The sequence below is a fragment of the Massilia rhizosphaerae genome (assembly GCF_016093545.1).
Lineage (GTDB): Bacteria > Pseudomonadota > Gammaproteobacteria > Burkholderiales > Burkholderiaceae_D > Telluria > Telluria rhizosphaerae.
This window is the reverse complement of the sequence record NZ_JADKYX010000002.1, coordinates 280886-506742: the sequence shown is the minus strand read 5'-3', so window position 1 is coordinate 506742 and position 225857 is coordinate 280886. Positions and strand designations below refer to the sequence as shown.

Genomic DNA, 225857 nt, shown 5'->3' with positions numbered 1-225857 from the left:
GGTGACGAACACGCTGATCGTCAGCATCGCCGTGGGCATCGTGGCGGGTCTCGTCGACTCCACCTTCCTGTGGGACATGGTGAGCATGGGCACGCTGGTCGCGTTCATCGTCGTGTCGATCGCGGTGCCGGTCATCCGGCGCAAGCAGGGCGAGACGGGGAAAAAGGGATTTCGCGTGCCGTTCGGGCCCTACCTGGTGCCTGGGTTGTCGATCCTCGCCTGCCTGTATCTCGTGGGCGGGTTGTCGAGCACGACCTATACCGTGTTCACCATCTGGATGACGGTGGCCGTGCTCACTTATTTCGGTTACGGCATCCGTAACAGCCGCTTGAACAAGGTGGAGGCGGCGCAGGCGGAGTTGACGCACTGATGCGCCGGCGGTGAGGCGTGGTGGGCGCGGGGCGCCCACCCTACGATTGGATCGTGCTCACCAACCGCGACCGTCATTGCGCCAACGGGCGGACGTAGGTCAGCAAACTGACGAGTGTCTTGCCCGGCTCTTCCCACGGGATCATGTGCGCCGAGCGCTCGAACCACACGGCCTGCTTCGACGGCGCCTTCACCTGCGCGAGCCAGGCCGCGGTCGGTGCCGTCGGCGTCGTGTAGTCGTGCCGGCCCATGAACATGACGACCGGGATCGGGAAGGTCTTCACGTTCGTGAAATCCACCTGCACGAATTCCGGCAGGATGCGGCCCAGCGTGAGCAGGCTGCCCTGGTCGATGTCCTTCACCTGCTGTGCGTCGTACTCCGGCGACAGGCGCGGGCCGTCGAAGTAGTAGGCGGACTCGCTGCGGTACGCGCTCAAGCCGCCGTAGTACTGCGGCCATTTGCGCGCCACGATGATGCGCTCACGCGTGATCGGCTGGTTGCCGGGGTAGGGCGCGATCGATTGCAGGTCGCGCAGCGCTTCCTCGTTCTTGTGCAGTTTCGCCTGTTCCAGCGCGTAGTCGAAGCTGATGCGTTCGTTCTCGCGCACGCTGATCACCTGGCCGATGCCGACGTAGGCATAGAATAAATCGGGACGCTTCAGCGCCGCCTTCATGGCGACGATGGTGCCCCAGCTGTGGGCCATCAGGATCAGCTTCTTCTTGCCGTAGCGCTGGCGCAGGTGCTCGGCGACTTCGATGGCGTCGTCGACGTAGCGGTCGATGTGGATGGTGTCCGCGACCTTGCTCGTGTCGGTCTCGCCGTAGGTCTTGCCGGCGCCGCGCTGGTCCCAGTTCGCGATCGTGAAGTATTCCTCGAGCGGACGCTCGAACTGCCACAAGGTCGGCGTGACGGGCGACGCGGGGCCGCCGTGGACGAACAGGATCATCGGGTTGTCGCGTTCCTGGCCGCGCACGGTGAGCCATTGGTCGATGCCGCCGATGCGCGTCTTGTACGACTCCTGCACGCCGTGCGGCGCGACGATTTTATCGAGGTCCGCCACGATGGCGCGGGCCTGGTGCCACGCCTTCTCCGACTGCGCCTTCGCGTCGTCCTGCGCGCGCGCGTCCGCGCATGCGATGCCGAGCAGGGCCCAGCACAAGATCCAGATTCGCTTCATTGCCGTTCTCCTTATGATTGGTATGCGGGCAGTGTAGCGGGCGGCGCGGCGGCGGACAGCGGCGATGGCATGAACTGCGCTGCGCGCGGCATGGACTGCATACTGCGCGGATGAAATGCGCGGCTTCTCTTACAGCTGCGCGCCGATCAGGTCCGCCAGCATGCCGCCGACCTTTTCCGTGAACGGCCGGTTTTCCCACGCGCGCAAGGTGACCTGGCGCGCGTGCTTCCAGTCGTCCTCGAAGACGGCTTCCTGCTGCCGGGCGAAGGTCGGGTCGAGCACGTTCAGGTTCGCCTCGTCGTTGAGGATGAACGAGCGGTTGTCGAAGTTGGTGGAGCCCACGGAGACGAGCAGCGAATCGACGATGAGCGACTTCACGTGGTACATCGTCGGCTGGTACTCGGCCATCTTGATGCCGGCCGCCAGCAATTCGCCCCAGCGCTCGCGCGACGCGACGCGCACGACGTCGGCGTCGATGTACGGACCGGGCGTGATGATGCGCACGTCGACGCCGCGCTTCGCCGCCGCGATGAGCGCCTTGACGGCCAGTTCGTCCGGCACGAAATAGGAATTCGACAGGTGGATGGTGCGGCGCGCGGCCGTGATGGCGAGCAGGTACATCAGGTGCATGCTCTCGCTGCCGCCCGTGGGCGAGCTGGAAAACATCTGCGCCGGCATGTCGCCTTGCGCGGTCAGCGCCGGAAAATAATCCGGGCCGTCGAGCACCGTGCCGGTCGCCTTCGTCCAGTTGTCGTTGAACACGGCCTGCATCTGGCCGACGACGGGACCGACGACGCGGAAGTGGGAGTCGCGCCAGTGGTCGGGATCCTGGGCATGGCCGCGCCATTTGTCGGCGATGCCCACGCCGCCCGTGAAGCCGACCTTGCCGTCGACGATCAGGAGCTTGCGGTGCGTGCGGTTGTTCAGGCGCGCGAGCTTCCACCAGACGGGCTTGTGATAGCGGTGCACTTCGACGCCGGCTCGGCGCATCTCGTCGAGGGAGGCGTCATCGATCTTCATGCTGCCGATCCAGTCGAGCAGCACGTGCACCTTGACGCCGGCGCGCGCCCGTTCCGACAGCGCGTCCGTGAATTCGCGGCCGATCGTGCCTTCCCAATAAATATAAGTTTCGAAGTTGACGGACTTCCGCGCCGAGCGGATCGCGTCCAGCATGGCGGGGAAGATCTGGTCGCCGTTGAGCAGCACGTCGGCCTTGTTGCCTTCGACGATGGGCGGACCCAGCAGCACGCCCAGCGAGCGGCGGAATTGCGGATCGTCCGTGCCGTAGAGCCGCGTCAACTGGGTGTCGATCTTCTTTTCGCCGGGCGAAAAGTTCAGCACGAGCAAGCCCGCCACGATGGTGGCGATGCAAGTGATGAGGACGACGATGGAACGTTTGATACGCATGAGCTCGGATTGAGGACGTAAAAAAACCAACGCCGATCGACGTTGGTTTTCAAAGTGGGGCTTGCACCTGCTTAGCGGACGCGGCCGCGACGTAGCAGATTGACGATCGCGAGCAGGATCACGGCGCCCAGGAAAGAGACCAGCAGCGATGAGACGCTGAAGTCGTCGGAGTTGATGGTGCCGCTGCCGAACAATGGCGACAGCAGCCAGCCACCCAGGAAGGCTCCCACGATACCGACAACGACATTGAGAATCATGCCTTGCTCAGCATCCGTTTTCATGACCATGCTGGCGAGCCAGCCGAGAACACCACCGACGACGATCCAGATAATGAATAACATGTTGAGTCCTCCTCAAGTTGGAAAAACATACTCCAGGCCAATTGAATGCCGAGGCCATGTGCAAAGTCTAGTGATGCACAAGCTTCGGGGTCGGTGCGTTGCCGAACGTTAGACGCGCAAACCGCGTGGGCGTTCTCTTGTGATGCGGAATGTCCCGAACTGGGTGCGTCAGCGAACAGAAGTGCACTGTTGGGCAGGCATATCGTTCAATCACTGTGCATCGATTAAAACTGCATCGATTGAAACGCACCACCCCGGACGCTTCGATTACTGAAAGGAATGCATCATGGCCATTTACGACAAGACGACGACTGAACAGAACAGGCAGAACCGCATGGTGACCGGGCTGTTCCCCGACCGCGCCAGCGCGGAGCGTGCCTACAGCGCGATTTCGACCCGCGGCTATACGAAGGACGACGTCAACCTGATGATGTCGGACTCCACCCGCAAGACCCATTTTTCCGACGTCGACACTGAGCTGGGCAGCAAGGCCGCCGAGGGCGCCGCCGCCGGTGCCGGCATCGGCGGCACCATCGGCGCCGTGCTGGCCGGCGTGGCCGCCATCGGCACCACGCTCGTGATCCCGGGCGCGGGCCTCGTCGTTGCCGGTCCGCTGGCGGCCGCACTGGCCGGGGCGGGCGCGGGCGGCATCACCGGCGGCCTGATCGGCGCGCTGATCGGTGCCGGCATTCCGGAAGAACGCGTCAAGCACTACGAGGAAGGCATCCAGAAGGGCGGCATCGTGATGGGCGTGACGCCGCGTTCGGACGAAGACGTCGCCTACCTGAACCAGACCTTCGTCGATAACGGCGGCTCGCACGTGATCGGCACCGGCATCGGCGCCGCCGCGGGCGCGGCCACGGGCGCCGCGCTCGGCGCGGCGGGCGGTCCGGTGGGCATGGCGGCCGGCGCGGCGATCGGCGGCATCGCCGGCGGCATGGCCGGCAAGGGCGTGGGCGAAGTCGTCAATCCGAAACCGGGCGACGACCTGGGCGAACACTATCTGGCCAAGGGCACGGGTGCCGGCGCCGGCGCCGCGATGGGTGCGGCGGCGGGTTCGGTGGGCGGTCCGGTCGGCGCGCTGGCCGGCGCCGCGATCGGCGGCCTGGCCGGCGGCGCGGCGGGCCGCGGTGCGGGTGAGGTCGTGAATCCGCATGCGGAAGACCGCCTGCAGGAGCACAACCTGGCCCAGGGCACGGGCGCCGGCGCGGGCGCGCTGGCCGGTGCCGCGATGGGCAGCCCGGCCGGTCCGATCGGTGCCGTCACGGGCGCCGCGATCGGTGGCATCGCGGGCGGCATGGCCGGCAAGGGCGCGGGCGAAGTCGTGAACCCGAAACCGGGCGACCAGCTGCATGAGCACAACCTGGCCGGCGGCGTCGGCGCGGGCGGCGGTGCCGCGGCCGGCGCGGCGGTGGGCGCCGTGGGCGGTCCGGTGGGCATGGCGGCCGGTGCGGCGATCGGCGGCATCGCGGGCGGCATGGTGGGCAAGGGCGCCGGCCATCTCGTCAATCCGACGGAGGAAGACGCCTACTGGCGCGCGAACTACCAGACCCAGCCGTACTACGCCCAGGGCTACACGTACGACGATTATTCGCCGGCCTATGCGCTGGGCTACAACAATGCCCGCCGCTTCCCGAGCTACGACCTGGCCGAGCCGCACATGGCGGACGAGTGGGACCGCGTGAAGGGCCATTCGCGCCTGTCGTGGGAGCAGGCGAAGGCGGCCAGCCGCGCCGCGTGGGACAAGGTCGAGCGCACGATGCCGGGTGATCTCGACCGTGACGGTCGTTGATCGAAATGGTGGGCACGGGGTGCCCACCCTACGGCCCACACAAACGTAGGGTGGGCTCCCCGAGCCCACCAAGCGTTCACGTCGATGCGCGCCGGTTATTGCTTGACGGCTTCGACCTGGATAGCCAGCTTGACTTCCGGCTTGAAGCCCATCTTGACGCCGTAATCGATGCCGAAATCGGCGCGGTTGAACGTCGCCGACGCATCGGCGCCGCACACTTCGCGCTTGAGCATCGGATGCATGATGCACTTGAACTGGTTGATGTGCAGGGTGACCGGCTTGGTCACGCCGTGCAGGGTCAGCGTGCCGTCGACGCTGTTCGGCACGTCGCCCTTGAACACGATCTTGCCCTTGTAGTTGGCGGTCGGATACTTGGCGACGTCGAACATGTCCGGGCCCTTGGCGTGCTCGTTCAGACGGGCGTGGCCGAAGTCCAGGCTGGCGGTGTCGATGGTGATGTCGACGGAGCCCGTCTTGGCGGCGCGGTCCAGCACGATGGTGCCCTCGCTCTTGTCGAATTTGCCGCGCCAGTTCGACAGGCCGCCGAAGTGGTCGGCCTCGAAGCTCGGGTAGGTGTGGCCCGGGTCGACTTTATACGTGTCGGCGGCGAAGGCGGTGGTGGAAGCGAAGGCAACGGCCAGCAGGGCGAGGTGCTTGAGTTTCATGTAGAACGATCCTTTAACGATGGGTGAAGTTTATTGTCCCGCGGCGACACGGAATTTGATGACGACGTCGTCGGCGACCATGCTCGTGTCCTTCCACTCGCCTTCGCCGATATTGAAAGCCAGCCGCTTGATCGGCAACTGTCCTTCGAAAACCTGTTTCTTGCCTTCCGGCTTGATCGTGACCGGGAAGGTCACGTCCTGGCTCCTGCCCTTGATGGTCAGCTTGCCGGACACGGTAAGCTTGCCCGGGCCGGCCGGCTTGATCGCGGACGACACGAACGTTGCCTTCGGAAACTTGGCCGAGTTGAACCAGTCCTTGCCGGCCACTTCCTTGTTGTACTCGGCCTCGCCGATGTCGAAGCTGGCGGTGTCGATGTCGACGCGCGCCGTCGCCTTGTCCGGATGCGCGGCGTCGTAGTCGATCTGCGCGTTGAACGCCTTGAACTTCGATTCGACCGGCACGTTCATCTGCTTGAACACGGCCGAGACGCTGCTGTGCGCCACGTCGGTCTTCAGGGGGACGGCACCGGCGATCAGCGCGACGCCGGCAAGCAGGGCGGCGAGGCCGCCACGAGTGAATTTCATGGATATCTCCTTCATTGGGTACGGCCGGGCAGCATGCGTCCGAGGGTGCCGTCGCGGTCGATGAACTGGTGCTTCAGGGCGGCCGCCACGTGCAGGCCGACGAGGCCGGCCATGATCATGTTCAGCCAGTAGTGGATGGGTTTCAGGGTGTGGGCCAGCGCCGGGTCCTTGGCGATCAGCACCGGCAGCTGGAACAGCCCGAAATAGACGACCGGCACGCCGGCCGCCAGCGAATAAAAATAACCGGACAGCGGCACGGCGAAGATCAGCACGTACAGCAGGTGATGCAGGCCGTGGGCCGCGCCGCGTTGCCATGCGGGCATCGTGTCGGGCAGTGCGGGCGGACGGTTCTTCAGGCGCCACAGCAGACGCAGCGTGGCCAGCAGCAGCACGGTCACGCCGGCCCATTTATGCCACGAAAAATATTTCAGCTTCGTGGGCGTGAGGCCCGGGATGTCCGTCATCACCAGGCCCAGCGTGAACGTGCCGACGATCAGCGTGGCGATCAGCCAGTGAAGCACGATGGCGGTCGTGGTATAGCGCTGCATGGACGGGTCTCCGGTAAGTAGTACGAGTTAGAACTAAATCTTATCAACATCGGCCGAGTTAAGCAGCCGGCATTTCCTTAAACACACTAGCACGAATGCGGTTGGGCGTGGATTTGCAATACGGCTACTTTAACGGTTCCAAATATCTCAAGGAAGCCACTTGAACGGATAACTTTGTTCAGCAGGTGGCACAATCCGTGGCGCGCAAGCCAGTGCCGGCCCCGTCAGGGGCACGATCCGGGTCCCGTGAAGGTAAAATGTTAAGAAAATGGATTTATAAAACATATACCCCATGAACCCAATGGTTCCCGGAAGACGTCGCCGCATGTCGCGCTTGTCCCTGCTGCTGGCCGGGCTGCTGGCGCTGTCGGCCCATGCGGAGGAGGGGGCGCGGCTCGCCGGCGAGTTCGCCGACCTGTCGATCGAAGAGCTGGCGAACATCGACGTCACGTCGGTCTCGCGCCGGCCCGAGCGCCTGCAGGACGCGCCGGCCGCCGTGTACGTGATCACGGCGGAAGACATCCGCCGTTCCGGCGTCCGCAATCTCGTCGAGGCCCTGAACCTGGCGCCCAACATCCAGGTCGCGCGCAGCAGCAACGCGACCTATTTCATTTCCGCGCGCGGCATGAACGGCACCAGCAACAGCCCGGCCAACAAGCTGCTGGTGATGATCGACGGCCGCTCCGTCTACTCCCCGCTGTTCTCGGGCACGTTCTGGGACGAGCCGGACGTGATGCTGGAAGACGTGGAACGGATCGAAGTGATCAGCGGCCCGGGCGGCACGCTGTGGGGCGTGAATGCCGTCAACGGCGTCATCAACGTCACGACGCGCCACGCGCGCGACACGCAGGGCGACCTGCTCGTGCTGCGCGCGGACGACGACGGCGCCCAGGCCGCGTTCCGCCACGGCGCGGCCATGATTGATGGCCATTGGCGCGTCTACGGCAAGGTGTTCGGGCTGCGGCACAGCGAACTGGCGTCCGGCCAGCCCATCGACGACGACTGGACGCAGGGCCAGGTGGGCTGGCGCGGCGACTGGGAGCGCGGGCCGGAGCGGTTCAGCGTCAACGCCAATGCCTGGCGCGGGCGCGAGGGCCAGCCTCGGCCTGGCGTCATCGCGGCACCGGGCGCGAGCACGGGCCTGGACGACATCCGGCTCCACGGCGCCAACGTCACCGGGCACTGGGAGCACGTGCTGGACGGCGGCGGCAGCGTGAGCGCGCAGGCGTATTACGACGTCCGCTACCGCCGCGTGCCGCCCACGTTCACCGACACCGTCGACATCGCCGACCTGCAGCTGCAGCATGCGCTGGCGCCGCTGGGCCGCCACCGCATCGTGTGGGGCGGCGAATACCGTTACAACCGCGACCGCGTCGACAACAGCCGCTTCGTCGCCTTCCTGCCGGCCAGCGACAGGCAGGCCTGGGCGAGCCTGTTCGCGCAGGACGACGTCGCCGTGCGCGACGACCTGCACGTCACGGCCGGCGCGCGCTGGGAGCGCAATCCGTACACGGGCGTCGAATTCCTGCCGACCGTGCGCCTGTCCTGGCGCGCCACGCCCGCGCACGCGTTCTGGGCGGCCGTGTCGCGCACGGTGCGCGCGCCGTCGCGGCTGGACGTCGACGCCTACGTGCCGGGCGCGCCGCCCTATCTGCTGGCGGGCGGCAGCCGGGTGCGCGCCGAGACCGCGCGCGTGTTCGAACTGGGCTACCGCGGGCAGGCGGGGCGGCGCATGTCGTATTCCGTGACGGCCTTCCGCAACCTGTATGACCATTTGCGCACGCAGGACATCACGCCCGACGGCCGCGCGATCGTGTTCGGCAACCTGATGGAGGGAACGACGCGCGGCATCGAAGCGTGGGGCAACGTGCAGATGAGCGACACGTGGCGCATCGCCGCGGGCGCGACCTTGCTGCACGAAGACTTCGTCCTCAAGCCCGGCAGCCGCGACCGGGGCAGCGTCATGACGACGGGCCGCGACCCGGCGTACACGGCCCAGCTGCGCTCCAGCCACGTGATCGACGAGACGCGCGAGCTGGAACTGGCCGTGCGCCGCAACGGCGCGCTGGGATTCCCGTACGTGCCGGCCTACTGGGCCGTCGACGCCCGTTTCGGCTGGCGCGTGGCAAAGGGGATGGTGCTGTCGGTGATCGGCACGAACCTGAACGGCGGCCACGCGGAATACGGCGTGGCGTCCGTGCGTACCGAGGTGCCCAGGACGGTGGGCGTGAAATTCACGTGGCAGCGATGAAAAAACCGGGGACGCGCCCCGGTTTTCGTTTGCTTAGATCGCCTTCGCCAACTGCGCCGCGAGGCCGGTGTAATTCGCCGGCGTCATCGCCAGCAGCAGGTCCTTGGCATCCTGCGGAATCGCCAGCTTGCCGATGAATTCCTGCAGCGCGTCGCGGGTGATGCCCTTGCCGCGCGTGAGCTCCTTCAGCTGCTCGTACGGGTTCTCGATGCCGTAGCGGCGCATCACCGTCTGCACCGGCTCGGCCAGCACTTCCCAGTTCGCGTCGAGGTCCTGCTCCAGGCGGGCCGGGTTCACTTCCAGCTTGTTCAGGCCGCGCAGGCAGCTGTCGTACGCGAGCAGCGCGTAGCCGAAGCCCACGCCGATGTTGCGCAGCACGGTGGAGTCGGTCAGGTCGCGCTGCATGCGCGACACCGGCAGCTTGTCGGCCATATGGCGCAGCATGGCGTTGGCCAGGCCCAGATTGCCTTCCGAGTTCTCGAAGTCGATCGGGTTGACTTTATGGGGCATGGTCGACGAACCGATTTCACCGGCCTTCAGCTTCTGCTTGAAGTAGCCGAGCGAGACGTAGGTCCAGATGTCGCGGTTCAGGTCGAGCAGGATCGTGTTCGTGCGCGAGATGGCGTCGAACAGCTCCGCCATGTAGTCGTGCGGTTCGATCTGGATGGTGTACGGGTTGAACGTCAGGCCCAGGCGCTGTTCGATCACGTTCCTGGAGAACGCCGGCCAGTCGAAGCCCGGGTACGCGGACAGGTGCGCGTTGTAGTTGCCGACGGCGCCGTTCATCTTGCCGAGGATTTCCACGTCGGCGATGCGTTTCACGGCACGCTGAAGGCGCGCGACGACGTTGGCGAATTCCTTGCCGAGCGTGGTCGGGCTGGCGGTCTGGCCGTGCGTGCGCGACAGCATCGGCAGGTCGGCGTTCGCGTGGGCGATCTCCGTCAGCCTGGCGATGACCGATTGGAGGGTCGGCAGCAGCACGCCGTCGCGGGCGGCTTTCAGCATCATGCCGTGCGACGTGTTGTTGATGTCTTCCGACGTGCACGCGAAGTGGATGAATTCCGATGCCGCGACCAGCTCCGGCACGTCTTTCACTTGTTCCTTCAGCCAGTACTCGACGGCCTTCACGTCGTGGTTGGTGACGGCTTCGATTTCCTTGATGCGGGCGGCGTCGCTGTCCGAAAAGTCGGCGGCCAGCTTGTCCAGCAGGGCGCTGGATTCGGCCGAGAAGGGTTTCAGTTCCGCGAAGCCGGCCTGCGACAGCGCCTGCAGCCACGCGATCTCCACTTTCACGCGGTGGTGCATGAAGCCGGCTTCGGACAGGATCGGGCGCAGCTTGTCGGTCTTGGCGGCGTAGCGGCCGTCCAGCGGGGACAGGGCCGACAGGGTCGAGGAGGAGGCGGTAGAGGTCATGGGAGGCGGGAAGCGGTGAGTGCAAAAACGAGATTCTACCATCGGTGGCCTGGCCAGGATCGCTTTGTCAAGTCTCATTTGGCTACCGTTGCATGCGGTTCCCCGGCGTTCGACCGGCGGGAGGCCGATGATATACTGTCAGCCACTCTCCTCTACTGAGCATTTATGAAACTCATCGGTTCCGTCACCAGCGCCTATGTACGCAAGGCGCGCGTCGTGTTGGCAGAAAAAAAGCTCGACTACCAATTCGAGCTGGAAAACGTCTGGGCGCCGGAAACGAACATCGCGTCGTCGAACCCGCTCGGGAAAGTCCCGTGCCTCGTGATGGAGGACGGCAGCACGATGTACGACTCGCGCGTGATCGCCGAATACCTCGACACCTTGACGCCCGTGTGCAAGCTGCTGCCCCCGAACAGCCGCGACCGCGCCAACGTCAAGGTGTGGGAAGCGCTGGCCGACGGCGTGCTGGATGCGGCCGTGCTCGCCTTCCTGGAGCGCACGTGGCGTCCGGCCGAGCAGCAGAGCCAGGCCTGGTTCGACCGCCAGATGGGCAAGGTGCATGGCGGCCTGGCCGTGATGTCCGAGAACCTCGGCGAGCAACCGTTCTGCATGGGGATCCATTACACGCTGGCCGACGTCGCCGTCGGCTGCACGCTGGGCTGGCTGGCGTTCCGCTTCCCGGACATCGGCTGGCGCGACACCTACCCGAACCTGGCGCGCCTGTTCGACAAGCTGTCCGAACGGTCGTCGTTCAAGGACACCGTGCCTTTCCTGCCGGCGTGAGCGCGTCATGATGACGGCTCGCATCTCGACCATCATCTTCGGCGAAGTGCTCGTCGACGAGGCCCCGTCCGGGCCCGCGGTGGGCGGCGCCCCGTTCAACGTGGCGCGCCACCTGGCCGCCTTCATGGCGCCGCCGCTGATGATCACCCGCATCGGCGACGACCGCAACGGCGCGGCCGTGCGGGCCGAGTTCGAACGCTTCGTGATTCCCGAGTCGGGCCTGCAGATCGACCCGATGGAAGAGACGGGCCGCGCCGTCGCCGAACGCCAGGGCGCGGCGCACCGCTTCACCTTGCTGCCGCGCCAGGCCTACGATTTCATCGACCCCGAGCGGGCCGCGGCGAGCGTCGCCGGCGGTGATTATGACCTGGTGTATTTCGGCACGCTGGTCCAGCGCGAGGAACGCTCGCGCCTGGCGCTGGCGGCCGTGCTGGACAACACGCCCGCCAAACGCTTTCTCGACCTCAACCTGCGGCCCGGCCAGGCGAACGAGGCCATCGTCACGAAGTCGCTGACGGCGGCCGACGTGGTCAAGGTCAACGAAGAGGAATTGCAGGCGCTGTTCCAGTGGTATTTCCAGATCGGCCCGAACGACGCGGCGCTGTCGACGGACGAAGTGCACGCGGCGTGCCGCGCGCTGATGGACCGGTTTTCGCTGGAAGGATTGATCGTCACGCTGGGCCACCGCGGTTCCGTGTACTTCGGCGCCGACGGCGTCTACATCGCCACGCGCGACAACCCGGTGCCGCCGTTCGTCATCGACACGACGGGCGCCGGCGACGCCTTCGCCGCCATGTTCCTGCTGGGCTCGGCGCGCGGCTGGCCGCTGGAGCTCGTGCTGTCGCGCGCCAACGAATTCGCCGGCGCGATCTGCGCCGTTTCGGGGGCCGTGCCGGGCGACATCAGTTTCTACGACAAGTGGGTCGCCCGCTGGCGCTGATTCATTCGCCCATCTGGGATTGCAGGTAATTCTGGATGCCGACCTTGACGATGAGGTCGAGCTGCGTCTCCAGCCACTCGATGTGTTCCTCGGTGTCCTCGAGAATGTCCAGCAGCAGATCGCGCGACACGTAATCGTGCGCGATTTCGGCGGCGGCGATGCCTTCCTTGACCGTGACCTGGGCCGCGCGCTCCAGCTTGAGGTCGCATTCCAGCATTTCCTGCGTCGATTCGCCGATCAGCAGCTTGTGCAGGGCCTGCAGGTTGGGCAGGCCGTCCAGCATCAGGATACGGTCGATCAGGCGGTCGGCGTGTTTCATCTCGCCGATCGATTCGTCGTATTCCTTCTTGCCCAGCTTGCCCAAGCCCCAGTGCCTGTACATGCGCGCATGCAGGAAGTACTGGTTGACGGCGGTGAGCTCATTGGTCAGCTGCGCGTTGAGCAGCCGGATGATGTTGGGATCGCCCTTCATGGATGGCCTTTGCGTTCGGTTGTCGTCATCGCATCATAGCAAACTGTGCCGCTAGATTGCCGCCAGCGCCAGCCCGCCCGCGGCCAGCAGGGAGACCGCACCGATCACGATGCCGACCGTGCGGCGCCGGTTGGTGAGCGTCCACAGCACGACGCCGGACAGCGACAGCAGGATGATGGAGCCGGCCAGCGTGTCCACGAGCAGGACCCAGGCGGCACTCATGCCCACGCCCTTGTGCAGGTTGACGAGGGTGCCGAACAGGTTGTTGTCGGCGCGCTTGACGGTGACATAGCTGTTGCCCACCCAATATTCAGCCTGGACATTCCCCGACGGCGACGTAAAGCTGGCGCTCCAGCGCGCGGGCTGGAGCAGGGCCTTGTCGCCCCAGGCGACGGGCCGGGCGGCCTCGGCTTTTACGCGTCCCGGTTCCGGTTCCAGTCGCAACGAACGCTTGAGCCAGGCGGCCAGCGCCTGCGGACTGCCCGGTGCCGGTTTCGGCAGCGGCACCTGGACCGTGGATTCCAGCGCCTCGACGGCGGGAATCCTGAGCACGGCGCGGTGGTTGAGCAGGATGCCGGTGCTGCCGAACAGCAGCCCGAGCACTGCGCCCCAGAGGCCGATCCAGCCATGCATCTTGCGCAGCCACTTGACGATCAGGGCGCGGCGCGAAGGTTGCGGAGGAGGCTGGACCGTGAAGGGCGCTCTTGGTGGTCGGAACGGGATGACGGGCATGGGAGTGAAATCTGGGCGCATCGGAAGTCACATATTACCAAGACCGGACCGCGCATGGACGGGTGCACGCACGGATTGCGCGCAGCAACATGGCGTGTGGCGGGTCAGGCGGCCAGCCCGTCGTGCGGCGTACGGCGCAGCTCGGTGACGGTGGTCTTGCTGTCCAGGTGCTCGTGCATCACTTCGCGCGCATAGCTGACGCATTTGCCGCAGCAGGTGCCGACACCCAGCTCTTTGTACAGGTCGGCCATCGACGTCAGGCCGAGGTCGACGGCCTGGCGGATTTCGCGGTCGGAGATGTTATTGCAGACGCAGACGATCATGGACGGTTCCGTAGTGGTGCATCGCAGACCGGTGTTGTTTGGTCTATAATGCGAATCATTCTCATTGCCCTTCGTATTCTGCTCAAGTTAAATCGCGAATGCAAGCGTTTTTGTTGCGCCGTTGCGTTAAATGAAGGCCGAGTGAGCGAAAGTGGACAAACCGCAAATAGAAATAATTCGCATTTAGGTTTATGATGTACCCAACCGTTAAAGCATCGCACCACTGATTGGAAGCGACACCATGACTCTTGCTCCTACCCTGACCACGCTCGACAGCCTCAAGGCCGGCCAGAGCGGCACCGTGATCCACCTCGCGCCGAACGCGGTCGGCAGCCGCGACGGCGGCATCGACGTGTCGCGCCGGCTGATGGAACTGGGTTTCGTGCCGGGCGAGCGCATCCGCATGCTCAAGCGCGGCCTGCCCGGCGGTCCGCTGGCGGTCAAGGTCGGCCAGTCGACGTTCGCGCTGCGCCGTTTCGAGGCGGCGCTGGTCTCGATCCAGCCGGAGTAATGGAACCGACATGGGAGCAGTAGAACAGCAGGTCCAGGCGGCCGCAAAGACGCCGCTCATCGCCCTGCTGGGGAATCCGAACTGCGGCAAGACCGCCCTGTTCAATCGCCTCACCGGCGCGCGCCAGAAGGTCGCGAACTACGCCGGCGTCACCATCGAACGCAAGGAAGGCAGCTTTATCCTGCCGGGCGGCCGTCCGCTGCGCGTGCTCGACCTGCCGGGCGCCTACAGCCTCGCCGCCCACACGCCCGATGAAGCCATCACGCGCGACGTCGTCGCCGGGCTGCGCGCCGGCGAGCAGACGCCGGACGCCGTCGTCTGCGTCGTCAACGCGACGAACCTGCGCCTGAACCTGCGCCTCGTGCTGGAGATCAAGCGTCTCGGCCTGCCGATGGTACTGGCGCTGAACATGGTCGACGTCGCCAAGAAGCGCGGCATCGAAATCGACACGGCCCGCCTGGCGCGGGAACTCGGCATGCCCGTCATCGAGACCGTGGCCGTGCAGGCCGGCGGCGAGAAGGGCCTGCTGAAGGCGCTGGAAGCGATGCCGTTCGACCTGCGCGTCGCGCCGAATCCGCTGTCCGCGATCGATGCCGTTCCCGTCGAGGAGACGCAGCGCGAGGTGCGCCGCATCATCGACGCGACCGTCAGCTTCGACAACGACACGGGCAATCTGAGCGAGCAGATCGACCAGGTCGTGCTGCACCCGGTGATCGGCCCGATCATCCTGGCGGCCACGATGTTCCTGATTTTCCAGGCCGTGTTCAGCTGGGCCAACGTGCCGATGGACCTGATCAAGAGCGGCGTCGACGCGCTCGGCCACTGGGTCGGCAACGCGCTGCCGGCCGGCCCGCTGCGCGGCCTCGTCGTCGACGGCGTGTTCGGCGGCGCGGGCAGCGTCCTCGTGTACCTGCCGCAGATCCTGATCCTGTTCTTCTTCATCCTCGTGCTGGAGGATTGCGGCTACCTGCCGCGCGCCGCGTTCCTGCTCGACCGCATGATGGGCGGCGTGGGCTTGTCCGGCCGCGCGTTCATCCCGCTGTTGTCGTCGTTCGCGTGCGCGATCCCGGGCATCATGGCCGCGCGCACGATCCAGAATCCGCGCGACCGCCTCGTGACGATCATGATCGCACCCCTGATGACGTGTTCCGCGCGCCTGCCCGTGTACGCGCTCGTGATCGCCGCGTTCATCCCGCACCGCGAACTGGGCGGCGGCATCAACCTGCAAGGCCTCGTGCTGTTCCTGCTGTACGCGGCGGGCATCGTCAGCGCGATGGGCGTCGCCTACTTCCTCAAGCGGACGGTCGGCGCCAAGGGCCAGCAGGCGCTGATGCTGGAACTGCCCGCCTACCACTGGCCGCACCTGCACAACCTCGTCCTGGGCCTGTGGGAACGCGCGCGCATCTTCGTCACGCGCGTCGGCACCGTGATCCTCACCTTGATGATCCTTATCTGGTTCCTGTCCAGCTTCCCGGGCGCGCCGGAAGGCGCGACGCATCCGCCGATCTATTACAGCATCGCCGGCATGCTGGGCCGCGCATTGGCCGTCGTGTTCGAGCCGATCGGCTTCGGCTGGCAGATCTGCATCGCGCTGGTGCCGGGCATGGCGGCGCGCGAAGTGGCCGTCGGCGCGCTCGGCACGGTGTACGCGCTGTCGACGACGGGCGACGACGTGGCCAGCTCGCTGACCCCGATCATCGCCGCGTCGTGGAGCCTGCCGACGGCGCTGTCGCTGCTCGCGTGGTACGTGTTCGCGCCGCAGTGCCTGTCGACCTTGTCCGTCGTGCGCCGCGAAACGGGCAGCATCCGCTATTCGCTGCTGATGGCGGGCTATATGTTCGCGCTCGCGTACGCGGCGTCGTTCCTGACCTTCCGCATCGCACGGGCCGTGCTGGGGAGCTGAACATGATCCAGTACCTGATCGTCGGTCTCATCGTCGCCTTCGCCGCGCTGTATGCGGCGGCGAAGTATCTGCCCAAGTCCTGGCGCGAGCGGCTCGTCTACAAGCTGTCGGGCGGCACCGGCCGTGGCCGGATCGTGAAGTGGCTCGGCACGGATTCCAGTTGCGGCAGCGGGTGCGACAGCTGCGGCACGTGCGAGACCGAGCCGCTTCCTGAAAAGGACGCGAAGGGCCGCAAGATCATCAAGATTCACACGTAGGGGTGGGCACGGGGTGCCCACCCTACGGCTACGGCCAGTTTACGCCCACCATCTCCATCAACCGCTTCGCGTCGAACGGCGCCCTGACCTTGATGTCGTTGTCGAAGTAGCAGACCACATCCCCATCTTTCGCCCACGCGCGGATGCGCGCGGCCCAACGCGCCAAGGATTCGTCGTCGTAGCCGCTCGCATACAGCTCGTGCTCGCCGTGCAGGCGGACGTAGACGAAATCCGCCGTCACCTCGTCGAAGTCCGGCCACTTGCCGGCCGTATCCGCCACCACCAGCGCCACATCGTATTTGCGCAGCAGCGCGCTGAAGGCGGGATCGCGAAAACTCTCGTGGCGCACTTCGACGGCGTGGCGGAGCGGGCGCACGGCGTCGATCTCCAGCAGCGCGCGGCCCGCCACCTTGTCGTCGTGGCCGCGCGCGATGTCGAGTGCGCGCCCGGTGTCGTGCGGGAGCAAGGACAGGAAATGCTCGACCCTGGCGGCGTCGAAGCGCAGTTGCGGCGGGAATTGCCACAGGAAGGGCCCGAGCTTCTTGCGCAGCGCGAACACGCCCGACGCGAGCACGTTGGCGAGCGGCGTCTCGATGCCGCGCAATTTGAGCATGTGGGTGAGGAAGCGGTTGCCCTTCACGGCGAACAGGAAGCCGGGCGGCGTCGCGTCGTACCACGCCGCATAGCTTTCCGGCCGCTGCAGCGCGTAGAACGAGCCGTTGATCTCGATGGTGGGCACGAAGCGCGACGCGTATTCCAGCTCGCGCGCCTGCGCGAGGCCGGGCGGATAGAACACCCCGCGCCAGGGTTCGTAACGCCAGCCCGAGATGCCGATGTGGATTGCGCCCATGCCCGCAGTCTAGGCGGGGCGCCGGGCGCGCTCCGTGCGCTGGCGAACCGTGGCCGGTCAGTCGGGGCGGATGCGCGCCGCGCCGCGCCGGCGCCACAGCCCGATGCCGCCCACGCCCGCCAGCAGCATCATCCATGCCGGCGCCTCGGGCACGGCCGGCACCGATGTCGACCCCGGCAGCGCCGACGTCATGGTCAGCACCGTGCCGTCCGTCCAGGCCAGGTGATGTTCCGAGTTGGCGTAGGGGTTGAACTGGTAGTCGTAGACCATCTGGCCCGTCGTGACGAAATGGCCGCCGCCGTACAGGCCTTCCGGGTCGCTGGAATACTCGCTCACGCTGAACGCCAGGCCGCTCTCGGCGGAGAACGTGAAGCTGTCGGCGTCGCAGTGGTAGTTCGCGTTGGTGCTGGCGGCGCAGGCCACGTAGTCCTTCGTGTCGACCAGCAGGGACGTCAGCTCGCCGCGTTCCAGCACGCCGTCGCCGTTCGCGTCGACGCCGCTGAACGAACCGTCGATGTGCATGTCGGGCAGGAAGGCGCCCGCTTCCTGGTCGTAGAAACCCGTGTAGCTGAATGCCCAGTGGGCGGTCTGGGCGTGGGCGAGCGTACTGGCCAGCAGCAGGGCGCCGGCGGAGACGATGAACTTCATGGAGAGGACCTCGTGAATCGGCAACGGAAAGCGTATCGACAGCCTACCGCGCCGCCCGCGAAAGTCCTAAGGATTTAACATGTGTGTCGCCGGCCAGCCACAATGCATGACCTGGCCGGCGTGCCGCGCCGGTTATTTCGCGGCCTGCACCACCGGCAGCTCGATCGCGCTCTCCAGCCCCGGCGCGTGATAGACGCGCTGCGTCGCCTTGCGATAATCGCCCGGCTTGGCGTAGAAGATGTTCGGCACGAAGGTCTGCGGATTGCGGTCGTACAGCGGGAACCAGCTGGACTGGATCTGCACCATGATCCGGTGGCCCGGCAGGAACACGTGGTCGACGTTGGGCAGCGCGAAGCGATAGCGCTCGGCCTTGTTCGCGGGGATCGCGGCCGGCTTGTCGAGGCCCTGGTAGTAGCGGCCGCGGAAGATGTCCATCGCGATCGGCAGCTCGTAGCCGCCCAGCGCCGGCTGCGCTGCGACTTCGTCCGGATACACGTCGATCAGCTTGACGACCCAGTCGCTGTCCGTGCCCGACGTCGACGCGAACAGGTCGACCATCGGCTGGCCGGCCAGCTGCAACGGCGCGGTGAGCGGGGCGCTTGTGTAGGTCAGCACGTCCGGACGGTCCGAATCGCCGCGCTGGTCGGTCACCAGCCACGGCTTCCAGACGTTGCTGTCGCCCATGTGCACGGGACGGGGCACGAACGGCACCGGCTTGGCCGGATCGGACACGTATTCGTCGAACGCGGTGGCTTTGTCGGCCTTGCCATCGCTCTTGTCGAACCCGAGGCCGAAGCCCGGCTTCAGGTACAGCGGCGTGATTGCGGCCGCGAGCGGCCACCGGTCGAGGCGGCGCCAGCGGTTCACGCCGGTCTGGTACGACCACACGGGCGGCGTGTCGAACGCGGGCGCGCCGTCCTTGAGGTATTGGTCGAAGAACGGGAGCATGACCTCGCGGCGGAATTCGCGCGCGGTGTCGCCCGTGAATTTCAGCGCGCCCAGCGTCGAGCCCTCGTAATTGACGCCGCTGTGGCGCCACGGGCCGACCACCAGCGAATTCATCGTGTTCGTCTTGTCCTGCGGTTCGACGGCGGCGTAGGTCGCGTAGGCGCCGTAGATGTCTTCCTGGTCCCAGCGGCCGACGACGGTCATCGTGGGCACCTTCAGCGCGCGCCTGGCGAGGATCTTGTCCAGCGCCTGCTCCTGCCAGTAGCTGTCGTAGGCCGGGTGCTCGAACAGTTTTTTCGTGAAGTTCAGCCGGTCGACGCCGTACAGGTGGGCGAAGTCCGACGTCGACCCCGCGCGCAGGAACGCCTCGTAGTCGTCATTGATGCCGGTGACGATCTTCTCGCCTTCGCCGCGCGCCGCGTTCTGGCCGGCGATGTAGGCGAGGTTCGAGTTGCGAAACGCGCCGTTGTGGAACCAGTCGTCGCCGCGCCAGCCGTCGACCATGGGGCTCATCGGCACGGCCGCCTTCAGGGCCGGGTGCGGGTCCACGAGGGCCATCAGCACGGTAAAACCTTCGTACGACGAGCCGACCATGCCGACCTTGCCGTTCGACTGCGGGACGTTCTTGACGAGCCAGTCGATCGTGTCCCAGGCGTCCGTCGTGTGGTCGACCGGGGTGTTGTTCAGCGGGCCGCGCACCGGGCGCGTCATCACGTAATCGCCTTCCGAACCGTATTTGCCGCGCACGTCCTGGAACACGCGGATATAGCCGTTCTCGACGAAGGCATCGTCGCCGTCGCCGAGCTCCGACATCATGTGCGGGCTCTGCATGCGTTCCGCGCGGTGGGTGGCGTCGTACGGGGTGCGGGTCAGCATGATCGGCGCCTTGCCGGCCATGACGCTCTTCGGGATCACGATCACGGTGTGCAGCTTGACGCCGTCGCGCATGGGGATCATGACGTCGCGCTTGACGTAGTCGGCGTTCGGGACCGTCGTCTCGAATTTCTCGGCGGGGATGTCCGGCGCCATCGGCGCGGTCTGGGCCTGCGCGCAGGTGGCGAAGGCGGTGGCAAGCAGGAGGGAAAGGACGGACAGGGCAGGCGGACGGTAACGCGGCATTGGTTTGTTCTCCACGGGACGGTTGAGTGAGCAACCTTGGGTAAAAGTTGCAACAGGGCATAGTACCGAAGCGTGGGAAAGCGTGCAAACGCGCCACCGCAAATTCGGGGTCAGAGCACGATTTGTTCGAAATTCGGGGTCAGAGCACTTTTTAGGGCACGGTCCACGAGGCAAGTTTGTGCGTCAGCCGTCGAGGTTCCAGCCCTGCGCATTGCGAATCCTCGCGGCGCCCCACAGCCATGCACAGGTGAGGAACGACCCGTCAGGAAATTGATCCGAAATGTGCTCTGACCCCGAATTCGAGCCGAAATATGCTCTGACCCCGAATTTATGCCGGCAGGCGTTTGCGGTTTGCGGGCGCGGGGAGGGACGGGGTCGTGTTCGCGGCCAGCTTGAACGTGCGGACGACGGCGTCCAGCTCGCGCGCCTGTTCCTGCAGCGCGGCCGCGGCGGCGGCGGCTTCCTCGACGAGGGCCGCGTTCTGCTGGGTCGCGTCGTCCATCTGGGCGATGGCCTGGTTGACCTGGGCGATGCCCGTGCTCTGTTCCTGGCTCGACGCCGCGATGTCACGCATCAGGACTTCCGCGCGCCGCACGGACGCGACGATCGCTTCCATCGCGTGGCCGGCGCCGTCGGCCAGCGCGCTGCCGGCATCGACCTTGGCGACGGAGTCCAGGATCAGCTGGCGGATCTCCTTCGATGCCGCGGCGGATCGCTGGGCCAGCGTGCGCACTTCGCCGGCGACGACGGCGAAGCCGCGGCCCTGTTCGCCGGCCCTGGCCGCTTCCACGGCCGCGTTCAAAGCGAGGATATTGGTCTGGAAGGCGATGCCGTCGATGACGCCGATGATCTCGGAAATCTTGCGCGAGCTTTCCGTGATGGCGCCCATCGTGCGCACGACTTCCGCCACCACGGCGCCGCCTTTTTCGGCCGATTGCGCCGTCTCGGACACGAGGCGGTTCGCCTCGATCGCGTGCTCCGCGTTGTTGCGCACGGTCGTCGTCAGTTCTTCCATCGCAGCCGCCGTCTCTTCGATGCTCGACGCCTGCGCCTCCGTGCGCGTGGACAGGTCCAGATTGCCGCGCGCGATTTCCTCGGTGGCCCCGGCGATCACGTGGCTGCTGTCGCGCACCTTGCCGATCGTGCCGCTGAGCGAGCCGACGAAGCGGTTGAACGCCTGCGCCAGCTTGCCCACTTCGTCTTCGCCGTCCGCTTCCAGACGACGGCTGAGATCGCCGTCGCCGTCGGCGATTTCGCCCAGCATGCCGGCCGCGCCCATCACCGGCGCCGAGATGGCGCCGGCCACGAACCAGATCGCGGCGAGCCCCACCGCGCCGCCGGCGAGGGCCGCGATGATGGCGGACACCGCGGCCGTGCGCCCGATATTGCCCAGCACCTCCGCTTCCGGCACCTCGGCCACGACGTACAGGTCGAGTTCCGGCACGTACGACGACGCGACGAACTGGCGGCCCGTCGGGGCGTCGTAGTGCGCCGACGCGAACGGCTGCTTGCCCAGCAGCGAACGCACCAGTTCGGGCGAGAAGCCGGGCTGCTTGTCGAGGGTGTGGTGGCCGTCGAGCAGGGTGCGGTCGCGGTGGACCATCAGTACGCCGGCCTGGTTCACCAGGTAGACGTAGCCGGACTTGCCGAGGCGGTAGTTGCGGATGCTGTTCGCCAGCGCGTCGGCGGAGAGACCCAGGCCGGCGATGGCCAGCTTGCCCTGCGGCGTCTGCACACGCGTGTTGATGAACAGCATGTAGACGTCCGAACCGGCATCCTTGTCCAGGTCCAGCCGGTATGGCACATTGCTGTCGAGGAAGGTCTTGAACCAGGCGTCCTTGCTCGATGCCTTGTCGATCGTGCGTTCCAGGCCCTTTTCCGTAAAGTATTTCGAGGTGCCGTCCGACACCCAGAACACGGTCGCCGCGTGGTTGGATTGCTGCAGGCGCTTGGCCTGCGCCATCCAGGCCGCCAGGCCGTCGTCCGGATTGCCGGCGTCTTCCCACGCCTGCAGGAAGGTGTTGTTCGCCAGCGTCTGCGAGATCGCGGCGGGTTCCGCGATCTGGCGCTGGATGTCGTTGCGGATCGCGCTGATCTGGGCCGGCAATTCGCTGGCGACGACGCGTTCGCGCATCTGCGCACTGGTCATCGAGATCGACAACGTGGAAGAAATGGCGATGAATACGAGCAGGCACACACCCATGCTGAGCATGAGCTTGGTGCGGATGCCGAGTTGACGGAATTTCATGGGTGTGAAATTGATTTGTGGAAAGGTATATTGAGTGTAATCAGGGATGAATTGGATGATGTCTGTAATTAGTGATTTTCCTCAAATTCCGCACCTTGACGCGGCATCCCTACAACGATCTTTTATAGTCTTGGAAATGTTCAATTTGCTGATCTTGGTGGCGATATATGGTGTATGTGCTCGTGCATATGGCGTACCGGAACCTGTCGTTGCCACTTTGCTTCTGATCGGCACCCAACAATGCTAAGCTACCGCCTTTCTCACGCCGGGCCCTGAATATGGCAAAGCTGCTGGCCATCGACGGCCTGAACATCGTACGGCGCGTGTACGAGGCGAGTCCCGAGCCGGACTCCGACCTCAAGGCGAGCATCGCCCTGCGCCACGCGTTCTCGTCGTTCCGCAACCTGCTCGAAGCGCACGCGCCGACGCACGTGCTGGCCGCGTTCGACTACGGCGGCGCCACGTGGCGCCACGCCCTCTATCCGCGCTACCGCGAAGGCCGCGCGCCGATGCCGGGCGTGCTGCGCGAAGCGCTGCCGGAATTCCACGAGCGCCTGCGCAAGGCCGGCCTGCACGTGTTGATGCTACCCGAGGTCGAGGCCGACGACGTCATCGGCACCGGCGTGCTGCGCTGGCTGGCGGAAGGGCGCGGCGACGCCGTCGTCGCCACCACCGACAAGGACCTGCACCCCCTGATCGCGCATGGCGCGCTGGTGTGGGATCATTTCAAGGGCGAGTGGCACGACGACGCGTGGGTGCGCAACCGGTTCGGCGTCGCGCCGGAGCGCCTGCACGACCTGCTGGCGCTGATGGGCGACCCGACGGACGGCGTGCCGGGCGTGTCGAAGATCGGCATGAAGACGGCCGCGCGCCTGCTCAATGCCTACGGCGACCTGGACGCCGTCATGGCGGGCGCCGGCATCCTCAAGACCCCGCTGGGCGAACGGCTGCGTGCGGAACGCGAGATCCTGGAGGTGTCGCGCAAGCTCGTGCAATTGAAGACCGACGTGCGCCTGGGCGTCACGTGGAACATGCTGGCCTACGAGGCCGATTGACGTGGAAAGGAAACCGATGCTCAAGGCGATCATCGTGGACGGCAGCGCCGTCGCGCGCGGCCTGCTCAACACCGTGCTCACCGACGGCGGCTACGACGTGGCCGGCCAGGCCCATACGGCCTCGGCCGGATTCGCGCTCGCCCTCAAGCACCAGCCTCACATCTTCTGCATCGCGCGCGAGCAGTTCGAGGACGGCCAGGAAGCCGTCGGCCAGCTGCGCACGCAACTGCCGAAAACGCTGATCTTCATGGTGTCCGGCACGCTCGACGCACCCGCCATCCAGGCCGCGCTCGCGGGCGGCGTGCACGGGTTCATCGTCAAGCCGTTCAAGGCCGACACGGTGCTGCGGACGATCCGCAACACCGTCATTTCGATCGTCAAGAAGCACCGCGGCGCGTGAGCGCCGCCGGGGTCAGGCCGCCTCTTTCGCCGCCGCCAGCAGCCCCATCTCCTCGGAGCCGAGCAGCTTGTCGATGTCGAGCATGATCAGCATGCGCTCGCCCACGGTGCCGAGGCCGCGCAGGTATTCGCCCGACACGGTGGCGCCGAGGTCCGGGGCCGGCTTGATCTGGTCCGGCGTCAGGGTGACGACGTCCGAGACGCTGTCCACCACCATGCCGATCGTGTGGTTGTTGATGTTCAGGACGATCACGACCGTGAACGCGTCATACGTCGGCGCGCCGACGTTGAACTTGATGCGCATGTCGACGATCGGCACGATGATGCCGCGCAGGTTGACGACGCCCTTCAGGTACTCGGGCGCGTTGGCGATGCGCGTGACGGCGTCGTAGCCGCGGATTTCCTGAACCTTCAGGATGCTGATCGCGTATTCCTCGCCGCCCAGACGGAAGGACAGCACCTCGGTCGCGTTGTTGACGATGTCTTCAGCCATTGCAATTCCCCGTTAATTTCCAACCAGCAATATAACTGAAGATTACGGCATTTTTATGTCGGATGCGATGGACAAATGGCAATCGCGAACAAAAATGCTGCGGCTGCGGGGGGAACGCAACAATCAGGCCGCGCTCGCCGTGTCGATAATGCCACCGCCCAGGCAGACGTCGCCGTCGTACAGCACCGCCGACTGGCCCGGCGTCACCGCCCATTGCGGGTCGGTGAAGGCCAGCGTGAAGCGGTCCGGCCCGTCGGGCGCGACCGTGCAGGGCACGTCGGCCTGGCGGTAGCGCGTCTTGGCCGATAGCGCACGGGCCTCCGGAGGCTCACCCGCGATCCAGCTGGCCTGGCCGGCGCCCAGGCTGGCCGACAGCAGCCACGGGTGATCGTGGCCCTGCACGATGTACAGCGTGTTGGCGGCGATGTCCTTGCGCGCCACGAACCACGGCTCGCTCGTGCCGTCGGCATTCTTGTGCGACTTCAGGCCGCCGATGCCGATGCCCTTGCGCTGGCCCAGCGTGTAGAACGACAGGCCCACGTGCTCGCCCACCGTCTGGCCGTTATCGAGCTTGATCGGCCCCGGCTTGTGCTGCAGGTAGCGGCCGAGGAATTCGCGGAACGGGCGCTCGCCGATGAAGCAGATGCCCGTCGAGTCCTTCTTCGCCGCGTTCGGCAGGTTCAGTTGTTCCGCGATCTTGCGCACTTCCGTCTTCGCGATCTCGCCCAGCGGGAACAGCGATTTCGACAACTGCGCCTGGTTCAGGCGGTGCAGGAAGTAGCTCTGGTCCTTGGTCGAATCGAGGGCCTTGAGCAGCTCGAACTTGCCGGTGGCGCCGTTCTGGCGCACGCGCGCATAGTGGCCGGTCGCGATCAGGTCGGCGCCCAGCTTCATGGCGTGGTCGAGGAAGGCCTTGAACTTGATCTCGGCGTTGCACAGCACGTCCGGGTTGGGCGTGCGGCCGGCCTGGTATTCGCGCAGGAATTCCGCGAACACGCGGTCCTTGTATTCGGCGGCGAAGTTCACGGCCTCGATGTCCACGCCGACGACGTCGGCGACGCTGGCCGCGTCGATCCAGTCCTGGCGCGAGGAACAGTATTCGGAATCGTCGTCGTCTTCCCAGTTCTTCATGAACAGGCCGACGACTTCATAGCCCTGTTCCTTCAGCATCCAGGCCGCGACCGAGGAGTCGACGCCGCCCGACATCCCGATCACGACTTTCTTTTTGCTCATTTCAGGTTACGTCCGGTTTGATGGTGAGTCCGTTGTCGAACACGGAATGGTCCGTGTACAGCAGGTCCAGCGAGGTGCGCTTGCCCGCCAGGTAATCGTCCACGCATTTCAGGACGATGGGGCTGCGGTGGCGCTCGCGGCACGCGGCCAGTTCGTCGCGCGTCAGCCACAAGGTGCGCAGGATGCCGTGGTCGAGCGCCTGGTCGTACTGCTTGCCCGCCTTGCCGCAGAACGTGAAGCGCAGATAGGTCACGTCATGCCCGCGCGACTTCGAGTGGTAGCGCGACAGGTACATGCCGACGAGGGCTTCCGGGATGAACTCGTGCGCCGTCTCTTCCATCGCCTCGCGGATCACCGCCTGTTCGAGCGATTCGTGCGGGTCGAGGTGGCCGGCCGGCTGGTTCAGGCGGATGCCGTCGCTGGTTTCTTCTTCGATCAGCAGGAAACGGCCTTCGCGCTCGATGATCGCGGCGACGGTGACTGACGGTCTGAAGGTATGGGTCATGCGCGTCCTTGTAGTGAGCCGACATTCTACCTTGCTGGAACGTGCGTTGCTCGGGCGCACGCTGCGGTGCAATAGTTCCGGACAGGTTTGAATATTGATGTGTAACAAAAAGCTTGAGACTTTATCTAGGTTTCCGAGGGCTTGGCCACGAAAATTGCCGATCTGTTGACGAAAAACCACTCATCTGTATTGATCGGGGGCATTACATGCTAGATTGTAGACAGTTTATCAATTATACGGAGGCATCATGAGAATTGGTGTGCCGGTCGAAACGAGGCCTGGCGAGACACGTGTCGCAGCAACCCCCGAAACGGTCAAGAAGCTGGCCGCCCAGCACGAAGTGATCGTGCAATCGGGCGCCGGCGTCCCTGCTTCCGCGATCGACGATGCATACGTCGCCGCCGGCGCCCGCATCGGGTCCGCGCAAGACGCCTTCGGGGCCGACCTCGTCCTGAAAGTGCGCAGCCCGAATGCGGAGGAGCGCGCGCTGATGCGGCCGGGCGCCGCCCTCGTCGGCATGCTGAATCCATTCGATGCCGACAACCTGGCCGCGCTGGCGCAGCAGCGCGTGACGGCGTTCGCGCTGGAAGCGGCGCCGCGCATCACGCGCGCCCAGTCGATGGACGTGCTGTCGTCGCAGGCCAACATCGCCGGCTACAAGGCCGTGCTCATGGCCGCCAACGCCTACCAGCGCTTCATGCCGATGCTGATGACGGCCGCCGGCACCGTGAAGGCGGCGCGCGTCTTGATCATGGGCGTCGGCGTCGCCGGCCTGCAGGCCATCGCCACCGCGAAGCGCCTGGGCGCCGTCATCGAAGCATCCGACGTGCGTCCGCCCGTGAAGGAGCAGGTGGAATCGCTGGGCGCCAAATTCATCGACGTCCCGTTCCTCACGGACGAGGAACGCGAGATCGCCAAGGGCGTGGGCGGCTATGCGCGCCCGATGCCGGCCGACTGGATGCGGCGCCAGGCGGAACTCGTGCACGAGCGCGCGAAGCTGGCCGACATCGTCATCACGACGGCGCTGATCCCCGGCCGCAAGGCCCCGGTGCTGATCGCGGAAGAAACGGTGCGCGCGATGAAGCCGGGCTCCGTGATCGTCGACATGGCCATCGAGCAGGGCGGCAACTGCCCGCTGACGGAGCTGGGCAAGACGGTGATCAAACACGGCGTCACGATCATCGGCGAGCCGAACCTGCCCGCGCTGGTGGCGGCCGACGCGTCGGCGCTGTACGCCCGCAACGTGCTGGACTTTTTAAAACTCGTGATCGACAAGGACGGCAAGCTCGTCATCGACCGCGAGGACGAGATCGTGCGCGCAGTGCTCGTCGCCATCGACGGCGACGTACTGCGCAAAGCGGCGTAAATCAAGGAGACGCGTCATGGAAATCAGCCATACCATCATCAACCTGATCATCTTCGTGCTGGCGATCTACGTCGGCTACCACGTCGTGTGGACGGTCACGCCCGCGCTGCACACGCCGCTGATGGCGGTGACGAACGCCGTCTCGGCCATCATCATCGTCGGCGCCATGCTGGCGGCCGGCCTCACCGAGGGCCTGACGGGCCGGGTCGCCGGCACGATCGCCGTGGCGCTGGCCGCCGTGAACGTGTTCGGCGGCTTCCTCGTCACCCAGCGCATGCTGGAGATGTTCAAGAAGAAGGAACCGAAGGCGAAGCCGGCGCCGGCTGCCAACGGCGCCAACGGTGCCGGCGGCGTCGCCAAGGAGGCCGCATGAACATGATCAGCATGAATGTCGTGACGCTGCTGTACCTCGTGGCGTCCGTGTGCTTCATCCAGGCCTTGAAGGGCTTGTCGTCGCCCGCGTCCGCGCGCATGGGCAACGCGTTCGGCATGACCGGCATGGGCATCGCCGTCGTCACCACCATCGCCCTGATGTTCAAGCTGAAGGAGCAGATGCAGACGAGCGGCATGGGCTTCGGCCTCGTATTGCTGGGCGTCGTGGTCGGCGGCGCGATCGGCGCGGTGGCCGCGAAGCGCGTCGAGATGACCAAGATGCCGGAACTGGTCGCGGCCATGCACTCGCTGATCGGCCTCGCGGCCGTGTGCATCGCCATCGCGGCCGTGTCCGAGCCGTGGGCTTTCAATATCGCCGCGCGCGGCGAAGGGCTCCCGTTCGGCAACCGGCTGGAACTGTTCATCGGCACGTTCGTGGGCGCCGTCACGTTCTCCGGGTCCGTGATCGCGTTCGGCAAGCTGGCCGGCAAATATAAATTCCGGCTGTTCCAGGGCGCGCCCGTGCGCTATCCGGGCCAGCACATGATCAACCTGCTCGTGGCCATCGCCATCGTCGGCCTGGGCCTCGCGTTCTGCTTCTCGAGCGGCGCCACGCCGGCATGGACCCCGTACATCGTGATGGCCGTGCTGTCGTTCGTGCTGGGCGTCCTGATCATCATCCCGATCGGCGGCGCGGACATGCCCGTCGTCGTGTCGATGCTGAACTCGTACTCGGGCTGGGCGGCCGCGGGCATCGGCTTCTCGCTGAACAACTCGATGTTGATCATCGCGGGCTCGCTCGTCGGTTCGTCGGGCGCGATCCTGTCGTACATCATGTGCAAGGCGATGAACCGCTCGTTCTTCAACGTGATCCTGGGCGGCTTCGGCGGCGAGGCGGCATCCGCCGACACGGGCGGCGCGAAGGAACAGCGGCCGGTGAAATCGGGCTCGCCGGAAGACGCGGCGTTCATCCTGCAGAATGCGGAATCCGTCATCATCGTGCCGGGCTACGGCCTCGCGGTAGCGCGCGCCCAGCACACGGTGAAGGAACTGGTCGACAAGCTGACGGAACACGGCGTGCAGGTGCGCTACGCGATCCACCCGGTGGCGGGCCGCATGCCGGGCCACATGAACGTGCTGCTGGCGGAAGCCGAGGTGCCGTACGACCAGGTGGCGGAGATGGAAGACATCAACGGCGAATTCGGCCAGACGGACGTGGTGCTCGTGCTGGGCGCGAACGACGTCGTGAACCCGGCCGCGAAGGATCCGAAATCGCCGATCGCGGGGATGCCGATCCTCGAGGCCTATAAAGCCAAGAGCATCATCGTCAACAAGCGGTCGATGGCGTCGGGGTATGCGGGGCTCGACAACGATCTGTTTTATCAGCCGAACACGATGATGGTGTTCGGGGACGCCAAAAAAGTCATCGAGTCGATGGTCAAGGCGGTGGAGTAATACGTAGGGTGGGGCATTTCAAGCCGGGGGCTTGAAATGCGCGCCCACCATGCGCTGCCGCGATGCGTGCATTTGGTGGGCACGGGGTGCCCACCCTACGGCTACCTGCGTCCGAACATCATCAATTCGGCCAACAACATCCGGGCTGGCTTGACGGTATCGAGCGCCGCCAGCGCCAGCCCGAACACCGCCTGCAGCGGCCCCGTATTCGCGAACACGCGCGCCAGCGCATCCGTCGTGCGGATGATGGCGCCGCGGTCGCGCGCACGTTCTTCCGCAAAGCGGGATAACGCATCCGCGATGCCGCCCTCGCGATCGATCCCGCGCGCGAGCAGGCGCGCCAGCACGGCCGCGTCGCGCAGGCCGAGATTCAATCCCTGTCCCGCCACCGGGTGCAGGGTCTGCGCCGCATTCCCGATGGCGACCGTGCGCGCGGAAAAGCGCGGGTCCGCGTTCAGCCCGAGCGGAAACGCCGCCCGTTCCGATGCGCCCGTGAACGTGCCGAGACGCTCGCCGAACGCCTCGCCCAACTGGCGCAGGAATGCCGGCTCGCCCAGGTCCAGCAACTGCTGCGCGCGTTCCGGATGCACGCACCAGACCAGCGCATAGCGATGGCCGTCGGGGCCGTCCTGCGGCAGCAGCGCGAGCGGGCCTTCGTCGGTAAAACGTTCGAAGGCGCGGTGCGCGATCGGCTGGCTGGCCGAGATGCGCGCGATGACGGCCGTCTGGGCGTAGTCGCGCCGTTGCGTCCTGTCCGCCTGCTCCCCGAACACGCCGCCCTCGGCCTGCACGGCCGCCTGCGCATGCAGCTTGCGGCCGTCGTCCAGCTCGAGCACGACGCCGTCGCGGCGTTCGTCGAGCGCCGTCACGCGCACCGGGCGCAGCACCTGCACGCCCGCGCGCTCGCAGGCGCGCGCCAGCGCGTCGACGACTTCGCCGTAGCGCGCCACATAACCCAGCGCCTCGACCTTGTGTTCAGCGCGGTCCATCAGGCTGCGGCCCAGGTGGCCGCGGCGCGACACGTGGATCTGGTGGATCGGCGTGCAGGGCAACGGCCAGGCGCCGACGTCTTCCAGCAGCATGCGGCTGCCCCACGACAGCGCGATCGAGCGCGGGTCCGAGATCGCCTGGCCCAGCGCCTTCGCATCCACCAGCGCGATGCGCCCCGGCGCGACGCCGCGGCGCGCCATCAGCGCGGCCAGTGCGAGGCCGACGGGGCCGGCACCGCAGATCGCGACGTCGACGTGAATTTCCTGTTCAGTCATGCGCGGTCCCCACGATCGCTTCGATCTCCGCCACCGTTTTCGGCGCCGCCGCCGACAAGAGGCGATAACCGTCGTTCGTGACGACGACGTCGTCCTCGATGCGGATGCCGATGTGCCAGAAGCGTTCCGGCACGCCGTCGGCCGGGCGCACGTAGATGCCCGGTTCCACCGTCACGACCATGCCTTCGGCCAGCGGCCGTGATGGCTTCTCGGCCTGCGTCACGTCGCGGTAGGCGCCGACGTCGTGCACGTCCATGCCGAGCCAGTGGCCCGTGCCGTGCATGTAGAACGGCACGTGGGCCTTGTCCGCGATGGCGTCGTCGACGCTCGCGTATTTCGACTTGTCGACGAGGCCCAGGTCGAGCATGCCCTGCACCAGCACGCGCAGCGCCGCTTCGTGGAACGCGCTGTACGGCCGGCCCGGTGCGATGGCCTCGAGGGCCGCGTCCTGTGCCGCCAGCACGAGCTCGTAGAGGGTCCTCTGGGCGTCGGTGAAGCGGCCGTTCACGGGAAAGGTGCGCGTGATGTCGGAGGCGTAGCCATCCAGCTCGCAGCCGGCGTCGATCAGCACGAGGTCGCCGTCGCGCATGGTGCGGTCGTTGACGTTGTAGTGCAGGATGCAGGCGTTCGGGCCCGAGGCCACGATGGGCGTGTAAGCGGGGAACTGGGCGCCGTTCTTGCGGAAGACGTACAGCAGCTCCGCTTCCAGCTCGTACTCGGCCATGCCGGGACGCGCCGCGCGCATCGCGCGCTCGTGCGCGCGGCCCGAGATCTCGCCGGCGCGCAGCATCAGCGCCTGTTCGTCGGCGTCTTTTATCAGGCGCATCTCGTCCAGCAGGGGCAGCAGGTTAACGAAAGTGCCGGGCGCCGTCGTGCCGGTGCGGGCCTGGGCGCGCACGGCCTTGAGCCAGCCCATCACCTGCGCGTCGAGGGCCGCGTTCGACGCCAGCGCGTAGTACAGCGCGGGCGCGTTCGCGAGGAGGCGCGCCATGTGCGTATCCAGTTCGGCGATCGGGTACGCGTCGTCGACGCCGAACGTCGTGCGCGCCGCTTCCGGGCCGTGGCGGTAGCCGTCCCAGATCTCGCGCTCGACGTTCTTTTCGCGGCAGAACAGGATGGAGCGGGCCGGCTTGTCGTCCGTCGCGGCGACGAGTACGAGCACGCTGTCCGGTTCCGTGAAGCCGGTCAGGTAATAAAACGCGCTGTCGTGGCGGTAGGGGTAGTCGCTGTCGCCGTTGCGCAGGACCTCCGGCGCGGTGGGCAGCACGGCGACGGCGCCCGGCTGCATCTGCGCGGCCAGGCGCGCGCGTCGTGCCGCGTAGTCCATCAGGCGCCCGCCTTCGCGATGGATCCCGGCGGTGCGTTGAGTTCTTCCAGCTGGCGCACGGTGCCCACGTTGACCCACTGGCCGTCGTAGATTTCACCGCCCACGCGACCCTGGTCAATGAACTTGCGCATCAACGGGCCGAATTTCAGGAACTCGCCGGCGCGGATTCCGTCGAACATTTCAGGACGATAGACGCCGATGCCGGCGAAATTCCATTTCGGGTTGCCGTCGTTGGACAGCGTGTACATGGTCACGCCGAAGTCGCCTTCCGGGTTGTGCCACGGGTTCGGCGTGAGGTACAGCCAGGCGATGTCGCGCTTCTCGGGCGGAATCGGTTGGCCCACGGCGTCGACGTCCTTGAGCACGTCCAGCACCTGTTCGAAGTCGAAGTAGGGTGCGTAGATGTCGCCGGAAACGGCCAGGAACGGTTCGTCGCCCAGCAGGTGCAGGGCGTTGACGATGCCGCCGGCCGTTTCCAGCGGCGTCGGCTCGTGCGAGTAGACGATGCGCGCGCCGTAGCGGCTGCCGTCGCCCAGTTCTTCCTCGATCATGTGGCCGAGGTGCGAGTGGTTGATGACGATGTCCTTGATGCCGGCGCGCACGAGGTTCAGCACGTGCCAGGTGATGAGGGGACGCCCACGCACCTTGAGCAAGGGCTTGGGGCAGGTGTCGGTCAGCGGACGCATCCGCTCGCCGCGGCCGGCGGCGAAGATCATGGCTTTCATCGGCGGATGTCTCAGAAGGTGTAGCCGACCTGCGGCGCCTTGTCGTCGAACGCGTCGAGCAGGCGGAGGATCGGCTTGAGTTCGGTGTAGCGGTTGGCGGTCTTGCGCACGTAGTCCATCACCGTGGGCAGGTCCCCCATGTAGGTGGACTTGCCGTCGCGGTAATTCAGGCGGCAGAAGATGCCGAGGATTTTCAGGTGGCGCTGCAGGGCCATGTATTCGAAGTCGCGGTAGAAGGCGTCGATGTCCGGATTGACGGGCAGGCCCGCCTGTTTCGCGCTTTGCCAGTAACGCACGACCCAGTCCAGCACGAATTCCTCGTCCCACTGGATGTAGGCGTCGCGCAGCAGCGAAGCCAGGTCGTAGGTGACGGGGCCGTAGACGGCGTCCTGGAAGTCCAGCACGCCCGGGTTGCCCTGGTCGAGGAACATCAGGTTGCGCGAATGGAAATCGCGGTGCATGTAGACTTGCTGTTGTGCTAACACGTTGGCCGTGATCGCCTCGAACGCCTTGTCGAGCTGGGCGCGCTGGATGTCGTTCATCGTGACGCCCAGGTGGCGTTCGATGAACCACTCGGGGAACAGGTTCAGCTCGCGCAGCACGAAGGCGCGGTCGAATTCCGGCAGCACGCCCGGTTGGCTCGCCACCTGGAACTTGATCAGGGCGTCGATGGCGTCCGAGTACATGAACGGGGCGTTGTCGACGGACAGGCGCTGCAAATACATCGTCGTGCCGAGGTCGGACAGCAGCAGGAAGCCGGCCTCCACGTTGCGGGCCACGATGGCGGGCACGGTGACGCCGGCATCGCGCAGCAGGCCGTCGACGTGGATGAAGGCGGCCACGTTTTCGCGCTCCGGCGGGGCGTCCATGGCGACGAGCGTATCGCCCAGCTTGTCGCGTAGCGCCGGCACAACATCGAGGCGGAAGTAGCGGCGGAAACTGGCGTCGGTGGATGCCGGGCGCAGGCTGGCGACGTCGACGAGGTCAAGCGAACCCAACCAATCGGTCAGCTGGGCGAGGCGGGCATCTTTGTCGGGGGTGGGAACGTGTTGAGACTGAGAAGACATGAAGCGTCCCGGTGAAACGGGTTGGTGATAGGAATTCCCATATAATACGAGATTCAATCCAAAAAATCGCCCTCTATGGTGCAACGCGATCTTTCATGAGCTGGATGACGGCCCTACCATTCCCGCCGCGGCGAACTGCCGCCTTGTCCGCCTGCGTGGCCGTGGCCGCGGGGCCGTTATATGCACAAACGGCGGCACAAACGGCGGCACAGACGGCGGCACCGACGGTGGCCGCTCCGGCCCATTCCGACGAGAAAGACCTGCCGGTCACGATACGCGCCGAGGCGTTTTCCGGCCGTCCGGACCGTATCCTGAACATGGACCGCAACGTCGAGATCACGCGCGGCACGACCGGCGTCACGGCGGACACGGCCTGCTACCGGCGCGTCGAGGACGAGGTCACGGCCGAAGGCAATATCAATATGTGGCGTTTCGGCGACCGTTACAAGGGCGACGCGCTGCAACTGAACCTGGCAACGGGCAAGGGCTGGGTGCTGCACCCGGCCTACCGCCTGGCCGCGAACAACGCGCAGGGCAAGGCCCAGCGCATCAATTTCCTCGGCGAGGACCAGGCCGTCGTCGTCGACGGCACGTACAGCACCTGCGAAGGGCCCGATCCGGACTGGTACCTGAAATCCAGCACGCTGCGCCTGGACCAGGGCCGCGACGTCGGCACGGCCGGCGGCACGATCATCTATTTCAAGGACGTGCCCATCCTCGGGATTCCGGCGCTGTCGTTCTCGCTGTCGGGTGCGCGCCGGTCCGGCTGGCTGCCGCCCACGGTCGGCTTCGGCTCCAAGGGCTCGGCCGAGCTGATGGTGCCGTATTACTTCAACATCGCGCCGAACCGCGACCTGACGCTGTTCCCGCGCTATATCTTCGCGCGGGGCCTGCAGCTGGGCGCCACGGGCCGCTACCTGGGCGAGACCGACCGCGGGCCCTACCACGGCGAGACGCACCTGGAATACCTGGCCAACGACCACCTGGCGCACCGCAACCGCTGGTGGGTCGACACCTTGCACAACCAGTTCCTGGCGCCCAACTGGACGTTCGGCTGGAACGCGCACGCGGCGTCGGACAACGAATACCCGTCGGACTTCTCGCGCACCGTCGCCGCCAGCGCCGAGCGCCAGCTGCTGCGCGAGCTGCGCACCGACTATTATGGCCAGTACTGGAACCTGACGGCGCGCGTGCAGAACTACCAGGTGCTGCAGGACCCGGGCGCCGTGCTGAATCCGGCGCTGACCGTGGCGACGCCGTACAACCGCCTGCCGACGATCGACTTCCACGCCGGCCGCTACGACGTGCTGGGCGGCTTCGACTGGTCGGTGGACGCGGAGGCCACGCGCTTCACGCATCCGGACGACAACCAGGTGCAGGGCAACCGCGCCAACATGGTGGCGCAGGTGAGCCATCCGTGGGTGCATCCGGGCTGGTTCGTGACGCCCAAGGTCATGCTGCACGCGACCCAGTACAGCCTGACGCAGAACGTCAACGGCGACGACAAGATCTCGCGCGTGCTGCCCACGTTCTCGCTGGACAGCGGCATGGTGTTCGAGCGCAAGTCGTCGCTGTTCGGGTCCGGCGGCACGCAGACGCTGGAGCCGCGCCTGTTCTACGTGCGCACCCCCTATAAAAACCAGGACGACATCCCCAACTTCGATACGGGCGTCGCCGGTTTCAATTACGCCCAGCTGTTCACGGAAAACCGCTTCGTCGGCGCCGACAAGGTGTCGGACGCGAACCAGCTGACGGCGGCGATCGTCTCGCGCTTCATCGAGGCCAACGGCGCCGAGCGCCTGCGCCTCGCGGTCGGCAGCCGCTATTACTTCACCGATCCGCGCGTGCGCCTGAATTCGAGCGAGCAAAGCAACCAGACCCGCTCGGACGCGCTGCTGGCGGCGTCGGGCCGCATTTCGGAGTCATGGACCTTCGACAGCGGCGTACAATACGATGCACAGGCGCGCAGCCTGTACAGTTCGAATGTCGGGGTGCAGTGGCAGCCGGCCCCGATGAAGGTGTTGAATCTCGAATACCGCTTTCAACGCGACACCTTCGGCATTGCCAACGGCTTCCGCAACGCCGACGTGTCGGGCCAGTGGCCGCTGTCGCAGCGCTGGTACGGCGTGACCCGGGTCAGCTACTCGGTGCGCGACCGCAAACTGCTCGAGAGCCTCGTGGGGCTCGAGTACAAGGCGGATTGCTGGGTGTTCCGCATGGGCGCGCAGCGTTTCGTGACGGCCGCGCGGACCACCTCGACGCCGATCTTTTTCCAGCTCGAGCTCAACGGCCTGTCGCGGCTGGGCTTCGGCAACCCGCTGGAGACTTTCAACAAGAGCATCCCCGGCTACACCCGGCTGAACACCAACGTCGGCCGCCCCTGACCGGGCCATGGACAACTAGATACCTGAAATGAGTGCTTCCCTGAATATGCGTACTACCCGTCTGTCTCCGCGCCGTCCGCACCAGATCAAGCTGGCGGCGGTGCTGCTGTGCGCCCTCGCCACGGGCGACGTCCTGGCCCAGGCCGCACCCGCGGCCAAGCCGCCCGCCAAGCCGAGCACCGGCTTCCTGCCGCCGGCGTCCAGCAACGCCCACGTGATCGATTCCGTGTACGTGATCGTCAACGACGAAGTGATCACCAAGCGCGAAGTCGACCAGCGCGTGGCCGAGATCACCCAGCGCCTGAAGGCCCAGGGCGCCCAGATGCCGGCCGAGGAAGACCTGCGCCGCCAGGTCGTCGAAGCCATGATCACTGAGCGCGCCCAGCTCCAGCTGGCCAAGGAAATGGGCGTGCGCGTCGACGACACGATGCTCGACCGCGCCATCGGCCGCATCGCCGAGAACCAGAAGATGAGCGTGCAGGACATGCGCAACGCGATGGAGAAGGACGGCCTGCCGTTCTCCCAGTTCCGCGAGCAGATCCGCAACGAGATCATGCTGCAGCGCCTGATCGAGCACGAAGTCGACAGCAAGATCCAGGTCACCGACGCCGAGATCGACACCTATCTCGCCGCCGAAAAGGCCGCCGCCGCCGACCGCGTCGAGATGGACATCGCGCAGATCCTCGTGCGCATCCCGGAAAACGCGTCGCCCGAACAGATCGCCGCGCGCAAGGCCAAGGCCGACGAGGTCGAGCGCCAGCTGCGCACCGGCGCCGACTTCGCCAAAATGGCCGCCACCTATTCCGATTCGCCGGACGCGCTGAAGGGCGGCTCGGTCGGCTGGCGCGACCCGGACCGCCTGCCCCCGATCTTCGCGAACGAGCTGCACAAGCTCAAGCCGGGCCAGGTCACGCCGGTGATCCGCACCAACGTCGGCTTCCACATCCTCAAGCTCGCCGGCGAGCGCAAGCTGGCGGACGCGCAGAAGCCCGCCCAGGCCGTCGTGCAGCAGACCCACGCGCGTCACATCCTGCTCAAGATCACGCCGACGCAGACCGAGGAAGAGGCCCGCAAGAAGCTCCTCGAGATCAAGCACAAGATCGAGAGCAAGCAGGCGACCTTCGAAGAGATGGCGCGCCAGTACTCGCAGGACGGCTCGGCCGCGAAGGGCGGCGACCTGGGCTGGCTGGCCCCGGGCGACGCGCTGCCGGAATTCGAGAACCCGATGAACGCCCTCAAGCCGGGCACGGTGTCGGACGTCATCAAGACGCCGTTCGGCCTGCACCTGATCGAGGTCATCGAGCGCAAGTCGGAAGACGTGTCGAAGGAGAAGGAACGCGCGGCCGCCCGCCAGGTCCTCACCGACCGCAAGCGCCAGGAAGCCCTGGAAGACTGGAGCCGCCAGGTCCGCGACCGCGCCTACGTCGAGTTCCGCGAGGACAAATAAATGTCCCAGGCAGGCGCACGCCCCACGTTGGCCGTCACGGTCGGCGAGCCGGCCGGCATCGGACCGGAGATCTCGATCCGCGCGGCCTGGGCGCTGCGCGGCGCGGCCCGGTGCGTGCTCGTGGGCGATGCGGCGTTCCTGTCGCTGACGGCGGGGCTGATCGACCCGGCGATCCGCCTGTCCGCGATCTCCACCCTGGCCCTGCGCCACAGCGGCCTGCCGCACTTCGGGCCGGATGTCATCCCCGTCGTCGACGTGCCGCTCGACGCCCACGTCGTGCCGGGCCGGCTGGATGCCGCCAACGGCCGCGCCGTGCTGGCCACGCTCGATCTCGCGATCGAGGGCACGCAGGCCGGCTGGTGGGACGCCATCGTCACGGCGCCGCTGCAAAAGAGCACCATCAACGATGCCGGCATCGCGTTTTCCGGCCACACGGAATACCTGGCCGAGAAGACGGGCACGCCGAAAGTGGTCATGATGCTCGCGGGTTCGCCCGGCGCGGACCGGCCTTACCTGCGCGTGGCGCTGGCGACGACGCACCTGCCGCTCAAGGACGTCTCGTTCGCCATCACGCGTGATAGCCTCACACAGGTGCTGGAGATCCTGCACGCGGACCTCGTGCGCAAGTTCGGCATCGCCGCTCCCCGCATCCTCGTGACGGGCCTGAACCCGCATGCGGGCGAGAACGGCTACCTGGGGCGCGAAGAGATCGACGTCATCACGCCCGTGCTGGAAGACGCCCGCACGCGCGGCATCGACGCGCGCGGCCCGTATCCGGCCGACACGCTGTTCCAGCCCAAATACCTGCAGGACGCCGACGCCGTCCTCGCCATGTACCACGACCAGGGCCTGCCCGTGCTCAAGTACGCGACCTTTGGCCGCGGCGTCAACATCACGCTGGGCCTGCCTTTGATCCGCACGTCGGTCGACCACGGCACGGCCCTCGATCTGGCCGCGCAAGGCCTCGGCCGGGCCGATTGCGGCAGCATGGAAGAGGCGATCCGCGTCGCCCTGTCGATGGTGCGCGCGCAACAGCAATAACCCGCATAAGAAAAAAATGAAACACGTAGCCCGCAAGCGCTTCGGCCAGAATTTCCTGACCGACGACCACGTCCTCCACAACATCATCGATGCGATTGGCCCGCGCCGCGGCGACACCATGGTCGAAATCGGCCCGGGCCTGGCCGCGATGACGGCGCTGCTGCTCAAGGAGCTCGACCACATGCACGTGGTGGAGCTCGACCGCGACCTCGTCGCGCGCCTGGAAAAAGCGTATCCGCGCGAACGCCTGACCATCCACGCGGGCGACGCCCTGAAATTCGACTTCGGCGGCATCCCCGTCCCGGACGGGAAAAAGCTGCGCGTGGTGGGCAACCTGCCGTACAACATCTCGAGCCCGCTGCTGTTCCACCTGGCCGACTACGCCCACCTCATCGAGGACCAGCACTTCATGCTGCAGAAAGAGGTCGTGGAGCGCATGGTGGCGGAGCCGGGGACCAAGGTCTACGGCCGCCTGTCGGTGATGCTGCAGTGGCGCTACGACATGGCGCTGCTGTTCGTCGTGCCGCCGACGGCCTTCGATCCGCCGCCGCAGGTCGATTCCGCCATCGTGCGCATGGTGCCCACGCGCAGGCAGCTCCCGGCCGACGCGGGCGCGCTCGAAGCCGTCGTGCAGAAGGCGTTCTCGCAGCGCCGCAAGGTGATCCGCAACTGCGTGGCGGGCATGTTCAACGAACAGCAGCTGGTCGACGCCGGCATCGATCCGGGGGCGCGGCCGGAAACCGTGGGGCTGGAACAGTACGTGGCGCTGGCCAATGTGCTGAAACCGCTGGCCTGATCAGCGGGCGCTCATCGAGAGCCCGCCTGCCATCCGCGCGATCGCGCCGCCTCTTCTCCCTTGGCGTCCAGCGGCTTGCCGGCGATGCGCTCGTCGATCGCATCGAGCACGGCGGCCGGCAACGCGCTGCCGGCCTGGCGGTAGCCGCCCGTCGCCTCCGGCGCGGCCTCGGCCAGCACGGGGATCCGCCACTGCCCGCCTTCCCGGCACGCCAGGCCGGCCGACGATCCCATGACGAAGCTGCGGCAGTAAGCGCCGTCGCGGGCGGCGAAGCTGACGCCGACCTTCACCGCGCCTGCCGCCTTGCCGCCGACCTGGCGGTCGAGGGCAGAGGCCAGTTCGCCTTGCGCCACCACCTGCCCGCCGTTGCCGGCGATGGCCGGCCCGCCGCCGGGAATCACCTTGCCGGCCAGGACCCCAATGACGAGCGTGGCCGCCAGCGCGCCCCATTCCGGCCACGACCAGCGGCGGCGTTCGTCCCGCGCCGTGCGCGCCGCGTCCAGCGACAGCACGGGTGCGGCCGGCGCCGGCTGCAGGCGCGCGGGCACGGGTTCGTCGAGGATGCCGGCGAAGGCGGCGGCGACGTCCGCGCGCAGGGCGCGATGGCGCGCCACGGCGGCGGCAATGGCGGGATCGGCGCGCATCGCGTGTTCGATGGCGGCGCGTTCGGCGGGATCGAGTTCGCCGTCGGCATAGGCCATCAGGGTGTCATCGGAAAATGTCATGGTGTCCTTCGTGTCTGGTCGGCGAGCAGTTGCTGCAGGGCGTCGCGGGCGCGGGCCAGGCGGCTGGTGAGGGTCCCGACGGGGATCTCCAGCACGTCCGCCGCTTCCTTGTACGGCAGGCCGTCCACGAGCACGAGGCCGACGACGAGCCGGTGCTCCTCGGACAGCAGGCTGATCGCCTTCTGGATCGCGAGCCGCTGCTGGTGCGCCTGCGCCGTGTCGTCGCCCACATGTTCGCCTTCTTCCTCGGGCGCGAACAACTCGGCGCGCCGGGTCCGGCTGCGCACTTCGTCGATCCACGCGTTCTTGATGATCCGGAAGAGCCAGCTGTCGAGCCGCGTCCCCGGTTCCCATTGTTCGCTGCGGCCGAGCGCGCGCTCCATCGCGACCTGCACCAGGTCGTCCGCGTCTTCGCGATGATAGGTCAGCGCCCGCGCAAAGCGGCGCATCCGGGGCAGCAGGGCGGCGATCTCGTCGGCAAGCATGGTGTCTGTCTAGGTAAACGATGCAGGAGGGGATTTTCTTCCCTGCGCCGTTCGTTAACTGCGTATCTTGACCAATCATATATGATCCGCCCATGAAATTCCCTTTCGTAAATTTGCGTGGCCTGCTTGCCGCGCTGCTCGTGTGCGGCATGGCGTCCGCGCATGCGCAATTGGGGTTGCCGTCCTTGCCGCTGCCCGGCCGTATCGGGCCGCTGGGGCTGGACGGATTGCGCCGTCCGGTCGACCAGTTGCTCGACCGGGCGCCGTTGCCGGACCTCGGCAGCCTGCGTGTCGACACGATCAAACGCTTGCTGCGCGACCACGCGACTCAACTCGAGGCCGACCCGAACGGCGAACCGGCGCTGCGCGGCGAGGTGCTGGCCTGGTCGCCGTCGGAGACGGCCCTGCAGGCCGCGCGCGACCTTGGCGCGACGGTCGTGCGCGACGAGGTGCTGCCCGGACTGGGCGACCGCATGGTCGTGCTGCGCCTGCCGTCCGGTGCGTCGACGGCGGCCATGGTCGAGCGGTTGCGGGCCTTCGATCCCGGCGGCGCCTACGATTTCAACCACGTCTACACGGGCAGCGGTGCGGCGGATGGCGTGCGTGCCGGCGAGGGATCCGCCGTCCGCATCGGCCTCGTCGACAGCGGCGTCGACGGCACCCACCCGGTCTTCGAGGATGCCGCGATCACGCGCTGGGGCTGCGGCGGCCAGGTCGTTCCCGCGCCGCACGGCACGGCGGTGGCGGCGCTGATGGTCGGGCGCTCCGAACACCTGCGCGGCGCGGCCCCGGGCGCCAGCCTGTATGCGGCCGACGTGTACTGCGGCAGCCCGGTGGGCGGGGCCGCCGACCGCATCGCCGCGGCGCTCGGCTGGCTGGACCAGCAGGGCGTCGGCGTCGTGAACATCAGCCTCGTCGGCCCGGCCAATGCGCTGCTGGGGCGGGCCGTCGCCGCGATGGAGGCGCGCGGCCACCTCCTCGTGGCCGCCGTCGGCAACGACGGGCCGGCCGCGCCGCCGCTGTATCCGGCCAGCTATCCCGGCGTCGTCGGCGTGACGGCCGTCGACCGGCGCGGCCGGCCGCTGCCGGAAGCGGCGCGCGGTCCGCAGGTGAAATTCGCGGCGCCGGGCAGCCAGATGGTCAGCGCCGCGCCCGGCGCGCCACCGTACCGGCAGGTGCGCGGGACATCGTTCGCGGCGCCCATCGTCGCGGCCTTGCTGGCCAAGCGGCTGCCCCGGCCGGACGGCGCCGCGGCCGCGCGCGCCGTGGACGCGCTCGCGCGCGAGGCCGGCGGCGGCCATGCCGTCGCGAATGACGAGACGGGCTACGGCATCGTCGGCGCCGGCTTGCGCACGGACCCGGCGGACCTGCGCTAAAAATTTTTTTGAAGGAATGGAAGAAAATGGCGAGCTGGTCCGTTTTCCTTGTATCGGCGGCGACAGCGCCGCCCCATCACAAGGAGAACAGACATGAAAGCCAAACAGATTACCCGCCACATCGCCCTCGTCCTTTCCCTCGGCATCGGCATCACGCACCAGGCCCATGCGCAGTTGCTCGGCGGCGGGCTCGGCGGCTCGCTGGGCGGTTCCGTCGGCGGCATGCTTAACGGTGGCATGGGCGGCATGGGCGGCATCGGCCGCATGGATACGATGAGCGGACTGCGCGGCGAAGGACGTCTCGTGCGCGACGCGGAGGACGACGTGCGCGGCGGCGCGGGACGGCAGGCAGCGGGCGGTGCGTCCGGTGCCGGCACCGCCGCGCCGGCCCAGCCCGCGGCCCCCGTGCAGCGGCCGGGCCTGCTGTCGGGTGCCGGCAGCCTCGTCGGGACTGGCGCCGCCGCGGCGAGTGCGCAACGCTCGGCATCCGCCGATGCGGGCAAGGGCGGGGCGTCGGCCCGCGGCGACGGATCGGGCTCGGCCGGCGTGGACGGCAGTGCCGCGGCCGGCACGATCGGCGGCGCGGCGGGTGCGGCCCGCGGCACCGCGGGCCAGGCGCGCGAGCGCATGGCGGCCGCCGGCAGCGAGGCGGCAGGCGGTGCGCGCGGCGCGGCCCGATCGGTGCGCGAAGGTGCGTCGGCCGCGAACGGCGGCGTGACGCTCAGCGGCAGCGGCAGCGGCAGCGGCAGCGCGAGCGGTACGGCCTCGGGCAGCGCGGGCGGATCGGGCGCGAGCGGCGCGTCCGCCAGCGGCACCCGCCAGTAAGCGGTTACAGCCTGCCTTGCCAATAACGGCGCGCCTTGTCGAACACGCGCGCGCCGATCTTTCTGCCCGGCTCAGCCCCCGCCCCGTCCGTGGGCGCGGCCCCATCCAGCCGGCTGCCGCCCGTAACACGCCGCAGCACCTCGGCGGCGGCTGCGGCGCAGGCCTCGCCATCCCCGGTCGCGAGGGCGGCGTCCGCCAGGGCATTGGCCAGCACGAAGAACAGCAGCACGTCGCGGTCGTCGTCGTGCCCGTCGCGGACCGATATCTGCCGGGCCAGACGGCACCAGTGCGCGGCGTTCGCCTGCAGCTCGCCGGCGCCGGGCTGGCGGACCTCGGCCGGCATCAGCGCGAACGGTTGATCCCGGCAACCGCCGTCGAGCATGGCTGCCGCCTGCGTGCGGCCGATACCGGCCGGACTGAATGGGCCGGCCGCGGCGTCCGGATCCAGCCCGAGGCGCCGCATATGGGCATCGATGCCGGCGTGCGCCGCCGGGCACAGGCCGGCGAGGACGCCATGGGCCGCGTGGCTCATCGCGCCGGCCTTGCTGGCGGCGTCGCGCTCGGCGCGCGGCAGGCGTACGGCCATGCCGAGCGTCGTCTGGCGGGCATCGCCGTCGTAGGCGGCCCAGGCGTTGTACATGCAGGTGTGCAGCAGGGCGAGGACGCGCGGCGGCGGCGCCGTGCCCATCGTCCGTAACGCCAGCGCGTTCCAGCCCGCGACCGTGCCGGCCGGCCGTGTCGCGACGGGGGCGGTCGCCCCGTCCGCATCCAGTTCCAGGAAGTTCCGCCATCCCATATCCGCCTCCGCTTGTGCGCAGAGAAGTATCGCCAGCGAATCCGCCCCGGCTGTTGAGCCGACGCATGCCCGCGCTACCTGTGCCGCAACGCACAATCCGGTTTTTGACCGCTTTATCCCGTGTTTTGTGCAGTTCGTCGCACGCAGATGGCGGGGACGGGGGCGCGCGCCTAAAGTGACACCATCAGCAAGCCAATCACGGCACCGACCAACGAAACGAACACTTAAGGAGAGTCAAAATGAACGTCCTCAAACACATGGAAGCCATCTTCCTCGCAGCCGCCGTCCTCGTGGGCCTGACGAGCGCCGCGCACGCGTCCAGCGTCGCCAGGCACGAGCGTTACGACGCCCAGGTGACGATCGAAGGCCAGCAGATGGCCGTCGTCAAAGTGACCGCGAAGCGCCTGCCGGCCGCCGCCAAAGCCGCCATCTGAACCTTGAACCGGACCGAAGGAGAACCGTCATGAACATCCTGAAAAACATGGAAGCCATCTTCCTCGCAGCCGCCGTCCTCGTGGGCGTGACGAGCGCAGCCCACGCCGCCAGCGTCGCCAAGCACGAGCGCTACGATGCCCAGGTGACGATCGAAGGCCAGCAGATGGCCGTCGTCAAAGTGACGGCGAAGCGCCTCGCCGTCGCCGAACAAACGCGCGCCTGACGCGGCGCGCGCGCAAGTCCCGACGTCATGAAGCAGCTGCCGCCCGGCAGTGAATGAAGACGGAACGGCCCGGCTGTCACGCAGCCCGATGGCGCCGTCCGGAAACAGGCCGCAACGGCCGACAATCGCACCCGACCGCACCGATGAGGATATCGACGGCATGCCGCCGCCGGTCCCGTGTCGTCCCGCGCGGGCAAAAAAAAGCCCGCGGCTGTGGCGGGCTTGAATCCAATTCTTTCTGAGGAGAGTTGGAGGAGACAGGTGCCATTATGCTGCGCTACAGCATATCAGTCCAATTTTTGTTTCGCATAGTTGTTATGCGAAATTTCAATATCTCGTCCAATCCATGTGGCCGGTCGCTCAGCTCGACGCGACGCAGGTCACGACCAGGTTGCTGACGCCATTGGTCGCCGCTTCCGCCGCGTCGTCCATCGTGCCGCCGCCCGTGCCGTTGGCGCCGCCGGTGACGGTGCAGGTCTGGCCGGTCGGCTGGGTCAGGACGGTCACGCCGTAGGTCGAGCCGTAGGCGACCGGGTTCATCGAGACGGTGACGTCGGCGCCGGTCGGTTTTTGATTGGCGTCCAGGGCCGGGTTGACGGGAACCGTGGCCGTCGTGCTGCCGTTGGCAAGGACGAGGCCGGTCCCCGTCAGGCCCTTCACGGTGCCGCCGAGGGGGATGGTATTGATGAGGCAGACGTAGCGAATGTCGATCCTGGCCAACTGGCCGGCCGTGCCGTACAGCAGGGAGTAGTTGCCAGGCCCGCAGGCCTGGTGCTTCGGCAGCGCGCCGCCCGAGGCGACGTGGTTGACGACGGTCGCGCCTTTCGGGACCACTTCATACGTCTGGCCGTATTCGATCGGGTTCGGGAACACGGCCGTGACGTCCTGGCCGTCCGTGGCCGGCGGGTTGATGGCCACGTCCTGGCCGTTCGTGCTCAGGATCAGGCCCGGATATTTCACGCCGGAGACGGTGACGTTGATCGGGAACGTGGCCTTGCCGCCGCCGCAGGAGGCCAGCGTTGCCATGATCGCGACGGCGAGGGCCGGGCGCGCGAGGGAAAACTTCATAGGGGTCTCTCCAGGATTAAGAGCAGGTGACGGTGACGGTCGTGCCCGCTTCGGCCGAGCCCATGATGCCCGAGCCGTTGCCGCTGCTGCCGCCGCTGACGGTGCAGGTCTGGCCGGCGGGCTGGGTCAGGACGGTGACGCCGTAGGCGCCGTCTTCGTACACCTTGGCCATGTCCACCTTGGTGGTGCCCGCCGGGACGTCGTGGCGGTCGGCGCCGTTCACCACGACGAGGCCGCTGCCGGTCAAGTTCTGGACGCTGACGGTCAGGGGGTGGGTCTTGATCGTGCAGGTCACGGTGATCTGGGCGATCGTGTAATAGTTGGCGCGCGCCTTGCCGTTGATGGGATGGCACTCTTCGGCGTTGGAAGGAATGCTCTTGACCTGGATGTCGAACATGTCATCGGTCGAAATGCGCTGGCCGAATTGGAACGAGGTATAGGGGTACGGGACGGCCGTGTCGTCGCCGCCATTATTTGTCAGCACCAGACCGTCCTTGGTGACATTGTTAACCGTGCCGGTCAGGTACAAGTCGCCGCTCCCGCCGCCGCAGGCGGACAGGCCCAGCGCGCATGCCAGCGCTACAACGCCGGCACGCAGGATCGAGCTCTTCATAAAATCTCCACAGTGGAATGGTGGCGCGCGGGCACGGCGCCGGTACGGCTGAATGGAAAAATACCCATCATTTTAGTGCATTTGCCAACCATCGGCCCCATTTGCCTTTGTATCACGGTGTAACCACGAGCCCGCATCCAGCACAGCATTGCTTTTCGGCGCCGCCCTCGTTATGCTTGGACCGCTCCTTTCCACTGTCCAAGCTTCGTTTCCGGAGCCGCATCCCAGCATGAACACCCGCCGCGCCTGGCCCAAGGCCATCCTGTTCGACCTCGACGACACGCTGTGGCCCATCGCCCCCGTGATCCTGCAGGCCGAAGAGTCGCTGTTCGCGTGGCTGCGCGAGCATGCGCCGCGCGTGGCCGAGCGCTTCACTATCGACTCCCTGCGCCAGGCGCGCCTGGAACTGCTGGCGCGCAAGCCCGAATTCCACCTCGACCTCGGCAAGCTGCGCCATGCCGGCCTGCTGGCCGCGTTCCAGGAAGCGGGAGAAGACGCCGCCAAGGTCGAGCATGCGATGGCGCAGTTCTTCGCCGCGCGCAATGCCGTGATCCCGTACGACGACGTGCTGCCGGGCTTGTTGAAACTGAAGAACCGCGTGCTGATCGGCTCGATCTCGAACGGCAACGCCGACCTGCGGACGATCGGCCTGTCGCACCATTTCAAGGTGTCGGTGGCGGCGTCCCGGCTGGGCGTGGCCAAGCCGGATGCGGCGATCTTCCTGGCCGCCTGCAAGGAACTGGGCGTGGCGCCCGAGGATGCCGTGTACGTGGGCGACGACGTGCTGCTCGACGTGCGGGGCGCCCAGCGCGCCGGCCTGCGCGCCGTGTGGATGAACCGGACGGGCTCGACCAAGCACCTGGAGCACGAGGTGGTGCCGGACGCGATCGTGCGCGACTTCGACGAACTGCTGGACTGGCTCAAGCGCGAGCACGACGATGTACAGCCATGACGCACAAGTGCCGACCGAACGTGCATAATGAGGCCATGCAACTCGATAACCGTGCACAAACCCTGCTGAAGGCCCTCGTCGAGCGCTACATCGCCGACGGGCAGCCGGTCGGTTCGCGCGCGCTGTCGAAGATTTCCGGTCTCGACCTGTCGCCGGCCACGATCCGCAACATCATGGCCGACCTCGAGGAGATGGGCTACGTCGCCAGTCCGCACACGTCGGCCGGCCGCATTCCCACGCCGCGCGGCTACCGCCTGTTCGTCGATACCTTGCTCACCGTGCAACAAATCGACGAGAACGCCGTCGAAGCCGGCATGCGCCTGCCCGCGCACCAGCCGCAGAAGGTGATCGCCAACGCGGCCCAGATGCTGTCGTCGCTGTCGCAGTTCGCCGGCGTCGTGCAGAGCCCGCGGCGCGAATCGGCGTTCCAGCAGATCGAATTCCTGCGCCTGTCGGAAAAGCGCATCCTGCTCGTCATCGTCGACCCGCGCGGCGACGTGCAGAACCGCCTGCTGCTGACCGACGTCGATTATTCGCCGACGCAGCTGACGCAATCGGCCAATTACCTGAACCAGCACTTCGCCGGCCTGTCGTTCGACCAGGTGCGCGGCCGCCTGACGGGCGAGCTGCGCCAGCTGCGTGACGACATGGGGCGCCTGATGCAGGCCGCCGTGGAAGCGGGCAGCGAGGCGCTGGCCGAGACGGACGACATGGTGATCGCGGGCGAGCGCAACCTGCTGTCCGTGTCCGACCTGTCCTCCAACATGAGCTCGCTGCGCCAGCTGTTCGAGATGTTCGAGCAGAAGACCGGGCTCATGCAATTGCTCGACGTGTCGAGCCGCGCCGGCGGCGTCCAGATCTTCATCGGCGGCGAGTCGAAGCTCGTGCCGATGGACGAGATGAGCGTCGTCACGGCGCCGTACGAGGTGAACGGCAAGATCGTCGGCACCCTCGGCGTCATCGGGCCCACGCGCATGGCCTATGAACGCGTGATCCCGATCGTCGACATCACGGCCAAGCTGCTGTCGAACGCGCTCAGCAACTCCTGACGCTGGACGCCCGCCGCCGGCCCAGCGCCAGCAGCGGCAAGCCCGCCAGCAGCAACGCGTACTGCGCCGGTTCCGGCACCACCGACACGGTGAACGTCATCGTCGACGTCACGTCGGACGTCGTATTCTGGACGGACGTCGACGAGCCGCGCGCGAATGCGATTGCCTGCAGGTCGGCCGTCAGGTCCACCGTGTTCGTGCCGGGGCGCACATCGAACGTCTGGGACACGAGGCGATGGTGCATGGACGCCGGATTGCCGTTCGACGAGTAGTTTTCCGCCGTGTCCGCGAACGGCGACTTGGGCTCGACATACGCGTCCTCGGCGTTCTTGTCGAAGAAGCTCTCGAACCCAGGCGGCAGCCGCGTCTCCATGCCGCCCGACCTGATGCCGCCGATGGTCGTGGCGGATTGCGCGCCAGTGCCCGTCGATGAGCCGTGGAACACGGCGTCCAGGTAACCCGTGACGGTGACGATCGTGGTGACGTCGGCCGGCCCCGCGAGGGGGAGGTTCAGCGACAATTGCGCCGGCCTGCCGTTGGCGGGCCCGTATGCGGTCGCGTCGCCCTGGCCCGGCGAGCGCGTGACGCTGGCCGTTTCGGTATGCGTGAACGTGTAGGTCCGCGCGCGGACGTGGTCAGGCAGGTAGTCGGATGCCGTGAACGTGAAGCCGCTGGCGCTCGGCGCGCCCCAGTAGAAATCGTCGGCGGCGAGCGCCTGCGACGTCCAGCCGGCGAGCACGGCGCCGGCCAGGCAGGCCGCGCGGCGCGCAAGACGGGGTGGAGCGACCGGTTTCGATGACGCATTCATGATGCTCTCCTCGGTTGACGGGCCGCGACATGCGGCGCCTGCCGGTTGGACCGCGGCAGGTGCTCATGAGTGGCGTTAGCTCGTCACTTACTGACGCAGCTCAATCGTGCGATCGATGCTTGCCGTCGAGGAGCGAGAAAGATCAATGCCGATGCGGGCAGTCGGTCTTCTGGCAGTGGCCGTAGATGGCCAGGGCGTGTTCGGCGATCTTGAAGCCGCGCTCGCTGGCGATCTTCTGCTGGCGGCTTTCGATCTCGTCGTCGTAGAACTCTTCCACGTGGCCGCAGTCGAGGCAGACGAGATGGTCGTGGTGCGAGCCGGCGTTCAGCTCGTAGATTGCCTTGCCGGTTTCAAAGTGATTGCGGTTCAACAGGCCTGCCTGTTCGAACTGGGTCAGCACGCGGTAGACGGTCGCCAAACCCACGTCCATGTTTTCGTTCAGCAAGGTCTTGTAGACGTCTTCCGCCGTCAGGTGCCGCACCGCGCTGTTCTGGAAAATCTCCAGGATTTTCAGCCGAGGCAAGGTCGCTTTCAGGCCGCTGGCTTTCAGGTCGGTTGGATTGTTGCTCATGTTTTGTTACTCGGATATGGGCGGAGTGCTTTATGATATAGCGTTTTGATAGCTCCCGCCTCATCGATTTTTAAGGTCAGATATGCGCACTCAAGCCGTTTTCCATCGTTCCCACGCGCGGGCAGCGCTCGTGGCCGGCCTCGCCTGCATGACGCTGGCGCTGTCCGGCTGCGCCGCCTGGCGCAACCAGACCCAGCCGGCGGCACCGGTGAGCACCGCCCCCTCCGCGGTCGCCGCCGATGTGAACAAGTCCGCGGCAATCGCGAATTCGGGCGCGCAAACGACAACCGTCACCAAGCTGCAGAAATTCCTCTGGATCTTCTCGCCCTACCGTCCGGACATCCAGCAGGGCAATTTCGTGTCGCAGGAAATGCTGAACCAGCTGAAAGTCGGCCAGACCCGCGAGCAAGTCAGGTTCATCCTCGGCACCCCGCTGCTGCAGGACGCCTTCCACAAGGACCGCTGGGATTATCCGTTCTACCTCGCGCGCGGCAACGGCGAGCTGACGACCAGCCGCGTCACCGTCTATTTCAAGGACGACAAGGTCGACCACTTTGACGGCGGCAACCTGCCGACGGAACGCGAATACATCAACCGTTTGATCGGCATTTCGAAATACGAAGAAAAATCCGAGCAGGAATCGCTGGACGAGCTCAAGCGCAAGCGCGACGAAGCCGCGAAAGGCGGAGGAGGACAATAAGATGACGCAACTGAAGATCGCCGTCGCCGGCGCCAGCGGCCGCATGGGCCGCATGCTGATCGAAGCCATTACCGCCGCGCCGGACGCCCGCCTGGCCGGCGCCCTCGATCGCGAAGGGAACCCGTTCATCAATGCCGACGCCGGCGCGTTTTCCGGCCAGTTGACCGGCGTCGTGATCCAGTCCGACCTGGACAAGGGCCTGGCGGACGCCGACTACCTGATCGACTTCACGCGCCCGGAAGGCACGCTGCGCCACCTGGAATACTGCGCCGCGCACGGCATCAAGATGATCATCGGCACCACCGGTTTCGATGACGCCGGCAAGGCCGCCATCCGCGCCGCCGCCGAGAAGACCGCGATCGTGTTCGCCCCGAACATGAGCATCGGCGTGAACGTCACGCTGAAGCTGCTGGAAATGGCGGCCAAGAATTTCTCCGAGGGCTATGACATCGAGATCGTCGAAGCCCACCACCGGCACAAGGTCGACGCCCCGTCCGGCACGGCGCTGAAGATGGGCGAAGTCATCGCCGACGCCCTCGGCCGCGACCTCGAGGAATGCGCCGTCTACGGCCGCGAAGGCGTGACGGGCGAACGCGACCCGTCGACGATCGGCTTCGCCACCGTGCGCGGCGGCGACATCGTCGGCGACCACACGGTGCTGTTCGCCGGCATCGGCGAGCGCATCGAGATCAGCCACAAATCGAGCAGCCGCGTCAGCTATGCCCAGGGCTCGCTGCGCGCCGCGCGTTTCCTGGCCGACAAGCCGACCGGGCTGTACGACATGCAGGACGTGCTGGGCCTCAAGGGCTGAGCACGCGCCCGCCGAACTGGACGGCCAGGCCGGCGAACTGCTGGCATACTGGCCGTGACGCGCATTTTTAGGAGACCCCCCATGGCCACCGTCGAGCTCAACGGCGCCGCGATCACCGACGCGGAAAGTTTTCACGTCGAGAGCCAGCGCGCGTTCGGCTTTCCCGACTCGTATCCGCACACGATGGATTCCTGGGTCGATTGCCTGAGCTACCTGCGCGACGAGGACGGCATGAGCAGCGTCCGCCTCAAGAAGGACGAAGTGCTGCACATCGTCGTGACGCACTCCGACGCCCTGCGCGAACGGGCGCCGGACGTGCTGGAAGAGATGGCCTTCTGCATCATCGGCATCAACGAGCGCTACGAGGACTACGGCGAGAAGCCGGCGCTCGAACTCGAACTTCGCTGATTTGCATGCATATGGTGGGCGCGGGGCGCCCACCCTACGATTTGTTCGCGGCCGTAGGGTGGGCACCCCGTGCCCACCATGCCACCGTCGAACCCGTATGGTGGGCGCGGCCGGCGTAGGCACCCCGTGCCCACCATGCCGAACGACCGGTATAATGTTCTGCTCACCTCTTTCAGTCCGCAGAACATCATGCAAGAAAAATATAGTCCAGCCGAAGTCGAACAGGCCGCGCAGGCCTACTGGAAATCGATCGACGCCTATAAAGCCGTCGAGAACGACCCGCGCTTTCCGAAAGGCAAGTATTACGCCTGCTCGATGCTCCCGTACCCGTCGGGCAAGCTGCACATGGGTCACGTGCGCAACTATACGATCAATGACGTGATGTACCGCTACCTGCGGATGAACGGCTACAACGTGCTGATGCCGATGGGCTGGGACGCCTTCGGCATGCCGGCCGAGAACGCGGCGATGGCCAACAACGTGCCGCCGGCGCAGTGGACGTATTCGAACATCGCCCACATGCGCGGCCAGATGGAGTCGATGGGTCTCGCCATCGACTGGTCGCGCGAGATGACCGCCTGCAAGCCGGACTACTACAAGTGGAACCAGTGGATGTTCCTCAAGATGCTCGAAAAGGGCATCATCTACCAGAAGACCGGCACCGTGAACTGGGACCCCGTCGACCAGACCGTGCTCGCGAACGAGCAGGTCATCGACGGCAAAGGCTGGCGCTCGGGCGCGACCGTGGAAAAGCGCGAGATCCCCATGTACTACGTGCGCATCACGGACTACGCCGACGAACTGCTGGACCACGTCGAAAACAAGCTGCCGGGGTGGCCGGAGCGCGTGCGCATCATGCAGGCCAACTGGATCGGCAAGTCGACCGGCGTGCGCTTCGCGTTCCCGCACGTGATCATGGACGAGCAGGGTGAGCTCATCAACGAGGGCAAGCTGTACGTCTTCACGACGCGCGCCGACACGATCATGGGCGTGACGTTCTGCGCCGTCGCGCCGGAACACGCGCTGGCCCAGCACGCGGCCAAGGACAACCCGGAACTGCAGGCGTTCATCGCCGAGTGCAAGCAGGGTTCCGTCATCGAAGCCGACATGGCGACGATGGAAAAGAAGGGCATGCCGACCGGCCTGTTCGTCACGCATCCGATCTCCGGCGAGCAGGTGCCGGTCTGGGTCGGCAACTACGTCCTGATCACGTACGGCGACGGCGCCGTGATGGGCGTGCCGGCCCACGACGAGCGCGATTTCGCGTTCGCGCAAAAATACGACCTGCCGATCAAGCAGGTCATCGCGGCCCCCGGCGAGACGTTCTCGCTGGACGGCTGGCAGGAGTGGTACGGCGATAAAGAGAAGGGCGTCGTCGTCGAATCGGGCAAGTACGACGGCCTGGATTACACGGCGGCCGTGAACGCCGTCGCGGGCGACCTCGCGAACCTGGGCCTGGGCGACAAGAAGGTCACGTTCCGCCTGCGCGACTGGGGCATCTCGCGCCAGCGCTACTGGGGCACGCCGATCCCGATGATCCACTGCGAGCAATGCGGCACGGTGCCGGTCCCCGAGAAGGACCTGCCGGTCGTGCTGCCGGAAGACTGCGTCCCGGACGGTTCCGGCAACCCGCTGAAGAAACACGAGGCGTTCCTGAAGGTCGACTGCCCGTGCTGCGGCGCGCCGGCGCGCCGCGAGACGGACACGATGGATACGTTCATCGACTCGTCCTGGTACTACATGCGCTACACGTCGCCGGGTTCCAACGATGCGATGGTCGACCCGGCCCGCAACGATTACTGGATGCCGATGGACCAGTACATCGGCGGCATCGAGCACGCCGTGCTGCACCTGCTGTACGCGCGTTTCTGGACGAAGGTCATGCGCGACTTCGGCCTCGTCAAATTCGACGAGCCCTTCGTCAACCTGCTCACGCAGGGCATGGTCCTCAACGAGACCTATTATCGCGAAGACGCATCGGGCAAGAAGACGTGGTACAACCCGGCGGACGTCAGCCTGACGTTCGACGAGCGCGGCCGCCCGCAATCGGCGGTGCTGAAGGAAGACGGCCAGCCGGTCGTCATCGGCGGCACCGAGAAGATGTCGAAGTCGAAGAACAACGGCATCGACCCGCAGGCGCAGATCGAGCAGTACGGGGCGGATACCGCCCGCCTGTTCACGATGTTCGCCGCGCCGCCGGAGCAGACGCTCGAGTGGTCGGAGTCGGGCGTGGAAGGCGCGAGCCGCTTCCTGCGCCGCGTGTGGGCCTTCGGTTACGCCCAGCGCGAGCGCGTGGCCGCCGCGCTGGCCGGCCAGCAGCAAGGCACGCTGGACGAGGACCAGAAGCTGCTGCGCCGCGAAGTGCACAAGGTGCTGCAGCAGGCCGATTACGACTTCAAGCGCATCCAGTACAACACGGTCGTTTCGGCCTGCATGAAGATGCTGAATACCCTGGAGTCCGCGAAGCTGTCCGAGGGGGCCGCGAGCGACGCCGTGATCGCGGAAGGCCTGTCGATCTTCCTGCGCATGCTGAACCCGGTCGCGCCGCACATCACGCACGCGCTGTGGCAGGAACTGGGCTATGCCGGCAAGTACGGCGACATCCTGAACGTGGCCTGGCCGGAAGTGGATCCGGCCGCGCTGGAGCAGGCCGAGATCGAGCTGATGATCCAGGTGAACGGCAAGCTGCGCGGCGCCGTGAAAGTGCCGAAGGAGGCCGACAAGGCCGCCATCGAGGCCGCCGCGCTGGCGTCGGAAGCGGCGCAGAAGTTTGTCGAAGGTACGCCGAAGAAGGTCATCGTCGTTCCCGGCAAGTTGATCAACATCGTGGTGTAAGCGATGCGCGCCCTCACCCGGAAGTTGGCGGTGCGCGCGGCCGCGGCCCTGCTGGTGGCATCCGCCATCGCGGGCTGCGGCTTCCAGCTGCGCGGCTCGAACGGCAGCTACACGATGCCGTTCCACAGCATCTATCTGGGCTTCCCGGATACGTCGGCGCTGGGCACGGAGCTCAAGCGCAATCTGCGCGCGACGGGCCAGGTGGTCATCGCCGACCGGGCGCCGGACGCCGAGGCGCAGTTCGTGCTGCTGGGCGAGACGCGCAACAAGGCTATCCTGTCGCTGAACAGCCTGGGCCGCGTGCGCGAATACCTGCTGACGTACACGATGTCGTTCACCGTGCGCGATGCCAAGGGCGCGGAAATGGTGCCGCCGACCGAGATCTCGCTGCGCCGGAACATGGCGTTCGACGAGACCCAGGTGCTGGCCAAGGAATCGGAAGAAGCGCTGCTGTACCGCGACATGCAGGCGGACCTCGTGCAGCAGATCATCCGCCGCCTGGCCGCGATGAAGCCGGCCACTTGACGACATAGAGAAGGAACACCATGCAGCTGCGGCCGGAGGCGCTCGACGGGCACCTCGCCAAGGGGCTCGCGCCCCTGTACGTGATCACCAGCGACGAGCACCTGCTCGCGCTGGAAGCGGCGGACAAGATCCGCCGCGCGGCGCGCGCGCAAGGGTATTCCGAGCGCGACGTGCTCACGGTCGAGCGCAGTTTCAAATGGGGCGAGCTCCTGGCCGCCAACCAGGCCATGTCGCTGTTCGGCGACAAGAAGCTGATCGAGTTGCGCATCCCCGGCGGCAAGCCAGGCAAGGACGGCAGCGCGGCCTTGCAGAACTACGCGAAGGACCTGAACCCCGACAACCTTACGTTGATCACCTTGCCGAAGCTGGACTGGCAGACGGCCAAGGCGTCGTGGGTGGCGGCGCTGCAGCAGGCCGCGGTCTATGTCGAGATCCCGAACGTGGAACGCGCGCAGCTGCCGGGCTGGATCGGCATGCGCCTCTCCGCGCAGAACCAGAGCGCGGACCGCCAGAGCCTGGACTTCATCGCCGACCGCGTCGAAGGCAATCTGCTGGCGGCGCACCAGGAAATCCAGAAGCTCGCCTTGCTCTACGAGCCGGGCAAGCTGACGTACGACCAGGTGGTCGATGCGGTGCTGAACGTGGCGCGCTACGACGTCTTCAAGCTGTCGGAAGCGATGCTGGCCGGCGACCCGGCGCGCCTCGTGCGCATGCTGGAAGGCCTGAAAGGCGAGGGCGAGGCGTTGCCGCTGGTGTTGTGGGCCGTCTCCGAAGAAATCCGCACGCTGCTAAAATTGAAGGCAGGGATGGCGCAGGGACGCCCGCTCGGCGCGCTGCTGAAGGAATACCGCATCTGGGGCCCGCGCGAGCGCATGATGGAACCGGCGCTGCGGCGGATCTCGCTGCCGGCGCTGGAAGCGGCGCTGCGGCAGGCGGCGCAGGTCGACAAGATGGTCAAGGGCCTGCGCGCGAAGCAGTTCGCGGGGGATGCGTGGGATGCGATGCTGCAGCTGGCGTTGAAGGTCGCATCGTGATTGGTTGAAACGAACGAACACAAACGGACAACGACGATGGACATCACCGAGTACATGAACACAATCGGCCGCCAGGCGCGCGCGGCCTCGCGCGCGATGGCGCGCGCGGACAGCGCCACCCGCAACCAGGCCTTGCTCCTGATCGCCGCCGCCATCGAGCGCGACGCCGACCTGCTCCGCGCCGCCAACGCGCGCGACATGGAAGCGGCGGCGGCCGCCGGCCTGGAACCGGCGCTGCTGGACCGGTTGGCCCTGTCCGACAAGGCCATCGCCACGATGGTCGACGGCCTGCGCCAGATCGTCGCGCTGCCCGACCCGATCGGCGAAATCACCGACCTGAAATTCCGTCCGACGGGCATCCAGGTGGGCCGCATGCGCGTGCCGCTGGGCGTGATCGGCATCATCTACGAAGCGCGCCCGAACGTGACGGTCGACGCGGCCGGCCTGTGCATCAAGAGCGGCAATGCCGCCATCCTGCGCGGCGGTTCGGAAGCCATCCACTGCAACCGCGCGCTGGCCGCGCTCGTGGCCGAGGGCCTGCGCGGCGCCGGCCTGCCGGAACACGGCGTGCAGGTCGTCGAGACGACGGACCGCGCCGCCGTCGGCGCCCTCATCACGATGCCGGAATTCGTCGACGTGATCGTCCCGCGCGGCGGCAAGGGCCTGATCGCGCGGCTGATGAAGGAAGCCACCGTCCCGATGATCAAGCACCTGGACGGCATCTGCCACGTCTACATCGACGCCAAGGCCGACGTCGCGAAGGCGCTCCCCATCGCCATGAACGCCAAGACGCACCGCTACGGCACGTGCAACACGATGGAGACCCTGCTCGTCGCCCGCGCCATCGCGCCCACCGTGCTGCCGCAACTGGCGGAACTGTACGCGACGAAGAAAGTGGAACTGCGCGCCGACCCGGAGGCACTGGCGATCCTGCAGGGCTATCCGCACCTGGTGCCGGCGACGGAAGAGGACTGGAGCACGGAATACCTGGCGCCGATCCTCGCCGTGAAGATCGTCGGCGGCATCGACGAGGCGATCGAGCATATCAACACGTATTCGTCGAAGCACACGGACGCCATCGTCACCGAGGATTACACGGACGCGATGCGCTTCCTGCGCGAAGTCGATTCGGCCTCGGTGATGATCAACGCGTCGACGCGCTTCGCCGACGGCTTCGAATACGGCCTGGGCGCCGAGATCGGCATCTCGAACGACAAGCTGCACGCGCGCGGACCGGTCGGGCTGGAAGGCCTCACGTCGCTGAAATACGTCGTGTTCGGCCACGGCGAAATTCGTAAATAATCGGAATCTAAATAATCGGGGTCAGAGCGCGAATTTCTCGGGTGCGCTCTGACCCCGACTGATCTTCGGGTGTGCTCTGACCCCGACTGATCAAATTGGGGCCAAAATTCGGGGTCAGAGCACATTTTCGGCAAATTCGGGGTCAGAGCCCTTTTGGGGGCAATTGTTTGCGAGTCCTTTCAGAGCGCCGGACCGCACCGCCGACGCATCGGCAAAGAGGGAAGGCGCTTGTCTCTGCCTGCGGGTGATGTTCGCGCGACATTGCGCGAAAAGGTGCTCTGACCCCGAATTTATGCTCTGACCCCGAATTTCGGAAATAAAGGAATGGCATGTACCTCTGGATCAAAGCGCTGCACATTGTCTTCGTCGCCTCGTGGTTCGCAGGCCTGTTCTACCTGCCGCGCATCTATGTGAACCTGGCCCAGGAACGCAATCCGGCCGTGATCGAGCGCCTGATCGGGATGGCGCGCCGGCTGTACCGCTTCACGACGATGCTGGCGGTGCCGGCCCTGTTGCTGGGCCTGTGGCTGTGGCTGGGCTTCGGCATCCGGGGCGGCTGGCTGCATGCGAAATTGGCGCTCGTGATCCTCGTGATCGGCTACCATCATGCGTGCGGATCGCTGCTGAAAAAGTTCGAACTCGGCGTCAATACGCGTAGCCATAAATGGTTCCGCGTGTTCAACGAGGTGCCGGTGTTGCTGCTGCTGGCGATCGTGATCCTGGTGGTCGTGAAGCCGTTCTGATAGTACGAGCAACATACAATGATTCATCGGCGGCCGGGCCTGATCCCGGCCGCTTCTTTTTAGTCAGTCGGGGTCAGAGCCCACCCATGAAATTCGGGCTCCGACCCCGAGTGTTTTGAAATTCGGGCTCTGACCCTGAATGTTTTAGCTACGGATAAAGGGTTCCCCATGACTTCCTACTTTTGCCCCTGCCCGCGCGGCATGGAACAGGCGCTGGCCGACGAGCTGGCCGAGATCGCACAGACCACCGGCAGCACGTCGCTGAAGGTGCACAACCAGGTGCCGGGCGGTGTGCACTGCTCGGGGACGGATGCCGACGCGTATCGCATCAACCTCCATTCGCGCATCGCATCGCGCGTGCTGCTGCGCGTCGCCAACCGCACGTACGCCAACGAGAACGACATCTACGACCTCGTGCTCGAGCAGCCGTGGGAAGACTGGTTCGGCGTCGACCACACGATCCGCGTCGACATCACCGCCATCAAGTCGCCGCTGACGAGCCTCGAGTTCACCACGTTGAAGATCAAGGACGCCGTGTGCGACCGCTTCCGCGACCAGTTCGGCCGCCGCCCGTCCGTCAACACGCGCACGCCGGACATGCGCATCATGGGCTTCCTCGACCAGCGCAACTTCACGATCTATCTGGACACGTCCGGCGAAGCGCTGTTCAAGCGCGGCTGGCGCGAAGAGACGGGCGATGCGCCGCTGCGCGAGAACCTGGCCGCCGGCCTGCTGCGCGTGGCGGGATGGAAGCCGGGCGTGCCGCTGTTCGATCCGATGTGCGGCTCGGGCACGATCCTGATCGAGGCCGCGCAGATGGTGCAGGGCATTCCGCCCGGCGCCCGCCGCCGCTTCGCGTTCGAGAAATTCAAGAATTTCAATGCCAAGGCCTGGCAAGAGATGAAGACGGCGATCAAGCCGAACCCGCTGCCGGCCGAACCGACGATCTTCGGCTCCGACATCTCCGGCGACATGGTCGCGATGACGCGCCACAACCTGCGCTCGGCCGGCATCCTGTTCGAGGTGCCGCTGAAGCAGATCGAGGCGCAGCAGGTGCAGCCGCCCGTGCCCACGCCCGGCATCCTGTTGACCAACCCCCCGTACGGCGAGCGGATCGGCGTGCGCGGCGATTCGACCATGCCGCAGGACGAGATGGCCGCCGGCTTCTACCAGCAGCTCTCCGCCACGCTGAAGCAGCGCTTCGCCGGCTGGACGGTGTACCTGTTCACGGCCGACCTGGGCCTGCCCAAGCTGCTGCGCCTGAAGGAATCGCGCAAGACGCCGTTCTTCAACGGCGCCCTCGAATGCCGCCTGTTCCGCTTCGACATGGTCGCCGGCTTCAATCGGCGCGACTCCGCAAAACCGAAAGACGACTGATCGATGCTGCCCGAACCCGAACCGGACAACCTGCCGAAAGACCCCGTCATCCCGGTCCCGCTGCCGACGCCGCACAAGATCACGATGCTGTCGGCCGGCGGCCTCGCATCGCTGCTGGCCGCGCTGTCGATGCTGGGGCCGTTTTCGGTCGACGCCTACCTGCCCGCGTTCCCCGCGATCCAGAGGTCGCTGCAAGCGTCCGGCCTGGAGGTCCAGCAGACGCTGACGGCGTACATGCTGGCCTTCGCGGCGATGTCGTTGTGGCATGGGGCGCTGTCGGACGCGTTCGGGCGGCGCAACGTGGTTCTCGTCGGGTTGATCGTGTTCGCGGTCGGCACGCTCGGCTGCGCATCCGCGCATTCCGTGCACTATCTGTGGATCTTCCGGATCATGCAGGGCATCTCGGCCGGCGCCGGCGTCGTCGTCGGACGGGCGATCATCCGCGACCTGTATTCGGACGCGGCGGCCGCGCGCCTGCTGTCGATGGTGACGATGATCTTCTCCATCGCGCCGGCCATCGCGCCCGTGCTGGGAGGATGGATCGTGGCCGCGTTCGACTGGCGTTCGATCTTCCTCGGCCTGCTCGCGTTTTCGGTCGTGCTGTGGTGGGTGTGCTGGCAGCACCTGCCGGAGACGATGCCCGTGGAGCGCCGCCAGCCGTTCAATCCGCGCTTCCTGGCGCGCAGCTACTGGGACATCTTCAGCTCCGTGCTGTTCCAGATGAAGTCGGGCATCGTCGCCTTCAATTTCGGCGGCATGTTCCTGTTCATCGCCGGCGCGCCGGTGCTGCTGCCCGTGCACCTGCATCTGGGGCCGTCGCAATTCGCCTGGCTGTTCGTGCCGGCCGTGAGCGGCATCTTCCTCGGTGCGCTCGCCGCCAACCGGCTGGCGGGGAAGATGACGTTCTCGCGCCAGATCGGCATCGGCTACGCGTTCATGCTGGCCGCCGTCACCGGCACCGTCGCGTACCACGCCGTGCTGCCGCCGGCGCTGCCGTGGACCGTGCTGCCGATGTTCTTCTATAACTTCGGCAGTTCCATCATCAACCCGAGCGCCACCTTGCTGGCCCTCGACCTGTTCCCGCACATCCGCGGCACCGTCGCGTCGTGCCAGTCGTTCGTCACGACGCTGATGGGTGCGCTGGTGGCCGGCATCATCGCGCCGGCGCTGACGCATTCCGTGTTCGCGATGGCCCTCGGCCAGGCCGTGTTCGCGCTGGCGTCGCTGGCGTGCTGGATGACGTCACGCCAGTACCGCCGCTACAAGGCGCTGGCCTGAAGGCCGCGGCGGCGATCGCGCGGGGCACGCAAGAGTATTTGACGCTGAGAAATCTCATGGCCTCATGGCAACGGCCTTTCCATGCGCAAATACTCACGAATACTCACGATGGCAATATAATTCCCGTCCAGTCCGGCTTCTTAGCAGATATGATGTCGGACAATTACTAATCGACGTTGAGTTTGCGCTTTGTCAATACGATCAAGTCGAACCGTGACTCTAAAATGCGTCAAATTTCACGGAAAATGTTGTTCCCGGTCAGAAATGTATATATGCTAAGATAAGTTTTTCATGCTTGGAATAATGATGTAAAAAATATTTTATTCCAGGGACCGCAAAAACGAACACTGTGGCAGCCCCCAGCGGGGAAGGCGGCCATCACCCAGAAACCAAGTTGGCGGCCGTGCTTGAATCCATACATCAACCAGAACAGGACATCCGCAACCGACTGCTGATTGCGCGTTTGCCGGCCATGCCGCAGATCCTCATCAAGCTGCTTGCGCACCTGCAGGCGGACGATCTGGGCATGCCGGAGCTGGCCGCGCTGGTTGCCAAGGATGCCGGCATGACCGGCAAGATCCTCACCGTCGCCAACAGCTCGGCCTACCACCGCAACAGCCGCCAGCCGAATCTCGAGCAGGCCATGGTGGCGCTGGGCACGGACATGATCAAGACGCTGGTCATCAGCGATTCCGTGTTCCAGACCTTCAACAGCTTCCCGAATTCGGGTGCCACGGACCTGCGCGCGTTCTGGAAGAATTCGCTGACGGCCGCCGTGCTGGCGCGCGAAGTGGCGCGCCGCATGGAATACGCGCAGCCGGAAGAAGCCTATCTCGCCGGCCTGCTGCACAACGTCGGCCGCCTCGCGCTGCTGGCGACGGCGCCCAAGGAATACGGATTCAACTTCACGGCGCGCGACGACGAGGACCTGTGCGCCGTCGAGCAGCGCACCCTGCAGATCACGCATGCCGAAGCGGGCGCCTGGCTGATCGAGCGCTGGCAGCTCGACTCCTTCCTCGCGGATTCCGTGCTGTACCACCATGAGCCGAGCGCGCGCCTGGAAGCGGCGCATCCCCTGATCCGCATCGTGCGCGTGGCCCACGTGCTGTCCAGCCATGCCGACGACGACACGCTCGTGGACGAGGCGCGCGCCCTGTGCGGCCTCGATCCGGACGCGCCCGAGGCGCTGTTGACCATGGCCGCGCGCCAGGTCGAGAAGGCCGCCGTCCACCTCGGCATCGACCTCGCGGGCGCCGACGACCTGCCGGCCCTGCCGGCGTTCGCGCCGCCGCCGCCCGTCGATCCCGTGCAGCAGCGCCTGTCCGAAGAGGTCCGCAACCTCGTGCTCGTGTCCGAAGTGGGCCAGACGTTCGCGCGCCAGCAAGGCGAACCCGGGCTGCTGGAAGCGATGACGCGCTCGGCGCGCATCCTGTTCGATTTCGAGAACGCCGTCGTGCTGCTGGAGAATCCGACGGGGCAGGCCCTCGTCGGCGCGCCGACCGCGAACCAGCAACGCATCGCCGAGTTCACGATTCCGCTGGCGAAGGGCGGCGCCGTCGCGCAGGCCGCGCTGGACCGGCGCATGGGCTTCGTCCGCCGCGACGGCCGCCCGCTCGGGCTGGCCGAGGAACAGCTGCTGCGCATGCTGGGCACGGAGTCGCTCGTGTGCCTGCCGCTCGTCGCGGGCGCGCGCTGCCTCGGCGTGCTGGTCGGCGGCGTCGCCGGCTGGCAGCTGCCGGCTTGCCAGAAGCGCGAGCGCTTCCTGCACGCGTTCGGCGCGCAGGCCGCGGGCGCGTTGGAGACGGCGATGTCGGAGCGGGGTCACGCGCGCCGCCAGCTCGCCCACGTGGCCGAGGAATACCGCGAGGCGTCGCGCCGGGTCGTGCACGAGGTGAACAACCCGCTGGCCATCATCAAGAATTACTTGTCGGTCCTGGACAGCAAGCTGGAACGCCAGGAACCGGTCAGCACCGAGCTGTCGATCCTGAACGAGGAAATCGACCGCGTCGGCCAGCTGGTGGGCAGCCTGACGGAGATCCAGCCGGGCGTCGCTATGTCCAAGGTGGACGGCGCCCCGGCGGCGGACGTGGCCAGGGTGGTGGACGACGTGCTGCGCCTGTTCCGCACGACGAATTTCATTCCGGCGAACGTGGAGATCGTCGTCAGCATGCTTGACGCCGACAGCCGCATCGAGGGCGATCCGGACATCCTGAAGCAGATCCTCGTGAACCTCGTCAAGAACGCGATCGAGGCGCTGGCGGCCGGCGGCGGCCGCATCGAGATCGCCAACCGCGGCCACGTCAACCGCGAGCGCAGGCTGTACCTGGAACTGGTCGTCTCCGACACCGGCCCGGGCCTGTCGCGCGAGGTGCTGGCCAATCTGTTCTCGGCCGTGAAGAGCACCAAGGAAGGGCCGCATCACGGCCTGGGCCTGTCGATCGTGCACAGCCTGGTGAAGAAGCTGAACGGGCATATCGCCTGCCGCAGCGGCACGACCGGCACCAGTTTTGAAATCCTGCTGCCGGCGCATGCCGGCGCCGGCGCACAGGCCCCGCAGCCGGTGCGCGCGCTTGGATCCGTATAAGGTAACAATGAATCCATTCTCCGCCAGCGCACCGTCGTCCAGCCCCCACGACACGCAAACCTCGCTCGGCAACGACCAGCCCAGGCTCCTGCTCGTCGACGACGAACCCCGTCTGCTCGCGTCGCTGCACGATCTGCTGCAGGGCCGCGGCTACCAGCTCGTCACGGCGGCCACCGGCGCGGAAGCCCTCGCCCACCTGTCGCGCCTGCGCTTCGACCTCGTGCTGCTCGACCTGCGCCTGCCCGACATCGGCGGCCACGAGATCATGGACTTCATCAACGCGAAGGGCATCGAATCGGATGTCATCGTGATGAGCGGCGAGGTCGGCATCGACGCGGCCATCGGCGCGCTGAAACGCGGCGCCTACGACTACCTGCGCAAGCCGTACAGCCGCGAGGAGCTGCTCACGACGGTGGCGAACGCCCTGAAGCAGCGCCGCCTGGAAGAAGCCAACGCGCGCATCGCCAACCAGCTGGAAAACTCGGAGAAGATGTACCGCTACCTGGTGGATTCGTCGCCGGACATCATCTACACGCTGAACCACGAAGGCCGCTTCACGTTCATCAACGACCGCGCCTACCAGCTGCTCGGCTACAAGCGCGAAGAACTCATCGGCCAGCATTACTCGGTCCTCGTGCACGAGGAAGACCTGGAGCGCGCGCGCTACGTGTTCAACGAGCGCCGCGTCGACGAACGCGCCTCGCGCAACGTCGAGCTGCGCCTGAAATGCCACGCGGGCGCCAGCCAGGAACGCACGTTCAACAACACCCTGATGACGATCTCGCTGAACGCCATCGGCATGCACGTGCCCGACCAGGAGGTCAAGAAGCTCGAGTTCTACGGCACCTACGGCGTGGCGCGCGACATCACGGACCGCAAGCGCGCCGAAGAAGTCATCTCGTACCAGGCCTACCACGACATCCTGACCGACCTGCCGAACCGCATCCTGTTCAAGGACCGCCTCGGCCTCGCCGTCATCCAGGCCAAGCGAAAGCAGACGGAACTCGCCGTCATGTTCATCGACCTGGACCGCTTCAAGCTCGTCAACGACACGCTCGGCCACGTGAAGGGCGACGAACTGCTGCAGCAGGCCGCCGGCCGCCTGAAGGAATGCTTGAGGAAAGGCGACACGCTGGCGCGCCAGGGCGGCGACGAATTCACGATCGTGCTGCCCGAGCTGCGCGACCGCGACGACGCGCGCATGGTAGCCGACAAATTCCTCGAAGTGCTGCAGGAGCCGTTCGACCTGGACGGCCACGCCGTGCACATCTCGGCGTCGATCGGCATCGCGATCTACCCGAGCCACGGCGAATCGATCGACGAGCTGCTGCGCCACGCCGACATCGCCATGTACCAGATCAAGGGACAGGGCAAGAACGGCCACGCGTTCTACGACCCGACGATGCAGGACGTGTCGCACCAGAAGATCGCGCTGGAACAGAGCCTGCGCCGCGCGCTCGAGAACAACGAGCTGGAGATGTACTACCAGCCGCAGATCGACGCCATCAGCGGCCGCATCGTCGGCGCCGAGGCGCTGATGCGCTGGAACCACCCGGCCCGCGGCGTCGTGTCGCCCGGCGAATTCCTCCCGTTCGCGGAAGAGAACGGCCTGATGCTGCCGATCTCCGACTGGATGATCGGCGCCCTGTGCCGCGACATGCTGCAGTGGAAGAACATCGGCGGCAACCAGGTGCGGCTGTCGCTGAACCTGTCGCCGCAATACCTCGACCGCGGCGATTTCTACGAAAAGATGCGCAACGCGCTGCTGCGCTACGGGATCGCGCCGAGCCAGATCGAAGTCGAAATCACCGAGAACATCTGCATCCGCAATCCGCAGCACGCGATCGAGCAGCTGAACAAGCTGGGGCAGCTGGGGGTCTCGGTCGCGATCGACGACTTCGGCACCGGCTATTCGTCGCTGGCCTATCTGCACCGCTTCCCGGTCCACACGATCAAGATCGACCAGTCGTTCGTCAAGGAGATCCACGACGAGCACGGGCACTATCCGGTCGTCCTGGCCATCATCTCGATCGCGCGCGGCCTGGGCCTGAACCTGATCGCGGAAGGCGTGGAGACCGAGTCGCAGGCGCGCTACCTGCGCTCGAACGGCTGCTTGACGATGCAGGGCTATCTGTACCACCGTCCGATGCCGCTGCCGCGCTTCATCGACGTGCTGCGCACGCAGGGGCTGCCGGCGGGCGCGTCGAACGTGCTCGCCTTCCAGGCCTGATGCGCCATGCCCGGCCAGGCTTCCCCGAGCGAGCTTGAGTCCCGCCACACGGCGGAGTTTTTGCGCGTAAAAGCGCTGGCCGAGCGCGGCGTCGCCACGGCCCAGCACAGCCTCGGTTTCATGTACGTGAACGGCCAGGGCGTGCCGCGCAACGACGAATTGGCGGTGGCGTGGTATCGCATGGCCGCCAGCAGCGGCCTCGAACAGGCGCAGTACAACCTCGGCGTGATGTACCAGAAGGGCCAGGGCGTGGCGCAGGACCCGGGCCAGGCCTTGTATTGGTATCGGCAGGCCGCGGAGCAGGGCTATGTGCAGGCCCAGTACAACCTGGGGTGGCTGTACGCGAAGGGACAGGGCACCCCGGCCGACGTGCACGAGGCGCTGCACTGGTTCGGCAAGGCCGCCGCCCAGGGCGACCCGGGCGCGCAGCACAATCTCGGCATGATGTACGAAGGCGGCAAGGGCGTCGTCCAGGACATCGCGCTGGCCGTCGACTGGTATCGCCGTGCGGCCGAACAGAATTACGCGCGCTCGCAGTTCAATCTCGCGCTGCGTTACGACAGTGGCCAGGGCGTCGAACGCGACGTGCAGCAGGCCATCCACTGGTTCCGCAAGGCCGCCGAGCAGGGCTATGCGCCGGCCCAGTTCAACCTCGGCCTCCGCTACGACAAGGGCCAGGACCTGCCGCGGGACAGCGAGAAGGCGATCCTGTGGTACGGCCGCGCGGGCGAGCAGGGCCACGCCAGCTCGCAATTCAATCTCGCGCTGATCTACGATGCCGGCGACAAAGTCGCGCCCGATCCACAACTGGCGCTCGCGTGGTTCCGGCGCGCGGCCGAGCAGGGCCACGCGGGCGCGCAGGACAACCTCGGCCTTCGGTATGAACATGGCCAGGGTGTCGAGCGGGACGTCGCGCAGGCCGCGCACTGGTACGCCCTGGCGGCGGACCAGGGCTTCGCGAGCGCGCAGTACCACCTCGGCCAGCTGTACGACGCCGGTCACGGCGTGCCGCAGGATCCCGCGCTGGCGCTGGACTGGTATCGCAAGGCCGCGGAACAGGGGCATCTGCGCGCCCAGTTCGACCTCGCGCTGCGCTACGAGAGCGGCAACGGCGTGACGCAGGACGAGCGCGAAGCCGCGTACTGGTATCGCAAGGCCGCCGACCAGGATTACGCGCCGGCGCAGTACGCGCTGGGCATGCTGCTCGACCGCGACGACACGGGCATGGTCGATCCGCGCCAGGCCACGCTGTGGTATCGCAAGGCGGCCGAGCAGGGCCACGCGCTCGCGCAGTTCGCGCTGGGCCTGCGCCACGACAGCGGCCACGGCGCCGAGCGCGATTACGAGGCCGCCCATTTCTGGTACCTGTGCGCCGCGCGCCAGGGCCACGCGCGCGCCCAGTTCAACCTCGGCGTGATGTACGCGGCGGGGCAGGGCGTGCCGACCGACCTGGTGGAAGCCTACGCATGGCTGCACCGCGCCGGCGCGGCCGGCGTGCCACCTGCCGCCAACTACATCCACCGCGTGGCGGCGCGCATGGAACCGGCGCTGCTGGCGCAGGCCAACGGCTACATCGGCGTGGCGTAAAACGTTACCGCAACGCCCGCGCGAGAAAGGTCTCGATCGCATCCGAACTCGCCGTCGGCGCGCTCACGTGCGGGCAGTGCCCCACGTTGTCGATCACGCACAGCGTGCTGTGCGCCAGGTGGCGGTGCAGCCACTCGCCCACTTCGCGCGGCACGATCAGGTCGTCGCTGCATTGCAGGATCAGGGCGGGGACGGTGCAGCGGGCCACGTCGGCGCGGATGTCGGCCTGGAAGGTCACGCGCGCGAAATGCTTGGCGATGGCCGGGTCGTTGCGGCAGAAGCTGCGCGTCAGTTCCGCGCCGAGGTCAGGCTGGTTGGGCGCACCCATGATCGCCGGCGCCATCTTGCGCGACCACTCGAGAAAATTGGCCTCCATCGCGTCCAGCAGCCCGGCGATGTCTTCCGGGTTGAAGCCGCCGACGTAGTCGCCGTCGTTGACGTAGCAGGGCGACGGGCCGACCAGCACCTGGGCCACGAAGCGCCGCGGCGCCGCGACCGCCGCCAGCAGGCCGATCGACGCGCCGACCGAGTGCCCGACGACGACCGTCGGCCCGGCCGCGCAGGCGTCGAGCACCTCCAGCAGATCCGTGACGTGGCCGTGCAGGCTGGCGTACTTCGTGCGGTCGTAGGCGGACCAGTCGGAGCGGCCGCTGCCCGTCAGGTCGTACAGCACGACGCGATAGCGGCCGGCGAACGCCGGCGCCAGGTGCCGCCACATGGTCTGGTCGCAACCGAAACCGTGCACGAACACCATGGTCGCCGGCCCCGAGCCGGTCACGTGGACGTTGTTGCGAAACTGTACGGACATGGTGGTTCCCGGCGGGCGCGTGGCGATTCTGCGATATTAACATTGTGAAATAACAGCCGTGCGACAGGCCACAAATGGTGCGTTCGCGCACGGCACGGCGGAGGATATTCGCGATATACTGTTTATATATACAGTATTTATTCCGCAATGGAACTCAAAGACAAGCTCGAGATCCTGGCCGACGCGGCCAAGTACGACGCCTCCTGCGCCAGCAGCGGCGCGCCCAGGCGCGACTCCGTCGACAAGGACGGCCTCGGCGCCACCAATGGCATGGGCATCTGCCACAGCTATACGCCGGATGGGCGCTGCGTGTCGCTGCTCAAGATCCTGCTGACGAACTTCTGCGTCTACGACTGCCAATACTGCGTGAACCGGCGCACATCGAACGTGCCGCGCGCCCGCTTTTCCGTCGACGAGGTCGTCAAGCTCACGCGCGACTTTTACCTGCGCAATTACATCGACGGCCTGTTCCTCAGCTCGGGCATCATCCAGTCGAGCGATTACACGATGGAGCAACTGGTCGAGGTCGCGCGCCGCCTGCGCGAACAACACCGGTTCCGCGGCTACATCCATTTGAAAACGATCCCGGACGCCGACCCGCGCCTCATCGAACTCGCGGGCCGCTATGCCGACCGGCTGTCCGTGAACATCGAGCTGCCCACGCAGGACAGCGTGACGAAGCTCGCGCCGGAAAAGAACGTGCACACGATCAAGCTGGCGATGGGCGCCATCCGCACGAAGCTCGACGAAACGGACGATCACCCCAAGGCCCCCGTGTTCGCGCCGGCGGGGCAGAGCACGCAGATGATCGTCGGCGCGGACGCCAGCGACGACCGGACCATCCTGAACACCGCGCAGACGCTGTACGGCAGCTACAAGCTGAAACGCGTGTACTACTCGGCCTTCAGTCCGATCCCGCACAGCCCGTCCAGCGTGCCGTCCGCGCCGCCGCCGCTGCTGCGCGAGCACCGGCTGTACCAGGCCGATTTCCTGCTGCGCGGCTACGGGTTCACGGCGCAGGAGCTGATGCCCGCGGCCGGCAATCTCGCGTTGGACGTCGACCCCAAGCTGGGGTGGGCGCTCGCGCATCGCGCCCACTTCCCGCTCGACCTGAACCGCGCGGACGAAAGCATGATCGCGCGCGTGCCGGGCATCGGCCTGCGCACGGCGCAGCGCCTGATCGACTTGCGGCGGCTGCGGCGCATCCGCTGGGAAGACCTGTCGCGCCTGCGCTGCAGCCTGAAAAAACTGGCGCCCTTCGTGATCACGGCGGACTACAAGCCGGCGCAGGGCGCCGCGTCGTCCGACCTGCTGCGGCGTAACCTGGCCGACGCCCCGCAGCAGATGCATCTGTGGCCGGAGCTGCGGGCGGCGTGATGCCGGCCCCGGTTTCCACATGCGCCGCCGACGCGCTGGTGCGGGCCGGACAACCGGTCGTCGTCGACACGTTCGCCGCATGGCGCGAGGCGGCGCGCGAACTGCTCGTGCACGGCATCCCGCCGGAGCAGGTGACGTGGGGCGCGCCGCACATGGACGACCTGCTGGCGGGCGACCTGTTCTCGGGTGCGCCGCCAACGGCCGAGGCCTCGCATAATCCTGTCACACCGCCGGCCGAGCCGCCGGACGAGCCACTGCGCCCTGCGCCGCACATCCCGCGTTCGCTGATGGACATGCTGCAGGCGGCCGCGTGCTGCCGCGTGCCGGACCGCTGGGCCTTCCTGTACCGCGTGATCTGGCGCTGGCAGCAGGGCGAGCACGACGTGCAGTCGCCGGCCGACGAGGACGGCGCGCGCCTGCACGCGATGGTGAAGGCGGTGCACCGCGAGGAACACGATATGCATGCCTACATCCGCTTCCGCGAACGGCCGGAGGAAGCCGGCCCGCCGCGCTTCGTCGCCTGGTACGAGCCGCGTCACGACGTGCTGCCCCAGGTGGCCGACCATTTCGTGGCCCGCATGGGCAAGGTCAGCTGGATGATCGCCACGCCCGAGGCGAGCGTCCTGTGGGACGGCCACACGCTGCACAACACGGGTCCGCTCGTGCGCGACGCGGCCGACCTCGAAGATGCGGGGGAAGCCCTGTGGCTGACCTACTACCGCAGCGTGTTCAATCCCGCGCGCCTGAACACGAACGCGATGCACCAGCACATCCGGTCGGATCGCTGGAACAATCTGCCGGAGGCCAGGATCGTGCCGCACATGGTGAGCGAAGCGGCGCTGGGCGCGCGCAAGGTGGGCCAGTACGAGGCCGTGGGCCAGCGCAAGGGCACGACGATCCCGATCGCCCCCGAGGACGCCCAGCCCGAACGCCAGCAGCCGTCGAAGCTGGACGAATGCCGACGCTGCGAGCTGTGGCAGTTCGCCACCCAGGCCGTCGGCGGCGCAGGTCCCAAGCGTGCGAAGATCATGTTCGTCGGCGAGCAGCCGGGCGACCAGGAAGACCTGGCCGGACAACCCTTCGTCGGCCCGGCCGGCAAGCTGCTGGACCGCGTGTGCGAGGCGGCCGGTGTCGACCGCGACGCGATCTACGTCACCAACGCCGTCAAGCATTTCAAGTGGGAGCCGCGCGGCAAGCGCCGCCTGCACAAGACGCCGGCCCAGCGTGAGATCGAGGCTTGCCACTATTGGCTGGACAAGGAACTGGCGAGCGTCAAGCCGACCGTCATCGTCGCCCTCGGCGCCACCGCGTTGAAATCCGTGCTGCGCACGGCCAACGTGACGCTCAAGAATTCGCTCGGCAAACCGCTGCGCCACGAAGGCCGGTGGGTCGTCACCACCTATCACCCGTCGTACGTGCTGCGCGTGCCCGGCGAGGAGGCGAAGCGCGCGGCGTTCGACACGATGGTCGAGGGGCTCAAGCTGGCGCACGACCTCCTGGAGCGGCCGGTCGAGACGCCGGACGACGCGTGATCCAAAAAGTTGCCTCTGCAACATATGCATGTCAAAAATGTAACACTTCGTTGCCCCGATAGGCTAAGCTCATCCGTGGCGCTAAGCTTTTGCGCACACAACAACGATGGGATGCCCGATGAGCAAACGACTGACATGCTCGCTGTACCTCAGTTTCCTGACCCTGCCTGCGCTGGCCCAGACCACGGTCCAGCCTGCCGCCGAGGCCGTTCCTGCCGCCGAGGCCGAGCCGGATGCCGTACCCGCCACCGTCGTCGTCGAAGGCCGCCGTCCCGGCCCCGGCGTCTGGAAAGTGTCGAAGGGCGATCACGTGATGTGGGTGTTCGGCCTGTATTCCCCGCTGCCGCAGAAGATGGAATGGGATTCGGCGCGGGTCGAACGTCTCGTGGCCAAGTCGCAGGAAGTGTTGACACGACCGGGTGCCCGCGTGGACGTCGGATTCTTCCGGGGCCTGACCTTGCTGCCGACTGCGATCGGCATCGACAAGAATCCGGACGGCGCCACGTTGCGGGACGTGCTCCCGGCGGACGTGTATGCGCGTTGGCAGGTATTGAAGGGCAAGTATATCGGCGAGAACGACGGCATCGAGCGGCGCCGCCCCATCTTCGTGGCCGACACGCTGCTGAGCGCAGGCATCGGGAAAAACGGGTTGACGCAAAACACCGGCGTGGAAGAGCAGATCGAAAAGACGGCCAAGCATAACAAGGTCAAGATCACGTCGACGACGCTCAGCATCGACGTCGACGATCCGCGTGGCTTGATGAAGGAATTCAAGAAGTCGCAGGTGGAAGACGTCGCCTGCTTCACCAAGACGCTGGAGCGGCTGGAGGGCGATATCGACGCGATGCGCGTGCGTGCCAACGCCTGGGCCAACGGCGATATCGCCGAGATTTCGCGCCTCGACTTTGCCGAGCGGGAGAAGGCGTGCAATGATGCCATTTTCAACAGCCCGTTCGCCAAGCGTTCCCAGGCGTTCGATCATCTTCCCGAACGCGTCCGTGCGAACTGGGTGAAGATGGCCAAGAAATCACTGGCCGACAACACGTCGACGTTTGCCCTCCTGTCGATGAAGGATCTCGTCGGCCCGACGAATTTCCTGGCCGACCTTCAGGCGGACGGTTATACGGTCGAGAGTCCGAAATAAGGTGTACCCCATGAGGAAAAGAACCGGGCGATATGCGCTCTGGCTGGGCTTGTTGGCGCTGCCGGCGTCGGCCCAAAGCGTGGACCCGGCCGCGCAGCCGGTCCAGGCGGACGCGGCCGTCGCGCCGGACGCCGTCCCGGCCACGGTCGTCGTCGAAGGCCGCCGTCCCGGCCCCGGCGTCTGGAAAGTGTCGAAGGGCGGTCACGTGATGTGGGTGTTCGGGACGTACGCGCCGCTGCCGCTGAAAATGCAATGGGATGCGTCGCGCGTCGAACGTCTCGTGGCCAAGTCGCAGGAAGTCTTGACGCCGCCGGTCGCGAAAGCCCACATCGGGTTCTTCCGCGGGCTGACCGCGTTGCCCAGCCTGATCGGCATCAAACGGAACCCGGACGACGCCGTGTTGCGCGACGTCGTGCCGTCCGACGTCTATGCGCGTTGGACGGTGCTGAAGGCGAAATACATCGGCGACGACGACGGCGTCGAGCACTACCGCCCCGTTTTTGCCGGCGAAGAATTGCTGCTCGCGGGTCTCAAGAAGAGCGGCCTGTCCTACGGCGGCGACGTGATGGACACGATCGAGGACATCGCGAAGAAGAACAAGGTCAAATTGAGCGATTCCGGCTACGACGTGATGCTGGACGATCCCCGCAAGCTCGTGCGCGACTTCAAGAATTCGCAAGTCGACGACCTCGTTTGTTTCACCAGGACGCTCGACAGCCTGGACGTCGACCTCGAAACGATGCGCGTGCGCGCGAACGCGTGGGCCAATGGCGACATCGCGCAAATCCGCGGCATGAATTTCGCCGAGCGCCGCGACGCCTGCCTGGACGCCGTGCTGAACAGCTCGATCGCGAAGGATGCCGCGGCCCTGCGGCAGACGCGCGAGCGCCTGCGCCTCGCCTGGCTCAGGACGGCGGAAAAAGCGCTGGCCGACAACGCGTCCACGTTCGCCGTCCTGGAAATCCAGGACATCCTCGGGCCGGCGAGCTACCTGTCCGCGCTGCAGTCCAGGGGCTACGCGGTCGAGAGTCCCAGGTAGATCGGCGTTACGCCGGCTCGCCCGGCACCCCCTGGTCGTCCTCGCGCGAGGCGGCCTGGGCCACGCGGGCGCCGGGCGGCACGTTGTGCGTCAGCCAGACATTGCCGCCGATCACGGCGCCCTTGCCAATCGTGATGCGGCCCAGCAGGGTGGCGCCGGCATAGATGACGACGTCGTCCTCGACGATGGGATGGCGCGGCAAGCCTTTCTGCAGCGTGCCGTCGGCAGTCGCCGGAAAGCGCTTGGCGCCCAGGGTGACGGCCTGGTACAGCCGCACGCGCTGGCCGATGACGGCCGTTTCCCCGATCACGACGCCCGTGCCGTGGTCGATGAAGAAGCCGGGGCCGATCGTGGCGCCCGGGTGGATGTCGATGCCCGTGTCCGCGTGGGCCTGCTCGGCGATGATGCGCGCCAGCAGCGGCAGCCCGAGCCCGTACAGGCAGTGCGCGAGGCGGTGGTGGATCATCGCGTGGATGCCCGGATAGCACAGCAGCACTTCGTCGACGCTGCGCGCGGCCGGGTCGCCCTGGTAGGCGGCGATCACGTCGCTGTCGAGCAGGATGCGGATGCCGGGCAGGGCGGCGCCGAACGCGCGGGTGGCATCCAGGGCCTGCGGTTCGATGTCCGTATCGGCCAGGTGGCGCAGCGCCGCGCTGTAGCGCAATTCGATGCGGACCTGGCGCAGCAGCGCGTGCAGGGCGGTGTCGAGGGCGTGCGCGACGTGGAAGTCCTCGCTTTCCGGGCGCAGGTCGGGCGGGCCCAGGCGCAGGGGAAACAACAGCCCCTTGAGCTGCCCGACGATGGTGGCCAGCGCGTCGCGCGACGGGAACTCGATACCGCGCACTTCGCCGGCCGGACGGTGGGCCTGGCGCCATTGCTGGCGCGCTTCGTACAGGTCGTGCACGATCGCGCCGATGTCGAAGTCGGCCATCAGTCGTTCTCCTCGCGTGAATTGGGCAATGTTTCCGTGAGCGCCACGATGCCTCCGCTTTGCTGTGGACGAATTTTCAATATACGAGCTCGTCCGCGGACGGCCCAACGAATTTTTCGGCACAAGCTCATGCTGAAAACGTCTAAAGCGCAGCGTGCATCAGCCTGTGCGCCGTCAATACGCTTCGCCGGTCGCGTGTTGGCGCGGCGGCACGCGACAGGAAAGATTGTTGCGCTCGGTTTAGAGACTGGCTGATAATACAAAGTCCGTTGAGGCAACGGTGTGGCCGTATGTTGCATGTTATTCTAGCGCCCGTTCATCCGGTAACTCATCGGTACAAGGCAGCACTCCCGCCAAAGGTCACGCATGATTGACAACGCAGCAATATTGCTTTTCAGCACACTCATCGTTTATACGGTGATCCGCGCCATCAAACTCGACAAGCTGCTTCCCTGGTTTTCAAAAGACGAACAGCAAGCGCCGCCGCCTCCGAAAAAGAACACTCGTCGATAAATAAACAGCCGCCGCCTTGGCTGTTGCGCAAGGCATCAAACGTATGCAGAGTCTTTTTTTGTCGGCTGTCTTTGCCGCCCTGATGTTCTCGGGTTTTTCGGCCGCCTTCGCCGCCGCGTTGGGGTTCGTCTGGGTGGACGTCGTCCGGCCCCAGCAACTCGCCTATTCGATCATCAATAACCTGCCGCTGTCGTTCATCGCGGCGGTGATCACGTTGATGACGTTCATGGCCAAGGACAAGAAATCGCCGCCGAAATTCGACCCGATCCTGGTCTTGATCACGATGCTCACCATCTGGGTGACGCTGACGACGTTCATGTCGGATTTCCCGCACCAGGCATGGGGGAAATGGGACTGGGCGTCCAAGGTCCTGATGTTCGCGATCGTGATTCCGTATATCTTCCGCTCGCGGATCCAGATCGAAGCCTTCCTCCTGATCTTCGTGTTTTCCGCCAGTACGATCCTGTTCTCGGCCGGCGTGAAGACCATTCTCGGCGGCGGCGGCTACGGCACGCTGGCCGTCATGGGCACGGGGAATACCGGCCTGTCGGAAAGCAGCACGCTGGCGGTGGTCTGCGTGATGCTGATCCCGGTGATCATGTTCCTCATGCGGCATACGCTGATATTTCCGCGTAACCTGCTGACGCGCGGCCTGTTCCTGGCCATCATCGTCATGGCGCTGGCCGCCATGGTCGGCACGACGGCGCGCACGGGCATCATCGCCGCGGCCGTGATGTGCCTGCTGTCGATGCTGCAGTCGAAGAAAAAATTATGGTGGATCGCGGGTCTGGCGCTGGCCGCCGTCGTGATCATGAATCTCGACTTGTCCGAGACGCGCTGGGGCAACCGCATGTCCACGATCGAAACCTATCACGCCGACTCGTCCGCGATGGGCCGGATCAAGGTGTGGCAATGGACGATCGGCTTTGTCGGCAAGCACCCGCTGGGCGGCGGTTTCGATGCGTATCTGCACAACCGTATCCTGGGCGTGACGCCGGAGGGCGAAACCGAGTACCTGCCCGAAGGACAGGTGGGCGGCAAGGCCTTCCACAGTATTTATTTCGAAGTGCTGGGCGAGCAGGGCATCGTCGGCTTCGCCATCTATTACCTGATGGTCGGTCTGGCGATATTCAAATTGGTCAGGTTGAAGAAAACCTGGAAAGACGATCCCGGCATGGGCTGGATTGCCGCGCTGGCCAACGCCTTGCTGACGTCGATCGTGGTATTTCTCGCCGGCGGCTCGTTCGTCGGCATCGCCTACCAGCCGTACATTTTCTACATGATCAGCCTGACCGTGGCGATCGACCAGTATGCGGCGCGCGTGGTGCGGGATCAACTCAAAGTAAAAGGACGTGCATTGCCGTGAAGCTCAACCAACTTGCAGGGTTGCGGGGAATCTGTGCCTGGTGGGTGGTGTTCTACCATTCGCTGGGCCTCATGAACGATTCGGTGCCGCAGTCGGTCAAGGTATTCATTTCGCATGGCTACCTGGCCGTCGACCTGTTTTTCCTGCTGAGCGGCTTCGTGATTTTCCTGAGCTATCACGCGGCGCTGAGCACGAATTTCCCGCACAGCGTGGGCAGGTTTTACTGGAACCGGTTTTCCCGCATCTATCCGCTGCATTTCGTGATGCTGGGCGGCTACCTGGCGCTGTTCGGCGCCTTCACGTATCTGTCGAGCAGCCACGCCGCGCCGGAAACCTATACCTGGAGCGCGTTCATCCAGAGCATGTTCCTGGTCCATATGTGGTTCGGCAGCGACCTGACGTGGAATGTGCCGTCCTGGTCGATCAGCTCGGAATGGTTCGTCTATCTGTTCTTCCCGCTGATGGCCTACAGCCTGCGCAAGCTGCGCGGCGGTATTGCCATGCACCTGTCCTGCATCGCCGCGGCCGCCGCTATCCTGTACGTGATCTATGCGACGAGCGGGCTGCATTCGATCGGGGCCGACATTCCCCATATGGCCCTCGTGCGCACCATGTTCGAATTCCTGATGGGCGTCTTCGTCGGTTCGCTGTACGTCAACCACCGGGATTTCCTGCAGCGGTATGCCACCGCCGCACTCGCGGCCTTCGTCGCGCTGTGCGTCCTGTACGCGGGCACGTCGACCCCGGATTACGCGTTGATTCCGATCACGTTCGCCTTCCTGATCGCCTACCTGAGCGTGACGTCGTCGTGGATCACGGCCGCGCTGTCGACGCCCGTGCTCGTCTATCTCGGCGAAATCTCGTATTCGACGTACATGGTGCATTACCTCGTCTACGACCTGCTCAAGGCCGTCTTCATCTCGAATACCCACGCGATCAACCAGGCGCACCTGTGGCTGTCGTTCGCGGCCGTGTTCATCCTGTCCGTGGTGCTGCACCATGCCGTGGACATGCCGTCGCAAAAATACTTCCGGCGCCGCCTGTCGACCCGCTAGGACGACCGGCGACGTTGTCAATTCGTGCAAAACCCGCGTAGAATGCGGGCAACGCGGGTGTAGCTCAATGGTAGAGCAGAAGCTTCCCAAGCTTACGACGAGGGTTCGATTCCCTTCACCCGCTCCATTCTCGCGATCCCCCGCCAGCCCCGCCAGCCCCGCCGTGCGCGCCTGCGGCTGGCCCTTGTGGCACACTGGTGTTGTCGCTTCATCCAGTGTCGATTATGCAAGAAGACTCCTCCCGGCCGGACCCGGCCGACCCTGCCCGCGAACTCATGTTCCTGAGCGGCGGCGGCGACATGGGTGCCATGATGCGTGCGCACGACTGGTCGCGCTCGCCGCTGGGGCATCCGCGCGCGTGGCCGCAGGCGTTGCGCACGGTCGTCGGCCTGATCCTGAACTCCAAGCTGCCGATGTTCGTGGCGTGGGGGCCGGAACTGGGGTTTCTGTACAACGATTCCTATAGTGAGGTGCTGGGCGACAAGCACCCGGCCGCGCTCGGCGGACGTTTCCACGACATCTGGTCCGAGATCTGGCCCGACGTCGGCCCGCTGATCGAGCGCGCCCTGCGCGGCGAGGCGACCTTTGCCGACCGCCTGTACCTCGTGATGAACCGCCACGGCTACGACGAGCCGACGTGGTTCACGTTCACGTACTCGCCCGTGCGCGACGAGAACGGCGAGATCGCCGGCATGTATTGCGCCTGCGTCGAGGTCACCGACCAGGTGCTGGCCGAGAAATACCGCAACGAGGAAAACGAGCGGCTGCGCGGCCTGTTCGCGCAGGCGCCCGGGATCATGGCCGTGCTGCGCGGCCCCGAGCACGTGTTCGAGCTGACGAACCAGTCGTACATGCAGCTGGTCGGCCACCGCCAGGTCGTCGGCAAGTGCGTGCGCGAGGCGCTGCCGGAAATCGTCGGCCAGGGCTTCTTCGAACTGCTCGACCGCGTCTACGCCTCGGGCGAACCGTTCGTCGGCAACGCGCTGCCCGTGCGCCTGCAGCGCGAGCCGGACGGCCCGCTCGAGGAACGCTACATCGACTTCGTGTACCAGCCGATCCGCGACGAGACCGGCCAGGTCACCGGCATCTTCGTGGAGGGCAGCGACGTCACGGCCCGCAAGGTCGTCGAGGACGAGCTGCGCGCCGCCAACCGCCAGAAGGACCAGTTCCTGGCGATGCTGGCGCACGAGCTGCGCAACCCGCTGGCGCCGATCATGACGGCGGCCCAGCTGCTCAAGCTCGGCCGGCTCGACGCCAGGAGCGTGGCGGGCGCCAGCGAGATCATCGTGCGCCAGGCCGCGCACATGACGGACCTCGTCAACGACCTGCTGGACGTCTCGCGCGTCACGCGCGGCCTCGTCACCCTCGACAAGGAAACGCTGGACCTGAACGTGATCGTCGCCGCCGCCGTCGAGCAGGTGCGGCCGCTGATCGACATGCGCCGCCATGCGCTGACCCTGCAGCTGTCCGGCCGTCCGGCGCACGTGACGGGCGACCGCACGCGCCTCGTGCAGGTCATCTCGAACATCCTCAACAACGCCGCCAAGTACACGGCGCCGGGCGGGCACGTCGTGCTGGCCGTGACGGTGGCGGGGGACCGCGTGACGGTGGCCGTGCGCGACGACGGCGTCGGCATCGCGCCGGATGTCCTGCCGTACATCTTCGACCTGTTCACCCAGGCCGAGCGCACCCCGGACCGGTCCCAGGGCGGACTCGGGATCGGGCTGGCGCTCGTGAAAAGCCTCGTCGCCCTGCACGGCGGCACCGTGCACGCCCACAGCGACGGCCTGGGGCGGGGCAGCGAGTTCTCGATCTGCCTGCCGTGCGCGGCCCAGGCCCGGCCGCGCGCCGCCGGCACGACCGGCGCAGCGGATGGCGTCCAGGACAACGGCAACCTGCGCGTGCTCGTCGTCGACGACAATACCGACGCGGCCCAGATGCTGGCCGCGCTGCTCGAAGTGCAGGGCCATGCGGTGAGCGTCGAATACGATGCGCACGGGGCGCTGGCGCGGGCCCGCGACGAGCACCCGGACGTCCTGCTGCTCGACATCGGCCTGCCCGACATGGATGGCTACGAACTGGCGCGGCGCCTGCGCGCCCAGCCGGAAAACGCGGGCGCCACGCTCGTCGCCCTGACCGGCTACGGCCAGGGCCAGGATCGCGCAGAGGCCCAGCAGGCGGGCTTCGACCATTACCTCGTCAAGCCGGCCGACCTGAACGAAGTCAACGAAGTGCTGGCCCAGGCCGAGGCGCGGCGCTGAACGTTCAATCGTGCGCGTATTGCCGCGCAGCACTTGGAGGGATATCCTAGGTGCATGCGTCGTGCGTAGGTTGCGCGCCGGGGCGGCGTATTTTCGTACCATTGGCAAAGCCATGTCCAGAATCGGAACGAGCATATGGACGAGTTGATCGACATTTCCGAAGCACTGCAGGAAGGCGCGGCGCTCCCGCCCGCGCCGCCCAGGAACGCCGTCGTGCGGCACGGCAGCCGCGGCGCGGATGCCGCGTCCACGGCGGCCGGCCGGGCCATCGATGCGGCAGGGGCGCCGCGCGTGCGGCGCGTGCTGGTGGTCGACGACAACGTCGACGCCGCCCAGACGGTGGCGATGCTGCTCCAGGTGCTGGGGCACGAGACGACGGTCGAATACGACCCGCTGCAGGCGCTGGCCTGCGCCGGCAACCATGCGTTCGACGCGTTCGTCCTCGACATCGGCCTGCCGGGCATGGACGGCCACGAACTGGCGCGCCGGATCCGCGCCCTGCCGCAGGCGGCGGGCGCCCTGTTCATCGCGCTCACCGGGTATGGCCAGCAGCAGGACCGCGACGCCTCGAAGGCCGCCGGGTTTCATTACCATTTCGTGAAGCCCGCCGACGTGGACGCGCTGGCGCAGGCGCTGGCCGGCGGCATGCCCGGACAATGAGGATGCCCGTCATATATCCCCGCCCCGTTGTCATCATCCGGTAACTTTCATTTCTTACACTGCGCTTTACTGAACAGTAACTGAGCGTGCGCCCCCGGCTCGCGCTTTTCTGACGGAAAACGCATGTCCAAGTCCAGTGCGCACACCTCCCCGCGCACCCACCGATTCCTCGCGCTGCTGTGGCCCGCGCTGGCCCTGCTCGCCTGTGCCGCCCTCTGGACCGCCACCATCCTGCACGCGGGCGCCGAACGCCGGCGCGCCGAGGAGCAGGCCTTCAAGGAGGCCGACGCGTATGCCGAGGCCTACGAGCAGTACCTCACGCGCTCGGTCGCGCAGATCGACCAGATCACCATGCAGCTCAAGCACAGCTGGGAGCATGCGCACGACAGCAGCCTGATCGAGAACATGCGGCGCGACGGCATGTTCACGGATGCCGCCTTCGTCAACGTCAGCGTCGTCGGTCCCGACGGCGCGATCCGCTCCTCGAACCGCATCCACGAGCGCGGGCTGAACCTGGCCGGGACCAACTTTTTCATCCAGCACCGCGACGCCATCTCGACCGCGCTGCGCATCGGCGCGCCGCCGCCGGAACTGGACGACGCGCGCGGCACGATCCTGTTCACGCGCCGCCTCGACACCGCGGACGACGGCTTCGACGGCGTGCTGCTGATGGCCGTCGACGCCTCGTATTTCACGTCGTTCGTCAGCTCGCCCACGCTGGGTCCGGGCAGCCTGCTGGCCCTCGTCGGCACCGAGCACCCCCTGCGCGTCGAGCAGGATGCCAATGGCGTCGTGCGCACCGGTGGCGCGGCGTCGCTGCTGCCCGCGAACGCCGACCGCTGGCCGGTGGCGCACGGCGTGCAGCTGGTCCAGGGACAGGGCGGATTTGCCGACGGCGAGCCGCGCGTGCTGGGCTGGCGCCGTTCCAGCGCGTATCCGCTCGTGGCCCTCGTCGCGCTGTCGCATACGGCCGTGCTGGAAGCGGCCGACGCCTACTGGGCCGACAGCCGCAACCACACGGTGCTGGCGACCGCCGTGCTGTCGCTGCTGGCGCTGGGCGCGAGCGTGCTGTCCGTGCGCGCGGGAGCGCGGGCGCACGAGCGGGCCGAGATCCAGCGCGCCTACCGCACGGCCACCGAGAGCGGCAACGACGGCTTTTACATGATCGCGCCGGTGCGCGACCGCAAGGGCCAGGCCATCGACTTTCGCATCGTCGACTGCAACGAACGCGGCGCCTACTTCTACGGCGCCACGCGCACGCAACTCGTCGGCAGCCTGATCTCCGAACTCCACCAGGGCACCTCGTTCGACGACCTGGTCGCCAACTACCGCACGGCGCTGGCCGTCGGCTTCCACCAGGAAGACCGGCGCATGCCCGAGAATAATCGCCTGAACATCCGCTGGGGCCACCGGCGCATCGTGCGCGTGGGCGACGTCCTCGCCGTCACGCTGCAGGACATCAGCGAGCGCAAGGAGCACGAATCCCAGCTGGCGCGCCTGGCCAACGAGGACAGCCTCACGGGCCTGCCGAACCGCCACTGGTTCCTGAACTTCGTGCCGGCCGCGCTGGCCCAGGCGCACGAGGGCAACCACGGCGCGGCGCTGCTGTTCATCGATCTCGACGAATTCAAGCAGGTCAACGATTCGCACGGCCACGCCGTCGGCGACCGCCTGCTCAAGCTGGCCGCCGAGCGCCTGATGTCGCAGCTGCGCCCGGGCGACAGCGTGGCGCGCTTCGGCGGCGACGAATTCGTCGTCCTGCTCAGCCCCTTCGACAGCGACCAGCAGGTGGCCATCGTCGCCACGCGCATCGTCGAGGCCTTCAGCAAGCCGTTCCCGATCGCGGACGAGCAGCACATGATCGGCGCCTCGGTCGGCATCGCCGTGTACCCGCGCGACGGCCTCGACGCCGTGACGCTGATCCGCCACGGCGACATCGCCATGTATGCCGGCAAGGCCGAAGGCAAGGGGCAGTACCGCTTCTTCGATGCCGCGCAGTCGAACATCCTCAAGACCCGCACCCAGCTGCGCCAGCGCCTGCTGGAAGCGATCGACAAGCGCCAGTTCGTGCTGCATTACCAGCCGCGCGTGGACACCCGCACGGGCGAGTTGCTCAGCATGGAAGCGCTGCTGCGCTGGGAGCATCCGCAGATGGGCATGATCCGCCCGGACGAATTCATCCCGCTGGCCGAGTCGAGCGGCCTGATCGTGCCGATCGGCGCCATCGTGATCGACCAGGCCTGTGCCCAGTTGGCCGCCTGGCGCGCCAACGGCGCCGTGCCGGTGCCCGTGTCGATCAACGTCTCGCCCAAGCAGTTCCTGCGCGGCGGCGTGCAGCGCGAGCTGGCCGAGGCGCTGGCCCGCCACGCCGTGCCGGCCGGCCTGCTCGAAGTCGAGATCACGGAGTCCGCGATGATGGGCGACCAGGCCGAGATCCTGGCGGAACTGGCCGCGATCCGCGCGCTGGGCGTCAAGCTGCACGTCGACGATTTCGGCACGGGCTACTCGTCGCTGTCGCAACTGCAGCGCATGAAGATGGACGTGCTCAAGGTCGACCGCTCGTTCACGGCCGAACTGGGACGCTCGAAGGAAGGCACCGTGTTCTTCCAGGCCATCGTGTCGATGGCGCACGCGCTCGGGATGGAAGTGGTGGCGGAAGGCGTCGAGAACGAAGAGCAGCTGGGCATCCTGCGCGCGCTGAACTGCAACGAGGTGCAGGGGTATTTCGTCGCGCGGCCGCAGCCGGCGGCGTCGATCGCGCCGTTGCTGGCGCAGCGTTATCTGTTCAAGGAAGCGCTGGCGGCTTGACGCCGCCTCACGCGCCCAGCAGATTCCCCGTCCGCCACGCCGCCGCCCCCGCGATTTTGCAGACGTGCATCCCGCGCAGCAGGTGCCGGTGCGCCGTGCTGGCGAACAGGATGCCGGACTGCGTGGGCCGCAACGTCGTCGTCCTGCCGCCGACCGGGTCGACGATGTCGGCGACGGCGTCGCCCGCCCGCACCTGCTCGCCCAGCCGTTTCAGGAACACGAGCACGCCCGCATGCGGCGCGTGCAGCGGCTCGACGCCCTCCAGCGGCGTCGGCTCGCACAGCGCATCCGGCAGCGGCTCCACCGGCAGGTCGACGACGCCTTCGCGCGCCAGGAATTGCAGCAGGCCGTGCGCATCCCGTTCGGCGAGGTCGTAGCGCACGTCGTTCTCGCCGCGCAGTTCCACCGTCACGCCGACGCAGCCGAGCGGGATCGGGTAGCGGTCGCCGAAATGGTCCCGCAGCTGCCACCACACGCGGCTGCAGGCTTCGTCGAACGGTTCGCCGCCGGATTCCGTCGCCAGCAGCACGGCGCGCGCGCCCATCAGCGCGGCCAGCGGCTTGACGCGATCCGCCAGCGGCGTGCCCGTGTACATGTGCAGCACGGCCTCGTTGTCGCAATGGAGGTCGAGCATGATGTCGGCGTCGATCGCCATGCCCAGCAGCGTCTTCTTGAGTTCCTCCGTCGCGCTCGAAGGCAGCCAGGTGGCGATGTCGCGGCGCGCGTGCTCGCGCACGAGGGCCGCGTTGGCGGCGGCGTCCGAGCCCAGCTTGCCCTCCAGCGACACCTTCAGCGCCTCCGCCACGTGCCGGTACGCGCGGTTGAAGTTGACGCCGCTGGCCAGGTCGAAGCGCCCGAACGGCGCGCCGTGGATGACCTGCGACAGCCCGATCGGATTGGCCGCCGGCACCAGGATGATCTCGCCGCGGACCTTGCCGGCCGCGTCCAGCCGGTCGAGTTCCCGGCGCAGGACGTGCGCGACGAGCATCGCGGGCACCTCGTCCGCGTGGAGCGAGGCCTGGATGTAGACCTTCTTGCCGGCGCCGGGCGCGCCGTAGTGGAAAGAGGTCAGGCGGTAGGCGGCGACGTTGTCCTCGGTGGCGATCGGGTGGGTCTGCTGGGGCATGGGCGGCTCCTGGTGGCAACGGATGCATTATGTCCGAGATCGGCGCGCGCAAGCGCCGGGTTATAATGGCGGCCGATTTTTTCCTCATTCTTCATTTCATCCCCATGTCCTCCGATACGCCAACCAACGAGCAGGGCCGCGCCATGCTGTACGACCCGACCGAACGCCGCATCCGCAGTTTCGTCACCCGCGCCGGCCGCCTGTCGACCGGCCAGGCGCGTGCGCTGGAAGCGTTCGGCCCGCGTTACCTGATCGAGTACCGCAAGGATCAATACGATTTCCACGCGCCGTTCGGCCGCACCGCGCCGCTGATCCTGGAGATCGGCTTTGGCATGGGCGACACGACGGCGCACATCGCCAAGGCGATGCCGGACAAGGATTTCGTCGGCGTCGAGGTGCACACCCCGGGCGTGGGCAGCCTGCTGAAACTGGCCGGCGAGCAGGACATCCCGAACCTGCGCATCATCCAGCACGACGCCGTCGAGGTGCTGAACAATATGGTGGCGGACGGCTCGCTGTCCGGCGTGCACATCTTCTTCCCGGACCCGTGGCACAAGGCGCGCCACAACAAGCGCCGCCTGATCCAGCCGCCGTTCGTCGCGCTGCTGTGCCGCAAGCTGGCGCAGGGCGGCTACATCCACTGCGCGACGGACTGGGAAGATTACGCGGTGCAGATGCTGGAAGTGCTGGGCAACGAGCCGGCGCTGCGGAACACGGCGGAAGGGTATGCGGAGAAGCCGTCGTATCGGCCGCTGACCAAGTTCGAGAACCGCGGCATCAAGCTGGGTCACGGCGTGTGGGACCTGGTGTTCACCAAAAAATAACGCATGCATCTGGTGGGCACGGGGTGCCCACCCTACGGCAATACGAACATCGTAGGGTGGGCGCCCCGCGCCCACCAATGCGGTTACCCGACAATCACACCATCTCGCTGATGAGGCCGACGATCTCGTCGCCGTACGACGTCAGCTTCTTCTCGCCCACGCCGGACACGCCGCGCAGTTGATCGAGCGACGTCGGCTTGACCTTGGCGATCTCGCGCAGGGTCGCATCCTGGAACACGACGTACGCGGGCACGCCGTGCGCGCGTGCCGTTTCGACGCGCCACCAGCGCAGCTTGTCGAAGATCGCCTGTTCGGACTTCGACAATTCCATCTCTTCGTAGCGCGCGCGCGGCGCCGACGTGCGCTTGGGCTTGACCGGCTTCTGGTACTGGCGCATCTGCACGTTCTGCTCGCCTTTCAGCACGGCGCGCGCCGCCTCCGTCAGCTTGAGTGAACTGAACGCGTCGTGGTCGACGGTGACGAGGCCCAGGGCGATCGTCTGGCGCACGATGGCGCGCCATTCCTGCTCGCTGCGCTCCGCGCCCACGCCGAACACGGACAGCTTGTCGTGGTGCCACTGGACGATGCGTTCGGACGACGCCCCGCGCAGCACGTCGATCACGTGGCCGGCCGCGAAGCGCTGGTCGACGCGGTAGATCGCGGACAGCAGCTTTTGCACGGGCACCGTCGCGTCGAACGACGTCGGCGGGATCAGGCAGGTGTCGCAGTTGCCGCACGGGCCGGAGCGCTCGCCGAAGTATTCGAGCAGGCGCATGCGCCTGCAACTGAGCGTTTCGCACAGGCCCAGCATGGCGTCGAGCTTGGACGACAGCACGCGCTTGAAATTCTCGTCCGCCTCGGATTCGTCGATCATCCGGCGCTGCAGCACGACGTCCTGCAAGCCATAGGCCATCCAGGCGTTCGACGGCAGGCCGTCGCGGCCGGCGCGGCCTGTTTCCTGGTAATAGCCTTCCAGCGATTTCGGCAGGTCGAGGTGGCAGACGAAGCGCACGTCCGGCTTGTCGATGCCCATGCCGAAGGCGATGGTCGCCACCATCACGATATTGTCTTCACGCAGGAAGCGCGACTGGTTGTGGGCTCGCAGCGAGTGCTCCATGCCCGCGTGATAGGGCAGGGCGCGGATGCCGTTCTCGTTGAGGAATTCGGCCGTTTCCTCGACCTTTTTTCTCGACAGGCAGTAGACGATGCCGGAGTCGCCCGGGTGCTCGGCCGAGATGAAGTCGAGCAGCTGCTTGCGGCCGTTCGTCTTTTCGACGATCGAATAGCGGATGTTCGGCCGGTCGAACGACGACACGAACTGGCGCGCCTCTTCCAGCTGCAGGCGCTGGGCGATCTCGGCGCGCGTGAGCTGGTCGGCGGTCGCCGTCAGCGCGATGCGCGGCACGTGCGGGAAACGCTCGTGCAGGATCGACAGGCGGATGTACTCGGGCCGGAAATCGTGGCCCCATTGCGATACGCAGTGCGCTTCGTCGATGGCGAACAGCGAGATGTGCGCGGACTCGAACAGTTCCAGGCAGCGCGGCGTCATCAGGCGTTCCGGCGCCACGTAGACGAGGTCCAGTTCCCCGGTGCGCACCATGCGCTCGATGCGCAGCGTCTCTTCGAACGTCTGCGTGGAGTTCAGGAACGCGGCGCGCACGCCGACTTCGGCCAGCGCGTCGACCTGGTCCTGCATCAGCGCGATCAGCGGCGACACGACGACGCCGACGCCGTCGCGCAGCAGCGCGGGAATCTGGTAGCACAGCGACTTGCCGCCGCCGGTGGGCATCAGCACGAGCGCATCGCCGCCGGCCGCCACGTGCTCGACGATCTCGGCCTGCTGTCCGCGGAAGGCGGGGTAGCCGAATACCGTCTGCAGGATCTGCAGCGCGCGTTGCTGGATGTCGCTCGTCATGATGCTGCTGCTCTCGAATTATTCGGCCCAGACCACCCAGCCGAAATGGGCGGTGACCAGGATGATCACACCGAACACGATACGATACCAGGCGAAGCCCGTGAAGTCGTGCGTGCTGATGAAGCGCAACAGCCAACGGACGCACAGGAAGGCGGAAACGAACGCCGCCACGCCGCCGATCAGGAACAGCGGGACGTCGCTCGCGTGCAGGTCGTGGCGCGCCTTGAAGATCGAGTACACGGTCGCGGCCAGCAAGGTCGGAATCGCGAGGAAGAACGAGAACTCGGTGGCGGCCGTGCGCGACAGGCCGAACAGCATGCCGCCGATGATCGTCGCGCCCGAACGGCTCGTGCCCGGGATCAGCGCGAAGCATTGGGCGCAGCCGACCTTGAACGCGTCGACGACCGTCATGTCGTCCACGGACTGGATGCGGTGCGCGCCCGGCAGCACCTTGTGGCGGCGTTCCGCCCACAGGATCACGAAGGCGCCGACGATGAACGCGGCCGCCACGGGCACCGGCGCGAACAGGTGCGCCTTGATCGCCTTGCTGAACAGGACGCCCAGCACGGCCGCCGGGATGAAGGCGACGATCAGGTTGATGACGAGCTTTTGCTGGCGCGGATCGGACGTGACGCCGCCCAGCGCGGCGCCGATGCGCGCGCGGTATTCCCACATCACGGCGAAGATCGCGCCGGCCTGGATCGCGATCTCGAACACTTGCGCCACTTCGCCCGTGAAATTGATCAGGCTACCGGCCAGGATCAAGTGTCCCGTGGACGAGATCGGCAGGAATTCGGTGAAGCCCTCGACGAGGCCCATGATGATCGCTTTCAGGGCGAGAATGATATCCATTTGGTGTACGAGTTCGGTAGGGTTGGGGACGCGTGCGCGCTAGGTGTTGCGCGGGCCGCAAGCTTACCATGAGGAAGGGGGCCACCGTCGAGTTACCGTGTCTACATGGAGACGTTTTTGCGGCGGACAATGTCAGGCCGTTAAGCGCTCCAGTTCGGAAAGAAAAAACATCGCCTGTTCGCGCGTGTCGCCGCACATCTCGCGCGACGGCATCAAGCTGCCGCAGACCGGAGGCCGGTCCGGCTGCCCGAAAATCTTGCAGCCGTCGTGCTCGTCCAGCTGGATGCAGCGCACGCCGGCCGGCTTGCCAAGAGGCATGCCGGGAATGGGCGACGTGATCGAGGGTGCGATGCAGCAGGCGCCGCAGCCGGGCCGGCAGGAAACGGGAGAAGACGGAACGCTCATGAAAAGACCAGAAACGGGCAAGGTACCAGTATACTACCGACAGGGTCATGTTCTTGACTGGCCCTATCCCCGGGTCTATATTGCTGACTCAACAGTTAGTTGTCGGACAGAAGCATGCCATGCCCTTTTGACACCAAGCCGCGCTGGGAGCGCCGTAAGGATGCGCGGCCCCAGGAGTTGCTCGAGGCGGCCATCGACCTGTTCGTCGAGCGTGGCTATGCCGCCACACGCCTGGAAGACGTCGCGCGCCGCGCCGGCGTGTCGAAGGGCACCTTGTACCTGTATTACGAAAACAAGGAAGAACTGTTCAAGGCCGTCGTGCGCAGCAATATCGTGCCCGTCATCGGCGAGACGGAAGCGTCCGTCGCCGAGTTCGACGGCCACAGCGCCGACCTGCTGCGCCACCTGATCCACTCGTGGTGGCAGCGGCTGGGGGCGACCAAGGCCTCCGGCATCATCAAGCTCGTCATGGCCGAAGCCGACAATTTCCCGGAACTGGCCCGCTTCTACCAGGAAGAGGTCATCAACCGCGGCACGAAGGCCATGTCGTCGATGCTGGAGCGCGGCGTCGCGCGGGGCGAGTTCCGCCGCATCGACGTCAACATGATGACCCAGGTGCTCGTCGCCCCGATGCTCACCCTGGTCATCTGGAAGCATTCCGTCGGCCCGTGTCCGCGCGGGGAACTGGAGCCGCTGGCCTTCCTCGACACCTTCCTCGACATGGCGCTGCATGGCCTGCTGCCGCCTGCCGGTTCATCGCCCGCGTGAACCGTTTTCGTACGTCAAGACGCGTTTTTTCGGGTTTCATGCCCGTTAAACTGCAGACTGTCGCAATTTTCCCTGGCGGACAGCCTCATATCGCTAAGATATGTTTGCTGAAGCCGTTCAACGATAAAATATCGGATTATTTATTTTTCCACCGAGTCCAAAGATGAACATCGAACAAGCCCGCTTCAACATGATCGAACAGCAGATCCGTCCGTGGAACGTGCTGGACCAGGATGTGCTCGACCTGCTGCACGTCGTCAAGCGCGAACAGTTCGTGCCGGCCGCCTACCAGAACCTGGCGTTCGCCGACGTCGAAATCCCGCTGCCGGGCGGCGCCGCCATGCTGGCGCCCAAGTTCGAGGCGCGCATTCTGCAGGAAGTCGGTGTGAAGAAACACGAAACCGTGCTGGAAATCGGCACGGGCACGGGCTATATGGCCGCCCTGCTGGCGCACCGCGCCGCCAAGGTGACCACCGTGGAAATCAATCCCGAAACGGCGGAACTGGCGAAGAAGAACCTGGCCAATGCCGGCATCCACAACGTGACCGTGGAAGTCGGCAATGGCGCGCAGGGCTGGGAAAAAGGTGCGCCGTACGACGTGATCGTGATCTCGGGCGCGCTGGAAGTGCTGCCGGAAGCGTTCCTGAAGCAGGTGAAGGTGGGCGGCCGCATCGCCGCCATCATCGGCCAGGCGCCGGTGATGGAAGCGTCGGTCATCACCCGCACGGGCGAGAACACGTACAGCACGATCAAGGTGTTCGAGACCAATGTGCGCTACCTGACCGGCGCCCCGGTGCCGTCGCACTTCCAGTTCTGAGCGACGGAGACGCGCGACCATGCAGCACATCACCGCCCCCGAGTTGGCCGCCTGGCTGGCCGACCCGTCGCGTCCGAAGCCGTTGCTGCTCGACGTCCGGGAAAACTGGGAATTCGAGACCTGCCACATCGAGGGCTCGACCCAGATTCCGATGAACCTGATTCCGATCCGCGTGAGCGAACTGGAGGACGACCGCGACATCGTCTGCGTGTGCCATCACGGCGCACGCAGCATGCAGGTGGCCGCCTTCCTGGAGCGCAATGGATTCAGCAACATTACCAACCTTACAGGCGGGATACACGCCTGGGCCGTGCAGGTCGACCCTTCGATGCCGAAGTATTGACGGCCTGCGTTCTTAACTATTGATGACTCCGACGGAGAAAGTAATGCAGAAGCCCCTCATCGCCGTACTGTTGGCCAGCGCGTTTTCGCTCAACGCCCAGGCGGCCGATCTGATCCAGGTGTACCAGCAGGCATTGGCGAACGACGCCACCTATGCCAGCGCCCGCGCGGCCGTCGCCGCGGGTCGCGAACGTATCACCCAGGGGCGTTCCGACTTGCTGCCGACCGTCGGCGTCTCCGGCAGCGTCATGAAGAGCAACGACGACTCCTCGTCGTGGGATGGCGTGCCGGGCCCCGGCACCAACCTGCGCACCAACCAGATCCAGGTGACCTTGCAGCAGCCGCTGTTCCACTGGGACCGCTGGGAAACCTACCAGCAGAGCAAGCTGCAGCAAGCCATCTCCGAGGCCCAGTTCGCCCAGGCCCAGCAGGACCTGATCACGCGCGTGGCCCAGGCGTATTTCGACGTGCTGGCCGCCCAGGACACGCTGGAATCCACGCGCGCGCAAAAAGTCGCCGTGACCGAGCAGCTGGCCTCCGCCAAGCGCAACTTCGAGGTCGGCACGCAGACCATCACCGACACCCATGAAGCCCAGGCCGCCTACGACCTCGTGGTGTCGCAGGAAATTGCCGCCGTCAACGATCTTGAGACCAAGAAGACGGCGCTGCAAGCCATCATCGGCACGCCGCCGTCCACGCTGGCCACCTTGCGCACGGGCGTGAACCTGACGGCGCCGCAACCGATCAACGTCGACCAGTGGGTGTCCGCCGCCGAGAACCAGAACTATGCCGTGGCCGTGGCCCAGCTGCAGCTGGAATCGGCCAAGCGCGACATCTCCAGGAACCGCGCCGGCCACTACCCGACGCTGGATCTCGTCGCGTCGTCGCTGCACCGCGACGTCAACGGCCAGCTGGCCGGCATGTCGGGCAAGACCAACAGCAACTCGATCGGCATCCAGTACAGCATCCCGATCTTCAACGGCTTTGCCGTGACGAGCAAGGTGCGCGAATCGATCGCGCTGGAAGACAAGGCCCGCAACGACCTGGAAGCGAACCGCCGCAATGCCGCGCTGGTGGCGCGCCAATCCTTCCTCGGCGTGAACAGCGGCCTCGCGCAGGTGAAGGCGCTGGAAGCGGCCGAGGTGTCGAGCAATTCCGCGCTGGAATCGAACAAGCTCGGCTACCAGGTCGGCGTGCGTATCAACATCGACGTGCTGAATGCCCAGCGCCAGCTGTACCAGACCCGCACCGACCTGGCGAAGGCGCGCTACAACACGATCCTGGCCGGCCTGAAACTGAAGGCCGCGGCCGGTTCGCTGCGCGAGGAAGATCTGCAGCCGATCAATGCGCTGCTGCAGCAGCCGTAAGAGAAGGAACGGCGCCGCGTGCGCCGTTTTCATTCCTGGGCGCATTGCTTTCAGAAATCCCGCTTGAGGCGCCCCAAGCGAACTCCTCTTTGCATGAACTTACGCGACCCGCACTCCTACACTCAGGCGTGAACCCTTCGAAAGCGAGGTCGCCATGTTCACGTTCGATCACTCCTCCACATCCGCAACGACGGCCGTGCGCGCCGCCGCGCTCGCATTGACCCTGACGCTGTCCGCCTGCGGCGGCGGCCATCACCACGGCAATCCGGGACCCGGTCCGGGGCCCGTCGGCACCGGTCCAACGTACGACGTCGTGCCGATCGGCCTGCCGGGCATCGTCTACGGCGAGGTCACGCGCCACGGCATCGCGAACGGCGGCATCGTCGCCGGCACGTCGCGCGGCGCGGACGGCGTCGCCCATGCGTTCCTCTACAACGGCCACACGTCGATTCCGCTGGGCACGCTGGGCGGCGATTTTTCCGATGCCCAGGCGGTGAATCCGTGCGGCCATATAACGGGCTGGTCCGCCACCACGGGCGGCGTGCCCCACGCCTTCTTCTACGACGGCGCGCTGCACGACCTGGGCACGCTCGGCGGCACGTCGTCCGAAGGCTATGTGATCAGCAACTGCGGCAAGATCACGGGCTGGGCGTCCACGACGAACGGCCAATCGCACGCATTCTGGTACGACGGCAAGACGTTGCGCGACCTCGGTTCGTTCGGCGGCGATTCGTTCGGACTGGGCATCAACACGGTCGGGCAGATCGTCGGCTATGCCTACGGGCCGGGCAATGCCTGGTTCCACGCCTTCCTGTACGACAGCCGCACCGGCGGCCCGCTGCGCGACCTCGGCTCGCCGAACGGCAATTCCGCCGCCGTCGACGTCAACGACGCCGGACAGATCGCCGGCTGGTTCCGCAACGGCGCCGGCCCCGTCGGCGCCTTCGTCTACGAGGCGGGCATGATGCGCGACATCGGCACCTTGGGCGGCGCCACCGCGGAAGCCGTCGCGATCAATCGTGCCGGCCTCGTCGCCGGCAATTCCGCACTGGCCGACGGCAGCGGCCGCGGCTTCGTCTACGACGGCACGGCCATGACGAGCATCGGCGCGCTCCCGGGCGGGAATTTCTCGATCGCGGATGCGATCAATGCGGACGGCCTCGTCGTCGGCTCGGCCATGACGGCGACCGACGAGCACGCGATTTCCTGGACGCGGAAGGACGGCATCGTCGACCTGAACGACCGGCTCAACGCGCCGCCGGCCGGCCTCGTGCTCGTGCGTGCGCTCGCGGTGGCCGATGACGGCAACATCGTCGTGCGCACGAACACGGGGCTGGCGCTGCTGAAGGTCAGGAAGTGAGGCCGGCGCCGCCGGCGTGGTCGGCACGCTCGATCAGTTCGACCTTGTAGCCGTCCGGATCGGTGATGAAGGCGATCACCGTCGTGCCGCCCTTGACCGGGCCCGGTTCGCGCGTGATATTGCCGCCGGCCGCGCGGACCTGTTCGCAGGTGTGATGAATGTCCTCGGTCGAAATGGCGATGTGGCCGTAGGCCGAGCCCATCTCGTACTTGTCGACGCCCCAGTTATAGGTCAGTTCGAGTTCCGCGTGGTCCGGATTGTTGCCGTAGCCGACGAAGGCGAGCGTGTATTTGTATTCCGGATTCTCGCTCGTGCGCAGCAGCTTCATGCCAAGCACCTTGGTGTAGAAGTCGATGGAGCGCTGCAGGTCGCCGACGCGTAGCATGGTGTGCAGGATGCGCATTATGGTCCTTGTGGTTCGTGGGGAATGCGGGGATTTTATGCGCTCGTGCGGATTCGTGCAGGCGATGGTGGGCACGGGGTGCCCACCCTACGGCCGATAAATGTAGGGTGGGCGGCCTCCGCCCACCATTGCCGTCATATCTGTTCAGGCTTGGAGTTTTGCATCCAACGTGATGTTCGCATTGAACAGCTTGGACACCGGACACCCTTCCTTGGCCTTGCGCGCCGCTTCCTGGAACGCGGCTTCGCTCGCCCCGGGAATCGTGGCGACGAGCTCCAGGTGCACGGCCGGGATGGCGAAGCCGCCGTCCACCTTGTCGAGCGACACGGTGGCCGTCGTTTCCAGCTTCTGCGCCGTCATGCCCGCTTCGCCCAGCTGGGCCGACAGTGCCATCGTGAAGCAACCGGCGTGCGCGGCCGCCAGCAGTTCTTCCGGATTCGTGCCCGGCCCGTTTTCGAAGCGGGTGTTGAAGCCGTATTGCGACTGGTCGAGGACGCCGCTTTGCGTCGACACGGTGCCTTTGCCGTCCTTCAGGCCGCCGCTCCAGACGGCGCTTCCCTTACGTTTGATCATTGAGCTGCTCCCTGGTTGGTGGCGGCCGGAGTGATCCGCCAGACGATGTTGCCGACGTCATCCGCCAGCAGAATGGCGCCGGTCTTGTCGACCGCGACCCCGACCGGGCGCCCGTAAGCGTGGCCATCCTTGCCGAGGAAGCCCGTCAGGACGACCTGCGGCGGACCGCTCGGTTTGCCGTTCGTGAACGGCACGAAGACGAGCTCGTAGCCGGCATACGGCTTGCGGTTCCATGACCCGTGCTGGCCGATCAGCGCACCGTTCTTGTACTGGGGCATCAAGTCGCCGCGATAGAACGCCAGGCCCAGCGATGCCGTGTGCGCGCCCAGCGCATAGTCGGGCGGGATCGCCTTGGCCACGAGTGCCGGATTCTGCGGCTTGACGCGGCTGTCGACGTGCTGCCCGTAATAGCTGTACGGCCAGCCATAGAACGCGCCTTCCTTCACGGCCGTCATGTAGTCCGGGACGAGGTCGTTGCCCAGTTCGTCGCGCTCGTTGACGGCGACCCACAAGGCCTTCGTCTGCGGCTGGAAATCCATCCCGTTCGGATTGCGCAGGCCGCTCGCGTAGATGTGCGCCTTGCCGGTGGCGAGGTCGTATTCCCAGATGGCGGCACGGCCCTGCTCGGCGTCCATGCCGTTCTCGGCCACGTTGCTGTTGGAACCGACCGTGATGTACAGCTTCTTGCCGTCGGGAGAAGCGACGACGTTCTTCGTCCAGTGGTGATTGATCCCGGACGGCAGGTCGAGCACCTTGGTGCCCTGGGCCGTGATGCTCGTCGCGCCCGTCTTGTACGGGAATTTCCACAGCGAGTCGGCGTTGGCGACGTACAGCTCGTTGCCGACGAGGGCCATGCCGAACGGCGACGTCAGCCCCTGCATGAACGTGACCTTCGTGTCGGCCGTGCCGTCCGGCTTGAAGCCCCGCAGCAGGATGATTTTATCGGGCGACGCGACCCCCGCTCCGGCTTCCTTCTGCGCCAGTTTCTGCACCTTGGCGCGGATGCCGCCTTCCTTGGGCGCGTTGCCGGGCTTGTTGCTCTCGGCGACGAGCACGTCGCCGTTCGGCAGCACGTACAGCCAGCGCGGATGGTCGAGGCCGCTCGCATACGCGGTGGCGGCGAGGCCGGGCGCGGGCGTCGGATGCGTGCCCTTCGGCCACGGGTCGGCCTTGGCCACGTTGATGGTCGGGATCAGCGATCGCTCGGGGGCCGGCAGGATCGGATTCGGACCCCAGCCGGCGGGATATTGCTGGGCGAGGGCGAGGGCGCTGGTGCCGGCCAGCAGGGGAAGGAACAGGAAGGCAAGCTTGGCGCGTGGTGTCATCGATTGCGCCCTCCGTCGGGGATGGTCGAATCGTGGTCGCGCATGTCGCGGTTGCGGTCCGGCTGCGGTTTGGCCTGGCCGGTGGCGCCCGGTGCCGGCGTCACGGCTTCGCTGGCGCCCGGGGTCGCGCGCGCGTCGGTGTCCACGAGCCCTTGCTGCAAGTCTTCCGCGGCCTGCTTGATGATGCCGCGCGGCTTGATGTCCTGGCCGTCCGGCGATTCGTCGCGCTCGTGCGGTTCGCGCTTGTAACTCTGTTCTTCGATTTTTCGGTCGGTATTCACGACACGGTCTTTTGCTTCCTGCACCATGACAACCTCCTTCGATTCAATTGATTAAATCCTAATCCTTCGACTCGAAGGCGGTCGCGCAATTGGAAGATGCTTTTTTGAAATTAACTGGTTAACATACTGATTGCTATGACAACTGCCGGGAACGTCGTGACCACGCCAGCCCATCTCCATCTTCATCGCACCGCCAGCGATTGCCCGAACTGTGGTGCCGCCGTTTCCGGGAACTTCTGCCACGAATGTGGTCAGGAAACCGTGTTGCATCCGCCCAGCGCGCGCGAATTCCTGCACGAGTTCATCGGTCATTACGTCGCGCTGGAAGGCAAGCTTTGGAAGTCGCTGCTGCTCCTTTTGTTCCGGCCGGGGCAGCTGACTTTGGAATACATCAATGGCCGCCGCGTGCGCTACATCCAGCCGTTGCGGCTGTACCTGACGTTCAGCCTGATTTTTTTCGCGGTCGTGAAATTGACCGGCCACGACGACATCCAGGCGGATGACGAAGCGGCGCGCACGCCGCCCGCCGCGACGGCGCCGGCCGGCGCCGTCGAGAAGGCCCACACGAAGGCCCGCACGACGCGCGACGTGGAGCCGGGCGACATCGCCGCCGGCACGGCGGAACTGCGCAAGGGCATCGGCAACGTCAATGCGCACTGGGGCGAGCAGGCGGACCGGTTCACCAATATGTCGCCCGAGGAGCGCGACAAGGTGATGCGAACGGCCTTCGGCAGCTACGTGCCGTACGCCGTGTTCCTGATGATGCCGCTGTTCGCGCTGTACCTGAAGGTGCTGTACCTGGGATCGGGACGGCGCTACGGCGAACACCTGCTGTTCGCCCTGCACGTGAACGGGTTCGCGTTCCTCGCCCTGACCCTCCTGATGGTGGTGCCGGATCTGTTCGGCATCGTGTCCTTTGCGCTGTGGCTGTGGCTCGTGTTCTACACGCCGGTCGCGATGCGGCGCGTGTACGGCGGCTCGCGCCTGACGACCGGCGTGCGCTGGTTCGTGCTGATGGCGCTGCACGTGACCGGCATGGGCCTGGCGATCGGCGCCGCGTTCGGTTTCGGGATCCTCCATTGAAGCGAGCTCGACTGGTCTGCTTGCCGGAAGTCCGTCCGCCCAACTATACTGTGCGTTTGTACAGTATTTGCTGAGTTGCGATAGTGCAGAAGCCGGGCGAATCGGTTAATCTTCTGTCTCCCTAACCCCTGCTGCCGAGAGTCGTATGTCCGTGACGCCTGAACCGCAACAAACCATCGCGCTCGTCGTACGGCACAACACGGCCGGCATCGACGAGCCGGTACGGGCCATCGTCGACTTCCTGCAGGGCGCCGGCTACCGCGTCGTGTTCGAGCAGGAGACGGCGGCGCACGTGCAGGTCGCCGGCGTGGAGGCCATGACGATCGACGGCATCGGCGAGCACTGCGACAAGGCCATCGTCGTCGGCGGCGACGGCACGATGCTCGGCATCGCCCGCCGGCTGGCGCGCTACCGCGTGCCGCTCATCGGCATCAACCAGGGCCGCCTGGGCTTCATGACCGACATCCCCATCGACCGCATGCTGCCCGCGCTGGGCGACATCCTCAGCGGCAAGGCCAAGGCCGAGGAACGGTCGCTGCTGGCGGCGCGCGTCGTGCGCGAAGGCGTCGAGATCCACTGTTCCGTCGCCGTCAACGACGTCGTCGTCGCGCGCGGCACGGGCGCCGGCATGGCCGAGCTCAAGGTCACGGTGGACGGCACCTTCATGTACAACCAGCGTTCGGACGGCCTCATCGTGTCCACGCCTACCGGCTCCACGGCGTACGCGCTGTCGGCCGGCGGGCCGTTGCTGCATCCCACGCTGGCGGGCATCGTGCTGGTGCCGATCGCGCCGCACGCGCTGTCCAACCGCCCGATCGTCGTGCCGAACACGAGCGACATCGTCGTCGAGATCATCAACGGCCGCGACATCAGCGTGAATTTCGACATGCAAACGTTCACGAGCCTGCAGCACGGCGACCAGATCATGATCTCGCGCTCGCCCGACACCGTCACCTTCCTGCATCCGGAAGGGTGGAGCTACTACCATACGCTGCGCGAGAAGCTGCACTGGAACGAATATCCGTCCGGTGACGGCAAGCTCAAATAATTCCAGCATCCATCAGGAGATGAGTTTCTTCATGTTGCGCACATTGACCATCCGCGACTTCGTCATCGTCGACACGATCGAGCTCGAGTTCTCGAACGGCTTCACGGTGTTCACCGGCGAGACCGGCGCCGGCAAGTCGATCCTGATCGACGCGCTCCAGCTCGCGCTGGGCGGCCGCGGTGAGGCGAGCATGGTGCGCGAAGGCGCGGCCAAGGCCGACATCAGCGCCGACTTCGCCCTGACGCCGGCAGCCGCCGGCTGGCTGGACGAGAACGAGTTCGGCAGCGACGAGGGCGGCGCGCTGCTGCGCCGCGTGATCGACAACGCCGGCCGCTCCAAGTCCTACATCAACGGCATCGCCGCCACCGCGAGCCAGTTGCGCGAACTGGGCGAGCTGCTCGTCGACATCCACGGCCAGCACGCGCACCAGTCGCTGCTCAAGCTCGACGCCCAGCGCGCCCTGCTGGACAACCAGGTCGCCGTGCGCGACCCCGGCGCCAGCGCGCAGGTGCAGGAAGTCGCGCGTGCCTATAAAGCGTGGAAGGCGCTGGCGCGCCAGCGCGAGGAATTCGAGACGAACGCGAAGAACGTGCTGCTGGAACGCGAGCGCCTCGAATGGCAGGTCGGCGAGCTCGACAAGCTGGCCGCGAAGCCGGGCGAGTGGGCCGAGATCACGAACGAACACAGCCGCCTGTCGCATGCCGCCAGCCTCATCGAAGGCGCGCAGGAAGCCTTGAACGCGCTGTCCGAATCGGAGCAGCCGATCCTGTCGCAGCTGTCGGCGCTGAACCAGAAATTGTCGAAGCTGGCCGGCGTCGACGCGGGCCTGCAGGCCGTGCTCGACTGCCTGGAGCCGGCGCGCATCCAGCTGCAGGAAGCCGTGTACGCGCTGAACACCTATGTCGACAAGGTCGAGCTCGATCCCGAGCGCTTGTCCCAGGTGGATGCGCGCATGGACGCGATCCACAGCACGGCCCGCAAATTCCGCGTCACGCCGGACGAGCTGCCGGAAGAACACGCCGCGTTGAAGGCGAAGCTGCAGCAGCTGGCCGACGCCAGCGACGTGGAAGGCCTGCGCCGCCAGGAAGACCAGGCGAAGGCGGTGTACCTGGCGGCGGCCAATAAACTGTCCGCGACGCGCGCGCAGGCGGCCCAGCGCCTGTCGTCGCAGGTCTCGGAAGCGATGCAGGAATTGTCGATGAGCGGCGGCCGCTTCGTCGTCGCGCTGAACCCGTGCGAACCGGCCGTGTACGGCGTCGAGCAGGTCGAGTTCCTCGTCGCGGGCCACGCCGGCGTCGCGCCGCGGCCGCTGGCCAAGGTCGCGTCGGGCGGCGAACTGGCGCGCATCTCGCTGGCGATCTCCGTCATCACGTCCAACGCGACGACGGTGCCCACCTTGATCTTCGACGAGGTCGACACGGGCATCGGCGGCGGCGTGGCGGAAGTCGTCGGGCGCCTGCTGAAACGCCTGGGGCAGGGCCGGCAGGTGCTGTGCGTCACGCACTTGCCGCAGGTGGCGAGCCAGGCGAACCAGCACTTCCAGGTGGCCAAGGGCACGACGGACGGCGGCAAGACCGTGTCGCGCATCGACGTGCTCGACAACAAGGCCCGCGTGGAGGAGGTGGCGCGCATGTTGGGCGGCATCGAGATCACCGAGACGACGCGCAAGCATGCGCGCGAGTTGCTGGCGTCCTGAATCATGGCCTTCAACCAGGAACCGCCGCACGAACACGGCACCATCGCAACGAGCGCCATCGTCCTCGTCAACCTCGGCACGCCCGACGCGCCCACGAAGCAGGCGGTCCGGCGCTACCTGAAGCAATTCCTGCTTGATCCGCGCGTCGTGGAAATCCCGCTCGCCGTGTGGAACGTCATCCTGCGCCTGGCGATCCTGCCGTTCCGCTCGGGGCAGTCGGCCAAAAAATACGCGAGCATCTGGCGCCGCGACGGCTCGCCCTTGATGGTGTACACGCAGCGGCAGGCGGCCGCGCTGCAGGCGCTGCTCGGGCAGCGCGGCCACCACGACGTGGCCGTGACGATGGCGATGCGCTACGGCTCGCCCGCGCTGCCGGACGTGCTGGACGACCTCAAGGCGCGCGGCGTCGACCGGATCGTCGTGCTGCCCGCATATCCGCAGTATTCCGGCACGACGACCGCGTCGATCTGGGACGCCGTCTTCGACCATTTCAAGAAAGTGCGCAACATCCCGGAACTGCGTCTCGTGAAGCATTATCACGACCACGACGGTTACATCGAGGCGCTGGCGGAGTCCGTGGAGTCGTACTGGGAAGCGCACGGCCGCGGCGAGAAACTGGTCATGAGTTTCCACGGCGTGCCCAAGCGCACCTTGCTGCTGGGCGACCCGTACCACTGCGAATGCCACCGGACGGCCCGCCTGCTGGCGGCGCGCCTGCGCCTGGCGCCCGATCAATACCTGGTGACGTTCCAATCGCGCTTCGGCCGTACCGAATGGCTGCAGCCGTACACGGCGCCGACCGTGCAGCAGCTGGCGCGCGCGGGCGTCAAGCGCATCGACGTCATGTGCCCGGGTTTTACCAGCGACTGCCTGGAGACGCTGGAAGAAATCAATATGGAAGTGCGCCACGATTTCGAGTCGAACGGCGGCCAGGATTACCACTACATCCCTTGCCTGAACGATAATCCGGCCTGGATCGTCGGCATGGCCGAGATCGCCGAACAGCACCTGATCGGCTGGCCGACGATGCTCACGCCCGCGGAGCGCGAGGCGCGCCGCCGCGATGCGGAGATCGCGCGCGAGCATGCCGCAAAAATGGGCGCGTAATCAATCAACGTCGCCGGAACGATCAATATGTAGGGTGGGCACCCCGTGCCCACCAGACGCATGCGGCCCGGTTACCGCGGGATGTTAAAATGCCATGTTTTGCGGCACCGCCCCGAGTTCCGACAAGCAGATCGCAGCCAGCGTGAGCAGGGTGTAGATGAGCACGGCGCCGCTGATCAGATGCAGTTTCATGTTCGTTCCCATCGGGTCGTTTGGACGGATGTCTTAACGAAACAATAGTAGAACGGCCGGCTGTCGATGGTGACTACGAGCAAGTAAATCCTGTAACAAAAGACTACGCACATCTGCATATTAGTTCGGCAACTCCCCTTGAAAATGGTGGGGATTGCCCAATATGGGGGCCTGTGTAAGCGGTATTACCGTCCAATCAATCAGCCAAGTCCTTGATTCCAGGAGTTTTTTCGATGCAAGACCAAGAAAACCAAGAGGTGAGCAATCAGCCGGAAGCCGACGCAGCGGCCGCCGCCGCAGCAGCAGCGGCCCAGGGCGCACCGGCGACGGAGCCCGGCCTCGAAGAACAGCTGAGCGCCACCGAAGCCAAGCTGGCCGAAATGCACGACGCCTTCATGCGTGCCAAGGCCGAGGCGGACAATATCCGCCGCCGTGCCCAGGAAGATGTGAGCAAGGCCCATAAATTCGCCATCGAAAGCTTCGCCGAGGCCATGGTGCCTGTGCGCGACAGCCTCGAGATGGCCCTGAAAGTCGAAGCGCCGACGGTCGAATCGATCAAGGAAGGCGTCGAGATGACCCTCAAGCAGCTCACCGCCGCGTTCGAGAAGAACCGTCTGGTCGAAGTGATGCCGCAGCCGGGCGACAAGCTCGACCCGAACAAGCACCAGGCCGTGGCCGTGGTCCCGTCCGAGCAGGAAGCGAACACCGTGGTCGCCGTCCTGCAGAAGGGTTACATGATCGCCGACCGCCTGCTGCGTCCGGCCATCGTGACCGCCGCCGCACCGAAATAATGTTGCGCTGGGGCTGAACAAGCTCTTGAAAGCAACCAGTATTTCCCAATATTCGACACATCTGAAAACTTAGTACTAAAAAGGAAAATATTATGGGCAGAATCATCGGTATCGACCTGGGCACCACCAACTCCTGCGTGGCGATCATGGAAAATGGTCAGCCCAAGGTCATCGAAAACGCGGAAGGCGCCCGTACTACGCCTTCGATCATCGCTTATCAGGAAGATGGCGAGATCCTGGTCGGCGCGCCGGCGAAACGCCAGGCCGTCACCAACCCGAAAAACACCCTGTTCGCGGTCAAGCGCCTGATCGGCCGTAAATTCGACGAGAAGGAAGTCCAGAAGGACATCGGCCTGATGCCGTACGCGATCGTCAAGGCCGACAACGGCGACGCCTGGGTCAGCGTGCGCGACAAGAAACTGGCGCCGCCGCAGATCTCGGCCGAAGTGCTGCGCAAGATGAAGAAGACCGCCGAAGACTACCTCGGCGAAGAAGTGACGGAAGCCGTCATCACCGTGCCGGCCTACTTCAACGACTCGCAGCGCCAGGCGACCAAGGACGCCGGCCGCATCGCGGGCCTGGACGTCAAGCGCATCATCAACGAGCCGACCGCGGCCGCGCTGGCATTCGGCCTGGACAAGACCGACAAGGGCGACCGCAAGATCGCCGTGTATGACCTCGGCGGCGGCACGTTCGACGTGTCGATCATCGAGATCGCCGACGTGGAAGGCGAGAAGCAGTTCGAAGTGCTGTCGACCAACGGCGACACGTTCCTGGGCGGCGAAGACTTCGACCAGCGCATCATCGACTACATCATCGACGAATTCAAGAAGATCAACGGCCTCGACCTGTCGAAGGACCCGATCGCCCTGCAGCGCATCAAGGCCTCGGCCGAGCGCGCGAAGATCGAACTGTCGTCGTCGCAGCAGACCGAGATCAACGAGCCGTACATCGCCATGGCGAACGGCGCGCCGGTCCACCTGAACCTCAAGATCACCCGCGCCAAGCTGGAAGCCCTCGTCGAGGAACTGATCGCCAAGACCATCGAGCCGTGCCGCATCGCCATCAAGGATGCCGGCGTGAAGGTCTCGGACATCGACGACATCATCCTGGTCGGCGGCATGACCCGCATGCCGAAGGTGCAGGAAAAAGTGAAGGAGTTCTTCGGCAAGGATCCGCGCAAGGACGTCAACCCGGACGAGGCCGTCGCAGTCGGCGCCGCCATCCAGGGCTCCGTGCTGGCCGGCGACCGCAAGGACCTGCTGCTGCTGGACGTGACCCCGCTGTCGCTGGGCATCGAAACCCTGGGCGGCGTGATGACCAAGATGATCCAGAAGAACACCACGATCCCGACCAAGTTCTCGCAGGTGTTCTCGACCGCCGACGACAACCAGCCGGCCGTGACCATCAAGGTGTACCAGGGCGAACGCGAAATCGCCGCCGGCAACAAGGCGCTGGGCGAATTCAACCTGGAAGGCATCCCGCCGGCGCCGCGCGGCACGCCGCAGATCGAAGTGACCTTCGACATCGACGCCAACGGCATCCTGCACGTGGGCGCGAAGGACAAGGCCACCGGTAAAGAGAACAAGATCACCATCAAGGCCAACTCGGGTCTGTCGGAAGACGAGATCCAGAAGATGGTGAAGGACGCCGAGCTGAACGCGGAAGAGGACAAGAAGGTCAAGGAACTGGCCGAATCGCGCAACCAGGCCGACGCGCTGGTGCACTCGACCCGCAAGTCGCTGACGGAATACGGCGACAAGCTGGACGCGGGCGAGAAGGAAAAGATCGAAGCCGCGATCACCGACCTGGAAGGTTCGATCAAGTCGGGCGACAAGGCCGAGATCGACGCCAAGGTGGCCGCGCTGTCGACCGCCGCGCAGAAGCTGGGCGAGAAGATGTACGCCGACATGCAAGCCCAGCAGGGTGCTGCCGGCGCCCAGGCCGGCGCCCAGCAGCCGGGTGCGGAGTCGGCCAAGCAGGATGACGATGTCGTCGACGCCGACTTCAAGGAAGTCAAGGACGCCAAGTAACAGGGTAGGGTGGGCGGCCCTCCGCCCACGCGTCCAACCTGCCAAACCCGCCGAGCCGAAGCGACCTCATGGTGCCCGGCTCGGTTTTTTTGTGGTGTCCAGAATCCGCGGGGCGGACTTGGCCGTTGTTTTTATGGCCGAGTCGCGCAAGCCCGTGATGCTCACTGTATACTCGATCCTTTTGGCTGTGCGTTCGCGGGGTGCGCCCGGTTCGCCACAGTTCTTTTGTAGATAGACAGCAAGGTGCCGACAAATGGCAAAGCGTGATTTTTACGAGATCCTCGGCGTCGCGAAGAGTGCTTCGGAAGACGAGATCAAGAAGGCCTATCGCAAGCTTGCGATGAAGTACCATCCGGACCGCAACCCCGACAACAAGGAAGCGGAAGAGAAGTTCAAGGAGGTCAAGGAAGCCTACGAGATGCTGACCAATCCGGAAAAGCGCGAGGCTTACGACCGCTACGGTCACGCTGGCGTCGATCCGAACGGCGGCATGGGCGGCGGCTTCGGGGCCGGCGGCTTCGGCGATGCGTTCGGCGACATCTTCGGCGACATCTTCGGCGGCGGACGTGGCCGCAGCTCGGGTCCGCAGGTGTACCGCGGCGCCGACCTGCGCTACAACCTGGAAATTTCGCTGGAACAGGCAGCCGCCGGTTTCGACACGACGATCCGCGTGCCGAGCTGGGACAAGTGCGACACCTGCCACGGCAGCGGCGCCAAGCCGGGCACGTCGCCCGTCACCTGCTCGACCTGCCACGGCCACGGCCAGGTGCGCATGCAGCAGGGTTTCTTCTCGATCCAGCAGACCTGCCCGAAGTGTCACGGCAGCGGCAAGATCATCCCGGAACCGTGCGCGGCCTGCGGCGGCGCCGGACGCATCAAACGCAACAAGACCCTGGAAGTCAAGATCCCGGCCGGCATCGACAGCGGCATGCGCATCCGCTCGACCGGCAACGGCGAGCCGGGCACGAACGGCGGGCCGCCGGGCGACCTGTACGTCGAGATCCACATCAAGCCGCACACCGTGTTCCAGCGCGAAGGCGACGACCTGCATTGCGAAATGCCGATCTCGTTCTCCAAGGCTGCGCTGGGCGGCGAGATCGAAGTGCCGACGCTGGGCGGCAAGGTCTCGTTCACGATCCCCGAAGGCACCCAGACCGGCAAGACCTTCCGCCTCAAGGGCAAGGGCATCAAGGGCGTGCGCTCGGGCTATTCGGGCGACCTGTTCTGCCACGTCGTGGTCGAGACGCCCGTCAAGCTCACCGAGAAGCAGAAGGACTTGCTGCGCGAATTCGACCGTCTGACGAACGAGGGCGGCGCGAAGCACAGCCCGCAGAGCAAGGGCTGGATGGACAAGGTCAAGGACTTCTTCGAGTAAGATAGCGGATGGACCGCCGGGAGCGCGAGCCCCGGCGGTTTTTTTTGACCGGAATGTGGTCGATTAAACAAGTTTTAAAACAAGGTAAAACGTCATGGCAAAGACCCCCACCGGCCTCACCGCCGCAGACCTCTTCGAACGCAACCGCCAATGGGCGGCCTCGATGGTCCAGGAAGACCCCGACTTCTTCCAGGATCTTGCCTCCCAGCAGTCCCCCGAATACCTGTGGATCGGCTGCTCCGACAGCCGCGTGCCGGCCAATGAACTCGTCGGCATGGCGCCGGGCGAGCTGTTCGTCCACCGCAACATCGCCAACGTCGTCTCCCATTCGGACCTGAATTGCCTGACCGTGCTGCAGTTCGCCGTCGACGTGCTCAAGGTCAAGCACATTATCCTGTGCGGCCACTACGCCTGCTCGGGCGTGGGTGCGGCGCTGAACAACACGCGCGTCGGCCTGGCCGACAACTGGCTCGGCCACGTGCGCGACGTGCGCGACAAGCACGGCAAATACCTCGGCAACGTGTCCGGCGCGGCCGCGATGGCCCGTCTCGTCGAACTGAACGTGGCCGAACAGGTCATCAACGTGGCGCAGACGACCATCGTGCGCGACGCGTGGGAACGCGGCCAGAGCCTGACGATCCACAGCTGGGTCTACGGCGTGCACGACGGCCTGCTGCGCGACCTGGGCATGACCGTCAGCAGCTACGACGAGATCCAGCCCAAGCTGGACAAGATCCTGCAGGGCTACCTCGTCGGCGGCAACAAGTGATGGAGCCCGGCGGCGAGCTCGACCGGCTGCGCGCCATCGTGCGCCAGTTCGTCGAAGAGCGTGATTGGGACCAGTTTCACACGCCCAAGAACCTGGCATCCGCGCTGACGGTGGAAGCGGCCGAGCTGCTGGAACACTTCCAGTGGCTCCAGCACGGCCGGGCCGACGAACTGGGCGCGGACAAGCTCGCCGAGGTGCGCCACGAGATGGCCGACGTGCTCGTGTATCTCGTGCGCCTGGCCGACAAGCTGGACGTCGACCTGTTCGCCGCCGTGCAGGACAAGATGGTGCTCAACCGCGCCAAATACCCCGCCGACAAGGTGCGGGGCGACGCGCGCAAGTATTACGAGTACAAGGACACGCGCCCGGACGCGGGACGCGTGGACGGCTGACTCAGAACGTATCCCAGTCCGCCGTCGCCGCGGCGGCCGCATAACGCGGCACGCGCGGCGCCGCGGCCAGGTGCGGCCGGGCCGCCTGGCGCGCCGGTGCTGCCGCGCGTGCCGAACCGCCCGCCAGGCGGAACACGCGGACGACGTGTTCCAGTTCGCCCGATTGTTCCTCCAGCGATTGCGCGGCCGCCGCCGCTTCCTCGACGAGGGCGGCATTCTGCTGCGTGACGGCGTCCATTTCGCCGACGGCCTGATTGATCTGTTCGATCCCCGCTTCCTGCTCGTGGGTGGCGGTGCTGATCTCGGCCATGATGTCCGTCACGCGGCGCACGCTGGCGACCACGTCGCGCATGGTCGTGCCCGCCTGCTGCACCAGATCGCTGCCTTCGCCGACTTTCTCGACCGAGTCGTCGATCAGCGCCTTGATTTCCTTGGCCGCACCGGCCGAACGCTGTGCCAGGTTGCGCACTTCCGACGCCACCACCGCGAAACCGCGGCCCTGCTCGCCGGCACGCGCCGCTTCGACCGCCGCGTTCAGCGCCAGGATATTGGTCTGGAACGCAATACCGTCGATGACGCCGATGATGTCGACGATCTTGTTCGCCGACGCCTTGATGTCACTCATCGTTTCCACCACCCGGTCCACGACCGCGCCGCCACGCGTGGCCACGTTGGACGCCGATTGCGCGAGCTGGTTGGCCTGGCGCGCATTCTCCGCGTTCTGCTTGACCGTGGAGGTCAGCTCTTCCATCGACGACGCGGTTTCCTCCAGCGCGCCGGCCTGCTGTTCGGTGCGGCTTGACAGGTCCAGGTTGCCGCTCGCGATCTGCTGCGCGGCCGTGGCCAGCGTTTCGGTGCCGCTGCGCACCTTGCCCACGATGGTCTGCAGGGACGCGTTCATGTCCCTGAGCGCGGCCAGCAGTTCCCCGGTCTCGTCGGTGGACGTGACCTCGATGCGGCTGGTCAGGTCGCCCGCCGCGACGGTCGCGGCGATGCGCACGGCTTCGCGCATCGGGCCCGTGATCGAGCGCGTGATGAGCCAGGCGATCACGACGGCAAGCATGAGCGCGGCGGCGGCAACGGCATACAGCGTCAGGCGCGCCTGCGCGTACTGGGCTTCGCTGGCGGCCTGGTCGGCCGCGTTGAGCTTGCTCTGCGCATCGATCATGTCGACGATCGCGCTGCGCCAGGCGGCCGTGGCTGGCCTCACCTTGGCTTTCAGGAAAGCGATGCCTTCCGCCTGCTTGTTCTGCTTGCCCAGCTCGGTGGCCTGGGCGACCAGGGGCGTGGCAATCGCGCGCGCGTCGTGGATCTTGGCCAGCAGGGCGTGCGTTTGCGGCAGCTTCGCCATCTTCTGCAACGTGGCGTCGGCACTGTCGTAGGCCTGCCCGGCCGCGTCGATTTCCTGCAGAAAGCGCCTGATTTCGTCTTCTTCGTCCGTCAGGATGACGTCGCGCACCGCGAGCGACACGCGGCGCTGGGCTTCGCGCATCTCGTTGGCCGCCCGCAGGCGCACATTGTTGCCGGCGACGATATTTTCCACCGTGTCGCTCAGGGTATTCATGTTGCTCAGCCCGGCAGCGGTGACGAGCACCAGCAAGGCCAGTATCGTGCCGAAGCCCAGCGCCAGGCGTTGGCCGATTTTGAGGTTGTTCAGCTTCATTGATTTATCGATTGTCGTAGTTTCATTGATGTGGGTGCTCACTTCGACGGCGGGCGTGATTGGGCCTGGGCGTGAGCCTGAGGGTATGTCGATGCATGGGAGACTCGGCAGGGCGAGAAGTTGCATGCGCGGGGATGGGGCGCCGCCGTAAAAATTGCCGAGTCAATCGATTCTAGTAGGACTAATCCTACAGGGCAATTAATATGTTGACTTGTGGAAAACTGACAACGAGTGTGGTCGGTTCAGCAATCGCCGCGGAGGTCACAGTCCACCGAGGCAGATGTACTTGATGACGAGATAATCGTCCATCCCGTACTTCGACCCCTCGCGGCCCAGGCCCGACTGCTTGACGCCGCCGAACGGCGCCACCTCGTTCGAGATCAGCCCCGTATTCACGCCCACCATGCCGGATTCGATCCGTTCGGCCACCCGCCACACGCGGCCGACGTCGCGTGCATAGAAATACGACGCCAGGCCGAATTCCGTCGCGTTGGCGAGGGCGATCACGTCGTCCTCCGTCTTGAAGCGGAACAGCGGCGCCACCGGGCCGAAGGTTTCCTCGTCCGAGATGAGCATCTGCGGCGTGACGTCGGCGAGGACCGTCGGTTCGAAGAACGTGTGGCCCAGGGGATGGCGTTTGCCGCCCAGCAGCAGGCGGGCGCCCTTGCCCAGCGCGTCGGCGATGTGGTGCTCCACTTTCTCGACGGCTTTTTCTTCGATCAGCGGGCCCTGGTTCACGCCCGGCTCCATGCCGTTGCCGACCTTGAGCTTGGCCACCGCGGCCGTCAGTTTGGCGGCGAACGCGTCGTAGACGCCGTCCTGCACGTAGATGCGGTTGGCGCACACGCAGGTCTGCCCCATGTTGCGGTATTTCGAGGCCATCGCGCCTTCGACGGCCGCGTCGAGGTCGGCGTCGTCGAACACGATGAAGGAGGCGTTGCCGCCCAGTTCCAGCGACAGCTTCTTGATCGTCGGCGCGCACTGTTCCATCAGCAGGCGGCCGACGGCCGTCGAACCCGTGAAGCTGAGCTTGCGCACGACGGGATTCGCGCACATTTCCGCGCCGATCGCTTTCGAGTCTCCGGTCACGATGGAAAACACGCCTTTCGGCACGCCGGCCCGTTCCGCGAGCACGGCCAGCGCGAGGGCGGAATACGGCGTCAGCCCGGCCGGTTTCAGCACGATGGGGCAGCCTGCCGCCAGCGCCGGCCCGACCTTGCGGGTGATCATCGCGGCCGGGAAATTCCACGGCGTGATCGCGGCGCAGACGCCGATCGGTTCCTTCGTGACGACGATGCGGCGGTCGCGCGCGGGCGATTCCAGCACGTCGCCCTCGATGCGCTTGGCCTGCTCGCCGAACCATTCGATGAACGAGGCGGCGTACGCGATCTCGCCCTTCGATTCCGCCAGCGGCTTGCCCTGCTCGGCCGTCATGATGGCGGCCAGGTCGTCGGCGTTGGCCAGCATCAGGTCGTTCCATTTGCGCAGGATGAGGGCGCGTTCGCGCGCCGTCTTCGCGCGCCAGGCGGGCCAGGCGGCATTCGCCGCGTCGATGGCGCGCCGGGTCTCCGCGGCCCCCATATGCGGCACGGTGCCCAGCGTTTCTCCGGTGGCGGGGTCGATCACGGGGGCGGTCTTGCCGGCGTCGGCGTCGCACCAGGCACCGTCGATGTATGCCTGCTGGCGCAGCAGGGAAGGATCGTTGAGCTTCAGCATGGTGCCTCCTGATGTCGGTCGTCGTCGGTCGTCGTTCGCGGAAACACGATAGCACGATGCTTGCGGGCGGCCCGTTTGTGTTGGCATCGTTTTTCAGTTGACGTTAAGCTTTTGCTACGGGTTACAACCGCGAACCCGCTCGACTAGCAGATTCCAGGGAAGCATTGACTTGGAAATGCGGTTTCCTTGACCGGAACCAACGGCCACTCGCATTCGGACCGGTTTGTACGTATGATGGTTCCTGTGCGCTCACGACAAGGTAGAGACCATGCGCCCGATCGTTTTCGTCCCCGCTTGCACCCGCGATTTCGGTGAACACCCTTATCACGCGGCCCAGCACAAGTACGTCGACGCCGTCGTCCTCGGCGCGGATTGCGCGCCGCTGATCGTGCCGTCGCTGGGGGAAGCGCTCGACCTGGAGACGATGCTGGCGTTGTGCGATGGGATCATGTTGACGGGCTCGGCCTCGAATGTGCACCCCAGCTATTATTCCCAAGAAGTGCTCGATCCGTCGCTGCCGCAAGACCCGGCGCGCGATCAGACCACGCTGCCGCTGATCCGCGCGGCCGTCAAACGCGGCATCCCGATCATCGCGATTTGCCGCGGCTTCCAGGAAATGAACGTGGCGCTGGGCGGCAGCCTGCACCAGGCCGTGCAGGCGGTGCCGGGCCATTTCGACCACCGCGAGAACCCGGAGCTCGGCATGGACGAGCAGTACGGCGATGCCCACAAGATCCAGCTCGTCGAAGGCGGCATGCTGCATCAGATCATCGGCTTGCCGGAAATCCCAGTGAATTCCCTGCATGGCCAGGGCGTGAACGAACTGGCGCCGGGCCTCGTCGTGGAAGCGACGGCCGAGGATGGCCTCGTGGAAGCCTTCTCGGTGGCCGGCTCGTCCGGCTTCACGCTGGCCGTGCAATGGCATCCGGAATGGCGCATCGTCCACAATCCCCATTCGATGAAAATGTTCGGCGCATTCGGCAACGCCTGCCGCGCCTACCAGGCCACGAAACCGTCACCGTCCAGGAAGCCGACATGACCCCCGACGTCCAATGGGCGGTCACGCCCATCCCATAGCTGCCCTGATCCCTGCTCCACATGCACGCGGCCCGCGCGTGACGCCTGCGCGCGGCCGCGATTCTTCACTCAACGGACAGAGGAACATCATGGCTATCCGCGACAATTTTTCATACAACGACATGGACGAGTGGCTCAACGGCAAACGAGTCACCGAAATCGAATGTCTCGTGCCCGACCTGACGGGTGTCGCGCGTGGAAAAATCCTTCCGCGCGTTAAATTTACCGAAGACCGCGGCATGCGCCTGCCGGAAATCGTGCTGGGCATGACCGTCACCGGCAACTCGCCGCAGGACGACGACGCGTTCGACCGCGCCATCTCCACCACCGACCGCGACATGATCCTGAAGGCCGATCCCGGCACGATCACGATGGTGCCGTGGGCCGTCGACCCGACGGCGCAAGTGATCCACGACTGCTATTTCTCCGACGGCAAGCTGGTCGATTTCGCCCCGCGCAGCGTGCTGCGCCGCGTGCTGAAACTGTATGCGCAAAAGGGCTGGAACCCCCTCGTCGCACCCGAGCTCGAGTTTTACCTGACGGCGAAGAACATCGACCCCGACCTGCCGCTGGCCGCGCCGATCGGCCGCAGCGGACGTTCCGAGACGAGCCGCCAGGTCTACAGCATCGACGCCGTCAACGAGTTCGATCCGCTGTTCGAGGACATCTACGATTACTGCGACATGATGGGCCTCGACGTCGACACCCTGATCCACGAGATCGGCGCCGGCCAGATGGAAATCAACTTCCAGCACGGCGAGCCGCTGGGCCTGGCCGACAAGGTCTTTTATTTCAAGCGCACCTTGCGCGAGGCCGCGCTGAAACACGATATGTACGCCACTTTCATGGCCAAGCCGATGGCTGGCGAGCCCGGCTCGGCGATGCACGTGCACCAGAGCGTCGTGGACGCGGAATCCGGCCGCAACATCTTCAGCAACGAGGACGGCTCGCCGTCCGACCTGTTCCGCCACTACATCGGCGGCCTGCAGAAATACATGCCGTCGGCGATGGCCATCGTCGCGCCGTACGTGAATTCCTATCGCCGCATCGTGCGCCACACGGCCGCCCCCATCAACCTGCAATGGGGCGTGGACAACCGCACCGTGGGTTTCCGCGTGCCCGTCTCCGGCTCGCAAGACCGGCGCGTGGAAAACCGCGTGATCGGCGCCGACGCCAATCCGTATCTCGCGCTGGCCGTCACGCTGGCCTGCGGCTACCTCGGCATCCAGGAAAGCGCCGAGCCGACGTCCATGGTCGAGGGCAGCGCGTACAAGATGAAGGTCGAGCTGCCGCAGGGCCTGTCCGAAGCGCTGACCCTGCTGCGCGGCGACGACCGCCTGCGCGACGTCCTCGGCGAGCGCTTCATCGACGTCTATTCCGCGGTCAAGGAGTTGGAGCACCAGGAATTCATGACCGTCATCAGCCCGTGGGAGCGGGAGCATCTGTTACTGCACGTTTGACCATGCGACGACGAGGAGATCATCATGACGACCGACAGCATGGCATTCGAGGCAGGCCTGCGCGCCCCGGTCCGGGAGGACCTTGACACCCGCACGTTGCAGCAGCTCGACAGCGCCCACTTCCTGCATCCGTTCACCGACCACGGCGCCTTGAGCGCCCGCGGCGCGCGCGTGATGGTGCGCGGGGACGGCATCTATTTGTGGGATTCGGAGGGGCATAAAATCATCGACGGCATGTCCGGCTTGTGGTGCGTGAACGTGGGCTATGGCCGCACGTCTATCACGCAGGCCGTCGCGCGCCAGATGGACGTCCTGCCGTTCTATAACAGCTTCTTCAACACGACGAACGTGCCGGCCGTGAAGCTCGCGGAGCGGCTGGCGGGGCTGGCACCGCCCGGGTTCGAACACGTGTTCTTCACCGGTTCCGGCTCGGAAGCGAACGACACGGCGCTGCGCATGATCTGGCGCTACTGGCAGCTGATGGGCCAGCCGGAGCGGCACATCGTCATCAGCCGCCGCAACGCCTACCACGGCAGCACGATCGCCGGGGCGTCGCTGGGCGGCATGGCCGGCATGCATGCGCAAGGCGCGCTGCCGATCCCCGGCATCCACCACATTGGGCAGCCGAATTTCGCCGAGCACGGGCGCGGTTTGTCGGAAGCGGAATTCGGGCTGCTGGCCGCGGACTCGCTCGAACAAAAGATCCTCGAGCTGGGCCCGGACAAGGTCGCCGCCTTCATCGGCGAGCCCGTGCAGGGCGCGGGCGGCGTCATCATCCCGCCGCAGACGTACTGGCCGCAAATCCAGCGCATCTGCGACAAGTACGGCATCCTGCTCGTGTCGGACGAAGTGATCTGCGGCTTCGGCCGCCTGGGCACGTGGTTCGGCTGCGAGCGCATGGGCATGCGGCCGGACCTGATCCCGTTCGCGAAGGGCGTCACGTCGGGCTATGTGCCGCTGGGCGGGGTGCTCGTGGGCGAGCGGGTGGCGCGCGCGTTGATCGAGCGCGGCGGCGATTTCAACCACGGCTTCACGTATTCCGGGCACCCGGTCGCCTGCGCGGCGGCGCTGGAAAACCTGCGCATCATCGAGGACGAGAAGCTGGTCGAGCGCGTCGCGCGCGAGACGGGGCCGCACCTGAAGACCGCGTTCGCGCGGCTGGCGGACCATCCGCTCGTCGGCCACGCGGAAACCATCGGCATGACGGCGGGCCTGGACCTCGTGCGGCGCAAGGGTGCGACGGTGCACGATTGCGAGCCGTTTGTGCCGGCGCTGGCGGTGGGGATGGTGTGCCGGCAGCACATGTTCGACAACGGCGTCATCATGCGCGCCGTCGGGGACCGCATGATCGTGGCGCCGCCGCTCGTGATGACCTGTGCGCAGGTCGACGAGATGGTGGCGCGGATACGGGATTGTCTCGACCGGACGCTGGCGGACGTGGTCGGACGCGGATGGATGGATTGAGCTGGTGGTTGGTGGGCACAGGGTGCCCACCCTACGGCATCGTGGCGATCGTAGGGTGGGCGCCCCGCGCTCACCTGCACTTCATTTACACGCTCAACGCCGTCTTGTGCGGCTCGTGCCGGTTCTTGAGCACCTGCGGCGCCAGCGACCCCACGACCATGCCGGCAAACGCGGCCAGCAGGCCCGCCAGCTGGCCCGGGAAGAGCTCGCCCAGCGGCGAAATCTGCGGGAAGAACACGATCCACGTGGCGATGCCCGCGGCCAGCGACAGGATCGCGCCCTGCGTCGTCGCGCGCTTCCAGTACAAGCCCGTGACGAGCGGCACGAAGGCGCCGACGAGCGTCACCTGGTAGGCGGACGAGACGAGGTCGTAGATCGACGTGCCCTTCATCGCGATCGCGTACGCGAGCACGAGGCATGCGAACACGACGATGGTGACGCGCATCGCGAGCAGTTGCTGGCGGTCGCTCATGCCCGGGCGCAGGTTCTTGAGGATGTTTTCGGTAAAGCTCGTGGACGGGGCCAGCAACGTGGCCGACGACGTGCTCTTGATCGCGGACAGCAGGGCGCCGAAGAACAGGATCTGCATGATCAGCGGCATCTTCGTCATCACGAACGTGGGCAGCACGCGCTGGTAATCGCTCTTGGCCAGTTCCATCGCATCGTTGCCCATCACGATCACGGCGCAGGCGACGACGAACATCGGCACGAACGCGAACACGATGTAGCTGGCGCCGCCGATCACGGCGCCGGCGCGGGCGGTGGGGGCGCTCTTGGCCGACATCACGCGCTGGTACACGTCCTGTTGCGGAATCGACCCCAGCATCATCGTCACGGCCGACCCGACGAAGAAGGCGATGTCGGTAAATTTCCCTTGCGGCAGGAAGTGCCACAGATTGGCGTTGTGGGCCATGTCGAGGACGGCGCCGGTGCCGCCGGCCAGCTTCGCCGAGAACATGGCGATGATCGACAGGCCGACCACCAGCACGATCATCTGGATGAAGTCGGTGATCGCGACGGCGAGGAACCCGCCGATGACGACGTAGATCAGCACGGCGAGCGTGCCGACGATCATGCCGGCCGTCTCCGACATCGCGCCGCCCGTCAGCACGGAGAACACGAGGCCCAGCGCCGTGATCTGCGCCGCCACCCAGCCGAGGTAGGACAGGATGATGGCGGCCGAGCAGAACACTTCGATGCCCTTGCCGTAGCGGGCGCGGTAGTAGTCGCCGATGGTGAGCAGGTTCAGCTTGTACAGGCGGGCCGCGAAGAACAGGCCGACGAGGATCAGGCAGGTGCCGGCGCCGAACGGGTCTTCCACCAGCGCGCCCAGGCCGCCCTGCACGAACTTGGCGGGAATGCCCATCACGGTCTCGGCGCCGAACCAGGTGGCGAACGTCGTCGTCACGACCATGATCAGCGGCAGGCTGCGGCCGGCGACGGCAAAGTCGGAGGTGTCCTTGATCCGCGTCCCGGCCCAGACGCCCAGGCCGAGCGTGCCGAGCAGGTAGAGCACGACGGATGAAATCAGGATGGTGTTCATTGTGTAAAGTGCTCCACAGCTGGCGTTTAATTAAAATTACGGCCGGGAAAAATTCGCGATTATAGCCGTGAAAATACGCGTTTGGATCGATTTTGTTTGCTAGTATCGGCCTGACAACAGATGTCATCTGCACGGAGACATTATGACCACGCAAAGCTGGCACGAACGATCCAAAACGGTGCACATCGACGGCCGCGCCGTCATCCAGGGACGGCGCGTCGACGCCGTATCCGGCGCCCGTTTCGACGACATCTCGCCCATCGACGGCCGCAAGCTGGGCGAGGTCGCCCGCTGCGGCGCGGCCGACGCCGACGCGGCGGTGGCGAGCGCCCGCGCCGCGTTCGAGGACGGCCGCTGGGCCGGCAAGGCGCCGGCGGAACGCAAGCGCATCCTCGTCCGCTTCGCCGACCTGATGCTCGCCCACGAGGACGAGCTGGCCTTGCTGGAAACCCTCGACATGGGCAAGCCCATCCGCTACAGCAAGAGCGTGGACGTGCGGCTGGCCCAGAACTGCATCCGCTGGTACGGTGAGGCCGTCGACAAGCTCTACGACCAGGTCGCGCCCGCGCCGCAGGACTGCCTGGCCCTGATCACGCGCGAGCCGGTCGGTGTCGTCGCCGCCATCATCCCGTGGAATTATCCGATGCTGATGGCGGCGTGGAAGATCGGTCCGGCCCTGGCGAGCGGCAACAGCGTCGTCCTGAAACCGTCGGAAAAAGCGCCTTTGAGCTCGCTGCGGCTGGCCGAGCTGGCGCTGGAAGCCGGCGTGCCGGAAGGCGTGTTCAACGTGTTGCCCGGCTATGGCGACGAGGCGGGCCACGCGCTCGCGCTGCACATGGACGTCGACTGCATCGGCTTCACGGGTTCCACGCGCGTCGGCAAGCAGATCCTGCAGATGGCGGGCCAGTCGAACCTGAAGCGCGCGTGGACGGAACTCGGCGGCAAGTCCGCCAACATCGTGTGCGCGGACTGCCCCGACCTGGACGCGGCCGTCGCCGGCGCCATCGGGGCCATCTATTTCAACCAGGGAGAAAGCTGCAACGCGCCGTCGCGGCTGTTCGTCGAGGAATCGATACGTGAGGCGTTCCTCGACAAGGCCCTGGCATTGACCCCGCAGTACGCGCCCGGCGACCCGCTCGACGAGTCGACGGTGATGGGCGCCATCGTCGACGCGATCCAGATGAAGACGGTGCTCGGCTTCATCGAGGACGGCAAGGCGGCCGGCGCGCGCCTGCTCGCGGGCGGCCGCGCGGCGCGCGCGGAGACGGGCGGCCTGTACATCGAACCCACGTTGTTCGACGGCGTCGACCACACGATGCGTATCGCGCGCGAGGAAATCTTCGGGCCCGTGCTGTCCGTGCTGTCGTTCACGGACCTCATTGATGCCGTGCGCCAGGCGAATGCGACGCCGTATGGGCTGGCGGCCGCCGTGTGGACCTCCAACATGAGCAAAGCGATCCGCACGTCACGCAAGCTGCGCGCGGGCACCGTGCACGTGAACCAGTACGACAACGACGACATCACCGTGCCGTTCGGCGGTTATAAACAGTCGGGCAATGGGCGCGACAAGTCGCTGCATGCGTTCGACAAGTACACGGAACTGAAAACGACCTGGATCCAGGTTTGATCAGATCGCCATCTCCCGCAGTATCTTCGACGCTTCCCGGCTCGCCGTCAGCACGGTCCCGTCGCGCATCGTGATCTCGAGCTGCGACTGGTCGTCGGCCCGCATCGAATCGACGAAGTCGAGATTGACGAGCGCCGAGCGGTGGATGCGGATGAAGCGGCCCGGGTCCAGCTGGGCTTCCAGTTCCGAGATCCCGATGCGCACGAGGAAGGTATGGCCGCGCGCGGCGATCGCCGTGTACTTGGCGTCCGCCTTCAGGTAGGCGATCTCGTTCACGGACAGCGGGAAGATGCGCCCGCGGTCGCGCACGAGGATGCGTTCGATCCTGCTGGGCGCGCGCTGCAGGAAGGCCTGCGCGAGGCCGTCGTCCATGGCGTCGCGCGCCGGCACGCCGGCGCCCGGCGTTTCCAGCAGCCGCGCGACGGCCGCGTCGAAGCGGGCGCGCGTAAAAGGCTTCAGCAGGTAGTCGACGGCGTTCAGCTCGAACGCCGTGACGGCGTACTGGTCGTAGGCGGTCGTGAACACGATGTCGGGTACGACGGCCAGGCGGCGCAGCACTTCCAGGCCCGTCATCTCGGGCATCTGGATGTCCATGAAGACGATGTCGGGGCCGATGCGGTCGATCTGCGCGAGCGCGCTGGCGCCGTCGGCCGCTTCGCCCACGAGGCGCAGGCCGTCGTGGGCATAGATGAAGTCGCGCAGGACGTCGCGTGCGAGCGGTTCGTCCTCGGCGATGAAGACCGTCCGGGTAGTCATGAAAATTCCTTGTCGTTGGCGGCGAGCGGGATGGCCATCGTGACGACGAAGCCGCCGCCCGGCGACGTGTCGATGGCGAGCCCCTCGTCGGTGCCGTACTCCAGTTGCAGGCGGCGCTCGACGGTGCGCAGGCCCAGGCCGTTGGACGCGCGCACGCGGCCGATGTCGGCGCCGGGGCCGTCGTCGCCGACGGACAGTATGAGCATGCCCGTGCGGACGTTGACGCGCGCGCGGATCAGGAGACGGCCCGGCCGGCTGTGCGGATTGAAGGCGTGCTTGATGCTGTTCTCGACGAGCGGCTGCAGCGACAGCGCGGGCAGCACGTGGCCGCCGGCATTGGCGTCCAGTTCCCACTCGACTTTCAGGCGCGGGCCCAGGCGCAGGCTTTCCAGCTCCAGGTAGTCGCGCACGAAGCGCAGCTCGTCGTCCAGCGTGACGCGGTCGTTGCCCGTCTTTTCCGTGTCGAGCACGTAGCGCAGCATGTCGGAGAATTGAAAGAGCGCCGTCTCGGCGGCGGTCGGGTCCCTGCGGGTGAGGGCGATGATGGAGTGCAGCGTGTTGAACAGGAAGTGCGGATTTAGCTTGCTGCGCAGCGCGTTCAGCTCCGTCGCGACGAGCAGCGCGTGCGCCTGCTGCACGGCGACTTCCTGGCGGCGGCGGGCGTCGTTGGCGCGGATCATGTGGAAGGCGGTGGCGATGACGCCGTAGCCCATCATCGAGTACAGCACGGGCCACACGTAGAACGACAGCGGCTGCGTCCAGCCGTAGATCAGCCCGGGCAGTCCGTACGACAGGATGGCGTAGGCCGGCGCGCCCACCCCGTGGATCAGGCCGCGCGCCGCGAACGACACGTTGCGGCGCTCCATCCAGCCGCTGAGCGGCCAGTGCAGGGCCAGCACGAGGGCCTGCGGCACCAGCCACAGCATCGGGATCAGGCCGCGCCAGTTGTAGGCGTGGGTGGACGGATCGGCAAGTTGCAGCACGACGGCGAGCAGCAGCATGTACGCGAGCCAGCCGTAGGCGTAGTTGCGCCACATGCGCCCGGTCGTCTCCGTCATGGTCGTCGTCAGCTGTTCCATTCTGAAAGTATGACGCAGGAAAGCGCGCAAGGCGATGGCCCTGGCGCGAAGTGCGGTAACGAGGCAACGAATTGCGGGATTCGGGAACAACGGGACGTCCGACCCGCGCGCGGCGCAAACAACCCCGATGCTATAGTGGGCCGCACCGAATGAAGCGAGGAGTGTGATGGATTCCGAAGCGCATAATCCGATGCGCGATTTCCTGCGCGAACATAACATCCACGAAGTCGAGTGCGTCATTGCCGACATGACGGGCATTGCCCGCGGCAAGATTCTTCCGAAAGACCTGTTCCTGGCCGGCGAGCACATGCGGCTGCCGAAAAGCGTATTGCTGAACACGGTCCACGGCGAACAACCGAACAACACCCCGTATGTCGGGTCCACCGACCCGGACATGATCTGCGCGCCGGACCCGGCCACGATCCGCGTCGTGCCCTGGGCCACGGAAAGAGTCGCGCTCGTGATTCACGATTGCATGAATTTCGACGGCACGCAGGTCGAACTGGCCCCGCGCTCCGTGCTGCGCCACGTGCTCGCCCAGTATGCCGAGCGCGGCTGGACGCCCGTCGTCGCGCCGGAAATGGAGTTTTATCTCGTCGCGCGCACGACGAATCCGCACGAGCCGCTGAGTCCGCCCACGGGCCGCAGCGGGTTCACGGAGCAGGGCCGGCAATCGTATTCCATCGACGCCGTCAACGATTTCGATCCATTCTTCCTGGAATTGTCGGCGTTCTGCAAGCGGCACGAGCTGGGCGTCGAAACATTGATTCACGAGGCCGGCGCCGGCCAGATGGAAATCAATTTTACGCATGGGGACGCGCTCGAGCTGGCCGACCGCGTGTTCCTGTTCAAGCGGGCCGTGCGCGAGACGGCGCTGCGTCATGGCATCTTTGCCACGTTCATGGCCAAGCCGATGGAGACGGAGCCGGGCAGCGCCATGCACGTGCACCAGAGCATCGTCGACGCGCAAGGCCGCAACATCTTTTCCAACGAGGACGGCTCGGAAAGCGCGCTGTTCCGGCACTTCATCGGCGGGCTGGAGCGCTATGTGCCGCCGGCGATGCTGCTGTTCGCGCCGCACGTGAATTCCTACCGGCGCCTGTCGCGCTTCCAGTCGGCGCCGATGAACGTGCACTGGGGCTACGACAACCGCACGTGCGGCATCCGCATCCCGAATTCCGGACCGTCCAGCCGGCGCGTGGAAAACCGCGTGCCCGGCGTCGACGTGAACCCGTACCTGGCGATGGCGGCCACGCTGGCGTGCGGCTTCCTCGGCATGGTCGAGGGCCTGGCCCCGTCCGCGCCCACGCCGGAGAGCGCGGAGCATATCCACGGCGACCTGCCGCGCAACCTGGAGGATGCGATCCTGCAGCTGCGCGGGTGTCCGGCGCTGGCCGGGATGCTGGGGCCCTTGTTCGTGCAGGCGTTCTGCGAAGTGAAGGAGCTGGAGTTCGCGACGTTTTCGCGCGTGATCAGTTCGTGGGAGCGGGAGCATCTGATGCTCCTAGTCTGATCATGGATGGTGGGCACGGGGTGCCCACCCTACTTGGGAACGTGCCCATCATTGCATGCATGACCGCCATGGCGTAGGGTGGGCGGCCTCCGCCCACCATTGCGTGCGTCACCGCGGCGTCACACGCACGGCAACGTGATGGTCAACCGCGTATGCCCGTCGCCGGTCTCCATGGCCGCGTCGCCGCCCTGCACCGCGGCCATCAGGCGGATCGAATACGTGCCGAGCCCCGTGCCGCCGGCCTTGCCGGCCGTCGCGTATTTGTCGAAGAAACGGCCGCGCATGGTCAGCGGCACCTCGCCCTCGTTGTCGATGACGACGTGCAGGCTGCCGCGACCCGGCGCCACGTCGACCTCGATCGTGGCGCCCGGCGGCGAGGCTTCGGCCGCATTCTTGAAGGCGTTCGTGAACATCGAATAGCACAGCAGCGACTCGCCCAGGCAGAAGGTAGCGGCCGGCGCGGCGAAGCGGATCGCGACGCGGCGGTCCGTGAACGCGAGCTCCGTCTGCCGGGCCACGCGCGCCAGCAGGTCGCGGATGTCGAACGGCTGCAGCGCGGGCTGGTATTCGCCCTTTTCCATCTTGTGGATGTCGAGCGTGCGGTTGATCATGTCGAGCGCGTGGTTGGCCGCCATCTCGATCATGTGCGCATGCTCGCGCTGCGGGCCGGGCAGCTCGCTGCCGAGCAGCGCCTGGCTCGCGTGCAGCGTCACGGCGATGGGGCTCTTGAGGTCGTGGCGCGTCATGCGCTCGACGTCTTCGCGCAGGTGCGCGTTCTCGATCAGGAGGTCGTTCTGGCGTTTCAGGTCGCCCATCGCCGTGGCCAGCGCCAGATGCGTGGCGATGCGGGCCTTGAGGATCGTCGGGTCGGCCGGCTTCGACACGTAGTCGACGGCGCCCAGGCGCAGGCCGCCCACGATGTCGTCGACGGCATCCTTCGCGGACAAGAAGATGACCGGCACGTGCGCCGTCTTCGGATCGGCCTTGAGTTCGCGGCACGTCTCGAAGCCGTCCATCCCGGGCATCATGATGTCGAGCAGGATCAGGTCGATGGGGAAGGCATGGGCGATCTCCAGCGCCTTGCGGCCGCTGATCGCCACCTTGATCGCGTACTCGTCCTTCAAGGCACCCGCCAGGACCTCGATATTGGTCGGGACGTCGTCCACGATCAGCACCGTGCAGCGTTTGAGGCGCTCGGCCAGCGGCGCCTGCAGGCCGATGACGTCGGCCTGGACGGGTGTCGGTTTCAGCACCGGCGGCGCGTTGTCGGCCCTGGGTTCCGGAGCGGGAACGGGACCGGCGGCGACCCCGGCGGCGGCCGCCGGATGATCCCCCACCGTGCCGATCATCGCCATGAACTTGCTGGCGAAGCTGTGCACGGTGAACGGCTTGATCATGTAGGCGTTGACGCCGGCCTGCAGGGCGCTGCGCACGGACGCCGGATTGGCCTCCGCCGTCAGCATCATGAACGGCGTCTGCGCGTGGCGCGCGTCGCGCCGCATCCAGTGTAGCAGGTCCAGGCCGCTCATCACGGGCATGCCCCAGTCGCCGATGACGACGTCGATGGGCTGCTTGCGCATGAGGTCCTGCGCCGTCTTGCCGTTATCGGCCTGGAAGATGTTGACGAAGCCGAGCTCCGTCAGCACCTGGCGCACGGCGGTGCGGATCAGGAGGTAGTCGTCGACGATCAGGATGGCGGAGGACTTGTGCATATCGTTTTTATAATGAATCGGGCAAGTGTAACAACGAACGCATCGCGAACCAACCATCAGGCCGCCACAATGCACGAATATGCACGTTTATATTGATTTTTGCGTGTTTGTGCGTAAACGTGTACATTGCCTGTCTCAAGGAGGGCATATGCAACTGGCGGAAGAACGACGGCAGCACATCGTCGACACGGTCGAGCGGCACGGCAAGGTGCTGGCGGCCGAACTGGCGCAGCGGTTCAATACATCGGAAGACACGATCCGGAGAGACTTGCGCGACCTGGACGCGGCCGGCCTGCTGCGCCGCGTGCACGGCGGCGCAATGCGGCGCACGCGCGCGGAGCCCGGTTTCGCCCAGCGCCTCGATGCCGACGCGGCGCGCAAGGCCATGCTGGCGCGCGCGCTGGCGGACAGCGTGCAGCCGGGCGACACGGTGCTCGTCGACGCCGGCACGACGAACCTCGCGTTCGTGCGCCTGCTGGAAGACGGCCGCGCGGCCGCCATCGTCACCAACAGCCCGCAGATCGCGCTGGGTCTCGGCCACCTGCGCGCCACGCGCGTCGTGCTGCTGGGCGGGACCTATTCCGCCCACAGCGGCGCCGTGCTGGGGGCGCAGACCGTGGCCGAGATCCAGCGGCTGCGCGTGAACCTGGCCGTCGTCGGCGTGTGCAGCGTGGAGGCCGACCGCGGCCTGGGCGCGAGCGACGCCGAGGAAGCCGTCGTCAAGCAGGCGATGCTGGCGGCGGGCGGCCGGCGCGTCGTGGCCGCGCTGAACGACCGGCTGGAAGCGCCGGCGCCGTTCCTGATCGCGCCGCTCGGCGAGATCGACCGCCTCGTGCTCGAAGCGGATGCCGCCCCCAGTGTGCTGGCGCGCCTGCGCCGGGGCGAGCGCGCGCCCGAGATCGTCCTCGCGGCCCCGGTGGCTGGAAAGGGGCGCGCATGAAACTCGAACGCGCACCCGCCGCCGGCCTGGACGCCGCGCGCTGGTCGGTCTCGACGATCTTTCTCCTCAACGGCGCCGGCATCGGCGTGTGGGCCGCGCACGTGCCGCTCGTGCAGGCGCGCGCCGGCATCGACACGGGCGTGCTGGGCTTCCTGCTGCTCACCATCGCGGGCGGCGCGATCTCCGCGATGCCGCTGGCCGGCTGGATGGCCGGGCGCTGGGGCACGCGCGCCGTCGTCGTCGGCGCCGGCTTGATGTTCGCGCTGACGAGCGGCATCCTGATGAAGGTGGGCGGCGTCGTGCCGCTGTTCCTCGCCGCGTACGCGTTCGGCGCCAGCAACGGCGTGCTGGACGTGGCGATGAACGCCAACGCCAGCGAGGTCGAGGCGGCGCGCGGCATCCCGACGATGTCCTCGTTCCACGGCTTCTACAGCCTCGGCGGCCTCGTCGGCGCGGCGCTGGGCGGCCTGTTGATCGGCGCGGGACTCGGCGACGGCCGCGGGGCGCTGATGGTGAGTGCCGCCATCTTCGCCGCCGTGATCGCGTGCGGCTGGCGCCTGCTGGTCGTCCCGCCTGCGCACCATGCCAGCCACTTCGCGCTGCCGCGCGGGCCGGCGCTGTTCCTCGGCCTGCTCGGATTGCTGTGCTTCGCCGTCGAAGGCGCGCTCGTGGACTGGAGCGCGCTGCTGCTGACGGCGCGGACGCGGGTCGACGCGGCGACGGCGGCCTTCGGCTACTCGGCGTTCTCGGTGGCGATGGCCGCGTGCCGCTTCGCCGGCGACCGTCTCGTGCTGCGCTTCGGGGCCCGGCGCGTGATGGTGGCGGGCGGCGTCGGCATCTTCGCGGGCTTGATGTTGGCCGTCGTCAGCACGCATTTCATGCTGTCGGCGCTGGGCTTCGCGCTGATCGGGCTGTCGGCCGCGAACGTCGTGCCGCTGATCTTCGCGGCGGCCGCGCGCACGCCGGGGATGTCGGCCGGCGGCGGGCTCGCGACCGTCGCCACGCTCGGCTATGCCGGCCTGCTGATGGCGCCGCCGCTGATCGGGTCGATCGCGGCGCATACGAACATCGCGGTGGCGCTGGGGATTCTGTCGTTGTCGGGGATCGTGATCGCGGCGAATGCGCGGATCGTGAAACGCGGTGCATGACATCATGCCGTAGGGCGGGCACCCCGTGCCCGCCAAACGTTCGCGTACCGCATGCGTTTGGTGGGCGGAGGGCCGCCCACCCTACGAATATTCCTTGAGCACCGTGTAGGCACCGGCGCGCGATTCGACGAGGGCATAGTGCCCGATCGCCCAATCGATTTGCGGCCCGCTCGCCGGCACGCCCGCACCGTTTGCGCGCCGCGCCATCGTCACGTGCGGCCGGTAGGTGCGCGCTTCCGGCGTCAGGCCCAGCGCCAGTAAGGCGTCCGACAGGCGGGCATGCAGGTCCAGCAATCCCCGCGGTTCGCCGTGCGGCGCCAGCCAGCCGATCCCGTTGTGCGACAGCTCGGCGCGGCCGAACTGCAGGCGGAAAGAATCGAACGGCACCTGGAACCCGTCGAGCAAGTCGGGCAGCCGCGCAGTGGGCTGGTTGCCCAGGAAGTGCAGGGTCACGTGCAGCTTGGCCGTGTGGACCGGCGTGGCGCCGCGGGGCCACGTCCACGCGTCGCGCCAGGCGCGCAGCTGGTCGCGCACGGCGTCGTCCGGCCACAGGGCCAGGAACAGGCGGGTGGTGTCCGGCTGCGCGTCCATCGTGTTAAAAGCAGTGTTCCTGCGCCGGGAAGCTGCCGTCCTTCACGGCCGCGACGTAGGCGGCGACGGCCGCGTCGATGCTCGTCTGGCCCTCCATGAAGTTCTTCACGAAGCGCGCCTTGCGGCCCGGGAAGACGCCCAGCAGGTCGTGCATGACGAGCACCTGGCCCGAGCAGTCCGGCCCCGCGCCGATGCCGATGGTCGGCACGTGCAGCAGGCCCGTCACTTCCTTGCCCACCGCGGCCGGCACCGCTTCCAGCAGCACCATCGCGGCGCCCGCGTCCTCCAGCGCCCGCGCGTCGCGCTTGAGCTGCTCGGCGCCTTCGTCGGTCTTGCCCTGCACGCGATAGCCGCCCAGCTGGTGGACGAATTGCGGCGTGAGGCCGATGTGGGCGCAGACGGGGATGCCGCGGTCGGTCAGGAAGCGCACGGTTTCGGCCAGCCAGGCGCCGCCCTCGATCTTGATCATCTGGGCGCCCGCGCGCATCAGGGCGGCGCAGCTGTCGTAGGCTTGCTGCAGGGTGCCGTAGCTGCCGAACGGCAGGTCGGCCAGCACGAACGCGTTCTTGCGGCCGCGTACGACGGACGCCGTGTGGTAGGCGACGTCGGCCACCGTCACGGGCAGCGTGGAGTCGTGGCCCGCGCACACCATGCCCAGCGAGTCGCCGATCAGGAGGACGTCCACGCCGCAGCGGTCCATCAGCGCGGCGAAGCTGGCGTCGTAGCAGGTGAGCATGGCGATCTTTTCGCCGGCCGCGCGCATCGCCAGCAGCGCCGGCAGCGTGACGGCCTTGCGTGCCGGGGCTTCGTTCGTCGAGCTTCCGCCCAAATAAGCGCTCATAGTATTCCTTTGCAATTCAAGATAAACCGGAGGATCGCCCCGGCGTGGTCAGGCGCCCCGGGCAAGCATGCGGTCACAGGCGTGCCGGGTATGTTTTGTTAAGATGCGCGATCTTACCTGAAAACGCCACCGGCACTCGTGCACCCCCATGGCCACGACCATCCTCATTATCTTCCTCATCGTCTATCTCGGCATGATCCTCGGCGGGCTGCCGTTCCTGCGGCTCGACCGGACAGGCGTCGCGCTGCTCGGGGCGATCGCGCTCATCAGCATCGACGCGCTAAGCCTGGAGCAGGCCGTGGCATCCATTCATTTGCCGACGATGGCCTTGCTGTTCGCCTTCATGGTCGTCTCGGCGCAGATGCGCCTGGGCGGATTCTATGACTGGGTCACGCTCAAGCTGGCCGGGCTGGCGCTGGGCCCGGCCGGCCTGCTGGGCGTGCTCGTCGTCGTGTGCGCGGCGCTGTCGGCCGTGTTCAGCAACGACATCGTCTGCCTGGCGATGGCGCCGCTGCTCGTGGACGCGTGCCGGCGGCGCGGGCTCGCGCCGGTCCCGTTCCTGCTGGCGCTCGCGTGCGCATCGAACATCGGCTCGGCCGCCACGCTGATCGGCAATCCGCAGAACATGCTGATCGGGCAGACGATGCGGCTGTCGTTCGACGGCTACTTCCTCGACGCGATCGTTCCGGTCGCGCTGGGACTCGCCGCGAGCTGGTGGTTGATCGTCCGCCAGACGCGTGGGCGCTGGGAAGATGTGGCCGTTGACGCCGCCGACGCGCCCGACCAGGCCGCGACCATCCCGTTCGACGCCTGGCAGACGACAAAGGGCCTGCTGATCGCCGGCGCGTTGCTGGTGGCGTTCCTCGTCGCGCCCTGGCCGCGTGAACACATGGCGCTGATCGGCGCGGGCGTCCTGTTGACGAGCCGCCAGCTCCGTTCCCGCAACATGCTGGGGCTCGTGGATTGGGAATTGCTGGTCCTGTTCATGAGCCTGTTCGTCGTGAACGCCGCGTTCCAGCGCACCGGCTTGACGGCGCACGCCATCGCCTGGCTCGCGTCGCTCGGCGTGCGCCTGGACCAGCCGGGCACGTTGTTCGCGGCCACGTTCGTGCTGTCGAACCTCGTGTCCAACGTCCCCGCCGTGATGCTGTTGATCCCCGTCGTCCATCACCCGCTGGGCGGCGTCATGCTGGCGCTGGTCAGCACGCTGGCGGGCAATCTGCTGATCGTCGGGAGCATCGCCAACATCATCGTGGTCGATGCGGCGGCGCGGCGCGGCATCGTCATCGACTGGAAGCGCCACGCGCGCGTCGGCGTGCCGGTCACGCTGGTGACGTTGCTTGTCTCCGGCGTGTACCTCGCGCTGCGCTTCTAAGTCGGTCCGCGGCGCAGAAGCCCTCGACCTGGCGCCGTTCCGTCCTTTGATGGTGCAATGCGCCGTGAGCACTCATGCCACGCCAAATTAAATGCCTTTGAATGGTAATTTAATTGCGCTTAAACGGAAGAAATGTTGCTTCTGTGCGGTTTTTTCATGTTAGGATTTGTTCAATAAGGACTGTTATCGATCACTTGCACTGACCCATGACCATTTTCCGCCCCCAGCAGCTTGCAGTTTCCCGTTTGGCCGTCCTGGCGCTATCCCTGCATGCCGCCCTCCCTGCCCACGCCACCGACGCCGAACCGGTTCCGCAGGCCAAGGTGGAGGTGCACGGCTCAGTCGACCAATACGACGCGCGACGCGAGGACACCTCGACCAGGATCGTGGTGACGCAGGAAGAATTGAAGAAGTACGGCGACAGCACCGTGGCCGATGTGCTCAGGCGCCAGCCGGGTATTTCGGTCAGTGGCGGCGGCCCCGGACGGGGCGGCGAGATCCGCATGCGCGGCCTGGGCAACGGCTATACGCAGATCCTGCTCAACGGCGAACCAGCGCCGAACGGCTTCTCGGTCGACTCGCTAGCGCCGGAACTGGTGGAAAAAATCGAAATCCTGCGCGTGGCCACTGCCGACCTGAGTGCGCAATCGATCGCCGGCACCATCAACATCATCCTCAAGCGCAAGGCAAGGAAGGGACAGCGCGATCTGAAGATGCAGGCCGAGCATTCCAACGTGTTCTTCTCGCCGAGCGCCTCGCTGCAGATCGGCGACAAGCGCAAGGACATGTCGTATTCGCTGGCGATGGATGTGCGCAAGGGCAGTTTCGAGCAGGCTTACGACCAGGTAGAGGAAGGCTGGGACAGCGCCGGCCGGCCGGTATTGCAGCGCAGGGCGGTACGCCAGAACAACGGCGGATTCCGCGCGCTGTCGCTGACGCCGCGTGTGAACTGGACATTGTCCAATGGCGACACGCTCAGCTCGCAGTCCTTCGTACGCGTGCAGCGCTCGGACAGCCGGACCGAAGGCCACTGGAGCGCGACGCTGGGTGACCTGCCCGACTACCCGAACGACCGCACCTGGCCCGACGACCATCGCAGCCAGCTGCGCACCGACTTGAACTGGATGCACAAGCTGGGCCAAGACGAAAAGCTGGAAGCGAAAGTCGGCTTGAACGCCAATCGCGTGCGCAACCGACAGCACGAGGCCGGCTACGACGAGGCCGAACGCCGGACGCTGGACCGCGACGTGCACAACGATACGGACGGCCGCGGCGTCACGCTGACGGGCAAGTACAGCGTGTCCTGGACGACCGGCCACGAGTTCAGTGCCGGCTGGGATGCGGCGCGTCAGTCCACCGACGTCGGCCGCGATTCCCTCGAACTGCAAGGTCTGGCCGGCACCCCGGTGCGCGACGACCGGCAGTACAACGCCACGCTGCATCGCCTGGCGTTGTACGCGCAGGACGAATATGCCGTGACGCCGCGCTTGTCGACGTATCTGGGCTTGCGCTGGGAGACGCTGCGCACCCGCAGCGCGGGCAGCGATTTCAGCGCCATCCGCAACGATGCCAACATGCTGAGCCCGATCTTGCAGAGCCTGTGGAAGCTGAACGACAGCAAGCAGGATCAGCTGCGGATCGCCTTGTCGCGCACCTATCGCGGGGTCGACCTGGAGCGTTTGATGCCGCGCGTGACCCGCTCGCTGAACAACACCGAGGTCACGCCCGATGTCTCCGGCAATCCGGCGCTGAAACCGGAACAGGCCTCGGGCATCGACGTCGCCCTGGAACACTACGGCCGCCACGGCGAGCAGGCGAGCCTGTCCGTGTATGCGCGCCGGATCGGCGACATCATCCACGACGACACCCGCCTCGCGCAGGGCCGCTGGACGACCGTGCCCGTGAACGACGGCAGCGCGCGCACGCGCGGCGTCGAGTTCGACGCCAAGTTCCCGCTGCGTGCCCTGTACGCCCGCGGCGGCAATATCGACCTGCACATGAACGTGACGCGCAACTGGTCCAGCGTGAGCAACGTGCCCGGCCCGGACAACCGCCTGGCCGGACAGACGCCGTTGACGGCCAACGTCGGTTTCGATGACCACTTCGGCGCCACCCTCAGCGGCGGCGCGAACTTCACCTTCCGCAGCGGCGGACCCCAGCGCATTTCGCAGACCACGAGCACGTATTCGACCGTCAAGCGCGAACTGGACCTGTACGCGCTGTGGAAGCTGACGCCGAAGATGCAGCTGCGCGTGACCGCCGTGAACCTGCTGGCCGAACCCGCCACCGAGGTGACGCGCTACGACGACGCATTCGGCGGCTTGCGCAGCACGTCCGTCTATCCGTTCAGCGCCATCCTGCGCGTGGGACTGGAAGTGCAGCTGTAACGGCGCCGCCGCCCTGGACGAGGTTCAGGCGAGCCGGCCGATGGCCTGGTCGGCGACGCCCGCGAGCAGCGCAGCGACCGGCCCGCGGCCGGGGATGACGAGGCCGGGCGCCAAGGTGGACGCCACTTCGGCCAGCGGCGCCAGCACGAACGCGCGCTCGTGCATGCGCGGGTGCGGCACGATCAGGGCCGGCGCGTCGTCGATGACCTGGTCGCCAATCAGCAGCAGGTCGAGATCGAGCGTGCGCGGCGCGTTGCGGTAGGGCCGCTCGCGGCCGTGCGCCTGTTCGATGGCGAACAGCGCTTGCAGCAGGGCGTGGGCGTCGAGGTCCGTCTCCAGCGCGGCGACGGCGTTGACGTAGTCGTCGCCGGACGAATCGATGGGGGCCGTGCGGTACAGCGACGACGTTTGCAGCAGCTTGGCGTCGGGCAGGCGGCCCAGGCGGTCGATGGCGTCCAGGACGTTCGCGCGCGCGTCGCCCAAGTTGGCGCCGATGCCGACCCAGGCGATCATTCGCCGCCCGCGGCCTGGGCGTTCGACCCCGCTTCGGCCGGTGCGCCGGCGCCTTCGCTTTCCGCGCGGCGCGGGCCGCGGCGGCGCGGGCGCTTCTTCGGACCGGCCGGCTGCGTGTCGCGCGCCGAATTGACCAGGCGTTCGCGTTCGGCGACGTCGCCGGCGTAGAACGTCGCCCACCAGTTGCCGATCTCCGCATCGAGCTCGCCGGATTCGCAGCGCAGCAGCAGGAAGTCGAAGCCGGCGCGGAAGCGCGGGTGCTCGAGGAGCTTGTACGGCGATTTGCCGTTGCGGCGTTCGAAGCGCGGCTGCATGGCCCAGATGTCGCGCATGTCGGTGGCGATGCGGCGTTGCAGGGCCAGGTTGTCCGTCTGGTTGTCGAGGACGTCGTCGGCCGCCAGGTGCAGCGCGGGGATCGGCGACTCGCCGGACGCGCGGTAGGCGTTCCACTTTTCCAGCACCTGGTGCCACAGCAGCGACGCGAACAGGAAGCCCGGCGACACGCCCTTGCCGGCCTTGACGCGCGTGTCGGTCGATTCCAGCGCCAGGGTGACGAACTTCATGCCGATCGGCTGCTCCAGCACGACGTCGAGCAGCGGCAGCAGGCCGTGGTGCAGGCCGGACGAACGCAGCTCCTTCAGGCAGGCCAGCGCCTGGCCGCTCATCAGGAGCTTGAGCATTTCGTCGAACACGCGCGCGGCCGGCACGTTGTTGATCAACGGGGCCATCACGGGGATCGGCGCGCGCGTGGCCGGTTCGATCGTGAATCCGAGCTTCGCGGCGAAGCGCACGACGCGCAGCATCCGGACCGGGTCTTCGCGGTAGCGCGCTTCCGGCTGGCCGATGATGCGCAGGACCTTGGCGCGAATGTCCTCGATGCCGCCGTGGTAGTCGAGCACCGACTGCGTGGCCGGGTCGTAGTACATGGCGTTGATGGTGAAGTCGCGCCGCTCGGCGTCTTCGTGCTGCGGACCGAAGTTGTTGTCGCGCAGGACGCGGCCATGTTCGTCCTTCGGCGCGTTGTCGCTGCCCTTGCCGCGGAACGTGGTCACCTCGAGCAGGTCCTGGCCGAACATCACGTGCACGATCTGGAAGCGGCGGCCGATGATGAAGGCGCGCCGGAACAGCTTCTTGACTTCCTCGGGCGTCGCGTTGGTGGCGATGTCGAAGTCTTTCGGCTTCACCCCCAGCAGCAGGTCGCGCACGGCGCCGCCGACGACGAAGGCCTGGAAACCGGCCTCCTGCAGCGTCTGCGTGACGCGCACCGCGTTGTTCGACACGAGCTTGGGATCGATGCCGTGCTGTTCCGGCCCGAGGATGACGGGTTCGGTCGGGTCGCGCTCGTCCTTGACGCCCAGGATCTTACGGATGAATTTTTTAATCATTGAAGAGGTGCAGTAAAGTCCAGCCGAGGGCGGTTGCGTGTTGGTTCAGTTTGTCGCTCGGATTGGTCGCCACGGGGTGCGAGACGACCGACAGCAGCGGGATATCGTTGTGCGAATCGCTGTAGAACCAGCTGCGCCCGAAGCTGTCGAACGGGCGGCCCAGGCCTTCCAGCCATGCGTGCATGTGCGTCACCTTGCCGTGGCCCTGCGTGGGCGTGCCGGCCAGCTTGCCGGTCGGGTGGCCGCGCTCGTCCAGTTCGGGGCGCGCGGCGATCAGGTGTTCCACGCCGAATTCGCGCGCGATCGGCGCGGTGACGAACGCGTTGGTCGCGGTGATGATCGCCACCAGGTCGCCCGCGTCCTGGTGCTTGCGCACGAGGTCCTGGGCCTTCGGACGGATGCTCGGCTTGACCACGTCGCGCATGTACTGCGCCTGCAGGTTCTTCAGGTGGGCGGGATCGAAGCGGGCGAGGGTGCCGAGGGCGAATTCGAGGTATTCGACCGGGTCCAGCGTGCCGGCGTTGTATTGCGCGAAGAAGGCGTCGTTGCGGCGCTGGTGTTCGCTAGCGTCGACGACGCCTTGGCGCACGAGGAACTGGCCCCATTCGTAGTCGGAATCGATCGGCAGGAGGGTGTGGTCGAGGTCAAACAGCGCGAGGTCGTTCATTCTTTCGGTTCGGAGTGTGGACTGCCGGTATTTCCCTGAAGCAATAAATCGCGCAGCAGCGGCACCGTGACCGGACGCTGGGTCTCGAGCGAATACTGGTCGAGGGCATCCAGCATGGTCGACAGGGAGCGCATGTCGCGCTTGAAATGGGACAGCAGATAGGGTAACACGCTGGCGGACAGCGTCAAACCGCGGGCCTCGGCGGCCTGCGTGAGGGCGGCGATCTTCTGGTCGTCGGACAGGCCGTGGATCTGGTACACGAGACCCCAGCCCATGCGCGTGCGCAGGTCTTCGCGCACGGGCAGCACGGCCGGCGGCACCGGCCCCGTGCACACCATGTAGGCGCCGTGTTCGCGCACCTGGTTGAACAGGGCGAAGGCGTCGATCTGGCGCTGGGGACACAGCTGGTCGACGTCGTCGACGAGGTACAGGCTGACGTCTGGCGTCAATACGAATGCCTCCGGCCCGGCGCCGGCCGCGATGTAGCGCGCGCCCTCGGTCGCGGCGAGCCCCTGCAGCAAATGCGTCTTGCCGGCGCCCGTCTCTCCCCACAGATAGCAGAAATGCTCGCGCGACGCGCGCTGGGCGAACTGGTGCATCAAATGCGCCATTTCGGCATTTTCGCCTATCTGGAAGGTGTCGAGGCTTTGCGCCGGTTCGGCGCCCAAATCGAGCACCAGCTGTTTCATGGCTCGGTTCTCATCATGTCGTGTGCGGTTGAACTAGGCATTATAAAAGCTGCTGCGCAGATAGTGGCGTTTCAGGTGGCGGAAAGCCACCATCAGCACCGCCGACGCGGGCAGCGCCAGCAACACACCCACGAAACCGAACAACTGGCCGAACGCCAGCAGCGCGAAGATCACCGCCAGCGGATTGAGCCCGATGCGCTCGCCCACGAGGCGCGGCGTGAGGAAAAACCCTTCGATGACCTGCCCGGCGCCATAGATCACGGCCACGGCGATGACGCCGCTCCAGTCGGAAAACTGCAGCACGGCCGCGGTCAGCGCCAGCACCAGGCCCAGCCCGTAGCCCAGATAGGGAATGAAGACGAGCAGCCCCGTCAATATGCCGACCGGCAGCGCCACGTCGAAGCCGGCCAGCGCCAGCGCCGCCGAGTAGTACAGGGCCAGCACGAGCATCACGAGCAGTTGCCCGCGCAGGTACTGGGCCAGCAGCGCGTTGACTTCCTGGGCCATGCCCACCGTCTGGCGCACCCAGCGGCGCGGCACGGCGTTTTCCAGTTGCAGCAGCAGCCGGTGCCAGTCCAGCAGCAGGTAGAACAGCACGACCGGGATCAGGACGCTCGTGGCGATCCAGCCGAGCAGGGCGCTGCCGCCCACGCGGGCCGACGCGAGGACCGTCGTCCAGATCTCCTCGCTGGACGTCATGATCTGCTGCGTGAGGACGGTGCGCAGGCTGCCGCCGTCCAGCTTGACGTGGATGCCCAGCTGCGCCAGCTTGGGCGACAGCATGGTGTCGATGCGGGCCAGCGCGTCCGGGATCTGGGCCTGCAGCAGCGGCAGTTCCGTGCGCAGCACCGGCACGACGATCAGGACGAGGGCGCTCACGGCCGCCAGGAACGCGAGGATCACGGCCACGACGGCGAGCGAGCGGGGAAGGTGGAATGTGCCGAGGCGCGCGCGTTCCAGCTTGTCGACGGCGCCATTCAATGCATACGCGAGGATGGCGGCCGCGATGAACGGCGTGAGGATGGGCCCGAGGGCGTACAACAGCACACCACAAGCCAGCCAGAGTGCCAACCAGAATGCCGATTGTTTTTGCTCCGGGCTGAGGGAAAAAGGCATGTAGTGTTGTTCTGACCGTTAAAACGACGCCGCGGCAGGCCGTTTTGATAAAATAATGGATTGACCGACTGACTGCCGGCGGCCCGGACTGTCCGGTGCGCCATTGTCGACCGCCTACTATTTTACCGCCTCCGCTGCCAAATACCATGAGCCAACCATCTAATGTTTCTCTCTCCTACCGCGACGCCGGTGTCGATATCGATGCCGGCGACGCCCTGGTCGAAGCGATCAAACCTTTTGCCAAGCGCACCATGCGCGAAGGCGTGCTCGGCGGCATCGGCGGCTTCGGTGCGCTGTTTGAGATCAGCAAAAAGTACAAGGAACCGGTCCTCGTGTCCGGCACCGACGGCGTCGGCACCAAGCTGAAACTGGCGTTCGAACTGAATCGCCACGACACGGTCGGCATCGACCTCGTCGCCATGAGCGTCAACGACATCCTCGTGCAGGGCGCCGAGCCGCTGTTCTTCCTCGATTACTTCGCCTGCGGCAAATTGGACGTGCCGACCGCGACGAGTGTCGTCAAAGGCATCGCTCTAGGGTGCGAACAGGCCGGTTGCGCCCTGATCGGCGGCGAAACGGCCGAGATGCCGAGCATGTATCCGGACGGCGAATACGACCTGGCCGGCTTCGCCGTCGGCGCCGTGGAAAAATCGCAGATCATCGACGGCACCAAGATCGCCCCGGGCGACGTCGTGCTGGGCCTGGCCTCCTCGGGCATCCACTCGAACGGCTACTCGCTGGTGCGCAAGATCATCGAGGTGTCGAAGCCGGACCTGGAAGCGGACTTCCACGGCCGCAAGCTGTCCGACGCGCTGATGCAGCCGACCCGCATCTACGTGAAGCCCCTGCTGGCGCTGATGCAGGCGATGGAAGTGAAGGGCCTCGTGCACATCACCGGCGGCGGCCTCGTCGAAAATATCCCGCGCGTGCTGGCCGACAACCTGACGGCCGTGCTCGACAGCAAATCGTGGACCCTGCCGCCGCTGTTCCAGTGGCTGCAGCAGCACGGCGGCGTCGCGGACGCCGAGATGCACCGCGTGTTCAACTGCGGCATCGGCATGACGGTGATCGTGGCCAAGGAAAACGCGGCCGCGGCCGAAGCCCAGCTGAAGGCGGCCGGCGAGACCGTCTACCGCATCGGCGAGATCCGCGCCCGCGCCGAAGGCCAGGCGCAGACCATCGTCGAATAAATCCCATGACGCCCGTCGGTGCCGCGGAACGGCGGCGCCGCGCCGGCCACGACGGCGCGGTGGTCTGGATCACCGGGCTGTCCGGCGCCGGCAAGACGACGCTGGCGCAGGCCCTCGAACGCGCCCTGTTCGACCGCGGCTGCGGCGTGTTCGTGCTGGACGGCGACAAGGTCCGGCACGGCCTGTGCGCGGACCTGGGCTTTTCGCTGCCCGAACGTTCCGAAAACGTCCGCCGCATCGGCGAAGTGGCGCGCCTGTATTACGAGGCCGGCCAGATCGCGATCGTCTCCGTCATCTCCCCGCTGCGCGCCGACCGCGCCCGTGCCCGCGCGCTGATCCCGGCGCCGCATTTCATCGAAGTCCATTGCGATTGCCCGCTCGCCGTGTGCGAGGCGCGCGACCCCAAGGGCCTGTACCGCAAGGCGCGCGCGGGACTGCTGCCGGAGTTCACCGGCATTACGTCGCCTTACGAAGCGCCGGAAGCGCCCGACGTGCTGCTCGACAGCGCCGCAGCGTCGGTCGAGCAGGAAGTCGGCCGCCTGATGGCCGAACTGCAGCGGCGGGGCATCGTGGCGGATTCGATCCACTGACAGCCGGCGGCGCCACCGCGCCGGTTCGACATCCGGGGCGTCATTCCGGCGCCCGGATGTGCGCCACGAGCCCGCCGCTCTCGCGCGGCGGCGGCTTTGTCGCCAGGCTGACCGCGACGAGCGCCAGCGCCCCCGCCGGCACGCCGAACACGCCGGCGGAGATGGGCGCGATGTGGAACCAGACGGCGTCCAGGCTCCCGCCCAGCATCGGATTCGTGTGCAGCATGTAGTAGATGCAGACGATGAACCCCGTCGCCATGCCCGCGATCGCGCCCGTGAAATTGGCGCGCTTCCAGAACACGCCCGCCACCAGCGCCGGGAACATGGTCGACCCCGCGAGCGAGAACGCGGCGCCGACGAGCGACAGGATGTCCGCCGGCTTCTGCGACGCGACGTAGGCCGCGATGAAGGCGACGGCGAGCAGCAGCAGCTTGGAGATCGTCACGCGCTTCTGCGTGGACGCGCCCGGGTCGACGATCTTGAAGTAGATGTCGTGCGACAGCGCGTTCGAGATCGCCAGCAGCAGCCCGTCCGCCGTGGACAGCGCCGCCGCCAGGCCGCCGGCCGCGACGAGGCCGGAAATCACGTACGGCAGGCCGGCGATCTCCGGCGTGGCGAGCGTCAGCACGTCGCCGTCGATCGCGATCTCGGCCAGCTGCACGATGCCGTCGTGGTTGACGTCGACGATGCTGATCAACGGGTTCGCCTTGTCGACGTTGGCCCAGTACGAGACCCAGGTCGGCAGCGCGTCGTAGCCGGTGCCGACGAGGGCCGTGTAGATGTCGTACTTGGCGAGCACCGCCAGCGCGGGCAAGGTCAGGTAGATCAGCAGGATGAAGAACAGCGTCCAGAACACGGACACGCGCGTCTCGTGCACGGACGGCGTCGTGTACGCGCGCATCAGGATGTGCGGCAGCGCGGCGGTGCCGAACATCAGGCAGAACACGAGGGCCAGGAAGTTGTTGCGGCGGATGTCGGATTCCTGCCGCGTCTTGCCGGGGAACGGTTCCGCATGGGGCTCGGGCGGCTGGGCGCGCGCGAGGTTGGCGGCGCGCAGCTCGCTCCACGCGCGCGCCGCCTCGTCCGCCGTGCGCGGATAGTCCATCAGGTCGCGCTCGGCCGCCCGCACTTCGGCGAGCGGCGCGTTGCGGCCGCGCGCCTTGTCGAGCCGGCGCTGCGCGTCGATCTTGCCCGCTTCCCAGGATTTGGGCAGGCCGGCCAGGCGCGCGCCGTAGCCGTCGGCACGGGCGCGGAACGCGGCGCGCACCTCGGCCTCGCGCGGGTCGGCCGCCAGCTGGGCTTCGCGCTTCGCCAATTTGGGCAGCACGGAGCCGTACGCCACCTGCGGCACCGGATTGCCCGCGAATTTCACGGACAGCCAGACCGTCGGGATCAGGAAGGCGACGAGGATGATGATGTACTGCGCCACCTGCGTCCACGTGATGGCGCGCATGCCGCCCAGGAAGGAGCACACGAGGATGCTGGCGAGGCCGAGGAAGATGCCGACCGAGAAATCGACGCCCGTGAAGCGCGACGCGATCAGGCCCACGGCGTAGATCTGCGCCACGACGTAGGTGAACGAGACGACGATGGTGGCGCCGACCGCGAGCGCGCGCACCACCTTGCCGCGCCGGCCGGTTCCCGTGCTGCCGTCGCCGTAGCGCGCCGCGAGGAAGTCGGGGATCGTGTATTGCGCGAAGCGGCGCAGGTAGGGCGCGATCAGCAGCGCGACGAGGCAGTAGCCGCCCGTCCAGCCCATCACGTAGGCGAGGGCGTCGAAGCCGTGCAGGTACAGCGTGCCGGCGAGGCTGATGAAGCTGGCCGCCGAGATCCAGTCGGCCGCCGTCGCCATGCCGTTGAACAGGGCCGGGATGCGGCGCCCCGCCACATAGTATTCCGACACGTTCGACGTGCGGCTGACGACGCCGATGATCGCGTACAGGACGATCGTGGCGAACATGTACAGGTGGCCGATCCACTGGCGCGGCATCCCCTCGTTTTCCAGGATCGCCAGCGCCCCGAGGAACAGGCCGAAGCAGACCGTGAACCACAGGTAGTAACGGGCCAGGCGGCGGAAATAGCTGCGCGTCTTCGCCTTCGTCGCGGCGGCCGCCGACGGCGCGGTGCCGGTCATGGACGCTCCTCCAGCATGCGCGCAAAGTCGCGGTCGAGGATGCGCATGCGCCAGGCGTAGGCCCCGATGATGGCGAGATAGGTCAGCGACGCGCCCTGGGCCGCGAGGTAGAACGACAGCGGCCAGCCGAACACGGACAGGTGGGCGAGGTCGCGCGCGAAGAACACGGTGCAAAAGCTCGTGGCGAGCCACAGCGCCAGCAGCAGCGCGATCAGGCGGCGCGCGCGCGTCCAGTGCGCGGCGCGCGCGGCGACGACCCGGGCGCGGTCGGGGTCAGAGGAAGGGGCGGTCTCGGTCGGCATCGGGGACGGGCGTGACGGTGGGCGGGAAGGTCAGCCGGAACAGGCTGCCCGGGAATTTCTTGTGCGTGCTGCGCGGGTTGCTGAAGATCTCGATCTCGGCGCCGTGCTGCTGCGCGATCTCGCGCACGATGGCCAGACCCAGGCCGGAGCCGGGCGCGCTGGAGCCGAGGATGCGGTAGAAGGGCTCGAACACGCGGTGCCGTTCGGACGGCGCGATGCCGGGACCGGTGTCCTCCACTTCCAGCAAGGCCTGGCTGCCGTGGCCGATGTTTGTGCCGCGCACGCGCACGGTGACGCTGCCGCCGGGCGGCGTATAGCGCAACGCGTTGTCGATGAGGTTAGAGAGCAGCTCGCGCAGCATCATGGCGCTGCCGGCGATTTCCGGCGGGTCGCCGATGACTTCGTAGCCGAGGTCGATCTCGTGCGCGAACGAGGCCTGCACCCAGTCCTGCACGACGTCGCGGGCCAGCGCCGCCAGGTCGAGCGGGGCCAGGGCCAGGCCCGCGTGCGGCTGGTTTTCCGCGCGCGCCAGCGCCAGCAGCTGGTTCACGAGGCGCGTGGCGGACTCCGAACTCTTGGCCAGCTGCTCGAGCGAGCGGTGGATCTCGTTCGGGTCGACCTGGCGCAGCGCCAGTTCCGACTGCATGCGCATGCCCGCGAGCGGCGTCTTCATCTGGTGCGCGGCGTCGGCGATGAAGCGCTTCTGCGCCGCGATCGTGTGCGCGAGGCGCGCCAGCATGTCGTTCAGCGAGCCCACGAGCGGCGAGATTTCTTCCGGCACCTGGCGCGAATCGATCGGCGACAGGTCGTCCGGCGGGCGCGCGCGGATGCGCTCCTGCAGCTGCGCCAGCGGCGACAGCCCGCGCGACAGGGCGAACCAGACGAGGGCCAGGATCACGGGCAGGATGATGAACTGGGGCAGGATCACGCCCTTGATGATCTCGTTGGCCAGTTGCGCCCGTTTTTCCAGCGTTTCCGCCACCTGCACGAGGGCCAGGCGCGGTTCCTGGGACGCGTCCAGCAGCGGCTGCAGGTTGACCCAGGCATAGGCGATGCGCACCGGCGCGCCGTGCAGGGTCTCGGTGCGGAAGTGCACGCGGCCGCTGCGCTCGGCGTCGTCCGGGTTCGGCTGCGGCAGGTCGCGGTCGCCGTCGACGAGCTCGCCGTTCGGGCCGCTGACCTGGAAATACACGCTGTCGACGTCGTCCGCGCGCAGGATGTCGCGGGCCGTGCCGGGCAGGCGCGCGACGACCTTGCCGTCCACTTCCTTGACCTGCTGCGCGAGCACGGTGACGCTGTTTTCCAGCGCGTGGTCGAACGGCTGGTTCGCGATCGACTTCGCGACCAGGTAGGTGATTGCGATGCTCATCGGCCACAGCAGCAGCAGCGGGGCCAGCATCCAGTCGAGGATCTCGCCGAACAGCGAGTGCTGGATGCTTTCCTCGAGCTCGGGCTTGGGCGGGACGTACAACGCGTCGAGCGGTTCCGCGACGGCGTGCGGATCCGGGCCGGCGGCGCGCCGCTTGAAGCGTTTCACTTGTGGCCGCTGGCCGCGTCGGCGCTCTTGCCGGCGCCGTCGCGGGTCGTGTCGGAATAACGTTCCAGGCAATAACCGAGGCCGCGCACGGTGGCGATGCGGATGCCGCCCGTCTCGATCTTCTTGCGCAGGCGGTGCACGTAGACCTCGATGGCGTTGTTCGACACTTCTTCTCCCCATTCGCACAGGTGGTCGACCAGCTGTTCCTTGGACACGAGGCGTCCGGTGCGCGCCAGCAGGATTTCCAGCAGGCCCAGCTCGCGCGCCGAGAGGTCGAGCATCTGGTCGTTGATGTAGGCGCTGCGGCCCACCTGGTCGTACACGAGCGGACCGTGGCGGATGACGGTCGAGCCGCCGCCCTGGCCGCGGCGGGTGAGGGCGCGCACGCGCGCTTCCAGTTCCGACAGGGCGAACGGTTTCGGCATGTAGTCGTCGGCGCCGGCGTCGAGGCCGCCCACGCGCTGCTCGATGGAGTCGGCCGCCGTGAGGATCAGCACGGGCAGCAGCGAGCCGCGCGCGCGCAGGCGGCGCAGCACGTCCAGGCCGGACAGCTTGGGCAGGCCGAGGTCGAGGATCAGCAGGTCGAATTCCTGGGTCGACAGCGCGGTGTCGGCGTCCTGGCCGTTTTTCACGCAATCGATCGCGTATCCGGACTGGCGCAACGAACGCGTCAATCCGTCAGCGAGCACGCTGTCATCTTCGGCAAGTAAAATACGCATCTCGACTCCCCTCGTTTCGGTTCTGGCTTGGACATTGTTGTTTCGTATATTGTGTTGGATATTGCGTAACAAGTCGAATCGGTCAAGACATTGTCACGCGACTGTAAATAGCGCTTGCAAAAACCACTGGATTTTTATACAGTACTTCCCATTGAAATCGCGCCAGCGGCCCACACCTTGGTTCACTCTAGGACAGAAAGAAAGTTATGGACGACAAGAAATCTGTAGTTAACGCAGCCGAGAAGAGCAAGGCGCTGGCAGCAGCCCTCGCACAGATCGAAAAGCAATTCGGCAAAGGCTCGGTGATGCGCATGGACGCCAATGCGCCCGTCGAGGAAGTGCAAACCGTGTCGACCGGCTCGCTCGGCCTGGACATCGCACTCGGCGTCGGCGGCCTCCCGCGCGGCCGTATCGTCGAGATCTACGGCCCGGAATCGTCGGGCAAGACGACGCTGACCCTGCAGACCATCGCTCAGATGCAGAAGCTGGGCGGCACCTGCGCGTTCATCGACGCCGAACACGCGCTCGACGTGACCTACGCGCAAAAGCTCGGCATCAAGCTGGACGAGCTGCTGATCTCGCAGCCGGACACGGGCGAACAGGCGCTGGAAATCACGGACGCCCTCGTGCGTTCGGGCAGCGTCGACATGGTGGTCATCGACTCGGTGGCGGCACTGACGCCGCGCGCCGAGATCGAAGGCGATATGGGCGACTCGCTGCCGGGCCTGCAGGCCCGCCTGATGTCGCAGGCGCTGCGCAAGCTGACCGCATCGATCAACCGTACGAACACGCTGGTGATCTTCATCAACCAGATCCGCATGAAGATCGGCGTCATGTTCGGCAGCCCGGAAACGACGACCGGCGGTAACGCGCTGAAGTTCTACGCCTCCGTGCGCCTGGACATCCGCCGTACCGGCTCGATCAAGACCGGCGACGAAGTGATCGGTAACGAAACCAAGGTCAAGGTCGTCAAGAACAAGATCGCGCCCCCGTTCAAGGAAGCGCACTTCGACATCCTGTACGGCGAAGGCACGTCGCGCGAAGGCGAGATCATCGACCTGGGCGTGGACAACAAGATCGTCGAGAAGTCGGGTTCGTGGTACAGCTATGGCGGCGAACGCATCGGCCAGGGCAAGGACAATGCCCGCATTTTCTTGAAAGAGCGTCCGGCACTGGCACGCGAGATCGAGAACAAGGTCCGTGCCGCCCTCGGCGTGCGCGAACTCCCGCCGGCCCCGGCCGGTGGCGATGCGCCCCAGCTGGCAGCCGTCGGCGACGACGAGTAATCGTCCCCGATGGTGCGCCAGCAGCTGAGCCTCAAGGCTCGCGCGTTGAAGTATCTGTCGACGCGCGAGCATAGCCGGCTCGAACTGGCGCGCAAATTGTCTCGATATGCGGAGGAGGGCGACGACGTCGAAGCCCTCCTCGATTTCCTCGAAAAGAACAACTGGCTGTCGCAGGAGCGTTTTGCCGAATCGCTGGTCCACCGGCGAGCCGGACGCTACGGCAACGCGCGGGTGCTCGCCGAACTCCAGCAGCACGGCGTCAACGGCGAGGCGTTCGACGAGCTCAAGTCCGAACTGAAGGAATCCGAAACGGCACGGGCGCGTGAAGTGTGGCGCCGCAAGTTCGGCAGGGTGCCCCAGGATGCCGAAGAACGCAGCAAGCAGATGCGCTTCCTGCTGCAACGCGGTTTTTCCCAAAGTGCGGTGCGTGCCGCGCTGCGGGGTAGCGACGACGACGACCTCTGATCTCATCGTCATGAATGCCCCACTGTCGTTTTGTTTATGACGGCAAGCTTGCGCTTTCGGCATCACAACTTCACAACATCTTCCCTTATCTTCCCTGCAAAAAACCTGCTGTAACCGGGGATACGGTGCACAGGCCGGCACCCTGTGCTAAACTTTCATGGTTTAAGCAGCGCCGCAAGAGCGGTTGTTGCCGTAGAAGCTGCGGCAACGTGCATCAGGCACAACGGCTGCAAATTTTTTCGCCGCATTCCGGCATTGGTGTTTATGCCCCTGTCTCCACCCGCTCCGCGTAAGCTTCGGCACACGCGCGCCATCACTGTCGACGTGTTCGCGCGCGACGATGGTCTGTGGGACCTCGACGCCTGTATCCGCGACACCAAGACGCATGACATTGCCCTGCCTTCCGGCTCCCGTCCGGCCGGCTTGCCGGTGCACGAACTCAAGCTGCGCGTGACCATCGACCGCGACATGACCATCGTCGACGCCGAGGCGGCGTCCGATGCCGTACCCTATCCCGGTTTCTGCGACACCATCGCGCCCGCTTATAAAAAGCTGGTCGGCTTGTCGCTGCTGAAACATTTCCGATTGCATCTGAAGGACCGCCTGTCCGGGGTACTCGGCTGCACCCACCTGACCGAACTCGCGCAAGTCCTGCCCACCGCGGCAATCCAGGCCTTCGCCGATGACGCGATGGCCAACCGTTCGGTCGATGCCTCGACCGAGCGGCCTTACGAACTGGACCGCTGCCATGCGCTGCGCCTCGATGGCCCCGCCGTCGAGACGTACTATCCGCGCTGGTCGCTCAAGGCGGTGCCGGGGTAGTGTTGTCCGGAGTAGACTCCGGATTTTGTCGCTTTTATTTATTCAACCGCATTTCTAAATCAGTAACAGAAGAAGGGAAGCCAGCATGAAAATCCATGAGTATCAGGGCAAAGAGATCCTCCGAAAATTCGGAGTGACCGTTCCGCGCGGCATTCCGTGCTTGTCGGTCGACGAGGCTGTCAAGGCAGCTGAAGAGCTGGGCGGTCCGGTCTGGGTGGTCAAGGCCCAGATCCATGCTGGCGGCCGCGGCAAAGGCGGCGGCGTGAAAGTCGCCAAGTCGCTGGAACAAGTGCGCGAATACGCGAACCAGATCCTCGGCATGCAACTGGTGACCCACCAGACCGGTCCGGAAGGCCAGAAAGTCCGCCGCCTGCTGATCGAAGAAGGCGCCGACATCAAGAAAGAACTGTACGTGTCGATGGTCACCGACCGCGTCACCCAGCGCGTCGTGCTGATGGCCTCGTCGGAAGGCGGCATGGACATCGAAGAAGTCGCGCACAGCAACCCGGAAAAAATCCACACGGTCGCCATCGACCCGGCAGTGGGCCTGCTTGATGCCGACGCCGACGACATCGCCCGCAAGATCGGCGTCCCGGAAGGCTCGATCGAAGCCGCCCGCAACAACCTGAAGGGCCTGTACAAAGCCTACTGGGACACCGACGCATCGCTGGCCGAAATCAACCCCCTGATCCTGACCGGCGACGGCAACGTCATCGCCCTGGACGCCAAATTCAACTTCGACTCGAACGCCCTGTTCCGTCACCCGGAAATCGTCGCCTACCGCGACCTGGACGAAGAAGATCCGGCTGAAGTCGAAGCCTCGAAATTCGACCTGGCCTACATCTCGCTGGACGGCAACATCGGCTGCCTCGTGAACGGCGCCGGCCTGGCGATGGCCACCATGGACACCATCAAGCTGTTCGGCGGCGAGCCGGCCAACTTCCTGGACGTCGGCGGCGGCGCAACCGCCGAGAAGGTCACCGAAGCCTTCAAGATCATGCTGAAGAACCCAGGTCTGAAAGCCATCCTGGTCAACATCTTCGGCGGCATCATGCGTTGCGACGTGATCGCCGAAGGCGTGATCACCGCCTCCAAGGCCGTGTCGCTGCAAGTGCCGCTGGTCGTGCGCATGAAGGGCACCAACGAAGACCTGGGCAAGAAGATGCTGGCCGACTCCGGCCTGCCGATCATCTCGGCCGACACCATGGAAGACGCAGCGAAGCAGGTCGTTGCTGCTGCAGCTGGCCAAGCTTAATTCGCGAAGGAAATAAAATGTCGATTCTGATTAACAAAGACACCAAAGTCATCACCCAAGGTATCACCGGCAAGACCGGCCAATTCCACACCCGCATGTGCCGCGACTACGCGAACGGCCGTGAAGCCTTCGTGGCAGGCGTGAACCCGAAGAAAGCCGGCGAGGACTTCGAGGGCATCCCCATCTTCGCGAGCGTCAAGGAAGCCAAGCAGGAAACCGGCGCGACCGTGTCGGTCATCTACGTCCCGCCGGCAGGCGCCGCCGCCGCCATCTGGGAAGCCGTGGAAGCCGAGCTGGACCTGGCAATCTGCATCACCGAAGGCATCCCCGTCCGCGACATGATGGAAGTCAAGGACCGCATGGCCAAGGCCGGTTCCAAGACCCTGCTGCTGGGCCCGAACTGCCCGGGCCTGATCACGCCGGACGAGATCAAGATCGGCATCATGCCGGGTCACATCCACAAGAAAGGCCGCATCGGCGTCGTGTCCCGTTCGGGCACGCTGACGTATGAAGCCGTCGGCCAGCTGACCGCGCTGGGCCTGGGTCAGTCGTCGGCAGTCGGCATCGGCGGCGACCCGATCAACGGTCTGAAGCACATCGACATCATGAAGATGTTCAACGACGATCCGGACACGGACGCCGTCATCATGATCGGCGAGATCGGCGGCCCGGACGAGGCGAACGCCGCTTACTGGATCAAGGACAACATGAAGAAGCCGGTCGTCGGCTTCATCGCCGGCGTCACCGCGCCGCCGGGCAAGCGCATGGGCCACGCCGGCGCGCTGATCTCGGGCGGTGCCGACACGGCACAAGCCAAGCTGGAAATCATGGAAGCCTGCGGTATCACGGTTACCAAGAACCCGTCGGAAATGGCTCGTCTGCTGAAGGCGATGCTGTAATCCTCCGGATTCGCGCAACGAAACGGGACGCTTCGGCGTCCCTTTTTTTTTGTCCCGCCGGCACGACGAGCTGACAAATTTTGTCGCACGTTGACGAAATACGTATGTATGACAATTTTTGCCGAGTTCGGTGACAAAAATTGTCATACGACAAGGACAAAAATACACGAAAAACCACAATTTGATGGCATCGTGCTAACGATTCCGTACGGAAACGACCTGGCACGCCGGTTGCATATAGAACAGGGCAGAAGCAAGCAGTACCGGATACGAAATTCTTCTTTAATTTTGCAGTGCCCCAACCTGGAGAGACATCATGAAAGCACCGAAAATCGTCAAGAAAGCCCAAGCCGGCTTCACCCTGATCGAACTGATGATCGTTGTCGCGATTATCGGTATCCTGGCCGCAGTGGCCATCCCGGCTTACCAGAACTACGTCACCAAGGCGAAGTTCGCGGCTGCGCTGTCGGAAGTGTCGGCTGGTAAGGCCGGCGTCGACGTTCTGGTGACCGACACCCCGACCGAAGCCGATATCACTAAGGTGTTCGCCAGCTCGAACCTGGCCGCCACGACCAATAATTGCGCTAATACCGCCACGGCAGCAGATAAAGGCGTGACCTCGCTGGTCTGCACGATCTCCGGCGGCCCGACGGATGTCTCGGGCAAGACCATCACGCTGGGCCGTGCCGCCGACGGCACCTGGTCCTGCACTACCACGGTTGCCGCCAAGTTCTACGGTAGTGGTGTCTGCAAGGAAGCGGCAGCCGGCGCTTAATACAGCCTGAACCGGTCCGGTGTACTCGCTACATCGGACCACAAGCCGCCCAGTTCGCTGGGCGGTTTTTTTTATTTCGTCGAGCCAAAGCATACCGTCGCGGTCAAACAATCTTCTGCCGATCCGCCAGCAACGCCTCATACGTCAGGTTCTGAAGCAGCGTGAAATGCACCGGATCCAGATCCACGAACTGCACCCCATACGCAAACCCCTCCGCCTGCTCGGTCCCGCCTGACAACGCGCTGATGTTGCGCACGGCCGCGCGCGTGCGGACGCGGATCGCCTGGTTGTTGGGCTGGGTCGTCAGCGTGAATTCCAGGTCGATTTCGTCTTCGTCCTGCGGCAGGCTCTTCTTCGATTCGATGCGCGCGCCATTCACGCTGAGGTTCGTCAACAGGCAGTCGGCCCCCGGTGCCGCGCTGCGCGCCGGGATGATCCTGGCTGGAATGTCCACCTTGACGCGCATCGCCGTGCGCAGGCTCGTGCCCTGGATCGTGCGCGGGAACGAGATGTGGGCGTACAGCACTGGCCGGCCGAAAACGCGCTCGACCGTGCACGCGAACGAACACACGTGGATGCCCGAGAACACGCGCATCGTCAGGCGCTCGCCTTCGACCAGCGGGATCGGCACGCCGTTATCCATCGGGATCTTGACGATCAGGTATTCGTCCTTGAGCCAGCCGATCAGCGTCGAGAAATGCTGCACGGGCTTCAGACGCCGGTGCGTGATGAATTGCAGGCGTACGCCGACCTGCAGGTTCATCGATTCGAATTCGAATTCCTGGGACTTGGGTTCGCGATCCGCTTGCGAGTCGTTCATGGCATTTAATAGTAGCACCATGGCAAGTTTTTAGGCAGCCGGAAAATGAAAAAAACGCCCGCGGTCAGCAGGCGTTTTCGAGAGCCATACGGCGCAGCCGTGCGGATTTACTGTTTCAGGTGCTGATCCAGCCAGCCGAGGACCGTGTGGTGCCACAGCAGCGAGTTGGCCGGTTTTAGCACCCAGTGGTTCTCGTCCGGGAACACGAGCAGCTTGCTCTCGATGCCGCGGCGTTGCAGCGCCGTGAATGCGGACAGCCCCTGGGCTATCGGGATGCGGAAGTCGTGGTCGCTGTGCACGACGAGCATCGGCGTCTTCCACTTGCTCACGTACCGTACCGGGTTGAAGCGTTCGTGGTTTTCCGGCACGGTGAAGTACGGGCCGCCGTTTTCCCAGTCGGTGAACCATTGCTCTTCGGTGGAATACGCCATGCCGCGGGTGTCGAACACGCCGTCGTGGTTGACGATGCATTTGAAGCCGTCGGACCAGTTGCCCTCGATCCAGTTCATCATGTAGCCGCCGTACGAGGCGCCCAGCGCGCACGCGCGCGAGCCGTCCAGCCAGGCATATTTCGCTTCGGCCGCGGCCAGGCCTTTTTTCAGGTCCTCGAGCGGCTTGCCGCCCCAGTCGCCGCTGATGGCGTCCGTGAACTTCTGGCCGTAGCCGGTCGAGCCGTGGAAGTCGATGAACACGGCCGCGTAGCCGGCGCCCGCGTACACCTGTGGATTCCAGCGGTAGCTCCAGGCGTTGCCGAAGCTGCCTTGCGGGCCGCCGTGCACGAGGAAGGCGATCGGGTATTTCTTGCCCGGCTCAACATTCCACGGCTTCATCACATAGCCATGGACGGTGTCGCCATTGGCGCCCTTGAACGAAAACTGTTCATAGTCGCCCCAGCGCACGTCGGCCAGTTTTTGTTGGTTCACATGGGTCAGCTGCACCGGCTTGTTCGCACCCACTTGCGTGCTGAACAATTGCGCGCCGGACGCCAGGTTCGCCTGGGTGTAGGCGACGGTCGTGCCGCGCACGTCGAAACCGCCGATCGCGCCCTGGCCGGTCAACGGCGCGACTTTGCCGCTGGCGACGTCGATGGCGAACAGGCGGTGCTGGCCGACGTCGTCGGCGTCCGCGACGAGCGTCTTGCCGTCGGCCGTCCACTGGAGGCTGCCCGGCGACCGGTCCCAGTTCTCGGCCACGTTGCGCTTCTTGCCGGTGGCGAGGTCGAGCAGCACGATGTGGTAACGGTCCGCCTCGAAGCCGGGGCGGGTCATGGCGAGGTAGGCGAGGGTGCGGCCATCCGGCGAGAACACGCCTTTCGCATCCCAGGCGCGGTTGGCGGCCGTCAGGTTGCGCGGGGTGCCGCCCGCGGCCGGGACCGTGTACAGGTCGAAGTTGGTCGACCACGCCTCCGTCTTGCCGGCAATGCGGATCGAGAACACGACGGTCTTGCCGTCCGGGCTGAAGCGGAATTCCTCGCGGTCGCCGAACGGCTTCGACGGCACGTCGCCGTCGAGCGAGCCCGACAGGCTGACGGGCGTGCCGTTCACGCGGCCGGACGCATCCAGCGGCACCGAGTACAGCACGGCGTTGCGGCCATCGGACCACGTGTCCCAGTGGCGCACGAACAGGCGGTCATAGATCTTGCCGCTGGCCTTGTCCTTCTCTTTCGCGTCCAGGCGCGCCTTCGTGCAGGCGAGGTCGGCGCAGTCGCGGAACACCGCCATGCTCAAGGCGATGCGGTCGCCCGTCGGTGCGACGCGGAAGGCGTCGACGTCGAGCGGCAGGTCAGTCACGCGGACGGCCGCGCCGCCGGCCGCCGGCACGCGCCACACCTGGCCGGAACCCGAGCGCGACGAGATGAAATAGACCGCGTCGCCGTTCGGTGACCATTCCGGATCCGTGCTGCTGGCCGCGTCCGCCGTCAGGCGCAGCGGCGCGGCGTTGGGGGCGCGCAGGTCGGCCAGGTAAAGGTCGGTATGGCCGTGGTTCTTGTCCAGATCGGTCGTGCGCACCGTGTACACGACGCGGTTGCCGTCCGGCGATACCGCCGGGCTGCCGACCCGCTCCATCGTCACCAGGTCTTCGACCGTGAATCCGCGCGGTGCCGCGGTCGCGCCGAGCGCCGTGCTCGTCAGGGCGGCGGCCAGCGCCAGCATGTGGTATTTCATCCTGTCCTCTCGCTTGTGGCTTGTGAATACGCGGCCTGCCTGATCGGCGTGGCCGGTGAAAGGCAGCAATTTAACACGCGGAAAGACAGGTCTGAAAGAAAAATGCCCCCGGCTGAGCGGGGGCGGTGTCACGCGCGAACGCTGTGTTTCGGGCAGGGTCAGAACTCTTCCCAGTCGTCCGCACCCGCCGTGGCGGCCGCCTTCACGGGCGCGCGGGCGGGCGCGGGCTTGACGACGCGGAGGACGGGTTTGGCGGACGGCGGCGCCAGCGCCGTCATGACGGGTTCGGCGCGCACGGGACGCTTGGGCGCGGCGGCCGGCGCGCCGCCGTCGATCTGGAACACGCTGACCAGTTCCGAAAGCTTGACGGCCTGGCTCTGCAGCGCTTCCGACGCGGCCGCCGCTTCCTCGACGAGGCTGGCGTTCTGCTGCGTCACATTGTCCATCTGGCTGATCGCCTGGTTGATCTGCTCGATGCCGCCCGTCTGTTCCAGGCTGGCGGCGCTGATCTCGGCCATGATGTCGGTCACCCGCTGGATGCTGGCGACGACCTCCGTCATCGTGCTGCCGGCCTGGTCGACGAGCTTCGTGCCGACCGCGACCTTGTCGACGGAGTCGCCGATCAGGGTCTTGATTTCCTTGGCGGCGGCGGCCGAGCGCTGGGCCAGGGTCCGCACTTCGCCGGCGACGACGGCGAAGCCGCGGCCCTGCTCGCCCGCGCGGGCGGCCTCGACCGCGGCGTTCAGCGCAAGGATGTTCGTCTGGAACGCGATGCCGTCGATGACGGTGATGATGTCCACGATCTTCTTCGACGAGTCGTTGATCGAGCCCATCGTCTGCACGACCTGGGCCACGACGTCGCCGCCCTGGCCGGCCACGCTCGACGCCGTCTGCGCCAGCACGTTGGCCTGGCGCGCGTTGTCGGCGTTCTGCTTCACGGTCGACGTCAGCTCTTCCATCGACGACGCGGTTTCTTCGAGCGAGCTGGCCTGTTCTTCCGTGCGGGACGACAGGTCCAGGTTGCCGCTTGCGATTTCGCCGGATGCCGAGGCGATGGCATCCGTGCCGTGGCGCACTTCGCTGACGATGCGGGCCAGGTGGTCGCGCATGGACTTCATCGCGAACAACAGGCTCGTGTCGTCGCCGGCGCGCAATTGCACGTCCGTGCGCAGGTCGCCGCCGGCGATGCGGCCGGCCACCTCCGCGGCATACGCCGGTTCGCCGCCCAACTGGCGCGTCAGGCTGCGCGTGATCAGGATGCCGAAGATGACGCCCGTCAGGGCGCTGAGCGCGACGAGGACGAGCATCGTGGCGCGGCTGCTTTCATATTCGCCCTTGTTGTACAGATTGTTTGCCTGCGCAAGTTTTTCTTTGTCGAGGGACAATTCCCTCATCTTGACGTCCACGCTTCGCGACCTGGGGGCGAGGTTGTCGAACATGTAGTCGACGGCGCCGCGCTTCTGGTCCAGCGGCTCCGCCTTCATGCGCTTGATCAGTTCCGGGAGCATGTCGTCGAATTCGCGCAACTGCGCTTCGACGGCCGCGAAATTGCGCTTGCCATCATCTGTGTGGAACAGCGGACGGGCCTTGCCGAGGCTGTCCTGCATCATCTGCTGGTACTTGTCCATATTGGCGAGGCTTTCGGCGCGGCGTTCGTCGGTCGATGCCAGCAGGGCGCCGCGCAGGGCGCGGACGACGAACGCTTGGTCCAGACTCGCGTCCTTGATGTAGGAAATGCCAAGCAATTCGCGCTCATACATGAGCTTCGCGCGCTCGTTCATCTGCGCCATGTTGTAGACGCCGATGCCGGCGACGATGGCGCCAACCGCGACGACGGCGAGAAAACTCAGGGCAAGTCGGGTGCCGACCTTCATTTCTTTAAACATAATAAGTCCTCCTGAACGAGGGAGAGAGCCGGAAAAGCCGCGTGCGAATGCGGATGCGCGGCTGGGTCCGTAAGGTCAATGCTAATTGATGTACGGCAATAATCTGAAGCACTGATCCATATGCCGATGCGCGGTGGGGCGTTTTCCCAACACTCCGGCGAAGAAACGCGATGTTCCTTATCAAGTCGATAAACACTTGATTAATAAGAAGATATTTTTCGTGACTTTTTGGGCGGTTAATCTCATTACAATCGAAGGCCGCCACCGCCAACAAGGATGAGCCAATGGCCAATGCCACGATCAAATTGTCCCAAGCCGTCGTCGACCAGCAACACACGCTGGAACAACAGAACGCCGCATTCAACACCTCGCTGGGCGGGCTGCTGAAGACTGCCTCGCCCGGCAATCTGCCCGATCCCGGTCAGCCCGTCAGTTGGGCGCTGAACGGTGCGGCGCTGTACGTCCACTACACGAGCGGCGCGGTGGAAATCTACACGAACGTCGTGCGCGACGATCCGCTCGCCACCAGCGGCCACGCCACCGCCACCGGTTACACGTTCGACCAGTACGGTGCGATTCTCTTGTCCGGCACCGGCACGTTCAATTTCGATTACACGCTCACGGGCGACACCCTCTCCGCGACGGCTTCCGCGCAAGGCCATCGGTTGACTGGCTTGAGCGTCGCGACCAAGCTGCTCGCCGGCAGTCCCGGCTATGACCCGGTATTCGGCAACGTCGCGATTGCGCTCGATGGCAACATGACGTTGACCCCGGCCGGCGACGTGAGCGGCACGTTTTCGAACGTGCGGGTGAGCGCCGACGCGTTCCTCCTCATGAGCAACGTCGACGGCAACTTCCACATCGATACCGCCAGCGCGGATGCGGTCGACGGCATCCTGACCGCATACCGGGCGCTGTACTTCGACGGCAGCCAGATGGAATTCGTGGGCCTGTCCGCCGACGTGGACGCGCACCAGGGGCTGGATGAAGCGTTGTTGAGCGCCCCCGGTTTGTTCGGCGGCGACGACGACATCACCGTCGACCTGCCTGCCCACCTGTACGATGCCGTCATGGTGCAGTCCGGCGCCGGCAACGACCGCATCACGCTCAAGGGCGGCGGCGGACAACTGGGCGTCATGGCCGGGGACGGCAACGACCAGATCACGCTGCTCGGCGACGCGCATGCCGTCGACGGCGGCGCCGGCACCGACACGGTCCACGTGTCGATGACGCACGCCGACGCGACGATCCAGCGCATCGGCACGACCGGCAGCGCGTACACCGTCACGGACAAGGCGGGCACGGTCGTGCAACTGACGGGCGTGGAACGCGTCGCGTTCAGCGACGCCACCGTCGCGCTGGACATCGACGGCAACGGCGGCCAGGTCTACCGCCTCTACCAGGCCGCACTCAACCGTGAACCGGATTCAGGCGGACTGGGCTTCTGGATCGATGCGATGGACCACGGCCAGACCCTGGCCAACGTGGCCCAGGGGTTCCTCGATTCGGCCGAATACCACAAAGCGTACGATGGCGTTGCGTCGAACCGCGAACTGGTCACCCGATACTATGAAAACATCCTGCACCGCGCGCCGGATGCGGGCGGCCTGGATTTCTGGGCCGGCGTGCTCGACAGCAAAGCGGCCGGCACCGCCGACGTAGTCGCCTCCATCAGCGACAGCGCCGAGAACAAGGCCGGCCTCATCGGCGTGATCGGCAACGGGTTCGAGTTCACCCCCTACGTGCACGGCTAAGGGGCTCACGCGGCGCCGGCCTTGCGCGAATTGGCGTCCGACCGGAACACGATCGTCTGCGCCGGCTGCCACACGGTGTCCGCCTGCGCGCGCTGCGCGTGCAGGACGATCGTCTGCAACTCGCCATGCCGCGCCGACTTCGCGCACACGGGGTCCGCGTTCGCGGCGTCGCCCGTCAGTGCATAGGCCTGGCAGCGGCAGCCGCCGACGTCCCGCGCTTTGTCGTCGCACGTGCGGCATGGATCCTTCATCCAGGCATCGCCACGATAGCGGTTGAACGCATCGCTGGCATACCAGATGTCCTGCACGCTGGTATCGCGCACGTTGGGAAAGGCGATGCCCGGCAACGTGCGGGCCGCGTGGCAGGGGAGTGCCGTGCCGTCCGGCGCGATGCCGAGAAAGACCGATCCCCAGCCGTTCATGCACGCCTTCGGCCGCTCTTCGAAATAATCGGGCACGACGAACAGGATGCGCATCCGGTTGCCGATCCGCGCGCGGATCGCGTTCACCGCGGCTTCCGCGCGCGCGACCTGTTCACGCGTCGGCATCAACTGCGCCCGGTTGACGAGCGCCCAGCCGTAATACTGCGTATTGGCCAGTTCCAGGTACTCGACGCCCATCTCGAGCGCCATCTCGATGATGCGCTCCACGTGGTCGAGGTTAAAACGGTGCAGCACGACGTTCAGCACCATCGGATAGTCGTACTGCTTGATCAACCTGGCGACGCGCGCCTTGCGGTCGAACGTCTTCGTGCTCGACAGGAAATCGTTCATCTCGCGCGTGGAGTCCTGGAACGACAGCTGGATGTGGTCCAGTCCCAGGTCTTTCATGCGTGCGAGGCGCGCTTCCGTCAGGCCGATCCCGGACGTGATCAGGTTCGTATAAAACCCCAGCCGGCGGCCTTCGCCGACCAGCTCCTCGAGATCGTCGCGCAGCAGCGGCTCGCCGCCGGAAAATCCGAGCTGGGCCGCGCCGAGCCGGCGAGCCTGGCGCATCACGTCGGTCCACTGCTCGGTCGACAGTTCGGTGCGGTCATTGGCATAGTCGACCGGGTTGTAGCAGAACGGGCAGTGCAGCGGGCAGCGGTAAGTCAGCTCGGCCAGCAGCCACAGCGGTGGGGCGATCTGCGGATGATGCGGTGCGGGGGCGTTCATGGCGGCCTCAGAGGATCCAGCCACGCTCGCCGGCGACGCGCAGGAAGTCGACGACGTCGTCACGCAGGCCGCCGCACTGGAACGCCTGTTCCAGCTCGCCGACGATGGCGGGCACGGTGCGCCGGCCATCGCAGCGTTTCAGGATTTCGGCCGCGCTCTGGCTCAGCTTGACCATCCCTTCCGGGTACAGCAGCACGTACAGGCCTTGCGTCTCTTCCCACTGCATGCGGAACAGGCGCGACAGGGCGGGTTGATCGGGAATCGTGTGCATGGGCGGCCTCGTCATGGATTTGCGAGCTCGATGGCGTCGAGCATGGACCACAGGATGTCGAGCTTGAACTGCAGGATGTCGAGCGCGCGCTCCTGCTGGGCACGCGTGGTGAAATAGCCGAGCGTCACTTCCAGGCCGTGTTCGACGTCGCGTTCGGCCAGCGAGATGCGGCTGCGGAAATACTGCAAGCCCTCGGGATCGATCCACGTGTAATGGGTCGGCCAGGTGGCCAGCCGGTCCTTGTGGATCTTGGGGGCGAACATCTCCGTCAGCGACGAGCAGACGGCTTCCTGCCACGGCGCCCGGCGCGCGAAGTTGACGTACGCGTCGACGGCGAAGCGCACGCCGGGCACGACGTGCCGTTGCGACCACAGCGCTTCGCGCGTGAGCCCGACCGCTTCGCCGAGCCGCACCCACGCCTCGATGCCGCCTTCGTTGGCGCCGAACCCGTCATGGTCGAGGATGCGCTGCACCCACCGGCGCCGCGTGGCGCGGTCCGGGCAATTGGCGATGATGGCCGCGTCCTTTTGCGGGATGTTGACCTGGTAGTAGAACCGGTTGGCGACCCAGCCGCGGATCTGGTCCGGGCGCAGCAGGCCGTCGTTCATCCTGACGTTGAACGGATGGTGGATGTGATAGCCGGCCCCCCGTGAGCGCAATTGCGCTTCGAATTCGCCGCAGGTCCAGGCGGAAGCGGTTGCTGCGATCGTCATAATGTGATCTCCATGCCGTCGAACGCGACTTCGATGCCGTGGCGCGCGAGCAGGGCGCGCTGTTCGGAGTCCTCGTCCAGGATCGGATTCGTGTTGTTGATGTGGATGAGCACCTTGCGCCGCGCTTCGACGCCGTCGAGGACGGCGATCATGCCGCCGTCGCCCGATTGCGGCAGGTGCCCCATGTCGGCCGCCGTCTTGCCGGACAAACCGAGTTCGATCATTTCATCCGCCCGCCAGAACGTGCCATCGACGAGCACGCAGTCCGCCCGGCGCATCGCTGCGTCCACTTGCGGATCGATGGCGCCGAGGCCGGGCGCATAGAACGCCGACTTGCCCGTGTTTAGATCCTCGATCAGCATGCCGATGTTGTCGCCGGGTTCCGGATGATCGCGATGGTCCGAATACGGCGGCGCCTTGCTCGACAGCGCGAGCGGCGTGAAGCGCAGGCCATCGATCCCGGGCACCTGGATGCCGCCGTCGAGCGGCAACGCCTGCCAGCGCACGCCGCAGTAGTGCGACAGGACGGGCACGAGCGGCAGCGGGCCATTCAGTTCGCGCCAGACGGACGCCGTGCAATACAGCGGCAACTGCCGCCCTTCGCGCAGCATCAGCAGGCCCGTGACGTGGTCGATCTGCGCATCCATCAGCATGACGGCGGCGATCCCGGAATCGCGCCTGGCGCGCGCGGGCTGCAGCGCGGGCGTGGCGCGGATCTGCGCGAGGATGTCCGGCGACGCATTGATCAGCACCCAGTCGGTCCCGTTGGCCGACACCGCGATCGACGACTGCGTGCGCGCCGTGGCGCGCAGGGTGCCGTTGCGCAGCCCCGCGCAATTGCGGCAGTTGCAATTCCACTGCGGGAAGCCGCCGCCGGCCGCCGAGCCTAGTACGACGATGTTCATGGATGGCTCCGGTAATACCCGCGGCGACGCATGCCGCCGCGGGGCCTGCGTCAGCGGTTGGCGATGTACAGCGTGATTTCAAAGCCAAAACGCCAGTCGATGAATTCTGGTTTGGTCCAGTTCATGGTTGTCTCCTTGATCGATGTATGGGGTTGTGATTGCGCGGTGCGCAGTCGAGGAGGAATTCGCAATATCCATGCCACTGGTCCGTGGCAGGTATTGCGGGGCGGGGTGTGTCAGCCGGTGTGTCAAAGATGAACAGTCGTATTGCACGACGATACAGTTGTGACAGAATTGTCCAGTTCGCTGATCACTTTTATCGCGGGGAGACGATATGGATGCCGGATACAAACCCGATGGTTATACCGCCGTGTCGCCCTACTTGCTGGTCAAGGACGTGCGCGCGATGCTGGATTTCCTGTCCCACGCGTTCGGCGCGACCGAATTGCGGCGCCAGGTCGATGCGGAAGGCGAGATCCGGCACGCGGAGGTCAGGATCGGCGACTCGGTGCTGATGGTGGGGTTCCGGCCGTGGGCGGAATTGCCGGCCTCGTCGGTGCATGTGTATGTCGAGGATGTCGACAAGGTGTATGCGCGGGCGCTGGACACGGGCGCGGTCAGTCTTGCCGAGCCGAGGGATCTGCCGTATGGGGATCGGTCGGCCGGGGTGCGGGATGGGCAGGGGAATTATTGGTGGATCGGGACGCGGTTGGGTGGGACCGGCAGCTAGCAACTCACGGTTCCGACGCTGTCTCCTGTCCGCAAATCGAGGCCGATCCAGCATCGATAGGGGCCATCTTTTGTTCCCTTGTCTTGTGCCGTGTAACTGCAATGAATGCCCTTCTTGTCTCGCGTTCTGTCTCCTTGTTCTCCGCTGCACGTTTCGGGTAGGTCCGGGCCGATCGAATCGAATATTTCTTTCGCGGTTTTGCCGTCAACGAGGACCGTCAGCTTACGGTCGCGTGTCGTGGGCGGAGTCCGATCTGAGATGATGCCTGAATGGACTTTGTAGATTGCGCCTTGCAGCGGTTTCCAGAGCCCGTACGGATCAGATGAAGGATCGGCGGCATGGGCAAGCGAGAGCGCGACCGCCGTTGCGCTCAAGACCAGCAAGGTTGTTCTTTTACGCATATCAGCCTCGCAGCTTCACATGAAAATGATTGTCGTGATTCTTGGCCTTCCTTACGAACGGGATGTCGGGGCCGTTGAACAAGACGAACGCGACTGGAGCAAATGTCCTGAACATCTCGATGAGTTTCGCGGTCCCCGCCTTGTCATACTCCGCGTCCCACCAGCATACTGGAAGCTCGAGGCCATCCTTACGTAACGGCCGCACATCTACCTCAAGTCCGCTCATGTGCGAATCATGATCCGGAGTTTTTCTGCCGCCCGCAAGGCTGATGTCTCCGATGCCAATACGCCGATTATCGATGGCCTGCCATTCCAATGCCACGCGAAGAATCGCAGTCATCATGATCGGATGAGCGTATTGGTACGCGCCTTTTGCCGGTTTCTTGTAGAGTTCGCCATATACATAGTAGCCCGAGTCCATCGGCGCCTGTGGAAGCATGAAGAATCCACGAGAATCCTCAGGCGGCCGGGGACGGATGGGATCGGGGCACTTGTCGTCGTCTTCGGTTGTCCATTCGGTTGGCATGAGCGGCCTCCGTCAGGCGCATTTGTTACAAGCTAAATCCCAACCTCCCGTCGTCGATCCGCCCGCGCCTCCCCCGATTTTCTGCTGCGTGTAGGACCATTTGATCTTGGAGAAGCGCAGCCCGATTTCGTCGTGCAAGATGCCTCCGCCGTGCACCATCTGCTCCATGTTGGCGATCATGACGTTCTCTAACTCGACTTGGTAATACTTGACGCGGGCGCCGTCTCCGTCGGCGCGCATGAACTCGAGTCTGGCCTTCGGGATCGTTTTACCCATCGAGCAGGTTTGCATCAGAACTGGTGACGCAAGGTCTGCGAGTTTGCTGATCGCGAGGGTTCGGTGCTCACAGCGTTCTGCGGTGTGACCGCCTCCCGTTGAGGCAGTTGCGCTCCTAGGCTGGGTTACGCCCCATTGGGCGGAAGTCAGTTCGATCCATCCTTGATGAGCGGAATCGGCTGACTCGCCCTTGATCCCATCGATGCTCAGGTAAACGTCTGTAGCCATGCTCCCCTCCGGTACAAGTTGAGTAAGCGAACATTTTGTACGGCACTGCTGAGAGGTTGTTGGCGATGGTCAAGCGGCGGAACGAGAAGGATCAAATGGTATGAAAAGGTTTCTATACCATCGCATGTCGTTGACGCCGATTATGGTTTAGTATCAGTCTCTACCTCCACTCATCCCACACCAATGATTGTTCTTCCAGACCCGACATGGGATAGCGTCGCAGTAGAGGCAATCGCTGAAAAGTTGGATAAGCGTAAGCGACACAGTTGGCGGCTTCAGTCCGGCAAAATATTTTTTAAGCACCGTCGCGCGGAATACCATTTAAAGGCGGCTCGACAGACGGTACGTGAGATGGTCGATGCGATGCAACCGGCCCCCGTAACGGCTAGCGTGGAAGACCCTGTTAATTCCAGCTATTTTGGACCACTTACTGAGCCCCTATTCTTCCACCTCGATGGTTTTCTTGAGGCTACTCGTAGTGCACACGATGCCGTCATGGATTTCTTGATCAGCGCGGAAGTCGTTCCGCACGATTCGCCACACTCAATCAATGCCTTCGTCAAGCGGATAAACAATACACCAGATAGATCCCGGACGAATCCGGTAGTGGTAGCTGGCCTGCTAGCGAATTTTTGGGAAGAAACAGGGACACGAGCAAAAAACTACAGAGACTGCTTTACACATCATGTAACGTTAGCCGATCCAACTTGGTCGCATTCTGTCGGCATGGTTTCGTTGGGAGGTGCTTGGTTACCCCACGTCCCTTGGCCCGACAATCCTGTTGCCGACAGCGATGCGAAGTTCAACTTTGAAGGCCGTCTTGATGCGATTGCTTACTGTGCTGATACGCACGAGAAATCTGATAAGTTTCTTAGACACCTAACGAAACAGTGTCTAGTGAAGTGGGATGTTGGAGCAGTCTTAGAAAATGAGTTCGTGCTCGCGAACGTGAGAATTGGCGGTTGAGGCGGGTTACTACATTTATGGCACCCCTGCCGGAGGAGCCTACCAGTATGCCCATCCCGCGATGATGAGCGTGTTGTTTTGGGTGGAGCGCGAGTGGGCCACAACCGAAAGCCGTCAGTTCGGCATCGGGAATATCAGCATGGCCAACGGAGAATCCACGGGCGAGCATCATTCGCACAAAGACGGCCTGCAGGTCGACGTACGGCCTCTGAGAAAGGACGGTGCTCACCTGCCAGTGACCTGGATGCAAAGCGAATATGATGGTGAAGCGACGGCGAAGCTCATCGCTATCTTCTTTTCTCACCCGCTGGTCAAGCAGGTGCTGTTCAACGACAACCGTATTCCCGGTGTAAGGCACTGGGTCCGCCATGACGACCACTTCCATGTCGGCATCAAATTGGGGGCGAAATGAAATATCGCATTCTTGTTATCGCCTTGCTGATGTTTTCGTCGGCGCACGCGGCGGATAAAGGCAACTGGACGGGCAAAAACAAGCCGCTGAAGGATGCCACCTATCTGGTCTACGCCGGCGAACCCGGAGACCGTGGACTGCCTACGAAATCGGATCGCAAGCTTGCAATCTCGATCAAAGGCCAAGCCGCCAAAGAGATATTCGAAGGGCTCGGCGGCCCCGATGCGGATGTCAGTTGCAGTCTTCAGGAAGGGGAACGATTGCGGAGCAAAGGGGAAGTATGGTGTTCCTATACGCCCCAGGAAGGGTACATCTGCTCCCTCGGGTTCGATTTGAAGACGGGTCAACCGCACACCGGTGCAAGTTGTTGAGTAAAAAAGAAAGCCCTTTGCGGGCTTTCGGAAAGGCTCCTTACTCGTCAACTTCGGCGGTCCAGTCTCCGCTCTTCCCGCCATGCTTCTCCAGCACCCGCACATTCGTCATGACCATCCCTCGATCCGCCGCCTTGCACATGTCATAAATGGTCAACAAGCCAACCTGAACGGAAGTGAGCGCCTCCATCTCGACCCCGGTCTTGCCATACGTCTCGACCTGCGCCCGGCAATGCACGCTGTTGTTCGCCGCATCGATCTCGAAATCGACCGCGACTCGCGTGATGGCCAGCGGATGACATAAAGGGATCAGGTCGCTCGTCCGCTTGGCCGCCATGATGGCCGCGATGCGCGCCACGCCCAGCACGTCGCCTTTCTTGGCCGAGCCCGACGTCACCAGTGCCAGGGTGGCCGGCTGCATGCGGATGGTGCCGGCGGCGACGGCGATGCGGTGGGTGGCGTCCTTGGTGCCGACGTCGACCATGTGGGCCTGGCCGGTGGCGTCGAAGTGGGTCAGGGGGCTGGTGTCGGGGACGGACGTTGTCATGTTGTCGAGGGAGCGAAGTCACAAAATATGGCCCAGCAGCGGTAACGGCCGGGAAGCGGGTATCATAGCATCGTGAAACCTAACCCGATTTCAGCGATGTTGCAGCTTTCACCAAGGTGGCCGTGGCGCCGTCTCGCGGCGGCCGTCGGCCTCGCCGTGGCGACCGCCGGCGCGCTCGCCACCCCTACCGTCCCCGTCCTGCACGGCGGCGCCGATTCGACCGGCTTGCCGACGCTCGGCGACAGCGCCCGTGCCGACTTGTCGCCCGTGATGGAGCGCAAGCTGGGCGAAGAGATCATGAACGATATCCGGCGCGATCCCGATTACCTGGACGACGACCCGACCATCGAATTCTTGAACAACTTCGGCGAAAACCTCGTGTCGTTCGCGCCCGGCGCGCGCGGCGAGATGAATGCCGATTTCTTCTTTTTCGCCGTGCGCGACCCGATGATCAATGCGTTCGCGCTGCCCGGCGGGTTCATCGGCGTGCACTCGCAGCTGCTGCTGTCGGCGCAAAACGAGTCGGAGCTGGCGTCCGTGCTGTCGCACGAGATCGGCCACGTGCAGCAGCGCCACATCGCGCGCATGATCGGCCAGCAGAAGCAGGACGCCCTGTTGCCGCTGGCCGCGCTGCTGCTGGCGGCGCTCGTCGGCAAGGCCGGCGGCGGGGCCGATGCGGCGATGGGCGTCATGATGGGCGGGCAGGGCCTGGCCATCCAGCGCCAGCTGAATTTCAGCCGCGACGCCGAGCGCGAGGCGGACCGCGTCGGCTTCCAGACGATGCGCGCGGCCGGCTATGACACCTCCGGCATGGTCAATTTCTTCAAGCGCCTGCAGAGCACGACGCGGGTGTACGGCGAGGCGCCGGCCTGGCTCAGCAGTCACCCGCTGACGGGCGAGCGCATCGCCGACATCCAGGCGCGCATCCGCGAGAATCCCAAGCCGATCCATATCCGGCCGGACAGCATCGAATTCCACCTCGTGCGCGCCCGCGTGCGCGTGCTGCAGGACGAAAGCCAGAAAGGCCGCGACGAAGCGAAGGCCACGTTCGACAGCGAGCTGGCCCAGCCGAACACGCAGCAGCAGACGGCCGCGATGTACGGCATGTCGTACCTGTCTCTGAAGCAGGGCGACCTCAAGGCGGCGCAGAGCTGGCTCGACAAGGCGAAGGCGTCGATGAAGCCGCGGCCCGGCGTGTTTTCGAGCGAGCGCAGCGGCACGGACGGCAGCGCGATGTTTGCCGAGCTCGGCACCGAGATCAAGCTGGCGCCGGGGCAGCCGCGGGAGATCGTCCACCAGGCCGTCCAGGACGCGGACGCCGCGTACCAGAAGTTCCCGCTGTCGCGCATGCTGGCGCGCCAGTATGCCGACGCGTTGATCGCGGACGGCCAGCTGGAGAAGGCCGCGCAATTCCTGCGCGACCAGGTGCAGCAATACCGGGAAGAGCCCAAGCTCTACGATCGATTGGCCAAGACGTATGCGGCCCAGGGCAAGATCGCCCTGCAGCACATGGCGCTGGCGCAATCGTACACGTTGACCGGGGCGTTGCCGGCGGCCTTCGACCAGCTCAATCTCGCGCGCAAGGCCAAGGATGTGTCGTTCTACGACCAGGCCGAGATCGATGCGCGCGAGCGGGAGTTGACCGAGCGCGAGAAGGACGAGAAGAAAGAGAAGAAGGACAACGACCGCTGAAGGTCGTCACTGCTGCGGCTGCAGCAGATCCGGCCGGCGCACGAAGCCGAATGCCGCCGGCACCTCGTCCGCCGCGAGCCGTCCGACGACGATGCGCCGGTCTTGCCAGCGCAATGCGAGTTCGTCCGCGCCGCCGTCCAGCCACGCCATCACGTCCTCGTCCGATGCGGGATGGCCATCCCGTTCGAATGCCTGCAGCAATTGCGCCGCGTCGCGGTCGTCCACCTGGGCGATCGTCGTTCCCGCCCGCAGCACGATGCCGCCGGTGTCCGTCAGGTACGCGTCGTCCGGCGCGCCCAGCGGCTGGCCCGTGTGCAGCACGAGGCCCTGCGCGGGATCCGTGCGGGCGATGAACGGCGTCGCCTCGAGGTTGATGTAGACGCGTTGCGGGCCGTTCTGGAAATACCAGCAGCCGCGCTCGTCCGCCAGATAATTGCGGGCGATAAAGCCGACCAGCGCGGCATTCGTCAGCTTGTCGCCCGGTGTGCCCGCGCGCTGGGCCGCTTCGTCGCGCATGCGCCAGGCGCCGCGCGCGTCCAGCGCCAGCCAGCCGTAGCAGTAGGGCACGTTCGGCCATTTGGCCATTGCCTGTTTTACGATGTCGTCCATGGTTCAAGCTTCGCACAGCCGCGCCGGCGCGGGCGCGCGCATGGCCGAGTCGTCGAAAAATCGCAGGATGCGTTGCGGCAGCCAGTCGAGTCGTCCCGGGAAGGGCCCGGTGGAAAAGCCGACGTGGCCGCCCGTCGTCGGATATTCAAGCGTCACCGCGGGCGCGGCCGTTTGCGGCAGGTGGCGGCCGGGCAGGAACGGGTCGTTGCGGGCGTTCAGCACCAGCGTCGGCACGACGATGTCGTGCAGGACGTGGCGGGCGCTGGCGCGGTGCCAGTAGTCGTCCGTGTCGCGGTAGCCGTGCAGCGGGGCCGTGACGACGTTGTCGAAACTGTATAAATCGTTTGCGGCGAGCAGGCGGTCGCGGTCGAACAGGCCGGGGAATCGCTCCAGCTTCGCCAGCGCCTTGGGCTTCAGGGTCTGCAGGAACATGCGCGTGTACAGGCGGTTGAAGCCGGACGACAGCGCGGCGCCGCCGGCCGCCAGGTCGAGTGGGGCGGAGACGGACACGGCCGCATCGACGATGCCCGCGCCATGGCGCTGTTCGCCCAGCCAGCGCAGCATGGCATTGCCGCCCAGCGACACGCCGGCCACGTAGAACGGCCCGGCATAGCGGGGGCGCAGGCGGCGGATGATCCAGTCGAGTTCTTCGGCGTCGCCGGAGTGGTAGAAGCGCGGCGCCAGGTTGGCTTCGCCCGAGCAGCCGCGGAAGTGGGGAATCGCGCCATGCCAACCGCGGGCCTTGACGGCGGCCATCAGGGAGCGCGCGTAATGGCTGTCCGACGACCCTTCCAGGCCGTGGAACAGCAGGACGAACGGGCCGGCGGCCGCGGCGCCGTCGACGAGGTCGACGTCGATGAAATCCTGGCCGCAGGGGGTGTCCCAGCGCTCGCGCCGGTAGGCGACGGCCGGTTTGCGGACGCAGAGGGCGGGGTAGATGGTCTGCAGGTCACCGCCGGGCAGCCAGCGGGGCGCCTGGTAGCTTGCTGCGCCCGCACGGTTCACGGCAAGCTCCCGCCGGGTCGAAATCAGTGATGTGCGAGTACGGTGCCCGGCTTCAGGCGGTACTGGGTGCCGCAGTACGGGCACTTGGCGTTGCCATCATGATCGAAATCCAGGAAGACGCGCGGGTGCGACGACCACAGCGGCATGGCCGGGTTCGGGCAATATGCCGGCAGGTCTTTGGCTTCCAGTTCCACGACCGGGATGGTCTTGTCGTTCATCGATTTCTCCGTCAACTAGTTTGGCAAGGGGAATCCAGGCCGGCGGGACAGGCTTGCCATGCGCACGGTATTTACTTACCTTAGCTATCCATGGCGCCGGCGTCCGGTATCTCGGCATTCCCAAAACCACGATTCTAACGGATTCGACCTGATTGCCGGAATGGTCCGGTAGAATAGCGGCCTCATTACTGTCGAGTAGAATTTCCCGCAGGGAAAACTACACGCATTTTCACACCATCGTTTCATGTCCGAACGTCGCCCGTCCGCCATGCCCGTTTGCCGTATTTGTTGCAGGAACGCGACATGAACGGAGCACGCCTGGACCCGGGCACGGAACGCGGCCACGACGTCGACGGCCACGATCCCGCCGCCTGGCGCGCGGGCTTCCAGGTCGGCCTGCCCACGCTGTTCGGCCTCGGCGCCTGGGGCATGGTGGTCGGCGTCGCGATGGTCAAGAGCGGCCTGACCGTATTGCAGGCCAGCGTCATGACGCTCGTCGTATATTCCGGTTCGGCCCAGCTGGCGTCGTTGCCGCTGATTGCCGCCGGCGCGCCCATCGGCGTCATCTTCGCCACGGCGTTCGTCGTCAATCTGCGCTTCGTCATTTTTTCCGCGCTGCTCGCCCCCCATTTCTCGCACCTGCCGCTGTTCCAGCGCTTTTATCTCGGCCATATCTCCGGCGACCTGACCACCGCGCTGTTCCTGCAGCGCTATCCGCACGCCGTACCGGAACGGGGCAAGCTGTCGTTCCTCAAGGGCCTGCTGTATCCGACCTGGGTCGCGTGGCAGGTCGGCACGTTCGCCGGCATCTTCCTGGGCAGCGCCGTGCCCACCGAGTGGCAGCTGGGGTTCGCCGGCACGCTGGCCATCCTGTGCATCCTCGTGCCCCTGATCGCCAACAGCGCGGCCCTGTGCGGCGTGCTCGTGGCGGCCGTCGTGTCCGTGCTGGCGCACGGCCTGCCGTACAAGCTGGGGTTGCTGGTCGCGGTGCTCGTCGGGATGGTCACGGCCATCGTCGTCGAGGAAACGCAGGAGCGGCGCAAGGTGGGCCATGGCTGACTGGGAGATCTGGGCCATCATCGCCGTGCTGGGCGTGGCCACCGCGTGCTGCCGCAGCGCCTTGTGGATGGTGGGCCACCGCGTGACGATTCCCCGGCGCGTGCAGGAAATGCTGCGCTATGCGCCGGCCTGCGCGCTGGCCGCGATCGTCGCGCCGGACTTCATGCTGGGGCCGCACGGCGACATCCAGTTGGCCGTCACGAACCCGAAACTGCTGGCCGGTATTGCCGCGCTCGCCTACTACCTGTGGCGCCGGAACATGTTGCAGACTATCGTTATCGGCATGCTGGTATTTACTGTCCTGCGCGTATCTGGTGTTTTCCATGGGGTCGGCTAAGGAAGCTCGAAAAACCTGCTGCGCGTTGCAGATTTGGCTTGCGATGCTCGCTGTACTTGTCGTACAGCTGCGCTTCTCAACCAAATCTGCTGCCGCTCGCGACGGTTTTTCGAGGTCCCTGCGGTAAAATAGCGTTTTTTAAACATTCCTCGACAGTTCAGACAATGGCCGTTCTCAATTTCACCCGCTTGCAAGACCTGATCGACCAAGACGCGCTGAAAGGTAAGCGCGTCTTCATCCGCGCCGACCTGAACGTGCCCCAGGACGACGCCGGCAACATTACGGAAGACACGCGCGTGCGCGCTTCGGTTCCCGCGATCCGCGCCGCGCTTGACGCAGGTGCTGCCGTGATGGTCACGTCGCACCTGGGCCGTCCGACCGAGGGCGAGTTCAAGCCGGAAGACAGCCTGGCGCCGGTCGCCAAGCGCCTGTCCGAGCTGCTGGGCCAGCCCGTCGAGCTGAAACAGAACTGGGTCGACGGCGTCGACGTCGCGCCGGGTCAGGTCGTACTGCTGGAAAACTGCCGCGTCAACAAGGGCGAGAAGAAGAACTCGGACGAGCTGGCGCAGAAGATGGCCAAGCTGTGCGACATCTACGTCAACGACGCGTTCGGCACCGCGCACCGCGCCGAAGCGACCACGCACGGCATCGCGAAGTTCGCGCCCGTGGTCGCCGCCGGTCCGCTGCTGGCGGCCGAGCTGGACGCGCTGGGCAAGGCGCTCGGCGCGCCGCAGCGTCCGCTGCTGGCCATCGTCGCCGGTTCCAAGGTGTCGACCAAGCTGTCGATCCTGCAGAGCCTGGCCGACAAGGTCGACAACCTGATCGTCGGCGGCGGCATCGCCAACACGTTCATGAAGGCCGTGGGCCTGAACATCGGCAAGTCGCTCGCGGAAGCGGACCTCGTCGGCGAGGCGAAGTCGATCATCGACAAGATGGCCGCCCGCGGGGCGCAAGTCCCGATCCCGGTCGACGTCGTGTGCGCGAAAGCGTTTTCGCCGACCGCCGCCGCGACCGTCAAGGACGTGAACGACGTGGCGGACGACGACATGATCCTGGACATCGGCCCGAAGACCGCGGCCCAACTGGCCGAGCAGATCGGCAAGGCCGGCACCATTGTGTGGAACGGCCCGGTCGGCGTGTTCGAGTTCGACCAGTTCGCCGAAGGCACGAAGACCCTGGCCCAGGCCATCGCCGCATCGAAAGGCTTCTCGATCGCCGGCGGCGGCGACACCCTGGCTGCCATCGCAAAATACAATATTGCCGACCAAATCGGCTATATCTCGACCGGCGGCGGCGCCTTCCTCGAGTTCCTCGAAGGTAAGACGCTGCCGGCGGTGGAGATCCTGCTGCAGCGTAGCGCTGCGAAATAAAAACCTAACGGTCACCAGCGCAGTCCACGGGCTGCGCTTTTCACTTCAAGGATAGATCAATGTCTCGTGGTACCAAGATCGTCGCAACCATCGGCCCCGCTTCCTCCGACTTCGACACGCTCGTCCGCATGATCCGTGCGGGCGTGGACATCGTGCGTCTGAATTTCTCGCACGGCCGCGCCCAGGATCACATCGACCGCGCCAACCTGGTGCGTCGCGCCGCCGCCGAGTGCGGCCGCGAGGTGGCGATCATGGCCGACATGCAGGGTCCCAAGATCCGCGTCGGCAAGTTCGAAGAAGGCAAGATCCTGCTGGACAATGGTGACCGTTTCATTCTCGACGCCCGCTGGGGCGAGAACGGCGAACTGGGCAACCAGGAGCGCGTCGGTCTCGACTACAAGGCCCTGCCGAACGACGTGCGTCCCGGCGACACGCTGCTGCTGAACGACGGCCTGATCGTCCTGATCGTCGAGCGCGTGGCGGGCAGCGAGATCCACACCATCGTCAAGGTGGGCGGCGACCTGTCCAACAACAAGGGCATCAACCGCCTGGGCGGCGGCCTGACGGCGCCCGCGCTGACCGCGAAGGACATGGAAGACATCAAGACCGCGATGAGCTTCCAGGCCGACTATCTGGCAATTTCCTTCCCGAAGACGGCGACCGACATGGAAATGGCGCGCCAGCTGGCGAACATCGCCGGCGAGCCGTCCGGCCACAAGCCGATGATGATCGCGAAGATCGAGCGCGCGGAGGCGATTCCCGTGCTGCAGGAAATCCTGGATGCCTCGGACGGCATCATGGTCGCCCGCGGCGACCTCGCCGTCGAAGTGGGCAACGCGGCCGTGCCGGCGCTGCAGAAGCGCATGATCCGCATGGCGCGCGATTCCAACAAGCTGGCGATCACCGCCACGCAGATGATGGAATCGATGATCGTCAACGCCGTGCCGACCCGCGCCGAAGTGTCGGACGTGGCGAACGCCGTGCTGGACGGCACCGACGCCGTGATGACGTCGGCCGAGACCGCCGCCGGCAAGTGGCCGGTCGAGACGGTCGAGATGATGTCCGCGATCTGCGTCGAAGCGGAACGTTCCGAATACAACAAACTCGAAGCCGACTTCCTGAACGTGCAGTTCACCCGCATCGACCAGTCGATCGCGTACGGCGCCCTGTTCACCGCGCACCACCTGCGCGTGAAGGCGATCGTGGCGCTGACCGAATCCGGCTCGACCGCGCTGTGGATGAGCCGTCACCGCGTCGACACCCCGATCTATGCCCTGACGCCAAGCGTCACCACCCAACGCAAGGTATCGCTGTATCGTAACGTCCATGCGTACCACCTGACGCAGCGTGGCGACAGCAGCGCCGTCCTGAAACAGGCGGAAGACCTGATGGTGGCCAACGGCATCGTCAAGAAGGGCGACATGATCGTCGTCACGTGGGGTGAGCCGATGGGCCAGGTCGGCGGCACGAACGCACTGAAGATCGTTCGCGTCGGGGAATTCGACTAAGAGGGAGCTCAACACCTGTGCGCGCGGCCGCAACCCGCGGCCGCGCCGGATTGTCGAACGACGTGATGTGCATGGCTGACGCGCCTGTCGCGCGAGGCCAGGTGCATGCACGCGCGCTGCAGGGTTGGACCCGGAAAGGTTTCTTTATTCCTATGGAGCTAAACCATGGCACTCGTATCAATGCGTCAACTGCTGGACCACGCCGCCGAACACGGCTACGGCTTGCCGGCTTTTAACGTCAACAACCTGGAACAGGTCCAGGCCATCATGGCCGCGGCCGACCAGACCGGCAGCCCGGTGATCATGCAGGCCTCGGCCGGCGCCCGCAAGTATGCCGGCGAAGCCTTCCTGCGCCACCTGATCGACGCCGCCGTCGAAGCCTATCCGCACATCCCGGTCGTCATGCACCAGGACCACGGCCAGTCGCCGGCCGTCTGCATGGCCGCGATCCGCTCCGGCTTCACGTCCGTCATGATGGACGGCTCGCTGGAAGCGGACGGCAAGTCCGTCGCCTCGTACGACTACAACGTCGAGGTGTCGCGGGAAGTCGTCAAGTTCGCGCACTCGATCGGCGTCACCGTCGAAGCGGAACTGGGCGTGCTCGGTTCGCTGGAAACGATGAAGGGCGACAAGGAAGACGGCCACGGCGCCGACGGCACCATGACCCGCGAGCAACTGCTCACGGACGTCGCCCAGGCCGCCGACTTCGTCGCGCGCACCCAGTGCGACGCGCTGGCCATCGCCATCGGCACGTCGCACGGCGCCTACAAATTCACGCGCAAGCCCACCGGCGACATCCTCGCCATCGACCGCATCAAGGAAATCCACGCGCGCATCCCGAACACGCACCTCGTGATGCACGGTTCGTCGTCGGTGCCGCAAGATTTGCTGGCCATCATCCGCGAATTCGGCGGCGACATGAAGGAAACCTATGGCGTGCCGGTCGAGGAAATCCAGGAAGGCATCAAGCACGGCGTCCGCAAGATCAATATCGACACGGACATCCGCCTGGCGATGACGGCCGCGATCCGCAAATACCTGTTCGAGAACCCGTCCAAGTTCGACCCGCGCGACTACCTGAAGCCGGCTCGCGAAGCGGCCACGCAGATCTGCAAGGCCCGCTATATTTCCTTCGGTTGCGAAGGCATGGCGGCCAAGATCAAGCCGATTCCGCTGGAGAAGATGGCGGAGCGCTATAAAGCTGGCGAACTGGCCCAGATCGTTCAATAATTGGCATTACGCATACGTCACGCGTGGGCACGGGGTGCCCACCCTACAGCGTAACAGTAGGGTGGGCGGCCTCCGCCCACGCGTAACGCCGGCAAACCGCATATGTCACGCGTGGGCACAGGGTGCTCACCCTACAGCTGTAGCGCAAGAATTCGCGTAAAATATCGCTTTGGCACCGGCTCTCCCGAGCCGCCGCCCATCCGACCGGCTCCTGCGCCGGTTTCGCTTTATCAAGATATCCCCTCTATGAAAAGCCTCTACCAATCCACTATTTCCTCCCTGCCATTGCTGGGCCATGGCAAGGTCCGTGACAACTACGCCGTCGGCGACGACAAGATCCTGATCGTCACGACCGACCGCCTGTCGGCCTTCGACGTCGTCATGAACGAACCGATCCCCGGCAAGGGCATGGTGCTGAACCAGATGAGCGATTTCTGGTTCGAAAAACTCGGCCACATCGTGCCGAACCACCTGACCGGCATCGCGCCGGAATCCGTGGTCGCACCCGAGGAAGTGGAGCAGGTGAAAGGCCGCGCCGTCGTCGCCAAGCGCCTCAAGCCGATCCTCGTCGAAGCCGTCGTGCGTGGCTACATCATCGGTTCGGGCTGGAAGGATTACCAGGCCACCGGCGCCGTCTGCGGCATCCAGTTGCCGGCCGGTCTGCGCCAGGCCGACAAGCTGCCCGAGCCGCTGTTCACCCCGGCCGCGAAAGCCGACCTGGGCGAGCACGACGAGAACATCAGCTTCGCCGACATGGAACAGCGCATCGGTTCCGAGCTGGCGAATAAAATCCGCGACATCAGCATCCAGCTGTACAAGACCGCGGCCGACTACGCGGCCACGCGCGGCATCATCATCGCCGACACCAAGTTCGAATTCGGCCTGGACGAGAACGGCGTGCTGCACCTGATGGACGAAGTCCTGACGGCCGATTCGTCGCGCTTCTGGCCGGCGGACTCGTACGCCCCGGACATGTCGCCGCCGTCGTTCGACAAGCAGTTCGTGCGCGACTACCTGGAAACGCTGAAGGACTGGAACAAGACCCCGCCGGCGCCGCCGCTGCCGCAGGACGTCATCGACAAAACCCAGGCCAAGTATTTCGAAGCCATCGAACGCCTGACGGGCGAGAAGCTGAAGGTCTGACCGATGGCGGACCAGAACAAGCCCGAAGTTAAGCCCCTGGTGGGCGTGATCATGGGTTCCAGCTCCGACTGGGACGTGATGCAGCACGCCTGCGCCATGCTGAAGCAGTTCGGCGTGCCGTTCGAAGCACAGGTGATCTCGGCGCACCGCATGCCGGACGAGATGTTCGCGTACGCGGCATCCGCCCGCAGCCGCGGCCTGCGCGCCATCATCGCCGGCGCCGGCGGTGCCGCGCACTTGCCGGGCATGGTGGCCGCGAAGACGGTCGTGCCCGTGCTGGGCGTGCCCGTGCCGTCGAAATACCTGCGCGGCGAAGACTCGCTGCTGTCGATCGTGCAGATGCCGAAAGGTGTTCCGGTGTCGACGTTCGCCATCGGCGAAGCGGGCGCCGCGAATGCCGCGCTGACCGCGATCGCCATCATCGCCACGACCGACGACGCCCTGGCTGGCCAGCTGGAACAGTTCCGCCAGCAACAGACCGCCGCCGCCAAGGCCATGACCCTGCCCGTGAACGAGTGATGAGCGAAACGAAGTCTTCCGTATTTCTGCCCGCCGCGTCCGAGCCCGCCTGGCTCGGCGTGATGGGCGGCGGCCAGCTGGGCCGCATGTTCGCCCACGCCGCGCAGGCGATGGGGTATCGCGTGGCCGTGCTGGAGCCGTCGGCCGATTGCCCGGCCGGCCAGGTGGCCGAGCGCCTCGTCGAGGCCGGCTATGAAGACGCGGCCGGCCTGGATGCGCTCGCCGGCCAATGCGTGGCCGTCACGACGGAATTCGAAAACGTCCCGGCCGCCAGCCTGTCGCGCCTCGCGCAGCAGGTGTTCGTGGCGCCGGATGCGCACGGCGTGTCCGTCGCCCAGGACCGCATCGCGGAAAAATCCTTTTTCGTTGCCTGTGCCGGTCAATGCGGCGTGATGCCGGCGCCGCACAAGGTCATCGCCAGCGACGCCGACGTCGACGCCATCGCCGACGACCTGCTGCCCGGCATCCTGAAGACGGTGCGCATGGGCTACGACGGCAAGGGCCAGGTGCGCGTGCGCACGCGCGCGGACGTGCGCGCGGCGTTCGAATCCATGGGCCGCGTCACGTGCCTCTTGGAAAAGATGCTGCCGCTCGCCTACGAGGTGTCCGTGCTGACGGCGCGCGGGGCGGACGGTCGCTCGGTCGTCTATCCGATCGCGGAAAACGTGCACCGTGACGGCATCCTGTTCACGACGACCGTGCCGGGCCCGAATGTGTCGGATGCATGCGCGCGCAAGGCGCAGGACGCGGCGCGCGCCATCGTGGCCGAGCTGGGTTACGTCGGCGTGCTGTGCATCGAGTTCTTCGTGCTGACGGACGGCTCGCTCGTCGTCAACGAGATGGCGCCGCGGCCGCACAATAGCGGCCACTACACGATCGACGCATGCGTCACGAGCCAGTTCGCCCAGCAGGTCCGGGCGATGGCGAAGCTGCCGCTGGGCGATTGCCGCCAGCATTCGCCGGCCGTCATGCTGAACATCCTCGGCGACGTCTGGTTCGAAGGCGAGGGCGACGTCGCGCGCGAACCGGCGTGGGACCAGGTGCTGGCGCTGCCCGGCGCCAACCTGCACCTGTACGGCAAGACCGACCCGCGCCGCGGCCGCAAGATGGGCCACGTGACGTTCGTCGCGCCCACGTTGCGGGAAGCCCAGGCGAATTTCGCGCAAGCGTGCGCCATCCTGGGAATTTCGCTGTGACGGATGCGATCGCCGCTGCCGCGCGCGCGCTCGAGGCCGGGCGGCTCGTCGCGCTGCCGACCGAGACCGTGTACGGCCTCGGCGCCGATGCGGAAAACCCGGCCGCCGTCGCCGCGATCTACGCCGCCAAGGGGCGCCCGCAGGACCATCCCGTGATCGTGCACGTGGCTCCGGGCGCCGACTTGGGTTACTGGGCCGCCGACATCCCGCCGGAAGCCCGCCAGCTGGCCGACGCCTTCTGGCCGGGCCCGCTCACGATGATTTTAAAGCGCGCGCCGCACATCCCGGACGCCGTGTCGGGCGGCCAGGACACGGTCGGCATCCGCTGCCCGTCGCATCCGGTCGCCATCCAGTTGCTGCAGGCGTTCAAGGGCGGGAAGGGCGGCGTCGCGGCGCCGTCCGCAAACAAATTCGGCGCCGTGAGCCCGACGACCGCGCAGCACGTGCGCGACGAATTCGGCGACGATATCGGAGATCATGGCCGCATCGCCTGCGTGCTGGACGGCGGCCAGAGCGAGGTCGGCATCGAATCGACCATCGTCGATCTGTCGCGCCTGGCCACGCACGGGCCCGTGCTGCTGCGTCCCGGTCACATCTCGGCGGATGCCATCGCGGCCGTGATCGACCAGGTGCCGGCGCGTCCCGACTCGGCGGCGCCGCGCGCTTCGGGCACGCTGGAATCGCACTACGCGCCGCATACGCCGGTCGCGATGCAGGACACGGCGACGCTGGCCGGCACCTTGTCCAGGCTGCAAGAAGCGGGCCGCAAGGTCGCGCTGATCCATTACACGGAGCTGCCGGCGACGCATGCGGCCGTCCGGCTGCCCGCGTCGCCGGAAGGCTTTGCGCACGCGCTGTACGCGGCGCTGCGCGCGATGGACGGCACGGGCGCCGACGTCATCCTCGTCGAAGCGCCGCCGCACGACGGCCCATGGCTGGGTGTCAACGACCGCCTGCGCCGCGCCGCGCACGGTTCCACCGGCATCGTGCACGGATTGATAAACAACACTCCCGTGTTGTAATCCGTCCGGAATCTTCCCAAAAACGTCCGTCCGGTGCATTCTAGGCGGCAACGTCCAAGCCGGGCGTTGCACGTCCGTCCGCCCTTGCGGACCATTCCCCGCCGAAAGACATCCATGCGTTTCCTCGTTACCCTGGCCTGCAGCCTCGGGCTGGGCTATTTGCTTGCCGCTTGCAGCGGCGGCACCACCGCCGGCGGCACGCCGAGCGGCGTCGTCAATCCCGCTCCCTTGCCCGTCCCCACGCGCGGCAGCCTCGTGGGGCAGGCCGCCTCCGTGGCCGTGAATGTCGGCGGCGTCAGCCTCACCACGCTGAGCCCGATGGTGCTGGCCGGCTTCCTCGAATCGGCCCAGCCGGGCACCCTGGCAGTCGCGGGCCAGCCGCAGTGCGCCGTGTCCGTGTATCGCGTGCACTACAACACGGTCGGCGGCGCGGGCGAAGCGACGGACGGCAGCGCCGCCATCTTCGTGCCCACGGGCGGCGGCAACTCGTGCGGCAATTCGCGGCCCGTCGTGCTGTATGCGCACGGTACGTCGCTGCAAAAATCGTACGACATGGCGGACATCGCCAACAACGCGGAAGCCCGGCTGGCGGCGGCCGTGTTCGCGGCGCAAGGCTTCATCGTGGTGGCGCCCAACTACACGGGCTACGGCGGCTCGTCGCTCGGCTACCACCCTTATCTCGACCGCGTCGCGCAGGCCGCCGACATGATCGACGCCCTGCGCGCCGCGCGCACGTCGTTCGCGGCGGTCGGCGCCAAAGATTCCGGCAAGCTGATGGTCACCGGCTATTCGCAAGGCGGCTATGTCGCGCTGGCCACGCAACGCGCCATGCAGGACCTGGGCACGAACGAGTTCAACCTGGCGGCGGCGTCCGGCATGTCGGGCCCGTATGCGCTGGCCCGTTTCGGCGACGACCTGTTCGGCGGCGCGCCGCGCAACGGCGCCACCGTGATCGTGCCGATGATCGTCAACGCCGCCCAGCACGCCGGCGCCGCGCCGTACGCGACGCCGTCCGACATCTACGAGGCCCGGTATGCGTCCACGATCGTCGACCTGGTGCCGGGCAGCCTCGGCAGCAGCGACCTCGTCGACCAGGGCAAGCTGCCCGCCACTGCGCTGTTCGCTGCCGATTCGCAGCCGCAGGCGGCCGGCTACACGCAGTATTTCGGCGCCGAGAACCTGGTCCGCACGGATTACCGCAACGGCTACCTGGCCGACATGGCGGCGCACCCGTGCGACCAGAGCGTGGCGGCGCCGCTGGCCTGCGCGCCGGGTCACAATCTGCGCAAGTGGCTCGTACGCAACGATCTGCGCAGCTACATGCCGAGCGTTCCGACGATGTTGTGCGGCGGCCATGCCGATCCCGTCGTGCCGTTTTTTAACGCGACGGCGGCGGCCGGCTATTTCAGCGCCCGCGGCAGCAACATCACCCTGCTGGACATCGACGACACGTCCGCCCTGGACGACCCGTATCGCGCGGCCAAGGCGGGCTTCGCGGCGGCGAAGGCGCTCCTGCGCACGGCCTCCGGCGACGACGCCGTGTCGTCCGCTTACCACGCCGGCCTCGTGGCGCCGTTCTGCATGGCAGCGACGCGCGATTATTTTCAAACAACATTGTCACATTGAGGCAAAATCGGGCGGGCAGCGTTGCTATAATCGGCCGCTGCCGGCCTTGTCCCTACCGCAACATCGACGGTGTTGTTGCCGGCGCACGACATAGGTTTTCGCTATACAACGGTGCCGAACACTGGCATATTAGTCATTCACGAATAGCACGGCCGTTCGTTGCAGAAGAAAAACTTCTTTAGGAGACACAATGCGTAAGACCTCATTCGCGCTCGCGCTGTTGACCGCTGCCGTCCTGTCGGCCTGCGGCGGCAGCAGTACCAGCCCTCGCGGCGGCGATCAAACCCCGGCCACCCAGTTCAGCTCCCAGGTATCGTTCGGCGACAGCCTGTCGGACGTCGGCACCTATGCGGTCGGCACCGTCAAGGCGCTGGGCGGGGGCAAGTTCACGATCAACGGCGACAACACGTCGATCAGCCCCGACCTGACGGGCAAGAACTGGACCGAATTCGTCGCGGCCCAGCTGAAGCTGCCGGCACCGTGCGCGGCCCAGACCGGCCTGCAGGGCGATGCGGCGCAAGGCCTGAACGTACCGATCACCTTCAACGTCAACTGCCTGAACTATGCGCAGGGCGGCGCGCGCGTGACGGACCCGGTCGGCCCCGGCAACCGGCTCACCGGCTCGGCGTTGGGCGCGACCACCGTGCCCGTGGTGACGCAGATCGCGAACCACCTGGCCAAGGCCGGCGGCAAATTCAGCGGCACCGAACTGGTGACCGTGATGGCCGGCGGTAACGACATCCTGTTCCTGATGGGCCAACTGTCGGCCAATGCCACCGCCGCCGGCACCGCGGCCGGCGCGCAGGCGTTCGCCGTCTCGCTGACGACCCAGCTGGCCGTCGGCGCCCCGAACCCGGCCACGGCCGCGCAATCGATCGGCCTCGCGATCCAGACGGAAGCGGCGCGCCCCGGCCACACCGACACGTCCATCGTGCAGGCGGCCGTCACCGCGGCCGTCATGGCCGGCAACACCGCCGCCGCCCAGGCGAGCGTGTACGGTCCGATGGTCGCCAAGGCCCAGGCCGACGCGACGGCGGCCGGCCAGAAAGCGGGCGCCGACTACCTGACCGCCAACGCCGCGGGCGTCGTCACCGCGATGGCCACCGCGGGCGGCCAGCTGGCGGCCCTCGTCAAGACGCAGATCCTCGCCAAGGGCGCGAACTACGTGGTCGTGAACAACCTGCCGGACGTCGCCTCGACGCCGTCGGGCAAGTCGCAGCCGGCTGCCGTCCAGTCCCTGATCAAGACGGCCGTCGACGCCTTCAACGCCCAGCTCAAGGCCGGCGTCGCCAACGAGCCCAAGGTGCTGTACGTCGACCTGTGGAGCGTCAGCCACGACGAGGTCATCAACCCGGCGCCGTACGGCCTCTCCAACACGTCGACCCCGGCCTGCGGCCCGAACGCCCTGGGCACCTCGTCGCTTGTTTGCACCGCGAAGAACGTGATTGCCGGCGACGTCAGCCACTACATGTTCGCCGACGACGTGCACCCGACGCCGTTCGAGAACTGGCTGGTCGCACGCTACGTCCTCGAGCAGATGGCCACGAAGGGCTGGCTGTAATCACGACAGGCCCGTCCGCGCGGACGGGCCATTCTCAAGATCAGGAGACAACATGAAAGTAAATTCCAACGTCGTGAAACTGCTGGTTGCCGCAGGCGCGCTGGCCGTGGCGGGCAGCGCCGCGGCGCAGGCCAAGGGGCGGTGGGCCGTGTCGGTCGGCGCCACCCAGATCACGCCGCACGTGGAAAGCGGCGCGATTACCGCCCCGGCCCTGCCGAACTCGCTGGGCGAGGTCGGCAAGGACACGCAACCGGTGATCGTGGTCAATTACGGCTTCACCGACAACATCACCGGCGAATTCACGTTTGCCACGCCGTACAAGCACAGCCTGTACGGCGCCGGCGCCATCGCCGGCACGGGCGAGCTGGGCACGGTTCGGGCGCTGCCGCCGACCGCGTTCGTGCAATACCGTTTCTTCGAGCCGAACGCGGCGTTCCGTCCTTACGTCGGCCTGGGCCTGACCTACGCCTACTTCTACAAGGAAACCGGCTCGTTCCGCATGACGGCCCTGACGAACCCGGGCGGCCCGCCGACGACGTTCAGCATCGACAACAAGTGGACGATGTCGGGCCAGATCGGCGCCGTCTGGAACTTCAGCGAGAAATGGTTCCTCAACGCCGCGCTCGTGAAGACCCGCCTGCGTACCGACGTGCACTTCTCGACGCATCAGGGCCAGCACATGAAGCTGGATCCGAACTCGACCGTGTTGACCTTGGGCTACAAGTTCTGAGCCTGTCGTGCGCATAAAAAACCCGCCTTCGTGGCGGGTTTTTTTTATTTGATTGGAATGCTGGTGGGCTCGGGGAGCCCACCCTACGCCGGAATGATTGTTGCCGTAACGTTGGAATAATCGTTGCCGTAACAATGTCGTAGGGTGCGCACCCGTGTTTGATGCCCCCGGCATCAAACACCCACCAATGCGCCGCCGATGCGTTAAAACGCGGCGATGCCGGTCTGCGCGCGTCCCAGGATCAACGCGTGGATGTCGTGCGTGCCTTCGTACGTGTTGACGACTTCCAGGTTGACGAGGTGACGCGCCACGCCGAACTCGTCGCTGATGCCGTTGCCACCCATCATGTCGCGCGCCATGCGTGCGATCTCGAGGGACTTGCCGCAGGAATTGCGTTTCATGATCGACGTGATCTCGACCGCGGCCGTGCCTTCGTCCTTCATCCGGCCCAGGCGCAGGACGCCCTGCAGGCCCAGCGTGATTTCCGTCTGCATGTCGGCCAGCTTCTTTTGGATCAGCTGGTTGGCGGCCAGCGGCTTGCCGAACTGCTTGCGGTCCAGCACGTACTGGCGGGCGCGGTGCCAGCAGTCTTCCGCGGCGCCCAGCGCGCCCCAGGCGATGCCGTAGCGGGCCGAGTTCAGGCAGGTGAACGGACCCTTCAGGCCGCGCACTTCCGGGAACGCATTTTCTTCGGGGCAGAACACCTCGTCCATTACGATCTCGCCCGTGATCGACGCGCGCAAGCCGACCTTGCCGTGGATGGCCGGCGCCGACAGGCCCTTCCAGCCCTTTTCCAGCACGAAGCCGCGGATCTTGCCTTCGTCATCCTTGGCCCACACGACGAACACGTCGGCGATCGGCGAGTTCGTGATCCACATCTTCGAGCCGGACAGCGAATAGCCGCCGTCGACCTTGCGCGCGCGCGTGACCATCGAGCCCGGGTCGGAGCCGTGGTTCGGCTCGGTCAGGCCGAAGCAGCCGATCCATTCGCCGGTGGCGAGTCTGGGCAGGTATTTCTGCTTCGTTTCCTCGTTGCCGAATTCGTGGATCGGCACCATCACGAGCGACGACTGCACGCTCATCATCGAGCGGTAGCCGGAATCGACGCGCTCGACTTCGCGCGCGATCAAGCCGTAGCTGACGTAGTTCAGGCCCGGGCCGCCGTATTGTTCGGGAATGGTCGGGCCCAGCAGGCCGAGTTCGCCCATCTCGCGGAAGATCGCGGCGTCGGTGGTTTCGTGGCGGAACGCTTCCAGGACGCGCGGCAGCAGCTTGTCCTGGCAATAGGCCGCGGCGGCGTCGCGCACCATGCGCTCTTCGTCGAGCAATTGCTCGTTCAGCAGCAGCGGGTCATCCCAGTGAAACTGGGCTTTGCGGGGCGTATCGGAACGGCTCATGGGACTCCTGTCTCAGAATATTCTTGTCGAATGGTCGATTGGCGGGTGCCGGGCGAACGGGTAGGCCGCCCGGATCGAACCATTATAGGAAGGCCGCCCGGCCGCATCTTTTCAAACTGCGACAGGCATTTTCATTTTTCCATCGAGTCGGAGCGCGGACGGGCGTCAGGTACTGCCGAATTGCCCGCCATGGAACAGCAGGGCGGCTTGCGGGTGCACGGCGCAGTCTTCCACTTCGCCCACGAAGATCACGTGGTCGCCTTCCGGATAGCGGCTGCGGTTGTGGCATTCGAACCAGGCCGAGACGCCCTTCAGGATCGGCTGGCCGGTGCGCGACAGTTCGTACTCGACGCCCTCGAACGGATCGTGGCCGCGCCGCGAGAACCGGCGCGCCACCTCTTCCTGCCCGGCGGACAGGACGTTGATCACGTAGTGCGAATTGCCGGTGAAGATCGGCAGGCTGTTGGCGACGGTCGACAGGCTCCACAGCACCAGCGGCGGTTCCAGCGACACGGAATTGAAGGACGACGCGGTCAGGCCGCGGAATTTGCCGTCGGCCAGGCGCGTGGTGATGACGGTGACACCCGTCGCGAATTGCGACAGGGCCTGGCGGAAATGGGCGGAATCGAAACCGCGCGTGGTGGCGCGAGGTGAGCTGGTGTTCATCCGCGCATTATGCCACCAATGGCTTATCGCCCTCTGGCTGGCTCCTCGTTGATCCTGCACAACCGTGCCCTTTCGGGTTACAGTGTAGCTTGGAAAACAATTTGTCCCTCGAGGAGGCAGTATGAGCCAGCAATCAGCAACCGAAGTGGCCATCCTGGGCGGCGGGTGTTTCTGGTGCCTGGAAGCGGTCTATCTCGAAGCGCGCGGCGTCCTCCGCGTGGAATCGGGCTATATGGGCGGCACGACGCCCGCGCCGACGTACGAGCAGGTGTGCGCGGGCACGACCGGCCATGCCGAAGTGGTGCGCCTGGAGTTCGATCCGGACGTGATCAGCTATCGCGACATCCTGCAGATCTTTTTCACCATCCACGACCCGACGACGCTCAATCGCCAGGGCAACGACGTCGGCACGCAATACCGCTCGGTGATCTTCTTCACGTCGCCGGAACAGGAGGCGACGGCGCGCAAGGTGATGGCCGAAATGGCCGGGGTGTGGGACGCGCCCATCGTCACGGAATTGCTGCCGGCCGAGCAGTGGTACAAGGCCGAGGATTACCACCAGAATTATTTCGCCCAGCATCCGCTCCAGGGTTATTGCGCGTTCGTCGTGGCGCCCAAGGTGGCCAAGTTCCGCAAGATGTTTACGGATCGGGTCAAATAATTTCTTGGACACGCGTACGCGTGGTGGGCACAGGGTGCCCACCCTACGGCAGCGTGTCATCGTAGGGTGGGCGGCCCCCGCCCACCAATGCATACCGGTTACCGGTACATGTACTTCCTGGACCACGGAATGAGGTCCGGCTCCTCCCCCGCCTTGCCGCACACGATCTGATACAGGCTGATCCAGTCGTGCGCGAACCCGTACGCACAGCCGGCCAGGTAGACGTGCCAGATGCGGAAGGTCTTCGGGTCGCACGTCGCCCGGATGCGATCGGCATTGTTCTCGAAGTTCTCGGTCCACAGCGCGCAGGTGCGGGCGTAATGGCGGCGCAGGTTTTCCACGTCGCGCACTTCGAGACCGCCTTCCTGCATGGTGCGGATGACGGTCGACAGGTGCGCCAGTTCGCCGTGCGGGAACACGTACTTGTCGATGAATTCGCCGCCGCCGTACGGGCTGTTGCGCTGCTCGACGTCGGTCGTGGTGATGCCGTGGTTCATCACGACGCCGCCCGGCGCCAGCAGCTTGCCGATGCGGCCGAAGTAGTCCGGAAGGTTTTCCACGCCCACGTGCTCGAACATGCCGACGCTCGTGATGCGGTCGAACTGGCCGTCGACGTCGCGGTAGTCCTGCAGCCGGATCTCGACGCGGTCCTGCAGGCCGGCCTCGGCCACGCGCTCGCACGCCAGCTCGTGCTGGCGCTCGGACAGCGTGACGCCCACGCAGCGCGCGCCGAACTTGCTGGCCGCGCGGATGACCAGGGCGCCCCAGCCGCAGCCGATGTCGAGCAGCGTCTGGCCCGGCTGCACGCCGATCTTGGTGAGGATGTGGTCGATCTTCTTTTGCTGGGCCGTGGCCAGGTCCTCGTCGCCGTTCTCGAAATAGGCGCAGGAATACACCATGGCCGGATCGAGGAACAGGCTGTAGAACTCGTTGGAAACGTCGTAGTGGTAACGGATGGCCTCGGCGTCCTTCTCGCGCGTGTGCGGCGAGACGAGCCGCAGGGCGGCGTTGGCGACGCGGCTCGTGCGGCCCGGCTTGCCGCTGCCTTCCGCCAGGGCCGAGCCCATCTGGATCATGTCGGCCGCGCGTCCTTCGATTTCGAGCTCGCCTTCGACATAGGCCTCGCCCAGGTTGCCGAGCGAGGGCGAGAGCAGGTAGCGCAGGCTGCCCGGACTCGGGACCCGGATCTTCACGCGTGGTTGCTCGGACGACAGGTCGACCTGCTCGCCGTTCCACAATTCCACGCGCAAGGGCAGGTTGTATCTGCTGCGAATGCCTGAAGTCCAGGCAGAAAGCTTCATCTGGTCGAACACGCGTATTCCTCCGGCTAGTCCTGAACCAGATTCACTGGTTCATGGTTGCAAACGTTGCCGCGTCCAACGCCCGTCTTCCTGCCGCGTGTAGACGATGCGGTCGTGGAAGCGTGAACGCCGCCCCTGCCAGAACTCGATCCGTTCCGGCACCAGGCGAAAACCGCCCCAATGCTGTGGCCGTGGCGGTGCTTCGCCATATTGACGCGCCACTTCCTCGTAATGTTCTTCGAGGGCGGCACGGTTCGCGATCGGTTCGCTTTGCTCGGACGCGATCGCCGACAGCCGGCTTTTCAGGGGCCGGCTGTTGAAATACTTATCGCTTTCGTCGTTACTCGTGCGCTCGACCCTGCCTTCGATCCGCACCTGCCGTTCAAGTTCACTCCAGAAGAATAGCAGAGCCGCAAAAGGCGTGATTTCCAGTTGCTTTCCCTTCTGGCTCGCGTAATTCGTGTACCACGTGAAGCCGCGCTCGTCGAACTGCTTGACCAGCACGATGCGCGACGTCGGCCGCCCGTCCTCGCCCACGGTCGCCAGGCTCATCGCGTTCGGCTCGTTCACCTCGGCCTTGAGGGCTTCCTCGAACCAGCGCGTGAACTGGACGACCGGATCGTGGGCGACGTCGTCTTCGTCCAGGCGGGCCTGGCCGTAATCCTTGCGCAGGTCGGCCACACGTTCGCCGATGGCCGGCGCCGACTCCGCCGTCGCGGCCGGCGCGTCCAGGCCGCGGCGGCGGCGCATGGCCGCGCCGAGGCGCGCCATCTGGTCGGGGCCGAACAGGCGCAGCGCCATCGGCGCCACGATGCCTTCTTCGCGCTCCATATGGCCCTGGTAGTTCTGCACGAAGCGGCGCACGATGGACGCCGACAACTGCGTGCCGCTGCCGTCCGCGATGCCCGTCAGCTGTTCGTGCAGGTCCTGCCACATCGCGTCCATGTCCTTGTGTTCCTGCAGGATGACGGGCGCCAGCGCCTGCAGCGTGGCCGCGTCGTCGCCCTTGGCGACGGCCAGCAGCATCGGCAGCAGGTCCTGCTCCTCGTCGTCATGGTGCAGGTGGGCGGCCTTGTCGAAGTATTTCAGCACGGCCGTCGCCGCCTGCCGGGCCTGCTCGTCGGCACCATGTTCCGGCAGGTGTGCCAGCAGTTTTTCCAGCGTTGAAAGTTGCTTGCGGATACGCCCGTGACAGTGCTTGAGGACGGCGACGGGTTGGTCGAAATCGGGAGCCGGATCGGAAAGTAGGTTGTTCATGATCGCTGTTGTGGAGACGCAGAATGGGGGCGGAAATTTGATTAACTGAAAGTTATTTTAGAGCATTGCACGCCCTTCCGTCCGGTAAAATGGACGGATCATGACTACGATTTCCACCCCTCTCTTCGACGATGTCGACTTCGGCCGCCGCTTCGGCGGCATCGCGCGTCTCTACGGCGAGCGTGCACTGGAACGCTTCCGTGCGGCGCACGTTTGCGTGGTCGGCGTCGGCGGCGTCGGCTCCTGGATCGTCGAAGCGCTGGCGCGCAGCGCGGTCGGCCGCCTCACGCTCATCGACCTCGACAACGTGGCCGAATCCAACATCAACCGGCAGATCCAGGCCTTGTCGACCACGATCGGCATGCCCAAGATCGAGGCATTGAAACAGCGCATCGCGCTCATCAATCCGTACTGCCAGGTCGAGCTCGTCGAGGACTTCATCGATCCCGACAACATCCCCGCCATGATCGGGACGCAGCGTTTCGACTACGTCGTCGACGCCATCGACAGCGTCAAGGCCAAGGCCGCGCTGATCGCCTACTGCAGCCAGCATGCGATCCCCCTCGTCGTCATCGGCGGCGCCGGCGGCCAGCTCGACCCGACCAGGATCGAGGTGCGCGACCTTGCCCGCACCGAGCAGGAACCGCTGCTGAAGAAGGTGCGCAAGATCTTGCGTGCCCGCTACGGCTTCGCGCGCGGCGAAAAGAACAAATACCACATCGACGCCGTGTTCTCGATGGAACCGCTGCGCTATCCGGAATCCGGCGACGCCTGCGCGGTCGACCCGAACAGCATCACGGGCCTGAACTGCGCCGGCTTCGGCTCGAGCATGGTCGTCACCGCGACGTTCGGCATGGTCGCGGCCGGCCATCTGCTGCGCAAGCTGGCGGACGCGGCCAACGCGGCCGTCCCGGCACCGCAGCCCGCCGCCGAGCCCGTACTTGTAACCGAATCCATCGACGCTGGGCAACTGGAGGACGCCTTGCTATCATAGAATCGATTTTTTACCGATTCGTGAAAGAGGCTCCATGATCCGTCGTATCGCCTTAGCAGGCTTGCTGGTGGCGGCCGCCGCCGCCAACGCGCAGGATGCATCCCAGGCCACCGCCAACGCGGCCAATCCCGTCAATCCGACCAATCCCGTCAATCCCGCCGATGTCCAGGCGCAGCAGGCCCAGCAGGGGCCGCAGGTGCAGATCATCGACCACGTGATCGGCAAGGGCGCCGAAGCCACCTTCGGCAGCCACGTCGTGGTCAATTACACGGGCTGGTTCTACAAGCCGCTGGCCGCCAGGCAGCACGGCCACAAGTTCGACTCGTCGCTCGATCCGGGCCGCGAACCGCTCGAGTTCCAGCTCGGCGCGCACCAGGTCATCAAGGGCTGGGAGCAGGGCGTGCAGGGCATGAAGGTGGGCGGCAAGCGCACCCTGATCATCCCGAGCGAACTCGCCTACGGCAAGCGCGGCGCCGGCGGCGGCTCGATCCCGCCGGATTCCGATCTGATCTTCGACGTGGAACTGCTGAAGGTCAAGTAAGTCCAACTCAACATCCAATAAGGAGACCTGCATGCGCATCGCGAACGACGTGACGGAATTGATCGGCAATACCCCCTTGGTGCGGATCCGCCGCCTGGCGCAAGGCGCCGGCGCGGACATCGCCGCCAAGCTCGAGTTCTATAATCCGGGTCACAGCGTGAAGGACCGGATCGGCTGGGCCATGATCGAGGCGGCCGAGCAGGCCGGCAAGATCGGCCCGAACACCATCATCGTCGAACCCACCAGCGGCAACACGGGCATCGCGCTGGCGATGGTGTGCGCGGCGCGCGGCTACCGCTGCCGCCTCGTCATGCCCGAAACGATGAGCCAGGAGCGGCGCATCCTGCTGCGCGCCTACGGCGCCGAGCTGGTGCTCACGCCGGGGCCGGAAGGCATGCTGGGCGCGATCCGCCGCGCCGAGGAAATCGTCGCATCCGACCCGAACTGCTTCATGCCGCAGCAGTTCAACAATCCCGCCAACCCGGACGTCCACCGCCGCACGACGGCCGAGGAAATCTGGCGCGATACCGACGGCAAGGTCGACATCCTCGTGGCCGGCGTCGGCACGGGCGGCACCATCACGGGCGTGGCCGAAGTGCTCAAGGCGCGCAAGCCCGGTTTCCGGGCCATCGCCGTGGAACCGGAAGCGTCGCCGATCCTGTCCAAGGGCACCAAGGGCCCGCACCCGATCCAGGGCCTGGGCGCCGGCTTCATCCCGGAAGTGCTGAACACGAAAGCCTACGACGAAGTCATCACCGTCAAGAACGAGGACGCCTTCGAGACGGCCAGGGCGGCCGCGCGCGAGGAAGGCCTGCTGGTCGGCATTTCGTCCGGCGCCGCGCTGTGGGCCGCGATCGAGGTCGCCAAGCGGCCGGAGAATGCGGGCAAGCTGATCGTCACCATCATTCCATCGTTCGGCGAGCGTTATCTCAGTACGGCGTTGTACGCCAACCTGGCTGGATAAAAAAAATGGCCCGCGTCGTGCGGGCCTTTTTTTTACGGCGCGGCGTCAGTGTGCATGTGAATGCGCGCCATGGCCGTGATCGTCGTCGTGGTCATGGTCGTCGTGCGCGTGCGCTTCCAGGCCGTCGTGCAGGGCGCAACTGCTGTGGTTCGTCGTTCCCTGTTCCACCTGCAGCGTGCAATGGTGGATGGCGAAATCCTCGCGCAGGTGCCCGACGATGTCGTCGATGGCCGCATCGCCCGGATAGCCGGCCGGCATCACGAGGTGGGCCGTGAGCGCGGTTTCCGTCGTGCTCATCGCCCAGATGTGCACGTCGTGCACCTCGGTCACGCCGGGTTGCGCGGCGAGGAAGGCCGTCACGCCCGTCGCGTCGACGCTGTCCGGCACGCCCGCCAGCACCATCTGGATCGATTCCCGCAGCAGCGCCCACGTGCCCACGACGATCACGACGACGAGCACGAGGCTGACGGCCGGGTCGAGCCACGTCCAGCCAGTGGCCATGATCACGACGCCGGCGATGACGACGCCCAGCGACAGCACGGCATCCGCCGCCATGTGCTGGTAGGCGCCGCGCACATTGATGTCGTCCTTGCTGCCGGCCACGAACAGCCAGGCCGAGAAACCATTGATCACCACGCCGACGAGCGCGACGATGGAGACCGTCGTGCCGGCCACCGGCTCCGGATGGGTGAAGCGGCGCACGGCTTCCAGGGCGATGGCGCCGCAGGCCACCATCAGCAGCAGTCCGTTGGCGAGGGCGGCGAGGATCGACGTGCCGCGCAGGCCGTACGTGAAACGGCGCGTCGGCGCGCTTTTCGTCAGCAGCGCGGCGCCCCAGGCGAGGCCCAGCCCGAGCACGTCGGACAGGTTGTGGCCGGCGTCGGCCATCAGCGCCGTCGAGTTGGCGATGAAACCGTAGATGAATTCGATGGCGACGAACGCCGTGTTCAGGCCGATCGCGATGGCGAACGCGCGGCCGCTGTCGCCCGGCGCCGGATGGTGGTGGCCATGTCCATGGCCGTGGGAATGATGGGGATGATGGTGACTCATGCGTCCAGTCCGGTGGTTGGTTCGGCGATGGGTTCGGCGATATGTTCGAACATGTTGGCGAGCAAGCCGCTGATGTGGGCATCGGCGGCCGCATAGAACACCTGCTTGCCCTGGCGCTCGGCCTTGACGATGCGCGCCGCGCGCAGCAGGCGCAGGTGGTGGCTGACCAGCGAACTGGACAGGTTCAACGCGGCGGCGATGTCGCCCACCGCGATCGGCTGCGCCAGGCAGGCGAGCACGATGCGCAGGCGCGTGGGGTCGCCCAGCAGGTGGAACAGGTCGGCGAGCTCGTCGACGGCGTTGTCGGTGTCGGGTGGGATACTCATCTTTAACGTGTGAAGAATTGTTCACATGTTAAACGCGTGGGATGGCGGGCGCAAGGGCTGTCGTGAGACTTGGTGAGCTTTGCGGCGCATCGCGCCGCTAGAATTGGGGCATGAGCCAGACCGCCAGCCTCCACCGCGCATCCATGTCGCAGCGACAGGATGCAGGACGTGCCATGCTCGGCTGGGGTATCAGCGTGTTGTGCCACGTGCTTGCCGTGGCCTGGCTGTGGCATGCCTGGTTGTCCCATCGGCCCGCGACGGATGCTGCGCCGGTCAGGCGGATCGAAGTGCGGCTGGTGCCGCTCGTCCCCGACGTGCCGGCGCCGGCGCCCGCGCCGACGGTGACCGTGCCTCGTCCGAGTCCCTTTCCTACGCGCGCGGCACGGCGGCCGATGCCGCCACGGCGACAAGCGCCTGCGCCTGCCGCGCCCGCGGCGCCCACCGCGACCGCCCATGAGCTGCCGGCCGACGCCGCGCCGGCCGGCACCGGCGCCGCTGCGCCGACCGTCGATCTGGCGGCCGCGCGCGCCACCGCGCGCCTGATCGCGCGCGAAGAGGGCAAGGGCCTGGTGGCGCTACCGGATCGCAAGCCGGTGGTGGACCCGAACGCCGACCATCACGTCGTCGACCGCTTCGAACGGGCCCGCCGCGTCGATTGCCAGACGGCCCGCGCGCAGAGCACCAACCTGCTGGCCAACGTGGTCTTGCTGGCCGTGGACATGGCGAAAAACGCCATCGACGACAGTGGCTGCAAGTGGTGAGCGCCGACCCTACGCGAACCGGCGCTGCAACGCCTCGAAGCTGGTCAAGCGCCCCGCCAGCGCACTGGCCGCAACCGTATAGGGATTGGCGAGCCAGACGTCCCCCGGCCCCGAGCGGCCCGGGAAATTGCGGTTGATGGCGCTGACGGTGACCTGGTCGCGGCGCACCGACTGGCCCGGACCGCAATTCGCGCACGCCCCGCAACCCGGCATGATCGTTTCCGCGCCCGCCCGCTCGAACACGGCCAGGTAGCCCTTGTCGATGCAGTAATCGCGCACGGCCATCGTCCCGAACTGCAGGAACAGCCGGGTGCCCGGCGCGACGCGCAGGCCGCGCTCGACGCCCCAGGCCAGCACCTCGTGATAGAAGTCGAAGTCGGCGCGCTTGCCCGCCGTGCAGGAGCCGCCGTACGCGATGTCGACGGCCACCGGCGCCTCCAGCGCCGCCACCGCGATGCCGTTGCCCGGATCGCCGGGGCGGGCCAGCATGGGGCCGATCGTCGCGGCGTCGATGCGGATCACCTGGCGGTAGGCGGCGCCCGGATCGCTGCGCATCCAGTCCTCGAGGACGACGTCGACGCCGCGCCGCTCCTTGATGAACGCGACCGTCTTGTCGTCCGGTTCGACGATGCCGGTGAAGCCGCCCAGCTCGGCCACCATGTTCGTCAGCGTCGCCCGTTCGTCGACGTCCATCGCGCGCACGGCTTCTCCGCCGTATTCGAACACGAGGCCGATCGCGGCGCCGGCGCGGATCGTGTCCATCCGCAGCAGGTGCAGCACCAGGTCTTTCGCCGTGGCGCCGCGCGGTAGCGCGCCGTCGATCTCGATGCGCAAGGTCTCCGGCACCTTGCACCGCACGTTCCCGGTGACCCAGCTGTTCGCCATGTCGGTGGCGCCGATGCCGAAGGCCAGGCAGCCGAGGGCGCCGGCATGCGGCGTGTGCGAGTCCGTGCCGACGACGACCTCGCCCGGCAACGCATACGATTCCGCCATCAGCGCGTGGCAGATGCCTTCCGCGCCCGCGCCGTCCGGCAGCCGGCCGTGCGCGCGGACCGGATAGTCGCGGACGAAACGCGCGTGGCCGGCGGTCAGGTCGGCGACGCCGGCCAGCAGGCCATCGCGCACGTGCGGGACGCTTTGCGCCGCCAGCACGAGGTGGTCCTCGAACGCGATGATCCGGTCGGGCGCATGCAGCGGCGCGGGATGGCCGAAGCCCCGGTGCATCAGGTGCGCGCTTATGCCCGTGAAATAATCGTGGCTGAAGCGCCAGTCGGCCGCGATGAACACGCCTTCTCCGGGCACGGGCGCGGCGCTGCCGGGCGCCAGGTGCCGTTCGATGATCTTCTCGACCAGCGTGCGCGGCTTGTGCGCGGCCGTGCCGGCGCGCGCGGGCTTCGGACGCGGCCACGCGGCCCGCTTGCTGTACGCCAGCAGCCCGCCGCTGCGGATGATCTCCTGCGACAGCCGGTCGCGCCCGTCGAGGAAGACGTCGATCGGAATGGCTTCGCCCGCCGCGATGCGGTCGAGGACCGTGAAATCGGTCGTCGTGAGGATGCCGATGTTGTCGCAGTTCTGCCGGTAGATGCGCTCGAAGCTGCGCGCGACGATGAGGCGGATGCCGGCCGACAGTTCGGCCAGCGGACTCGATTCGCGCGACGAGCCCTTGCCGTAGCGGTGGCCGCCGACCGTGATCCCGAAGCCGCCCGCGCGGATGGCGCCGCGTTCGACCGGCGTCACGGCGCCGCTGCGCAAGCCGACGTAGGGCACGTCGCCCAGCCGGTCGTCGTAGACCGTCATGACCGTCACCGGCGTGATCTCGTCGGTCGAAACATCGTCGCGCAGGGGCAGCGCGTCGGCCAGCGCGACGTCCTCGCCGCGCAGCTGCGCGTGCATGACGGCCGGGTTGTCGGAAAGGTACAAGACCCGTCCTTCGAGACGTATCGTGCCGTTCATGCCGTGGGCAGCCAGGGATGGTCGGCGAGATGCTGCTCCTCGAATGCGCGGATCCGGTCGGCCTTGCGCAGGGTCAGCGCGATGTCGTCGAGGCCGTTCAGCAGGCAGTCCTTGCGGAAGGCGTCGATCTCGAATGCGAACGCGAGGCCGCCCGCCGTGTCGCGGACCGTCTGCGTTTCGAGGTCGACGTCCAGCCACAGGCCGTCGGGCGCGAGGGCGCGGGCGAACAATGCGTCGACCTGATGGTCGGGCAGCACGATCGGCAGCAGCCCGTTCTTGAAGCAGTTGTGGAAGAAGATGTCGGCGAAGCTGGGGGCGATCAGCACGCGGAACCCGTATTCGTCGATGGCCCACGGCGCGTGCTCGCGCGAGGAGCCGCAGCCGAAGTTGTGCCGCGCCAGCAGGATCGACGCGCCCCGGTAGCGCGGCTGGTTCAGCACGAAGTCCGCGTTGATCGGACGCCGCGCGCAGTCCTGCCCCGGTTCGCCGTGGTCGAGGTAGCGCCATTCGTCGAACAGGTTGGGACCGAAGCCGCTGCGCTTGATCGATTTCAGGAACTGCTTCGGGATGATCGCATCGGTATCGACGTTGGCGCGGTCCAGCGGCATGGCCAGGCCCTCGTGGCGGATGAATGCTTTCATGCGGTTCCCCCTGCGTCCTGCGGTTGCGCCAGCGCGCGGATGTCGACGAAGCGGCCGGCGATCGCCGCCGCCGCCGCCATCGCCGGGCTGACGAGATGGGTGCGGCCGCCGGCGCCCTGGCGGCCTTCGAAATTGCGGTTCGACGTCGACGCGCAGCGCTCGCCGGGGGCGAGGCGGTCGGCGTTCATCGCCATGCACATCGAGCAGCCCGGTTCGCGCCATTCGAAGCCGGCGTCCAGGAAGACGCGGTCCAGGCCCTCGCGTTCGGCCTGGGCCTTCACGAGGCCGGAGCCCGGCACCACCATGGCCAGCTTGACCCCGGGCGCGCGCCGTCGGCCGCGCACGACGGCCGCGGCGGCGCGCAGGTCTTCGATCCGCGAATTGGTGCAGGAGCCGATGAAGACCTTGTCGATGCGGATGTCCGTCATCGGGGTATTCGCTTCCAGCCCCATGTAGCGCAGCGCCTTCTGCATGCCGTCGCGCTTGACGGCATCCGGTTCCAGCGCCGGGTCGGGCACGCGGCCGTCGACCGTCGTCACCATTTCCGGCGACGTGCCCCAGGTGATCTGCGGTGCGATGGCGCCGGCGTCGAGGACGACGACGGCATCGAATCCGGCGTCCGGGTCGGAATGGAGGGTGCGCCAGTACGCGAGCGCGCGGTCCCACATGTCCCCTTTTGGTGCGAGCGGACGGTCGCGCACATAGGCCTCGGTCACGTCGTCGAACGCCACCATGCCGGCGCGCGCGCCCGCTTCGATCGACATGTTACAGACCGTCATCCGGCCTTCCATCGACAGAGATTCGATGGCCGGTCCCGCGTATTCGATGACGTGGCCCGTGCCGCCGGCCGTGCCGATTTGTCCGATCAGGGCCAGCACGATGTCCTTGGCCGTCGCCCTCGGACGCAGCGCGCCTTCGACCCGCACCAGCATCGATTTCGATTTTTTACTCAACAGGGTTTGCGTCACCAGCACGTGCTCGACCTCGGAGGTGCCGATGCCGTGCGCGAGGCAGGCCAGCGCGCCATGCGTCGACGTGTGCGAGTCGCCGCATACCACCGTCATGCCGGGCAGCGTGGCGCCCTGTTCGGGGCCGACGACGTGTTCGATGCCCTGGCGGACGTCGTCCATGCCGAAATACGTCAGGCCGTAGGTGCGCGCATTCTCGGCCAGGGTGTCGACCTGGAGTCGGGACACCGGATCCGCGATGCCGCCGCCGCGGTCCGTGGTGGGGACGTTGTGGTCGGCCACCGCCAGGATCGCGCCTGGTCGCCATGGCGTGCGGCCGGCGCGGGCGACGCCTTCGAACGCCTGCGGGCTCGATACCTCGTTGATGATGTGACGGTCGATGTACAGCAGGCAGGTGCCGTCGTCTTCGGGCGCCAATGCGTGGGCGTCCCACAATTTGTCGTACAGGGTCTTGGGCATGGTCTCGATGTCCGGATCGTGGTCTGGGTCGAGACGATGATAGGACGGCCGCACGGCCGCCGGAAGTGATCAGTGGCGAGGCCTCACATCTCGAATCGAGATGCGTCCGTCTGCGTGAGGAATTGCACGAGCGAGCCCGCGGTGGCGCTCAGCGGCTCGTTGCGGCGCGAAATCAGGATCAGCCGGCGCTCGGCCCAGGCGTCGCGGACCGGCACGAGCCGCACATCGAGCGTGTCGAGGTACATCTCGCCGATCTGCTGCGGCACGACGGCGATGCCCAGCCCCACGTGCACCATGCGGCACAGGGCGTCCAGGCTGGTGACGCGGATGTTGACGTTCAGGACGGCGCCGCGCGCCGCCGCTTCCTGCGCCAGCAACTGCGTCAGCGCGCTTTCGCTGCCCAGGCCCACGAAGCTGTCGCCCAGGATGTCCTCGAGGCCGACGGCGCCGGCGTCGGCGAGGCGGTGGCTGCGCGGCACCATCACGAACAGGCGGTCGACGCGGTAGGGCCAGACGTCGAACTGGTCGGCGCCGACGATGGCGTTGCAGATGCCGAGATCGGCCTTGTGATCGAGCACGCTGCTCATCACGTGCGCGCTGCTCTGTTCTTCCAGGTCGATGTGCACGTCGGGGAAGACGCGCTGGAAGGCGGCGATGTCTTCCGGCAGGAACTGCACGATGGCGGAAAGGTTGCCGACCAGCTTGACGTTCCCTTTCGCGCCGCTGGCATACTGCGACAGCTCGGCGCCGAGCGTCTCGATGCTGGCGATGATCGCCTGCGCGTGCCGCAGCACCGTCTCGCCGACCGGCGTGACGGAGATGCCGCGCGACTCCCGGTAAATCACGGGAAAGCCGATCAGCGCCTCGATCTCGGCGATGCGCCGGCTGACGGCGGACGGCGCGATGAATTCGCGGGCGGCGGCGCGCGCGATGTTCCGTTCCTTGCACACGGCCGCGAACAGGCGCAGGGAAGTCAGGTCGAGTTTGCGCAGCAGATTGCTCATGGCGCCATCTTACCCGCTACGGCAGCTGGCCGTCCGCGTCGCGCAGTTCCGGCTGCCCCAATCCCAGCTTCTGCAACTGCGGTGCGATGCGCGCCCGGTCGCCCACGGCGATGACTTTCAGCTGGTCCGGCTTCAGGTACTTTTTCGCCGCCGCCTGCACCTGGGCCGCCGTCACGGCGCGCAAGCGCTCGGGCAGGGTGCGCCAGTAGTCGGCCGGCAGGTCGAACACATAAGTATCGGCCAGGCTCGCGACGATGCCGCTGTCGGTTTCGAACTGGCCCGGCAGCGAATACACCTGCGAGTCGCGCGCGCCCGCCAGTTCGGCGCCGGGCAGCGGCTTGTCGCGCATGCCGTTCACTTCTTTCAGTATCTCGGACACCGACGGCCCCGTGACGTCCGTGCGCACGCTGCCCGCGATGATGAACGGACCCGGCGTGCGGTCGTAGCGGAACGCGGAGTACACGCCGTAGCTGTAGCCCTTTTCCTCGCGCAGGTTGAGGTTGATGCGGCTCGAGAACAGGCCGCCCAGCGCCGCGTTCATGACCTCCATGGCCGGGTAGTCCGGCGTCCTGCGCGCGGCCGCGATGGTGGTCACGCGCAGCGCCGTCTGCGGGGCGCCCGGCTTGTCGACGACGACGAGGCGGGCCTTGCTGCCGTCCGGATCGTCGACCTTCGCCACGGCCGCGTCGGCGCGTTCCCAGCCGCCGAAGCGCGCGGCGGCGAGCGCGCGCAATTCGTCCAGCGTGATGTCGCCGGACACGACGAGGGCCGCGTTGCCGGGCAGGTAGTGGCGGCGCCAGAAGCGCACGAGGTCTTCGCGCGTCGTGGCGCGGATCGCCGGTTCCGTGCCGAGCTGGCCGTAACCGTAGGGGTGGTTGGGGCCGTACAGCGCGCCCGCGGCGGCGACGGCGGCGACGAGCGCCGGGTCGTCGCGCTGCTGCGTCAGTTCGCCCAGGCGCGCCGCGCGCTGGCGCTCGACTTCGGCCGTCGGGAAGGCGGGGTGCTGCACGACGTCGGCCAGCACGTCCAGCGCCTGCGGGAAGGTGGAGCGCAGCGCCAGCAGCGATACCGTCGACGCGTCGTTCGACGCCGTGGTGCCGAGGAAGGCGCCCAGTTGCGCGATCTCGTCGGCGATGCCCGGCGCGCTGCGCGTGGCCGTGCCTTCCTGCAGCATCTGCGCCGTGTAGCCGGCGAGGCCCGGCTGGTCGGACGGGTTGGCGCCGGAGCCGCTTTTCACGACCAGTTCGGCCGCCACGAGCGGCAGCGCGGGATTCGGATGGAAGATGACGGTCAAGCCGTTCGGCAGCTTGAACGACTCGCCCTGCGGCAGCGTGAAGCGCGGCGCGGGACCCGGCTTCGGCGGCGTGCGGCGCCACGCTTCGTCGCGGTTGATGCCGGCGGCGGCGCCGGTCTTCGAGGCCTTCGGCGGCGGGGGCGCCGGCACGTCCGGCCCGAAGTCCGGCTTGCCCGGCACGCCCGCGACGACCACGCGCGCGTTCGGCTGCAGGTAGGCCTGCGCCACGCGGCGCACGTCGGCGGCGGTGACGCGGCGCAGGCGCTCGATATCTTTCGGCAGGTAGCCGGGATCGCCCGTGTACTGGTTGTACTGGTTGATCTGGTTCGCGAGGCCCGTGCCGCCCAGCTTCTCGATCGACGTCAGCATCGCCGTCTCGATCGTGTTGCGGGCGCGCTCGACTTCCTGTTCGGACGGTCCGGTGTCGCGCAGCGCCTTCAACTCGTCGTCGACCGCCGCCTCCAGTTCGGCCGCGTCGTGGCCGGGGCGCGCGGTGACGTCGACGATGAAGGTCGACGTGAGCGCGTTCGAGTTCTGCGCGGCCGATGCGTCCTGGGCGATCTGGCGCTCGTACACGAGGGATTTGTACAGGCGGCTCGCCTTGCCGCCGGCGAGGATCTGCGCCGTCACTTCCAGCTCGGCGTCGCCCGGGCGGAAGGCGGGCGGCGTGAGCCACGCCATGTACACGCGCGGCAGCTCGACGCGGTCGGGCACCGTGAGGCGGCGCTCGCGCGTGATCGGGGGCGTCGTCACCTGCGGATGCGCGACCGGCGGGCTGCGCTTGAAGCTGCCGAAGTACTTGGCGACGAGGGCGCGCGTCTTCGCCTTGTCGATGTCGCCGGCGATCACGATGCTGGCGTTGTTGGGGCCGTAGTAGCGCTTGAAGAAGTCGCGCACGTCGGCCAGTTTCGCGCTCTGGATGTCGGCGTGCGAGCCGATCACCGCCGCGTAATACGGGTGCGTCTTCGGGAACAGCGCGTGGTTCAGCGCTTCCTCGACGATGCCGTACGGGCGGTTCTCGACGGTCTGGCGGCGCTCGTTGCGCACGACGTCCTGCTGGTTCGACAGCGCGGCCTGGTCGAGCACGTCGAGCAGGTAGCCCATGCGGTCGGCGTGCACCCACAGCGCGAGTTCCAGCTGGTTCGACGGCACCGTGTCGTAGTAATTGGTGCGGTCGTAGTCGGTGCTGCCGTTGCTGTCGGTGGCGCCGGCGCCTTCCAGCAGGCGGTCGGCGAGGCCGCGCGGCAGGTGCCGGGTGCCGGCGAACATCATGTGCTCGAACAGGTGGGCGAAGCCGGTCAGCCCCGGCGCCTCGTTGGCCGGGCCGACGTGATACCAGATGTTGACGGCCACGATGGGCAGGCGGTGGTCCTCGACGAGGATCACTTCCAGGCCGTTGGGCAGCGTCGTCTTTTCGTAGCGGACCTGCGGCACGGCGGCGGCGATGGCGGCGGCCGCCGTCTCGGCATGCGCCGCCGGCGGCAGCGCGAGGACCAGCAGCAGGGGCAGGAGGGACAGCAGGCGTGTCATCCGGACCTCGTAGATTTAATGACAGGCGGCGCTGCCCCGGTCGGGCGGCGCGACGCCGAAAGGATACAGCCGGGTCGATTCGATGAATTCCCAGCCGTAGCCGCCCGGGTACAGCTGCAGGCGCAGCACGCCGGTGCGGTTGGCATCGCGCACCTCGCTGTGCGGGACGGTGAGCAGGAACGGCGTCGGAAACGCGCCGCCGGTGCCGACGACGAACTGGCGGATGCCGCGCGCCGGATCGAGCCGGCCGTCCGCATCCTGCGGGGCGAAGCGCTCGTAGTCGTGGTCGTGGCCCGACAGCACCAGCTCGGCGCCGGCGTCGTAGAGCAGCTTCCAGGCGTCGTGCATCGTCGGCACGCTGCCGTGACCGCCCGAGCTGTACAGCGGATGGTGCCAGTACGCGAGCGTGCAGCGCGCCGGGTGGGCGGCGAGGTCGGCGCGCAGCCAGTCCAGCTGGGCCGCGTGGGCGGCCCCGGCCAGGTCGCTGTCCAGCGAGATGACGTGCCAGGTGCCGACCTCGAAGCTGTAGTAGCCGCGGCCGGCGCGCGCGCCCCAGTACGCGAAATACGGCGTCGCGCCCGGCGTGTAGTACTCGTGGTTGCCGGGCGCGGGCCAGGTGCGGTCCTTGAAGCGGCCCCACGTCGGGCCGTAGCAGTCGGTGAATTCCTGGGCGGTGCCGACCGGATAGGTCAGGTCGCCCACCGCCAGCACGACGGCCCGCGGGTCCTGCGCGAGTCCGGCGGCGACGGTGTCGGCAGTGGCCGCCGCGCCCGAATACGCCGCGTCATGGTAGGCGCAGCGCGCGATGTCGCCGGCCGCGTACACGGGGATGCCCTTGTCCGTGCCCGCTGCGTGCGCGCTCGCGGCGAAGAGCGCCATGAGCGCGATGAGCGCCGCGAGCGCGGCCGCCGTCCGCATCGGCAAGCGGGGCATCCTTATTCGAGCAGGCGCAGGAGACCGGCCAGCGCATGCGCCACGGTCTGCTCGCGCACCGCGTGGCGGTCGCCGGAGAACACGAGACGTTCGGTGTACGTCGTATCGCCTTTCGACCAGCCGAAGCACACCGTGCCCACGGGCTTGCCGGGGACGGCGCCGGTGGGGCCGGCGATGCCGGTCGTGGAAACGGCCACGTGGGCGTTGCTGTTGGCGCGCGCGCCCTCGGCCATGGCGCCCGCGACTTCCTCGCTGACGGAGCCGAATTGCGCGATCAGCGCGGCCGGCACGTCCAGCATCTCGGTCTTGGATGCGTTCGAATACGTCACGAAGCCGCATTCGAACCAGCCGGTCGAGCCGGGGATTTCCGTGATGGCCTGGGAGACGCCGCCGCCGGTGCAGGATTCGGCGGTGGCCAGCAGCAGGCCCTTGGCTTCGAGTGCCCGGCCCACACGGGTGGCCAGGTCGATGATGTCGTTCGTCACGTGTCGCTCCTCCTTGTAACGGCGGCGGGGCCGCCAGGGTCTCCAGGGTCTTTCGCGGGCGCGCCGCCGTGTGCCGGGCGTGGAATGATCCGCTGCGCGCTCGCGTCCATTCTAGCGCGCCTTCTCCGTCGGCGGCATCGCAATCTTAACGAAAAGCCATACCCGGGGTTAAGCTTGCTTGTCCGTACAACCGTCATTGTATTTACCGGCATCAACGATCGTCATTGTTCCGTGCGACATTACCTCCGGCCGTGCTGCTATCCTGCTCGCCTTGCGGGCTCGCCCGCAGTGTTGTTCATTGACCGAACCAGGATCTCGCATGCCGCTCGACCGTTTTGCGCATGACCATCCGGCGCGGGCGGCGCTGTAAGCCATGATCCGTCCGCGCCGCTCGATCCGCGAAAAACTCGTCACGATCGTGATGTCGACGACGCTCGCGGCATTGGCCGTCTCGGTGGGCACCGTCGTCGCCTACGACCTGCGCAGCTACAAGAGCGCGCTGCTGAACGACCTGGCGACGCAGGCGGAGCTCGTGGGCCACATGACGTCCGCCGCGCTGGCGTTCGACGACGCTCGCCTGGCGCGCGAGAACCTGGCCCTGCTGCGCAGCCGGCCGTCCGTGCGCGCGGCCGCCATCTACGACGACAAGGGCGCGCTGTTCGCGACCTACGTGGCGCGCGGCGAGACCGGCGCGTTTCCCGCGCGTCCGGCGCAGGGCGGCAGGCGGGTGCGTCCGGGCGGCACGGAAACCTATGTCGGGGCCGGCGACGAAGTGGTGCTGTACAAGCCGATCGTCGAAAACGGCGACCTGCTCGGCACCGTGTACCTGCGCTCGCAGAACCAGATGATGGAACGCATGCGCGACTACCTCGTGATCTGCGCCTGCGTGACCGTGCTGGCCCTGTTCACCGCGTGGCTGCTCGTGCGCCGCCTTGGCCACACCATCACGACGCCCATCGACGCCATCACGAACATCGCGCGCGAAGTCGTGGCGCGGCGCGACTATTCGCGGCGCGCGCCGCGCATCAGCGAGGACGAGGCGGCGGAACTCGTCGATTCCTTCAACGCGATGCTGACCGAGATCGAGCAGCGGACGCGCGCGCTGGAAGACTCCAACCGCGAAATCGCGCGCGAGGCCCAGGAGCGGGCGCGCGCGCAGCAGGAAGTCATGCGCCTGAACGAAGGCCTGGAGGCGCGCGTGCAGGAGCGCACGGCCCAGCTGGAGCTGGCCAATTCGGAGCTGGAGCTGGCGATCGAGGAAGCGCGCAACGCCAACCAGGCCAAGTCCTCGTTCCTGTCGTCGATGAGCCACGAGCTGCGCACGCCGCTCAACGCGATCCTCGGCTTCGCCCAGATCCTGGCGTCGAAGGACATGCCGACGACGCTTGAACAGAAGCTGGAATTCTCCGGCCACATCCTGAAATCAGGGCGGCATCTGCTCACCTTGATCAACGAGATCCTCGACCTGGCCAAGGTGGAGGCGGGGGCTCTAAGCCTGTCGATGGAGCCGGTGCTGCTGGCCGAGGTGCTGGGCGAATGCGAGGGCATGATCGCGCCGCTGGCGGCCGCGCGCGGCGTGCGCGTGCTGTTCCCGCAGGCGCCCGCGGCGCGCGTGCAGGCCGACCGCACGCGCCTCAAGCAGGTGCTGTTGAACCTCCTGTCGAACGCCGTCAAGTACAACCGCGAGGGCGGCGCCGTCGTCGTCGATTGCGCGCAGCCGGCGCCGCAGCGCCTGCGCCTGTCCGTGCAGGACACCGGCATGGGCCTGTCGCCCGAGCAGGTGGCGGGACTGTTCCAGCCGTTCAACCGCCTGGGCCAGGAAGGCGGCACGCAGGAAGGCACGGGCATCGGCCTCGTCGTGACGCGCCGCCTGGTCGAGTTGATGGGCGGCGAGATCGGCGTGACGAGCAGCCCGGGCGTGGGCAGCGTGTTCTGGATCGAGCTGGCCTGCACGGACGCGGCCGGCGGCGTTGCCGACGCGCCGCCCGTCGCGCGCGCCGCGGCCGCCGTCGCGGACGGACTCGCGCCCGAACGGCCGGCCACCGTGCTGTACATCGAAGACAATCCGGCCAACCTGAAACTGGTGCAGGAGATCGTGCGCTTCCGCGCCGACCTGCGCCTCGTGAGCGCGCCGGACGGCCACTTCGGCCTGTCGCTCGCGCGCAGCCAGAAGCCCGACATCATCCTGATGGACCTGAACCTGCCCGGCCTGTCCGGGTTCGAGGTCCTGGCGCAGCTGCGGCGCGAGCCCGAGACCGCGCGGATCCCGGTCATCGCGGTGTCCGCCAACGCCATGCGCGCCGACATCGAGCGTGCGCTGGCGGCCGGCTTCGCGCGCTACCTGACCAAGCCGATCGACATCGGCCAGTTCAACGAGGCCATCGACACCGTGTTGTCGGCCCGAATGAGGACTACCCCATGATTTCGCCCAACGACATCCGCCGCGCGCACATCCTCGTCGTCGACGACGAGCCGGTGAACGTGCAGTTGCTCGAGTTCCTGCTCAAGACGAGCGGCTACGAGAACGTCGCCAGCACCACCGACCCGCGCCAGGTCGCCGCGCTGCACCTGCAGCACCGCTACGACCTGATCATCCTCGACCTGCAGATGCCGCACATGGACGGCTTCCAGGTGATGGAAGCGCTGAAGCCGATGGAGCGCGAATCGTGGCTGCCCGTGCTGGTGGTGACGGCGGAACCGGACAAGAAGCTCTCGGCGCTGGAAGCCGGAGCGCGCGATTTCATCGGCAAGCCGTTCGACACGGTCGAGGTCCTGACGCGCATCCGCAACCTGCTCGAAGTGCGGCTGTTCCACCAGGAGTCGCGCGACTACGGCGCGCGCATGGAGCGCAAGGTGCGCGAGCGCACGGCCGAACTGCAGCGCTTCCGCGGCGCGATGGACGCGACGTCGGACGCCATCTTCCTCGTCGACGCGCGCACGATGGCGATGGTCGACGTCAGCGACGGCGCCTGCCGCATGCTCGGCTTCTCGAAAGAAGCCTTGCTGCGCATCGATCCGGTCGCGCTGGGCCTCGCGGAACGGGCGCAGCTCGAGCGCTATGCGGATCCGGCGTCCACGTCGCGCGAGCACGACATCGTCGAGACGGAGCTCCTGCGCTCGGACGGGCAGGGCGCCGTGCCCGTCGAGATCAGCTGGCAGCTGCAGCAGCAGGAGCACAACCGCATCCTGATCGCGGTCGCGCGCGACATCAGCGAGCGCCTGCAGGCCGCGCAGCGCCTGAAGCACATGTCGAACTACGACAGCCTGACGGGCCTGCCCAACCGCAGCCTGTTCTTCCACACGCTGCGCGACGCCATCGAACTCGCGCAGGACAAGAACTGGCGCATCGCCGTCCTGTTCATCACGCTCGACCGTTTTAAAATCGTCAACGATTCGCTCGGCCCGGCGCTGGGCGACGAGCTGCTGCGCCAGTTCAGCACGCGGCTGGTGCGCTGCGTGCGCCTGCGCGACACGATCGGGCGCCTGGGCGGCGACGAGTTCGCGCTGATCCTCACGATGACGCGCGAGCAGACCGAGGACGAGGCGGTGAGCGTGGCGAACGACGTGCGCGAGGCGCTGCGCGCGCCGTTCGACCTGAACGGCCAGCAGGCCGTGCTGACGGCCAGCATCGGCATCGCGATGTATCCCGACGACGCCGTCGATCCCGGCACGCTCGTCAAGTACGCGGACGTCGCGATGGTGCGCGCCAAGGAGGCCGGCCGCGACGGCTACCGCTTCTTCACGGCCGGGATGAACGTGCAGGTGCTGGCGCGCCTGGACCTCGAACTGGCGCTGCGCGCCGCCATCGACGACAAACAGTTCGAGCTGCACTACCAGCCCAAGCTGGACCTGAACACGGGCCGCGTGAGCGGCGTGGAGGCGCTGCTGCGCTGGCGCCGCCCTGGCTTCGGCCTCGTGTATCCGGCCGAATTCGTGCCCATCCTGGAGGACACCGGCATGGTCGTGCGCGTGGGCGCGTGGATCATCGGCGAGGCCTGCCGCCAGATCGCCGCGTGGATGCTTGACGGCGTGCGCGACGTGCGCGTGGCCGTGAACGTGTCGAGCCGCCAGTTCGTCGAAGGCGACCTGGAAGGCGACATCCGCGCCGCGCTGGAAGAGCACCGCGTGGATCCGGGCCTGCTCGAGCTGGAACTGACCGAGAGCGCGCTGATGTCGAACTTCGAGCACACGGTGCAGGTGCTGGAGCGCCTGAAGCTGCTCGGCATCCGCGTCGCCATCGACGATTTCGGCACCGGCTATTCGAGCCTGGCCTACCTGAAGCGCTTCCCGATCGACAAGCTCAAGATCGATATCGCGTTCGTGCGCGACATCACGACCAATCCGGACGACGCCGCGATCGCGCTGGCCATCATCAGCATGGCGCACAGCCTGCACATGCAGGTGATCGCGGAAGGCGTGGAATCGCGCGCCCAGATGGCGCTGCTGCGCCGCCACCGCTGCGACGAGATCCAGGGCTTTCATTTCGCGCGCGCGCTCGTGCCCGCCGACCTCGCCAGGCTCGTGCTGGAAAATCGCGCCCAGCCCACGCGGCCGGCGGAGGACGACCGCAACGTCCAGACCCTGCTCGTGGTGGACGACGACGTCAACGTGCTGGCCGCGCTGCACCGCTTGTTCAGGCGCGACAACTACCGCGTGCTGACGGCCGCGTCGCCGGCCGAGGGCTTCGAGTTGCTGGCGCTGTACCACGTGCAGGTGATCCTGTGCGACCAGAAGATGCCGGTGATGAACGGCACCGAATTCCTCAGCAAGGTCAAGGAGATGTATCCGGACACGATGCGCATCATCCTGTCCGGCTACACGGGCGTGGAAACGGTGCTCGACTCGATCAACCGCGGCGCCATCTACCGCTTCTACACGAAGCCGTGGAACGACACGGAATTGCGCGACAACGTGCGGCTCGCGTTTCGGCAGTACTGGCTCACGCACGGGCCGTACGATGACCGCAAGACGCCGCGCGAGGACGAAGAGGCCGCGTGATGTGCATGCATTTGGTGGGCACGGGGTGCCCACCCTACGTTGTCGATGCGTAGGGTGGGCGGGGAGGTAATGCCGGGGGCATTGCCTCCGCCCACCAATCGACCGTTAACCGGGGCTGAAATGGTCCCAGCCGGCCAGTTGCAGATCGAGCGCGGCGCCGTCCGCATCGACCAGCCGCAACCCCGCCTCCGCCGTGATCGTGCCCACGCGCGTGACCGCCGTCGCGCAGGCCGCACCGGCCGCAAGAATCGCCGTGCGCGTCTCGACCGGCGCCGTAAAGCACAATTCGTAATCGTCGCCTCCCGCCGCGGCGAAGCGGCGGCGCAAGGCGCGCGGCTGGCGCGCCAGCGCCGGGCCGCTGGGCAGCGCGTCGACGTCGAGCACGGCGCCCACGCGCGACGCGGCCAGGATGTGCTTCAAATCGCCGACAAGGCCGTCCGAGACGTCGAGCGCCGCATGCGCGAGGCCGCCTTCCGCCAGCAGGCACCCGAGCGCGACCCGCGGCGTCGGCGCGTGCATGCGTTCTCCGGTGGCGGCGTGGTCGGCGGCGTCGAGCGCCACTTCGCTGCGGCGCGCGGCCAGCCACAGGCGCGCGTCGCCCAGCGTGCCCGAGATCCAGATGTCGTCGCCCGTGCGCGCGGCGTCGCGGCGCAATGCCTGGCCGGGCGCCAATTCGCCGAAGATCGTGATGCAGATGTTCAGCGGACCCTTGGTCGTGTCGCCGCCCAGCAGTTCGCAGCCGTGGGCGTCGGCCAGCGCGAACAGGCCGCGCGAGAAGGCATCGAGCCAGTCCGGTTCCGCCGCCGGCAAGGACAGCGCCAGGGTGAAGCCGAGCGGGCGCGCGCCCATCGCGGCCAGGTCGGACAAATTCACGGCCAGGCATTTGTGGCCGAGCGTGAACGGGTCGGCACCGGCGAAGAAATGGCGGTCTTCGACGAGCATGTCGGACGAGATGGCCAGCAGCTTGCCGGGCGTGGGAGAAAGCAGCGCGCAGTCGTCGCCGACGCCGAGGACGGTGTTCGGGCCGGGCGCGCGGTCGCGCTGGAAGTAGCGTTTGATGAGGTCGAATTCGGAGAGCATGGCGCGATTCTAATCCGGCAGGCCCGCCTGGTGGGCCGTGCGCCGGTAGCCGCCGGGGCCGATGCCGTAATGGCGCTTGAACACGCGGTTGAACGCCGCTTCCGATTGGTAGCCGACGGCCAGCGCCACGTCGCCCACGGCGCCTTCGCCCTGCAGCAGCGCGCGCGCGGCGCGCGCCATGCGCAGCTGGGTCAACATGTCGGCCGGCGGCATCCCGCACAGGCGCGCGAACAGGCGCGCAAACGTCGCGCGCGACATGTGGCAGGCGTCGGCCAGGTCTTCCACCTTCCACGCCCGCTCGGGCGCTTCCAGCATGCGGGCGAGCGCATTGCCCAGGCGCCGGTCGGCCAGGACGGCGAACAGGCCCGGCGCATCGTGCTGCGTGCCGGCCAGCCAGGCGCGCAGCAGCAGCGCGAACAGGGCGCCGGACAACTGGGCGACGACGACGTCGCCGCCGGGACGGACCTGCGCCGTCTCGTGCTGCAGCAGCCGGACGAGCGAATGCAGGCCGGGAAAGTCGCCGGCCCGGCTGGCGCGCACGACCATGACGGCGGGCAGGGCGCGCACGAGGGCCCGGCGCGCGGCGCCCTCGAACACGAAGCTGCCGCACAGGATGGCGGTGCCGGGCCCGGTGCCGTCGTTGGCCTTGCGTTGCAGCGGCCCGTCGCCGGCGAGCGCGCGGATCGGAAGGGCGTCAGCGGCCGGGCCCGCGTGCAGGCGGTGCGCGCTGCCGCCGGGGAAGACGACGACGTCGCCGGCCGCGAGGTACAGCGCGTCGTGGCCCGGGGCGTCGACACGGGCGCCGCCGTCGACGATCACGTGGAACGGCGCCACGCCCGGCGTCGCGGCCGGTTCGTCCAATACCCAGGGCGCCGCCAGTTCGCAGCGGATGTCGAGCGAGGTGCGGATCGTGTACAGGGAAAGCAGGCGGCTGAGGGTGTCCATGGGTGTCCAGATGAGACGATTGAGCAAATTATCGCAGCATCTGGGAATTCATTGTATCGACCAACCGGCCTAGACTTCTTTCCATGCCAAACGGCATTTCATCCACGAACGAAGAAAGGAAAGATCATGAGCCGTCTGAATGCCTTGGGATCCAACGCCACCGGCCGCGCCGCCGACCTGTTCGCCGCCGTCAAAGCCAAGCTGGGCAAAGTTCCGAACGCCTACGACACCATCGGCAGCAACAGTCCCGTGGCGCTCGAAGCCCTGCTGAACTTCGATGCGAAGTTGGCCGACACGAGCCTGTCGAAGAAGGAGATCGAAGTGATCAAGCTGGCCGTCAGCGAAGTGAACGCCTGCGATTACTGCCTGGCCGCGCACACGCTGGCCGGCAAGGCCGCCGGCCTGCCGGCGGACGCGATCCTGGCGGCGCGCCGCGGCACGCCGGGCGGGGACGCGAAACTGGACGCGCTGTCGACGTTCGTGCGGGACGTCGTCGGTAGCCGCGGCACGGTGGCGCAGCCCGTCGTCGAGGCCGTCAAGGCGGCCGGCTACACGGATGCGCAGGTGGTGGACACGATCTTCGCGATCTCCAGCATCACGTTCACGAACCTGCTCAACCGTATCAACGACACGGCGCTGGATTTCCCGAAAGCGCCGGCCTGACGCGGGCGACGGGCCGGGTTGCCATGCTACCCGGCCTTGGTAGCGGCTGTCGATACCAAGAAATACGTACGCGGGGGCACGTGACACTCTGCTAAAATCGGAGACCCCCCGTCAGGTCAGTTCAGGAAGGCAGCAAAGCATGGATTCGTCAATCGATAAAAAAGAAGAATTACGTCAACAACTGCGGGCTGCCGCGCTCGAGTACCACCAGTTTCCCTCTCCCGGCAAGATCGCCGTCACGCCGACCAAATCCGTCCTGAACCAGCGCGACCTGGCCCTGGCGTATTCGCCGGGCGTCGCCGCGCCCTGCGAGGAAATCGTCAAGGACCCGTCCACCGCCTATAAGTATACGGCGCGCGGCAACCTGGTGGCCGTGATTTCGAACGGCACCGCCGTGCTCGGCCTGGGCAATATCGGCCCGCTGGCTTCCAAGCCCGTCATGGAAGGCAAGGGCGTGCTGTTCAAGAAGTTCGCCGGCATCGACGTGTTCGACATCGAAGTCAACGAAAACGATCCGGACAAGCTGATCGAAGTGATCGCCGCGCTGGAACCGACGTTCGGCGGCGTGAACCTCGAGGACATCAAGGCGCCCGAGTGCTTCTATATCGAGCGCAAGCTGCGCGAGCGCATGAAGATCCCCGTCTTCCACGACGACCAGCACGGCACCGCCATCATCGTGGGCGCCGCCATCCTGAACGGCCTGAAAGTCGTCGGCAAGGATCTCAAGAAGTGCAAGATGGTCGTGTCCGGCGCGGGCGCGGCGGCGCTGGCCTGCCTCGACCTGGCCGTCGACCTCGGCTTCCCGATCGAGAATATCTATGTGACCGACCTCGCCGGCGTCGTCTACAAAGGCCGCACCGAGCTGATGGACCCGGACAAGGAACGCTTCGCCCAGGACACGCCGCACCGCAGCCTCGCCGAGGTCATCCCCGACGCCGACATCTTCCTGGGCCTGTCCGCCGGCGGCGTGCTCAAGCCGGAGATGGTCGCCAGGATGGCGCCGAACCCGCTGATCCTGGCGCTCGCGAACCCGAACCCGGAGATCCTGCCGGAAGACGCGAAGGCCGTCCGCAGCGACGTGATCATCGCCACCGGCCGTTCGGACTACCCGAACCAGGTCAACAACGTGCTGTGCTTCCCGTACATGTTCCGCGGCGCGCTGGACTGCGGCGCGACGACGATCACGCGCGAGATGGAAATCGCCGTCGTGCACGCCATCGCCGACCTGGCCCACGCCGAGCAGTCGGACATCGTGGCGTCGGCCTACGGCATCTCGAACCTGTCGTTCGGCCCGGAATACCTGATTCCGATGCCGTTCGACCCGCGCCTCCTGACGCACATCGCGCCGGCCGTGGCCAAGGCCGCGATGGACGGCGGCGTCGCCACCCGTCCGATCGCCGACCTGGCCGCGTACGCCGAGAGCCTGCAGCAATTCGTCTACCGCAGCGGCAGCTTCATGAAGCCGCTGTTCCAGATCGCCAAGAGCGCGCCGGCCGAGCGCAAGCGCATCGTCTTCGCCGAGGGCGAGGAAGAGCGTGTGCTGCGCGCCGTCCAGGCCGTCGTCGACGAGAACCTGGCCCGTCCGATCCTCGTTGGCCGTCCGGCCGTGCTGGAAAAGCGCATCGAGAAATTCGGCCTGCGCCTCAAGCAGGGCAAGCACTTCGACGTCATCAACCCGGACTTCGACGAGCGCTACCGCGACTACTGGCAGACCTACCACCAGATGGTGATGCGCAAGGGCGTCACGGAAGACCTCGCCCGGCTGGCGATGCGCCGCCGCCATACGCTGATCGGCGCGATGATGATCCACAAGGGCGACGCCGACGGCATGATCTGCGGCACCTACGGCACGACCGAGGTCCACCTGCAGTACATCGACCAGGTGCTGGGCAAGCGCGCCGGCAGCAACGTGTATGCGGCGCTGAACTTCATCATCACGCAGGAACGCCAGCTGGCCATGGTCGACACCCACGTGAACGAGAACCCGACCGCGGAAGAACTGGCCGAGATCACGATCATGGCGGCCGACGAACTGGAGCGCCTGGGCATCACCCCCCGCGTGGCGCTGCTGTCGCACTCCAACTTCGGCACGTCGAACAGCGCGTCGGCCAAGAAGATGCGCGCCGCGCTGGGCCTCATCCAGCAGAAGGCGCCGGACCTCGAAGTCGACGGCGAAATGCACGGCGACACGGCGCTGGATTCGAAGCTGCGCGCCAAGATCATGCCGCAATCGACGCTCAAGGGCGACGCCAACCTGCTCGTCATGCCGAACATCGAAGCCGCGAACATCGCCTACAACGTGGTCAAGACGGCCGCCGGCAGCGGCGTCGCCGTGGGCCCGGTGCTGCTGGGCTGCGCGCGTCCGGTGCACATCCTGACCCCGTCGGCCACCGTGCGCCGCATCGTCAACATGACCGCGCTGTGCGTCGTGGACGCCGTGTCGGAGCGTTGATAACAGGGCACTGTTGTAAATTCGCCACCGATGGCGACGTCGAACAAAAGGGCCGGAAACGGCCCTTTTGTCATCGAAATGTAGAAGTTCCCGACAATTCGTGAATATGTAATAAAGCTTGAGGGACACGTAACAATGCGTAATCAGGCGACGTGTTTCAACGGTTTCAGGCGATAATAGACGAGTACGTATTGCATATTTTGCACGATTTCTTTTGCGCAAGGGTATACGCACCACTCTGATACAATGTGAGGTTGTCGGAAATTTATCTGGTCCGCACCATCGCGGCTGACAGCCCGCATGCCGTCCCGCCTCGGCTGCCGCGGCGGCCGTCACGGACCACCACTGGATCACCAAGAACATGCAAACAACAAAAAAGGCCCTGATCACCGGTATCACCGGGCAGGACGGCGCCTATCTGGCGCAGCTACTCCTGGAAAAGGGCTACCACGTGACCGGCACGTTCCGCCGGTCCAGCTCCGTTAATTTCTGGCGCATCGCAGAACTCGGTATCGAGCAGCACCCCAACCTGGCCCTCGTCGAATACGATCTCACCGATCTCTCCTCGAGTATCCGCCTGATGGAATCCACCCGTCCCGACGAGGTGTACAACCTGGCCGCCCAGAGCTTCGTCGGCGTCTCGTTCGAGCAACCGGTGACCACCGCGTCGATCACGGGCATCGGCGCCGTCAACCTGCTGGAAGCGATCCGCATCGTGCATCCGAAGGCGCGCTTTTACCAGGCATCCACGTCCGAGATGTTCGGCAAGGTGCAGGCCGTGCCGCAGGTCGAGTCGACTCCGTTCTACCCGCGCAGCCCGTACGGCGTGGCCAAGCTGTATGCGCACTGGATGACCGTCAACTACCGCGAGTCCTATGGCATCTTCGGCAGCTCGGGCATCCTGTTCAACCACGAGTCGCCGCTGCGCGGCCGCGAATTCGTCACCCGCAAGATCACGGATTCCGTCGCCAAGATCGTCCTGAACAAGCTGGACGTGCTGGAGCTGGGCAACCTGGATGCCAAGCGCGACTGGGGCTATGCGCGCGAATACGTGGAAGGCATGTGGCGCATCCTGCAGGCCGACGAGCCGGATACGTTCGTGCTGGCCACCAACCGCACCGAAACCGTGCGCGACTTCGTCACCATGGCCTTCCGCGGCGCCAATCTCGACATCGAATGGAAGGGCGAGGGCGAACAGGAAACGGGGCACTGCGCCCGTACCGGCAAGGCGCTCGTGCGCGTGTCGCCCAAGTTCTACCGTCCGTCCGAGGTCGACCTGCTGATCGGCGACCCGTCCAAGGCGCAGCGCGAGCTGGGCTGGAAGGCCGAGACGTCGCTCGAGCAATTGTGCCAGATGATGGTCGACGCCGACCTGCGTCGCAACGAAACCGGTTTCTCGTTCTGACATGAACCGCCTGGTCTCGGAAGATCTCGTCCGGATGATGGAGCCGCTGAGCGAGCCGCGCGAAGGGGAGGGCAAGCGCGCCCTCATCACCGGCCTGCGCGGCTTCACCGGCTACTACGTGGCGCGCGAGCTGACCGCGGCGGGCTACCACGTCCACGGCACGGTGCTGCCGGGCGACGAGACCGGACCGGACATCTTCACCGTCGACCTGAACGACCGCGCCGCGCTGGCCGCCATGATCGAACAGGTCCGGCCGGACGTGGTCGTCCACCTGGCCGCCATCGCGTTCGTGGCCCACAACGACGCCGAGCAAATGTACCGCGTCAACGTGGTCGGCACCCGCAACCTGCTGGAAGCGCTGGCGAACGGTTCCCATAAACCGTCCAGCGTGCTGCTCGCCTCGTCGGCGAACATCTACGGCAATGCGACGGTGCCGGTCATCGACGAGTGCGTGCCGCCCGCGCCGGCCAACGACTACGCCGTCAGCAAGCTCGCGATGGAATACATGGCGCGCCTGTGGATGGACAAGCTGCCGATCGTGATCGCCCGTCCGTTCAACTACACGGGCGTCGGCCAGAGCGAGAACTTCCTGCTGCCCAAGATCGTGTCGCACTTCCGCAAGGGCGCGCGCCGCATCGAGCTGGGCAACCTGGCGGTCGCGCGCGACTTTTCCGACGTGCGCACGGTCGCGAAGAGCTACCGCCGCCTGCTCGCGGCGGCGCCGGGCGGGGAAGTCTTCAACGTCTGCTCCGGCCGCTTGCATTCGCTGGAAAGCCTGATCGACACGATGAGCGACATCGCCGGCTACCGCATCGAAGTGCACGTCAACCCGGCCTTCGTGCGCGCCAACGAGGTGCTCACCTTGTCCGGCAGCAACGCCAAGCTGACCGATGCGATCGGCGCCATCGAGCCCACCCCGCTGGTCGACACCTTGCGCTGGATGTATCGCGCGTGAGCAGACTGCCGACCGGCCTGGACACGACCATGATCGAACTGGGTCTTCCCAAACGACGAGCGGACGGCACGGCCGGCCAGCAGGACCGCCTCCGCGAGGTGCCGGCCGCGGCGAACGATGCGGAAGCGCTGCCCGACCTGCGCGTCGGCATCGGCACGACCATGATCGAGCCGGCCTTCACGGGCGGACACCTGGACGGCATCGGCGTTTATACGCAGGCATTGCTGCGTCACCTTCCGCGTGCCGGCTGCACGATGCAGCCGTATTCCTGGCCGCGCCTGCGCAGCTCGGGGGTGGTCTCGGCCGGTGAGGCGCTGCCCCACTCGTTCGAGCGCGCGTCCTTCGTCGACCTCGTGACGCCGAACGGGCACCGCGTGCACATGCCCGTGGACGTGTTCCACGTGACGGACTACCGCGTCGTGCGCATGGATTGCCCCGTCGTGGCGAGCCTGCACGATGCCTTGCCGGTCAAGCATCCCGAGTGGTGCAACCCGCGCCTGCGCGGCCTGAAGAACTGGCTGCAGCGCAAGGCCGCGCAAAAGGCCGACCACGTGATCGCGCTGTCGCACTTCGCCATCGACGAACTGGTCGGCTGCTTCGGCATCGACGAGCGCCGCATCACCGTCGTGCCGTGCGGCGTGGACGACGAATGGCTCGATCCGCCGCCGGCGCACGCCGTGGCGATGACCTTGCAGGCCAACGGCTTGCGGCCAGGGTATTTCCTGTTCGTGGGCACGCTGCAGCCGCGCAAGAACGTCGAACGCCTGCTGGACGCTTATCTGTCGCTGCCGGCCGCCGTGCGCGCGGAGCGTCAGCTCGTCATCGTCGGCAGCGCCGGCGCGCGTTCGGAAAAGATCCTGCGCCGCATCGCCGCCGCCGTGCAGGATGGCGCCAACGTCGTGTGGCTGAACCACCTCACCGACAACACCGAGCTGCGTCACGTGTACGCGGGCGCGGGCGTGTTCGTGTTCGCCTCGCTGTACGAAGGCTTCGGCATCCCGGTCGTGGAAGCGTTCGCGTCGGGCGTGCCGGTCGTCGCCTCGAACACGACGTCGTTGCCGGAAGTGACGGCCGGCGCGGCGCTCGACGTCGATCCGCTCGACACGGGCGCGATCGCCGACGCCATGCTCACGCTGGCGCGCGAATCCGCCGCGCGGGCGCGCTGCATCACGGCCGGGCGCGCACGCGCCGCCCAGCTGACCTGGAACGCGACGGGGCGCCTCACGGCCGCCGTCTACCGTTCTCTCCTCTGAAGCAACCGACCGTCCTCATGTCCAAGCCCATGCGTGTCCTCCACTTCTACAAGACCTATTTCCCCGACTCCGTGGGCGGCGTCGAACAGGTCATTCGTCAGATGTGCGTGGGGACAGGGCGTTTGGGCATCACGAACCAGGTATTGTCGCTGTCGCGCGACCGCCGCCTGGAACCGTTCGACTACGAAGGCCACACGGTGCACCGCGTGCCCCTGAATTTCGAGGTGGCGTCGAACGCGGTGTCGGTGCAGGCGATCGGCAAGCTGGCCCGCATGGCGGCGGAAGCCGACGTCGTGCACTACCATTTCCCGTGGCCCTTCATGGACATGGCGCACTTTTTGGCGCGCATCGACAAGCCGACCGTCGTCACCTACCACTCGGACATCGTGCGCCAGAAAGCCTTGCTGAAGCTGTACCAGCCGCTCAAGCATCGTTTCCTTGCAAGCGTCGACACGATCGTCGCCACGTCGCCGAACTACCTGGCGTCGTCGGCCGTGCTCGACCGGTACCGCGACAAGACGCGGGTGATCACGTTCGGCCTCGATAAATCCAGCTATCCGGAACCGGACCAGGCCCGCCTGGACCACTGGCGCGCGCGGGTCGGTCCGAAATTCTTCCTGTTCGTGGGCGTGCTGCGCTATTACAAGGGCCTGCACATCCTGCTCGACGCCGTGGCCGGCACGGATTACCCGGTCGTGATCGTCGGCGCCGGGCCGATCGAGGCGGAACTGAAGGCGCACGCCGCGCGCCTGGGCCTGACGCGGGTGCAGTTCGTCGGCCCCGTCGACGACCTCGACAAGGCCGCGCTGCTCAAGCTTTGCTACGCCGTCGCCTTCCCGTCGCACCTGCGCTCGGAAGCGTTCGGCATCTCGCTGCTGGAAGGCGCGATGTACGGCAAGCCGATGATCTCCAGCGAGATCGGCACGGGCACCACCTACATCAACGTGCACGGCGAGACGGGGCTGGTCGTGCCGCCGTCCGACCACGTGGCCTTGCGCGCCGCGATGGCGCAGCTGTGGAACGATCCGCAGGCGGCGCGCGAGATGGGTCAGCGGGCCGAGGCGCGCTACTGGCAGTTGTTCACGTCGGCGCAGATGGCCGACAACTATGTGCGCCTGTACCAGGAACTGGTGGGGCGCAAGGCGGAAGTGCGTTTGGCCGCCGCGCCGCGATTGGGGTAACGATTGGTGGGCACGGGGTGCCCACCCTACGATTGTTACATCCGTACATGTCACGCCGCCGCGGCAACCGCCGCCGGCTCCACATCCTGCTCCGCCCACCGCTCGCGAATCGCGCGGATCGCCGGCATCTGGGCGAGGAACAGGTCGACCAGCACCGGATCGAAATGCTTGCCCTTCTGCTTGACGAGGAAGTCGAGCGCCTCGCTTTCCGTCCACGCTTTCTTGTACGGCCGGACCGACGTCAACGCGTCGAACACGTCGACGATGGCGCAGATGCGGCCTTCGAGCGGGATCGCGGCGCCGGCCAGGCCGTTCGGATAGCCGCTGCCGTCCCATTTCTCATGGTGGGTGAGGGCGATGTTGCGCGCCAGCGCCAGCACGCCGTGGTCGTGCCGGCCGATGATCTCGGCGCCGATCTGCGCGTGACTCTGCATGATCCGCCATTCGTCCGGATCGAGGGGTCCGGGTTTCTGCAGCACGCGGTCGGGGATGCCGATCTTGCCGACGTCGTGCATGGGCGCGGCGTGCAGCAGGTCGTCGGCTTCCGCTTCCGTCATGCCGGCGGCCAGCCCGAGAATCCGGGCGAAATGGCTCATGCGGATGACGTGCAGGCCGGTCTCGTTGTCCTTGTATTCGGCGGCCAGGCCGAGGCGCTGCACGATTTCCAGGCGCGAGGCGCGCAGTTCGTCCATGCGCACGAGCGACAGGTGGGTGCGCACGCGCGCGCGCACGATCGGCGGGCTGACGGGCTTCGTGATGTAGTCGACGGCGCCGGCCTCGAAGCCCTCCAGCTCGTCGTCCGTGTCGTTCAGGGCGGTCACGAAGATCACGGGAACGCCCGCCAGCGCCGGGTCGGCCTTGAGGGCGGCGCACACTTCGTAGCCGCTCATGCCGGGCATCATCACGTCGAGCAGGATCAGGTCGGGCAGTTCTTCGCGCGCCAGTTCCAGCGCGCGCGGGCCATCCTTGGCGAAGCGCAGGCGGTAGTGGTCTTGCAGGATCTGGCGCAGCAACTGCAGGTTGCTGGCTTCGTCGTCGACCGCGAGAATCAGCGGTTGGGTGACGGTGGTCATTCGGTCATCTCCTGTGCCGGTTCGTCGATGGCGGCCAGCACGGCGTCAAGTTGTTGCAGGGCGAGGTCGAACTCGAAATCGGAAATGGCGGCGTGCACCTGGGCCACGCGGGCGGCCAGCGGATGGCCGCTGGTGGCGGCCGCCAGTCCGGCCAGCGCGGCATCGTCCAGGCCGCCGCGCTTGAGCGCGTCGCGCAGGGCGTTGCCCGCGCGCCGCGCGCGGTCCAGGTCGGCCACGGGACGCGCGGCGTGGCCGTTCGCTGCGGCATGCGGCGCGCCGGCGGGCGCGGGCTGCGCCGCGCGGATGGCGTCCAGCGCCGCGTCGAGCAGGCCGGACAAGCCTTCCAGCGACGCTTCCAGCGCCGCCTCGGCGCCGGGATACAGCTTGCCGCTGTCGCCGTCGACGAGGCCCTCCAGCTTGTCCAGCGCGTCGGCCAGCAGCTCCAGGCCGAGGTTGGCCGCGATGCCGCGCACCTTGTGCGCCTGCATGCGCAGCGCGCGGTAGTCGGCGGCCGTGGACTGGGCCGCGAGCGTCGCGCCCAGGCTCCCGTGCTGGGCGGCGAAGTGGGCGAGGGCTTCCAGGTAGGCGTCTTCCTTGCCGCTCCAGCGGCGCAGGCCGCCATGACGGTTCAGGGTTTGCCGTTGCTGCGCCGGCAGGTCGTCCGCCTGGTGGCCCGGGCCGAGGCCCAGCACGCGCGCGATCTCGTGCGACAGCGCGAACCAGTCGACCGGCTTGCTGGCGAAGCCGTCCATGCCGGCATCGAAGCTGGCGCGGCGGTGCTCGGCCAGCACGCTGGCGGTCATGGCGATGATCGGCACGCGCGGCCGGCCGGTTTCGGCGGCCTGCCGGCGGATCAGGCGCGTGGCGGCGAGGCCGTCGATGGTCGGCATCTGGAAGTCCATCAGGATCACGTCGAAGGCCTCGCGCGCCGCCACGTCGACGACGGCGGCGCCGTCGCCGACGGCCGTCATCGTGTGGCCGCGGCGCGCCAGCAGCAGCTGCAGCAGTTCCTGGTTCTGCGGCACGTCGTCGGCCACGAGCACGCGCAGCGGCGGCAGGGCGGCGGCCGTGCGCACGCGCGGCTGCTGCGGGGCGAAGCGCGCCAGCACGAGCGGCAGCACCACGTGGAACGTCGTGCCTCGTCCCGGTTCGCTCTCGGCCCAGATGCGGCCGCCCATCAGCTCGACGAGCTGCTTGCTGATCGTCGTGCCGAGACCGGTGCCGCCGAAGCGCCGCGTCATCGAGGCGTCGGCCTGGGTGAACGGTTCGAAGATGGCGGAAAGGCGCTCCGGCGCGATACCGATGCCGGTGTCGCTGACCATGAAGTGCAGCTGCTCGTCCTTGAACTCGGCGCGCAGCGTGACGCTGCCCTGTTCCGTGAACTTGATCGCGTTGTCGAGCAGGTTGGTGAGCACCTGCCGCACGCGCAGCTCGTCGCCGCGCAGGCAGGTCGGCAGCAACGGATCGTACTGGATGTCGACGTGCAGGCCCTTGGCGCGCGCGTTGGCCGCCAGCGTCGACGACAATTCGTCGATCAGCGACAGCAGGTTGTAGTCGTTCTGTTCCAGCTCCACCGCGCCCTTTTCCAGCTTGGCGGTGTCGAGGATCTCGTTGAGCAGGCGCAGCAGCGCGCGGCCGGCGCTGCGGATCGTGTCCAGGTGGCGGCGCTGGTCGGCGTCCAGTTCGCCGTCCAGCAGCACGTCGGTGAAGCCGAGGATGGAATTCATCGGCGTGCGGATCTCGTGGCTCATGTTGGCGACGAAGTTGGCGCGCGCCGCCGCCGCCTGCTCGGCGTTTTCCTTGGCGTCGCGCAGCGCGTCCTCCATGTGGCGCCGTTCCGTGATGTCGAGGATGACGCCGTCCAGCCAGCACAATTCGCCGGCCTCGTTGCGCACGCCGGTGCCGTTCTCCCACATCCAGCGGGTGCTGCCGTCCGCGTGCAGCAGGCGGTATTCGACGAGGTAGGGGCGGTCTTCGCGCAGCGCGGCGGCGATCGTTTCCGACGTGCGCACGCGGTCGGCCGCGTGGATCAGCGGCGCGAAGGTGCGGCGCGGCGCCGTGCCCAGGAAGTCGCGGGCCGGATAGCCGGTGACGCGCTCGACGGCGTCGCTGATGAACAGCATCGGCGCCTCCCCGTCGACCAGGCAGCTGCGGTAGGAAATGCCGGGGATGTTGCCGATCAGCGAGCGGAACTGCTGCTCGCTGGCGCGCAGCGCGTGTTCCATCATGCGGCGCTCGGTGATGTCGGTGATGAAGCAGACGAACAGGTCCTGCTGGTCGAGGCGCGCATGGCCGAGGGCGCGGCGGATCGGCACGATGCTCCCGTCCTTGCGGCGGCCCGTCACGTCGGCGCCGCGCGCGCTGGCGCTGATTTCGCCCGTCCGCAGCGAACGCAGCAGGCCCGCTTCCTCGGACGCGGCCGCGTCGGCGATCACGAGACGGATGTTCCGGCCGACGATCTCGTCGCGGCGCCAGCCGAAGATGCGCTCGGCCGACGCGTTGAACTCGCGGATGATGCCCTGGCGGTCGACCGTGATCACGCCGTCGACGGTGGTGGTGAGCAGGGCGCGCATCCACGCTTCGCTGCGCGACAGTTCGCGGAACATCTGGCGGTAGCGCAGCAGGCCGTTGGCCGCCAGCACGAACACGGTGAACGCGACGACGATCAGCGTGATCGCCAGCGCCAGGAAGGTGTCGTTGCTGGCCTGGTGCGGCGCCAGCTTGTCCACCTGGCCGACGAAGCGCGCGGCCGCCATGCCGGTGTAATGCATGCCGGAGATGGCGCAGCCCATCACGACCGCGGCCAGCAGCAGGCGGCGCTGCTCGCTGAGCCGGTGCGACAGGCTGGACAGGCCGAAGCGCACCCACAGCGCCAACGTCGCCAGCACCACCGCGACGACGATCGACAGGCCGAACATGAGCGGGTCGTAGCGCAGCTCGAGGCCCATGCGCATGCCGGCCATGCCCGCGTAATGCATGACGCCGATGCCGGCGCCGACGAGCACGCCGCCGGCCAGCAGGCCCCAGCCGCCCAGGCGTTCGCGCGCGATCACGGCCAGCGCGACGAACGAGGCGGCGATGCTCGGCAGGCTCGAGAGGATCGTGACGGCCGGGTCGTAGTCGACGTTCGTGCACAGGTCGAACGCGAGCATGCCGATGAAGTGCATGGCCCACACGCCGGCGCCGAGCGACAGGCTGCCGGTGCCGAGGATGATCCAGCGCTGCGCGCGGTTGGCGGCGGCTTGGCCCGCGATCTGCAGGCCCATCCACGACGCGAAGATCGCGACGAGCACGGACAAGGCGACCAGCTTGGGCGTGTACAGGCCGTAGCTGAGCAGCGACGGGTCGGAAGGGAGCGTAAACACGGACAACATGGCGTGTGGCTTTTTGTGAGAATGACGAATTTGCGTGCAGCCCGTCAGTATGGCATTTTCGTAAGTGAAAGTCTTTCCCGTTAGTACTAAATAGATTTTGAACACGTCAGTTACGCGTCAGTTGTCGCATGGATACCACCGCAACAGCGCCGAGTTTGCCGGTCGCTACGCGTTGCCGCGCGCGCGACGTTGCTGCTATGCTAGTGACGGGCTATTCGCCGGGGATACCCGCATGGGGTGCAAGACGTATGAAAATGACAGTTTTGACCGCGCTGCTGACCGCGGCGGCCTGCACAGTGGCGCGGGCGGAGCCGGCGCCGCGGCTGTACCTGACGACCGAGACCTCGGCGCCGTACAGCATGCGCGAGGGCGACCGCGTGACGGGCATCGGCACCGACATGGTGCGCGAGATCATGGCCCGGTCCGGCATCGCCTATTCGATCGACCTGCTGCCGTGGAAGCGCGCCTACACGGCCGCGCTGGAACGCCGCGACGCCTGCGTCTACTCGACCACCCGCACACCGGAGCGCGAGCCGCATTTCAAATGGATCGGCCCGATCGGCGAGGCCGAGTGGGTGCTGATGGGCCGCGCCGGCCGCCATTTCGACCTGCACAGCCTGGACGACGCGCGCGCCTACCGCGTGGGCACCTACAATGGCGACGCGCGCGACCAGTTCCTGCGCGCGCGCGGCTTCAACGTCGACCCCGCCCCCATCGATTCGATCAATCCGCGTAAATTGATGATGGGCCGCATCGACCTGTGGGCCGCCAGCATCCGGCGCGACAGCCTGACGGTGGACCGGATGGGCTATGCGGGCAAGGTGGTGCCGGTGTTCGTGTTCAACCGCATCCGCGTGTACCTGGCCTGCAACCGGGCCGTGCCGGATGCGCTTGTGACGCGCATGAACGGGGCGCTGGAGGCCATGGAGCGGGATGGGACGACGCGGGCGATCGTGCACAAATATGATGATTGGGGATTGCCGGCGAGGTAGATGGCCAGCAACCGCCGCCGCGCCCGATGGTTGATCTTGCCCGGCGCTGTCGTTGTTCGCAGCTAATCTTCTGTGAGCTCAACTCAGTCATGATCGCCTCATGCGACAACCGGAGGCGACATGGACTCGAAGAGTGCAAAACTGATCAAGGTCAGCCTGTCGCTGCAGACGGTCGAAGCGTACGATGGCGGCGCGCGCATCCATCGTTTCGAGTGCGTCAGCGGCGACGGCGATCATCCGACCGACAAGGGCATGTTCGTGATCATGCGCAAGTACGAGATCTACACCAGCCACGCCTACCACGTGCCGATGAACTATGCGATGTTCTTCACTGACGACGGCAAGGCGCTGCACCAATACCACGGCCCGGGGTTCGAATTTGTGCGAGCGATGAAAACGTCGGTTTCCGACTGGTTCGGTTCGCACGGTTGCGTCCGGCTGCAGGAAGCCGATGCAAGGACGCTGTTCGACTGGGCGCCAGTCGGCACGCATGTCCATGTTTTCTAAAACGCTCATTCGTATCGGGATGATCGGGGCAGTGTGCGCGGTAGCAGGTGCCGTTTGGCGCTTTACATTACCGCAGCAAGCCGCGATCCGGTCCGGATCCACCGCGTTCAGCGCGCTGCAGGACGGCATCCACAAGGTGACTTACGAGACCCGTGCGGCAATCTTGACCGCGTCGCGGGCCGGTGCGGGCGGGCGATTCGCGGTCGACGTGCGCTACGGCGACGGCCGCCCGGAGCAGCGATGCGGATCGTCTGCGGATCTCGACGGGGTGCTGCCCCGGCTTGCCGAGATCAAGGCTAGGCGGGCACTTACTTTGGAACAGGTCGCAGCCGAGTTTCCCGTTCAGGTCGGCGTGCTCACGCTGGAGGATCGGATCGCTGCGGAGCCCGTGGAGCCGTTTACCGTTTATATGACGGGGGATCGCTCGTCTGTTGCCCTGGTGTATGACAATACTGCCTTCGAGGCGGTTTTAGAGCCGAAGATCTTTGTTCGGCTGGAAGCGGGATGTGCCGAACTGGCGGCGAAATGAGGGAGCTTGGGAATACGAAGATGCCTCGCTGTTGCTGGTTTCATGACGGCCGGGTTGCGGGAAAACTCAGAGCTTTGCGTTGAAAGCTGTTGGTGCTCCGGCCGGAATCGATGAGTTCGCTGGAGTTTGCAGGCTAGGGAAGGCTGACGTTGCTCCAGCTATTGCCGATCAGACTTCGATCACGTAGAGCGGCGCGAGCTGCGCGATGAAGGCAAGGTGCTCGACCGCCTTGACCTTTTGCAGGTGAGCGAGCGTTAGAGTTCCACCGAGCGCGGGCGCGGGAACGAAGCCGTACATGTCGTCGTGTGCAAGGCGTCCTAGCTTTTGCAACGCGGGCGCGAACAATCCTTCGACGTCGTTCGAGTGGAGCGACAATCCACCGAAGAACAAGCGCATTTCGAAATCGCGGTCGATGTCGTCGTCGGGAGACGATGCGAAACAGATCGAAGCCGGCGTGAATACGGTGAGTGTCTCCCCAGTCTCTTCGCCCCAGAGGTAAAGCTTACCGAAAGCGCTGCGTGCGATGACGTGGTAGGCGTCCTGCTCCATGAACGGGGTATCGCCGATCCATGCCTCCAGTGCCGGCTCGTACTCCTGGGGATTCACGGTCCAGAACAATCCATCCGCATAGCCGCACCAGCCATATTCTTGCCAGTACGCCAGCAACTGGTCAGGAAGTTTGCCGCGGTAACGATCAATCGTCGATGGCGGCACGTAGCGCTTATCGATCGCCGGTCCAAACTTTGCCAAGAACAAGGCGAAATCTTCGTCCATGTCGAGCGTCCCTTATTTGCACCGTTCAGGTTTCGGTCACGTAAAGCGGCGCGAGCTGCGCGAGGATGACGAGGTGCTCGACCGCCTTGACCTTGCGCAGGTTGGCGAGTGTTGGAGCGCCACCGAGCGCGAGCGCCGGAACGAAGCCATACATTTCGTCGTGCGCGAGGCGCCCCAGCTGCCGCAAGGCCGGCGCAAACAAGCCTTCGACGTCGTTCGTGCGGCGCCACAATCCCCCGAAGAACAGGCGCATGGCGAAGTCGCGATCGATGCTTTCATCCGGCATAGACGAAAAGCAGCGCGACGCCGGCGCGAAGATGCGCAGCGTGTCGCCGGTTTGCTCGCCCCACAGATAAAGCGTGCCGAACGCACTGCGGGCGATAACGTGATATGCATCTTGTTCCATGAACGACGTATCGCCGATCCACGCTTCGAGCGCAGGCTCGTATTCCTGAGGATTGACAGTCCAGAACAACCCATCCGCATAGCCGCACCAGCCGTACTCTTCCCAGTATGCTAACAACTGGTCCGGAAGTTTGCCGCGATAGCGTGCGATCGTCGATGGCGGCACGTAGCGCTTATCGATTGCCGGTTCAAACTCTGCCAAAAAGCTGGCGAAATCTTCGTCCATGTCCAAGCGTTCCTTTATTTGCAGCGTTCAAGTTTTGCGTTCATCTTCGTCGTCGCGCGTAGCGATGCCGGCACGCGCTCGGCGGCCTTGTCCAATTCCGCCAGCCGGGTTGTCTTATTACCAGGCTCTCCAGTCAGCGCCTTCCATTGTGCTCCTATACGCGAATTGATCGAGCGGTCGCCGAATCCGGCGATCACGTCCCTCCCGCCAGCGACCATGTCCGGATTATGCAGTGCGGCGAGCGTTTTCATTTGGTCCGCCGCCATTTCCACTGCCTTGGCTCGCGCTGCGTCGGACGACAATCCCTGTACGCGCAACTGCCTGAGGAACTTGGCTTCCAAGTCGCCCTCGTGCGTTACACGTGCCGTGCGCGCGATATTCGCATCGCGCATCGCTATACCTGATTCGAACGCGTCGCGTCCACCGAGGTAATCGGCCACCGACATGGCGTTGAGCCCGGTTTCCTGCCCAGCCAGTTGGCGGTCGAATTCGGGAAAGCGCGTCTGCGGCAAGCCATTGGTCCTGAAACACGGCACCTTCGCCGTCGGCATCAGGAGCGGGCGGGGCCCCTCGCTCTCGCGTCGTCCGTCACGCGGCCGCGATGGCGGCGGCTCCTGCGCGGGTCCGTGAGGACCGCCAGCGCCCCCGTGGGTCGCCTGCAGCGCCGGTTGCCGGCGCAGCCGCTCTTCGTTCTGCTCGACCCAGGCCGCGACGCGCGGACCGAGCCGGGGGCTGCGCTCGATTTCGTTCAGCAGGACCGCCCGGTCAGCCTTCCCTCGCGACATATACGCCGTCATGACGGACAGGATCGCCATCATCACGATCACGTGGCCATTGGCGAGGTCGAACGCTGCCGCAGCCGTATCGCCGCGCACACCGAGGCCCAGGCGCAAGCGGTCGTCCTGCCGCTCGGGGCCCCATGCCTCCGCGATTCCCTTTTGGTAGTGCCGCAGCGCGGCCGGTATCGCCTCAGCGATGCCTTCCACCAGCGACTTCAGGCCCAGCACGCTCAAAATGAGGCCGCCGACATAGCCGCCCGCTGCGGCACCGGCCGCGGCGCCCGGTACCGCACCGATGCCGCCGAAGAAAGCGCCGCCAACACCGCCGATGAATCCACCGATAACGGTCGAACCACCGTAGATCAGTGCCAGGTCCTGGCACGCCGACACGAGGATGGACGTGATCATCGACAAGTCGATACCAGCGAGGCGCTCGACGATCATGCGCTGCGCCAGCGGCCCGGAGTCGTGCAGCGCCTCGCGCACACGGTTTACGCGGCCGAGTTGGTCGTAGCCCCACGCGCCGCCCAGGTGAGCCGAGGTGCCGGCCGGCCGCCCCAAGCTGTCGTACGGTTCGCCGTGACCAGGAAAGCCACCACTCCACGTCAACTGGTCTTCTTTTCGCTTCAGATCGTTCCAGACACGTGATACTTCCTGCATCGCCAGTCCCCTTGCGCACATCGTCCGATACCGCCCACTGCACGTCGCCCGTAGTCGCAACTGTCGCCGACAGAACCTCCAAAGGCGGCAATGGCATCAGGCATTTCCGCGCTCGACGTGGTTGTGTTGCCGTTGGCGCCGCTACAAGGAGCGGCGACGTGGAGCAGACGCGCATTCAGACGACAGTGCTGACTTGGTCGAGTTACCGGCCGGAATGATATCGGAATGTCCTGTCTACCCGCGCTCGATAGGCGCGGACCATAAGCCTGCCGGCACTGATCCAAAAACGGGGCTGGTAATGGACGAGCCCAAGCTTCGGCGCACAAAAAAACCGCGTTCTCAGAGCGAGAAACGCGGTTTCATAGACTTTGCGGGACTACTCCGGATGAGTAGGTGGTGCCTCCGGCCGGAATCTACCAAGCGTCTGTCCAGCGACCACAAACGCGATCCTGGCGACGTACGGTAGCAGCCGACCCGTTATAGACGATCATTCTTTTTGTTTTGATACATCAAGGTACCTATCATCGTACTCTGCAATGCTATGCGGCAACAGTGTGGGCGCGTGTGCCTGGTGTTGAAATCATAAATCCAATGGAACGAGAACGGATCAACAAGCCAGCAGGTACATGGTTCGGCGCAACCATATTTTCATTGCTGACAGCTGCTGCATTCGGCGGCGGCGTTTTCCTGATGGTGTTTAGTAGCGTATGGCACGGGTTGTTCTTTGTTGCCATAGCTATCGCATTCGCCCGCTTGTGCTGGCTCGCTCTTCCAAAAGACCACAAGCTGCAGGTATGGGTCACTGGTTTGACGATTGCTCTTGCATTGGTTTACTTGCTTTATGTAGCAACTCATTTGGAGCTGCACTTCATGTAGGCCAGCTACTGTTGACAGTGGCTCATCATAAGGAAGCGATGCGTACAAATTTCGTTGCGACGAAATCGGGGCGCTTGTCATGACTGCGCTGCAGCTTCAAGGTCGCTGTTGTTCAAAGGAACGGGACGGTCGTCATCGCGGCGGCTCGGACCGCAAATTTCGTCATGACGAAATCCGGCTCGGGCGGACTATTGCGGTGTGAACGGCGTAGCACCGGCAGGCACGGCACCCTGATCGGCATCTTCGGTTGCAGCCTTGCCGGTTTCGGCCACCGTGGGGCCGAGAATCATGGTCCGGATGGCCTCGACCTTTGGCTTGTTACGGGCCTGGAAGCGGACCGTCCGTATGCCCGCCTGTTCGAGTCGTGCATCCCGTAGTTCATCCTTTGCGCGTGAGTGCGTTTTGTCGTCCAGTTCGACGACCGCGACGACCTCGCAGCGTCGGGTGCAGATGACGTAATCGACGCGCTGCTGGGCGATCCTCAATCTGTCGCCATAGGCCGTTCTCCTGTCGCCACTCGCCGTTTCGAGCAGGGCCGACATCGCGACCTGCGGAAAAATGTAGTGTTCGGGAAGTGCCGCGACGAGCCGGCCGAAGAACTCTTCCTCGTTATCTGTCATGAACTTGCGGCGTCGGTATGCACCCGTGCGGTCTTTTCCCTTCGCGGTCTTCAACTGCACTGCGAAGAGGCCTGCCATTAGGACGACAAGGACGACGAAGACGAGGATGATTTTCATGTGTGCGAACTCATTCGATAGTCGGTTGTGGCAAGGACGGCAAGGCTAACGGACAGCGCCTCTTGTCCTTACTGTTGCGCTAATTGCTATTGTAATTTGGAACTGTTCAATATCCATATTTTGTTTCAATGAGGTAAGTTTTAACAGGGTCGGAAGAACAAATTTGGTCGCGACGAAATCCTAGTGTTCGTCATGACGAATTTCTGGCCTGTTTGCCTGACCCCGGTCGAGATTATGAACAAAACCTCGGCAAATATGGATAATTGCCTAGATTTTGTATAGGCTGGTGAGATGAACCACCAGGCCGACCGAATTCTTGAGCTGGCGCGATCCAAGGGCGTGCTGCGTACCCGGGACGTGGACAGTGCCGGCGCATCGCGCGCGCTGCTCGCGTCGCTGACCGATGAAGGCAAGCTGCTCAAGCTTGGTCGCGGCTTGTATGCCTTGCCCGACCGCGCAGCATCTGCCTACGACACCTTCGCCGAAGTGGCCGCGCGCAGCGAAAATGGCGTGCTATGTCTGCTGTCCGCGCTGCGCTTCCACGACCTGACGACGCAGCAGTCCTCCGACGTGTGGCTCGCCATCCCACACAAGGCCCACGCGCCGCGCTTCGATTATCCACCGCTGCGCGTGATTCGCATGTCCGGACCGGCGATGACCGAAGGCGTGGACACGTTCGATGTCGCAGGTACGCAGGTGCGCGTATTTGGCGTAGCGAAGACGGTTGCCGACTGCTTCAAATTCCGCAACAAGATCGGTCTCGATGTCGCCTTGGAAGTGCTGCACGAAGCCTGGAACGGTAAGCGCGCAACGATGGATGAACTGTGGCGCTACGCCGAGATATGCAGGGTGGCGAACGTCATGCGTCCGTACCTGGAAGCCGTAGGGGCAGCATGAAGGCGACGAATCGCGCCGTATCCGTTCGCGCGCGCCTACTGAATCGCGCACGCGCCGATTTAACCTGATGCTAACGCGGTATTCGCTTGAACGCCTGCTGTACCGATTGAGCGTATCGCCATGGGCCGACCAGTTCCTGTTGAAGGGTGCGCTGCTCTTCGACCTGTGGTTCGACCAGCCGCATCGGCCAACCCGGGACATCGACCTCCTCGGGTTTGGTCCCTCGGAGATCGACCACTTGATCGAGGTCTTCCAGCAGGTCTGCACGACGCCGTCCGATGATGGCATCTCCTTCGACCACACAAGCGTGCGGGCAGCACCGATCCGCAAAGAGGCAAATTACGAGGGCGTGCGCGTCAACCTGATTGGAGCTCTGGATAACGCACGCTGCTCGGTGCAGATCGATGTGGGCTACGGCGATGCCGTCACGCCGGCGCCGGAACTCGTGCAGTTCCCGGCTCTTCTGGACGATGTCGAGGCACCGTCGCTGCGCGCCTATCCGGTGTACACCGTGATCGCAGAGAAGTACGAAGCGATCGTCAGCCTCGGCATGGCGAATACGCGCATGAAAGATTACTTTGATCTTTGGTTCCTTGCGACCTATGCCGAGATCGATGCCGCTGTCCTGCGACAAGCTGTTCAGGCGACGTTCGCGCGCCGACGAACCGAAGTGCCTGCGACCGTCCCGATGGGGCTGAGCGGCGCATTTTTTGGCGAATCCGGCCAAGCAGCAGTGGCGCGCGTTTCTCTCCAAAAGCAAGCTTGAGGCTCCGGGCCTGGACGAGGTGACAGGGACGCTGCGACGCTTGCTTGCAATTGGTGACTGAGATCGGACTCGCCCGCAGACGCTAAGCCGATATTGGCGCATCCTATACCGCTTGCCTTGACTGTCGTGCCCGGCGTCCGTTAGTAGTCGACGGCCCGTATCTCAAGGCCTTTGATCCTGTCGGCTGGCGCGAATGCATTCGACTGCCCACTGTTCGACTTCGCTTTTAATCCACGCAGACGACCTACCGCTAAGCTTTACCGGTTTTGGGAAGTCCCCTTCTTTATCGCGTCGTAGACGCTGCTCCGCGACTTGCCGCAGATGGCGAGCACTTCTTTAAGTCTGAGGAACCGAACGTCGGCACGATTGCTCGACGCACGGCGTTCAACCGCCGCATCGACCGCTTGCTGATCCATGTACGCCTCCAAAGTGAGCGTGAAAAGAAGCATCGCTTCCGCGTAGCCGGATCGTGCAGGTGTCGCCGCGTCGTCGGTGCAGCGACTGCATCGGGCTATTAGCGGCGTTGCGACGCAGGTAGCAGTGTGCCGTCAGGTGGCAAGCAGGACATTGCGCCGGAACCTATGCAAGCGTCATTTCACCCGGTTCGAGCGTGTTGAAAGCAGGGCCTTAGGTCTTGGTTTTGGGCGCAGGCCTCGTACCTGACGACTGACGTCTGCACGAACACCTTAATGGTTAAAATATTAAAATTTCCCACTTGCATCTAGACAATATCATTGCTCTAGTTCATTCTTCTGTAAATCTGATGCTGCGAGTAAGTAGTTGCATACTCAACGAAACCCAACCGTGAAGAATCTAGATGAATAAAGCTAATCGAATTGTTGAATTTCTGACCGCTGGCTCGGAGGTAACGTTATTTGCAGGTGCGGGATTGTCTGCTCGCGCAGGGGTGCCACCTTGGGGGCCGCTATTACATGAACTTGCCCAATGGCTGCAAGGGCACGATGTTTTAGTAGCGCAAAAAATGCTCGAGCTTGTTAAAAAATACGATTATCTGAAGGCTGCAGAATTCTTTTTTATGGCTGACGGAGTGACAGACAAAGAGCGTTATGCACGACTTATAGCGGCGCTTACACCTAGAAATTCAACAGCAATTGACTCTTTATTCAAACTTCCTTTTACTTGTGCAATCACGACAAATTTTGATCGTTTGCTCTTCGATGGTTTTGCCAACGTTAGAAAAGTAGCGCCGAAGGATTATAAGCGAGGTGACGTTTCATTTAGAAATGCAACGTTCGCCGAGCCCCCCTTTGTTTGCCGGATTCACGGGGCTATCGAAGATCCCACCGAAATAGTACTAACGCAAACGAAGTTTGGCGAATTGGAGCGGGATGAGCATTATAAAGATGTGCTTACACAGGCATTTAAAAGCAGGCGAATGTTGATGATGGGATTCTCGTTTGCTGATCCGGCTATATTATCGATTTTGCGTGCAATCAATAAAAGCTATGGTCCGCTTGCTGTTGGCAATCATCTCGCGATTATGCCAAGCGATGCAGATGATGATACGAAAGCCCTTTTAAATAGACTTAATATAGAAGCTCTTTACTATGATCACTCCGCCTCAGATAAATCTCACGATGCACTATGGGCGCTAATTGACGAGGTGGGAGGCCTGCTTTCATCAACAGCAGTTGTTGATAAGGTGGCTATCGACAACGAGGTTACGTTACCCTTTGATTCGGCGAAGCAATACTTGGCCGCATGTTACGCGCGCGCAGATTTAGGGGCGGGAATACATCCTTTGCGCGAAGTCATTGTTGAGGGGATGGTTAGCTCTATCGTTCAGAGATCTCATCCAAATTCCGTTCCGTTTAAAGACGTTGTATCGAAAATTCATGCTGATACAAATCTTAGTCTGGATGAATCGAAGCGGCTTGTAACCGCCGCACTTACCGCAATGACGGGGGCAAAGCTGTGTTTATGGCATAGACGAGCCGGTGAGCAAAAAGTTACATGGCAAGGAAGCTTGGATGGTGCAAATAAGCTGGAGCGAGATATTAATACCTTAGTCGATAGCGCACTTAACAGAGCATTTGTTGAGGAGGGGTATCGCCCGACCTCAGACGTAAGAAGCGGCTTGCAGAAATTTTTTGCCCAACTCGTCCTCCAACGCGGCTGGGATTTAGGTGCAGCTTTCGCGGCAGGGAAAGTGCCAAAAGCCTTAAATATTGACCAGCTTATGTTTAGCGTTTGCCGTACGCAATCCACTACTGATATCCAACGTATGATTCGAGTATGTGAGCGTTTAATTCATAACCCAACTGTGGCTGATGCTGAAATTCTGGGAGCGCTTGGACGGGCAAGTTTCGGCTTGGAGTTGGCTCTTCAAGCCCCCCGATCGAATTTGCTGTTTGCAAGCACTCTGCCGTCCCGCATATATCTTGACGCAAATGTTATTATGCCGGCCTTTGTCGAAGGACACACATATCACAAAATATATTCGCAAACAATCGCCGCACTTGCTAACGCAGCCGATGGCTACAATGCAACCAAGGTCTTTGCAATTTACGAATACCTAAATGAGGTCGTTAGCCATCGACGCCTCGCAATGCAACAGTTCGAAGAAAACAAAGAGAGCTTTAAAGAAGACGTTATTCGTGAGGCCATGTTTTCTGGTGCGACGAATATGAACGTCTTTGTCGGGGCATATGCTAATCTTATCCATTCGGGCAAGAGCATGGAATTTGACACCTTTTTGCAAACCTATGCTCCATACACGAGCGAGGATGAACTTAGTATATGGTTGACTGAACGAAATGTGTATGTAGTAAAAAGAAATATAAAAACTGCGGCCGGTTTACAAGCTGAGGCTTCCTTGCAGCTCCAAAAAGCATATGCGAATATGATAAAAACAGATAAAGATGCGAGGCTAATAGAACACGATGCTAGACAGCTTTCGCTCTTGGCTTCCGATGTTGATGCAGGACATCGTGCCATTTTGGTGACTGCTGACAGGAGATTGCGCGAGGCAGTAGCTTCGTCCAATCAAAAAAGACTTGCTGAGCACATGGTGAGCCATATTGGTCTTACTCAACTTGTAGATTTGTTGGTTGGTTCGCCAGCAGATACTCGATCATTGTCTCATTTGATTTGGGATTCGCCGATCTCTGAACGTTCTAACGAGGTTCGTCAATATTTTATTGGAATGGCGCTGCGGCGTTATGACGAAGCGATTGCTCTCGAAATGCCTTCATTGGTTGATAAATTCGTCGATGAAGTCATGGTTACGGCCAAACGAAAGGGGCTTGATCCAGCCAGTCGAACGAATGGCGAACAAGGCTCTTGGTTCCGCGTGGCTGGATCGTTTGAGGATCAATTCTTTGAGGCGATTAAAGAGCAGATGGAGAGAAGGGAAGGTCAACGTTAGCGTGGGCGACCGCTTCGAAGGTATGTGCGCCACCGTTGCCTGGGCTTTCTTCTCTTCGCGCTTGGCCCTGCCGGGGTCGATGCCTTGGTCCAGCAGCCTGCGAGCCGCCAGCCGCCTGGTGCGCGCCTCGGCAAGGGTTACGACAGGATACTTGCCAAAGGTCAGCCGTTTTTCCTGCCGTTCGGCTGCCGGTAGGCCATGCGCCAGAATTTTGTCCCGTTTGGCATGACCTCAAGGTACATGCCTTCACCGTCACCGAGAGTGTAGGTCTTCTCCCTTGGCTTGGCGTTGCGGATAGCGGTGTCCGTCAGAGGTGTGCAGATCTTGGGCATTTTAGATCCATGACGTGAAGCGTTTTTTCTCCATAAGCGAAAATTTGGATCCAAAAACGCGGGCTGGTAATGGACGAGCCCAAACCTTGGCGCACAAAAAAACCGCGTTCCCAGAGCGAGAAACGCGGTTTCATGGACTTTGCGGGACTACTCCGGATGAGTAGTTGGTGCCTCCGGCCGGAATCGAACCGGCACGCCTTTCGGCGCTTGATTTTGAGTCAAGTGCGTCTACCAATTCCGCCACAGAGGCTGCAAGCGCAGGCGCGCATATTAGCACATGCCATGGCAAACTGACCAGAGGGTGTTGCCGGCGGTGGGCGTGGGGAGCGTTCCGGCGTATCATCTTGC

The 225857-nt window shown here is 65.8% G+C and carries 207 protein-coding genes, 2 tRNA genes and 2 pseudogenes (1 of these 211 cut by a window edge); 117 read left to right on the top strand and 94 right to left on the bottom strand.

The features are described from left to right. Positions 1 to 370 carry the final stretch of an APC family permease gene (locus ISF28_RS05380; RefSeq protein ID WP_198116104.1) on the top strand. Its footprint begins 1118 nt before the window's first position, so 370 of the gene's 1488 nt are visible here — the last part of the coding sequence; its start codon lies beyond the left edge, outside the window; the stop codon is at positions 368 to 370. A 73-nt stretch (positions 371 to 443) separates the two neighbouring features. Here ISF28_RS05380 and ISF28_RS05375 read toward each other — a convergent pair whose 3' ends face one another. The 3 genes from ISF28_RS05375 to ISF28_RS05365 all read right to left on the bottom strand — a co-directional run bounded on the left by ISF28_RS05375 (position 444) and on the right by ISF28_RS05365 (position 3295). Beyond that, positions 444 to 1547 (bottom strand): alpha/beta fold hydrolase, encoded by a 1104-nt coding sequence (locus tag ISF28_RS05375; RefSeq protein ID WP_198116103.1) that lies wholly within the window; start codon positions 1545 to 1547, stop codon positions 444 to 446. Positions 1548 to 1676: 129 nt separating this feature from the next. Then, positions 1677 to 2954: a cardiolipin synthase gene (gene cls / locus ISF28_RS05370; RefSeq protein WP_198116102.1), complete on the bottom strand. Its 1278-nt coding sequence runs from the start codon at positions 2952 to 2954 to the stop codon at positions 1677 to 1679. Positions 2955 to 3025: 71 nt separating this feature from the next. Continuing rightward, the gene (locus ISF28_RS05365; protein ID WP_036234577.1) at positions 3026 to 3295 is read right to left on the bottom strand and encodes a GlsB/YeaQ/YmgE family stress response membrane protein; all 270 of its coding nucleotides are present in this window, start codon (positions 3293 to 3295) and stop codon (positions 3026 to 3028) included. A 286-nt stretch (positions 3296 to 3581) separates the two neighbouring features. Between ISF28_RS05365 and ISF28_RS30350 the strand changes: the two genes are divergently transcribed. After that, positions 3582 to 5087 (top strand): hypothetical protein, encoded by a 1506-nt coding sequence (locus ISF28_RS30350; RefSeq protein ID WP_229518906.1) that lies wholly within the window; start codon positions 3582 to 3584, stop codon positions 5085 to 5087. A gap of 95 nt (positions 5088 to 5182) precedes the next feature. On the opposite strand, the gene ISF28_RS05350 is transcribed toward ISF28_RS30350, so the two are convergent. The 3 genes from ISF28_RS05350 to ISF28_RS05340 are packed head-to-tail and all read right to left on the bottom strand — an operon-like array spanning position 5183 to position 6885. Beyond that, on the bottom strand, positions 5183 to 5752 hold the full coding sequence (locus ISF28_RS05350) for a YceI family protein (RefSeq protein WP_198116101.1): 570 nt from the start codon (positions 5750 to 5752) through the stop codon (positions 5183 to 5185). A gap of 30 nt (positions 5753 to 5782) precedes the next feature. After that, entirely contained in the window at positions 5783 to 6337 is a 555-nt protein-coding gene (locus ISF28_RS05345; protein WP_198116100.1) for a YceI family protein, read from the bottom strand. 11 nt (positions 6338 to 6348) lie between these two features. Then, the gene (locus tag ISF28_RS05340; RefSeq protein ID WP_198116099.1) at positions 6349 to 6885 is read right to left on the bottom strand and encodes a cytochrome b; all 537 of its coding nucleotides are present in this window, start codon (positions 6883 to 6885) and stop codon (positions 6349 to 6351) included. Positions 6886 to 7210: 325 nt separating this feature from the next. On the opposite strand from ISF28_RS05340, the gene ISF28_RS05335 reads away from it, so the two are divergent. Beyond that, positions 7211 to 9136 (top strand): TOL_0244 family TonB-dependent receptor, encoded by a 1926-nt coding sequence (locus ISF28_RS05335; protein ID WP_198116098.1) that lies wholly within the window; start codon positions 7211 to 7213, stop codon positions 9134 to 9136. Between the two features lie 33 nt (positions 9137 to 9169). Here ISF28_RS05335 and purB read toward each other — a convergent pair whose 3' ends face one another. Next, the gene (purB, locus tag ISF28_RS05330; protein ID WP_198116097.1) at positions 9170 to 10549 is read right to left on the bottom strand and encodes an adenylosuccinate lyase; all 1380 of its coding nucleotides are present in this window, start codon (positions 10547 to 10549) and stop codon (positions 9170 to 9172) included. A 165-nt stretch (positions 10550 to 10714) separates the two neighbouring features. Here purB and ISF28_RS05325 point away from each other — a divergent pair, with 165 nt between their 5' ends. Together ISF28_RS05325 and ISF28_RS05320 are read left to right on the top strand one after the other, a co-directional pair. Then, positions 10715 to 11332 carry a glutathione S-transferase C-terminal domain-containing protein gene (locus ISF28_RS05325; RefSeq protein ID WP_198116096.1) on the top strand — a complete coding sequence of 206 codons (618 nt, stop codon included), beginning with the start codon at positions 10715 to 10717 and terminating at the stop codon, positions 11330 to 11332. Positions 11333 to 11339: 7 nt separating this feature from the next. Continuing rightward, positions 11340 to 12272: a PfkB family carbohydrate kinase gene (locus ISF28_RS05320; protein ID WP_229518882.1), complete on the top strand. Its 933-nt coding sequence runs from the start codon at positions 11340 to 11342 to the stop codon at positions 12270 to 12272. Between the two features lies 1 nt (position 12273). Here the strand turns inward: ISF28_RS05320 and bfr are convergent, their stop codons facing one another. From bfr to ISF28_RS05305, 3 genes are all read right to left on the bottom strand, one after another. After that, positions 12274 to 12744 carry a bacterioferritin gene (gene bfr / locus ISF28_RS05315; RefSeq protein ID WP_198116095.1) on the bottom strand — a complete coding sequence of 157 codons (471 nt, stop codon included), beginning with the start codon at positions 12742 to 12744 and terminating at the stop codon, positions 12274 to 12276. Positions 12745 to 12795: 51 nt separating this feature from the next. Beyond that, on the bottom strand, positions 12796 to 13476 hold the full coding sequence (locus ISF28_RS05310) for a PepSY-associated TM helix domain-containing protein (protein ID WP_229518881.1): 681 nt from the start codon (positions 13474 to 13476) through the stop codon (positions 12796 to 12798). A 104-nt stretch (positions 13477 to 13580) separates the two neighbouring features. After that, on the bottom strand, positions 13581 to 13799 hold the full coding sequence (locus ISF28_RS05305) for a (2Fe-2S)-binding protein (protein ID WP_198116093.1): 219 nt from the start codon (positions 13797 to 13799) through the stop codon (positions 13581 to 13583). A 241-nt stretch (positions 13800 to 14040) separates the two neighbouring features. On the opposite strand from ISF28_RS05305, the gene ISF28_RS05300 reads away from it, so the two are divergent. The 3 genes from ISF28_RS05300 to ISF28_RS05290 are packed head-to-tail and all read left to right on the top strand — an operon-like array spanning position 14041 to position 16470. Next, entirely contained in the window at positions 14041 to 14310 is a 270-nt protein-coding gene (locus tag ISF28_RS05300) for a FeoA family protein (protein ID WP_052170598.1), read from the top strand. A gap of 10 nt (positions 14311 to 14320) precedes the next feature. Beyond that, positions 14321 to 16213: a ferrous iron transporter B gene (gene feoB / locus ISF28_RS05295; RefSeq protein ID WP_198116092.1), complete on the top strand. Its 1893-nt coding sequence runs from the start codon at positions 14321 to 14323 to the stop codon at positions 16211 to 16213. Between the two features lie 2 nt (positions 16214 to 16215). Next, entirely contained in the window at positions 16216 to 16470 is a 255-nt protein-coding gene (locus ISF28_RS05290) for a DUF6587 family protein (RefSeq protein ID WP_198116091.1), read from the top strand. A 28-nt stretch (positions 16471 to 16498) separates the two neighbouring features. On the opposite strand, the gene ISF28_RS05285 is transcribed toward ISF28_RS05290, so the two are convergent. From ISF28_RS05285 to ISF28_RS05270, 4 genes are all read right to left on the bottom strand, one after another. Next, positions 16499 to 17320 (bottom strand): DUF72 domain-containing protein, encoded by an 822-nt coding sequence (locus tag ISF28_RS05285; protein WP_198116090.1) that lies wholly within the window; start codon positions 17318 to 17320, stop codon positions 16499 to 16501. 57 nt (positions 17321 to 17377) lie between these two features. Beyond that, positions 17378 to 17968 (bottom strand): PEP-CTERM sorting domain-containing protein, encoded by a 591-nt coding sequence (locus ISF28_RS05280; protein ID WP_198116089.1) that lies wholly within the window; start codon positions 17966 to 17968, stop codon positions 17378 to 17380. Positions 17969 to 18100: 132 nt separating this feature from the next. Then, positions 18101 to 20035 (bottom strand): CocE/NonD family hydrolase, encoded by a 1935-nt coding sequence (locus ISF28_RS05275; RefSeq protein WP_198116088.1) that lies wholly within the window; start codon positions 20033 to 20035, stop codon positions 18101 to 18103. Between the two features lie 328 nt (positions 20036 to 20363). After that, the gene (locus ISF28_RS05270) at positions 20364 to 22283 is read right to left on the bottom strand and encodes a methyl-accepting chemotaxis protein (RefSeq protein WP_229518880.1); all 1920 of its coding nucleotides are present in this window, start codon (positions 22281 to 22283) and stop codon (positions 20364 to 20366) included. Between the two features lie 278 nt (positions 22284 to 22561). Here ISF28_RS05270 and ISF28_RS05265 point away from each other — a divergent pair, with 278 nt between their 5' ends. Together ISF28_RS05265 and ISF28_RS05260 are read left to right on the top strand one after the other, a co-directional pair. Further along, positions 22562 to 23338: a 5'-3' exonuclease gene (locus ISF28_RS05265; protein ID WP_198116087.1), complete on the top strand. Its 777-nt coding sequence runs from the start codon at positions 22562 to 22564 to the stop codon at positions 23336 to 23338. A 16-nt stretch (positions 23339 to 23354) separates the two neighbouring features. Further along, the gene (locus ISF28_RS05260) at positions 23355 to 23738 is read left to right on the top strand and encodes an ANTAR domain-containing response regulator (protein WP_198116086.1); all 384 of its coding nucleotides are present in this window, start codon (positions 23355 to 23357) and stop codon (positions 23736 to 23738) included. Positions 23739 to 23750: 12 nt separating this feature from the next. Here the strand turns inward: ISF28_RS05260 and ISF28_RS05255 are convergent, their stop codons facing one another. The 3 genes from ISF28_RS05255 to ISF28_RS05245 form a co-directional block, all read right to left on the bottom strand. Next, positions 23751 to 24230 carry a chemotaxis protein CheW gene (locus tag ISF28_RS05255; RefSeq protein ID WP_198116085.1) on the bottom strand — a complete coding sequence of 160 codons (480 nt, stop codon included), beginning with the start codon at positions 24228 to 24230 and terminating at the stop codon, positions 23751 to 23753. Between the two features lie 123 nt (positions 24231 to 24353). Beyond that, positions 24354 to 25463 carry a tRNA 2-thiouridine(34) synthase MnmA gene (mnmA, locus tag ISF28_RS05250; RefSeq protein ID WP_198116084.1) on the bottom strand — a complete coding sequence of 370 codons (1110 nt, stop codon included), beginning with the start codon at positions 25461 to 25463 and terminating at the stop codon, positions 24354 to 24356. Between the two features lies 1 nt (position 25464). Continuing rightward, positions 25465 to 25968 carry an NUDIX hydrolase gene (locus ISF28_RS05245; RefSeq protein ID WP_198116083.1) on the bottom strand — a complete coding sequence of 168 codons (504 nt, stop codon included), beginning with the start codon at positions 25966 to 25968 and terminating at the stop codon, positions 25465 to 25467. 247 nt (positions 25969 to 26215) lie between these two features. Here ISF28_RS05245 and ISF28_RS05240 point away from each other — a divergent pair, with 247 nt between their 5' ends. Genes ISF28_RS05240 through ISF28_RS05230 form a run of 3 tightly spaced genes read left to right on the top strand, consistent with a single transcriptional unit; the run spans position 26216 to position 29161 of the window. Continuing rightward, entirely contained in the window at positions 26216 to 27334 is a 1119-nt protein-coding gene (locus ISF28_RS05240; RefSeq protein ID WP_198116082.1) for a Re/Si-specific NAD(P)(+) transhydrogenase subunit alpha, read from the top strand. A gap of 16 nt (positions 27335 to 27350) precedes the next feature. Continuing rightward, positions 27351 to 27707 carry an NAD(P) transhydrogenase subunit alpha part 2 gene (locus tag ISF28_RS05235; protein WP_198116081.1) on the top strand — a complete coding sequence of 119 codons (357 nt, stop codon included), beginning with the start codon at positions 27351 to 27353 and terminating at the stop codon, positions 27705 to 27707. Further along, positions 27704 to 29161 (top strand): NAD(P)(+) transhydrogenase (Re/Si-specific) subunit beta, encoded by a 1458-nt coding sequence (locus ISF28_RS05230; RefSeq protein ID WP_198116080.1) that lies wholly within the window; start codon positions 27704 to 27706, stop codon positions 29159 to 29161. Before ISF28_RS05235 ends, ISF28_RS05230 begins: the two co-directional genes overlap by 4 nt. Positions 29162 to 29262: 101 nt before the next feature. Here ISF28_RS05230 and ISF28_RS05225 read toward each other — a convergent pair whose 3' ends face one another. The 4 genes from ISF28_RS05225 to ISF28_RS05210 are packed head-to-tail and all read right to left on the bottom strand — an operon-like array spanning position 29263 to position 33545. Further along, positions 29263 to 30426 carry an FAD-dependent monooxygenase gene (locus ISF28_RS05225; protein WP_198116079.1) on the bottom strand — a complete coding sequence of 388 codons (1164 nt, stop codon included), beginning with the start codon at positions 30424 to 30426 and terminating at the stop codon, positions 29263 to 29265. After that, positions 30419 to 31753, bottom strand: coding sequence for a Xaa-Pro aminopeptidase (pepP, locus tag ISF28_RS05220; protein ID WP_198116078.1), 1335 nt, complete (start codon positions 31751 to 31753; stop codon positions 30419 to 30421). Before pepP ends, ISF28_RS05225 begins: the two co-directional genes overlap by 8 nt. After that, a complete protein-coding gene (murU, locus tag ISF28_RS05215; protein WP_198116077.1) occupies positions 31753 to 32478 on the bottom strand; it encodes an N-acetylmuramate alpha-1-phosphate uridylyltransferase MurU in 726 nt (241 codons plus the stop codon). The genes pepP and murU overlap by 1 nt, the downstream gene beginning before the upstream one ends. A gap of 11 nt (positions 32479 to 32489) precedes the next feature. Further along, a complete protein-coding gene (locus ISF28_RS05210) occupies positions 32490 to 33545 on the bottom strand; it encodes an aminoglycoside phosphotransferase family protein (RefSeq protein ID WP_198116076.1) in 1056 nt (351 codons plus the stop codon). Positions 33546 to 33640: 95 nt separating this feature from the next. Here ISF28_RS05210 and ISF28_RS05205 point away from each other — a divergent pair, with 95 nt between their 5' ends. From ISF28_RS05205 to rsmA, 4 genes are read left to right on the top strand one after another with little or no spacing between them, the layout of a single operon-like run. Then, a complete protein-coding gene (locus ISF28_RS05205) occupies positions 33641 to 35929 on the top strand; it encodes an LPS-assembly protein LptD (RefSeq protein ID WP_198116075.1) in 2289 nt (762 codons plus the stop codon). A gap of 46 nt (positions 35930 to 35975) precedes the next feature. After that, positions 35976 to 37376, top strand: coding sequence for a peptidylprolyl isomerase (locus ISF28_RS05200; RefSeq protein ID WP_229518879.1), 1401 nt, complete (start codon positions 35976 to 35978; stop codon positions 37374 to 37376). Further along, positions 37377 to 38417, top strand: coding sequence for a 4-hydroxythreonine-4-phosphate dehydrogenase PdxA (gene pdxA / locus ISF28_RS05195; protein ID WP_198116073.1), 1041 nt, complete (start codon positions 37377 to 37379; stop codon positions 38415 to 38417). It abuts the gene before it with no gap. 16 nt (positions 38418 to 38433) lie between these two features. After that, positions 38434 to 39213, top strand: coding sequence for a 16S rRNA (adenine(1518)-N(6)/adenine(1519)-N(6))-dimethyltransferase RsmA (rsmA, locus tag ISF28_RS05190; RefSeq protein WP_198116072.1), 780 nt, complete (start codon positions 38434 to 38436; stop codon positions 39211 to 39213). Positions 39214 to 39224: 11 nt separating this feature from the next. On the opposite strand, the gene ISF28_RS05185 is transcribed toward rsmA, so the two are convergent. Both ISF28_RS05185 and ISF28_RS05180 read right to left on the bottom strand, forming a co-directional pair. Next, positions 39225 to 39938 carry an anti-sigma factor family protein gene (locus ISF28_RS05185; protein WP_198116071.1) on the bottom strand — a complete coding sequence of 238 codons (714 nt, stop codon included), beginning with the start codon at positions 39936 to 39938 and terminating at the stop codon, positions 39225 to 39227. After that, positions 39935 to 40423, bottom strand: coding sequence for an RNA polymerase sigma factor (locus tag ISF28_RS05180; protein WP_198116070.1), 489 nt, complete (start codon positions 40421 to 40423; stop codon positions 39935 to 39937). Before ISF28_RS05180 ends, ISF28_RS05185 begins: the two co-directional genes overlap by 4 nt. A 92-nt stretch (positions 40424 to 40515) precedes the next feature. On the opposite strand from ISF28_RS05180, the gene ISF28_RS05175 reads away from it, so the two are divergent. Both ISF28_RS05175 and ISF28_RS05170 read left to right on the top strand, forming a co-directional pair. Beyond that, complete coding sequence (locus tag ISF28_RS05175; RefSeq protein WP_229518878.1) at positions 40516 to 41799, top strand: S8 family serine peptidase; 1284 nt, start codon at positions 40516 to 40518, stop codon at positions 41797 to 41799. 93 nt (positions 41800 to 41892) lie between these two features. Next, entirely contained in the window at positions 41893 to 42624 is a 732-nt protein-coding gene (locus tag ISF28_RS05170) for a hypothetical protein (RefSeq protein WP_198116069.1), read from the top strand. 4 nt (positions 42625 to 42628) lie between these two features. Here ISF28_RS05170 and ISF28_RS05165 read toward each other — a convergent pair whose 3' ends face one another. Beyond that, positions 42629 to 43420 (bottom strand): DUF6851 domain-containing protein, encoded by a 792-nt coding sequence (locus tag ISF28_RS05165; RefSeq protein ID WP_198116068.1) that lies wholly within the window; start codon positions 43418 to 43420, stop codon positions 42629 to 42631. Between the two features lie 239 nt (positions 43421 to 43659). On the opposite strand from ISF28_RS05165, the gene ISF28_RS05160 reads away from it, so the two are divergent. Beyond that, positions 43660 to 43854 (top strand): hypothetical protein, encoded by a 195-nt coding sequence (locus tag ISF28_RS05160; protein ID WP_198116067.1) that lies wholly within the window; start codon positions 43660 to 43662, stop codon positions 43852 to 43854. 29 nt (positions 43855 to 43883) lie between these two features. Next, entirely contained in the window at positions 43884 to 44078 is a 195-nt protein-coding gene (locus ISF28_RS05155) for a hypothetical protein (protein ID WP_198116066.1), read from the top strand. 360 nt (positions 44079 to 44438) lie between these two features. Here ISF28_RS05155 and ISF28_RS05150 read toward each other — a convergent pair whose 3' ends face one another. Both ISF28_RS05150 and ISF28_RS05145 read right to left on the bottom strand, forming a co-directional pair. Next, positions 44439 to 45146, bottom strand: a complete 708-nt coding sequence (locus ISF28_RS05150; RefSeq protein ID WP_198116065.1) for a hypothetical protein — start codon at positions 45144 to 45146, stop codon at positions 44439 to 44441. Positions 45147 to 45162: 16 nt separating this feature from the next. After that, positions 45163 to 45759 (bottom strand): hypothetical protein, encoded by a 597-nt coding sequence (locus ISF28_RS05145; protein WP_198116064.1) that lies wholly within the window; start codon positions 45757 to 45759, stop codon positions 45163 to 45165. 229 nt (positions 45760 to 45988) lie between these two features. On the opposite strand from ISF28_RS05145, the gene ISF28_RS05140 reads away from it, so the two are divergent. Both ISF28_RS05140 and hrcA read left to right on the top strand, forming a co-directional pair. Beyond that, on the top strand, positions 45989 to 46711 hold the full coding sequence (locus ISF28_RS05140) for an HAD family hydrolase (RefSeq protein ID WP_198116063.1): 723 nt from the start codon (positions 45989 to 45991) through the stop codon (positions 46709 to 46711). A gap of 35 nt (positions 46712 to 46746) precedes the next feature. Next, a complete protein-coding gene (gene hrcA / locus ISF28_RS05135; RefSeq protein ID WP_198116062.1) occupies positions 46747 to 47760 on the top strand; it encodes a heat-inducible transcriptional repressor HrcA in 1014 nt (337 codons plus the stop codon). Here the strand turns inward: hrcA and ISF28_RS05130 are convergent. After that, on the bottom strand, positions 47747 to 48568 hold the full coding sequence (locus tag ISF28_RS05130; protein ID WP_198116061.1) for a PEP-CTERM sorting domain-containing protein: 822 nt from the start codon (positions 48566 to 48568) through the stop codon (positions 47747 to 47749). The genes hrcA and ISF28_RS05130 overlap by 14 nt on opposite strands. 142 nt (positions 48569 to 48710) lie before the next feature. Further along, the gene (gene fur / locus ISF28_RS05125) at positions 48711 to 49139 is read right to left on the bottom strand and encodes a ferric iron uptake transcriptional regulator (RefSeq protein ID WP_036234473.1); all 429 of its coding nucleotides are present in this window, start codon (positions 49137 to 49139) and stop codon (positions 48711 to 48713) included. An 82-nt stretch (positions 49140 to 49221) separates the two neighbouring features. Between fur and ISF28_RS05120 the strand changes: the two genes are divergently transcribed. The 13 genes from ISF28_RS05120 (at position 49222) to ISF28_RS05060 (ending at position 66553) form a co-directional block, all read left to right on the top strand. Further along, entirely contained in the window at positions 49222 to 49839 is a 618-nt protein-coding gene (locus ISF28_RS05120; protein WP_229518877.1) for an outer membrane protein assembly factor BamE, read from the top strand. Position 49840: 1 nt separating this feature from the next. Beyond that, positions 49841 to 50650: a 4-hydroxy-tetrahydrodipicolinate reductase gene (gene dapB / locus ISF28_RS05115; protein ID WP_198116060.1), complete on the top strand. Its 810-nt coding sequence runs from the start codon at positions 49841 to 49843 to the stop codon at positions 50648 to 50650. Positions 50651 to 50731: 81 nt separating this feature from the next. After that, positions 50732 to 51058 (top strand): barstar family protein, encoded by a 327-nt coding sequence (locus ISF28_RS05110; RefSeq protein WP_198116059.1) that lies wholly within the window; start codon positions 50732 to 50734, stop codon positions 51056 to 51058. A 189-nt stretch (positions 51059 to 51247) separates the two neighbouring features. Continuing rightward, positions 51248 to 53893 carry a leucine--tRNA ligase gene (gene leuS / locus ISF28_RS05105; protein ID WP_198116058.1) on the top strand — a complete coding sequence of 882 codons (2646 nt, stop codon included), beginning with the start codon at positions 51248 to 51250 and terminating at the stop codon, positions 53891 to 53893. A gap of 3 nt (positions 53894 to 53896) precedes the next feature. Continuing rightward, complete coding sequence (locus ISF28_RS05100) at positions 53897 to 54418, top strand: LPS-assembly lipoprotein LptE (protein ID WP_198116057.1); 522 nt, start codon at positions 53897 to 53899, stop codon at positions 54416 to 54418. Positions 54419 to 54438: 20 nt separating this feature from the next. Next, on the top strand, positions 54439 to 55452 hold the full coding sequence (holA, locus tag ISF28_RS05095; protein WP_198116056.1) for a DNA polymerase III subunit delta: 1014 nt from the start codon (positions 54439 to 54441) through the stop codon (positions 55450 to 55452). 36 nt (positions 55453 to 55488) lie between these two features. Continuing rightward, positions 55489 to 56754, top strand: coding sequence for a glutamate-5-semialdehyde dehydrogenase (locus ISF28_RS05090; protein WP_198116055.1), 1266 nt, complete (start codon positions 55489 to 55491; stop codon positions 56752 to 56754). Between the two features lie 329 nt (positions 56755 to 57083). After that, the gene (locus ISF28_RS05085; protein WP_198116054.1) at positions 57084 to 57497 is read left to right on the top strand and encodes a CopD family protein; all 414 of its coding nucleotides are present in this window, start codon (positions 57084 to 57086) and stop codon (positions 57495 to 57497) included. Positions 57498 to 57665: 168 nt separating this feature from the next. Next, a complete protein-coding gene (locus ISF28_RS05080; protein WP_441295202.1) occupies positions 57666 to 58874 on the top strand; it encodes a THUMP domain-containing class I SAM-dependent RNA methyltransferase in 1209 nt (402 codons plus the stop codon). 3 nt (positions 58875 to 58877) lie between these two features. Then, entirely contained in the window at positions 58878 to 60152 is a 1275-nt protein-coding gene (locus tag ISF28_RS05075) for a multidrug effflux MFS transporter (protein WP_198116053.1), read from the top strand. A gap of 472 nt (positions 60153 to 60624) precedes the next feature. Then, entirely contained in the window at positions 60625 to 62736 is a 2112-nt protein-coding gene (locus ISF28_RS05070) for an HDOD domain-containing protein (RefSeq protein ID WP_198116052.1), read from the top strand. 7 nt (positions 62737 to 62743) lie between these two features. Beyond that, the gene (locus ISF28_RS05065) at positions 62744 to 64966 is read left to right on the top strand and encodes a putative bifunctional diguanylate cyclase/phosphodiesterase (protein WP_198116051.1); all 2223 of its coding nucleotides are present in this window, start codon (positions 62744 to 62746) and stop codon (positions 64964 to 64966) included. A 60-nt stretch (positions 64967 to 65026) separates the two neighbouring features. Beyond that, positions 65027 to 66553, top strand: a complete 1527-nt coding sequence (locus ISF28_RS05060) for an SEL1-like repeat protein (protein ID WP_370663391.1) — start codon at positions 65027 to 65029, stop codon at positions 66551 to 66553. Positions 66554 to 66557: 4 nt separating this feature from the next. Here ISF28_RS05060 and ISF28_RS05055 read toward each other — a convergent pair whose 3' ends face one another. Next, the gene (locus tag ISF28_RS05055; RefSeq protein ID WP_198116049.1) at positions 66558 to 67361 is read right to left on the bottom strand and encodes an alpha/beta fold hydrolase; all 804 of its coding nucleotides are present in this window, start codon (positions 67359 to 67361) and stop codon (positions 66558 to 66560) included. Between the two features lie 147 nt (positions 67362 to 67508). Here ISF28_RS05055 and ISF28_RS05050 point away from each other — a divergent pair, with 147 nt between their 5' ends. From ISF28_RS05050 to ISF28_RS05035, 4 genes are all read left to right on the top strand, one after another. Continuing rightward, positions 67509 to 68738 carry a putative DNA modification/repair radical SAM protein gene (locus tag ISF28_RS05050; protein WP_198116048.1) on the top strand — a complete coding sequence of 410 codons (1230 nt, stop codon included), beginning with the start codon at positions 67509 to 67511 and terminating at the stop codon, positions 68736 to 68738. Further along, positions 68738 to 70270: a UdgX family uracil-DNA binding protein gene (locus tag ISF28_RS05045; protein ID WP_198116181.1), complete on the top strand. Its 1533-nt coding sequence runs from the start codon at positions 68738 to 68740 to the stop codon at positions 70268 to 70270. Before ISF28_RS05050 ends, ISF28_RS05045 begins: the two co-directional genes overlap by 1 nt. A 118-nt stretch (positions 70271 to 70388) precedes the next feature. After that, positions 70389 to 71414, top strand: a complete 1026-nt coding sequence (locus ISF28_RS05040) for a TraB/GumN family protein (protein WP_198116047.1) — start codon at positions 70389 to 70391, stop codon at positions 71412 to 71414. A gap of 10 nt (positions 71415 to 71424) precedes the next feature. Further along, positions 71425 to 72453 (top strand): TraB/GumN family protein, encoded by a 1029-nt coding sequence (locus ISF28_RS05035; RefSeq protein ID WP_198116046.1) that lies wholly within the window; start codon positions 71425 to 71427, stop codon positions 72451 to 72453. A 7-nt stretch (positions 72454 to 72460) separates the two neighbouring features. Here ISF28_RS05035 and epsC read toward each other — a convergent pair whose 3' ends face one another. Continuing rightward, on the bottom strand, positions 72461 to 73384 hold the full coding sequence (gene epsC / locus ISF28_RS05030) for a serine O-acetyltransferase EpsC (RefSeq protein ID WP_198116045.1): 924 nt from the start codon (positions 73382 to 73384) through the stop codon (positions 72461 to 72463). Positions 73385 to 73750: 366 nt separating this feature from the next. Between epsC and ISF28_RS05025 the strand changes: the two genes are divergently transcribed. The 7 genes from ISF28_RS05025 to ISF28_RS04995 all read left to right on the top strand — a co-directional run bounded on the left by ISF28_RS05025 (position 73751) and on the right by ISF28_RS04995 (position 82047). Continuing rightward, positions 73751 to 73897, top strand: a complete 147-nt coding sequence (locus ISF28_RS05025) for a hypothetical protein (protein WP_198116044.1) — start codon at positions 73751 to 73753, stop codon at positions 73895 to 73897. A 43-nt stretch (positions 73898 to 73940) separates the two neighbouring features. Next, a complete protein-coding gene (locus ISF28_RS05020) occupies positions 73941 to 75263 on the top strand; it encodes a putative O-glycosylation ligase, exosortase A system-associated (RefSeq protein WP_267876942.1) in 1323 nt (440 codons plus the stop codon). Beyond that, on the top strand, positions 75260 to 76318 hold the full coding sequence (locus tag ISF28_RS05015) for an acyltransferase family protein (protein ID WP_198116042.1): 1059 nt from the start codon (positions 75260 to 75262) through the stop codon (positions 76316 to 76318). Before ISF28_RS05020 ends, ISF28_RS05015 begins: the two co-directional genes overlap by 4 nt. 53 nt (positions 76319 to 76371) lie before the next feature. Further along, a tRNA-Gly gene (locus tag ISF28_RS05010) sits at positions 76372 to 76445 on the top strand. A 97-nt stretch (positions 76446 to 76542) separates the two neighbouring features. Further along, positions 76543 to 78579: a PAS domain-containing hybrid sensor histidine kinase/response regulator gene (locus ISF28_RS05005; RefSeq protein ID WP_198116041.1), complete on the top strand. Its 2037-nt coding sequence runs from the start codon at positions 76543 to 76545 to the stop codon at positions 78577 to 78579. Between the two features lie 135 nt (positions 78580 to 78714). Then, complete coding sequence (locus ISF28_RS05000; RefSeq protein ID WP_198116040.1) at positions 78715 to 79239, top strand: response regulator; 525 nt, start codon at positions 78715 to 78717, stop codon at positions 79237 to 79239. A gap of 123 nt (positions 79240 to 79362) precedes the next feature. Then, positions 79363 to 82047 carry a bifunctional diguanylate cyclase/phosphodiesterase gene (locus ISF28_RS04995; protein WP_198116039.1) on the top strand — a complete coding sequence of 895 codons (2685 nt, stop codon included), beginning with the start codon at positions 79363 to 79365 and terminating at the stop codon, positions 82045 to 82047. A 7-nt stretch (positions 82048 to 82054) separates the two neighbouring features. On the opposite strand, the gene ISF28_RS04990 is transcribed toward ISF28_RS04995, so the two are convergent. Next, a complete protein-coding gene (locus ISF28_RS04990; protein WP_198116038.1) occupies positions 82055 to 83173 on the bottom strand; it encodes a succinylglutamate desuccinylase/aspartoacylase family protein in 1119 nt (372 codons plus the stop codon). Between the two features lie 143 nt (positions 83174 to 83316). On the opposite strand from ISF28_RS04990, the gene trmB reads away from it, so the two are divergent. Then, positions 83317 to 83997: a tRNA (guanosine(46)-N7)-methyltransferase TrmB gene (gene trmB, locus ISF28_RS04985; protein WP_198116180.1), complete on the top strand. Its 681-nt coding sequence runs from the start codon at positions 83317 to 83319 to the stop codon at positions 83995 to 83997. A 94-nt stretch (positions 83998 to 84091) separates the two neighbouring features. On the opposite strand, the gene recQ is transcribed toward trmB, so the two are convergent. The 3 genes from recQ to ISF28_RS04970 all read right to left on the bottom strand — a co-directional run bounded on the left by recQ (position 84092) and on the right by ISF28_RS04970 (position 87169). Beyond that, a complete protein-coding gene (gene recQ / locus ISF28_RS04980; protein ID WP_198116037.1) occupies positions 84092 to 85912 on the bottom strand; it encodes a DNA helicase RecQ in 1821 nt (606 codons plus the stop codon). 18 nt (positions 85913 to 85930) lie between these two features. Beyond that, the gene (locus tag ISF28_RS04975) at positions 85931 to 86764 is read right to left on the bottom strand and encodes an undecaprenyl-diphosphate phosphatase (RefSeq protein WP_198116036.1); all 834 of its coding nucleotides are present in this window, start codon (positions 86762 to 86764) and stop codon (positions 85931 to 85933) included. Positions 86765 to 86896: 132 nt separating this feature from the next. Next, on the bottom strand, positions 86897 to 87169 hold the full coding sequence (locus ISF28_RS04970; protein WP_198116035.1) for a YkgJ family cysteine cluster protein: 273 nt from the start codon (positions 87167 to 87169) through the stop codon (positions 86897 to 86899). Positions 87170 to 87283: 114 nt separating this feature from the next. Between ISF28_RS04970 and ISF28_RS04965 the strand changes: the two genes are divergently transcribed. The 5 genes from ISF28_RS04965 to ISF28_RS04945 all read left to right on the top strand — a co-directional run bounded on the left by ISF28_RS04965 (position 87284) and on the right by ISF28_RS04945 (position 91823). After that, complete coding sequence (locus ISF28_RS04965) at positions 87284 to 87937, top strand: TetR/AcrR family transcriptional regulator (RefSeq protein ID WP_198116034.1); 654 nt, start codon at positions 87284 to 87286, stop codon at positions 87935 to 87937. Positions 87938 to 88100: 163 nt separating this feature from the next. Continuing rightward, positions 88101 to 88754 carry a protein-L-isoaspartate O-methyltransferase family protein gene (locus ISF28_RS04960; RefSeq protein ID WP_198116033.1) on the top strand — a complete coding sequence of 218 codons (654 nt, stop codon included), beginning with the start codon at positions 88101 to 88103 and terminating at the stop codon, positions 88752 to 88754. Between the two features lie 19 nt (positions 88755 to 88773). Then, entirely contained in the window at positions 88774 to 89097 is a 324-nt protein-coding gene (locus tag ISF28_RS04955; protein ID WP_198116032.1) for a rhodanese-like domain-containing protein, read from the top strand. 43 nt (positions 89098 to 89140) lie between these two features. Continuing rightward, positions 89141 to 90463, top strand: a complete 1323-nt coding sequence (locus ISF28_RS04950) for a TolC family outer membrane protein (RefSeq protein ID WP_198116031.1) — start codon at positions 89141 to 89143, stop codon at positions 90461 to 90463. A 154-nt stretch (positions 90464 to 90617) separates the two neighbouring features. Continuing rightward, the gene (locus ISF28_RS04945) at positions 90618 to 91823 is read left to right on the top strand and encodes a hypothetical protein (protein WP_198116030.1); all 1206 of its coding nucleotides are present in this window, start codon (positions 90618 to 90620) and stop codon (positions 91821 to 91823) included. Here ISF28_RS04945 and gloA read toward each other — a convergent pair. The 4 genes from gloA to ISF28_RS04925 form a co-directional block, all read right to left on the bottom strand. Continuing rightward, a complete protein-coding gene (gloA, locus tag ISF28_RS04940) occupies positions 91813 to 92226 on the bottom strand; it encodes a lactoylglutathione lyase (RefSeq protein WP_198116029.1) in 414 nt (137 codons plus the stop codon). The two genes, ISF28_RS04945 and gloA, sit on opposite strands and share 11 nt — an antisense overlap. 144 nt (positions 92227 to 92370) lie before the next feature. Beyond that, positions 92371 to 92799, bottom strand: a complete 429-nt coding sequence (locus tag ISF28_RS04935; RefSeq protein WP_198116028.1) for an OsmC family protein — start codon at positions 92797 to 92799, stop codon at positions 92371 to 92373. Next, entirely contained in the window at positions 92796 to 94124 is a 1329-nt protein-coding gene (locus ISF28_RS04930; protein WP_198116027.1) for a PQQ-dependent sugar dehydrogenase, read from the bottom strand. Before ISF28_RS04930 ends, ISF28_RS04935 begins: the two co-directional genes overlap by 4 nt. After that, positions 94121 to 94432, bottom strand: a complete 312-nt coding sequence (locus ISF28_RS04925) for a hypothetical protein (RefSeq protein WP_198116026.1) — start codon at positions 94430 to 94432, stop codon at positions 94121 to 94123. The genes ISF28_RS04930 and ISF28_RS04925 overlap by 4 nt, the downstream gene beginning before the upstream one ends. Positions 94433 to 94666: 234 nt before the next feature. Between ISF28_RS04925 and ISF28_RS04920 the strand changes: the two genes are divergently transcribed. The 9 genes from ISF28_RS04920 to ISF28_RS04880 all read left to right on the top strand — a co-directional run bounded on the left by ISF28_RS04920 (position 94667) and on the right by ISF28_RS04880 (position 104891). Continuing rightward, positions 94667 to 95488, top strand: coding sequence for a DUF3667 domain-containing protein (locus ISF28_RS04920; protein ID WP_370663390.1), 822 nt, complete (start codon positions 94667 to 94669; stop codon positions 95486 to 95488). Positions 95489 to 95633: 145 nt separating this feature from the next. Next, on the top strand, positions 95634 to 96536 hold the full coding sequence (locus ISF28_RS04915; protein WP_198116024.1) for an NAD kinase: 903 nt from the start codon (positions 95634 to 95636) through the stop codon (positions 96534 to 96536). Between the two features lie 31 nt (positions 96537 to 96567). Then, positions 96568 to 98232: a DNA repair protein RecN gene (gene recN, locus ISF28_RS04910; protein WP_198116023.1), complete on the top strand. Its 1665-nt coding sequence runs from the start codon at positions 96568 to 96570 to the stop codon at positions 98230 to 98232. Positions 98233 to 98235: 3 nt separating this feature from the next. After that, positions 98236 to 99339 carry a ferrochelatase gene (gene hemH / locus ISF28_RS04905; RefSeq protein WP_198116022.1) on the top strand — a complete coding sequence of 368 codons (1104 nt, stop codon included), beginning with the start codon at positions 98236 to 98238 and terminating at the stop codon, positions 99337 to 99339. A gap of 425 nt (positions 99340 to 99764) precedes the next feature. Further along, a complete protein-coding gene (gene grpE / locus ISF28_RS04900; RefSeq protein ID WP_198116021.1) occupies positions 99765 to 100322 on the top strand; it encodes a nucleotide exchange factor GrpE in 558 nt (185 codons plus the stop codon). A gap of 92 nt (positions 100323 to 100414) precedes the next feature. Continuing rightward, on the top strand, positions 100415 to 102355 hold the full coding sequence (gene dnaK, locus ISF28_RS04895) for a molecular chaperone DnaK (protein WP_198116020.1): 1941 nt from the start codon (positions 100415 to 100417) through the stop codon (positions 102353 to 102355). 253 nt (positions 102356 to 102608) lie between these two features. Further along, complete coding sequence (gene dnaJ, locus ISF28_RS04890) at positions 102609 to 103730, top strand: molecular chaperone DnaJ (protein ID WP_198116019.1); 1122 nt, start codon at positions 102609 to 102611, stop codon at positions 103728 to 103730. Between the two features lie 94 nt (positions 103731 to 103824). Further along, positions 103825 to 104499: a carbonate dehydratase gene (can, locus tag ISF28_RS04885; protein WP_198116018.1), complete on the top strand. Its 675-nt coding sequence runs from the start codon at positions 103825 to 103827 to the stop codon at positions 104497 to 104499. Further along, positions 104499 to 104891 carry a nucleotide pyrophosphohydrolase gene (locus tag ISF28_RS04880; RefSeq protein WP_198116179.1) on the top strand — a complete coding sequence of 131 codons (393 nt, stop codon included), beginning with the start codon at positions 104499 to 104501 and terminating at the stop codon, positions 104889 to 104891. Before can ends, ISF28_RS04880 begins: the two co-directional genes overlap by 1 nt. 1 nt (position 104892) lies before the next feature. Here the strand turns inward: ISF28_RS04880 and ISF28_RS30865 are convergent, their stop codons facing one another. Together ISF28_RS30865 and gabD are read right to left on the bottom strand one after the other, a co-directional pair. After that, the gene (locus tag ISF28_RS30865) at positions 104893 to 106554 is read right to left on the bottom strand and encodes a methyl-accepting chemotaxis protein (protein ID WP_198116017.1); all 1662 of its coding nucleotides are present in this window, start codon (positions 106552 to 106554) and stop codon (positions 104893 to 104895) included. Between the two features lie 261 nt (positions 106555 to 106815). Beyond that, complete coding sequence (gene gabD / locus ISF28_RS04870) at positions 106816 to 108270, bottom strand: NADP-dependent succinate-semialdehyde dehydrogenase (RefSeq protein ID WP_198116016.1); 1455 nt, start codon at positions 108268 to 108270, stop codon at positions 106816 to 106818. Between the two features lie 268 nt (positions 108271 to 108538). Here gabD and ISF28_RS04865 point away from each other — a divergent pair, with 268 nt between their 5' ends. The 3 genes from ISF28_RS04865 to ISF28_RS04855 all read left to right on the top strand — a co-directional run bounded on the left by ISF28_RS04865 (position 108539) and on the right by ISF28_RS04855 (position 112271). Further along, positions 108539 to 109309 (top strand): gamma-glutamyl-gamma-aminobutyrate hydrolase family protein, encoded by a 771-nt coding sequence (locus tag ISF28_RS04865; protein ID WP_198116015.1) that lies wholly within the window; start codon positions 108539 to 108541, stop codon positions 109307 to 109309. Between the two features lie 127 nt (positions 109310 to 109436). Then, a complete protein-coding gene (locus ISF28_RS04860) occupies positions 109437 to 110807 on the top strand; it encodes a glutamine synthetase family protein (protein WP_198116014.1) in 1371 nt (456 codons plus the stop codon). Positions 110808 to 110831: 24 nt separating this feature from the next. Continuing rightward, positions 110832 to 112271 (top strand): aspartate aminotransferase family protein, encoded by a 1440-nt coding sequence (locus tag ISF28_RS04855; protein ID WP_198116013.1) that lies wholly within the window; start codon positions 110832 to 110834, stop codon positions 112269 to 112271. An 85-nt stretch (positions 112272 to 112356) separates the two neighbouring features. Here the strand turns inward: ISF28_RS04855 and ISF28_RS04850 are convergent, their stop codons facing one another. Beyond that, positions 112357 to 113814, bottom strand: a complete 1458-nt coding sequence (locus ISF28_RS04850; protein ID WP_198116012.1) for a high affinity choline transporter 1 — start codon at positions 113812 to 113814, stop codon at positions 112357 to 112359. Positions 113815 to 113956: 142 nt separating this feature from the next. Between ISF28_RS04850 and ISF28_RS04845 the strand changes: the two genes are divergently transcribed. After that, positions 113957 to 115441, top strand: coding sequence for an aldehyde dehydrogenase (locus ISF28_RS04845; protein ID WP_198116011.1), 1485 nt, complete (start codon positions 113957 to 113959; stop codon positions 115439 to 115441). On the opposite strand, the gene ISF28_RS04840 is transcribed toward ISF28_RS04845, so the two are convergent. Together ISF28_RS04840 and ISF28_RS04835 are read right to left on the bottom strand one after the other, a co-directional pair. Beyond that, on the bottom strand, positions 115442 to 116197 hold the full coding sequence (locus ISF28_RS04840; protein ID WP_198116010.1) for a LytR/AlgR family response regulator transcription factor: 756 nt from the start codon (positions 116195 to 116197) through the stop codon (positions 115442 to 115444). Next, positions 116194 to 117255 (bottom strand): sensor histidine kinase, encoded by a 1062-nt coding sequence (locus ISF28_RS04835; RefSeq protein ID WP_229518875.1) that lies wholly within the window; start codon positions 117253 to 117255, stop codon positions 116194 to 116196. The genes ISF28_RS04840 and ISF28_RS04835 overlap by 4 nt, the downstream gene beginning before the upstream one ends. 187 nt (positions 117256 to 117442) lie before the next feature. Between ISF28_RS04835 and ISF28_RS04830 the strand changes: the two genes are divergently transcribed. After that, positions 117443 to 118789: a glutamine synthetase family protein gene (locus tag ISF28_RS04830; RefSeq protein WP_198116009.1), complete on the top strand. Its 1347-nt coding sequence runs from the start codon at positions 117443 to 117445 to the stop codon at positions 118787 to 118789. 119 nt (positions 118790 to 118908) lie between these two features. On the opposite strand, the gene ISF28_RS04825 is transcribed toward ISF28_RS04830, so the two are convergent. Continuing rightward, entirely contained in the window at positions 118909 to 120501 is a 1593-nt protein-coding gene (locus ISF28_RS04825; RefSeq protein WP_198116008.1) for a response regulator, read from the bottom strand. A gap of 148 nt (positions 120502 to 120649) precedes the next feature. Here ISF28_RS04825 and ISF28_RS04820 point away from each other — a divergent pair, with 148 nt between their 5' ends. Together ISF28_RS04820 and ISF28_RS04815 are read left to right on the top strand one after the other, a co-directional pair. Then, positions 120650 to 121441, top strand: coding sequence for a DeoR/GlpR family DNA-binding transcription regulator (locus ISF28_RS04820; protein WP_198116007.1), 792 nt, complete (start codon positions 120650 to 120652; stop codon positions 121439 to 121441). Further along, a complete protein-coding gene (locus ISF28_RS04815) occupies positions 121438 to 122589 on the top strand; it encodes an MFS transporter (RefSeq protein ID WP_198116006.1) in 1152 nt (383 codons plus the stop codon). The genes ISF28_RS04820 and ISF28_RS04815 overlap by 4 nt, the downstream gene beginning before the upstream one ends. Before the next feature lie 81 nt (positions 122590 to 122670). Here ISF28_RS04815 and thpR read toward each other — a convergent pair whose 3' ends face one another. After that, a complete protein-coding gene (gene thpR, locus ISF28_RS04810) occupies positions 122671 to 123180 on the bottom strand; it encodes an RNA 2',3'-cyclic phosphodiesterase (protein ID WP_198116005.1) in 510 nt (169 codons plus the stop codon). A gap of 4 nt (positions 123181 to 123184) precedes the next feature. Beyond that, on the bottom strand, positions 123185 to 124021 hold the full coding sequence (gene panB, locus ISF28_RS04805; RefSeq protein ID WP_198116004.1) for a 3-methyl-2-oxobutanoate hydroxymethyltransferase: 837 nt from the start codon (positions 124019 to 124021) through the stop codon (positions 123185 to 123187). Between the two features lie 148 nt (positions 124022 to 124169). On the opposite strand from panB, the gene ISF28_RS04800 reads away from it, so the two are divergent. Both ISF28_RS04800 and ISF28_RS04795 read left to right on the top strand, forming a co-directional pair. Next, the gene (locus ISF28_RS04800; RefSeq protein WP_198116003.1) at positions 124170 to 125396 is read left to right on the top strand and encodes an anion transporter; all 1227 of its coding nucleotides are present in this window, start codon (positions 124170 to 124172) and stop codon (positions 125394 to 125396) included. A gap of 206 nt (positions 125397 to 125602) precedes the next feature. Then, the gene (locus tag ISF28_RS04795; protein WP_198116002.1) at positions 125603 to 127783 is read left to right on the top strand and encodes a TonB-dependent receptor plug domain-containing protein; all 2181 of its coding nucleotides are present in this window, start codon (positions 125603 to 125605) and stop codon (positions 127781 to 127783) included. Between the two features lie 24 nt (positions 127784 to 127807). Here ISF28_RS04795 and folK read toward each other — a convergent pair whose 3' ends face one another. From folK to ISF28_RS04770, 5 genes are read right to left on the bottom strand one after another with little or no spacing between them, the layout of a single operon-like run. Then, positions 127808 to 128296 (bottom strand): 2-amino-4-hydroxy-6-hydroxymethyldihydropteridine diphosphokinase, encoded by a 489-nt coding sequence (gene folK, locus ISF28_RS04790; RefSeq protein ID WP_198116001.1) that lies wholly within the window; start codon positions 128294 to 128296, stop codon positions 127808 to 127810. Next, a complete protein-coding gene (gene pcnB / locus ISF28_RS04785) occupies positions 128293 to 129681 on the bottom strand; it encodes a polynucleotide adenylyltransferase PcnB (RefSeq protein ID WP_198116000.1) in 1389 nt (462 codons plus the stop codon). Before pcnB ends, folK begins: the two co-directional genes overlap by 4 nt. Further along, positions 129674 to 130348: a histidinol-phosphatase gene (locus tag ISF28_RS04780; protein ID WP_198115999.1), complete on the bottom strand. Its 675-nt coding sequence runs from the start codon at positions 130346 to 130348 to the stop codon at positions 129674 to 129676. The genes pcnB and ISF28_RS04780 overlap by 8 nt, the downstream gene beginning before the upstream one ends. After that, positions 130345 to 131037: a DnaA regulatory inactivator Hda gene (hda, locus tag ISF28_RS04775; RefSeq protein WP_198115998.1), complete on the bottom strand. Its 693-nt coding sequence runs from the start codon at positions 131035 to 131037 to the stop codon at positions 130345 to 130347. Before hda ends, ISF28_RS04780 begins: the two co-directional genes overlap by 4 nt. 33 nt (positions 131038 to 131070) lie before the next feature. Beyond that, positions 131071 to 132153: an AI-2E family transporter gene (locus ISF28_RS04770; RefSeq protein ID WP_198115997.1), complete on the bottom strand. Its 1083-nt coding sequence runs from the start codon at positions 132151 to 132153 to the stop codon at positions 131071 to 131073. Between the two features lie 146 nt (positions 132154 to 132299). Between ISF28_RS04770 and purM the strand changes: the two genes are divergently transcribed. Next, complete coding sequence (gene purM / locus ISF28_RS04765; protein ID WP_198115996.1) at positions 132300 to 133343, top strand: phosphoribosylformylglycinamidine cyclo-ligase; 1044 nt, start codon at positions 132300 to 132302, stop codon at positions 133341 to 133343. 5 nt (positions 133344 to 133348) lie between these two features. Continuing rightward, positions 133349 to 133933 (top strand): adenylyl-sulfate kinase, encoded by a 585-nt coding sequence (cysC, locus tag ISF28_RS04760; protein WP_198115995.1) that lies wholly within the window; start codon positions 133349 to 133351, stop codon positions 133931 to 133933. A gap of 40 nt (positions 133934 to 133973) precedes the next feature. Here cysC and ISF28_RS04755 read toward each other — a convergent pair whose 3' ends face one another. The 4 genes from ISF28_RS04755 to ISF28_RS04740 are packed head-to-tail and all read right to left on the bottom strand — an operon-like array spanning position 133974 to position 138625. Beyond that, positions 133974 to 136067: a sodium:solute symporter family protein gene (locus tag ISF28_RS04755; RefSeq protein WP_198115994.1), complete on the bottom strand. Its 2094-nt coding sequence runs from the start codon at positions 136065 to 136067 to the stop codon at positions 133974 to 133976. Beyond that, the gene (locus tag ISF28_RS04750; protein WP_198115993.1) at positions 136064 to 136369 is read right to left on the bottom strand and encodes a DUF4212 domain-containing protein; all 306 of its coding nucleotides are present in this window, start codon (positions 136367 to 136369) and stop codon (positions 136064 to 136066) included. Before ISF28_RS04750 ends, ISF28_RS04755 begins: the two co-directional genes overlap by 4 nt. Then, entirely contained in the window at positions 136341 to 137906 is a 1566-nt protein-coding gene (locus ISF28_RS04745; protein WP_370663389.1) for a sensor histidine kinase, read from the bottom strand. The genes ISF28_RS04750 and ISF28_RS04745 overlap by 29 nt, the downstream gene beginning before the upstream one ends. Continuing rightward, a complete protein-coding gene (locus ISF28_RS04740; RefSeq protein WP_198115992.1) occupies positions 137903 to 138625 on the bottom strand; it encodes a response regulator in 723 nt (240 codons plus the stop codon). The genes ISF28_RS04745 and ISF28_RS04740 overlap by 4 nt, the downstream gene beginning before the upstream one ends. A 206-nt stretch (positions 138626 to 138831) precedes the next feature. Here ISF28_RS04740 and recA point away from each other — a divergent pair, with 206 nt between their 5' ends. The 6 genes from recA (at position 138832) to ISF28_RS04710 (ending at position 144127) form a co-directional block, all read left to right on the top strand. Beyond that, complete coding sequence (gene recA, locus ISF28_RS04735) at positions 138832 to 139911, top strand: recombinase RecA (protein ID WP_198115991.1); 1080 nt, start codon at positions 138832 to 138834, stop codon at positions 139909 to 139911. Positions 139912 to 139920: 9 nt separating this feature from the next. Then, a complete protein-coding gene (gene recX / locus ISF28_RS04730) occupies positions 139921 to 140376 on the top strand; it encodes a recombination regulator RecX (RefSeq protein WP_198115990.1) in 456 nt (151 codons plus the stop codon). Between the two features lie 264 nt (positions 140377 to 140640). Further along, positions 140641 to 141198 (top strand): DUF2889 domain-containing protein, encoded by a 558-nt coding sequence (locus ISF28_RS04725; protein WP_198115989.1) that lies wholly within the window; start codon positions 140641 to 140643, stop codon positions 141196 to 141198. A gap of 85 nt (positions 141199 to 141283) precedes the next feature. Then, entirely contained in the window at positions 141284 to 142453 is a 1170-nt protein-coding gene (gene sucC, locus ISF28_RS04720; protein ID WP_198115988.1) for an ADP-forming succinate--CoA ligase subunit beta, read from the top strand. A gap of 17 nt (positions 142454 to 142470) precedes the next feature. After that, positions 142471 to 143352 carry a succinate--CoA ligase subunit alpha gene (gene sucD, locus ISF28_RS04715; RefSeq protein ID WP_198115987.1) on the top strand — a complete coding sequence of 294 codons (882 nt, stop codon included), beginning with the start codon at positions 142471 to 142473 and terminating at the stop codon, positions 143350 to 143352. A gap of 316 nt (positions 143353 to 143668) precedes the next feature. Further along, positions 143669 to 144127: a pilin gene (locus ISF28_RS04710; RefSeq protein WP_198115986.1), complete on the top strand. Its 459-nt coding sequence runs from the start codon at positions 143669 to 143671 to the stop codon at positions 144125 to 144127. A 103-nt stretch (positions 144128 to 144230) separates the two neighbouring features. On the opposite strand, the gene ISF28_RS04705 is transcribed toward ISF28_RS04710, so the two are convergent. The 3 genes from ISF28_RS04705 to ISF28_RS30995 all read right to left on the bottom strand — a co-directional run bounded on the left by ISF28_RS04705 (position 144231) and on the right by ISF28_RS30995 (position 148998). Further along, entirely contained in the window at positions 144231 to 144947 is a 717-nt protein-coding gene (locus ISF28_RS04705; protein WP_198115985.1) for a flagellar brake protein, read from the bottom strand. Positions 144948 to 145054: 107 nt separating this feature from the next. Continuing rightward, positions 145055 to 147100, bottom strand: a complete 2046-nt coding sequence (locus tag ISF28_RS04700) for a S9 family peptidase (protein ID WP_198116176.1) — start codon at positions 147098 to 147100, stop codon at positions 145055 to 145057. 170 nt (positions 147101 to 147270) lie between these two features. Beyond that, entirely contained in the window at positions 147271 to 148998 is a 1728-nt protein-coding gene (locus ISF28_RS30995) for a methyl-accepting chemotaxis protein (RefSeq protein WP_307727420.1), read from the bottom strand. 284 nt (positions 148999 to 149282) lie between these two features. Here ISF28_RS30995 and ISF28_RS04690 point away from each other — a divergent pair, with 284 nt between their 5' ends. Further along, complete coding sequence (locus ISF28_RS04690; protein ID WP_198115984.1) at positions 149283 to 150752, top strand: DUF4214 domain-containing protein; 1470 nt, start codon at positions 149283 to 149285, stop codon at positions 150750 to 150752. 5 nt (positions 150753 to 150757) lie between these two features. Here the strand turns inward: ISF28_RS04690 and pqqE are convergent, their stop codons facing one another. Genes pqqE through pqqA form a run of 5 tightly spaced genes read right to left on the bottom strand, consistent with a single transcriptional unit; the run spans position 150758 to position 153920 of the window. After that, complete coding sequence (pqqE, locus tag ISF28_RS04685) at positions 150758 to 151906, bottom strand: pyrroloquinoline quinone biosynthesis protein PqqE (protein ID WP_198115983.1); 1149 nt, start codon at positions 151904 to 151906, stop codon at positions 150758 to 150760. A gap of 7 nt (positions 151907 to 151913) precedes the next feature. Beyond that, positions 151914 to 152177 (bottom strand): pyrroloquinoline quinone biosynthesis peptide chaperone PqqD, encoded by a 264-nt coding sequence (gene pqqD, locus ISF28_RS04680; protein ID WP_198115982.1) that lies wholly within the window; start codon positions 152175 to 152177, stop codon positions 151914 to 151916. Between the two features lie 11 nt (positions 152178 to 152188). Next, the gene (gene pqqC, locus ISF28_RS04675; protein WP_198115981.1) at positions 152189 to 152890 is read right to left on the bottom strand and encodes a pyrroloquinoline-quinone synthase PqqC; all 702 of its coding nucleotides are present in this window, start codon (positions 152888 to 152890) and stop codon (positions 152189 to 152191) included. Next, the gene (gene pqqB, locus ISF28_RS04670) at positions 152887 to 153795 is read right to left on the bottom strand and encodes a pyrroloquinoline quinone biosynthesis protein PqqB (RefSeq protein WP_198115980.1); all 909 of its coding nucleotides are present in this window, start codon (positions 153793 to 153795) and stop codon (positions 152887 to 152889) included. Before pqqB ends, pqqC begins: the two co-directional genes overlap by 4 nt. 50 nt (positions 153796 to 153845) lie before the next feature. Next, entirely contained in the window at positions 153846 to 153920 is a 75-nt protein-coding gene (gene pqqA / locus ISF28_RS31140; protein ID WP_075796420.1) for a pyrroloquinoline quinone precursor peptide PqqA, read from the bottom strand. Between the two features lie 209 nt (positions 153921 to 154129). Here pqqA and ISF28_RS04660 point away from each other — a divergent pair, with 209 nt between their 5' ends. Next, positions 154130 to 154525, top strand: coding sequence for a VOC family protein (locus tag ISF28_RS04660; protein ID WP_198115978.1), 396 nt, complete (start codon positions 154130 to 154132; stop codon positions 154523 to 154525). Here ISF28_RS04660 and ISF28_RS04655 read toward each other — a convergent pair. Genes ISF28_RS04655 through ISF28_RS04645 form a run of 3 tightly spaced genes read right to left on the bottom strand, consistent with a single transcriptional unit; the run spans position 154522 to position 155956 of the window. Further along, entirely contained in the window at positions 154522 to 154926 is a 405-nt protein-coding gene (locus tag ISF28_RS04655) for a hypothetical protein (RefSeq protein WP_198115977.1), read from the bottom strand. The genes ISF28_RS04660 and ISF28_RS04655 overlap by 4 nt on opposite strands. 1 nt (position 154927) lies before the next feature. Beyond that, entirely contained in the window at positions 154928 to 155452 is a 525-nt protein-coding gene (locus ISF28_RS04650; protein WP_198115976.1) for a penicillin-insensitive murein endopeptidase, read from the bottom strand. Positions 155453 to 155464: 12 nt separating this feature from the next. Next, on the bottom strand, positions 155465 to 155956 hold the full coding sequence (locus ISF28_RS04645) for an Hcp family type VI secretion system effector (protein ID WP_198115975.1): 492 nt from the start codon (positions 155954 to 155956) through the stop codon (positions 155465 to 155467). A 183-nt stretch (positions 155957 to 156139) separates the two neighbouring features. Here ISF28_RS04645 and ISF28_RS04640 point away from each other — a divergent pair, with 183 nt between their 5' ends. From ISF28_RS04640 to ISF28_RS04630, 3 genes are read left to right on the top strand one after another with little or no spacing between them, the layout of a single operon-like run. Then, positions 156140 to 156922 carry a hypothetical protein gene (locus tag ISF28_RS04640; protein WP_198115974.1) on the top strand — a complete coding sequence of 261 codons (783 nt, stop codon included), beginning with the start codon at positions 156140 to 156142 and terminating at the stop codon, positions 156920 to 156922. Then, on the top strand, positions 156912 to 157334 hold the full coding sequence (locus tag ISF28_RS04635) for a M74 family metallopeptidase (RefSeq protein WP_198115973.1): 423 nt from the start codon (positions 156912 to 156914) through the stop codon (positions 157332 to 157334). The genes ISF28_RS04640 and ISF28_RS04635 overlap by 11 nt, the downstream gene beginning before the upstream one ends. Continuing rightward, positions 157331 to 157705: a hypothetical protein gene (locus ISF28_RS04630; RefSeq protein ID WP_198115972.1), complete on the top strand. Its 375-nt coding sequence runs from the start codon at positions 157331 to 157333 to the stop codon at positions 157703 to 157705. Before ISF28_RS04635 ends, ISF28_RS04630 begins: the two co-directional genes overlap by 4 nt. A gap of 40 nt (positions 157706 to 157745) precedes the next feature. Here the strand turns inward: ISF28_RS04630 and moaC are convergent, their stop codons facing one another. Continuing rightward, positions 157746 to 158252 carry a cyclic pyranopterin monophosphate synthase MoaC gene (moaC, locus tag ISF28_RS04625; protein WP_198115971.1) on the bottom strand — a complete coding sequence of 169 codons (507 nt, stop codon included), beginning with the start codon at positions 158250 to 158252 and terminating at the stop codon, positions 157746 to 157748. Between the two features lie 96 nt (positions 158253 to 158348). On the opposite strand from moaC, the gene ISF28_RS04620 reads away from it, so the two are divergent. Next, entirely contained in the window at positions 158349 to 159944 is a 1596-nt protein-coding gene (locus tag ISF28_RS04620) for a M48 family metalloprotease (RefSeq protein ID WP_198115970.1), read from the top strand. 6 nt (positions 159945 to 159950) lie between these two features. Here the strand turns inward: ISF28_RS04620 and ISF28_RS04615 are convergent, their stop codons facing one another. From ISF28_RS04615 to ISF28_RS04605, 3 genes are read right to left on the bottom strand one after another with little or no spacing between them, the layout of a single operon-like run. Continuing rightward, on the bottom strand, positions 159951 to 160553 hold the full coding sequence (locus ISF28_RS04615) for a DUF2946 family protein (RefSeq protein ID WP_198115969.1): 603 nt from the start codon (positions 160551 to 160553) through the stop codon (positions 159951 to 159953). A 3-nt stretch (positions 160554 to 160556) separates the two neighbouring features. After that, positions 160557 to 161558 carry a YheT family hydrolase gene (locus ISF28_RS04610; protein ID WP_198115968.1) on the bottom strand — a complete coding sequence of 334 codons (1002 nt, stop codon included), beginning with the start codon at positions 161556 to 161558 and terminating at the stop codon, positions 160557 to 160559. Between the two features lie 23 nt (positions 161559 to 161581). After that, positions 161582 to 161776, bottom strand: a complete 195-nt coding sequence (locus ISF28_RS04605) for a zinc-finger domain-containing protein (RefSeq protein ID WP_036236204.1) — start codon at positions 161774 to 161776, stop codon at positions 161582 to 161584. A 303-nt stretch (positions 161777 to 162079) separates the two neighbouring features. Between ISF28_RS04605 and ISF28_RS04600 the strand changes: the two genes are divergently transcribed. From ISF28_RS04600 to ISF28_RS04545, 12 genes are all read left to right on the top strand, one after another. Continuing rightward, a complete protein-coding gene (locus tag ISF28_RS04600) occupies positions 162080 to 162835 on the top strand; it encodes an AzlC family ABC transporter permease (RefSeq protein ID WP_198115967.1) in 756 nt (251 codons plus the stop codon). Then, complete coding sequence (locus tag ISF28_RS04595; RefSeq protein WP_198115966.1) at positions 162828 to 163172, top strand: AzlD domain-containing protein; 345 nt, start codon at positions 162828 to 162830, stop codon at positions 163170 to 163172. Before ISF28_RS04600 ends, ISF28_RS04595 begins: the two co-directional genes overlap by 8 nt. Before the next feature lie 164 nt (positions 163173 to 163336). Then, on the top strand, positions 163337 to 164542 hold the full coding sequence (locus ISF28_RS04590; protein WP_198115965.1) for a phosphoglycerate kinase: 1206 nt from the start codon (positions 163337 to 163339) through the stop codon (positions 164540 to 164542). A 59-nt stretch (positions 164543 to 164601) separates the two neighbouring features. Beyond that, on the top strand, positions 164602 to 166050 hold the full coding sequence (gene pyk, locus ISF28_RS04585; protein WP_198115964.1) for a pyruvate kinase: 1449 nt from the start codon (positions 164602 to 164604) through the stop codon (positions 166048 to 166050). 165 nt (positions 166051 to 166215) lie between these two features. Then, complete coding sequence (gene fba / locus ISF28_RS04580) at positions 166216 to 167280, top strand: class II fructose-bisphosphate aldolase (RefSeq protein ID WP_198115963.1); 1065 nt, start codon at positions 166216 to 166218, stop codon at positions 167278 to 167280. Positions 167281 to 167526: 246 nt separating this feature from the next. Further along, positions 167527 to 168423 carry a phosphoribosylaminoimidazolesuccinocarboxamide synthase gene (locus tag ISF28_RS04575; protein ID WP_198115962.1) on the top strand — a complete coding sequence of 299 codons (897 nt, stop codon included), beginning with the start codon at positions 167527 to 167529 and terminating at the stop codon, positions 168421 to 168423. A 3-nt stretch (positions 168424 to 168426) separates the two neighbouring features. After that, positions 168427 to 168942, top strand: a complete 516-nt coding sequence (gene purE / locus ISF28_RS04570; protein ID WP_198115961.1) for a 5-(carboxyamino)imidazole ribonucleotide mutase — start codon at positions 168427 to 168429, stop codon at positions 168940 to 168942. Next, positions 168942 to 170138: a 5-(carboxyamino)imidazole ribonucleotide synthase gene (locus ISF28_RS04565; RefSeq protein ID WP_198115960.1), complete on the top strand. Its 1197-nt coding sequence runs from the start codon at positions 168942 to 168944 to the stop codon at positions 170136 to 170138. Before purE ends, ISF28_RS04565 begins: the two co-directional genes overlap by 1 nt. Then, entirely contained in the window at positions 170135 to 171160 is a 1026-nt protein-coding gene (locus ISF28_RS04560) for an L-threonylcarbamoyladenylate synthase (RefSeq protein ID WP_370663388.1), read from the top strand. Before ISF28_RS04565 ends, ISF28_RS04560 begins: the two co-directional genes overlap by 4 nt. A gap of 114 nt (positions 171161 to 171274) precedes the next feature. After that, positions 171275 to 172786, top strand: a complete 1512-nt coding sequence (locus ISF28_RS04555) for an alpha/beta hydrolase family protein (RefSeq protein WP_198115958.1) — start codon at positions 171275 to 171277, stop codon at positions 172784 to 172786. A gap of 190 nt (positions 172787 to 172976) precedes the next feature. Then, positions 172977 to 174347, top strand: coding sequence for an SGNH/GDSL hydrolase family protein (locus tag ISF28_RS04550; protein WP_198115957.1), 1371 nt, complete (start codon positions 172977 to 172979; stop codon positions 174345 to 174347). 52 nt (positions 174348 to 174399) lie between these two features. Further along, entirely contained in the window at positions 174400 to 175077 is a 678-nt protein-coding gene (locus tag ISF28_RS04545; RefSeq protein ID WP_198115956.1) for an OmpW/AlkL family protein, read from the top strand. A gap of 203 nt (positions 175078 to 175280) precedes the next feature. Here the strand turns inward: ISF28_RS04545 and ISF28_RS04540 are convergent, their stop codons facing one another. Both ISF28_RS04540 and ISF28_RS04535 read right to left on the bottom strand, forming a co-directional pair. Beyond that, the gene (locus ISF28_RS04540) at positions 175281 to 176474 is read right to left on the bottom strand and encodes an acyl-CoA dehydrogenase (protein ID WP_198115955.1); all 1194 of its coding nucleotides are present in this window, start codon (positions 176472 to 176474) and stop codon (positions 175281 to 175283) included. A gap of 165 nt (positions 176475 to 176639) precedes the next feature. After that, positions 176640 to 177140: a flavin reductase family protein gene (locus tag ISF28_RS04535; RefSeq protein WP_198115954.1), complete on the bottom strand. Its 501-nt coding sequence runs from the start codon at positions 177138 to 177140 to the stop codon at positions 176640 to 176642. Between the two features lie 121 nt (positions 177141 to 177261). On the opposite strand from ISF28_RS04535, the gene msrA reads away from it, so the two are divergent. Continuing rightward, complete coding sequence (msrA, locus tag ISF28_RS04530; RefSeq protein ID WP_198115953.1) at positions 177262 to 177801, top strand: peptide-methionine (S)-S-oxide reductase MsrA; 540 nt, start codon at positions 177262 to 177264, stop codon at positions 177799 to 177801. A gap of 98 nt (positions 177802 to 177899) precedes the next feature. Here the strand turns inward: msrA and ISF28_RS04525 are convergent, their stop codons facing one another. Both ISF28_RS04525 and pdxH read right to left on the bottom strand, forming a co-directional pair. Then, positions 177900 to 179114, bottom strand: coding sequence for a class I SAM-dependent methyltransferase (locus ISF28_RS04525; RefSeq protein ID WP_198115952.1), 1215 nt, complete (start codon positions 179112 to 179114; stop codon positions 177900 to 177902). Between the two features lie 39 nt (positions 179115 to 179153). Next, positions 179154 to 180359, bottom strand: a complete 1206-nt coding sequence (gene pdxH / locus ISF28_RS04520; protein WP_198115951.1) for a pyridoxamine 5'-phosphate oxidase — start codon at positions 180357 to 180359, stop codon at positions 179154 to 179156. Positions 180360 to 180459: 100 nt separating this feature from the next. Here pdxH and tcdA point away from each other — a divergent pair, with 100 nt between their 5' ends. Genes tcdA through cysK form a run of 3 tightly spaced genes read left to right on the top strand, consistent with a single transcriptional unit; the run spans position 180460 to position 182858 of the window. Beyond that, positions 180460 to 181353 (top strand): tRNA cyclic N6-threonylcarbamoyladenosine(37) synthase TcdA, encoded by an 894-nt coding sequence (gene tcdA, locus ISF28_RS04515; protein WP_198115950.1) that lies wholly within the window; start codon positions 180460 to 180462, stop codon positions 181351 to 181353. A 34-nt stretch (positions 181354 to 181387) separates the two neighbouring features. Then, positions 181388 to 181894 (top strand): FKBP-type peptidyl-prolyl cis-trans isomerase, encoded by a 507-nt coding sequence (locus ISF28_RS04510; RefSeq protein WP_198115949.1) that lies wholly within the window; start codon positions 181388 to 181390, stop codon positions 181892 to 181894. Positions 181895 to 181925: 31 nt separating this feature from the next. Beyond that, on the top strand, positions 181926 to 182858 hold the full coding sequence (gene cysK / locus ISF28_RS04505; protein WP_198115948.1) for a cysteine synthase A: 933 nt from the start codon (positions 181926 to 181928) through the stop codon (positions 182856 to 182858). A gap of 45 nt (positions 182859 to 182903) precedes the next feature. On the opposite strand, the gene ISF28_RS04500 is transcribed toward cysK, so the two are convergent. Both ISF28_RS04500 and ISF28_RS04495 read right to left on the bottom strand, forming a co-directional pair. Then, positions 182904 to 183908, bottom strand: a complete 1005-nt coding sequence (locus tag ISF28_RS04500) for a cation diffusion facilitator family transporter (protein WP_198115947.1) — start codon at positions 183906 to 183908, stop codon at positions 182904 to 182906. Beyond that, positions 183905 to 184234, bottom strand: a complete 330-nt coding sequence (locus ISF28_RS04495; RefSeq protein ID WP_198115946.1) for an ArsR/SmtB family transcription factor — start codon at positions 184232 to 184234, stop codon at positions 183905 to 183907. Before ISF28_RS04495 ends, ISF28_RS04500 begins: the two co-directional genes overlap by 4 nt. A gap of 110 nt (positions 184235 to 184344) precedes the next feature. Here ISF28_RS04495 and ISF28_RS04490 point away from each other — a divergent pair, with 110 nt between their 5' ends. Next, the gene (locus tag ISF28_RS04490) at positions 184345 to 184995 is read left to right on the top strand and encodes a hypothetical protein (RefSeq protein WP_198115945.1); all 651 of its coding nucleotides are present in this window, start codon (positions 184345 to 184347) and stop codon (positions 184993 to 184995) included. A 9-nt stretch (positions 184996 to 185004) separates the two neighbouring features. Here the strand turns inward: ISF28_RS04490 and ISF28_RS04485 are convergent, their stop codons facing one another. The 7 genes from ISF28_RS04485 to ISF28_RS04455 all read right to left on the bottom strand — a co-directional run bounded on the left by ISF28_RS04485 (position 185005) and on the right by ISF28_RS04455 (position 194262). Beyond that, a complete protein-coding gene (locus tag ISF28_RS04485; protein ID WP_198115944.1) occupies positions 185005 to 186948 on the bottom strand; it encodes an aconitase family protein in 1944 nt (647 codons plus the stop codon). Then, positions 186945 to 187589, bottom strand: coding sequence for a 3-isopropylmalate dehydratase small subunit (gene leuD, locus ISF28_RS04480; protein ID WP_198115943.1), 645 nt, complete (start codon positions 187587 to 187589; stop codon positions 186945 to 186947). Before leuD ends, ISF28_RS04485 begins: the two co-directional genes overlap by 4 nt. Further along, complete coding sequence (leuC, locus tag ISF28_RS04475; RefSeq protein WP_198115942.1) at positions 187586 to 189016, bottom strand: 3-isopropylmalate dehydratase large subunit; 1431 nt, start codon at positions 189014 to 189016, stop codon at positions 187586 to 187588. Before leuC ends, leuD begins: the two co-directional genes overlap by 4 nt. 83 nt (positions 189017 to 189099) lie before the next feature. Next, positions 189100 to 190020 carry a LysR family transcriptional regulator gene (locus ISF28_RS04470; RefSeq protein WP_198115941.1) on the bottom strand — a complete coding sequence of 307 codons (921 nt, stop codon included), beginning with the start codon at positions 190018 to 190020 and terminating at the stop codon, positions 189100 to 189102. Positions 190021 to 190036: 16 nt separating this feature from the next. Then, positions 190037 to 192844 carry a M16 family metallopeptidase gene (locus ISF28_RS04465; RefSeq protein ID WP_198115940.1) on the bottom strand — a complete coding sequence of 936 codons (2808 nt, stop codon included), beginning with the start codon at positions 192842 to 192844 and terminating at the stop codon, positions 190037 to 190039. Between the two features lie 15 nt (positions 192845 to 192859). Continuing rightward, the gene (locus ISF28_RS04460) at positions 192860 to 193777 is read right to left on the bottom strand and encodes a metallophosphoesterase family protein (RefSeq protein WP_198115939.1); all 918 of its coding nucleotides are present in this window, start codon (positions 193775 to 193777) and stop codon (positions 192860 to 192862) included. A 2-nt stretch (positions 193778 to 193779) separates the two neighbouring features. Further along, complete coding sequence (locus ISF28_RS04455; RefSeq protein WP_198115938.1) at positions 193780 to 194262, bottom strand: CinA family protein; 483 nt, start codon at positions 194260 to 194262, stop codon at positions 193780 to 193782. Positions 194263 to 194635: 373 nt separating this feature from the next. Here ISF28_RS04455 and ISF28_RS04450 point away from each other — a divergent pair, with 373 nt between their 5' ends. Both ISF28_RS04450 and ISF28_RS04445 read left to right on the top strand, forming a co-directional pair. Continuing rightward, the gene (locus tag ISF28_RS04450; protein ID WP_229518873.1) at positions 194636 to 196684 is read left to right on the top strand and encodes a sensor histidine kinase, YfiR-like protein-associated; all 2049 of its coding nucleotides are present in this window, start codon (positions 194636 to 194638) and stop codon (positions 196682 to 196684) included. Beyond that, on the top strand, positions 196681 to 199260 hold the full coding sequence (locus ISF28_RS04445; protein ID WP_198115937.1) for an EAL domain-containing protein: 2580 nt from the start codon (positions 196681 to 196683) through the stop codon (positions 199258 to 199260). The genes ISF28_RS04450 and ISF28_RS04445 overlap by 4 nt, the downstream gene beginning before the upstream one ends. Positions 199261 to 199365: 105 nt before the next feature. Here ISF28_RS04445 and thiL read toward each other — a convergent pair whose 3' ends face one another. Together thiL and ISF28_RS04435 are read right to left on the bottom strand one after the other, a co-directional pair. Next, positions 199366 to 200340 (bottom strand): thiamine-phosphate kinase, encoded by a 975-nt coding sequence (gene thiL, locus ISF28_RS04440; RefSeq protein ID WP_198115936.1) that lies wholly within the window; start codon positions 200338 to 200340, stop codon positions 199366 to 199368. Positions 200341 to 200349: 9 nt separating this feature from the next. Beyond that, a complete protein-coding gene (locus ISF28_RS04435) occupies positions 200350 to 201285 on the bottom strand; it encodes an AraC family transcriptional regulator (protein ID WP_198115935.1) in 936 nt (311 codons plus the stop codon). A gap of 126 nt (positions 201286 to 201411) precedes the next feature. Here ISF28_RS04435 and ISF28_RS04430 point away from each other — a divergent pair, with 126 nt between their 5' ends. The 6 genes from ISF28_RS04430 to ISF28_RS04405 all read left to right on the top strand — a co-directional run bounded on the left by ISF28_RS04430 (position 201412) and on the right by ISF28_RS04405 (position 209194). Next, the gene (locus ISF28_RS04430; RefSeq protein ID WP_198115934.1) at positions 201412 to 201948 is read left to right on the top strand and encodes a carboxymuconolactone decarboxylase family protein; all 537 of its coding nucleotides are present in this window, start codon (positions 201412 to 201414) and stop codon (positions 201946 to 201948) included. A 139-nt stretch (positions 201949 to 202087) separates the two neighbouring features. Continuing rightward, positions 202088 to 204400: an NADP-dependent malic enzyme gene (locus tag ISF28_RS04425; RefSeq protein ID WP_198115933.1), complete on the top strand. Its 2313-nt coding sequence runs from the start codon at positions 202088 to 202090 to the stop codon at positions 204398 to 204400. A 361-nt stretch (positions 204401 to 204761) separates the two neighbouring features. Next, positions 204762 to 205805 carry a GDP-mannose 4,6-dehydratase gene (gmd, locus tag ISF28_RS04420; protein WP_198115932.1) on the top strand — a complete coding sequence of 348 codons (1044 nt, stop codon included), beginning with the start codon at positions 204762 to 204764 and terminating at the stop codon, positions 205803 to 205805. Position 205806: 1 nt separating this feature from the next. After that, positions 205807 to 206760 (top strand): GDP-mannose 4,6-dehydratase, encoded by a 954-nt coding sequence (locus tag ISF28_RS04415; protein WP_198115931.1) that lies wholly within the window; start codon positions 205807 to 205809, stop codon positions 206758 to 206760. Continuing rightward, positions 206757 to 208013: a glycosyltransferase family 4 protein gene (locus ISF28_RS04410; RefSeq protein WP_370663387.1), complete on the top strand. Its 1257-nt coding sequence runs from the start codon at positions 206757 to 206759 to the stop codon at positions 208011 to 208013. The genes ISF28_RS04415 and ISF28_RS04410 overlap by 4 nt, the downstream gene beginning before the upstream one ends. A 29-nt stretch (positions 208014 to 208042) precedes the next feature. Beyond that, on the top strand, positions 208043 to 209194 hold the full coding sequence (locus ISF28_RS04405; protein WP_198116172.1) for a glycosyltransferase family 4 protein: 1152 nt from the start codon (positions 208043 to 208045) through the stop codon (positions 209192 to 209194). A 50-nt stretch (positions 209195 to 209244) separates the two neighbouring features. On the opposite strand, the gene ISF28_RS04400 is transcribed toward ISF28_RS04405, so the two are convergent. Both ISF28_RS04400 and ISF28_RS04395 read right to left on the bottom strand, forming a co-directional pair. Next, positions 209245 to 210267 carry a response regulator gene (locus ISF28_RS04400; protein WP_198115930.1) on the bottom strand — a complete coding sequence of 341 codons (1023 nt, stop codon included), beginning with the start codon at positions 210265 to 210267 and terminating at the stop codon, positions 209245 to 209247. Beyond that, entirely contained in the window at positions 210264 to 213641 is a 3378-nt protein-coding gene (locus tag ISF28_RS04395; protein WP_198115929.1) for an MHYT domain-containing protein, read from the bottom strand. The genes ISF28_RS04400 and ISF28_RS04395 overlap by 4 nt, the downstream gene beginning before the upstream one ends. Before the next feature lie 254 nt (positions 213642 to 213895). On the opposite strand from ISF28_RS04395, the gene ISF28_RS04390 reads away from it, so the two are divergent. From ISF28_RS04390 to ISF28_RS04380, 3 genes are all read left to right on the top strand, one after another. Further along, positions 213896 to 214633: a substrate-binding periplasmic protein gene (locus ISF28_RS04390; protein WP_229518872.1), complete on the top strand. Its 738-nt coding sequence runs from the start codon at positions 213896 to 213898 to the stop codon at positions 214631 to 214633. 120 nt (positions 214634 to 214753) lie between these two features. Continuing rightward, complete coding sequence (locus ISF28_RS04385) at positions 214754 to 215140, top strand: L,D-transpeptidase (protein ID WP_198115927.1); 387 nt, start codon at positions 214754 to 214756, stop codon at positions 215138 to 215140. Further along, positions 215130 to 215669, top strand: coding sequence for a hypothetical protein (locus ISF28_RS04380; RefSeq protein WP_198115926.1), 540 nt, complete (start codon positions 215130 to 215132; stop codon positions 215667 to 215669). Before ISF28_RS04385 ends, ISF28_RS04380 begins: the two co-directional genes overlap by 11 nt. A 168-nt stretch (positions 215670 to 215837) precedes the next feature. Here the strand turns inward: ISF28_RS04380 and ISF28_RS04375 are convergent, their stop codons facing one another. The 3 genes from ISF28_RS04375 to ISF28_RS04365 are packed head-to-tail and all read right to left on the bottom strand — an operon-like array spanning position 215838 to position 218513. Then, positions 215838 to 216443 carry a GAD-like domain-containing protein gene (locus tag ISF28_RS04375; RefSeq protein WP_198115925.1) on the bottom strand — a complete coding sequence of 202 codons (606 nt, stop codon included), beginning with the start codon at positions 216441 to 216443 and terminating at the stop codon, positions 215838 to 215840. Positions 216444 to 216468: 25 nt separating this feature from the next. Next, positions 216469 to 217074, bottom strand: a complete 606-nt coding sequence (locus tag ISF28_RS04370) for a GAD-like domain-containing protein (RefSeq protein ID WP_198115924.1) — start codon at positions 217072 to 217074, stop codon at positions 216469 to 216471. A gap of 14 nt (positions 217075 to 217088) precedes the next feature. Beyond that, positions 217089 to 218513: a DUF6861 domain-containing protein gene (locus tag ISF28_RS04365; protein WP_198115923.1), complete on the bottom strand. Its 1425-nt coding sequence runs from the start codon at positions 218511 to 218513 to the stop codon at positions 217089 to 217091. Positions 218514 to 219104: 591 nt separating this feature from the next. Between ISF28_RS04365 and ISF28_RS04360 the strand changes: the two genes are divergently transcribed. Next, positions 219105 to 219389, top strand: coding sequence for a hypothetical protein (locus tag ISF28_RS04360; protein WP_198115922.1), 285 nt, complete (start codon positions 219105 to 219107; stop codon positions 219387 to 219389). Between the two features lie 188 nt (positions 219390 to 219577). Here ISF28_RS04360 and ISF28_RS04355 read toward each other — a convergent pair whose 3' ends face one another. Continuing rightward, entirely contained in the window at positions 219578 to 220126 is a 549-nt protein-coding gene (locus tag ISF28_RS04355; protein WP_198115921.1) for a DUF2726 domain-containing protein, read from the bottom strand. Between the two features lie 291 nt (positions 220127 to 220417). Between ISF28_RS04355 and ISF28_RS04350 the strand changes: the two genes are divergently transcribed. Both ISF28_RS04350 and ISF28_RS04345 read left to right on the top strand, forming a co-directional pair. Next, a complete protein-coding gene (locus tag ISF28_RS04350) occupies positions 220418 to 221023 on the top strand; it encodes a type IV toxin-antitoxin system AbiEi family antitoxin domain-containing protein (protein WP_198115920.1) in 606 nt (201 codons plus the stop codon). 67 nt (positions 221024 to 221090) lie between these two features. Continuing rightward, positions 221091 to 221789, top strand: a complete 699-nt coding sequence (locus tag ISF28_RS04345) for a nucleotidyl transferase AbiEii/AbiGii toxin family protein (RefSeq protein ID WP_229518871.1) — start codon at positions 221091 to 221093, stop codon at positions 221787 to 221789. A 162-nt stretch (positions 221790 to 221951) separates the two neighbouring features. Here the strand turns inward: ISF28_RS04345 and ISF28_RS04340 are convergent. Then, positions 221952 to 222205, bottom strand: a pseudogene (locus ISF28_RS04340) (helix-turn-helix transcriptional regulator). A gap of 401 nt (positions 222206 to 222606) precedes the next feature. Between ISF28_RS04340 and ISF28_RS30320 the strand changes: the two are divergent. Next, positions 222607 to 225177: an SIR2 family NAD-dependent protein deacylase gene (locus tag ISF28_RS30320; protein ID WP_229518870.1), complete on the top strand. Its 2571-nt coding sequence runs from the start codon at positions 222607 to 222609 to the stop codon at positions 225175 to 225177. A 111-nt stretch (positions 225178 to 225288) separates the two neighbouring features. Here ISF28_RS30320 and ISF28_RS30315 read toward each other — a convergent pair. Beyond that, positions 225289 to 225509 (bottom strand): annotated as a pseudogene (locus tag ISF28_RS30315) (Arm DNA-binding domain-containing protein); the annotation flags it as partial. 165 nt (positions 225510 to 225674) lie between these two features. Then, a tRNA-Leu gene (locus ISF28_RS04330) sits at positions 225675 to 225759 on the bottom strand. Positions 225760 to 225857 lie beyond the last annotated feature (98 nt).

Bases quoted from the DNA above. Each gene is read 5' to 3' on its own strand.
- ISF28_RS05375 (WP_198116103.1), bottom strand. From the start codon at position 1,547: ATGAAGCGAATCTGGATCTTGTGCTGGGCCCTGCTCGGCATCGCATGC.
- cls (WP_198116102.1), bottom strand. From the start codon at position 2,954: ATGCGTATCAAACGTTCCATCGTCGTCCTCATCACTTGCATCGCCACC.
- ISF28_RS05365 (WP_036234577.1), bottom strand. From the start codon at position 3,295: ATGTTATTCATTATCTGGATCGTCGTCGGTGGTGTTCTCGGCTGGCTC.
- ISF28_RS30350 (WP_229518906.1), top strand. From the start codon at position 3,582: ATGGCCATTTACGACAAGACGACGACTGAACAGAACAGGCAGAACCGC.
- ISF28_RS05350 (WP_198116101.1), bottom strand. From the start codon at position 5,752: ATGAAACTCAAGCACCTCGCCCTGCTGGCCGTTGCCTTCGCTTCCACC.
- ISF28_RS05345 (WP_198116100.1), bottom strand. From the start codon at position 6,337: ATGAAATTCACTCGTGGCGGCCTCGCCGCCCTGCTTGCCGGCGTCGCG.
- ISF28_RS05340 (WP_198116099.1), bottom strand. From the start codon at position 6,885: ATGCAGCGCTATACCACGACCGCCATCGTGCTTCACTGGCTGATCGCC.
- ISF28_RS05335 (WP_198116098.1), top strand. From the start codon at position 7,211: ATGTCGCGCTTGTCCCTGCTGCTGGCCGGGCTGCTGGCGCTGTCGGCC.
- purB (WP_198116097.1), bottom strand. From the start codon at position 10,549: ATGACCTCTACCGCCTCCTCCTCGACCCTGTCGGCCCTGTCCCCGCTG.
- ISF28_RS05325 (WP_198116096.1), top strand. From the start codon at position 10,715: ATGAAACTCATCGGTTCCGTCACCAGCGCCTATGTACGCAAGGCGCGC.
- ISF28_RS05320 (WP_229518882.1), top strand. From the start codon at position 11,340: ATGATGACGGCTCGCATCTCGACCATCATCTTCGGCGAAGTGCTCGTC.
- bfr (WP_198116095.1), bottom strand. From the start codon at position 12,744: ATGAAGGGCGATCCCAACATCATCCGGCTGCTCAACGCGCAGCTGACC.
- ISF28_RS05310 (WP_229518881.1), bottom strand. From the start codon at position 13,476: ATGCCCGTCATCCCGTTCCGACCACCAAGAGCGCCCTTCACGGTCCAG.
- ISF28_RS05305 (WP_198116093.1), bottom strand. From the start codon at position 13,799: ATGATCGTCTGCGTCTGCAATAACATCTCCGACCGCGAAATCCGCCAG.
- ISF28_RS05300 (WP_052170598.1), top strand. From the start codon at position 14,041: ATGACTCTTGCTCCTACCCTGACCACGCTCGACAGCCTCAAGGCCGGC.
- feoB (WP_198116092.1), top strand. From the start codon at position 14,321: ATGGGAGCAGTAGAACAGCAGGTCCAGGCGGCCGCAAAGACGCCGCTC.
- ISF28_RS05290 (WP_198116091.1), top strand. From the start codon at position 16,216: ATGATCCAGTACCTGATCGTCGGTCTCATCGTCGCCTTCGCCGCGCTG.
- ISF28_RS05285 (WP_198116090.1), bottom strand. From the start codon at position 17,320: ATGGGCGCAATCCACATCGGCATCTCGGGCTGGCGTTACGAACCCTGG.
- ISF28_RS05280 (WP_198116089.1), bottom strand. From the start codon at position 17,968: ATGAAGTTCATCGTCTCCGCCGGCGCCCTGCTGCTGGCCAGTACGCTC.
- ISF28_RS05275 (WP_198116088.1), bottom strand. From the start codon at position 20,035: ATGCCGCGTTACCGTCCGCCTGCCCTGTCCGTCCTTTCCCTCCTGCTT.
- ISF28_RS05270 (WP_229518880.1), bottom strand. From the start codon at position 22,283: ATGAAATTCCGTCAACTCGGCATCCGCACCAAGCTCATGCTCAGCATG.
- ISF28_RS05265 (WP_198116087.1), top strand. From the start codon at position 22,562: ATGGCAAAGCTGCTGGCCATCGACGGCCTGAACATCGTACGGCGCGTG.
- ISF28_RS05260 (WP_198116086.1), top strand. From the start codon at position 23,355: ATGCTCAAGGCGATCATCGTGGACGGCAGCGCCGTCGCGCGCGGCCTG.
- ISF28_RS05255 (WP_198116085.1), bottom strand. From the start codon at position 24,230: ATGGCTGAAGACATCGTCAACAACGCGACCGAGGTGCTGTCCTTCCGT.
- mnmA (WP_198116084.1), bottom strand. From the start codon at position 25,463: ATGAGCAAAAAGAAAGTCGTGATCGGGATGTCGGGCGGCGTCGACTCC.
- ISF28_RS05245 (WP_198116083.1), bottom strand. From the start codon at position 25,968: ATGACCCATACCTTCAGACCGTCAGTCACCGTCGCCGCGATCATCGAG.
- ISF28_RS05240 (WP_198116082.1), top strand. From the start codon at position 26,216: ATGAGAATTGGTGTGCCGGTCGAAACGAGGCCTGGCGAGACACGTGTC.
- ISF28_RS05235 (WP_198116081.1), top strand. From the start codon at position 27,351: ATGGAAATCAGCCATACCATCATCAACCTGATCATCTTCGTGCTGGCG.
- ISF28_RS05230 (WP_198116080.1), top strand. From the start codon at position 27,704: ATGAACATGATCAGCATGAATGTCGTGACGCTGCTGTACCTCGTGGCG.
- ISF28_RS05225 (WP_198116079.1), bottom strand. From the start codon at position 30,426: ATGACTGAACAGGAAATTCACGTCGACGTCGCGATCTGCGGTGCCGGC.
- pepP (WP_198116078.1), bottom strand. From the start codon at position 31,753: ATGGACTACGCGGCACGACGCGCGCGCCTGGCCGCGCAGATGCAGCCG.
- murU (WP_198116077.1), bottom strand. From the start codon at position 32,478: ATGAAAGCCATGATCTTCGCCGCCGGCCGCGGCGAGCGGATGCGTCCG.
- ISF28_RS05210 (WP_198116076.1), bottom strand. From the start codon at position 33,545: ATGTCTTCTCAGTCTCAACACGTTCCCACCCCCGACAAAGATGCCCGC.
- ISF28_RS05205 (WP_198116075.1), top strand. From the start codon at position 33,641: ATGAGCTGGATGACGGCCCTACCATTCCCGCCGCGGCGAACTGCCGCC.
- ISF28_RS05200 (WP_229518879.1), top strand. From the start codon at position 35,976: ATGCGTACTACCCGTCTGTCTCCGCGCCGTCCGCACCAGATCAAGCTG.
- pdxA (WP_198116073.1), top strand. From the start codon at position 37,377: ATGTCCCAGGCAGGCGCACGCCCCACGTTGGCCGTCACGGTCGGCGAG.
- rsmA (WP_198116072.1), top strand. From the start codon at position 38,434: ATGAAACACGTAGCCCGCAAGCGCTTCGGCCAGAATTTCCTGACCGAC.
- ISF28_RS05185 (WP_198116071.1), bottom strand. From the start codon at position 39,938: ATGACATTTTCCGATGACACCCTGATGGCCTATGCCGACGGCGAACTC.
- ISF28_RS05180 (WP_198116070.1), bottom strand. From the start codon at position 40,423: ATGCTTGCCGACGAGATCGCCGCCCTGCTGCCCCGGATGCGCCGCTTT.
- ISF28_RS05175 (WP_229518878.1), top strand. From the start codon at position 40,516: ATGAAATTCCCTTTCGTAAATTTGCGTGGCCTGCTTGCCGCGCTGCTC.
- ISF28_RS05170 (WP_198116069.1), top strand. From the start codon at position 41,893: ATGAAAGCCAAACAGATTACCCGCCACATCGCCCTCGTCCTTTCCCTC.
- ISF28_RS05165 (WP_198116068.1), bottom strand. From the start codon at position 43,420: ATGGGATGGCGGAACTTCCTGGAACTGGATGCGGACGGGGCGACCGCC.
- ISF28_RS05160 (WP_198116067.1), top strand. From the start codon at position 43,660: ATGAACGTCCTCAAACACATGGAAGCCATCTTCCTCGCAGCCGCCGTC.
- ISF28_RS05155 (WP_198116066.1), top strand. From the start codon at position 43,884: ATGAACATCCTGAAAAACATGGAAGCCATCTTCCTCGCAGCCGCCGTC.
- ISF28_RS05150 (WP_198116065.1), bottom strand. From the start codon at position 45,146: ATGAAGTTTTCCCTCGCGCGCCCGGCCCTCGCCGTCGCGATCATGGCA.
- ISF28_RS05145 (WP_198116064.1), bottom strand. From the start codon at position 45,759: ATGAAGAGCTCGATCCTGCGTGCCGGCGTTGTAGCGCTGGCATGCGCG.
- ISF28_RS05140 (WP_198116063.1), top strand. From the start codon at position 45,989: ATGAACACCCGCCGCGCCTGGCCCAAGGCCATCCTGTTCGACCTCGAC.
- hrcA (WP_198116062.1), top strand. From the start codon at position 46,747: ATGCAACTCGATAACCGTGCACAAACCCTGCTGAAGGCCCTCGTCGAG.
- ISF28_RS05130 (WP_198116061.1), bottom strand. From the start codon at position 48,568: ATGAATGCGTCATCGAAACCGGTCGCTCCACCCCGTCTTGCGCGCCGC.
- fur (WP_036234473.1), bottom strand. From the start codon at position 49,139: ATGAGCAACAATCCAACCGACCTGAAAGCCAGCGGCCTGAAAGCGACC.
- ISF28_RS05120 (WP_229518877.1), top strand. From the start codon at position 49,222: ATGCGCACTCAAGCCGTTTTCCATCGTTCCCACGCGCGGGCAGCGCTC.
- dapB (WP_198116060.1), top strand. From the start codon at position 49,841: ATGACGCAACTGAAGATCGCCGTCGCCGGCGCCAGCGGCCGCATGGGC.
- ISF28_RS05110 (WP_198116059.1), top strand. From the start codon at position 50,732: ATGGCCACCGTCGAGCTCAACGGCGCCGCGATCACCGACGCGGAAAGT.
- leuS (WP_198116058.1), top strand. From the start codon at position 51,248: ATGCAAGAAAAATATAGTCCAGCCGAAGTCGAACAGGCCGCGCAGGCC.
- ISF28_RS05100 (WP_198116057.1), top strand. From the start codon at position 53,897: ATGCGCGCCCTCACCCGGAAGTTGGCGGTGCGCGCGGCCGCGGCCCTG.
- holA (WP_198116056.1), top strand. From the start codon at position 54,439: ATGCAGCTGCGGCCGGAGGCGCTCGACGGGCACCTCGCCAAGGGGCTC.
- ISF28_RS05090 (WP_198116055.1), top strand. From the start codon at position 55,489: ATGGACATCACCGAGTACATGAACACAATCGGCCGCCAGGCGCGCGCG.
- ISF28_RS05085 (WP_198116054.1), top strand. From the start codon at position 57,084: ATGTACCTCTGGATCAAAGCGCTGCACATTGTCTTCGTCGCCTCGTGG.
- ISF28_RS05080 (WP_441295202.1), top strand. From the start codon at position 57,666: ATGACTTCCTACTTTTGCCCCTGCCCGCGCGGCATGGAACAGGCGCTG.
- ISF28_RS05075 (WP_198116053.1), top strand. From the start codon at position 58,878: ATGCTGCCCGAACCCGAACCGGACAACCTGCCGAAAGACCCCGTCATC.
- ISF28_RS05070 (WP_198116052.1), top strand. From the start codon at position 60,625: ATGCCGCAGATCCTCATCAAGCTGCTTGCGCACCTGCAGGCGGACGAT.
- ISF28_RS05065 (WP_198116051.1), top strand. From the start codon at position 62,744: ATGAATCCATTCTCCGCCAGCGCACCGTCGTCCAGCCCCCACGACACG.
- ISF28_RS05055 (WP_198116049.1), bottom strand. From the start codon at position 67,361: ATGTCCGTACAGTTTCGCAACAACGTCCACGTGACCGGCTCGGGGCCG.
- ISF28_RS05050 (WP_198116048.1), top strand. From the start codon at position 67,509: ATGGAACTCAAAGACAAGCTCGAGATCCTGGCCGACGCGGCCAAGTAC.
- ISF28_RS05045 (WP_198116181.1), top strand. From the start codon at position 68,738: ATGCCGGCCCCGGTTTCCACATGCGCCGCCGACGCGCTGGTGCGGGCC.
- ISF28_RS05040 (WP_198116047.1), top strand. From the start codon at position 70,389: ATGAGCAAACGACTGACATGCTCGCTGTACCTCAGTTTCCTGACCCTG.
- ISF28_RS05035 (WP_198116046.1), top strand. From the start codon at position 71,425: ATGAGGAAAAGAACCGGGCGATATGCGCTCTGGCTGGGCTTGTTGGCG.
- epsC (WP_198116045.1), bottom strand. From the start codon at position 73,384: ATGGCCGACTTCGACATCGGCGCGATCGTGCACGACCTGTACGAAGCG.
- ISF28_RS05025 (WP_198116044.1), top strand. From the start codon at position 73,751: ATGATTGACAACGCAGCAATATTGCTTTTCAGCACACTCATCGTTTAT.
- ISF28_RS05020 (WP_267876942.1), top strand. From the start codon at position 73,941: ATGCAGAGTCTTTTTTTGTCGGCTGTCTTTGCCGCCCTGATGTTCTCG.
- ISF28_RS05005 (WP_198116041.1), top strand. From the start codon at position 76,543: ATGCAAGAAGACTCCTCCCGGCCGGACCCGGCCGACCCTGCCCGCGAA.
- ISF28_RS05000 (WP_198116040.1), top strand. From the start codon at position 78,715: ATGGACGAGTTGATCGACATTTCCGAAGCACTGCAGGAAGGCGCGGCG.
- ISF28_RS04995 (WP_198116039.1), top strand. From the start codon at position 79,363: ATGTCCAAGTCCAGTGCGCACACCTCCCCGCGCACCCACCGATTCCTC.
- ISF28_RS04990 (WP_198116038.1), bottom strand. From the start codon at position 83,173: ATGCCCCAGCAGACCCACCCGATCGCCACCGAGGACAACGTCGCCGCC.
- trmB (WP_198116180.1), top strand. From the start codon at position 83,317: ATGCTGTACGACCCGACCGAACGCCGCATCCGCAGTTTCGTCACCCGC.
- recQ (WP_198116037.1), bottom strand. From the start codon at position 85,912: ATGACGAGCGACATCCAGCAACGCGCGCTGCAGATCCTGCAGACGGTA.
- ISF28_RS04975 (WP_198116036.1), bottom strand. From the start codon at position 86,764: ATGGATATCATTCTCGCCCTGAAAGCGATCATCATGGGCCTCGTCGAG.
- ISF28_RS04970 (WP_198116035.1), bottom strand. From the start codon at position 87,169: ATGAGCGTTCCGTCTTCTCCCGTTTCCTGCCGGCCCGGCTGCGGCGCC.
- ISF28_RS04965 (WP_198116034.1), top strand. From the start codon at position 87,284: ATGCCATGCCCTTTTGACACCAAGCCGCGCTGGGAGCGCCGTAAGGAT.
- ISF28_RS04960 (WP_198116033.1), top strand. From the start codon at position 88,101: ATGAACATCGAACAAGCCCGCTTCAACATGATCGAACAGCAGATCCGT.
- ISF28_RS04955 (WP_198116032.1), top strand. From the start codon at position 88,774: ATGCAGCACATCACCGCCCCCGAGTTGGCCGCCTGGCTGGCCGACCCG.
- ISF28_RS04950 (WP_198116031.1), top strand. From the start codon at position 89,141: ATGCAGAAGCCCCTCATCGCCGTACTGTTGGCCAGCGCGTTTTCGCTC.
- ISF28_RS04945 (WP_198116030.1), top strand. From the start codon at position 90,618: ATGTTCACGTTCGATCACTCCTCCACATCCGCAACGACGGCCGTGCGC.
- gloA (WP_198116029.1), bottom strand. From the start codon at position 92,226: ATGCGCATCCTGCACACCATGCTACGCGTCGGCGACCTGCAGCGCTCC.
- ISF28_RS04935 (WP_198116028.1), bottom strand. From the start codon at position 92,799: ATGATCAAACGTAAGGGAAGCGCCGTCTGGAGCGGCGGCCTGAAGGAC.
- ISF28_RS04930 (WP_198116027.1), bottom strand. From the start codon at position 94,124: ATGACACCACGCGCCAAGCTTGCCTTCCTGTTCCTTCCCCTGCTGGCC.
- ISF28_RS04925 (WP_198116026.1), bottom strand. From the start codon at position 94,432: ATGGTGCAGGAAGCAAAAGACCGTGTCGTGAATACCGACCGAAAAATC.
- ISF28_RS04915 (WP_198116024.1), top strand. From the start codon at position 95,634: ATGTCCGTGACGCCTGAACCGCAACAAACCATCGCGCTCGTCGTACGG.
- recN (WP_198116023.1), top strand. From the start codon at position 96,568: ATGTTGCGCACATTGACCATCCGCGACTTCGTCATCGTCGACACGATC.
- hemH (WP_198116022.1), top strand. From the start codon at position 98,236: ATGGCCTTCAACCAGGAACCGCCGCACGAACACGGCACCATCGCAACG.
- grpE (WP_198116021.1), top strand. From the start codon at position 99,765: ATGCAAGACCAAGAAAACCAAGAGGTGAGCAATCAGCCGGAAGCCGAC.
- dnaK (WP_198116020.1), top strand. From the start codon at position 100,415: ATGGGCAGAATCATCGGTATCGACCTGGGCACCACCAACTCCTGCGTG.
- dnaJ (WP_198116019.1), top strand. From the start codon at position 102,609: ATGGCAAAGCGTGATTTTTACGAGATCCTCGGCGTCGCGAAGAGTGCT.
- can (WP_198116018.1), top strand. From the start codon at position 103,825: ATGGCAAAGACCCCCACCGGCCTCACCGCCGCAGACCTCTTCGAACGC.
- ISF28_RS04880 (WP_198116179.1), top strand. From the start codon at position 104,499: ATGGAGCCCGGCGGCGAGCTCGACCGGCTGCGCGCCATCGTGCGCCAG.
- ISF28_RS30865 (WP_198116017.1), bottom strand. From the start codon at position 106,554: ATGAAGCTGAACAACCTCAAAATCGGCCAACGCCTGGCGCTGGGCTTC.
- gabD (WP_198116016.1), bottom strand. From the start codon at position 108,270: ATGCTGAAGCTCAACGATCCTTCCCTGCTGCGCCAGCAGGCATACATC.
- ISF28_RS04865 (WP_198116015.1), top strand. From the start codon at position 108,539: ATGCGCCCGATCGTTTTCGTCCCCGCTTGCACCCGCGATTTCGGTGAA.
- ISF28_RS04860 (WP_198116014.1), top strand. From the start codon at position 109,437: ATGGCTATCCGCGACAATTTTTCATACAACGACATGGACGAGTGGCTC.
- ISF28_RS04855 (WP_198116013.1), top strand. From the start codon at position 110,832: ATGACGACCGACAGCATGGCATTCGAGGCAGGCCTGCGCGCCCCGGTC.
- ISF28_RS04850 (WP_198116012.1), bottom strand. From the start codon at position 113,814: ATGAACACCATCCTGATTTCATCCGTCGTGCTCTACCTGCTCGGCACG.
- ISF28_RS04845 (WP_198116011.1), top strand. From the start codon at position 113,957: ATGACCACGCAAAGCTGGCACGAACGATCCAAAACGGTGCACATCGAC.
- ISF28_RS04840 (WP_198116010.1), bottom strand. From the start codon at position 116,197: ATGACTACCCGGACGGTCTTCATCGCCGAGGACGAACCGCTCGCACGC.
- ISF28_RS04835 (WP_229518875.1), bottom strand. From the start codon at position 117,255: ATGACGGAGACGACCGGGCGCATGTGGCGCAACTACGCCTACGGCTGG.
- ISF28_RS04830 (WP_198116009.1), top strand. From the start codon at position 117,443: ATGGATTCCGAAGCGCATAATCCGATGCGCGATTTCCTGCGCGAACAT.
- ISF28_RS04825 (WP_198116008.1), bottom strand. From the start codon at position 120,501: ATGCACAAGTCCTCCGCCATCCTGATCGTCGACGACTACCTCCTGATC.
- ISF28_RS04820 (WP_198116007.1), top strand. From the start codon at position 120,650: ATGCAACTGGCGGAAGAACGACGGCAGCACATCGTCGACACGGTCGAG.
- ISF28_RS04815 (WP_198116006.1), top strand. From the start codon at position 121,438: ATGAAACTCGAACGCGCACCCGCCGCCGGCCTGGACGCCGCGCGCTGG.
- thpR (WP_198116005.1), bottom strand. From the start codon at position 123,180: ATGGACGCGCAGCCGGACACCACCCGCCTGTTCCTGGCCCTGTGGCCG.
- panB (WP_198116004.1), bottom strand. From the start codon at position 124,021: ATGAGCGCTTATTTGGGCGGAAGCTCGACGAACGAAGCCCCGGCACGC.
- ISF28_RS04800 (WP_198116003.1), top strand. From the start codon at position 124,170: ATGGCCACGACCATCCTCATTATCTTCCTCATCGTCTATCTCGGCATG.
- ISF28_RS04795 (WP_198116002.1), top strand. From the start codon at position 125,603: ATGACCATTTTCCGCCCCCAGCAGCTTGCAGTTTCCCGTTTGGCCGTC.
- folK (WP_198116001.1), bottom strand. From the start codon at position 128,296: ATGATCGCCTGGGTCGGCATCGGCGCCAACTTGGGCGACGCGCGCGCG.
- pcnB (WP_198116000.1), bottom strand. From the start codon at position 129,681: ATGATTAAAAAATTCATCCGTAAGATCCTGGGCGTCAAGGACGAGCGC.
- ISF28_RS04780 (WP_198115999.1), bottom strand. From the start codon at position 130,348: ATGAACGACCTCGCGCTGTTTGACCTCGACCACACCCTCCTGCCGATC.
- hda (WP_198115998.1), bottom strand. From the start codon at position 131,037: ATGAAACAGCTGGTGCTCGATTTGGGCGCCGAACCGGCGCAAAGCCTC.
- ISF28_RS04770 (WP_198115997.1), bottom strand. From the start codon at position 132,153: ATGCCTTTTTCCCTCAGCCCGGAGCAAAAACAATCGGCATTCTGGTTG.
- purM (WP_198115996.1), top strand. From the start codon at position 132,300: ATGAGCCAACCATCTAATGTTTCTCTCTCCTACCGCGACGCCGGTGTC.
- cysC (WP_198115995.1), top strand. From the start codon at position 133,349: ATGACGCCCGTCGGTGCCGCGGAACGGCGGCGCCGCGCCGGCCACGAC.
- ISF28_RS04755 (WP_198115994.1), bottom strand. From the start codon at position 136,067: ATGACCGGCACCGCGCCGTCGGCGGCCGCCGCGACGAAGGCGAAGACG.
- ISF28_RS04750 (WP_198115993.1), bottom strand. From the start codon at position 136,369: ATGCCGACCGAGACCGCCCCTTCCTCTGACCCCGACCGCGCCCGGGTC.
- ISF28_RS04740 (WP_198115992.1), bottom strand. From the start codon at position 138,625: ATGCGTATTTTACTTGCCGAAGATGACAGCGTGCTCGCTGACGGATTG.
- recA (WP_198115991.1), top strand. From the start codon at position 138,832: ATGGACGACAAGAAATCTGTAGTTAACGCAGCCGAGAAGAGCAAGGCG.
- recX (WP_198115990.1), top strand. From the start codon at position 139,921: ATGGTGCGCCAGCAGCTGAGCCTCAAGGCTCGCGCGTTGAAGTATCTG.
- ISF28_RS04725 (WP_198115989.1), top strand. From the start codon at position 140,641: ATGCCCCTGTCTCCACCCGCTCCGCGTAAGCTTCGGCACACGCGCGCC.
- sucC (WP_198115988.1), top strand. From the start codon at position 141,284: ATGAAAATCCATGAGTATCAGGGCAAAGAGATCCTCCGAAAATTCGGA.
- sucD (WP_198115987.1), top strand. From the start codon at position 142,471: ATGTCGATTCTGATTAACAAAGACACCAAAGTCATCACCCAAGGTATC.
- ISF28_RS04710 (WP_198115986.1), top strand. From the start codon at position 143,669: ATGAAAGCACCGAAAATCGTCAAGAAAGCCCAAGCCGGCTTCACCCTG.
- ISF28_RS04705 (WP_198115985.1), bottom strand. From the start codon at position 144,947: ATGAACGACTCGCAAGCGGATCGCGAACCCAAGTCCCAGGAATTCGAA.
- ISF28_RS04700 (WP_198116176.1), bottom strand. From the start codon at position 147,100: ATGCTGGCGCTGGCCGCCGCCCTGACGAGCACGGCGCTCGGCGCGACC.
- ISF28_RS30995 (WP_307727420.1), bottom strand. From the start codon at position 148,998: ATGTTTAAAGAAATGAAGGTCGGCACCCGACTTGCCCTGAGTTTTCTC.
- ISF28_RS04690 (WP_198115984.1), top strand. From the start codon at position 149,283: ATGGCCAATGCCACGATCAAATTGTCCCAAGCCGTCGTCGACCAGCAA.
- pqqE (WP_198115983.1), bottom strand. From the start codon at position 151,906: ATGAACGCCCCCGCACCGCATCATCCGCAGATCGCCCCACCGCTGTGG.
- pqqD (WP_198115982.1), bottom strand. From the start codon at position 152,177: ATGCACACGATTCCCGATCAACCCGCCCTGTCGCGCCTGTTCCGCATG.
- pqqC (WP_198115981.1), bottom strand. From the start codon at position 152,890: ATGACGATCGCAGCAACCGCTTCCGCCTGGACCTGCGGCGAATTCGAA.
- pqqB (WP_198115980.1), bottom strand. From the start codon at position 153,795: ATGAACATCGTCGTACTAGGCTCGGCGGCCGGCGGCGGCTTCCCGCAG.
- ISF28_RS04660 (WP_198115978.1), top strand. From the start codon at position 154,130: ATGGATGCCGGATACAAACCCGATGGTTATACCGCCGTGTCGCCCTAC.
- ISF28_RS04655 (WP_198115977.1), bottom strand. From the start codon at position 154,926: ATGCGTAAAAGAACAACCTTGCTGGTCTTGAGCGCAACGGCGGTCGCG.
- ISF28_RS04650 (WP_198115976.1), bottom strand. From the start codon at position 155,452: ATGCCAACCGAATGGACAACCGAAGACGACGACAAGTGCCCCGATCCC.
- ISF28_RS04645 (WP_198115975.1), bottom strand. From the start codon at position 155,956: ATGGCTACAGACGTTTACCTGAGCATCGATGGGATCAAGGGCGAGTCA.
- ISF28_RS04640 (WP_198115974.1), top strand. From the start codon at position 156,140: ATGATTGTTCTTCCAGACCCGACATGGGATAGCGTCGCAGTAGAGGCA.
- ISF28_RS04630 (WP_198115972.1), top strand. From the start codon at position 157,331: ATGAAATATCGCATTCTTGTTATCGCCTTGCTGATGTTTTCGTCGGCG.
- moaC (WP_198115971.1), bottom strand. From the start codon at position 158,252: ATGACAACGTCCGTCCCCGACACCAGCCCCCTGACCCACTTCGACGCC.
- ISF28_RS04620 (WP_198115970.1), top strand. From the start codon at position 158,349: ATGTTGCAGCTTTCACCAAGGTGGCCGTGGCGCCGTCTCGCGGCGGCC.
- ISF28_RS04615 (WP_198115969.1), bottom strand. From the start codon at position 160,553: ATGGACGACATCGTAAAACAGGCAATGGCCAAATGGCCGAACGTGCCC.
- ISF28_RS04605 (WP_036236204.1), bottom strand. From the start codon at position 161,776: ATGAACGACAAGACCATCCCGGTCGTGGAACTGGAAGCCAAAGACCTG.
- ISF28_RS04600 (WP_198115967.1), top strand. From the start codon at position 162,080: ATGAACGGAGCACGCCTGGACCCGGGCACGGAACGCGGCCACGACGTC.
- ISF28_RS04595 (WP_198115966.1), top strand. From the start codon at position 162,828: ATGGCTGACTGGGAGATCTGGGCCATCATCGCCGTGCTGGGCGTGGCC.
- ISF28_RS04590 (WP_198115965.1), top strand. From the start codon at position 163,337: ATGGCCGTTCTCAATTTCACCCGCTTGCAAGACCTGATCGACCAAGAC.
- pyk (WP_198115964.1), top strand. From the start codon at position 164,602: ATGTCTCGTGGTACCAAGATCGTCGCAACCATCGGCCCCGCTTCCTCC.
- fba (WP_198115963.1), top strand. From the start codon at position 166,216: ATGGCACTCGTATCAATGCGTCAACTGCTGGACCACGCCGCCGAACAC.
- ISF28_RS04575 (WP_198115962.1), top strand. From the start codon at position 167,527: ATGAAAAGCCTCTACCAATCCACTATTTCCTCCCTGCCATTGCTGGGC.
- purE (WP_198115961.1), top strand. From the start codon at position 168,427: ATGGCGGACCAGAACAAGCCCGAAGTTAAGCCCCTGGTGGGCGTGATC.
- ISF28_RS04565 (WP_198115960.1), top strand. From the start codon at position 168,942: ATGAGCGAAACGAAGTCTTCCGTATTTCTGCCCGCCGCGTCCGAGCCC.
- ISF28_RS04555 (WP_198115958.1), top strand. From the start codon at position 171,275: ATGCGTTTCCTCGTTACCCTGGCCTGCAGCCTCGGGCTGGGCTATTTG.
- ISF28_RS04550 (WP_198115957.1), top strand. From the start codon at position 172,977: ATGCGTAAGACCTCATTCGCGCTCGCGCTGTTGACCGCTGCCGTCCTG.
- ISF28_RS04545 (WP_198115956.1), top strand. From the start codon at position 174,400: ATGAAAGTAAATTCCAACGTCGTGAAACTGCTGGTTGCCGCAGGCGCG.
- ISF28_RS04540 (WP_198115955.1), bottom strand. From the start codon at position 176,474: ATGAGCCGTTCCGATACGCCCCGCAAAGCCCAGTTTCACTGGGATGAC.
- ISF28_RS04535 (WP_198115954.1), bottom strand. From the start codon at position 177,140: ATGAACACCAGCTCACCTCGCGCCACCACGCGCGGTTTCGATTCCGCC.
- msrA (WP_198115953.1), top strand. From the start codon at position 177,262: ATGAGCCAGCAATCAGCAACCGAAGTGGCCATCCTGGGCGGCGGGTGT.
- pdxH (WP_198115951.1), bottom strand. From the start codon at position 180,359: ATGAACAACCTACTTTCCGATCCGGCTCCCGATTTCGACCAACCCGTC.
- tcdA (WP_198115950.1), top strand. From the start codon at position 180,460: ATGACTACGATTTCCACCCCTCTCTTCGACGATGTCGACTTCGGCCGC.
- ISF28_RS04510 (WP_198115949.1), top strand. From the start codon at position 181,388: ATGATCCGTCGTATCGCCTTAGCAGGCTTGCTGGTGGCGGCCGCCGCC.
- cysK (WP_198115948.1), top strand. From the start codon at position 181,926: ATGCGCATCGCGAACGACGTGACGGAATTGATCGGCAATACCCCCTTG.
- ISF28_RS04500 (WP_198115947.1), bottom strand. From the start codon at position 183,908: ATGAGTCACCATCATCCCCATCATTCCCACGGCCATGGACATGGCCAC.
- ISF28_RS04495 (WP_198115946.1), bottom strand. From the start codon at position 184,234: ATGAGTATCCCACCCGACACCGACAACGCCGTCGACGAGCTCGCCGAC.
- ISF28_RS04490 (WP_198115945.1), top strand. From the start codon at position 184,345: ATGAGCCAGACCGCCAGCCTCCACCGCGCATCCATGTCGCAGCGACAG.
- ISF28_RS04485 (WP_198115944.1), bottom strand. From the start codon at position 186,948: ATGAACGGCACGATACGTCTCGAAGGACGGGTCTTGTACCTTTCCGAC.
- leuD (WP_198115943.1), bottom strand. From the start codon at position 187,589: ATGAAAGCATTCATCCGCCACGAGGGCCTGGCCATGCCGCTGGACCGC.
- leuC (WP_198115942.1), bottom strand. From the start codon at position 189,016: ATGCCCAAGACCCTGTACGACAAATTGTGGGACGCCCACGCATTGGCG.
- ISF28_RS04470 (WP_198115941.1), bottom strand. From the start codon at position 190,020: ATGAGCAATCTGCTGCGCAAACTCGACCTGACTTCCCTGCGCCTGTTC.
- ISF28_RS04465 (WP_198115940.1), bottom strand. From the start codon at position 192,844: ATGACACGCCTGCTGTCCCTCCTGCCCCTGCTGCTGGTCCTCGCGCTG.
- ISF28_RS04460 (WP_198115939.1), bottom strand. From the start codon at position 193,777: ATGCCCCGCTTGCCGATGCGGACGGCGGCCGCGCTCGCGGCGCTCATC.
- ISF28_RS04450 (WP_229518873.1), top strand. From the start codon at position 194,636: ATGATCCGTCCGCGCCGCTCGATCCGCGAAAAACTCGTCACGATCGTG.
- ISF28_RS04445 (WP_198115937.1), top strand. From the start codon at position 196,681: ATGATTTCGCCCAACGACATCCGCCGCGCGCACATCCTCGTCGTCGAC.
- thiL (WP_198115936.1), bottom strand. From the start codon at position 200,340: ATGCTCTCCGAATTCGACCTCATCAAACGCTACTTCCAGCGCGACCGC.
- ISF28_RS04435 (WP_198115935.1), bottom strand. From the start codon at position 201,285: ATGGACACCCTCAGCCGCCTGCTTTCCCTGTACACGATCCGCACCTCG.
- ISF28_RS04430 (WP_198115934.1), top strand. From the start codon at position 201,412: ATGAGCCGTCTGAATGCCTTGGGATCCAACGCCACCGGCCGCGCCGCC.
- ISF28_RS04425 (WP_198115933.1), top strand. From the start codon at position 202,088: ATGGATTCGTCAATCGATAAAAAAGAAGAATTACGTCAACAACTGCGG.
- gmd (WP_198115932.1), top strand. From the start codon at position 204,762: ATGCAAACAACAAAAAAGGCCCTGATCACCGGTATCACCGGGCAGGAC.
- ISF28_RS04415 (WP_198115931.1), top strand. From the start codon at position 205,807: ATGAACCGCCTGGTCTCGGAAGATCTCGTCCGGATGATGGAGCCGCTG.
- ISF28_RS04405 (WP_198116172.1), top strand. From the start codon at position 208,043: ATGCGTGTCCTCCACTTCTACAAGACCTATTTCCCCGACTCCGTGGGC.
- ISF28_RS04400 (WP_198115930.1), bottom strand. From the start codon at position 210,267: ATGACCACCGTCACCCAACCGCTGATTCTCGCGGTCGACGACGAAGCC.
- ISF28_RS04395 (WP_198115929.1), bottom strand. From the start codon at position 213,641: ATGTTGTCCGTGTTTACGCTCCCTTCCGACCCGTCGCTGCTCAGCTAC.
- ISF28_RS04390 (WP_229518872.1), top strand. From the start codon at position 213,896: ATGACAGTTTTGACCGCGCTGCTGACCGCGGCGGCCTGCACAGTGGCG.
- ISF28_RS04385 (WP_198115927.1), top strand. From the start codon at position 214,754: ATGGACTCGAAGAGTGCAAAACTGATCAAGGTCAGCCTGTCGCTGCAG.
- ISF28_RS04380 (WP_198115926.1), top strand. From the start codon at position 215,130: ATGTTTTCTAAAACGCTCATTCGTATCGGGATGATCGGGGCAGTGTGC.
- ISF28_RS04375 (WP_198115925.1), bottom strand. From the start codon at position 216,443: ATGGACGAAGATTTCGCCTTGTTCTTGGCAAAGTTTGGACCGGCGATC.
- ISF28_RS04370 (WP_198115924.1), bottom strand. From the start codon at position 217,074: ATGGACGAAGATTTCGCCAGCTTTTTGGCAGAGTTTGAACCGGCAATC.
- ISF28_RS04365 (WP_198115923.1), bottom strand. From the start codon at position 218,513: ATGCAGGAAGTATCACGTGTCTGGAACGATCTGAAGCGAAAAGAAGAC.
- ISF28_RS04360 (WP_198115922.1), top strand. From the start codon at position 219,105: ATGGAACGAGAACGGATCAACAAGCCAGCAGGTACATGGTTCGGCGCA.
- ISF28_RS04355 (WP_198115921.1), bottom strand. From the start codon at position 220,126: ATGAAAATCATCCTCGTCTTCGTCGTCCTTGTCGTCCTAATGGCAGGC.
- ISF28_RS04350 (WP_198115920.1), top strand. From the start codon at position 220,418: ATGAACCACCAGGCCGACCGAATTCTTGAGCTGGCGCGATCCAAGGGC.
- ISF28_RS04345 (WP_229518871.1), top strand. From the start codon at position 221,091: ATGCTAACGCGGTATTCGCTTGAACGCCTGCTGTACCGATTGAGCGTA.
- ISF28_RS30320 (WP_229518870.1), top strand. From the start codon at position 222,607: ATGAATAAAGCTAATCGAATTGTTGAATTTCTGACCGCTGGCTCGGAG.